This window comes from Pseudomonas sp. ASL7, assembly GCF_056680375.1.
Map to the genome: position 1 here is coordinate 738,371 of NZ_CM155279.1, position 224,834 is coordinate 963,204.

General features: G+C 58.5%; 208 protein-coding genes, 1 tRNA gene, 3 rRNA genes and 4 pseudogenes (2 of these 216 running past the window's edge). 93 read left to right on the forward strand and 123 right to left on the reverse strand.

Annotation, left to right across the window (positions count from 1 at the left end):
* The 3 genes from AC1MDT_RS03390 to AC1MDT_RS03400 form a co-directional block, all read right to left on the reverse strand.
* Nucleotides 1-143: the 5' end (the start) of a glutathione S-transferase family protein gene (locus tag AC1MDT_RS03390; protein ID WP_480420694.1), read on the reverse strand. The gene continues 529 nt to the left of window position 1, outside the view; the window shows 143 of its 672 coding nt (coding positions 1-143); its start codon is at nt 141-143; its stop codon lies beyond the left edge, outside the window.
* A 406-nt stretch (nt 144-549) separates the two neighbouring features.
* Nucleotides 550-699 carry a hypothetical protein gene (locus tag AC1MDT_RS03395; RefSeq protein ID WP_480420695.1) on the reverse strand — a complete coding sequence of 50 codons (150 nt, stop codon included), beginning with the start codon at nt 697-699 and terminating at the stop codon, nt 550-552.
* Nucleotides 700-834: 135 nt separating this feature from the next.
* Complete coding sequence (locus tag AC1MDT_RS03400) at nt 835-2,550, reverse strand: amidase (protein WP_480420696.1); 1,716 nt, start codon at nt 2,548-2,550, stop codon at nt 835-837.
* A 579-nt stretch (nt 2,551-3,129) separates the two neighbouring features.
* Here AC1MDT_RS03400 and AC1MDT_RS03405 point away from each other — a divergent pair.
* Nucleotides 3,130-3,507: a dihydrofolate reductase family protein gene (locus AC1MDT_RS03405; protein ID WP_480420697.1), complete on the forward strand. Its 378-nt coding sequence runs from the start codon at nt 3,130-3,132 to the stop codon at nt 3,505-3,507.
* Between the two features lie 66 nt (nt 3,508-3,573).
* Here AC1MDT_RS03405 and AC1MDT_RS03410 read toward each other — a convergent pair whose 3' ends face one another.
* Complete coding sequence (locus AC1MDT_RS03410; RefSeq protein ID WP_480420698.1) at nt 3,574-3,735, reverse strand: DUF2986 domain-containing protein; 162 nt, start codon at nt 3,733-3,735, stop codon at nt 3,574-3,576.
* 198 nt (nt 3,736-3,933) lie between these two features.
* On the opposite strand from AC1MDT_RS03410, the gene AC1MDT_RS03415 reads away from it, so the two are divergent.
* The 3 genes from AC1MDT_RS03415 to AC1MDT_RS03425 all read left to right on the forward strand — a co-directional run bounded on the left by AC1MDT_RS03415 (nt 3,934) and on the right by AC1MDT_RS03425 (nt 8,555).
* Nucleotides 3,934-6,846 (forward strand): sensor domain-containing phosphodiesterase, encoded by a 2,913-nt coding sequence (locus AC1MDT_RS03415; protein WP_480420699.1) that lies wholly within the window; start codon nt 3,934-3,936, stop codon nt 6,844-6,846.
* A 79-nt stretch (nt 6,847-6,925) separates the two neighbouring features.
* Nucleotides 6,926-7,621, forward strand: a complete 696-nt coding sequence (locus tag AC1MDT_RS03420) for a tRNA (adenine(22)-N(1))-methyltransferase (protein ID WP_480420700.1) — start codon at nt 6,926-6,928, stop codon at nt 7,619-7,621.
* 433 nt (nt 7,622-8,054) lie between these two features.
* Nucleotides 8,055-8,555, forward strand: a complete 501-nt coding sequence (locus AC1MDT_RS03425) for a GNAT family N-acetyltransferase (protein ID WP_480420701.1) — start codon at nt 8,055-8,057, stop codon at nt 8,553-8,555.
* A 63-nt stretch (nt 8,556-8,618) separates the two neighbouring features.
* Here the strand turns inward: AC1MDT_RS03425 and AC1MDT_RS03430 are convergent, their stop codons facing one another.
* Nucleotides 8,619-8,999, reverse strand: a complete 381-nt coding sequence (locus tag AC1MDT_RS03430) for a hypothetical protein (RefSeq protein ID WP_480420702.1) — start codon at nt 8,997-8,999, stop codon at nt 8,619-8,621.
* 378 nt (nt 9,000-9,377) lie between these two features.
* Here AC1MDT_RS03430 and AC1MDT_RS03435 point away from each other — a divergent pair, with 378 nt between their 5' ends.
* Nucleotides 9,378-9,950 carry an eCIS core domain-containing protein gene (locus tag AC1MDT_RS03435; protein WP_480420703.1) on the forward strand — a complete coding sequence of 191 codons (573 nt, stop codon included), beginning with the start codon at nt 9,378-9,380 and terminating at the stop codon, nt 9,948-9,950.
* Nucleotides 9,951-10,074: 124 nt separating this feature from the next.
* On the opposite strand, the gene AC1MDT_RS03440 is transcribed toward AC1MDT_RS03435, so the two are convergent.
* On the reverse strand, nt 10,075-10,977 hold the full coding sequence (locus AC1MDT_RS03440; protein WP_480420704.1) for a LysR family transcriptional regulator: 903 nt from the start codon (nt 10,975-10,977) through the stop codon (nt 10,075-10,077).
* 121 nt (nt 10,978-11,098) lie between these two features.
* On the opposite strand from AC1MDT_RS03440, the gene AC1MDT_RS03445 reads away from it, so the two are divergent.
* The 3 genes from AC1MDT_RS03445 to AC1MDT_RS03455 all read left to right on the forward strand — a co-directional run bounded on the left by AC1MDT_RS03445 (nt 11,099) and on the right by AC1MDT_RS03455 (nt 13,890).
* A complete protein-coding gene (locus AC1MDT_RS03445; protein ID WP_480420705.1) occupies nt 11,099-11,539 on the forward strand; it encodes a DoxX family protein in 441 nt (146 codons plus the stop codon).
* A gap of 76 nt (nt 11,540-11,615) precedes the next feature.
* Nucleotides 11,616-12,539, forward strand: a complete 924-nt coding sequence (locus AC1MDT_RS03450) for an NADP-dependent oxidoreductase (protein ID WP_480420706.1) — start codon at nt 11,616-11,618, stop codon at nt 12,537-12,539.
* Nucleotides 12,540-12,984: 445 nt separating this feature from the next.
* Entirely contained in the window at nt 12,985-13,890 is a 906-nt protein-coding gene (locus AC1MDT_RS03455) for an NmrA/HSCARG family protein (RefSeq protein WP_480420707.1), read from the forward strand.
* A gap of 18 nt (nt 13,891-13,908) precedes the next feature.
* On the opposite strand, the gene AC1MDT_RS03460 is transcribed toward AC1MDT_RS03455, so the two are convergent.
* Entirely contained in the window at nt 13,909-14,820 is a 912-nt protein-coding gene (locus AC1MDT_RS03460) for a LysR family transcriptional regulator (protein ID WP_480420708.1), read from the reverse strand.
* Nucleotides 14,821-14,947: 127 nt separating this feature from the next.
* Here AC1MDT_RS03460 and AC1MDT_RS03465 point away from each other — a divergent pair, with 127 nt between their 5' ends.
* The 3 genes from AC1MDT_RS03465 (at nt 14,948) to AC1MDT_RS03475 (ending at nt 17,312) form a co-directional block, all read left to right on the forward strand.
* Entirely contained in the window at nt 14,948-15,862 is a 915-nt protein-coding gene (locus AC1MDT_RS03465; RefSeq protein WP_480420709.1) for a pirin family protein, read from the forward strand.
* Between the two features lie 343 nt (nt 15,863-16,205).
* Nucleotides 16,206-16,511 carry a panthothenate synthetase gene (locus AC1MDT_RS03470; protein WP_480422692.1) on the forward strand — a complete coding sequence of 102 codons (306 nt, stop codon included), beginning with the start codon at nt 16,206-16,208 and terminating at the stop codon, nt 16,509-16,511.
* Nucleotides 16,512-16,952: 441 nt separating this feature from the next.
* Nucleotides 16,953-17,312: a DUF6124 family protein gene (locus AC1MDT_RS03475; protein ID WP_480420710.1), complete on the forward strand. Its 360-nt coding sequence runs from the start codon at nt 16,953-16,955 to the stop codon at nt 17,310-17,312.
* Between the two features lie 104 nt (nt 17,313-17,416).
* On the opposite strand, the gene AC1MDT_RS03480 is transcribed toward AC1MDT_RS03475, so the two are convergent.
* The 6 genes from AC1MDT_RS03480 to AC1MDT_RS03505 all read right to left on the reverse strand — a co-directional run bounded on the left by AC1MDT_RS03480 (nt 17,417) and on the right by AC1MDT_RS03505 (nt 26,443).
* The gene (locus tag AC1MDT_RS03480) at nt 17,417-18,577 is read right to left on the reverse strand and encodes an iron-containing alcohol dehydrogenase (protein WP_480420711.1); all 1,161 of its coding nucleotides are present in this window, start codon (nt 18,575-18,577) and stop codon (nt 17,417-17,419) included.
* Nucleotides 18,578-18,580: 3 nt separating this feature from the next.
* Nucleotides 18,581-19,963: an aldehyde dehydrogenase family protein gene (locus AC1MDT_RS03485; protein ID WP_480420712.1), complete on the reverse strand. Its 1,383-nt coding sequence runs from the start codon at nt 19,961-19,963 to the stop codon at nt 18,581-18,583.
* 31 nt (nt 19,964-19,994) lie between these two features.
* The gene (locus tag AC1MDT_RS03490; protein ID WP_480420713.1) at nt 19,995-21,368 is read right to left on the reverse strand and encodes a glutamine synthetase family protein; all 1,374 of its coding nucleotides are present in this window, start codon (nt 21,366-21,368) and stop codon (nt 19,995-19,997) included.
* A gap of 212 nt (nt 21,369-21,580) precedes the next feature.
* Nucleotides 21,581-22,348, reverse strand: coding sequence for a metallophosphoesterase (locus AC1MDT_RS03495; RefSeq protein WP_480420714.1), 768 nt, complete (start codon nt 22,346-22,348; stop codon nt 21,581-21,583).
* A gap of 100 nt (nt 22,349-22,448) precedes the next feature.
* On the reverse strand, nt 22,449-25,253 hold the full coding sequence (locus tag AC1MDT_RS03500) for a 2-oxoglutarate dehydrogenase E1 component (RefSeq protein WP_480420715.1): 2,805 nt from the start codon (nt 25,251-25,253) through the stop codon (nt 22,449-22,451).
* A 158-nt stretch (nt 25,254-25,411) separates the two neighbouring features.
* The gene (locus tag AC1MDT_RS03505; RefSeq protein WP_480420716.1) at nt 25,412-26,443 is read right to left on the reverse strand and encodes a GlxA family transcriptional regulator; all 1,032 of its coding nucleotides are present in this window, start codon (nt 26,441-26,443) and stop codon (nt 25,412-25,414) included.
* A gap of 243 nt (nt 26,444-26,686) precedes the next feature.
* Between AC1MDT_RS03505 and AC1MDT_RS03510 the strand changes: the two genes are divergently transcribed.
* A complete protein-coding gene (locus tag AC1MDT_RS03510) occupies nt 26,687-27,037 on the forward strand; it encodes a nitronate monooxygenase (RefSeq protein WP_480420717.1) in 351 nt (116 codons plus the stop codon).
* A gap of 159 nt (nt 27,038-27,196) precedes the next feature.
* Here the strand turns inward: AC1MDT_RS03510 and AC1MDT_RS03515 are convergent, their stop codons facing one another.
* From AC1MDT_RS03515 to AC1MDT_RS03525, 3 genes are all read right to left on the reverse strand, one after another.
* Nucleotides 27,197-27,529 (reverse strand): LysR substrate-binding domain-containing protein, encoded by a 333-nt coding sequence (locus AC1MDT_RS03515; RefSeq protein WP_480420718.1) that lies wholly within the window; start codon nt 27,527-27,529, stop codon nt 27,197-27,199.
* A gap of 115 nt (nt 27,530-27,644) precedes the next feature.
* On the reverse strand, nt 27,645-29,252 hold the full coding sequence (locus tag AC1MDT_RS03520) for an ArnT family glycosyltransferase (RefSeq protein WP_480422693.1): 1,608 nt from the start codon (nt 29,250-29,252) through the stop codon (nt 27,645-27,647).
* Nucleotides 29,253-29,471: 219 nt separating this feature from the next.
* On the reverse strand, nt 29,472-30,368 hold the full coding sequence (locus AC1MDT_RS03525; protein WP_480420719.1) for a LysR substrate-binding domain-containing protein: 897 nt from the start codon (nt 30,366-30,368) through the stop codon (nt 29,472-29,474).
* A gap of 165 nt (nt 30,369-30,533) precedes the next feature.
* Between AC1MDT_RS03525 and AC1MDT_RS03530 the strand changes: the two genes are divergently transcribed.
* Together AC1MDT_RS03530 and AC1MDT_RS03535 are read left to right on the forward strand one after the other, a co-directional pair.
* Nucleotides 30,534-31,835: an NAD(P)/FAD-dependent oxidoreductase gene (locus AC1MDT_RS03530; protein WP_480420720.1), complete on the forward strand. Its 1,302-nt coding sequence runs from the start codon at nt 30,534-30,536 to the stop codon at nt 31,833-31,835.
* Between the two features lie 52 nt (nt 31,836-31,887).
* Nucleotides 31,888-32,976, forward strand: a complete 1,089-nt coding sequence (locus AC1MDT_RS03535; protein ID WP_480420721.1) for a polyamine ABC transporter substrate-binding protein — start codon at nt 31,888-31,890, stop codon at nt 32,974-32,976.
* Between the two features lie 176 nt (nt 32,977-33,152).
* Here AC1MDT_RS03535 and AC1MDT_RS03540 read toward each other — a convergent pair whose 3' ends face one another.
* From AC1MDT_RS03540 to AC1MDT_RS03560, 5 genes are all read right to left on the reverse strand, one after another.
* Nucleotides 33,153-33,944, reverse strand: coding sequence for a tyrosine-protein phosphatase (locus AC1MDT_RS03540; protein WP_480420722.1), 792 nt, complete (start codon nt 33,942-33,944; stop codon nt 33,153-33,155).
* Between the two features lie 74 nt (nt 33,945-34,018).
* Nucleotides 34,019-35,176 carry a response regulator gene (locus tag AC1MDT_RS03545; protein ID WP_480420723.1) on the reverse strand — a complete coding sequence of 386 codons (1,158 nt, stop codon included), beginning with the start codon at nt 35,174-35,176 and terminating at the stop codon, nt 34,019-34,021.
* A gap of 31 nt (nt 35,177-35,207) precedes the next feature.
* A complete protein-coding gene (locus AC1MDT_RS03550) occupies nt 35,208-38,339 on the reverse strand; it encodes a response regulator (RefSeq protein WP_480420724.1) in 3,132 nt (1,043 codons plus the stop codon).
* 54 nt (nt 38,340-38,393) lie between these two features.
* Entirely contained in the window at nt 38,394-39,977 is a 1,584-nt protein-coding gene (locus AC1MDT_RS03555) for an ATP-binding response regulator (RefSeq protein ID WP_480420725.1), read from the reverse strand.
* 7 nt (nt 39,978-39,984) lie between these two features.
* Nucleotides 39,985-41,157, reverse strand: coding sequence for a response regulator (locus tag AC1MDT_RS03560; RefSeq protein ID WP_480420726.1), 1,173 nt, complete (start codon nt 41,155-41,157; stop codon nt 39,985-39,987).
* 338 nt (nt 41,158-41,495) lie between these two features.
* Here AC1MDT_RS03560 and AC1MDT_RS03565 point away from each other — a divergent pair.
* Nucleotides 41,496-41,712: pseudogene (locus AC1MDT_RS03565) on the forward strand (CrcB family protein).
* A gap of 14 nt (nt 41,713-41,726) precedes the next feature.
* The gene (locus AC1MDT_RS03570) at nt 41,727-42,068 is read left to right on the forward strand and encodes a DUF190 domain-containing protein (RefSeq protein WP_480420727.1); all 342 of its coding nucleotides are present in this window, start codon (nt 41,727-41,729) and stop codon (nt 42,066-42,068) included.
* A 148-nt stretch (nt 42,069-42,216) separates the two neighbouring features.
* On the opposite strand, the gene AC1MDT_RS03575 is transcribed toward AC1MDT_RS03570, so the two are convergent.
* Entirely contained in the window at nt 42,217-42,702 is a 486-nt protein-coding gene (locus tag AC1MDT_RS03575; protein ID WP_480420728.1) for an adenosine-specific kinase, read from the reverse strand.
* Nucleotides 42,703-42,988: 286 nt separating this feature from the next.
* Between AC1MDT_RS03575 and AC1MDT_RS03580 the strand changes: the two genes are divergently transcribed.
* From AC1MDT_RS03580 to rrf, 4 genes are all read left to right on the forward strand, one after another.
* Nucleotides 42,989-43,321 carry a hypothetical protein gene (locus tag AC1MDT_RS03580; RefSeq protein WP_480420729.1) on the forward strand — a complete coding sequence of 111 codons (333 nt, stop codon included), beginning with the start codon at nt 42,989-42,991 and terminating at the stop codon, nt 43,319-43,321.
* Nucleotides 43,322-44,012: 691 nt separating this feature from the next.
* Nucleotides 44,013-45,549 (forward strand): 16S ribosomal RNA (locus tag AC1MDT_RS03585).
* A gap of 317 nt (nt 45,550-45,866) precedes the next feature.
* Nucleotides 45,867-48,758 (forward strand): 23S ribosomal RNA (locus AC1MDT_RS03590).
* Nucleotides 48,759-48,931: 173 nt separating this feature from the next.
* Nucleotides 48,932-49,047, forward strand: a 5S ribosomal RNA gene (gene rrf / locus AC1MDT_RS03595).
* Together the 16S, 23S and 5S rRNA genes form the textbook arrangement of a ribosomal RNA operon.
* A 145-nt stretch (nt 49,048-49,192) precedes the next feature.
* Here the strand turns inward: rrf and AC1MDT_RS03600 are convergent.
* From AC1MDT_RS03600 to ribBA, 6 genes are all read right to left on the reverse strand, one after another.
* Nucleotides 49,193-49,771, reverse strand: a complete 579-nt coding sequence (locus tag AC1MDT_RS03600; RefSeq protein WP_480420730.1) for a hypothetical protein — start codon at nt 49,769-49,771, stop codon at nt 49,193-49,195.
* A 275-nt stretch (nt 49,772-50,046) separates the two neighbouring features.
* Nucleotides 50,047-51,201, reverse strand: coding sequence for an ABC transporter ATP-binding protein (locus AC1MDT_RS03605; protein WP_480420731.1), 1,155 nt, complete (start codon nt 51,199-51,201; stop codon nt 50,047-50,049).
* Nucleotides 51,202-51,218: 17 nt separating this feature from the next.
* Nucleotides 51,219-52,028 carry an ABC transporter permease gene (locus AC1MDT_RS03610; protein ID WP_414906615.1) on the reverse strand — a complete coding sequence of 270 codons (810 nt, stop codon included), beginning with the start codon at nt 52,026-52,028 and terminating at the stop codon, nt 51,219-51,221.
* Between the two features lie 6 nt (nt 52,029-52,034).
* A complete protein-coding gene (locus AC1MDT_RS03615; protein WP_480422694.1) occupies nt 52,035-52,979 on the reverse strand; it encodes an ABC transporter permease in 945 nt (314 codons plus the stop codon).
* Nucleotides 52,976-54,001 (reverse strand): ABC transporter substrate-binding protein, encoded by a 1,026-nt coding sequence (locus AC1MDT_RS03620; protein ID WP_480420732.1) that lies wholly within the window; start codon nt 53,999-54,001, stop codon nt 52,976-52,978. Before AC1MDT_RS03620 ends, AC1MDT_RS03615 begins: the two co-directional genes overlap by 4 nt.
* A gap of 306 nt (nt 54,002-54,307) precedes the next feature.
* Entirely contained in the window at nt 54,308-55,417 is a 1,110-nt protein-coding gene (ribBA, locus tag AC1MDT_RS03625; RefSeq protein WP_480420733.1) for a bifunctional 3,4-dihydroxy-2-butanone-4-phosphate synthase/GTP cyclohydrolase II, read from the reverse strand.
* A gap of 71 nt (nt 55,418-55,488) precedes the next feature.
* On the opposite strand from ribBA, the gene AC1MDT_RS03630 reads away from it, so the two are divergent.
* Nucleotides 55,489-55,785 carry a DUF1330 domain-containing protein gene (locus tag AC1MDT_RS03630; RefSeq protein ID WP_480420734.1) on the forward strand — a complete coding sequence of 99 codons (297 nt, stop codon included), beginning with the start codon at nt 55,489-55,491 and terminating at the stop codon, nt 55,783-55,785.
* Between the two features lie 138 nt (nt 55,786-55,923).
* Here AC1MDT_RS03630 and AC1MDT_RS03635 read toward each other — a convergent pair whose 3' ends face one another.
* From AC1MDT_RS03635 to AC1MDT_RS03675, 9 genes are all read right to left on the reverse strand, one after another.
* Nucleotides 55,924-56,487, reverse strand: a complete 564-nt coding sequence (locus AC1MDT_RS03635) for an NUDIX hydrolase (RefSeq protein WP_090185190.1) — start codon at nt 56,485-56,487, stop codon at nt 55,924-55,926.
* Nucleotides 56,488-56,489: 2 nt separating this feature from the next.
* The gene (locus AC1MDT_RS03640) at nt 56,490-57,242 is read right to left on the reverse strand and encodes a GntR family transcriptional regulator (RefSeq protein ID WP_201112033.1); all 753 of its coding nucleotides are present in this window, start codon (nt 57,240-57,242) and stop codon (nt 56,490-56,492) included.
* 84 nt (nt 57,243-57,326) lie between these two features.
* The gene (pcaC, locus tag AC1MDT_RS03645) at nt 57,327-57,716 is read right to left on the reverse strand and encodes a 4-carboxymuconolactone decarboxylase (protein ID WP_096510322.1); all 390 of its coding nucleotides are present in this window, start codon (nt 57,714-57,716) and stop codon (nt 57,327-57,329) included.
* A complete protein-coding gene (locus tag AC1MDT_RS03650; RefSeq protein WP_480420735.1) occupies nt 57,713-59,188 on the reverse strand; it encodes an NAD-dependent succinate-semialdehyde dehydrogenase in 1,476 nt (491 codons plus the stop codon). Before AC1MDT_RS03650 ends, pcaC begins: the two co-directional genes overlap by 4 nt.
* A gap of 139 nt (nt 59,189-59,327) precedes the next feature.
* The gene (locus AC1MDT_RS03655; protein ID WP_414906622.1) at nt 59,328-59,813 is read right to left on the reverse strand and encodes a flavin reductase family protein; all 486 of its coding nucleotides are present in this window, start codon (nt 59,811-59,813) and stop codon (nt 59,328-59,330) included.
* Nucleotides 59,814-59,825: 12 nt separating this feature from the next.
* Entirely contained in the window at nt 59,826-61,307 is a 1,482-nt protein-coding gene (locus tag AC1MDT_RS03660; protein ID WP_480420736.1) for an aldehyde dehydrogenase, read from the reverse strand.
* Nucleotides 61,304-62,137, reverse strand: a complete 834-nt coding sequence (locus AC1MDT_RS03665) for an alpha/beta fold hydrolase (RefSeq protein WP_480420737.1) — start codon at nt 62,135-62,137, stop codon at nt 61,304-61,306. The genes AC1MDT_RS03660 and AC1MDT_RS03665 overlap by 4 nt, the downstream gene beginning before the upstream one ends.
* Nucleotides 62,138-62,180: 43 nt before the next feature.
* Nucleotides 62,181-62,771: an amino acid synthesis family protein gene (locus AC1MDT_RS03670; RefSeq protein ID WP_201112043.1), complete on the reverse strand. Its 591-nt coding sequence runs from the start codon at nt 62,769-62,771 to the stop codon at nt 62,181-62,183.
* Between the two features lie 287 nt (nt 62,772-63,058).
* Entirely contained in the window at nt 63,059-63,451 is a 393-nt protein-coding gene (locus AC1MDT_RS03675; RefSeq protein WP_480420738.1) for a GFA family protein, read from the reverse strand.
* A gap of 568 nt (nt 63,452-64,019) precedes the next feature.
* Between AC1MDT_RS03675 and AC1MDT_RS03680 the strand changes: the two genes are divergently transcribed.
* Nucleotides 64,020-64,814 carry a transporter gene (locus tag AC1MDT_RS03680; RefSeq protein ID WP_480422695.1) on the forward strand — a complete coding sequence of 265 codons (795 nt, stop codon included), beginning with the start codon at nt 64,020-64,022 and terminating at the stop codon, nt 64,812-64,814.
* Between the two features lie 40 nt (nt 64,815-64,854).
* Here the strand turns inward: AC1MDT_RS03680 and AC1MDT_RS03685 are convergent, their stop codons facing one another.
* Together AC1MDT_RS03685 and katG are read right to left on the reverse strand one after the other, a co-directional pair.
* A complete protein-coding gene (locus AC1MDT_RS03685; RefSeq protein WP_480420739.1) occupies nt 64,855-65,778 on the reverse strand; it encodes a bifunctional 5,10-methylenetetrahydrofolate dehydrogenase/5,10-methenyltetrahydrofolate cyclohydrolase in 924 nt (307 codons plus the stop codon).
* Between the two features lie 256 nt (nt 65,779-66,034).
* A complete protein-coding gene (katG, locus tag AC1MDT_RS03690) occupies nt 66,035-68,290 on the reverse strand; it encodes a catalase/peroxidase HPI (protein ID WP_480420740.1) in 2,256 nt (751 codons plus the stop codon).
* Between the two features lie 383 nt (nt 68,291-68,673).
* Between katG and AC1MDT_RS03695 the strand changes: the two genes are divergently transcribed.
* Entirely contained in the window at nt 68,674-69,276 is a 603-nt protein-coding gene (locus tag AC1MDT_RS03695) for a hypothetical protein (RefSeq protein WP_480420741.1), read from the forward strand.
* Between the two features lie 103 nt (nt 69,277-69,379).
* Here AC1MDT_RS03695 and AC1MDT_RS03700 read toward each other — a convergent pair whose 3' ends face one another.
* The gene (locus AC1MDT_RS03700; protein ID WP_480420742.1) at nt 69,380-70,144 is read right to left on the reverse strand and encodes a DUF899 domain-containing protein; all 765 of its coding nucleotides are present in this window, start codon (nt 70,142-70,144) and stop codon (nt 69,380-69,382) included.
* Nucleotides 70,145-70,246: 102 nt separating this feature from the next.
* On the opposite strand from AC1MDT_RS03700, the gene AC1MDT_RS03705 reads away from it, so the two are divergent.
* The 3 genes from AC1MDT_RS03705 (at nt 70,247) to AC1MDT_RS03715 (ending at nt 72,713) form a co-directional block, all read left to right on the forward strand.
* Nucleotides 70,247-71,467, forward strand: a complete 1,221-nt coding sequence (locus AC1MDT_RS03705) for a helix-turn-helix domain-containing protein (protein WP_480420743.1) — start codon at nt 70,247-70,249, stop codon at nt 71,465-71,467.
* 35 nt (nt 71,468-71,502) lie between these two features.
* Complete coding sequence (locus tag AC1MDT_RS03710; RefSeq protein WP_480420744.1) at nt 71,503-72,135, forward strand: Vgb family protein; 633 nt, start codon at nt 71,503-71,505, stop codon at nt 72,133-72,135.
* A gap of 206 nt (nt 72,136-72,341) precedes the next feature.
* Nucleotides 72,342-72,713, forward strand: a complete 372-nt coding sequence (locus AC1MDT_RS03715) for a hypothetical protein (RefSeq protein ID WP_480420745.1) — start codon at nt 72,342-72,344, stop codon at nt 72,711-72,713.
* An 11-nt stretch (nt 72,714-72,724) separates the two neighbouring features.
* Here the strand turns inward: AC1MDT_RS03715 and AC1MDT_RS03720 are convergent.
* A pseudogene (locus AC1MDT_RS03720) lies at nt 72,725-72,898 on the reverse strand (helix-turn-helix transcriptional regulator); the annotation flags it as partial.
* A gap of 77 nt (nt 72,899-72,975) precedes the next feature.
* Between AC1MDT_RS03720 and AC1MDT_RS03725 the strand changes: the two are divergent.
* Nucleotides 72,976-73,374, forward strand: coding sequence for a YfeK family protein (locus AC1MDT_RS03725; protein ID WP_480420746.1), 399 nt, complete (start codon nt 72,976-72,978; stop codon nt 73,372-73,374).
* A 44-nt stretch (nt 73,375-73,418) separates the two neighbouring features.
* Here the strand turns inward: AC1MDT_RS03725 and AC1MDT_RS03730 are convergent, their stop codons facing one another.
* Nucleotides 73,419-74,204: an alpha/beta hydrolase gene (locus AC1MDT_RS03730; RefSeq protein WP_480420747.1), complete on the reverse strand. Its 786-nt coding sequence runs from the start codon at nt 74,202-74,204 to the stop codon at nt 73,419-73,421.
* Between the two features lie 100 nt (nt 74,205-74,304).
* On the opposite strand from AC1MDT_RS03730, the gene AC1MDT_RS03735 reads away from it, so the two are divergent.
* Both AC1MDT_RS03735 and AC1MDT_RS03740 read left to right on the forward strand, forming a co-directional pair.
* A complete protein-coding gene (locus tag AC1MDT_RS03735; RefSeq protein WP_480420748.1) occupies nt 74,305-75,123 on the forward strand; it encodes an aldo/keto reductase in 819 nt (272 codons plus the stop codon).
* 221 nt (nt 75,124-75,344) lie between these two features.
* Nucleotides 75,345-76,352 (forward strand): Ldh family oxidoreductase, encoded by a 1,008-nt coding sequence (locus tag AC1MDT_RS03740; RefSeq protein ID WP_480420749.1) that lies wholly within the window; start codon nt 75,345-75,347, stop codon nt 76,350-76,352.
* 144 nt (nt 76,353-76,496) lie between these two features.
* Here the strand turns inward: AC1MDT_RS03740 and AC1MDT_RS03745 are convergent.
* The 20 genes from AC1MDT_RS03745 to AC1MDT_RS03840 all read right to left on the reverse strand — a co-directional run bounded on the left by AC1MDT_RS03745 (nt 76,497) and on the right by AC1MDT_RS03840 (nt 99,157).
* Nucleotides 76,497-77,632, reverse strand: a protein-coding gene (locus tag AC1MDT_RS03745; protein ID WP_480418219.1) for an IS3 family transposase whose coding sequence is annotated in 2 segments (ribosomal slippage) — nt 76,497-77,383 and nt 77,383-77,632 — 1,137 coding nt in all. Because the reading frame shifts where the segments join, the coding sequence is not laid out codon by codon here.
* Nucleotides 77,633-78,496: 864 nt separating this feature from the next.
* Entirely contained in the window at nt 78,497-80,080 is a 1,584-nt protein-coding gene (locus tag AC1MDT_RS03750; RefSeq protein WP_480420750.1) for an aldehyde dehydrogenase (NADP(+)), read from the reverse strand.
* 155 nt (nt 80,081-80,235) lie between these two features.
* A complete protein-coding gene (gene abaF, locus AC1MDT_RS03755) occupies nt 80,236-81,633 on the reverse strand; it encodes a fosfomycin efflux MFS transporter AbaF (RefSeq protein ID WP_480420751.1) in 1,398 nt (465 codons plus the stop codon).
* A gap of 71 nt (nt 81,634-81,704) precedes the next feature.
* Nucleotides 81,705-82,622 (reverse strand): dihydrodipicolinate synthase family protein, encoded by a 918-nt coding sequence (locus AC1MDT_RS03760; protein WP_201112293.1) that lies wholly within the window; start codon nt 82,620-82,622, stop codon nt 81,705-81,707.
* 124 nt (nt 82,623-82,746) lie between these two features.
* On the reverse strand, nt 82,747-83,775 hold the full coding sequence (locus AC1MDT_RS03765; RefSeq protein ID WP_480420752.1) for a trans-3-hydroxy-L-proline dehydratase: 1,029 nt from the start codon (nt 83,773-83,775) through the stop codon (nt 82,747-82,749).
* A gap of 116 nt (nt 83,776-83,891) precedes the next feature.
* Nucleotides 83,892-84,614, reverse strand: a complete 723-nt coding sequence (locus AC1MDT_RS03770) for an amino acid ABC transporter ATP-binding protein (RefSeq protein ID WP_480420753.1) — start codon at nt 84,612-84,614, stop codon at nt 83,892-83,894.
* Nucleotides 84,607-85,257, reverse strand: a complete 651-nt coding sequence (locus AC1MDT_RS03775) for an amino acid ABC transporter permease (RefSeq protein ID WP_480420754.1) — start codon at nt 85,255-85,257, stop codon at nt 84,607-84,609. The genes AC1MDT_RS03770 and AC1MDT_RS03775 overlap by 8 nt, the downstream gene beginning before the upstream one ends.
* A 10-nt stretch (nt 85,258-85,267) precedes the next feature.
* The gene (locus AC1MDT_RS03780; protein ID WP_480420755.1) at nt 85,268-85,933 is read right to left on the reverse strand and encodes an amino acid ABC transporter permease; all 666 of its coding nucleotides are present in this window, start codon (nt 85,931-85,933) and stop codon (nt 85,268-85,270) included.
* Nucleotides 85,926-87,704: a cis-3-hydroxy-L-proline dehydratase gene (lhpI, locus tag AC1MDT_RS03785; protein ID WP_480420756.1), complete on the reverse strand. Its 1,779-nt coding sequence runs from the start codon at nt 87,702-87,704 to the stop codon at nt 85,926-85,928. The genes AC1MDT_RS03780 and lhpI overlap by 8 nt, the downstream gene beginning before the upstream one ends.
* A 10-nt stretch (nt 87,705-87,714) precedes the next feature.
* A complete protein-coding gene (locus AC1MDT_RS03790) occupies nt 87,715-88,533 on the reverse strand; it encodes an ABC transporter substrate-binding protein (protein ID WP_480420757.1) in 819 nt (272 codons plus the stop codon).
* Nucleotides 88,534-88,764: 231 nt separating this feature from the next.
* Entirely contained in the window at nt 88,765-89,514 is a 750-nt protein-coding gene (locus AC1MDT_RS03795) for an AraC family transcriptional regulator (protein ID WP_480420758.1), read from the reverse strand.
* A 74-nt stretch (nt 89,515-89,588) separates the two neighbouring features.
* Nucleotides 89,589-90,845, reverse strand: coding sequence for an FAD-dependent oxidoreductase (locus AC1MDT_RS03800; protein WP_480420759.1), 1,257 nt, complete (start codon nt 90,843-90,845; stop codon nt 89,589-89,591).
* Nucleotides 90,842-91,078 carry a (2Fe-2S)-binding protein gene (locus AC1MDT_RS03805; RefSeq protein ID WP_480420760.1) on the reverse strand — a complete coding sequence of 79 codons (237 nt, stop codon included), beginning with the start codon at nt 91,076-91,078 and terminating at the stop codon, nt 90,842-90,844. Before AC1MDT_RS03805 ends, AC1MDT_RS03800 begins: the two co-directional genes overlap by 4 nt.
* Nucleotides 91,071-92,186 carry an NAD(P)/FAD-dependent oxidoreductase gene (locus AC1MDT_RS03810; RefSeq protein WP_480420761.1) on the reverse strand — a complete coding sequence of 372 codons (1,116 nt, stop codon included), beginning with the start codon at nt 92,184-92,186 and terminating at the stop codon, nt 91,071-91,073. Before AC1MDT_RS03810 ends, AC1MDT_RS03805 begins: the two co-directional genes overlap by 8 nt.
* A complete protein-coding gene (locus tag AC1MDT_RS03815) occupies nt 92,183-93,115 on the reverse strand; it encodes a 4-hydroxyproline epimerase (RefSeq protein ID WP_480420762.1) in 933 nt (310 codons plus the stop codon). The genes AC1MDT_RS03810 and AC1MDT_RS03815 overlap by 4 nt, the downstream gene beginning before the upstream one ends.
* A 114-nt stretch (nt 93,116-93,229) precedes the next feature.
* Nucleotides 93,230-93,901 (reverse strand): FCD domain-containing protein, encoded by a 672-nt coding sequence (locus AC1MDT_RS03820; RefSeq protein WP_201112313.1) that lies wholly within the window; start codon nt 93,899-93,901, stop codon nt 93,230-93,232.
* A gap of 142 nt (nt 93,902-94,043) precedes the next feature.
* A complete protein-coding gene (locus AC1MDT_RS03825) occupies nt 94,044-94,994 on the reverse strand; it encodes an aldo/keto reductase (RefSeq protein WP_480420763.1) in 951 nt (316 codons plus the stop codon).
* Between the two features lie 31 nt (nt 94,995-95,025).
* Nucleotides 95,026-96,516 (reverse strand): efflux transporter outer membrane subunit, encoded by a 1,491-nt coding sequence (locus AC1MDT_RS03830; protein ID WP_480420764.1) that lies wholly within the window; start codon nt 96,514-96,516, stop codon nt 95,026-95,028.
* A 20-nt stretch (nt 96,517-96,536) separates the two neighbouring features.
* Nucleotides 96,537-98,021 carry a DHA2 family efflux MFS transporter permease subunit gene (locus AC1MDT_RS03835; RefSeq protein ID WP_480420765.1) on the reverse strand — a complete coding sequence of 495 codons (1,485 nt, stop codon included), beginning with the start codon at nt 98,019-98,021 and terminating at the stop codon, nt 96,537-96,539.
* Complete coding sequence (locus AC1MDT_RS03840) at nt 98,018-99,157, reverse strand: HlyD family secretion protein (RefSeq protein ID WP_480420766.1); 1,140 nt, start codon at nt 99,155-99,157, stop codon at nt 98,018-98,020. Before AC1MDT_RS03840 ends, AC1MDT_RS03835 begins: the two co-directional genes overlap by 4 nt.
* Before the next feature lie 252 nt (nt 99,158-99,409).
* Between AC1MDT_RS03840 and AC1MDT_RS03845 the strand changes: the two genes are divergently transcribed.
* The 3 genes from AC1MDT_RS03845 (at nt 99,410) to AC1MDT_RS03855 (ending at nt 101,310) form a co-directional block, all read left to right on the forward strand.
* Nucleotides 99,410-100,033, forward strand: coding sequence for a TetR/AcrR family transcriptional regulator (locus AC1MDT_RS03845; RefSeq protein ID WP_480420767.1), 624 nt, complete (start codon nt 99,410-99,412; stop codon nt 100,031-100,033).
* A gap of 47 nt (nt 100,034-100,080) precedes the next feature.
* On the forward strand, nt 100,081-100,593 hold the full coding sequence (mug, locus tag AC1MDT_RS03850; RefSeq protein ID WP_480422696.1) for a G/U mismatch-specific DNA glycosylase: 513 nt from the start codon (nt 100,081-100,083) through the stop codon (nt 100,591-100,593).
* Nucleotides 100,594-100,656: 63 nt separating this feature from the next.
* The gene (locus AC1MDT_RS03855) at nt 100,657-101,310 is read left to right on the forward strand and encodes a peroxiredoxin (protein ID WP_480420768.1); all 654 of its coding nucleotides are present in this window, start codon (nt 100,657-100,659) and stop codon (nt 101,308-101,310) included.
* Between the two features lie 43 nt (nt 101,311-101,353).
* Here AC1MDT_RS03855 and yghX read toward each other — a convergent pair whose 3' ends face one another.
* From yghX to AC1MDT_RS03885, 6 genes are all read right to left on the reverse strand, one after another.
* A complete protein-coding gene (gene yghX, locus AC1MDT_RS03860) occupies nt 101,354-102,241 on the reverse strand; it encodes a YghX family hydrolase (RefSeq protein WP_480420769.1) in 888 nt (295 codons plus the stop codon).
* A gap of 111 nt (nt 102,242-102,352) precedes the next feature.
* Nucleotides 102,353-102,757, reverse strand: coding sequence for a heme-binding protein (locus AC1MDT_RS03865; RefSeq protein WP_480420770.1), 405 nt, complete (start codon nt 102,755-102,757; stop codon nt 102,353-102,355).
* Nucleotides 102,754-103,995, reverse strand: a complete 1,242-nt coding sequence (gene glcF / locus AC1MDT_RS03870) for a glycolate oxidase subunit GlcF (protein WP_480420771.1) — start codon at nt 103,993-103,995, stop codon at nt 102,754-102,756. Before glcF ends, AC1MDT_RS03865 begins: the two co-directional genes overlap by 4 nt.
* A 3-nt stretch (nt 103,996-103,998) precedes the next feature.
* The gene (gene glcE / locus AC1MDT_RS03875; protein WP_480420772.1) at nt 103,999-105,063 is read right to left on the reverse strand and encodes a glycolate oxidase subunit GlcE; all 1,065 of its coding nucleotides are present in this window, start codon (nt 105,061-105,063) and stop codon (nt 103,999-104,001) included.
* A complete protein-coding gene (gene glcD / locus AC1MDT_RS03880; RefSeq protein WP_480420773.1) occupies nt 105,063-106,562 on the reverse strand; it encodes a glycolate oxidase subunit GlcD in 1,500 nt (499 codons plus the stop codon). The genes glcE and glcD overlap by 1 nt, the downstream gene beginning before the upstream one ends.
* A gap of 184 nt (nt 106,563-106,746) precedes the next feature.
* Nucleotides 106,747-108,510, reverse strand: a complete 1,764-nt coding sequence (locus AC1MDT_RS03885) for an L-lactate permease (protein WP_480420774.1) — start codon at nt 108,508-108,510, stop codon at nt 106,747-106,749.
* Between the two features lie 193 nt (nt 108,511-108,703).
* Here AC1MDT_RS03885 and AC1MDT_RS03890 point away from each other — a divergent pair, with 193 nt between their 5' ends.
* A complete protein-coding gene (locus tag AC1MDT_RS03890; protein WP_480422697.1) occupies nt 108,704-108,940 on the forward strand; it encodes a hypothetical protein in 237 nt (78 codons plus the stop codon).
* A gap of 278 nt (nt 108,941-109,218) precedes the next feature.
* Nucleotides 109,219-110,217 (forward strand): bile acid:sodium symporter family protein, encoded by a 999-nt coding sequence (locus AC1MDT_RS03895; protein ID WP_480420775.1) that lies wholly within the window; start codon nt 109,219-109,221, stop codon nt 110,215-110,217.
* A gap of 9 nt (nt 110,218-110,226) precedes the next feature.
* Here the strand turns inward: AC1MDT_RS03895 and AC1MDT_RS03900 are convergent, their stop codons facing one another.
* The 6 genes from AC1MDT_RS03900 to AC1MDT_RS03925 all read right to left on the reverse strand — a co-directional run bounded on the left by AC1MDT_RS03900 (nt 110,227) and on the right by AC1MDT_RS03925 (nt 116,730).
* Nucleotides 110,227-111,174 carry a Dyp-type peroxidase gene (locus tag AC1MDT_RS03900; RefSeq protein ID WP_480420776.1) on the reverse strand — a complete coding sequence of 316 codons (948 nt, stop codon included), beginning with the start codon at nt 111,172-111,174 and terminating at the stop codon, nt 110,227-110,229.
* Between the two features lie 99 nt (nt 111,175-111,273).
* Nucleotides 111,274-112,734 carry an amidase gene (locus AC1MDT_RS03905; protein ID WP_480420777.1) on the reverse strand — a complete coding sequence of 487 codons (1,461 nt, stop codon included), beginning with the start codon at nt 112,732-112,734 and terminating at the stop codon, nt 111,274-111,276.
* 61 nt (nt 112,735-112,795) lie between these two features.
* A complete protein-coding gene (locus AC1MDT_RS03910; RefSeq protein ID WP_480420778.1) occupies nt 112,796-113,842 on the reverse strand; it encodes an ABC transporter substrate-binding protein in 1,047 nt (348 codons plus the stop codon).
* Nucleotides 113,843-113,869: 27 nt separating this feature from the next.
* Nucleotides 113,870-114,676 carry an ABC transporter permease gene (locus tag AC1MDT_RS03915; protein WP_480422698.1) on the reverse strand — a complete coding sequence of 269 codons (807 nt, stop codon included), beginning with the start codon at nt 114,674-114,676 and terminating at the stop codon, nt 113,870-113,872.
* Nucleotides 114,676-115,596 (reverse strand): ABC transporter permease, encoded by a 921-nt coding sequence (locus AC1MDT_RS03920; RefSeq protein ID WP_480420779.1) that lies wholly within the window; start codon nt 115,594-115,596, stop codon nt 114,676-114,678. Before AC1MDT_RS03920 ends, AC1MDT_RS03915 begins: the two co-directional genes overlap by 1 nt.
* Nucleotides 115,597-115,611: 15 nt before the next feature.
* Nucleotides 115,612-116,730 (reverse strand): ABC transporter ATP-binding protein, encoded by a 1,119-nt coding sequence (locus AC1MDT_RS03925; RefSeq protein WP_480420780.1) that lies wholly within the window; start codon nt 116,728-116,730, stop codon nt 115,612-115,614.
* A gap of 226 nt (nt 116,731-116,956) precedes the next feature.
* On the opposite strand from AC1MDT_RS03925, the gene AC1MDT_RS03930 reads away from it, so the two are divergent.
* The 13 genes from AC1MDT_RS03930 to AC1MDT_RS03990 all read left to right on the forward strand — a co-directional run bounded on the left by AC1MDT_RS03930 (nt 116,957) and on the right by AC1MDT_RS03990 (nt 132,954).
* The gene (locus AC1MDT_RS03930; protein WP_480420781.1) at nt 116,957-117,847 is read left to right on the forward strand and encodes a LysR substrate-binding domain-containing protein; all 891 of its coding nucleotides are present in this window, start codon (nt 116,957-116,959) and stop codon (nt 117,845-117,847) included.
* A 287-nt stretch (nt 117,848-118,134) separates the two neighbouring features.
* Nucleotides 118,135-119,349 carry an ROK family transcriptional regulator gene (locus tag AC1MDT_RS03935; RefSeq protein WP_480420782.1) on the forward strand — a complete coding sequence of 405 codons (1,215 nt, stop codon included), beginning with the start codon at nt 118,135-118,137 and terminating at the stop codon, nt 119,347-119,349.
* Between the two features lie 79 nt (nt 119,350-119,428).
* Complete coding sequence (gene iolE, locus AC1MDT_RS03940) at nt 119,429-120,331, forward strand: myo-inosose-2 dehydratase (protein ID WP_480420783.1); 903 nt, start codon at nt 119,429-119,431, stop codon at nt 120,329-120,331.
* 40 nt (nt 120,332-120,371) lie between these two features.
* Nucleotides 120,372-121,487 (forward strand): Gfo/Idh/MocA family oxidoreductase, encoded by a 1,116-nt coding sequence (locus tag AC1MDT_RS03945; protein ID WP_480420784.1) that lies wholly within the window; start codon nt 120,372-120,374, stop codon nt 121,485-121,487.
* A gap of 9 nt (nt 121,488-121,496) precedes the next feature.
* Entirely contained in the window at nt 121,497-122,513 is a 1,017-nt protein-coding gene (locus AC1MDT_RS03950; protein WP_480420785.1) for a Gfo/Idh/MocA family oxidoreductase, read from the forward strand.
* A 133-nt stretch (nt 122,514-122,646) separates the two neighbouring features.
* Complete coding sequence (locus AC1MDT_RS03955; protein ID WP_480420786.1) at nt 122,647-123,534, forward strand: rhizopine catabolism ABC transporter substrate-binding protein; 888 nt, start codon at nt 122,647-122,649, stop codon at nt 123,532-123,534.
* Between the two features lie 114 nt (nt 123,535-123,648).
* Nucleotides 123,649-124,677: a Gfo/Idh/MocA family oxidoreductase gene (locus AC1MDT_RS03960; RefSeq protein WP_480420787.1), complete on the forward strand. Its 1,029-nt coding sequence runs from the start codon at nt 123,649-123,651 to the stop codon at nt 124,675-124,677.
* 134 nt (nt 124,678-124,811) lie between these two features.
* Nucleotides 124,812-125,960 carry an ABC transporter permease gene (locus tag AC1MDT_RS03965; RefSeq protein WP_480420788.1) on the forward strand — a complete coding sequence of 383 codons (1,149 nt, stop codon included), beginning with the start codon at nt 124,812-124,814 and terminating at the stop codon, nt 125,958-125,960.
* A 20-nt stretch (nt 125,961-125,980) separates the two neighbouring features.
* A complete protein-coding gene (locus AC1MDT_RS03970) occupies nt 125,981-126,757 on the forward strand; it encodes an ATP-binding cassette domain-containing protein (RefSeq protein ID WP_480420789.1) in 777 nt (258 codons plus the stop codon).
* Nucleotides 126,758-126,782: 25 nt separating this feature from the next.
* Nucleotides 126,783-128,714, forward strand: a complete 1,932-nt coding sequence (locus AC1MDT_RS03975; RefSeq protein ID WP_480420790.1) for a bifunctional 5-dehydro-2-deoxygluconokinase/5-dehydro-2-deoxyphosphogluconate aldolase — start codon at nt 126,783-126,785, stop codon at nt 128,712-128,714.
* The gene (gene iolD / locus AC1MDT_RS03980) at nt 128,714-130,579 is read left to right on the forward strand and encodes a 3D-(3,5/4)-trihydroxycyclohexane-1,2-dione acylhydrolase (decyclizing) (RefSeq protein WP_480420791.1); all 1,866 of its coding nucleotides are present in this window, start codon (nt 128,714-128,716) and stop codon (nt 130,577-130,579) included. Before AC1MDT_RS03975 ends, iolD begins: the two co-directional genes overlap by 1 nt.
* Before the next feature lie 11 nt (nt 130,580-130,590).
* Entirely contained in the window at nt 130,591-131,418 is an 828-nt protein-coding gene (gene iolB, locus AC1MDT_RS03985) for a 5-deoxy-glucuronate isomerase (RefSeq protein ID WP_480420792.1), read from the forward strand.
* A 39-nt stretch (nt 131,419-131,457) separates the two neighbouring features.
* Complete coding sequence (locus AC1MDT_RS03990; RefSeq protein WP_480420793.1) at nt 131,458-132,954, forward strand: CoA-acylating methylmalonate-semialdehyde dehydrogenase; 1,497 nt, start codon at nt 131,458-131,460, stop codon at nt 132,952-132,954.
* Between the two features lie 36 nt (nt 132,955-132,990).
* Here AC1MDT_RS03990 and AC1MDT_RS03995 read toward each other — a convergent pair whose 3' ends face one another.
* The 6 genes from AC1MDT_RS03995 to AC1MDT_RS04020 all read right to left on the reverse strand — a co-directional run bounded on the left by AC1MDT_RS03995 (nt 132,991) and on the right by AC1MDT_RS04020 (nt 138,275).
* Entirely contained in the window at nt 132,991-133,899 is a 909-nt protein-coding gene (locus AC1MDT_RS03995) for a MurR/RpiR family transcriptional regulator (protein WP_480420794.1), read from the reverse strand.
* A gap of 232 nt (nt 133,900-134,131) precedes the next feature.
* The gene (locus tag AC1MDT_RS04000) at nt 134,132-134,896 is read right to left on the reverse strand and encodes an ABC transporter ATP-binding protein (RefSeq protein ID WP_480420795.1); all 765 of its coding nucleotides are present in this window, start codon (nt 134,894-134,896) and stop codon (nt 134,132-134,134) included.
* 18 nt (nt 134,897-134,914) lie between these two features.
* Complete coding sequence (locus tag AC1MDT_RS04005; RefSeq protein ID WP_480420796.1) at nt 134,915-136,027, reverse strand: succinylglutamate desuccinylase/aspartoacylase family protein; 1,113 nt, start codon at nt 136,025-136,027, stop codon at nt 134,915-134,917.
* Between the two features lie 8 nt (nt 136,028-136,035).
* The gene (locus AC1MDT_RS04010) at nt 136,036-136,734 is read right to left on the reverse strand and encodes an ABC transporter permease (protein WP_480420797.1); all 699 of its coding nucleotides are present in this window, start codon (nt 136,732-136,734) and stop codon (nt 136,036-136,038) included.
* Between the two features lie 14 nt (nt 136,735-136,748).
* On the reverse strand, nt 136,749-137,438 hold the full coding sequence (locus AC1MDT_RS04015; RefSeq protein WP_414906685.1) for an ABC transporter permease: 690 nt from the start codon (nt 137,436-137,438) through the stop codon (nt 136,749-136,751).
* A 60-nt stretch (nt 137,439-137,498) separates the two neighbouring features.
* The gene (locus AC1MDT_RS04020) at nt 137,499-138,275 is read right to left on the reverse strand and encodes an ABC transporter substrate-binding protein (RefSeq protein WP_480420799.1); all 777 of its coding nucleotides are present in this window, start codon (nt 138,273-138,275) and stop codon (nt 137,499-137,501) included.
* 259 nt (nt 138,276-138,534) lie between these two features.
* Between AC1MDT_RS04020 and AC1MDT_RS04025 the strand changes: the two genes are divergently transcribed.
* The 14 genes and pseudogenes from AC1MDT_RS04025 to AC1MDT_RS04090 form a co-directional block, all read left to right on the forward strand.
* Nucleotides 138,535-138,756: a hypothetical protein gene (locus AC1MDT_RS04025; protein WP_480420801.1), complete on the forward strand. Its 222-nt coding sequence runs from the start codon at nt 138,535-138,537 to the stop codon at nt 138,754-138,756.
* A gap of 555 nt (nt 138,757-139,311) precedes the next feature.
* Nucleotides 139,312-141,906 carry a PAS domain-containing sensor histidine kinase gene (locus tag AC1MDT_RS04030; protein WP_480420802.1) on the forward strand — a complete coding sequence of 865 codons (2,595 nt, stop codon included), beginning with the start codon at nt 139,312-139,314 and terminating at the stop codon, nt 141,904-141,906.
* On the forward strand, nt 141,903-142,538 hold the full coding sequence (locus AC1MDT_RS04035; protein WP_480420803.1) for a response regulator: 636 nt from the start codon (nt 141,903-141,905) through the stop codon (nt 142,536-142,538). The genes AC1MDT_RS04030 and AC1MDT_RS04035 overlap by 4 nt, the downstream gene beginning before the upstream one ends.
* Nucleotides 142,539-143,192: 654 nt before the next feature.
* Nucleotides 143,193-143,981, forward strand: coding sequence for a methyl-accepting chemotaxis protein (locus tag AC1MDT_RS04040; RefSeq protein WP_480422699.1), 789 nt, complete (start codon nt 143,193-143,195; stop codon nt 143,979-143,981).
* Nucleotides 143,982-144,012: 31 nt separating this feature from the next.
* Nucleotides 144,013-144,381, forward strand: coding sequence for a response regulator (locus AC1MDT_RS04045; RefSeq protein WP_480420805.1), 369 nt, complete (start codon nt 144,013-144,015; stop codon nt 144,379-144,381).
* Nucleotides 144,382-144,393: 12 nt separating this feature from the next.
* Nucleotides 144,394-144,732 carry an STAS domain-containing protein gene (locus AC1MDT_RS04050; RefSeq protein ID WP_480420806.1) on the forward strand — a complete coding sequence of 113 codons (339 nt, stop codon included), beginning with the start codon at nt 144,394-144,396 and terminating at the stop codon, nt 144,730-144,732.
* Nucleotides 144,729-146,933, forward strand: a complete 2,205-nt coding sequence (locus AC1MDT_RS04055; RefSeq protein WP_480420807.1) for a chemotaxis protein CheA — start codon at nt 144,729-144,731, stop codon at nt 146,931-146,933. Before AC1MDT_RS04050 ends, AC1MDT_RS04055 begins: the two co-directional genes overlap by 4 nt.
* Nucleotides 146,934-146,962: 29 nt before the next feature.
* A complete protein-coding gene (locus AC1MDT_RS04060) occupies nt 146,963-148,591 on the forward strand; it encodes a methyl-accepting chemotaxis protein (RefSeq protein WP_480420808.1) in 1,629 nt (542 codons plus the stop codon).
* 12 nt (nt 148,592-148,603) lie between these two features.
* On the forward strand, nt 148,604-149,128 hold the full coding sequence (locus AC1MDT_RS04065) for a chemotaxis protein CheW (protein ID WP_480420809.1): 525 nt from the start codon (nt 148,604-148,606) through the stop codon (nt 149,126-149,128).
* A 16-nt stretch (nt 149,129-149,144) separates the two neighbouring features.
* Complete coding sequence (locus AC1MDT_RS04070; RefSeq protein WP_480420810.1) at nt 149,145-149,981, forward strand: CheR family methyltransferase; 837 nt, start codon at nt 149,145-149,147, stop codon at nt 149,979-149,981.
* Nucleotides 149,978-150,475, forward strand: coding sequence for a chemotaxis protein CheD (locus tag AC1MDT_RS04075; RefSeq protein WP_480420811.1), 498 nt, complete (start codon nt 149,978-149,980; stop codon nt 150,473-150,475). The genes AC1MDT_RS04070 and AC1MDT_RS04075 overlap by 4 nt, the downstream gene beginning before the upstream one ends.
* Nucleotides 150,472-151,539, forward strand: coding sequence for a protein-glutamate methylesterase/protein-glutamine glutaminase (locus AC1MDT_RS04080; RefSeq protein ID WP_480420812.1), 1,068 nt, complete (start codon nt 150,472-150,474; stop codon nt 151,537-151,539). The genes AC1MDT_RS04075 and AC1MDT_RS04080 overlap by 4 nt, the downstream gene beginning before the upstream one ends.
* A 17-nt stretch (nt 151,540-151,556) precedes the next feature.
* A complete protein-coding gene (locus AC1MDT_RS04085; protein ID WP_480420813.1) occupies nt 151,557-152,816 on the forward strand; it encodes an EAL domain-containing protein in 1,260 nt (419 codons plus the stop codon).
* 13 nt (nt 152,817-152,829) lie between these two features.
* Nucleotides 152,830-152,934: pseudogene (locus AC1MDT_RS04090) on the forward strand (cupin domain-containing protein); the annotation flags it as partial.
* Nucleotides 152,935-152,990: 56 nt separating this feature from the next.
* Here the strand turns inward: AC1MDT_RS04090 and AC1MDT_RS04095 are convergent.
* Nucleotides 152,991-154,412, reverse strand: coding sequence for an MFS transporter (locus AC1MDT_RS04095; RefSeq protein ID WP_480420814.1), 1,422 nt, complete (start codon nt 154,410-154,412; stop codon nt 152,991-152,993).
* Between the two features lie 133 nt (nt 154,413-154,545).
* On the opposite strand from AC1MDT_RS04095, the gene AC1MDT_RS04100 reads away from it, so the two are divergent.
* The 5 genes from AC1MDT_RS04100 (at nt 154,546) to AC1MDT_RS04120 (ending at nt 160,571) form a co-directional block, all read left to right on the forward strand.
* Complete coding sequence (locus AC1MDT_RS04100; RefSeq protein WP_480420815.1) at nt 154,546-155,451, forward strand: LysR family transcriptional regulator; 906 nt, start codon at nt 154,546-154,548, stop codon at nt 155,449-155,451.
* 436 nt (nt 155,452-155,887) lie between these two features.
* Entirely contained in the window at nt 155,888-157,276 is a 1,389-nt protein-coding gene (locus tag AC1MDT_RS04105) for a TackOD1 domain-containing metal-binding protein (protein WP_480420816.1), read from the forward strand.
* Nucleotides 157,277-157,282: 6 nt separating this feature from the next.
* On the forward strand, nt 157,283-158,611 hold the full coding sequence (locus tag AC1MDT_RS04110; RefSeq protein WP_480420817.1) for a glycosyltransferase family 2 protein: 1,329 nt from the start codon (nt 157,283-157,285) through the stop codon (nt 158,609-158,611).
* A gap of 1 nt (nt 158,612) precedes the next feature.
* Nucleotides 158,613-159,449 (forward strand): hypothetical protein, encoded by an 837-nt coding sequence (locus AC1MDT_RS04115; protein ID WP_480420818.1) that lies wholly within the window; start codon nt 158,613-158,615, stop codon nt 159,447-159,449.
* Nucleotides 159,450-159,455: 6 nt separating this feature from the next.
* Nucleotides 159,456-160,571, forward strand: a complete 1,116-nt coding sequence (locus AC1MDT_RS04120) for an HlyD family secretion protein (protein ID WP_480420819.1) — start codon at nt 159,456-159,458, stop codon at nt 160,569-160,571.
* Between the two features lie 18 nt (nt 160,572-160,589).
* Here the strand turns inward: AC1MDT_RS04120 and AC1MDT_RS04125 are convergent, their stop codons facing one another.
* Nucleotides 160,590-160,871, reverse strand: coding sequence for a hypothetical protein (locus AC1MDT_RS04125; RefSeq protein ID WP_480420820.1), 282 nt, complete (start codon nt 160,869-160,871; stop codon nt 160,590-160,592).
* Nucleotides 160,872-161,260: 389 nt separating this feature from the next.
* Here AC1MDT_RS04125 and AC1MDT_RS04130 point away from each other — a divergent pair, with 389 nt between their 5' ends.
* Entirely contained in the window at nt 161,261-162,343 is a 1,083-nt protein-coding gene (locus tag AC1MDT_RS04130) for a hypothetical protein (RefSeq protein WP_480420821.1), read from the forward strand.
* Nucleotides 162,344-162,345: 2 nt separating this feature from the next.
* On the forward strand, nt 162,346-162,699 hold the full coding sequence (locus tag AC1MDT_RS04135; protein WP_480420822.1) for a DUF1428 domain-containing protein: 354 nt from the start codon (nt 162,346-162,348) through the stop codon (nt 162,697-162,699).
* A gap of 15 nt (nt 162,700-162,714) precedes the next feature.
* Here the strand turns inward: AC1MDT_RS04135 and AC1MDT_RS04140 are convergent, their stop codons facing one another.
* Nucleotides 162,715-162,909, reverse strand: coding sequence for a hypothetical protein (locus AC1MDT_RS04140; RefSeq protein ID WP_414906696.1), 195 nt, complete (start codon nt 162,907-162,909; stop codon nt 162,715-162,717).
* Between the two features lie 60 nt (nt 162,910-162,969).
* Here AC1MDT_RS04140 and thpR point away from each other — a divergent pair, with 60 nt between their 5' ends.
* Complete coding sequence (gene thpR / locus AC1MDT_RS04145; RefSeq protein ID WP_480420823.1) at nt 162,970-163,509, forward strand: RNA 2',3'-cyclic phosphodiesterase; 540 nt, start codon at nt 162,970-162,972, stop codon at nt 163,507-163,509.
* Between the two features lie 243 nt (nt 163,510-163,752).
* On the opposite strand, the gene AC1MDT_RS04150 is transcribed toward thpR, so the two are convergent.
* The 5 genes from AC1MDT_RS04150 to AC1MDT_RS04170 form a co-directional block, all read right to left on the reverse strand.
* The gene (locus AC1MDT_RS04150) at nt 163,753-164,850 is read right to left on the reverse strand and encodes a polyamine ABC transporter substrate-binding protein (RefSeq protein ID WP_480420824.1); all 1,098 of its coding nucleotides are present in this window, start codon (nt 164,848-164,850) and stop codon (nt 163,753-163,755) included.
* A 114-nt stretch (nt 164,851-164,964) separates the two neighbouring features.
* On the reverse strand, nt 164,965-165,849 hold the full coding sequence (locus AC1MDT_RS04155; protein WP_414906699.1) for an ABC transporter permease subunit: 885 nt from the start codon (nt 165,847-165,849) through the stop codon (nt 164,965-164,967).
* Entirely contained in the window at nt 165,846-166,727 is an 882-nt protein-coding gene (locus AC1MDT_RS04160) for an ABC transporter permease subunit (protein ID WP_201112653.1), read from the reverse strand. Before AC1MDT_RS04160 ends, AC1MDT_RS04155 begins: the two co-directional genes overlap by 4 nt.
* Nucleotides 166,728-166,756: 29 nt before the next feature.
* Nucleotides 166,757-167,899: a polyamine ABC transporter ATP-binding protein gene (gene potA, locus AC1MDT_RS04165; protein ID WP_414906700.1), complete on the reverse strand. Its 1,143-nt coding sequence runs from the start codon at nt 167,897-167,899 to the stop codon at nt 166,757-166,759.
* Between the two features lie 366 nt (nt 167,900-168,265).
* A complete protein-coding gene (locus tag AC1MDT_RS04170; RefSeq protein WP_480420825.1) occupies nt 168,266-169,027 on the reverse strand; it encodes a gamma-glutamyl-gamma-aminobutyrate hydrolase family protein in 762 nt (253 codons plus the stop codon).
* 280 nt (nt 169,028-169,307) lie between these two features.
* Between AC1MDT_RS04170 and AC1MDT_RS04175 the strand changes: the two genes are divergently transcribed.
* The 4 genes from AC1MDT_RS04175 to AC1MDT_RS04190 all read left to right on the forward strand — a co-directional run bounded on the left by AC1MDT_RS04175 (nt 169,308) and on the right by AC1MDT_RS04190 (nt 174,700).
* Nucleotides 169,308-170,684 carry a glutamine synthetase family protein gene (locus tag AC1MDT_RS04175; RefSeq protein ID WP_480420826.1) on the forward strand — a complete coding sequence of 459 codons (1,377 nt, stop codon included), beginning with the start codon at nt 169,308-169,310 and terminating at the stop codon, nt 170,682-170,684.
* A gap of 223 nt (nt 170,685-170,907) precedes the next feature.
* Nucleotides 170,908-172,398, forward strand: a complete 1,491-nt coding sequence (locus tag AC1MDT_RS04180; protein WP_480420827.1) for an aldehyde dehydrogenase — start codon at nt 170,908-170,910, stop codon at nt 172,396-172,398.
* A gap of 52 nt (nt 172,399-172,450) precedes the next feature.
* Complete coding sequence (locus AC1MDT_RS04185; RefSeq protein WP_480420828.1) at nt 172,451-173,734, forward strand: NAD(P)/FAD-dependent oxidoreductase; 1,284 nt, start codon at nt 172,451-172,453, stop codon at nt 173,732-173,734.
* A 417-nt stretch (nt 173,735-174,151) separates the two neighbouring features.
* Nucleotides 174,152-174,700, forward strand: coding sequence for a cupin domain-containing protein (locus tag AC1MDT_RS04190; protein ID WP_480420829.1), 549 nt, complete (start codon nt 174,152-174,154; stop codon nt 174,698-174,700).
* Nucleotides 174,701-174,923: 223 nt separating this feature from the next.
* Here the strand turns inward: AC1MDT_RS04190 and AC1MDT_RS04195 are convergent, their stop codons facing one another.
* The 3 genes and pseudogenes from AC1MDT_RS04195 to AC1MDT_RS04205 form a co-directional block, all read right to left on the reverse strand.
* Nucleotides 174,924-175,523, reverse strand: coding sequence for an addiction module antidote protein (locus AC1MDT_RS04195; RefSeq protein WP_480420830.1), 600 nt, complete (start codon nt 175,521-175,523; stop codon nt 174,924-174,926).
* A 1-nt stretch (nt 175,524) separates the two neighbouring features.
* A complete protein-coding gene (locus AC1MDT_RS04200; protein WP_480420832.1) occupies nt 175,525-175,839 on the reverse strand; it encodes a type II toxin-antitoxin system RelE/ParE family toxin in 315 nt (104 codons plus the stop codon).
* A gap of 140 nt (nt 175,840-175,979) precedes the next feature.
* A pseudogene (locus AC1MDT_RS04205) lies at nt 175,980-176,287 on the reverse strand (fructose-bisphosphate aldolase).
* 612 nt (nt 176,288-176,899) lie between these two features.
* Here AC1MDT_RS04205 and AC1MDT_RS04210 point away from each other — a divergent pair.
* Nucleotides 176,900-177,703 (forward strand): hypothetical protein, encoded by an 804-nt coding sequence (locus tag AC1MDT_RS04210; protein ID WP_480420833.1) that lies wholly within the window; start codon nt 176,900-176,902, stop codon nt 177,701-177,703.
* A gap of 34 nt (nt 177,704-177,737) precedes the next feature.
* Here the strand turns inward: AC1MDT_RS04210 and AC1MDT_RS04215 are convergent, their stop codons facing one another.
* From AC1MDT_RS04215 to AC1MDT_RS04245, 7 genes are all read right to left on the reverse strand, one after another.
* The gene (locus AC1MDT_RS04215; RefSeq protein ID WP_480420834.1) at nt 177,738-178,478 is read right to left on the reverse strand and encodes a hypothetical protein; all 741 of its coding nucleotides are present in this window, start codon (nt 178,476-178,478) and stop codon (nt 177,738-177,740) included.
* 191 nt (nt 178,479-178,669) lie between these two features.
* Nucleotides 178,670-178,906, reverse strand: coding sequence for a hypothetical protein (locus tag AC1MDT_RS04220; RefSeq protein ID WP_201112466.1), 237 nt, complete (start codon nt 178,904-178,906; stop codon nt 178,670-178,672).
* Between the two features lie 320 nt (nt 178,907-179,226).
* The gene (locus AC1MDT_RS04225; protein ID WP_480420835.1) at nt 179,227-180,642 is read right to left on the reverse strand and encodes a purine-cytosine permease family protein; all 1,416 of its coding nucleotides are present in this window, start codon (nt 180,640-180,642) and stop codon (nt 179,227-179,229) included.
* A gap of 309 nt (nt 180,643-180,951) precedes the next feature.
* On the reverse strand, nt 180,952-182,103 hold the full coding sequence (gene argE / locus AC1MDT_RS04230) for an acetylornithine deacetylase (protein WP_480420836.1): 1,152 nt from the start codon (nt 182,101-182,103) through the stop codon (nt 180,952-180,954).
* Complete coding sequence (locus AC1MDT_RS04235; protein ID WP_480420837.1) at nt 182,100-182,777, reverse strand: DUF1028 domain-containing protein; 678 nt, start codon at nt 182,775-182,777, stop codon at nt 182,100-182,102. Before AC1MDT_RS04235 ends, argE begins: the two co-directional genes overlap by 4 nt.
* A 160-nt stretch (nt 182,778-182,937) precedes the next feature.
* Nucleotides 182,938-183,354 carry a RidA family protein gene (locus tag AC1MDT_RS04240; protein ID WP_046027689.1) on the reverse strand — a complete coding sequence of 139 codons (417 nt, stop codon included), beginning with the start codon at nt 183,352-183,354 and terminating at the stop codon, nt 182,938-182,940.
* A 21-nt stretch (nt 183,355-183,375) separates the two neighbouring features.
* Nucleotides 183,376-184,686: a flavin-containing monooxygenase gene (locus AC1MDT_RS04245; RefSeq protein ID WP_480420838.1), complete on the reverse strand. Its 1,311-nt coding sequence runs from the start codon at nt 184,684-184,686 to the stop codon at nt 183,376-183,378.
* A gap of 192 nt (nt 184,687-184,878) precedes the next feature.
* Between AC1MDT_RS04245 and AC1MDT_RS04250 the strand changes: the two genes are divergently transcribed.
* Nucleotides 184,879-185,259, forward strand: a complete 381-nt coding sequence (locus AC1MDT_RS04250) for a RidA family protein (RefSeq protein WP_480420839.1) — start codon at nt 184,879-184,881, stop codon at nt 185,257-185,259.
* A gap of 24 nt (nt 185,260-185,283) precedes the next feature.
* Here the strand turns inward: AC1MDT_RS04250 and AC1MDT_RS04255 are convergent, their stop codons facing one another.
* Entirely contained in the window at nt 185,284-185,709 is a 426-nt protein-coding gene (locus AC1MDT_RS04255; RefSeq protein WP_480420840.1) for a hypothetical protein, read from the reverse strand.
* Between the two features lie 167 nt (nt 185,710-185,876).
* Between AC1MDT_RS04255 and AC1MDT_RS04260 the strand changes: the two genes are divergently transcribed.
* Together AC1MDT_RS04260 and AC1MDT_RS04265 are read left to right on the forward strand one after the other, a co-directional pair.
* Complete coding sequence (locus AC1MDT_RS04260) at nt 185,877-186,446, forward strand: nucleotidyltransferase family protein (RefSeq protein ID WP_480420841.1); 570 nt, start codon at nt 185,877-185,879, stop codon at nt 186,444-186,446.
* A gap of 89 nt (nt 186,447-186,535) precedes the next feature.
* Nucleotides 186,536-187,549 (forward strand): GlxA family transcriptional regulator, encoded by a 1,014-nt coding sequence (locus AC1MDT_RS04265; protein ID WP_480420842.1) that lies wholly within the window; start codon nt 186,536-186,538, stop codon nt 187,547-187,549.
* Here the strand turns inward: AC1MDT_RS04265 and AC1MDT_RS04270 are convergent.
* Complete coding sequence (locus AC1MDT_RS04270; protein WP_480420843.1) at nt 187,542-188,414, reverse strand: LysR substrate-binding domain-containing protein; 873 nt, start codon at nt 188,412-188,414, stop codon at nt 187,542-187,544. The two genes, AC1MDT_RS04265 and AC1MDT_RS04270, sit on opposite strands and share 8 nt — an antisense overlap.
* Before the next feature lie 145 nt (nt 188,415-188,559).
* Between AC1MDT_RS04270 and AC1MDT_RS04275 the strand changes: the two genes are divergently transcribed.
* The 4 genes from AC1MDT_RS04275 to AC1MDT_RS04290 are packed head-to-tail and all read left to right on the forward strand — an operon-like array spanning nt 188,560 to nt 191,752.
* Entirely contained in the window at nt 188,560-189,612 is a 1,053-nt protein-coding gene (locus AC1MDT_RS04275) for an agmatine deiminase family protein (protein ID WP_480422701.1), read from the forward strand.
* Between the two features lie 4 nt (nt 189,613-189,616).
* The gene (gene aguB / locus AC1MDT_RS04280) at nt 189,617-190,525 is read left to right on the forward strand and encodes an N-carbamoylputrescine amidase (RefSeq protein ID WP_480420844.1); all 909 of its coding nucleotides are present in this window, start codon (nt 189,617-189,619) and stop codon (nt 190,523-190,525) included.
* A 1-nt stretch (nt 190,526) separates the two neighbouring features.
* On the forward strand, nt 190,527-191,624 hold the full coding sequence (locus tag AC1MDT_RS04285; protein ID WP_480420845.1) for an extracellular solute-binding protein: 1,098 nt from the start codon (nt 190,527-190,529) through the stop codon (nt 191,622-191,624).
* The gene (locus tag AC1MDT_RS04290) at nt 191,621-191,752 is read left to right on the forward strand and encodes a hypothetical protein (RefSeq protein WP_480420846.1); all 132 of its coding nucleotides are present in this window, start codon (nt 191,621-191,623) and stop codon (nt 191,750-191,752) included. The genes AC1MDT_RS04285 and AC1MDT_RS04290 overlap by 4 nt, the downstream gene beginning before the upstream one ends.
* On the opposite strand, the gene AC1MDT_RS04295 is transcribed toward AC1MDT_RS04290, so the two are convergent.
* The gene (locus AC1MDT_RS04295; protein WP_480420847.1) at nt 191,738-192,121 is read right to left on the reverse strand and encodes a hypothetical protein; all 384 of its coding nucleotides are present in this window, start codon (nt 192,119-192,121) and stop codon (nt 191,738-191,740) included. The genes AC1MDT_RS04290 and AC1MDT_RS04295 overlap by 15 nt on opposite strands.
* A gap of 243 nt (nt 192,122-192,364) precedes the next feature.
* Here AC1MDT_RS04295 and AC1MDT_RS04300 point away from each other — a divergent pair.
* Nucleotides 192,365-192,439 (forward strand) — tRNA-Gln (locus AC1MDT_RS04300).
* Nucleotides 192,440-192,710: 271 nt separating this feature from the next.
* On the opposite strand, the gene AC1MDT_RS04305 is transcribed toward AC1MDT_RS04300, so the two are convergent.
* The 3 genes from AC1MDT_RS04305 to AC1MDT_RS04315 form a co-directional block, all read right to left on the reverse strand.
* Nucleotides 192,711-192,923: a hypothetical protein gene (locus tag AC1MDT_RS04305; RefSeq protein ID WP_480420848.1), complete on the reverse strand. Its 213-nt coding sequence runs from the start codon at nt 192,921-192,923 to the stop codon at nt 192,711-192,713.
* Nucleotides 192,920-193,726: a DUF2092 domain-containing protein gene (locus AC1MDT_RS04310; protein ID WP_480420849.1), complete on the reverse strand. Its 807-nt coding sequence runs from the start codon at nt 193,724-193,726 to the stop codon at nt 192,920-192,922. The genes AC1MDT_RS04305 and AC1MDT_RS04310 overlap by 4 nt, the downstream gene beginning before the upstream one ends.
* Nucleotides 193,727-194,790: 1,064 nt before the next feature.
* Entirely contained in the window at nt 194,791-195,642 is an 852-nt protein-coding gene (locus AC1MDT_RS04315; RefSeq protein WP_480420850.1) for a CAP domain-containing protein, read from the reverse strand.
* Between the two features lie 201 nt (nt 195,643-195,843).
* Here AC1MDT_RS04315 and AC1MDT_RS04320 point away from each other — a divergent pair, with 201 nt between their 5' ends.
* Nucleotides 195,844-196,464 carry a cell wall hydrolase gene (locus AC1MDT_RS04320; protein WP_480420851.1) on the forward strand — a complete coding sequence of 207 codons (621 nt, stop codon included), beginning with the start codon at nt 195,844-195,846 and terminating at the stop codon, nt 196,462-196,464.
* A 145-nt stretch (nt 196,465-196,609) separates the two neighbouring features.
* On the opposite strand, the gene AC1MDT_RS04325 is transcribed toward AC1MDT_RS04320, so the two are convergent.
* The 5 genes from AC1MDT_RS04325 to cynS all read right to left on the reverse strand — a co-directional run bounded on the left by AC1MDT_RS04325 (nt 196,610) and on the right by cynS (nt 199,406).
* Nucleotides 196,610-197,308 carry a dienelactone hydrolase family protein gene (locus AC1MDT_RS04325; RefSeq protein WP_480420852.1) on the reverse strand — a complete coding sequence of 233 codons (699 nt, stop codon included), beginning with the start codon at nt 197,306-197,308 and terminating at the stop codon, nt 196,610-196,612.
* 54 nt (nt 197,309-197,362) lie between these two features.
* On the reverse strand, nt 197,363-197,770 hold the full coding sequence (locus AC1MDT_RS04330; protein ID WP_480420853.1) for an HvfX family Cu-binding RiPP maturation protein: 408 nt from the start codon (nt 197,768-197,770) through the stop codon (nt 197,363-197,365).
* Nucleotides 197,739-197,825, reverse strand: coding sequence for an HvfA family oxazolone/thioamide-modified RiPP metallophore (locus tag AC1MDT_RS04335; RefSeq protein ID WP_480422703.1), 87 nt, complete (start codon nt 197,823-197,825; stop codon nt 197,739-197,741). Before AC1MDT_RS04335 ends, AC1MDT_RS04330 begins: the two co-directional genes overlap by 32 nt.
* Before the next feature lie 259 nt (nt 197,826-198,084).
* On the reverse strand, nt 198,085-198,744 hold the full coding sequence (locus AC1MDT_RS04340) for a carbonic anhydrase (protein ID WP_480420854.1): 660 nt from the start codon (nt 198,742-198,744) through the stop codon (nt 198,085-198,087).
* Nucleotides 198,745-198,938: 194 nt separating this feature from the next.
* Nucleotides 198,939-199,406 (reverse strand): cyanase, encoded by a 468-nt coding sequence (gene cynS / locus AC1MDT_RS04345; RefSeq protein ID WP_480420855.1) that lies wholly within the window; start codon nt 199,404-199,406, stop codon nt 198,939-198,941.
* A gap of 121 nt (nt 199,407-199,527) precedes the next feature.
* Between cynS and cynR the strand changes: the two genes are divergently transcribed.
* The gene (cynR, locus tag AC1MDT_RS04350; RefSeq protein ID WP_480420856.1) at nt 199,528-200,415 is read left to right on the forward strand and encodes a transcriptional regulator CynR; all 888 of its coding nucleotides are present in this window, start codon (nt 199,528-199,530) and stop codon (nt 200,413-200,415) included.
* On the opposite strand, the gene AC1MDT_RS04355 is transcribed toward cynR, so the two are convergent.
* The 8 genes from AC1MDT_RS04355 to AC1MDT_RS04390 form a co-directional block, all read right to left on the reverse strand.
* On the reverse strand, nt 200,401-200,703 hold the full coding sequence (locus AC1MDT_RS04355; RefSeq protein ID WP_480420857.1) for a hypothetical protein: 303 nt from the start codon (nt 200,701-200,703) through the stop codon (nt 200,401-200,403). The genes cynR and AC1MDT_RS04355 overlap by 15 nt on opposite strands.
* A 134-nt stretch (nt 200,704-200,837) precedes the next feature.
* The gene (locus AC1MDT_RS04360; RefSeq protein WP_480420858.1) at nt 200,838-201,167 is read right to left on the reverse strand and encodes a hypothetical protein; all 330 of its coding nucleotides are present in this window, start codon (nt 201,165-201,167) and stop codon (nt 200,838-200,840) included.
* Between the two features lie 221 nt (nt 201,168-201,388).
* On the reverse strand, nt 201,389-201,541 hold the full coding sequence (locus tag AC1MDT_RS04365; RefSeq protein ID WP_480420859.1) for a hypothetical protein: 153 nt from the start codon (nt 201,539-201,541) through the stop codon (nt 201,389-201,391).
* Nucleotides 201,542-201,684: 143 nt separating this feature from the next.
* Nucleotides 201,685-202,188 carry a GNAT family N-acetyltransferase gene (locus AC1MDT_RS04370; protein WP_480420860.1) on the reverse strand — a complete coding sequence of 168 codons (504 nt, stop codon included), beginning with the start codon at nt 202,186-202,188 and terminating at the stop codon, nt 201,685-201,687.
* Nucleotides 202,189-202,353: 165 nt separating this feature from the next.
* Nucleotides 202,354-202,797 (reverse strand): potassium channel family protein, encoded by a 444-nt coding sequence (locus tag AC1MDT_RS04375; protein ID WP_480420861.1) that lies wholly within the window; start codon nt 202,795-202,797, stop codon nt 202,354-202,356.
* Nucleotides 202,798-203,023: 226 nt separating this feature from the next.
* Nucleotides 203,024-203,536 (reverse strand): hypothetical protein, encoded by a 513-nt coding sequence (locus tag AC1MDT_RS04380; protein ID WP_480420862.1) that lies wholly within the window; start codon nt 203,534-203,536, stop codon nt 203,024-203,026.
* Nucleotides 203,537-203,814: 278 nt separating this feature from the next.
* Nucleotides 203,815-205,764, reverse strand: a complete 1,950-nt coding sequence (locus AC1MDT_RS04385; RefSeq protein ID WP_480420863.1) for a DNA topoisomerase III — start codon at nt 205,762-205,764, stop codon at nt 203,815-203,817.
* 242 nt (nt 205,765-206,006) lie between these two features.
* Nucleotides 206,007-208,235, reverse strand: coding sequence for a C1 family peptidase (locus AC1MDT_RS04390; protein WP_480420864.1), 2,229 nt, complete (start codon nt 208,233-208,235; stop codon nt 206,007-206,009).
* A 372-nt stretch (nt 208,236-208,607) separates the two neighbouring features.
* Between AC1MDT_RS04390 and AC1MDT_RS04395 the strand changes: the two genes are divergently transcribed.
* Nucleotides 208,608-208,976 carry a DUF427 domain-containing protein gene (locus AC1MDT_RS04395; protein ID WP_480420865.1) on the forward strand — a complete coding sequence of 123 codons (369 nt, stop codon included), beginning with the start codon at nt 208,608-208,610 and terminating at the stop codon, nt 208,974-208,976.
* Between the two features lie 36 nt (nt 208,977-209,012).
* Here AC1MDT_RS04395 and lldD read toward each other — a convergent pair whose 3' ends face one another.
* The 3 genes from lldD to AC1MDT_RS04410 form a co-directional block, all read right to left on the reverse strand.
* Nucleotides 209,013-210,155 carry an FMN-dependent L-lactate dehydrogenase LldD gene (lldD, locus tag AC1MDT_RS04400; RefSeq protein WP_480420866.1) on the reverse strand — a complete coding sequence of 381 codons (1,143 nt, stop codon included), beginning with the start codon at nt 210,153-210,155 and terminating at the stop codon, nt 209,013-209,015.
* A 213-nt stretch (nt 210,156-210,368) separates the two neighbouring features.
* Nucleotides 210,369-211,991, reverse strand: a complete 1,623-nt coding sequence (locus AC1MDT_RS04405) for an MFS transporter (protein ID WP_480420867.1) — start codon at nt 211,989-211,991, stop codon at nt 210,369-210,371.
* 197 nt (nt 211,992-212,188) lie between these two features.
* Nucleotides 212,189-213,835, reverse strand: a complete 1,647-nt coding sequence (locus AC1MDT_RS04410; protein ID WP_480420868.1) for a GMC family oxidoreductase — start codon at nt 213,833-213,835, stop codon at nt 212,189-212,191.
* Between the two features lie 121 nt (nt 213,836-213,956).
* Here AC1MDT_RS04410 and AC1MDT_RS04415 point away from each other — a divergent pair, with 121 nt between their 5' ends.
* Nucleotides 213,957-214,850: a LysR family transcriptional regulator gene (locus AC1MDT_RS04415; protein WP_480420869.1), complete on the forward strand. Its 894-nt coding sequence runs from the start codon at nt 213,957-213,959 to the stop codon at nt 214,848-214,850.
* 329 nt (nt 214,851-215,179) lie between these two features.
* On the opposite strand, the gene AC1MDT_RS04420 is transcribed toward AC1MDT_RS04415, so the two are convergent.
* Nucleotides 215,180-215,920 (reverse strand): response regulator, encoded by a 741-nt coding sequence (locus tag AC1MDT_RS04420; RefSeq protein ID WP_480420870.1) that lies wholly within the window; start codon nt 215,918-215,920, stop codon nt 215,180-215,182.
* Nucleotides 215,921-216,152: 232 nt separating this feature from the next.
* On the opposite strand from AC1MDT_RS04420, the gene AC1MDT_RS04425 reads away from it, so the two are divergent.
* Nucleotides 216,153-217,226 carry an alpha/beta fold hydrolase gene (locus AC1MDT_RS04425; protein WP_480422704.1) on the forward strand — a complete coding sequence of 358 codons (1,074 nt, stop codon included), beginning with the start codon at nt 216,153-216,155 and terminating at the stop codon, nt 217,224-217,226.
* A 112-nt stretch (nt 217,227-217,338) separates the two neighbouring features.
* Here AC1MDT_RS04425 and ppnN read toward each other — a convergent pair whose 3' ends face one another.
* Nucleotides 217,339-218,712 carry a nucleotide 5'-monophosphate nucleosidase PpnN gene (gene ppnN / locus AC1MDT_RS04430; RefSeq protein WP_480420871.1) on the reverse strand — a complete coding sequence of 458 codons (1,374 nt, stop codon included), beginning with the start codon at nt 218,710-218,712 and terminating at the stop codon, nt 217,339-217,341.
* Between the two features lie 210 nt (nt 218,713-218,922).
* Between ppnN and AC1MDT_RS04435 the strand changes: the two genes are divergently transcribed.
* Nucleotides 218,923-219,450, forward strand: coding sequence for a DUF3087 domain-containing protein (locus AC1MDT_RS04435; RefSeq protein WP_480420872.1), 528 nt, complete (start codon nt 218,923-218,925; stop codon nt 219,448-219,450).
* A 183-nt stretch (nt 219,451-219,633) separates the two neighbouring features.
* On the opposite strand, the gene AC1MDT_RS04440 is transcribed toward AC1MDT_RS04435, so the two are convergent.
* Nucleotides 219,634-220,587 carry a LysR family transcriptional regulator gene (locus tag AC1MDT_RS04440; RefSeq protein WP_480420873.1) on the reverse strand — a complete coding sequence of 318 codons (954 nt, stop codon included), beginning with the start codon at nt 220,585-220,587 and terminating at the stop codon, nt 219,634-219,636.
* Nucleotides 220,588-220,720: 133 nt separating this feature from the next.
* Here AC1MDT_RS04440 and AC1MDT_RS04445 point away from each other — a divergent pair, with 133 nt between their 5' ends.
* The 5 genes from AC1MDT_RS04445 to AC1MDT_RS04465 form a co-directional block, all read left to right on the forward strand.
* Complete coding sequence (locus AC1MDT_RS04445; RefSeq protein ID WP_480420874.1) at nt 220,721-221,890, forward strand: M20 aminoacylase family protein; 1,170 nt, start codon at nt 220,721-220,723, stop codon at nt 221,888-221,890.
* Nucleotides 221,891-221,937: 47 nt separating this feature from the next.
* On the forward strand, nt 221,938-222,726 hold the full coding sequence (locus AC1MDT_RS04450; RefSeq protein ID WP_480420875.1) for an ABC transporter substrate-binding protein: 789 nt from the start codon (nt 221,938-221,940) through the stop codon (nt 222,724-222,726).
* 94 nt (nt 222,727-222,820) lie between these two features.
* Nucleotides 222,821-223,510: an ABC transporter permease gene (locus AC1MDT_RS04455; protein WP_480420876.1), complete on the forward strand. Its 690-nt coding sequence runs from the start codon at nt 222,821-222,823 to the stop codon at nt 223,508-223,510.
* A complete protein-coding gene (locus AC1MDT_RS04460) occupies nt 223,507-224,220 on the forward strand; it encodes an ABC transporter permease (RefSeq protein ID WP_480420877.1) in 714 nt (237 codons plus the stop codon). Before AC1MDT_RS04455 ends, AC1MDT_RS04460 begins: the two co-directional genes overlap by 4 nt.
* A gap of 20 nt (nt 224,221-224,240) precedes the next feature.
* Nucleotides 224,241-224,834 carry the 5' portion of an ABC transporter ATP-binding protein gene (locus tag AC1MDT_RS04465; RefSeq protein ID WP_480420878.1) on the forward strand. It continues 174 nt past the right edge of the window, so 594 of the gene's 768 nt are visible here — the first part of the coding sequence; it begins with the start codon at nt 224,241-224,243; its stop codon lies off the right edge, out of view.

Sequence of the window (224,834 nt, forward strand, 5' to 3'; positions counted from 1 at the left end):
CATAGCGCTTGAAGCTCCGCCCGGTCCGCATCGTTCCCGAGGTCAATGATCCTCTTCTCGAAATCGACACCGTGCTCATAGAGCGCGATCAGTGCTTTTTGGCAGAACGACGACAGCGGATGGTAGTAGAGCGTCAGCGACATTTTTCAACTCCTCGGCGCAAGGGTGGCGCGCACGGTTGCCACCCAGGAAGACCTTGAAGTATTGGCCAATGTCCGCCGATGCGCGAGGAGCCGTCGCCACTGGGAGCGCGACATGACCCTGGACTATGTCCTTCGGCAAATCGAACACCGAGGCTGGCCGTAACGTGGATCAAAATCGCTTTATCATTAACGACACGATTTCGCTGCTGTAACCGCTAATCCCATAAAAACCCGAGATGTTTCGTCATGCCGTTCACTGTGGGAGCGAGCCTGCTCGCGATGGTCGTTAACGATAACGCGTGTTTACTGGCTAAACGCGGCGCTCTTGAGTCCATCGCGAGCAGGCTCGCTCCCACAGACGACACCATTCGGGTTTGTTTAGGGGCCGTACACTACTTGCCGGTTGTTAATTACCATCCGCAACCTTGCGCTCTATCTCAGCTATTTTTCGCCTGAGTTCTTCGGCTTCCTGTACCTGGGTCGGGGTTAATGGGGGCGTATCGGTTTCGTCAACACTTTCGGGTTCGGGCTCGTTATCACGGTCATCTTTGTTCATGTCGCGTACCTCCAGTGGCCTATACATTGGATGCTGCGGTCATAAGCGAGTTCTGGATTTGTTCCGGCGCTTGCGACCTTTGGTCGGCGGTGATGACTATGCGCAATTGGGGCGTGTGCCCCAATCCCGGCGCTTCTATTTTTTGCCGGCCTGCAGCGGTGGGGTTCGAGGCGGGATCACTCGCTTTGTCCCGGTCGACTCAAACGCTGAAGCAAAGCGCAGCAGCGACGAGTCATCATAGGCGCGACCGGCAAATGTCAGACCGACGGGCATACCGATGTCCGGCATGATGCCCATCGGCACGGTGACCGTGGGAACCCCCAGGTGACGAATGGCGAGGTTGCCGTTGGCGACCCAAATGCCGTTGCTCCACGCGATATCCGCAGACGCTGGATCGACATCGGCATTGGCCGGCGCCACATCGGCGACCGTCGGGAACAACACCGCGTCGAGCCCCAGCCGATCCATCCAGTCTTCGAGGTCGATTCGACGGGTCTGTTCAAGTCCGCGTAGCCCGTCGGGCACTGTGACGATCTGGTCCCACGGCGTGATGCCGCGCTCGGCCATCCTCACGTACTCGTCCATGCCCGCGACGAGGTCACCCTCGCGGTTGGGCAGGGTGCCTGGGTCATGCGGGAAAATCAGCGGCCCGTTCACGTCGACCAGACGGTTCAAGGTCGGATCGCCGTTGGCCCGCAGGAAATCATCGAACGCCCAGGCTGTCAGATCCCACAATTCATGATGAAGGAATTCTTTAGGCACCAGGCCTCGGGTAAATACTGTTGGCGCGCCCGGACGATCACCCTCGCAGTTGGAGACGATCGGGAAATCGACCTCGACCACTTCGGCACCGGCTGCTTCAAGTGCCTGGCGAGCTCGTTCCCACAGCCCGATCACCGAGGCGCGGGTGTTGATTCGCTGACCCGTTGGGCCACCGATACCCGGCGCGTCCGCCGTGCCCGCTTCGGGATCCGCGTTGATGTACATACGAGGAATGCCCAGTCGCTTTCCTGCGAGAGCCTCGGTGTTTACAGCCAGTTCGGCATAGGAGGCAGGACGCACCGAGGTGACACTCGGAATGGGCACCCAGGGTTGCATCCGCCACAGATCACCCCGTGTGTCGGGATCCTCCGCCACCACCACGTCGAGCACTTCCAGGAGGTCCGCCATGGTTCGGGCAAACGGCACGACCACGTCCATCGTTGGCGTCAGCGGCCAGTTCCCGCGCACCGAGATCACCCCGCGCGACGGCGTATAGGCACACAGGCCATTGTTGGAGGCAGGACCGCGTCCGCTCGACCAGGTTTCTTCAGCAAGACCGAAGGCCGCGAAACTGGCGGCGGTTGCGGTCCCTGCGCCATTCGATGAGCCCGATGCGAAAGGCGCGGTGAGGTAGTCAGCGTTGTACGGGCTCTCTGCACGGCCGTAGACCCCACGCTGCATACCGCCGTTCGCCATGGGCGGCATGTTGGTCTTGCCCAGGCAGATCGCCCCGGCAGCGCGCAGCCGTTCGATGGTGAACGCATCACGATAAGCCACCAGGCTCGCGAAGGCCGGACTGCCAGACGCAGCGGTCAGCCCCTTGACCAGATAACTGTCCTTGGCCGTATAAGGAATGCCATCGAGCGGACCCAGCGACTCACCCTTGGCCCGACGGGCGTCGGACGCTTGCGCCTCGTTGAGCGCATCAGGGTTGCGCACCACCACCGCGTTGAGGGCGGTAGGCGTATTGGGGCCGTCGTAGGCGTCAATCCTGGCGAGGTAAGCCTGGACAAGCTCAACCGCCGTTGTCTGGCCAGACTCAAGCGCCGCACGCAGTTCGGCAATGGAAACCTCGGTGACCTCGATCATGCTGTTACCACCGGCTGCTGATGGGGGATTCGGTGAATGTTTCCATCACGGACATCACTTTTTTCAAAATGGATTCTCATATCGACTCTCGTTGCACTGCCTTACGCGACAGGGTCTGGACTTACAACCTGAACCGTCTATTTAACACCGAAGCCGGGACCAGAGGAATTGGTGTAAAGACTCGCCAGCGCTTAGGCGCTTTGGTCATGAGCGCATTCGGTTGATTGCGGCTTGTCACGAGCGATTGCAATCCACAATCCAAAGCGGAGATTGCTGCCTGCGCAAAGCAGCCATACAAAACTTCCAAGACCAAGTCCTCAGGCATCACCGGCGTCGGTGAGGCATGCAAAACATCGCATCGCCCATAGGACTTTTGATAAAACCATAGCCCGCTGTCGTACACCATCTGATGATGGCCGCTGCAAAGGCTTTTGATGGCCTTGGTAGCGGCTTGTGAAACGGCAGGTACGGGGATCACTGCCAGTTACTTCGCCTAAACTGGAATGGAATAAAAGGGTGAAGGCGTAGGGCAAAACTGCTGTCGAGATAGATAGGTTAGGTGTCCATCGAAAGGAGGGCATGAAAATGACACGCGTTCGAGTTGAGGGCTTTACTGTCTCGCTTGACGGATACGGCGCCGTCCAGATGGAAGGCGGAACGACATTTTACTTCGTCACCGGCGGTATTCACGAGGCGCTTGACCGGGCACGCGATGCAGCCAACGGAATGGATGTGCGCATTGGCGGCGGAGCTGACACTATCCAGCAATACCTTCGTGCAGGGCTCATCGATGAGCTGCACATCGCTATCTCGCCGGTCCTGCTGGGCGGGGGCGAGCGACTGTTCGAGGGGGTTGACGCGCGCGCTCTAGGATACGAATGCGTTCAGTTCGTTGCGTCGCAGAAGGCCACCCATGTTGTACTCCGGCGCCAAGGGCACCATGACGATGACGCTTAACAACGTATCGGCACTTGGCGCAGACAATCAGCATGAGAAGGTCCGGTGGTCCTTAGGATGCATAGATCAGCTTTCAGAGGAAATGATTGAGTTGTCACCTGATTCAGTCGCTAGCTTCAAACGGTCAGCTTTACTAATGTATTTGGACTTGCTTGGCGGTGCCAGCTTGGCACTTGCCTTTTTGGCGTGAGCCTTCAATAACTGCTTTATTTTTTTACGACGATTCATATTTTCCTACCCGGCATTGAAAATGCTTGAATGATATCAGCTGAAAATATTGGACCAGATCCCTGTAGCACGCTTTTTGTGAATAGTAGCGAATAAGCTATTGAAAAAATTTTCTATAAGCTTTAAACGGGAAACTCGCTGGCACATTGCTAGCAATCTGTAAGTGAGTATCGCCAGTTTTTGGCTCAGGGAGCGCTGATGAGTTTTCGCCCATTGACCGACACCCCGCGGCAATCGAACGGTTGCGAGGTTGTCGCCTCTCAACCGAAAGGGAACTCGGATACTCTCGGCATGGCCTACGCAGACACCATCGAACAATTGCTGGACTCAGCGCGCAACTGGGCTCATACCACCGCGTGGGTGGTTTACCGCGCCGGCGAACAAATGCATTTAGTCGGGCAGGGCGACCCGCGGGTGCAGTGGCCGTCAATCATTGCCAATGAAGAGTTTGAAGCCTTTTGCCTGACCAGGCGCTTGCACCGCTGGCCGACCGGTAGAGGCGAAAGTGTATTGGGTTGGCTACTCGCGCCAGTCAACGATGCTGCGGAACCCGCACTCGCCGAGTTTGCCCAGCGCCTGGGCATTCAGGTACAGACCGATACGCTTGCCCGTGCGCAGATTACTCAGCGTGTGCTGTATGAAATTACCTACCTGGCCAGTTCGACCCGCGACCGGTCAGTGTTTCTGGTGGGGGTTCACCGGCTGCTGGCCAGCCTGATCGACGCCGAGAACTTCTATCTCGCGCTGTATAACCCGCACACTGGCAAGATTGACTACCCGTATTACGTCGACATCATCGACGTTGATGCCCTGGAGTCCGAGAACTACGAATACCTTGACCCTTCGCACCTGTCGCTGACCGGCCAGGTGTTGACCACTGGCCAGCCATTGCTGATCGACGCCGCCGGCATTCTCGCGGCGCAGGCCGAGGACCGTTTCTACTGCGTGGGAGATCGTCCCGAGTTCTGGATGGGCGCACCGTTGAAAAATGCCTCGGATGAAGTGTTTGGCATGCTTGCGATGCAGGTTTACGAAGTTTCTCGTACCTACAGCGCTGAAGACCGCGCGTTATTTCTGGTGGTGGCCCGCCACGTGGCCATGGCGCTGGACCGGATTCTGCACCGCGAGGACCTGGAAGAGACGGTGATGCGTCGCACTCTGGAGCTTTCGGCACTCAACGACGCATTGAGGCAGGAAGTGGCCGACCGAGAGCGCGCCGAACACCTGCAGAGCGCGCTGTTCCAGATTGCTGAACTGTCGAGCCAGCCTGGCGACATGGCTGAGTTGTTTCAAACCTTGCATGGCATCGTCGGTGATCTGCTGTTCGCGCATAACTTCTACATTGCACTGTTCGACGACGCGACCCGTGAAGTGACCTTTCCTTATTTTGTCGATGAGCGGCAGACGACCTGCCCGCAGGCACGGCGAGGGCAACGGGGCTTGACTGAGTACGTTATCCGTCAGCGTCGACCTTGCCTGATTGACTCCGGCGAGGCTGAGCGATTGTCAGCGCACGGTGAAATCGAAATTGCCGATCAGTCTGTCCGATCCGACTCCTGGCTGGGCATTCCATTGTTCGATGGCGATGTGGTACGTGGCGTGCTTGCGGTGCAAAGCTATACCTCGCAGGTGCGTTATACCCTGCGTGACCAGGAACTGCTGACATTCGTGTCGCGGCACATTGACACAGCGTTGTCGCGACGCACGGCCGCCGAAGCGATCCATGCCGCCAACCTCAAGCTGGAAGCCCGAGTGCAGAACCGCACCCGCGAGCTCGATCACGCCAATGCCAAGTTGCAACACGAAAACACCCATGATGCGCTGACCGGGCTACCGAATCGTACCTGCCTGCAACAGCGCCTCAATCTGGCCTGGTCGCGGTTTGGCAGCGAAGGCGGGCACCTGGCGGTGATGTTTATCGATCTTGACCGTTTCAAGATGGTCAACGACAGCCTCGGCCACCATTTTGGTGACCTGTTGTTGATGCAGGCCGCCCACCGTTTGCGCGGTTGTCTGCGCGACACCGACATGCTGGCGCGCCTGGGTGGCGATGAGTTTTCGGTGCTCGCTCCCGAGGCGCCGCTGGACGTGGTGATCGAAATCGCCGAGCGGATTCTGGTGGCGTTTGACTTGCCGTTTTTCATCAATGGCCATGAAGTTTTTTCATCCTGCAGTATCGGTATTGTCAGCGCCGACAGTCAGTTCCATCACGAGCCGGCTGACTTGCTGCGCGATGCCGATGCGGCGATGTACCGGGTCAAGAGTGCCGGGCGCGACAGCTACGCGGTGTTCAACCAGGAAGTGCGCCGTGAAGTCTCGGACCAGGTTGAGCGTGAAGGGGCCTTGCGCAACGCACTCAAACGTACCGATGAACTGCTGCCGTATTTCCAGCCGATTGTCAGCGTCGAAAGCGGCGAACTGTTGGCCCTTGAAGCGCTGATCCGCTGGCATCAGCCGGGCGGCCGGGTGATCGCGCCGGGCGAGTTTTTGCCGGATGTCGAGGGGCTGCGCCTGATCGGTCGACTGGACTTGTACATGCTCAACAGCATTGCCGTGATCCTCGCACAGCCCCAGCATGCCAATTGGCCTCCAGTGCACGTCAATTGTTCCAGTTACAGCATGACGCGCCCGGACTTCGCCAGTGATGTTCTTGCACTGTTGGCCCGGCACCGGGTCGCTCCATCGCGGATCTGCCTGGAGTTGACCGAAGGTGCGCTGGTGGCTGAGCCAGCCATTGCCCGACTGACCATGCAACAATTGGCCGACAACGGCATGTCGGTGGTGCTCGATGACTTCGGTGCAGGTTTTTCATCCCTGAGCTATGTGCATCAATACCGTTTCAGCGGCTTGAAGATCGACAAGTCGTTCATCTTCGAACTGACCACCAGTTCTCGCAGTCGCGCGATCGTCCGGGCGATTGTGCGGATGGCCGAATCGCTGGACCTCAGCGTGGTGGCCGAAGGTGTCGAGGATGAAGCGACGCTGGACTTGCTGCGCGAAATGGGCGCAGGGCAGGCCCAGGGTTATTATTTCGCCAAGCCGATGGGGTTGGAGGCGTTGTTGGAGAGTTCGCTGGTCGGTCCCTGGAGTTGGTTGGTCGCAGGAATTTGAAATACACGGCGTTGCTCGACACAATCGCCTCCCGATCTGGCCAAAGGTGCCGGTCGTTCGTGGTGAAAAGGGGCTGCAGTTGAACGAACAGACATTGTCCATGCGCCTGGAGCGCGTGGCGGCGCATGTGCCAGCGGGTGCGCGCCTGGCCGATATCGGCTCGGATCACGGCTACCTGCCAGTGGCGTTGATGCGTCGTGGCGCCATCGCGGCGGCGGTGGCCGGCGAGGTGGCATTGACGCCGTTTCGCTCGGCCGAACGTACCGTGCGCGAGAGCGGCCAGGACCAGCGGATCAGCGTGCGCCTGGCGAATGGCCTGGCGGCGATCGAGCCGGGAGACGGGATCACGGCGATCAGCATCTGCGGTATGGGCGGCGAGACGATCCGCGACATCCTCGACAGCGGCAGGGCGCACCTGAGCGGCCAGGAGCGCCTGATCCTGCAGCCCAACGGCGGCGAGCAGCCCCTGCGCCAATGGTTGATGGAAAATGGCTACCGCATCCTCTGCGAGGAAGTGCTGCGGGAAAACCGCTTCGACTACGAAATCATCGTCGCCGAGCGCGCGGGGCCAGTGATGTACACCGCCGAGGAACTGTACTTCGGCCCGCTGCAGATGCAGGCACGCAGCCCGGCGTTCCTGTTCAAGTGGCAGCACATGCTGCGCCAGAAGCAGAAGATCCTGAGCCACTTCGCCCGGGCGCGGCAAGGCGTGCCCGAGGAGAAGGTGCAGGACATCGCGCGGCAGGCCCGGTGGATCACCGAACTGCTGGCTTGAGCCCGGTCCAGGGTTTGTACGAGAAGTCGCCGAGCTTTGATCAGGCAATCGACACCAGGCGAGGAACGATCGGGGGAGCGCTCGACTTTACGGATTGTGAATGAGCATTCCCTCTGGGGGGGTAGGAGCGAGCTTGCTCGCGAAGATGGAACATCCGACACATTTTCTGTGGCTGGACGACCATCGCGAGCAAGCTCGCTCCTACACACAGCCGACCGCAGGCTTCGCCAGTTGCTACCGATCGTGTTGCGGCTTAACTGATCGGCATTAGGCATTAGCGAAATTTTCGTGGGTTTGCGCGAGAGTGCTGAGTCTCTTTGGGGTACGAGATTTAAGATCAAGACAGGTCGCGTTCCAGAGGTGTATCAATGGACGTCGATTGTGGCCAATCACGTGTGTCCGCTTTCGGCCTGAAGCACAGGAGATGTGATGAATGAAGTCATTTAGAGTTCGCGAGCTAAAAAGTACTGATGCTGAAGCGTTGCTGGCGTTCGAAATCCAAAACCGTGAATGGTTCGAATCTCATATTGATGCGCGCGACCCTTCTTTTTACTCATTGCAGGGTGTCGCCGATCATATTGAGTGCTATTTGTCCGATTTTGCTATCGGCGCCTGGCACCCGTTTGTCATCGAAGACTCCAGACAAAAAATAGTGGGTCGAGCCAATTTGAAAAGCATCAATTCACCGAAGCGTTCTGCGCAGGTAGGCTATCGGATTGATCAACACGCTTGCGGGCAGGGACTCGCCACATTGGCGCTGAGACACCTGATTCACGAGGCCCAGACGCGTTGGGAACTTAAGCAACTTGTGGCTTATGTTTATCAGGAAAATGTTGGCTCAAGAAAAGTACTGGGTCGGTGCGGATTCTCGCTTGAACAACCTTCTTGTAACGAGACGGCGGGGGACGAATGTCGATTCGTCCTCTCGATCTAGGTCTATGTTGTTTCAACGGCCGACTAGCCAGTGCTGTCGGCGGATTTATCTCGCGGCTGCGCACTAGCGACGATCGTAGCGGTGATCCTCGTAGCGGTGCTCCATGTCCCGATCATGATGGCGCTCCCAATCACGACGGCGTTCGGCTTCCCGGCGGTCTTGCTCTCTACGCCAGTCTTCTCGGCGCCAATCGTCTCTACGATCGTGCCAACGGCCGTCATGCCAGTACCCGTCGTCGTGGGCAAGCAATGGTCCTGGCTGTTTGCCTTCCATACTGGCCAAGGTCGGCCAAGGATTGCCGGCAGCCTGGACCGGAGCCTGAACGGCTGCGACTTCAGTTGTGAAAACAGGATTTGAGGTCTTCATCTGTGTTGCTGATGCCGAGCTCACTGCCGCAAACGCGAACAGGCCGAGGAGCACCATCCGTGGGACATTAAATTTCATGAGCGAAGACAACCTCTGATTGATAATTGGGCGTGTGGGCATCTGGCTGCGGGAAACCTTCGGGTCGCGCTTACCGAGTTTTTTGTGCTTATCCACATAGACCGATTAAGAGGAAAAAGTTCTAGCGAGCTGCCACATAAATCGCCAACGGCTTTAACGCTCGGCACACTGCGCAGTCAATAATGATGGCGGCCGAGAGGTACTCGCAGCAGCTGCCGCGCAAGCCTGTTTACAAAAGTGGAAGATTCGCAGGAAAGGAGGCCTGTCACTTCCTGCGATTATCCAGGGGGCGCCGGGTTCGGGACTACGCTAAGGCTATGCGGATCTTCGATCAATTGTGATCCACTGTTCGCACTGCGTCCGTCCCTGGAGCGCCCTATGCCGCCCATCACCCCGCGCCTGGTGGCCCTGTTTGTTCTTTGCCTGACTTTTGAACTGCCCGCCCAGACCAACGCCTGCCCAGCTGGCGAGAAACAAGTGTGCCTGGACGGCTGCATCTGTCTGCGAGTGCCTGATGGCATTTACCAGCTCGCGGCACCTGCACTGGCGTTGTGGCTGACTCAAGCCCGCGCTGAAGCAGCCAGCGCCGGCATCCAGCCCATTCCACCGCACATCCGTGAGCAACTGCTGCGCTGGTACGCCCCCAGCGTCCTTGATACCGCGCGCTACAACATCAGCGACAACGGCCAACTCAGTGCCGCCAATGCCATGCTGCAAAATCCCGATGTCGGTGCCGTGACGCTGATCGACATCATCCTCTTCCGGGACGCTCAAACCGCAGAACAGAACGTCGCGCTTTGGGCTCACGAATTAAAACATGTGCAGCAGTATCAGGAATGGGGGGTAGAAGGATTTGCCCAGCGCTATACACAAGATTTCAATGCTGTGGAGGCGCCGGCTTATGCCATACAGGCTGAGGTCAGGCGGGCGGTGCGGGAAGGGACTGACTGAAGGGCCGCGAAGCTGTCTGTCTTACAGGCAGAAAGCAGTCGTTTTATTGAATTGAGTCGCCCAGGTTTCAATGGCTTCATTGACCATGGCACATCGACAAGTAACAGCCTCAAGCGGATGCCTTCTACGCCGAGCTTTGTTGAACGAAGCGGTCAATCAACCACCTCGCGGCGGGACCCGGTGGCAAGTCCGTGCGGTAGATGACGTCGAAGGAATATTTTCCGCTTTTGTATTCCGGTATGTTCAGCAGTACAAGTCGGCCGCTGTCCAGATCTTCCTGGACCATCGGGGCTGGCATGTTCCCCCAACCAATGCCTTCACGCAGCAACATGTGCTTGGCTCCCAGGTCCGCCAGCCGCCATGTGCGGTTACTGAGAACGGCGAAATCCTTGTCTTTGGTCAGGCGTGAGCGATCGGACAGTACCAGTTGAGTGAACTCCCGCCCGGCGCCCGGAACATTCGAGTCGCTTGAAGCCAGCGGATGATTCGGGGCTGCCACCGGTATCAATTCGACACTGCCGACGCCCACTCTTTCGATGCCGCTGATTCCCTCATTCATCGGTCCGCTCACGCCGACGATCGCACCGCGGTTGATCACCAGATCAGTGACGGCACCGAGTGCTTCCATGTGCAGGTGAAGTGCAACCGTAGGGAATTCTTCTCGAAAGGATTTGAGTGCGTCCACGACACGTTCGGCGGGAAGCATCACATCGAGCACGACGTGAACTTCGGCTTCGAGTCCCTGTAGCAGGCCTTTGACCTTGGCGCGCAATCCATGAACACCATTGGCGATGGTTCGGGCTTCGGCTAGAACAGTGCGGCCGGCATCGGTGAGCTGGGGTTTGCGGGTCGTCTGGCGGTCAAACAGCGATACACCGAGCTGCATTTCCAGGTTGGCGATCGAGTAACTGACGACGGAGGTGGCCCGGTGCAGTTTCCTGGCCGCGGCTGCAAAACTGCCGACTTCCACGACCGTCAGGAACACGCGCAGTTGGTCCAGTGTCGGTGTTCCGGGGTCAGAGATCATGCCTATTTCCTCGAACGTAATGATCTAAATTAGCCAGCTATTCAGATTAGATGACGGGGCGCAAGATTTTCCTCACTAGGGCGGTTCATGTCGGATCGCACCCAATTGAAGGAAATACCCCATGTCTACTTCTTCCAACATCGCTCATTCAGCCACTTCTGAACAGAACCGGTCTGACGTGACCCAAGCCTCGGCCTCGTTGATCGGTCGCATTCTGCTCAGCGCAATTTTCATCCTGTCCGGATTTTCGAAACTGGCCGCTCCCGCCATGATGATCGGCTACATCAGCTCCGTAGGCCTTCCGCTTCCGCAGTTGGCGCTGGCGGTGGCGATCATTGTTGAAATCGGTGGTGGCTTGGCGCTGATCGCGGGTTACCGCACCCGCACCGTAGCCGCAGTCCTGGCGCTGTTCAGCGTGTTTACTGCACTGGCTTTCCATAGCGCACTGGGCGATCAAAACCAGTTCATCCACTTCTTCAAGAACATCGCGATGGCCGGTGGCCTGCTGCAGGTCGTGGCCTTCGGCGCCGGTCGTTTCAGCCTCGACGCTCGCCGTCGTTAATTCCCCCTTGCGCTGCGAAGGCCAAGCCCTCGCAGCGCGGTGTTTGTCTCCCGTTTTTTCAATAGTCGAGGTCTCCATGAAAGCCATACGCGTGTACGAATACGGCAACCCTGAAATTTTACGCCTTGAAGAAATTGCAGACCCAGCGGCCGGTGAAGATGAAGTTCTGATCGATGTCGCCGGAGCAGGGGTTAACCCGATTGACTGGAAGATCCTTTCCGGGGCCATGAAAGCGTTCATCCCGTTGACGCTGCCTTTTACACCGGGAATTGAAGTGGCCGGTACCGTCTCCGCGGTAGGGAAGGGCGTCACTGAGTTCAGCATCGGCGATGAAGTGTTCGGCTTCATCAATATCGTCGGCGGTTATGCGACCAAAGCGGTTGCCCAGGTTTCAAAGCTGGCCTTGAAGCCGCATGCTCTCAGTGCGCTACAGGCCAGTGCTGTGCCTGCAACCGCGTTAACGGCGTGGCAAGCACTCACTGAGCATGCCGGCGTGCAACGGCGCCAGAAGGTATTGATCCACGCCGCCGCCGGTGGCGTGGGCAGCATGGCCGTGCAGATTGCCAAGTACCTGGGCGCTGAAGTCTACGCAACGGCCTCTGCACAAAATCATGCCTACCTGAAAGCCCTCGGTGCCGATTACACCATCGACTATACGACTCAGGCCTTTGAGGCGTTGGTGTCCGGCGTCGATGTCGTACTGGATCTGGTGGGCGGCGAAACACAAACCCGTTCGTTTGCGGTCCTGAAAAGAAACGGTGTGTTGGTATCGCCTGTGAGCCTGCCGAACATGTCGCTGGCCAACGACTATGGCGTGACCCCGGCCAACTTTGCCACCCGGTCGGATGGCCGGCAGCTCGCGCTGATTGCCGAACTGTTCGACAAGGGGCACCTCACGGTCGATGTTGAGGCCTACCCCTTGAGCGAAGCGAAAGTGGCGATCGAGAAAAGCATGGGTCGTCATTTACGGGGCAGGCTTGTCCTCGATACCACCCAGTAAGTTATTGCCAGGTTATTAGGAGTGGCCCACCCGCACGGCTGGACCCGGTACTCAGTGGGGCGAGAAATACTGTTTCAAGCCATAGACAAGACCGGCGAAGGGCATGCCGAGCGCGGCGTTGTCGGCCAGCATCTCGACGGCCATAGATGTAGGAGCGAGCTTGGTCCGGGCGGCGTTCCGACGATGGTCGTTAACGATAACGCGTGTTTATTGGCTAAACGCGGCGCTGTTAAGTCCATCGTCGGAACGCCGCCCGGACCAAGCTCGCTCCTACAACAGCATTACCCCATGACCGGTCATTCCTGGCGCACGTGGACGAGTGCAATCCAGTGGTACCGACTAGTCAACCAATCTGCCCATCCCTATTGTTTTAGCCATCGGGTCGTGGGGCTCTGGACGGTCGAACCGACTTCTCCACCCAGAAACTATTTATTGGAGAACAACCATGTCAAACAGCAAAAAGCGCATCGCCGTCGTCGGCGCAACCGGTCATCAGGGCGGCGCCGTTGTGCGCGCGTTGCAGGCGAACGGTCAATTCAAGGTGCGTGCGTTGACGCGCAATCCGGCCAAGCATCCGCAGTTGGCTGACGAGGTCGTGCTGGCGGATCTGAATCGTCCGCAAACACTGAAAGCCGCATTTGCCGGCGCACACGGGGTTTTTCTGGTCACCAATTTCCACGAAGCGGGTACGGACGAGCACAAGCAGGCACTCGCAGCCGTTCTCGCAGCTAAAGAGGCCGGCGTTCAACATTTCATCTGGTCGACGCTGCCGAACGTAGAGACGATCAGCCGCGGCAAGTTCGATGTCCCGCATTTCACGGAAAAAGCAAAAATAGACCTCATCGTGAGTGAGGCCGGATTCGCGCACCACACCTTCGTGATAGCGCCGTTCTTCTATCAAAATCTGCTCGGCGTCATGGCCCCGCAGAAGCAAGCGGATGGGACGATGGGGTGGGCAATGCCACTCGATCCGGAGCCGCGCGTCATTCACATGGGCGACATCACCGAACTCGGACACGTCGTGGTCGGTGCATTCGCGCAGCCTGAACTCGCAGGCAACGGCGAATATTTGCCGCTAGTCGGCGACTTCATGAGCTTCAACGAGGTCATCACCGCGCTGAATCGACTGGGGCACCCTTTCTCGTTCAGGCACATCCCGCAAGAAACGTTTGCCGGCGGGTTCCCTGGCGCCAAGGAAATCGCAGAGATGCTCGCCTACTTCGAGGCCCACACCTACCTCGGTGCGGATTCACGCGACGCAATCGCGCTGGCTAACAGAGTCGCCGGCCGAGAGCCGACGAAGTTTGCCGCGTGGGCTCGGGCAAACTTCGTAATCCCGGTTCCCGCCTGAGGCATTGATTGCCACGCGCTATCGATACACCTCTGGTGTGTCTGCGGCATTCATCTTCTGGATCACCAACCCGATGAACGCCGATACCGCGAGCGGCAGCTGCCGGCGGCTCGGATACAGCACGTTCATGCCGTAGCCGTCAGGCTGGTATTGAGGCAGCACCGGGACGAGCACGCCGGCCTCTACCTCGAGCTTGGCCATCACGGGTGGCAGCAGCGCGATACCCAGCCCGGCCACAGTGGCCTTGCGCAGGGCCTGCGCGGTATTGCCGCTGAAGCGCCCGGCAACTTGCACTTCCTCCTCACCCTGTGGGCCGAGCAAACGCCATGTGGCGTGGCCACTGGGATGCGCGGAAATCACACAATCGTGGTTCACCAGGTCCTGCAGCGTGCGGGGTGAGCCGCGCGCCGCGATGTAGGAGGGACTTGCCACCATCCCGACGCTGCGGGGGGCAAGAATCTGACGACCGACATAACCTGAATCGCGCAGGGACCCGCCGCGAAAGGCAACGTCGATCTGGTCTGCGATCAAGTCGGCCTTCGCGTCGCTGAGCACGAAGTCGAGCCGCACGTGCGGGTGTGCGGCCAGAAACTCGGTCACCCACTCCATCTGGAAGAAGTCGAAGAAGTCGGCCGGAGCCGCCACACGCACCAGGCCACTGGGCTCGTTGCTGCCCGTCAGCAACGCCTGTCCCGCTTCGAACAGGCCATCGACCGCTCCCGCGCAACGCTCATGAAAGCCTTGGCCAGCACTGGTAAGCGTGAGCTTGCGGGTGGAGCGTTGCAGCAGCCGCGTGCCGAGATGCACTTCGAGCTGCTGGACCCGGCGACTCACGGTATTGGGCGGCATGCCCAGCCGTCGCGCCGCCTCTGCAAAGCTGCCGCTGCGTACCACCTGCACAAAAATGGCGATGTCATTGAGGTCGATCATGGCGGGTAATTCCTGGCGCTGGTGGACGAGTGCAATCCAATTGTATCGGCTAATCAAGCAATCGCCCCGGCCCTATTGTTTCAGGCATCAAGCCGCGAGGCGCCCAACTCTCCAATGAGTAATCATCATGACCGTTCAGCAACAACCACACATCGGTATCGACCTCGGCTATACACGCGAAACCGATACCCGTCGCGCAATCAGCTATCGCACCACAGGCAGCGGGCATGGCTCTATTGTCCGATTGATGAGTCCTTCCGATTTTGGCCACCTGATCAAGCCTTTCGTTTTTCTTGACCTGTTTGAAGGCGAGAGTTCATTCATCGGTGGGATGCCAATGCACCCTCACTCGGGAATCGCCACCGTCACCGTCATTACCGAAGGTAATTTGCGCTTCGAGGATGCCGAATCGGGCACGGGGACCCTTGACTATGGTGGTGTTGAATGGATGCGGGCGGGAGGCGGTGTCTGGCACGGCAAGGAAATGTCGGTAGGGACATCGAAGCGGATTCAAGGTTTTCAACTGTGGGTTGCACTACCGCCCGCGTTGGAAAACGCGAGTGTCGACAGCCAATACCTGGAGTCGAGCGTGATGCCTGAAGTGGGGCCTGCACGGGTGATTCTTGGCACGTACCAGGGTGTCAAAAGCCCGGTCCGTTCTCCCGCTGGAATGAACTACCTGTTGGTCACGCTACGTGCCGGGGAATCCTGGACTTATGTTCCACCCAATGGGCATGAGTCATTGTGGTTGAGTGTCAGCCGGGGAGCTCTTTTCGCCCCCGGGCTGGTCAACGCTGGAGAACTGGTCATCTTTGAAGCCGGTAGCGGTGCGGTTACGCTGAAGGCCATGCAAAAAGACACGGTTTTCGTGATCGGTTCAGCGGAACCTCATCCCTATGAACTTGCGCTGGGAAATTACTCCGTGCACACCAACCCGCAAGCCTTGCGTGCGGGAGAGGCAAAGATTGCAGAGATTGGCGTTCGGTTGCGCGAGTACCTGCAAACGCCAAACAGGTCAGCTAACGTGCCCGTATTCAAGTAACCCGGCCGACCCGGCTGTTCGATGTGATCAACTGTAGGAGCGAGCTTGCTCGCGATGGTTGTTAACGATAACGCGTGTTTATTGGCTAAACGCGGCGCTCTTAAGTCCATCGTCGGAACGCCGCCCGGAGCAAGCTCGCTCCTACAACAGCATTACCCCATGGTCGGTCATTCCTGGCGCAGGTGGACGGGCTCAGCCGTTCGCCTTCATGACCGCTCGTAACCCTGCACGAGGGTTAGTTCTCACTTGGCTATTCTTGACAACACGAATGTATGGCCGACGCCGGCAGAGCCAGAAGCAAAGGTCTGGCTACAGGGTTACCAGTTGAACAGAGGATTGAATGATGAAGATGTTACTTATGGTTGAGTGCCCTAATGAACCCTTCAACTCCCTTGTCAAAGCCGGGAAGGTGGGCGAGGTTATTGAGCGTATCCTGGAAAGCATCAAGCCGGAGGCGGCGTACTTTACTGAGCAAGATGGAATGCGCGGTGGGATTTTTCTGGTCGACGTACAAGACTCAGCCGACATCCCCGCTTATGCGGAACCGTTTTTTCTCAACTTCAACGCCAGCTGCAAATTCCGTATTGTGCTGAGCCCGCAGGATCTGCAAAAGGCCGGTCTGGAGACGCTCGGGCAAAAGTGGGCGTGATGAGTTCGTCCGTTGCCCCTTCGTCATAAGACGCGTATCGAGGTCCTGACCCTCTGTAGGACGTGCGCGTACGATCAATCAACATTGCGAGAGGGCGCGTGTTTAAGCGCCCTCAAGCTTACTTCCTGAAAGCTACAAAACCTTGCGCCGTTGCCTACGGTTACGCCAGAATCCGCCGGCTTGTGCGCCTTGGGCTCGCTCGGTAACTTGATCCCCGTCACTGCCCATCAGTGATCGGGTTTAGTCGCCCGGGGTGATACGAAGCGCATTTGCATTCCAAACAGTCAGGTCATTTCGTTGCCTGCACTTCATGGTAGCTGTGCGCAGGGCGCCTTCGGGCGCGCCGGTTTCGTGTCTCCCCCGGTCGACTAACCTGCGCACAGCTGCCACCCCTCGTTTAGTCGCAAGTCGGTGACGGCTCCACGTTTTGGAGCACGAAATATGATAAAGCCTTCACCAAACCCGCCAGACACCGATCCGGCATCCCCGTACGAACCCGACTCAAACAAACTCAACGAAGCCGCCGAACGCGCCCTCGATTTTCACTTCCCCTCCACTGCCGACATCAAAGCCAAACCGCGTACACCCAGCACTCTGTTTACCGTGGACCCAGAGGTCACGACCGAAACCCTGATGGTTTACCTGGTCGAAACGCTGGCCTCGGTCGATGTGATGGTCCATCACTTGGTGGATCTTCTAGAGGGTGGGTCGCGCAATGCCCTGCTGGGTATTTCAAACAGCATCATGCTGGCGGAGATCACGGCGAACCGGGTGCTGGATCAAATCGACCCACCTGAGTAACCGCTGTCGTAGGAGCCGAGCTTGCTCGCGATGGACTCAAGGGCGACGCGTTTATTCAGAAAGCACGCGTTATCGTTAACGTCCATCGCGAGCAAGCTCGGCTCCTACAGACGGCCGTGGTATGCCGCCTCGAAAATCTCTGCCGCGCCGGTCCGTGTCAACGGCAGCGGGTTGCCGCCAGCTGAGGGATCGACAATTGCCATGTCCGCGATCAGATCGGCTTGCCGATCATCCACCCCCAGTTCAAACAGCGTATGGGGCACGGCGATGTCCTTGCGCAATTTGAGGACGAAGGCCAGGAAACTGTCGAAGCCGGGAGAGGGCAGGCGCAAATAGGCCGCCAGGCGTGTGAGGCGTTCTTCAATGGCCGGGCGATTGAATTTCAGTACATAGGGCATCAAGGTGGCGTTAGTCATGCCGTGGTGGGTGTCGTACAGCGCGCCAATCGGATGCGCGAGGGCATGCATCCCGCCCAGGCCTTTCTGGAAGGCGGTGGCGCCCATTGCGGCAGCCGCCAGCATTTGCCCTCGGGCATCAAGGTCGGAAGGGGTGTGGACGGCCCGCACCAACGCATTGGCCACCAGGCGCATCCCTTCCACTGCGATGCCATCGGCCATGGGATGGAAACCGGGCGCGCAGTACGACTCCAGGCAGTGCGCTAGCGCATCCATGCCCGTGCCTGCGGTGACTTTTGCCGGCATGCCAACGGTGAGGGCCGGGTCGCTGATCACCACGCGCGGCATCATCTTCGGGTGGAAGATGATGCGTTTGGTGTGCGTACCTTCGTCGATGATCACGGCTGCACGGCCGACTTCGGAGCCCGTCCCCGCAGTGGTCGGCACCGCAATGATCGGGGCGATGCTGCATTCGTCGGCACGGGTCCAGTAATCGCCGATGTCTTCGAAATCCCACACCGGTCGGGTCTGGCCGCTCATGAACGCGATGAGTTTGCCCATGTCCAGGCCGCTGCCGCCACCGAAGGCGATCACGCCATCGTGTTTACCGGCGCGCCAGGCATCGAGGCCGCCTGCCAGGTTGGCTTCAACAGGATTGGGCTTGAGGTCACAAAACAGCGTTACGCCAAGGCCGGCAGCGCGCAGGGCGTCCAGCGCCGCCGTGGTGATCGGGGCACGCGCCAGGCCGCTGTCGGTGACCAGCAACGGTCGCTGGATACCCTGGCTGCGACAGACTTCGGCCAGTTCGGTGATGCGACCGACACCGAAACGAATGCTCGTGGGGTAGTTCCAGTTTCCAGTCAGGCTCATGGTCTATACCTCGTGGCGCAGATGGAAGGATTTAGCGCGGGTCAGGTGCTCGTAACCCAGGCGCGACAGCGTGACGCCGCGTCCGCTGTTCTTCGCCCCGGTCCAGGCCAATGCCGGGTCCAGGTAATCACAGCGGTTCATGAACACGGTGCCGGTGTCGATCTCGTTGCCCACGCGTTCGGCGGCGGCGAGGTCTTGTGTCCAAATGGAGGCGCTGAGTCCAAACTCACTGTCGTTCATCAAGGCGATGGCCTCGTCATCGCTGGCCACCGGCATGATGCCGACCACCGGACCAAAGCTTTCATCGCGCATGACTGACATTTGATGGGTGACGTCGACTAACACTTGCGGGGCGAGGTAAGCGCTGCCCGGCGCGTCAGCAGGAAAGGTCGATGGATCGATCAGCGCTTTCGCCCCCTTCGACAGCGCCTCGGCGATCTGCCCGCGAATGAATTCAGCCGCGCTCGGTGAAACCAGCGGGCCCAGCGTGGTGGCTGGGTCCAGTGGGTTGCCCAGCACGTATTGGCGGGTCAGGGCGACAAAGCGCTCGACAAAAACCGGGTAAATTTTTGCATCGACATAAATGCGTTCGACGGCACAACAGCTTTGCCCGGAATTAAAGAAGCTGCCGTCCACCAGATTTTCCACCGCATGCTCGAGGTTGGCATCTGCCCGGACGTAGGCCGGGTCTTTGCCGCCGAGTTCCAGACCCATGCCGAGGAAGTGTCCCGAGGCGGCGCTTTCCATGGCCTTGCCGGCCTCCACCGAACCGGTGAAGTTCACCTGTTGCACCCGTCCAGAGCTAATGATCGCCGCGGTATAGGTATGACTCAGCAGCAGGTTTTGGAACAGCCCTTCGGGCAGCTTGGCGCGGCGAAATGCCTCGGCGAAACGCTCACCGACCAGCAGCGTTTGCGAGGCGTGTTTGAGGATGACGCTGTTGCCGGCCATCAGCGCCGGGATGATCGTATTCACTGCCGTCAGGTACGGATAATTCCAGGGCGCGACGACCAGCACCGTACCCAGCGGCTCGCGTTTGATATAGCGCCGAAAAGCCGCGACAGGCGCGGGTTCTATCGCGGCCAATGCTTCAGGCGCAATGGCGATCATATGACGGGCCCGTTCTTCGAAACCGCGCAGCTCGCCGGCGCCAAAGTGTACCGGGCGGCCCATTTGCCAGGCCAGTTCCGGCACGATGTCGTCTTTCATCGCCAGCATCGCGTCCACGGCGGCGCTGCATAAGGCGGCACGTTCGCTCAGCGGGCGGCGTTTCCATAAGGCCTGGGCGGTGGCGGCCGCCGTCAGCGCCTGCTCGACCTGCGCAGCATTGGCACGCTGGCGTTCGACGTAGACCTGGCCATCGACCGGAGAGATGAGTTGAATCATTGCAGTCTCGCTCTTCTCGATAATGAAGGTCTCAATAGCGCTCGAAACCGCGCTGCAGTTCCCAGTCGGTGATCCGGCGGTCGTACTCTTTTTGCTCCCATTCGGCGGTGTGCACGTAGTGATCGATCACGTCATCACCGAACGCCTCGCGCAACATGGCCGAGCCCTTGAGTGCAGCGCAGGCATCGCGCAGGGTCTTCGACACTTCAGGCAGATGCTCATCCAGATAGGCATCGCCTTCAAAGGGCGGCGCCAGGCTGAGCTTTTCGTCTATGCCGGCCAGGCCTGCGGCGATCAACGCGGCGAAGGCCAGGTAAGGGTTGAGATCGGCGCCGCCGACGCGACATTCGATGCGGATGGCTTTGCTGCCTTCTGCACACAAACGAAAGCCCGCCGTGCGATTGTCCAGACTCCACACCGCTCGTGTCGGCGCGAAGGTGCCGGCCTGAAAGCGCTTGTACGAATTGATGTAAGGCGCGAGAAAACAGGTGATGTCGTTCGCGTATTTGAGCTGCCCGGCCACCCAGGAGCGCATCAGTGCCGACATGCCGAATTCAGCTTTTGCGTCAAAGAACAGCGGCTTTTTGGCGTTCTTGTCCCACAGCGAATTATGGATATGGCTGCTGGAACCGGCGGCGTCATAGCGCCACTTGGCCATGAACGTGATTGCCTTGCCCTGCAATTGCGCGATCTCTTTGCAGGCGTGCTTGATGATGACGTGATGGTCGGCCATGGTCAGGGCATCGGCATAACGGATATTGATTTCTTCCTGGCCCGGCCCCCATTCACCCTTGGAGTTTTCCACGGGAATGCCCGAGGCCTGCAAATGCTTGCGAATCGCCCGCAGCACCGGTTCCTCGCGGGTGGTCTGCAGGATGTTGTAGTCCTCGATGTAATGACCGGCCGTTTTCGGTTTGTGGTAGTTGCGCTGGTGGATGGCCTCGTAGCTCTCGTCGAACAGATAGAACTCCAGTTCCGAGGCAAACATGCCGGTGTAGCCGCGCTTGCGCAGTCGCTCAATCTGTTTTTTCAGAATCGCTCGCGGGCTGTGCGGCAAATCCTGCCGATGGTGATGGTCGAGCACGTCGCACAGCACCAGCGCCGTGCACTCCAGCCAGGGCACGCGGCGCAGCGTGGACATGTCCGGTTTGAGTACAAAATCGCCATAGCCTTTGCTCCAACTGGCCGCGGCATAACCCGGCACCGGTTCCATGTCGATGTCGTCGGCCAGCAGGTAATTGCAGCAGTGGGTTTCTTCATGACCGCTGTCGATGAAAAACTCGACCTGGAATCGCTTGCCAACCAGTCGCCCCTGCATATCGACCATGCAGACCAATACGGTATCGATTTCGCCGGAGGCCGCGGCGCGCTTGAGTGCTTCGAAACTGAGAAGGGGCTCGGTCATCACGTCAATCCTGCGTGAATGATGTGGGATTCCTGAAATAGCTATTGCAGACGCTCTTCAGAAAAACCCAAACCTGCAGGAGCGAGCATCGTGAGCAATAAGCTGCTCAAAGCTTAGCTTACTGTTGCTTTTCGCAAGTCTGGGTCATCAAAAACGGCTGGACCGGACCGGGCAGTGCGCAGGTTGCAACGAGGTATTTGCCGTGTGTCGCCTCAGGTGTCCAGCTCAATCACGTAGGCGCTATTAAATTGAGGATTTTCATTAATGCCATTTTTGGCGTAGCCCCGGGCGTTGCAAATGACCCGGGTATTGCCCACCCGATAGTCAAAGCTCCCATGCGTATGGCCATGTAGCCAAAGTGCTGGCTGCCAGTCGTTGATCCGCTCCTCCAGGTCTGAAACAAAACTCGCGTTAATGGGCGAACGCTCAAAAAGCGGGCTTATGCTCAAACGTGTCGGTGCGAAATGGGAAATCACCACCGTGGGCGTAGTGCTGTCGTTGGCGAAGCAGGCGTCCAGCCAGGCGATTGTCTGTAAAAAAATGTATTGGGACATTGCCGGACTGAACGGGTCTGGAAAATCGGGCGCGATTTTTATGTGGGTGAAGTCCCGGATGAGCTGCGTAGCCAGATCAATACCGTCTGCCCGACCCTCGGCAGCATCGAAAAGACGATAGTCAGACCACAGGGTGCAACCCAGGAACCGCACCCCGTTGTGGACATGCTCCGAACGTTCCAACACATGGATCTGTGTACCTTGCGACAACCTGTTCAAGTGTTCGTAGGTGGAGATCAAGTCACTGCCATAAAACTCGTGATTCCCGGCCACGTACACGACCGGTGTCGGGCATGATTTTGCCCACTCAATGGCCGCAGCCGGTCGGGCGATGTCGCCGGCGAGGACAACAATATCGGCATCCACCTCGGGAAAAGGTAATGCGTCGACCGACAAGTGGATATCCGACAGCAAGGCGATGCGCATAGACCAGCTCCTGCCTGTTTTGAAGGACAGCCCATTCAACATAAGCCTGGCTGCTGCCTCCCGTCGCAAGAGGCGACGAGAGGGAGCATAACGCGTCCGATCAAGCGAACGCGCTTTGAATGATCAAGCGTTGTTGCTCAACGTGCATCGTCATGTTGCCGGGTGCCGTGGAGGCACTTGGGGGTGGTCCTGCGTAACGAAGCGTGGCCGACTCAGGGGTGATTTCACGCAGATAATCATCGACGAATTTCCAGGCCCCTTGATTACGGGCTTCCTCCTGGCACCAGACCACCGACTTCAATTGTGGGTAGCGGCCGAACTCATTGGCCAACGCTTCGCCAGGAAACGGATAGAGCTGCTCCAGGCGGACAAAGGCGATATGTTCGGCGTTGACAGCGCGGTGGTGTGCCGATAGTTCATAGTAGATTTTTCCGGAGCAGACGATCACACAGGTAACCTTTTGATCTTGCGCAGGCGCCGCGGACGGCTCCCCGATGACCTCCTGAAAAGCCCCCTCAGAGAACGCCTCCAGTTCACTCACGGCTTCTGGATGCCTCAACAAGGATTTCGGTGTCATCACAATCAAGGGGCGGGGGCTGGAGTGCAAAGCCTGACGTCGCAGCAAATGGTAGAACTGAACCGGCGTCGTGGGCTGGCATACACGCATGTTGTCTTGTGCGCACAACTGCAGGTAGCGCTCCAGTCTGGCTGAAGCGTGTTCCGGTCCCTGACCTTCTTGCCCGTGCGGCAATAACATGGTCAATGCACTGTGCTGACCCCATTTGGCAGCGCCAGCGGCAATGAACTGATCGATGACGACCTGGGCGCCGTTGGCAAAGTCACCGAATTGAGCTTCCCACAGTACCAGCGCATCAGGGCGACCAATGGTGTATCCGTATTCAAAGGCCAGGACCGCCGCTTCCGATAATACCGAGTTGATCACCGTGAAATGACCCTGTGACCCTTGGGCCAGATGATCCAAAGGCCGATATTTGCCCTGTCCGCGTACTTCACGATTCTGTGGATTCAAAACGGCGTGCCGGTGGCTAAAAGTGCCTCGCTCGCAATCTTCGCCACTGAGCCTCACATCGACACCCGCAGACAACACCGATGCGAAAGCAAGGTGTTCACCCATGCCCCAATCCAGCGGTTTTGAACCGATAGCCATCTCGTGCCGACTATTGATGACCTTGGCCACAAGCGGGTGCAATTTGAGATCGGCAGGAAGCTCAGAGACACGGGCAGCCAGCGCTTTGATTTGCTCCAGTGTCGGGGCGGAGTAGGGGGTTGGGTCCGTCCCGGCAGCCTTGGCGTCGGTTGCAGTAGTTGCCTTTACTCCGCCAGGTCGAGCGTTATCCAGGCCGTCGCGATAAGCCTTGGCAATGGATACAACCTGCTCGTCAGTGACCAGTCCCGAGGCGACCAATTTATTGGCATAGAGCTGACGTATACCTGGATGGGTACTGATCGAGCGGTACATCAGCGGCTGAGTAATGTGGGGGGTGTCTTGCTCTTGATGACCGTGGCGCCTGAAGCAGACCAGGTCGATAACCACGCTTTTGCCAAACGCTTTGCGAAAATCGAGTGCCAGTTGCACCGCATGGACGACGGCCTCGGGATCATCGCCGTTCACGTGCAGCACCGGCGCCTCAATCATCTTTGCGATGTCGGTGCAGAAAAACGAGGACCGGCTTTCTTGTGGATCAGAAGTGGTAAAGCCAATCTGATTGTTTACAACGATGTGCACGGTACCGCCGGTGCCATAGCCTTTGGTGTAACTCAGGCTCAGCGTCTCCATGACGACACCTTGACCGGAAATGGCCGTATCGCCATGTATCTCCACAGGCAGCACGCTGTCACGCTGGGAGGTCGGGTACTGCTCGCTTTGCGCGCGCGCCATGCCTTGAACAACCGGGTTAACGATTTCCAGATGAGAAGGGTTGAATGCCAAGGCGACTTTGACCACACCGTTTTCCGTCTCGATGTTTCTCGTCAAACCTTTGTGGTACTTCACATCACCTGCTGGCAAGACATTCGTCGCTTTGTTATCAAATTCGTCGAACAGGTCCGCCGCGGGCTTACCCACCGTGTTCACCAACACATTCAAGCGACCACGGTGAGCCATACCCATGACGACATCACGCACACCATTTTTTGCGCCATGGTTGATCAGCTCGTCCAGAAGGACGATCAGGGATTCACCGCCTTCCAGCGAATATCGTTTTTGGCCGGTGTAGCGAATATGCAGGTATTTCTCGAAACCTTCCGCAGCAGAAAGCCGCTCAAGAATGCGCAGTTTTTTCTCGGCACCGAGCGCGGGTATTGATCGTGTGGACTCCAGGCGGCGCTGCCACCAATCGCGTTGCAAGGGGTCGCTCAGGTACATGAACTCTGTGCCTAACGTTGCGCAGTACGTGGCCTCTAATGCGGCCACCAGGTCAGCAACGGGCGCTTCACCTTCCCAGAATGAGTGACTTGGCAGCTCGATTTTTTTTGCCAGGTCGGCGCTTTCCAACCCATGAAACACCGGTGACAGCTCCAGCATGACCGGTAATGGAGCCCATCGTAGAGGGTCAAGATTGGCCCTGCGTGCGCCGACCATTCGAAACGCCGTGATTAATGACTGCGCTGCCAATTGTCTGCGAGTGCCTTCCAGGTCGGGCGCGGCGACTGCCAATGCCCTGCGCCCGGCACGTCGTGCCAGCTGCACAAATTGCTCAACGACAGGCGCGTGCGCGATGTCGTCTGTGTGAGGCTCACCCTTTCCGAGCGGCGCCCGAAGTGACTCAAAATAGGTGCGCCATTGATCAGGAACCGCTAAGGAGTCACCGAGAAACTGCTCATACAACTCTTCAACGTAGGCGGCATTCCCGCCGTACAAGACTGAAGTTTTTGGGCTTTGCATCGTGACTCCTCGTTTTCTACCGTGCTCGAATGGTGAGAGCGATGCTAACGAAGATGTCAGGTTGGAAGGGTTGTAGTTGGTGCGTTCCAAGGCCAATAAAGATGGAATTTCGGCCAGGCATCCGACTGCACATTTCTTGTCTGCTAGCGATTGTGACGCTAAGCAGCCTCGGTTCTTTTCGTGGCGTGGTTGTTCGTTTGTGAGTCTTTCTTCTTGATTGGTTTTGCGCTTTTCTCGGTCCTTCTGAAGTTGCTCCGATACTCTTTCGGTGTGGTATTCAAACGTCGCGAGAAAATCATGCGCATATTGGTTGAATTACGAAAACCACAATTGAAGGCCACCGTTTTTAGTGGGGCGTCTGTGTCTTCAAGCATTTTTCGAGCGTGGTCAACCCGCACCTGTTCGACGAAAACAGCCGGTGTGACTGCCGCGTATTTGGAAAAAATCCTCGAAAAAGTACGACGGCTCACCGATACGGCATCCGCCAGTTGCTCCATCGAAATCGCCTCACCGATGTGATCTGTCACATAACGCATCACCGTCGTGACGATGGAATTCTCTTCGGGGCGCAGGGCCAGAAACGGGCTTGATTGCGACTGCCCGCCCTCTCTGTGGATGTACACAATCAGGCGTTTTGCGACGGTGACGGCCAGTTCGTTGCCCCAGTCTTCAGCGATCAACGACAGGCACAAATCAATCCCGGCCGATACGCCAGCACAGGTGAAAAGATCGCCGTCGCGGACGAAGATTTTGTCAGGCCGGATAAAGGTCAGAGGGAATTGATCCTCTAGCCGTTGAACATCATTCCAGTGTGCGGTCACTTCGCGCCCATCCAGCAAGCCGGCATGACCTAACAGAAATGCACCATTGCACACCGAGCCAAATCGTCGAGCCCCATCCGCCTGACGCCGAAGCCAATCCAGAAAACCTTCCTCTGGCCGTGCGTCCGGCATTCTCGGACCGCCCGCTACGAGCAGCAGGTCGCTATGCCCCGGATAATTTTGATAGTGATAGGGAACGGCAATCTCCATCCCGTTCGAGCACCGCACATTTCCTGGCTTTACCCCGACCATTGAGACGTCATAACGCTGAGCTTCTGGCAGGAACGAATTCGCTTCGGCAAAAACATCGAGTGGACCTGCAACATCCAGCGCCTGAACACCATCGAAAACAACCAATGCAAGTTTCATCTGAACCTTTCCTGGTCGGCCGGGCGGAATCCGCCGGGCCTAAGCAACAGTTTGAGTGGCACGCCTCATATCCTGCTGATGGCCTTGAATGATCTCAAGGCTTCCAGTCTATCCCTTGCGCAAATGGCCAGAAATAGCGATTCATTGGCCTAAAAGTGGATAAGTAACAAAATCGGCATGACTCGATTTTGCCTCTACGCCGTTGCCGATTGTGAATACGCCGATATAACGGAGTTAATGCCGATGTGGTACGACACGCCCGCAACAAGACTGTTGGGTATACAGATTCCCATTATTCAAGGTCCCTTCGGTGGTGGTCCCTCGTGTGTTGAGCTGGTGAGTACGGTCTCCAATGCCGGAGGCTTAGGGTCCTTTGGTATGCCGACACTTGAGCCTGCACAAATGATCGAAGTGGCACGACAGATTCGCATGGCCTGGCGGCTGCTCACACAAGGCCTCGATGACTTTGGTTCGTTGTCAGCAGGGCAATCCGTTTCTTTGATCAGGCACGACAACGCACGAGCGTTGATGGACGAAATCGTCAAAGAAACGCCGAAGATTTTTGCTAAATACGGTTTGCATCGATCGGGTTGAATCCTCAGTCGATGGCTGCCCCTCAATAAAGGCGGCGCCATCTACTTCGCTCTGTGCTACCCGCTGTCACTCGGTGTGCGTTTACTGGAGCGCAAGACGAGGCATTGAACCCGTGGCTCGTTCGGTTTTCATCCGCACGAGCCACGGGGGGCTGTGTGTTCAATGTGAGGCAAACGACAGCCGTTCCTTGAACCAGGTCACGGCTTGCTTTTTGAACGCTTCGGCAGGTGGTGTTAACGGATAGCGCTGGTCATAGGCTAATACGATGCGTTGCGCGGGCAGCTCTTCGCGTATGGGTCGACAGACCAGCGGCTGACCATCGTATCTATGGTCGCTGAAGGGTCTGGTGTAGGTCAGCGCCACGCCGAGTCCGTTGGCAACGAGACTGCGCTGGAACTCGAAGCTGTGTGTGCGCTGGATGCTGTGGGGCGAGAGCCCATGGAAGTTGAACAGGTCCAGCACGTGCTGCCAGCTGTGGATTTGGTCAGTCACCACCAGATTGCACAGGCAGTTTGAGGTAAAGGGAAACCCTGCAGTTAAAAGCTGCAGGGCGAGTTGGCTGTTAGCCTTGGCTTGAGACCGGCTAACGGGTGTCCCCTTTTATTCTTCAGTCCGTCGATTGAACCGAAGTTTGCGTTGCAGCCTGACCGTCTACTGGAGTACCTGTCGCTTTCACGTTGGGTATGAACGCGGCACTGCCAGATTCTTTAGCGTGAAACATCCGGGCGCCGTTGTTTGGCTTGGTGGTGATCAATTGATGGTCGGCGGTCAGATAAGCCAAGGGCAATTGATTGATGTCTTTGTACTGTTCCACGATGATCGTGCGTTCAGGATTCCAGGCCTCGCCACTCTCTTTTTCCAGCCACGCCATCAGTGCTGCCGTGTCGCCTTTTTGCGGAATATCCGAATCAGGGGCAACGTAGTAGAACGGTGAGCCATGATTTTGCATGTACATGGGCAGCTTGTTGTCGACATCCACCATCACCATGCGCCATTCGTTCCACGGCGCAGTTTTAATGGCCTCTGCACGCACATCTTTGGTGAACTGTATGACGCCACCCCCACCACCATTGGTCCAGGGATAGATAACGCCAATAATCAAAAATAACAGCCCTGCTGTCACGGCAATACCCTTCGTCCAACCGGGCCCGCTGACTTTACCGGCAGCACGACGCTCGGCCATTCGCCGGGTTACCCACCAAGCCGCCAGCAATTGGGCAAATGGCACCAGAGGCAATACGTAGTAGCTGCGTCGGCTGCCACTGGCGGTGAAGAACAGGAACAGCAACCCCAGGCCGCAGATCAGCCAGCGAACGTTGGGTTCGGTTTGCTTCCAGTTGCGTACGGCCAACCACAGGCCGAGTATCCAGCAGGGTGCCCAGGGCAGGGTATAGATCGGCAGGTAGAGCAGATAGGTATAGATCGGACCTATGTTGTCGAAAGGCTGGAAGAATCGAACCACGTTTTCCCGAAATACCAGGCCAAGCCCACTCGACCCAAAAGTCGGCGCGCCATAGCGTTGCGACAGTATGAACGGCACCATGTAGAACGCGCCCCCCACCAGCATCGCCAGGAACATGCGTGGATTGAGATGGTTCTTCCAGCGTCCCTCGCCAATCAGATGCGGCAGCAGCATCAGCCCTGGAAGGATGAATCCGATCAAGCCCTTGAACAGCGAGGTCAGTGACAGAAACAGGAAAAATACGACGTAGCGACTCAGGCGCGTGTCGTCCGGACCGCGCCAATACCACCAGACAGCTGCCAGGACACCGCAAACAGTCAGGATGTCTGCCGTTGCGACCCGAGCCCAGAAAACGAAAAAGAAAGTCGTCGCCAGAAACCAGCCAGCAATCAGGCCGGTGCCTTTGCTATATAGCTGTTTGCCAATCAGGTAGACCAGCCAGACACTCAGCCACGCAGCCAGGACCGAGGACAGGCGCAGCGACCAGTGTCCGAGGCCGCCCATCAGGTGGGCAGTGGCAGCAATCAACCAATAGGAAGGCAGAGGCTTGTCGTAATAGGGCATGCCCTTGAGGTAAGGGTCGAAATAATCGCCTGTTTGCAACATTTGCAGGGTGATGTTTGCCCAGCGCGTTTCTGCGCCCCAAAGCTCCCTTGCCCCCAACCCGAAGAGCAGCAGAATCGCAGATACGCTCAGTAAAATGATCAGCGCACCATGGTCACTTTTCGAAAACCTGACTAACGAATTTTTCATGACTATTTTTCGCATCTTGCGCTCGCCGTGGTGTCGGGGAAGCGGCTGGAGCATCAAGGCTATCAAACCAAATGTGATGATATTGTCAGTAGATTGCGAATAAACCATTAGTTCTGATCTAAGCGTGTTGAAGGGGACAGTGGAAATCATCAGTGGCCAGGCCAGTCATTACGCCTTTTCGAATATCTTCGACGTGGCGCAAAACTCCCTTCCATCCGATCAACCCAGACCCCGCACAGCCTGCTGCGCAAACCACTGCATGATCACGCTACACGCCGGATGCGAAGCCGCCGAAGGCTGCGGGCACAGCGAGTAAACCCCCCGAGTCATCAACGGTTGCCCAAAAGGAACCACCAACACCCCCCGATCAAGCGACTCCTGTGCCAGCTTCAGATCCGTCATTGCCACACCCAAACCCCGCGCCGCTGCATCCAGCGCCAGCTCATCGAGGTTGAAGGGAATGTGTCGGTAATCCTCCAGCGACTTCCCGCCATTGGCCGCCAGCCAGTCGATCCACGCTTGTTTGTCCGCCGAACGATGCAGCAGCGCGAAGTGTACAAGGTCGTCCACTGAATCCAGTGGGTGCGCCAAGTCGCTCAAACCTGGCGCGCACACCGGCACCAGCGCTTCTTCGAACAGGGTCAGGCTGGCTGGATCGCTCGATGGCTCGGGCAGGTAAAGAATGTAGGCGTCACTGTCGCTGGCCGGTTCGACGATTTCCGTTGCCACGGTTTCAATCGACAAGGAAACGTCCGGGTGACTCAGGTAGAAGTCGCTCAGTTTCGGCAGCAACCAACGAACCGCAAGGGACACGTGCATGCGGATGCGAAACGGGCGCTTTCGCGGCGACAACCTGTCTTCGAGGGTTTTCAGTTGCTCAAGAATATTGCGCGCACCGGCCAGGACCTGTTCGCCTTCCAGGGTCAGTTGCAGGCTTCGGCTGCTCCTTACAAGCAGGGGCACACCGAAGTGCGTCTCCAACTGCTGGATTTTTCGGCTGACGGCACTTTGGGTCAGGCAGAGCGTTTGTGCGGCTTGCGTGAAACTACCCGAGTCAGCGACCTCCACCAGTGCCTGAAGGCCTGACAGGGAAGGGACGTGGCGAATTTTATCCATGCGTTTTCTGAATACTCAGATGATTTTATAACGTTGGTTGTATCACTTGAGACCTTATAGATTCTAGTCCTGGCCACCGTTATCTAAAACAACTCATGCGCTTGCTGCATGTAACTCGCTTTGAATAGATACGGCACGCAGTACGACAGTCAAATGAGGTAACGCATGGAAAATGTATGTGGATGGATTGCGCAAGCGGGGGACTCTCCTGTTCGCAATCCCCTGAACGGTAAGCAAAAAGCCGATTGGTTAATCATCGGCGCCGGGATTACCGGGCTTTGCGCTGCTCATTCACTGGCCGAAATGCACCCCCAGGCGCGCATTGTGATTGTCGACCGGCAGCGTGCCGCACAGGGCGCGTCGGCGCGTAACTCGGGCTTCGTCGTGGCCCATGAACACCCGAGCACCGATGAGCTTTCAGGCAATCAGGGTTTCGCCGGTTATGAAGTCGATACCGCGATTTCACGCGCTGCCAGCGAGGAAGTCCGCCAGCGTATTGCCCGTCACGGCATCGAATGCGACTTCCGGGATGCCGGCTATTTCTTCGCCGTGAATGATCCCGCCAAGCTGACGCATGTCGAGGCCAAGCTGCAAACGCTCAACGCAGTCGGTGCTTCTGCACAGTATCTGGAAGGTGAGCAACTCAAGCAAAAACTGGGAACCGGCCATTACCAGGCGGCGATCTGGTGCGGCAACGGTAATGCGTTGCTGCAACCGGCCAAGTACGTGAAAGGCTTGCTCGATGCGCTGCCGCCGACGGTGACTCTCTTCGAAAACACGGATATCACCGGCCTTGAACGCTTGGGAAAAGGACGGATTCGCGCCCAGGGTACCGAGGGCAGTATTGAGGCGAAGCAGGTTCTGGTGTGTCTGAATGCCTTCATCCCACGTTTGGGAATCAAGAGCAGCGGGACGTTCCCGATGGAACTCAGCGCCAGCCTCACACGGCCGTTGAGCGACAAAGAGTTTCAAGCCATCGGCAGCGTCGAGCCCTGGGGCGTGTTGTCCACCCGTCCCCTTGGCGCGACGGTGCGGCTGACTCCGGATCGTCGCGTGATGATCCGTAACACCGCCGAATACCGCTCTCGGGATCTGTCCAAAAGTGATCTGCTGGTCCGCAGAAAACACCATGTGCTGGGCTTGCAGCGCCGGTTCCCGTGGTTGACCGAGCAGGACATACATTACACGTGGACCGGACATCTGAGCGCCTCGCGCTCCGGGCAAGCGTATTTCTCCGAGGTCGAGGAGGGCGTGTTTGCCGTGGCCGGCTGCAATGGTTCAGGCGTCGCACGCGGCACCCTTTGGGGTCGACTGCTGGCTGAACTGGCGTCGGGGACCCGTTCGCCGATGTTGACGTCGGTCATGCAAAGGGCGCAGCCCGGCTGGCTCCCGCCCAAACCCTTTCTCGATATGGGTGCCATGCTTCGTATGCGCGTGGAGGCGGTCAGGGCCAGAACAGAAATCTAGAAATCCGGCTATCACAAACAATAAAAGCTCTTCAAAAAGAAGGTGATCGAACATGCGCGTCCATCCTGTTTCCCTTGCGGTATTACTCACAACGTTTTCGGCCGTAACGTACGCCGATGAACAGGTCAATATTTCGAACTGGAGCGGCTACATTGCCGATGACACATTGCCCACGTTCACCAAGGAAACGGGTATCAAGGCGACGTACGACATCCACGACAGCAACGAAGTCCTGGAATCGAAGTTGATGACTGGCAATACCGGTTATGACGTGGTCAGTCCATCGAACCATTTCCTGTCCCGGTTGATCAAGGCAGGGGCGATCCAGAAGCTCGATAAAAGCCAGTTGTCCAACTGGAAAAACCTCGACCCGGCGCTGATGAAAAAACTCGAGGTCAACGACCCGGGCAACCAGTACGGTTATCCCTACATGTGGGGCACCGCGGGTATTGGTTACAACGTCGAGAAAATCAAAGCGATCTTTGGCAACACTGATATCACCCATTCCTGGAAACTGTTTTTTGATGAGAACAACATTAAGAAGCTCAGCCAGTGTGGCGTGGCGATCATCGACAACCCGACGCAGATCCTGCCGATCACCCTCAACTACCTGGGGCTGCCGCATCACAGCCACGAGCCGGCGGATTACGCCAAAGCCGAGCAGGCGTTGCTGAAAATCCGGCCTTACATTCAGTATTTCCACACCTCCAAGTACGTCAGCGACCTGGCGAACGGCAACATCTGTGCGGTGATCGGTTTCAACGGCGACATTGTGCAAGCCGCCGCCAGTGCCAAGGAAGCCAAGAACGGTATCGACATTGCCTATTCGATTCCCGACGAAGGATCGACCCTGTGGATGGACATGGTGGTCATGCCCAAGAACGCACCGCACGAGAAGAATGGCTACACCTACATGAATTACCTGCTTGAGCCCAAGGTCATCGCCAATATCAGCAACAGCATCCACTACGCCAATCCCAACAGTGCGGCGGACGCCTATGTGGTGCCGGAGGTGAAGCAGGACCCGGCGATTTACCCGCCCAAAACGGTGCTGGACAAGCTGTTCATCGTCGAGGACCTGCCGCCGGCCATCGCACGGTTGACGACGCGTCTGTGGAACAAGCTGAAGACCAATACCTGACAACTGTCCCGGGTTGTGGGCCGTACACCGGCGCCACAGCCTCTCGGGCAATTCATGAGCATTTTGAAGATAACGGTTAGGGGGTAGGGCAATGGATATGTAGCAGCCCGGCCCCGCCGAATTTCTACAGCAGGAAGCTGACCCTGATTCGTGGTTCGCGTCGCTGTTCGAGGTTTTTATTCGAGTAAAAGGTTTTTCAACGCTTCACTTTGCTTGGGGCCGATGCCGGCAACCTTCTCCAGGTAGTTTTCTACGCTGTCGTATTGCTCGACGATGGCTTCGAAAGCTGCCGCCAGATATTCTTCTTTGGCCGACGAGAAGGGCGGTACAACCGATTCATCCGGCGCTGCACCAAACACCACGGTCAGTGCTTGCCTGATGGATTCTTCGCTCCGGGGGCCACTCCAGTATCTGGCACTCAGCATGTAATCATTCAAAATGCTTTGCTCAGGTACACCCAGCGCGGCGAGCAGCAGGGCGGCGAGAAAGCCTGTGCGGTCTTTACCCGCTGAGCAATGGAACACAAGTGGTAGACAATCATTGGCCAACATCCGTCCAAACAGGTTGGGGAGGTGCGGTGCGAACGCTGCCGGAAAGTGTCGATAGGCGATTAACATGGCCTGCGTTGCACCCTCTGCCGATGGGTTTTCAAGCAGTACTTTGGCCATAGCATCGTTGCCGGCCCGCAAGTCAGCGCTGACATTCATGTGCAGCAACTGCACCGTGGAGCCCTCCAGCCAGAGCGTGGGTGTATGAGTTCTTTCCTTGTCACTGCGCAGGTCACAGACAAGCTGGATACCCAAGCTACGTACCACCTCCAGATCCTCAGGCGTCAGTTTTTCAAGGCCCTCTGATCGGTACAAGTGACCCGGTCGGACTTTTCTTGAGTCGTGCGTCAAATACCCACCCATGTCTCTGAAATTGGGGGCTCCAGCCAGTAAGGGGAGGGTATTAATGGGTACTGCCATCTCGAGATCTCCTTGCAAACACTGGTGTTCAGGGAATGGGAATTACAGGTTGCGTAACGGCATCCAGTTATGTGTCAACAGCTGTGCGAGCTTGCTGCCCGTTGCGTCGGCAGCCGCGCCAGGTCGTCGTCGGTATCTGTATAGCATTCGGCAATACCCCGGCATTGCTCCTGTATGGCCGCAAATGCATCGACAATATCCGGATCGAAATGCTTCCCGCGTCCCTCGTTGATGATGGCAAGCGCTTGATCGTGGGAAAAGGCCGGTTTGTAGACCCGGCGGCTGATCAACGCATCGTAAACGTCGGCAACGGCCATGAGGCGCGCAGAAATTGGAATCGCATCACCCTTCAGGCCCTGCGGGTAACCACTGCCATCCCATTTCTCGTGATGGGCGTAGGCAATTTCCTTCGCGCATTGCAAAAAGGCGATGTTTTTATCCAGACGTTGCTCTGCGCTGGCGATGGCATCGCGACCCAGCGTGGTATGTGTCTTCATGATTTCGAACTCATCGGCGTCCAGCTTGCCTGGTTTGAGCAAGATTCGATCTGGAATGCCGACCTTGCCGATATCGTGCAGCGGGGCCGATTTGTAGAGACGCTCAATCGCCGCATCGCTGAGATAGTCGGAGAATCGCGGATGCTGTTGCAGTTTGACGGCGAGGGCCTTTACGTAGCACTGGGTACGCAGGATGTGGTTGCCGGTCTCGTTGTCACGCGTTTCGGCCAACGAGGCGACAGTAAGGACCGTGGCGTCCTGGGCCCGATGAATTTCCAGCGTGCGATGCACGATTTCTCGCTCAAGGAAACGGACCTTATCGCGCAACATGTCGTTCGATGTCTTCAGAAGAAGATGGTTTTTTACCCGCGCCAGCAGGATCGGCGGGCTGATGGGTTTGGTGATGTAATCGACCGCCCCCAATTCAAGGCCTATGCGCTCACTGCGTATATCGGTTTTCGCCGTGAGAAAGATCACCGGAATGCCCGCTGTTTCGGCACACGCCTTGAGTTGCCGACAGACTTCATAGCCATCCATGTCGGGCATCATGATATCGAGCAAGATCAGATCCGGCGGGAGATCGGAGCAGGCAATTTTCAACGCTCGAGCGCCGTTCGACGCGACCTGCAGGTGGTAGTCGTTTTCCAGTAAATCGCAGATCAGGCGAAGATTTTGCGGCGTATCGTCGACCACCAGGATCGTCGGCTTGCGGTTCGGATTGTCATTGCCATTCATAGCGCGATTCGCTGTGGTTTCTTGTCGATGTTCATGTGGCTGCAGTCGTTGCTTCGGTCAGCACCAGCAGCGCCTTTTCAAAGTCATACTGTTCTATGGCTTGGTTCAGCTGATGGAAGTGTCCAGGGAAAACAGCGGCCAGCAGCGCTTTGTGTTCGTGCAGCAGTTGCTCCGCTTTCGGGTTGTCCTCGCGCAGCAATGTGTCCAACTGAGGAATCACCGTTTCGCACAACGTCAAGTCGATCGGGCCGCCCAGCGTCGCCACCGGTTCAGGCAACGCCGTCGCGATGCTGGCGATTAGTCGTTCCAGCAAGACTTGCAGCGCCTGCAGTGTCTGCGGCGATGCCGTGCCGTGGCGCCCGCTGGCATCCTGCTGCAGTTCCTTTTCGAGGTGGCCGGCGTATTGCTGCAACTCGTGCGTACCGATCGTCCCGGCCAGCCCCTTTAAGGTATGGGCCAGGCGTTCTGCTGTCGGGGCATCGTCGCGCGCCAGCGCTTCGCGTATGTCCTGTATCGTGCGCGATTGGCTCTTCGCAAAGCTGCGCAACATCGCGATATAGCGCGCCGGCTTGCCCAGCACCGCTCGCAAGCCCGCTTCGAGATCGAGACCGGGGATGGCTGCAGGCAGCGTTTCATCAGAGGCGGCGACACCGACAGCCTCATGCGCCGATGGAGAGGGTATTGCGCCGGTAGGTTTGATCCAGCGCAGCAGGGTACGGAACAGCACGTCCGGGTCGATCGGCTTGGCGACAAAATCCATCATCCCCGCCTCCAGGCAGCGTTCGCGGTCGGCCTGCATGGCGTTGGCGGTCATTGCGACGATAGGCAGATTGTCCTTGCCGGGCAACGCGCGAATGGCCCGCGTTGCGCTCACGCCATCGAGTACCGGCATCTGCATATCCATCAGCACCAGGTCGTAGTCACCCGCTTGCACTCGGTCGACGGCAATTTGCCCATTGTCGGCGACATCGACCAGCAATCCGGCGTCGCTCAGCAATTCGGTCGCTACCTGCTGGTTCAGGGCGTTGTCTTCGGCCAGAAGGATCCGCGCGCCGAAAATCGTCGCCATGGCTTCCTCCATCGGGCCGTCCTGGAGTGTTTGCGGTGTCTCGACTTTCCCCGACGTATTGCAAAGCAGTCGGTTCATCGCATCGAACAGCGTGGAGGGGCTAACCGGCTTGACCAGCACTGTTTCCAGGCCGCTATCGCTCGTGTCGGCCAGTAGGTTATCGTGCCCGTAAGCCGTCACCAGCGCCATGCGCGGCACGTTGCCGGCATCGCCCCGGCAGATGCGCCTCGCCGTCTCGATGCCATCCATGCCGGGCATCCGCCAATCCAGCAACGCGACGTCGAACGGCGCGCCGGCACTATCGGCGTCGCGCAGTGCTTCGATGGCAGCCATTCCCGACTCTGTACTGAGCACTGTAAACCCCATCTCGGTCAGCATTTCCGAAAGGGTGTGGCGGGCACTGTTATTGTCATCCACCACCAGCACCCGGCAGCCATGCGGGTTCAAGGGCTGCGGTTTTCTGCGTGAGGTTGACACGGTGCCGACACGAGCCGTGAACCAGAACGTCGAGCCCTGGCCAACGACGCTGTCTACACCGACCGTGCCGCCCATCAATTCGGCGAGGTTCTTGGCAATCGCCAGACCCAGACCGGTGCCACCGTATTGGCGAGTTGTCGAGGTGTCCGCCTGCTGAAAGCTTTGGAACAGACGCCCCATCTGCTCTTCGGACAGACCGATGCCGGTGTCCTTGACCGCAAAATACAGCAGCGCATCGGACTCGCTGCGCTCATGCAGACGAACCACGATCGCGATCTCGCCCTGCTCGGTGAATTTGACCGCGTTGCCGGCAAAGTTAACCAGAATTTGCCCCATGCGCAGCGCATCGCCCACCAGTGTGGTCGGGACGTCGCTGGCCACATCAACGATCAACTCCAGGTCGCGCTGTGCGGCCCGCGTGCCGACCAGGTTCACCACATTGTCGAGCACTTCCTCGAGGGTGAATTCGGACTGTTCGACACGCAGCATGCCGGCTTCGATCTTGGAGAAGTCGAGCACGTCGTTGATGATGCCCAGCAAATGGTTACCCGATTGCTGGATCTTCTCGATGTAGTCTCGCTGGCGCGGGTTCAACTCGGTTTTCAGCGCCAGGTAACTCATGCCGATGATCGCGTTCATCGGCGTGCGGATTTCATGGCTCATGTTGGCCACGAAGTCGCTTTTGTGTTGGTCGGCGATTTCAAGCTGGCGATTCTTTTCCTTGATTTCGGCGAGCAAGCCGGCTTTCACCTTCATGCTGGCGGTTTGCTGCGTGAGCACTTCCGTCAAGGACGCCGTGCGTTCGTCTACCTTGCGTTCCAGTTCGGTATAAGACGCTTGCAGGCGGTCGCTCATCTGGTTGAATTGCGCGGCCAGCTCCCCCAGTTCGTCCTCTGTAGTAATTTGGATGCGACTGGTCAAATCCTTGTTTGTCATGGCCTGAGCTACTTCGGCCATAGCGCGTATGGGGGTTGTGATCGACCGGGTGATCCAGATCGTCAGGAAAATACCGGACAGGAAGAGCATGCCGATCAGGCTTCCCAGCCTGACCTCATTTTCCAGAAACTGTTGCTGCAACTCTGCGGTGCTGGCAGCAATCTCCGCTGTTTGATGACTGACCAGTTTTTTGAGGGCGGTCTTATAGGCATCTATCGCTGGGGTCAGGCGTGCATCGATAACTATCTTCGCGCTGCGTATGTCGCCGGCGGCATTGTCCGCAAAAGCCTCATCGCGCACAGTAATGGCCAAGCGGCGCAAGACCACGATTTCCTCGTATAAAGCCACTTCATCCGGGCTTTTCGGAAAGGCATCCAGTAGCTTGATAATTTCGGTGATGCGCAGGGCCGTCGCCTGCATTCCCGGCTCAAGGGACTGTTGTTCGGCTAGATCTGCATGATTGGCGAACGCCTTGATTCTTACGGCGTTCAGGGCCAACGTGTTATACCACTCGGTAATCAGACGTTCTTTCACCAATGTTTGATTGATCATGTGATCAGTTGTCACGTTGGCGATCTGTAGGCGCCAGACGCCAATTACGCCCAGTACTATCGTGAAGAATATGAGCACGCCGAACCCGATCCCCAAGCGCGTTCCGATCTTGAATTTTGTGATGTACATCAACAGTCAGTCCGTTTGGGTAGATACGCAGACACGGGGGGTGGGGTTCAGCGCTTAGCGCGGCAGAGCGACACTGACGACCGTGCGATTGTCGTCGTCGAAGGTCTCCAGGCTAATGGTTCCGCCTTGCGCCTCGATCAGCAGCTTGGCCGAATAGGTTCCCAGTCCGCTGCCGCCGCGCTTGCTGGTGGCGCCCTTGGTGAACAGCAGATCGCGCATGCCTGGTGGCACTGTTCCCTTGTTCTCGATCGTCACCACCAACGGGTTGCGGTCGTGTAGTGTCACGTTGACCCGGCTGCCGGTCGGTGCCGCCTCGCAGGCGTTTTTTACCAGGTTGTGCAAGGCCGAAAGACACAGCTTGGGGTCGCCTTGCGCCATCGGTTGCTCGATGCCCGGCCCGGTATCCGTATCGACTGACAGGGCGACGTTCCGGGAGGCGAAGGTCGCGCGAGCCAGGTCGGCGATCTGGTGCAGCAGATCGCCTAGCGGCACCGGTTGCGGTTGTGGCAGGTAGCGACCGGTTTCGATCTTGAACATTTCGGCCGACAGATCGATGGTACCGAGGACTTGCGTAACGGCGTCCTCGATCAGGGTCACCATGTGTGTGTGCGAGATGCTCAGCTGTTGGCCATCGAGCATTTGACGCGTCAGGCCGATTACGCCTGCCAGCGGCCCTTTGAGGTCATGCCGCAGCATGCGGTCGATGTCTTCACGTAGGCGCGCGGCGCTTAACATTTCATCGAAATGGACCTGGCGCTGCTTGTGCAGTTCGATGTAACGCATGAAGTTGCGCACCCGCAACAGCAGTTCGTTCGGCTCAATCGGCTTGCGCACGAAATCCATCGCGCCCAAGTTCAGGCCGCGATGCCGGGACTCCAGGTCGTCCAGTGCGGTGACAAATATGATGGGGATCGTTTCACTGGTCGGATGCTCGCGCATGCGCTGCGCCACCTCGAAGCCGTCCATGTCCGGCATCATCACGTCCAGCAGTACCAGGTCCGGCGGGTCGTCCGAGGTGCAGATCGTCAAGGCTTTCTGGCCGTTGTGAGCAATTCGCACCCGGTACTGATCGTCGAACAACCCGGCCATCAAGCGCAGATTGTCCGGCGTGTCGTCCACCACCAGAATGGTGGGTTGTCTTGTACTAACGGTTGAACGCTTGAGCGGCGCGGGGGACACAATGGGCGTAACCGCCTGTCGTGCATCCGGCGTCGGCGCATTTGCCGACTCACCCAGACGACGCGCACGCAATAAGGCCCTGATGATTTTTTCGCGTAGTTTCTGCGGGCTGTAAGGCTTGAGAAGCAGTTCGGAAACGCCGGCGGCGATAGCCTGTTCAACCTGCTCGCGGTCGGATTCCCCCGTCACCATGATGAGCGGCAGGTGCGCGAGTTTTTCATCACCGCGCACGGCCTGCAGCAAATCCAGTCCGGTCATGACCGGCATGTTCCAATCCGACAGCACCAGATCCAGACGCAGGCCTTTCAAGTGCCGGCTGCGTATATAGTCCAGCGCTTCCTTGCCGTTGTTGACCGTATCGACGTTGGTCACACCGAACGTGCGCAATTGGCCGATATTAGCCAGGCGCATTACTGCCATGTCATCGACCACCAGGACATGCATGTCTTTGAGTTCCATTTTGCGCCTATTCGGTAATCGTCGAGTGTGAGAGGAAGGGTTCGAGCCGCACGCGTTCGCGTTGCAGATCGTCATCGGTGTCGGCATAACGCTCGGCAATGGCACGGCATGTATCCTGAATGTCGACAAAGGCCTCTAACATGTCAGGATCGAAATGGGTGCCGCGGCCTTGCTGTAGTTGCGCAATCGCTTGCTCGTGCGTCATCGCCGGTGTGTAGAGGTCGCGACGGCTGATCATTCTGTCGTAGGCATCCGCCACCGCCATCAGCCGTGCGGATACCGGGATGGCGTCGCCTTGCAGACCGTCCGGGTAACCGCTGCCGTCCCATTTCTCTTGATGGGAGTAGGCGATTTCCTTGGCAAATTGCAGAAACGGTACGGTCGTCCCGAGTCGGCGTTCGGCTTGTTCGATCGCATTCCTGCCGAGCGTGGTATGCGTTTTCAACACGTCGAACTCCTCGGGACTGAGCCGATCAGCATTGAGCAGGATGCGGTCCGGGATACCGACTTTGCCGATGTCGTGCAGCGGCGCAGATTTGTACAATTGTTCGATGTTTTGCGATGTGAGCAAGGCAGCGAAACGCGGATGGTCTTGCAGTCTCTCAGCCAATGCTTTGACATAAAGTTGGGTACGCAGGATATGGTTGGCTGATTCGTTGTCGCGGGTTCCCGCCAGCGAAGTCACAACCAGAATGGCGACATCCTGGATTGCCTGCATCTTTGCGGTGCGGTGCGCCACTTCCTGTTCCAGGAAATCGTTTCGCTCGCGTAGAAAGTCGGCGGCGGTTTTCAGGATCAGGTGAGTCTTGAGGCGCGTCAACAGGATCGGCGGGCTGATGGGTTTGGTGATGTAATCGACCGCGCCCAATTCAAAGCCGACTTGCTCACTGTGTGTATCGACTTGCGCCGTGAGGAAGATCACCGGGATATTGCAGCTTCGCGGATCGGCCTTTAGTTGCCGACAGACTTCATACCCATCCATATAGGGCATCATGATATCGAGCAGAATCAGGTCGGGCGGCGCGCTCGACTGTGCGATGGCAATGGCGCGAGCGCCGTTGGATGCGACCCTGACGGTATAGGCGTGTTCCAACACGTCACTCATGAGCCTGAGATTCAGCGGCGCATCGTCCACCACCAATACAACAGCCTTGGCGGTAACATCGAGATTGTTGCTCATGAACACGCCTAATTCGAATCAGTATTTTAGTATTTTAGTTGCCGCAAGGAAGGTCACTGTGACTTCGAGTTACGCAGAAAAGATGAGTCCTTATTGCCAGAAAGGTATATCTGATAAAACGCTACGACAGGTCTTTACAGCCAAAACGGTTATCTTTGGCGCATCGACTTTACCTGCGCGGCGTGCGAGCGAGATTCAGGGACAGGGTCTGTAGGCGTGTCTCCCAGTCCTCCTGCTTAGGACAGGATCGTGATTTCAAGCTCCCCCTTAATTCCCCATTCGTTCATCCAGTAGTCAGAGATTTCTCGCCAATTCGTTCTGCGAGGAGATGGACAGCTATGCTGAAGTCACTGCTTGTTATCGCTATCGGCGCATCACTCGGGGTCTGGTTACGTTGGTTACTGGGCATCAAGCTCATTCTCGGCTGAAACTGTCACCCTGATTCAGGAGGGCAGGCTACTTTGGGCACTTGGCGCCATTTCGCTACACGTCGCAGGCTCACTGGCGATAACCGCCGAAGGGCTTCTATCGTTTCAATTGATTGGCACACGCTAAAGAGGTGATCAGTCATGAAAGGTTTTCTGGTGATTTTCTTTACGCAGCAGAACCGTCGTCATCACGGAAAAATGTTGGGTGACTGGATCGTCGATTTGGCCAAAGAAATGGGGCTGCGTGGGGCCACTCTGGCAACAGGTATCGAAGGCTTTGGGCATTCAGGAAAACTGCACTCCTCGCATTTTTTTGAACTGGCCGATCAGCCAGCCGAGATCCGCTTGGCCATTACTGAAGAAGAGTTCACTCGCCTGTTTGAGCGACTTGAGGCCGAAGATATCTCCTTGTTTTACATAAAGGCCCCGGTTGAGTTCGGAGCCGTCGGTAAACAAGCCAACCCGTCCGATCACCCGCTTTGATGTCAGAAGAGGAGAGGCGTGTTACTTCAGGAAAACGCCTGGCTTTGCGCTGCCTCCTTCCCTGCGGGGGCGGTTGAATCCACAATCGGCGGGGCCACAAGCCAGACGAAAACAAGTCCCTTTTCCCATGAAATGCCCGCTCTTCGATTCACAGCTTATAGCCGATCTGGCGCAACAAGTTCTTGCGCCACAGGATGTCTTCGTCGCCTTCAATGTCTTTGGCACAGAAGCCATCCACGACGCCCAGGATTGCTCGCCCTTGTTCCGTCTCGGCGAGAATCACTTCAGTTGGATTGGCTGTAGCACAAAAGATACGGCACACCTCTGGAATCATTTTGATGGTGTTTAACACGTTCAGCGGATAGAAACCGTCACCCAGGAAAATGATGAAGCTATGGCCTGCAGCGATGGCTTTCGCATTCTTCTGTGCAAGGTCGATCATTGAGGTGTCGGTGCCAGACCATCGCACCAGGCATTTGCCGGAGGCTTCACAAAAAGCCACGCCAAACTGGATACCTGGCACGGCATTTACCAACGCTTCGTGGATGTCCTCGACGGACTTGATGAAGTGCGTCTGACCCAAAATGAAGTTTGTCACTTCTGGCTTATCGATTTTCAACGTGATGAGTTGCATGTCAAAAGCCTCCTTTCACGATGTCGCTACTGGAGTCTGGCAATAGACCAAGCATAGCCACTCATTTGTTATTGCTCCGTCCACTGACTGTTCTTGGCCGGACAGCGACGGCCCAGCCTCAAGCGTCACAGTGGACGGCTGGACCTCCGCCCGTTCTTGTCCAGTTCAAATCCCTGCCCATCGAGAGTCCGCAGCTTCGGGTCTGCCCCAGCAACGCTTTATTACAGAGTCTGGCCATCCTGATAGAATCGGTCAGGCTATACATAACGCACTTCTGAGAAATGGTATGAATACAGAATTGACGGAAGAAGAGATGCGCCGGGCGCTATTCGGTGATTCTGAGCCCCCTGCGCCGGCAGTTAACTCACACGTGCAAGAATCCGTCCCGGATGTCGTGATCGTGCAACCGGTAAAAGCGGCGAAGAAAAAGGAAGTCTCAAAAGGCTTCACGCCCAGGCTGAGAGTCACGCTCCGGGTGGGGAATGAATTTGAAGGCGAGATGCTCGAAATGGTGCATGAGGCCGATACGCTGAGCTCCCTGGTTGCAGAGCAAGAAGCGACTAAGGCGGCCAGAAAAAAATTCAGGTTTGTGGAAGTGGTGTCGGTCAAGTCGATGTAAGTGGGCATTCTCGCGTGGCATAACCGCATTCGGTTACCGCGGGTCACACGAGCGGTTCGTGTCGATTGAGGCCTCAAGCATTAGGGTACGGCAGTCGTATCGTGGACTGGCTTTAACGCCATCATTCCATCCAAAAATTTCAATGCTTGACTGATCGCCAGTCCCAAGCCCCATAGCTGACGGTGGCGATAGGTGGACATCGGCCAAAAGCGGTTAGTGCGCGTCCACGAAACAAGGGTTGATTCAGTGGGTGCGTGGTTTGGGGGCTCTGGTGGCCTGATGCTTTATACGGACCTTGGAAGTTTTCATAGTGGCAACCCAGGCTCTTTGGTATGGAAAAAGAATTTCTAGATGGGGGTTGACCGCGTATTTTAATGCTGTAGTATTCGCCTCCCGCTAGCGAGCAACGTGATGTTGGTTCTGGCTTAAGTGTTTGATTTTATTAAAAAATCATTAACTTTTAAGGTTGCTGTTTGATGGGGTGTGCTGTAAGATGCGCACCTCGGTCGAGACGAAAGACTCAACCAACCGCTCTTTAACAACTGAATCAAGCAATTCGTGTGGGTGCTTGTGGAGTCAGACTGATAGTCAACAAGATTATCAGCATCACAAGTTACTCCGCGAGAAATCAAAGATGTAACCAACGATTGCTGAGCCAAGTTTAGGGTTTCTTAAAAACCCAAAGATGTTTGAACTGAAGAGTTTGATCATGGCTCAGATTGAACGCTGGCGGCAGGCCTAACACATGCAAGTCGAGCGGTAGAGAGAAGCTTGCTTCTCTTGAGAGCGGCGGACGGGTGAGTAATGCCTAGGAATCTGCCTGGTAGTGGGGGATAACGCTCGGAAACGGACGCTAATACCGCATACGTCCTACGGGAGAAAGCAGGGGACCTTCGGGCCTTGCGCTATCAGATGAGCCTAGGTCGGATTAGCTAGTTGGTGAGGTAATGGCTCACCAAGGCGACGATCCGTAACTGGTCTGAGAGGATGATCAGTCACACTGGAACTGAGACACGGTCCAGACTCCTACGGGAGGCAGCAGTGGGGAATATTGGACAATGGGCGAAAGCCTGATCCAGCCATGCCGCGTGTGTGAAGAAGGTCTTCGGATTGTAAAGCACTTTAAGTTGGGAGGAAGGGCAGTTACCTAATACGTATCTGTTTTGACGTTACCGACAGAATAAGCACCGGCTAACTCTGTGCCAGCAGCCGCGGTAATACAGAGGGTGCAAGCGTTAATCGGAATTACTGGGCGTAAAGCGCGCGTAGGTGGTTCGTTAAGTTGGATGTGAAATCCCCGGGCTCAACCTGGGAACTGCATTCAAAACTGTCGAGCTAGAGTATGGTAGAGGGTGGTGGAATTTCCTGTGTAGCGGTGAAATGCGTAGATATAGGAAGGAACACCAGTGGCGAAGGCGACCACCTGGACTGATACTGACACTGAGGTGCGAAAGCGTGGGGAGCAAACAGGATTAGATACCCTGGTAGTCCACGCCGTAAACGATGTCAACTAGCCGTTGGGAGCCTTGAGCTCTTAGTGGCGCAGCTAACGCATTAAGTTGACCGCCTGGGGAGTACGGCCGCAAGGTTAAAACTCAAATGAATTGACGGGGGCCCGCACAAGCGGTGGAGCATGTGGTTTAATTCGAAGCAACGCGAAGAACCTTACCAGGCCTTGACATCCAATGAACTTTCCAGAGATGGATTGGTGCCTTCGGGAACATTGAGACAGGTGCTGCATGGCTGTCGTCAGCTCGTGTCGTGAGATGTTGGGTTAAGTCCCGTAACGAGCGCAACCCTTGTCCTTAGTTACCAGCACGTTATGGTGGGCACTCTAAGGAGACTGCCGGTGACAAACCGGAGGAAGGTGGGGATGACGTCAAGTCATCATGGCCCTTACGGCCTGGGCTACACACGTGCTACAATGGTCGGTACAGAGGGTTGCCAAGCCGCGAGGTGGAGCTAATCCCAGAAAACCGATCGTAGTCCGGATCGCAGTCTGCAACTCGACTGCGTGAAGTCGGAATCGCTAGTAATCGCGAATCAGAATGTCGCGGTGAATACGTTCCCGGGCCTTGTACACACCGCCCGTCACACCATGGGAGTGGGTTGCACCAGAAGTAGCTAGTCTAACCTTCGGGAGGACGGTTACCACGGTGTGATTCATGACTGGGGTGAAGTCGTAACAAGGTAGCCGTAGGGGAACCTGCGGCTGGATCACCTCCTTAATCGACGACATCAGCTGCTCCATAAGTTCCCACACGAATTGCTTGATTCATTGAAGAAGACGATAAGCCAGCCTTTAAGGTGGCTTGTGTCGTTAGAGTTTAGAAATGAGTATTCCGGTGTGAATATTGATTTCTGATCTTTAAGATTAGATCGTTCTTTAAAAATTTGGGTATGTGATAGAAAGATAGACTGGACGTTACTTTCACTGGTAACGGATCAGGCTAAGGTAAAATTTGTGAGATGCTCTTTATGAGCAAGAATCGAATTTTCGGCGAATGTCGTCTTCACAGTATAACCAGATTGCTTGGGGTTATATGGTCAAGTGAAGAAGCGCATACGGTGGATGCCTTGGCAGTCAGAGGCGATGAAAGACGTGGTAGCCTGCGAAAAGCTTCGGGGAGTCGGCAAACAGACTTTGATCCGGAGATGTCTGAATGGGGGAACCCAGCCATCATAAGATGGTTATCTTAAGCTGAATACATAGGCTTAAGAGGCGAACCAGGGGAACTGAAACATCTAAGTACCCTGAGGAAAAGAAATCAACCGAGATTCCCTTAGTAGTGGCGAGCGAACGGGGACTAGCCCTTAAGTGGCTTTGAGATTAGCGGAACGCTCTGGAAAGTGCGGCCATAGTGGGTGATAGCCCTGTACGCGAAAATCTCTTAGTCATGAAATCGAGTAGGACGGAGCACGAGAAACTTTGTCTGAATATGGGGGGACCATCCTCCAAGGCTAAATACTACTGACTGACCGATAGTGAACTAGTACCGTGAGGGAAAGGCGAAAAGAACCCCGGAGAGGGGAGTGAAATAGATCCTGAAACCGTATGCGTACAAGCAGTGGGAGCCCACTTTGTTGGGTGACTGCGTACCTTTTGTATAATGGGTCAGCGACTTATTTTCAGTGGCGAGCTTAACCGAATAGGGGAGGCGTAGCGAAAGCGAGTCTTAATAGGGCGTCTAGTCGCTGGGAATAGACCCGAAACCGGGCGATCTATCCATGGGCAGGTTGAAGGTTGGGTAACACTAACTGGAGGACCGAACCGACTACCGTTGAAAAGTTAGCGGATGACCTGTGGATCGGAGTGAAAGGCTAATCAAGCTCGGAGATAGCTGGTTCTCCTCGAAAGCTATTTAGGTAGCGCCTCATGTATCACTGTAGGGGGTAGAGCACTGTTTCGGCTAGGGGGTCATCCCGACTTACCAAACCGATGCAAACTCCGAATACCTACAAGTGCCGAGCATGGGAGACACACGGCGGGTGCTAACGTCCGTCGTGAAAAGGGAAACAACCCAGACCGTCAGCTAAGGTCCCAAAGTTATGGTTAAGTGGGAAACGATGTGGGAAGGCTTAGACAGCTAGGAGGTTGGCTTAGAAGCAGCCACCCTTTAAAGAAAGCGTAATAGCTCACTAGTCGAGTCGGCCTGCGCGGAAGATGTAACGGGGCTCAAACCATACACCGAAGCTACGGGTATCACTTAGGTGATGCGGTAGAGGAGCGTTCTGTAAGCCTGTGAAGGTGAGTTGAGAAGCTTGCTGGAGGTATCAGAAGTGCGAATGCTGACATGAGTAACGACAATGGGTGTGAAAAACACCCACGCCGAAAGACCAAGGTTTCCTGCGCAACGTTAATCGACGCAGGGTTAGTCGGTCCCTAAGGCGAGGCTGAAAAGCGTAGTCGATGGAAAACAGGTTAATATTCCTGTACTTCTGGTTATTGCGATGGAGGGACGGAGAAGGCTAGGCCAGCTTGGCGTTGGTTGTCCAAGTTTAAGGTGGTAGGCTGGAATCTTAGGTAAATCCGGGATTCTAAGGCCGAGAGCTGATGACGAGTGTGCCTTTGGTACACGAAGTGGTTGATGCCATGCTTCCAAGAAAAGCTTCTAAGCTTCAGGTAACCAGGAACCGTACCCCAAACCGACACAGGTGGTTGGGTAGAGAATACCAAGGCGCTTGAGAGAACTCGGGTGAAGGAACTAGGCAAAATGGCACCGTAACTTCGGGAGAAGGTGCGCCGGTGAGGGTGAAGCATTTACTGCGTAAGCCCATGCCGGTCGAAGATACCAGGCCGCTGCGACTGTTTATTAAAAACACAGCACTCTGCAAACACGAAAGTGGACGTATAGGGTGTGACGCCTGCCCGGTGCCGGAAGGTTAATTGATGGGGTTAGCTAACGCGAAGCTCTTGATCGAAGCCCCGGTAAACGGCGGCCGTAACTATAACGGTCCTAAGGTAGCGAAATTCCTTGTCGGGTAAGTTCCGACCTGCACGAATGGCGTAACGATGGCGGCGCTGTCTCCACCCGAGACTCAGTGAAATTGAAATCGCTGTGAAGATGCAGTGTATCCGCGGCTAGACGGAAAGACCCCGTGAACCTTTACTATAGCTTTGCACTGGACTTTGAATTTGCTTGTGTAGGATAGGTGGGAGGCTTTGAAGCGTGGACGCCAGTTCGCGTGGAGCCAACCTTGAAATACCACCCTGGCAACTTTGAGGTTCTAACTCAGGTCCGTTATCCGGATCGAGGACAGTGTATGGTGGGTAGTTTGACTGGGGCGGTCTCCTCCTAAAGAGTAACGGAGGAGTACGAAGGTGCGCTCAGACCGGTCGGAAATCGGTCGTAGAGTATAAAGGCAAAAGCGCGCTTGACTGCGAGACAGACACGTCGAGCAGGTACGAAAGTAGGTCTTAGTGATCCGGTGGTTCTGTATGGAAGGGCCATCGCTCAACGGATAAAAGGTACTCCGGGGATAACAGGCTGATACCGCCCAAGAGTTCATATCGACGGCGGTGTTTGGCACCTCGATGTCGGCTCATCACATCCTGGGGCTGAAGCCGGTCCCAAGGGTATGGCTGTTCGCCATTTAAAGTGGTACGCGAGCTGGGTTTAGAACGTCGTGAGACAGTTCGGTCCCTATCTGCCGTGGACGTTTGAGATTTGAGAGGGGCTGCTCCTAGTACGAGAGGACCGGAGTGGACGAACCTCTGGTGTTCCGGTTGTCACGCCAGTGGCATTGCCGGGTAGCTATGTTCGGAATAGATAACCGCTGAAAGCATCTAAGCGGGAAACTAGCCTCAAGATGAGATCTCACTGGGACCTTGAGTCCCCTGAAGGGCCGTCGAAGACTACGACGTTGATAGGTTGGGTGTGTAAGCGCTGTGAGGCGTTGAGCTAACCAATACTAATTGCCCGTGAGGCTTGACCATATAACACCCAAGCAATTTGCAGGCTTCGAGCTGAAAAGCGAAAGAGCACCAGATTGCGGTGTGTGAAGACGAAACGAACCGAAAGTTCGACAAACTCACAAAGCACCCAGCTCTATCACCTACCCATTCGCTGGAGCGTAAACCGAAAGGTGAACGACCTGGCTACCGAATTTCTTGACGACCATAGAGCATTGGAACCACCTGATCCCATCCCGAACTCAGCAGTGAAACGATGCATCGCCGATGGTAGTGTGGGGTTTCCCCATGTGAGAGTAGGTCATCGTCAAGATTAAATTCCGAAACCCCTATCTGCGTATGCAGGTAGGGGTTTTGTTTTGCCCGCAGGAAAGTGGGGCGGCACCAGGGCGTTGGCTTGGACGCAGGCTTTTGCCCGATCAACCTGCACCTGCAACCCCTCTGGTCACCGTATGTTGCTAGCGTGAGGTTTTGATTTTCAGCACTTCGGTGAAGACGGCATCGACCGTCTGACCGACCTTGAGGTTCTTCATGCGGGCCTGGAGATCGGGGTCCTCGACCTTGACGACTGTCACTTTTCCTTCTGGGGGAAGCAAGGTCACTTCATGTTTTTTCAAGTCGATGTGGGTGATCTTCGACGTGACCTTGACTTGGCGAAACGCCTCTCCGCCCGGATTAGGGTTATCCTTGTTTGGGGGAGTGATCCCTGTTTTAGTGCTGACACCTCTATCGCTGTCGACATCAGTGTCGAGCACGTAGGCAATCGAGCGGGTAACGTGTATGTCGACCTTGTCGCCGACTTTCAGATTGTGCAGGGCCTTGGCCTTGTCGGTGAGCTGGAGGGTTACCGGGTTCTTGTCTGAACCTTCCACAGTGACCTGAAAATTCGCCGCATCGACGGCCAGTACGTGCGTAACGATGTGAGCCTCCAGCGCAGTACTGCCCAGCGGTATATCGGCTGCATGGGCCGTAAAGCTGGCGGTGGCCATGATTGAGGCGAGAGCAATAGCTTGGGCAAGGGACCGGATCGGTTTCATAGGCCTGTTTTCCATGTGGTGGCTGATGGAACAACGCAGCGAATACCGGGTTAGAGCGCGTTGCTCACGCGAAAGCATAGTCACTGATTGCCGATGTGCCTGCTCAAAGCGCCAATTGATGCGGGTCAGGACTTCCCTCGGCTCGATTTCGATCAGCCAGTTGGAGTTGGGCTCCCCCCATCAAAGCGCAAAAAAAAAGGCCGCCACAACCCGACGTTGCAGCGACCCAGGGTGACTCTATTTAATGCGGCCCACTGGCATGAGCCGTCAAAAGACTAATGTGCCCCGGCAGCCTTGTTCAGGTCGCTCTCAGCCCATTGCGTATAAACGCATGCGTCCGCAGTAGCCCAGCGCACGCGAACCGGGTCGCCGGTCTTGAGCGGCATGCCCGCAGCGGAGAGTGCCTTGACGGTCATCGAGGTGCCGCCCAGGGTTTTCACGGTGCAGGTCTGGCTCTCACCGAGGAACAGCACCTCGCCGACGATGGCCGACACTTCATTCCAGCCTGCCGCCAAGGGGTCTTGAGCGGCTTGCTCAACACTCAAGGCCAGGGCTTTTTCCGGGCGAACCATGAGCAGGACATCCTGATCGATTTGCAACCCCGCGGTCAGGCGGATGGACAGCGACTGACCTTCAAACGAAGCCGCTGCGTTGCCCTGAGCCTTGAGTTTCAGGAAGTTCGAGTTGCCCAGGAACGAGGCAACAAAGGCATTCGGCGGATTCTGGTACAGGTCATAACCGCTGCCCAAACCGACAATCTTGCCGTGGCTGAAAATGGCAATACGCTGAGACAAGCGCATGGCTTCTTCCTGGTCGTGGGTCACATAAACGATGGTGATGCCAAGGCGTCGATGCAGCTGGCGCAATTCGTCCTGCAGGTCTTCACGCAGTTTTTTATCGAGCGCACCGAGTGGTTCGTCCATCAGCAGAATGCGTGGCTCATAGACCAGCGCCCGAGCGATGGCGACCCGTTGCTGTTGGCCGCCAGAGAGTTGCGAAGGGCGACGATGGGCGAACTGTTCGAGTTGCACCAGTTTGAGCATGGCATCGACCCGGCGCTCGCGCTCGGCGCTGGCCAGCTTGCGAATCGCCAACGGGAACGCGATGTTGTCGCGCACCGACAGGTGCGGGAACAGCGAGTAGCGTTGGAACACCATACCGATGTCGCGCTTGTGTGGCGGCACGTTGACCAGCGACTGGCCGTTGACCAGGATTTCGCCGCTGCTCGGGGTTTCGAAGCCGGCGAGCATCGACAGCGTGGTACTTTTGCCGGAACCGCTGGAGCCCAGGAAGGTGAGGAATTCGCCGTCCTTGATGTCCAGCGAGATGTCGTCCACGGCGGCAAATTCGCCGTAGTACTTGTTGAGGTTGCGCAGGCTCACCAGGGGTTGGTCATTGTGTTGCGCGGTATCTTTGATCACTGCACTCATGTCGTACTCCTGGGCGTTCAGGCGCTGATTTCATTGCGCCGGCGAACGGCGGCGGCGATCACCATGACCAATACCGAGAGGCCGATCAGCAGCGTCGAGGCGACGGCAATCACGGGCGTCAGGTCCTGGCGCAGGGTGGTCCACATTTTCACGGGAAGGGTTTGCAGGGTCGGGCTGGCCATCATCACGCTCAGCACCACTTCATCCCAGGAAACCAGGAAAGCGAACAGCGCGCCGGCCACCATGCCCGGACGAATCGCCGGAAAGGTCACCTTGAACACCGCCTGCAGGCGTGAGGCACCACAGATCACCGCCGCGTCTTCGATCGACTGATCGAACAGCTTCAGCGAGTTGATGATCGAGATGATGGTGAATGGCAACGCAACAATCACGTGGCTGACGACGAAGGCAAACATCGTCCCGGTGTAGCCGAGTTTGAGGAACAGCGCATACACCGCCACCGCAATGATCACCAGCGGCACGATCATCGGCAGGGTGAACAGGCCATAGAGCAGTTCCCGGCCAGGGAAGCGTCCGCGCACCAGGGCAAAAGCGGTGGGCAAACCGAGCGCCACGGCGAAGAACGTGGTCAGGACAGCGACCTTCAGGCTTGCCAGCGCGGCGTTCATCCAATCGGCGTTGGAGAAGAACTGGCCGTACCATTTCAGCGTCCAGCCCGGCGGCGGGAACACCAGCCACTGGGAGGAGCCGAACGAGAGCAGCACGATGAATACGATCGGCAACAGCAGGAACAACGCGATCAGGCCAGTCGTGAAGTACAGGCCGAAGCGCATGCGCCGGCTCATGGCATTGGGGGTCAGGAGCATGACGGCTTACCTCGCGTTGCTGGCGCCAACCGGGGATTCCGGTTGAAGCTTCAGGTAGAAGTAGAACAACACCAGCGTGATAGCGATCAGCAATGCGGCACCGGCGCTGGCCAGCCCCCAGTTGAGGAACGACTGCACCTGCTGAATGATGAACTCGGGCAACATCATGTTCTGCGCACCGCCCAGCAACGCCGGAGTCACGTAGTACCCAAGCGACATCACGAACACCATCAAGCCACCGGAGAACAGCCCTGGCCGACACAGCGGCAGGAAGACCCGGAAGAAGTTGGTCCACGGACTGGCGCCGCAGATCGAGCCGGCTTGCAGGATCATCGGGTCGATGGCCTGCATGGTCGCCTGCAGCGGCAATACGATGAACGGGATCATGATGTAACTCATGCCGATCACTACACCGGTCAGGTTGTGCACCATTTCCAGCGGTTGATCGATGATGCCCATCGCCATCAGCGCCTTGTTGATCACCCCGGAGGCTTGCAGCAACACCAGCCAGGAATAGGTCCGGGCGAGGAGGCTGGTCCACATCGACAGCAGCACGATGTTAAGAATCCAGCGACCCCAGCCTTTTGGCACCAAGGTGATGGCCCAGGCCAATGGAAAGCCAAGCAGCAGGCTGAACAGGGTCACCAGTCCGGCTACCGAGAAGGTGTTGAGCAACACCCGTGCGTACGCCGAGTTGGCGAACAACTGCGCGTAGTTGCCCAGGCCCGGTGTCGGTTCAAGCACACCGCGCAGTAACAGCCCAATCAACGGCGCCAGAAAGAAAAGGCCGAGGAACAGCAGGGCAGGGATCAGGTTGCTGGCGCCACGCCAGCGCTGCGCCAGGGAAGTGGATTGATTCATCACAGCCGCCTTGCCGGTAACCGTACCGACAGCGCCAGTGGCGCTCCCGGTCGGAGTCAGTTGACGTGACGCGGTTGCCGTCATTTTCATTTGACCAGCCATTCGTTCCACCGTGTCGCGATGGCCGGACCGTTCTTGGCCCAGTACGCGAAGTCTAGAGTGATTTGATCCTTGGCGTAGGCCGTCGGCAGGTTAGGCGCCAGCACCGAATCCAGGCGCGCCACGCTGTCGACGTTGACCGGTGCATAAGCGGTCAGGTTGGAGAAGTCGGCCTGGCCTTTGGCACTGCTGGCGTTGGCCAGAAACTTCATCGCCGCCGCTTTGTTTTTCGTCCCTTTGGGCACGACCAGAATGTCAGCCATGACCAGGTTCTGTTTCCAGCTCACGCCCACCGGTGCGCCATCTTCCTGCAGGGCATGAATCCGGCCGTTCCAGAACTGACCCATGCTTGCTTCGCCGGAGGCCAGCAGTTGTTGCGACTGCGCGCCGCCGCCCCACCAGACGATGTCTTTCTTGATGGTGTCGAGTTTCTTGAAGGCGCGATCCAGGTCCAGCGGGTAGAGCTTGTCGGCGGCTACGCCATCGGCCAGCAGGGCCAATTCGAGCACGCCAGGGCTTGGCCATTTGTAGAGGGCGCGTTTACCGGGATAGGTTTTGGTGTCGAACAGCGCGGACCAATCCTGGGGTTTGCTGGCGCCGAGCTTGCTCTCGTTGTAGCCGAGGACGAAGGAGAAAAAGAACGAACCGACGCCGTAATCGGAGACAAATCGCGGGTCGATTTTGTCGCGCTGGATGACCGTGAAATCGAGGGGTTCGAGCAGGCCCTCGGAGGCGGCGCGCAAGGCAAAGTCGGCTTCGACGTCGACCACATCCCACTGCACATTGCCGCTTTCGACCATGGCTTTGAGTTTGCCGTAGTCGGTCGGGCCATCCTGGACCACGGTAACGCCGCTGGCCTTGCTGAACGGGTCGGCCCAGGCCTGCTTCTGCGCATCCTGAGTGCTTCCGCCCCAGCTGACGAAGTTGACGCTTTCAGCCGCCATTGCCATGTGACTGGCCGTGGCCAGTAAGCCTGCGAGCAGTACTGCGGTTGCACGTTTGTTCAACACCATTTTCACGCCCTCATTGTTGTGTTTATGAGCGGGGCATTTGAGTGCCCGCCTAGGGGGAGCAGTAGGTCCGTCTAGCCAATTAAGATCGTCCGGTCTATGGAATATCATATTATGGTATTCCAAACTTTGTGCAAGCACTTTGCCTTACCGGCTATCAGCCAAACCGTGTTTTTGTAGACCGAAATACGGCTCTGTGTAGGAGCGAGCTTGCTCGCGAAGATGGAACATCCGACACATTTTCTGTGGCTGAACGACCATAGCGAGCAAGCTCGCTCCTACAAACAGCCGGATTGTGTTCCCGACGGATCACTGGGTGAAAGGGATGCTCTCCACCACTTCCAGGTCATAACCGGTCAAGCCCGCGTATTTCAACGGCGGCCCGAGATGACGCAGTTTGCCAACGCCCAGGTCCTGCAGAATCTGCGCTCCGGTCCCCACCTCAGAATAGATGCGCGACTGTGAGCGACTGAACTGCCGTGGCGGTTGAGTCAGTTGCGGCACGCGCTCGAGCAGCGCTTGTGACGATTCGTGATTGGCCAGCACCACCACGACCCCGCGACCTTCATCGGCCACGCGCTGGAGTGCGGCCCACAGCGTCCAGTTCGGCGGACCGCTGTACTCGGCGCCCACCAGATCGCGCAGCGGATCGATCACATGCACGCGTACCAGCGTCGGCTCGTCCCGGCGTAATTCGCCCATCACCATGGCCATGTGGACACCGCCTTCAATGCGATCCTCGAAGGTGATCAGACGAAAGGTGCCATGCACCGTGGGCAAGTCACGTTCGCCGATGCGCAGCACCGTGTGTTCGGTGCTGAGGCGGTAGTGAATCAGGTCGGCGATGGTGCCGATCTTGATCCCGTGCTTGCGTGCGAACACTTCCAGGTCCGGACGGCGGGCCATGGTCCCATCATCGTTCATCACTTCGACGATCACCGAGGCCGGGGTAAAACCCGCCAGGCGTGCCAGGTCGCAGCCGGCTTCAGTGTGTCCGGCGCGTGTCAGCACGCCGCCTTCCTTGGCGCGCAAGGGAAAGATGTGGCCGGGTTGTACGAGATCGGCGGGGCCGGCATTGAGGGCGACGGCGGCGGCCACCGTGCGCGCCCGATCAGCAGCGGAGATGCCCGTGGTGACGCCGACGGCGGCCTCGATGGACACGGTAAACGCGGTACTGAAGACGCTGCCGTTGCTCGGCACCATCTGCTCCAGCCCGAGGCGTTGGCAATGCTCGTCGGTCAAGGTCAGGCAAATCAGGCCGCGGGCCTCCCGGGCCATGAAGCTGATAGCCTCGGCGGTGCAACAGTCGGCAGCCAGCAACAGGTCGCCTTCGTTTTCCCGGTCTTCGTCATCGACCAGGAGCACCATTTTGCCAAGCCGATAGTCTTCGATGATTTCTTCGATGCTGTTGAAGGCCATGCTGGGATTCTCTGTGTTTGATTGGAATGTAATGTGGTATACCATAATACAAAACAAACCAAGAGGTCACTATGAAGGCGTACTGGATTGCTCATGTAGACATCACCGACCCCGATCAATATTGCCAATACACCCAGCGGGCCCCGGCGGCATTTGCACTGTATGGCGGGCGGATACTGGCCCGGGGCGGGCGCAGCGAAGCGATGGAAGGCCGGGCGACGCCGCAACGCAGTGTGGTCATCGAATTCGACTCGTACGAGCAGGCGCTGGCCTGTTACCAGTCCGAGCAATATCAGGAGGCAAAGCGGCACCGAGAGGGTGTGGCCCGGGCCGAAGTGATCATTGTCGAGGGCGTGGCGCCGGCATAACAAGCGCCCCATAACCCTGTGGGAGCTGGCTTGCCTGCGATGGACTCAATGGCACCGCGTTAATCCTGAAAAAACGCGTCATCGTTGACGCCCATCGTCGGAACGCCGCCCGGAGCAAGCTCGCTCCTATAGGGAGACTTAGCGGATGAAGTGGATCTTGCCGGTATCGTCGTTGCCGATGTAGATGCCATAAACCCCGGCCTGGCGTTCCTCGATATAGCGTTCGAGGATCTGCCGGATCGCCGGATAGTAGATGCTGTCCCAAGGGATGTCCTCGGGCGCGAAGAATTTGTAGTCGAGGGTTTCCGGCCCGTACTGGCCGGTGATCTCCAGCGCGATGGCGCGGAAGATGATGTACACCTCGCTGATCTTCGGCACGCTGAAGATCGAGTAGGGCGAGAGAATTTCCGCGCGTACGCCGCTCTCTTCCCAGACTTCGCGCAAGGCGGCTTGCTCGGTGGTCTCGCCACCTTCCATGAAACCTGCCGGCAGCGTCCAGGTGCCAGGACGCGGTGGGATGGCGCGCTGACACAGCAGGTACTTGCCGTCCTGCTCGATGATGCAGCCAGCAATGATCTTCGGATTGACGTAATGGATGTAGCCGCAGCCGCGGCACATCAGGCGCTCGTGCGTATCGCCCGGCGGAAGCTGAGACTTGAGGTCATTGCCGCCGCACTTTGGACAAAAGCTCGGGCTGAACATCTTCAGCGGCCTATGCGCGGTTCTTTAAGCGCGATGGGCAGCGTGATTTCGGGGATTTTCCCGGTCTCTTCCTGTTTGCGCTTGAGGTAATCCAGAGCGACGGCTGCGGCGGCGCGGACGTGGTCGACGCACGCCTGATGCGCCGCCAGCGGATCGCCGCTCTTGATGGCCTCGACCATGCGTTCCATTTCCTGATTGCTGGCGCCACGACGGTTTTCCTGGGACACCGATGTCGCCCGCAAGTAGCTGATTCGTGCCTGCAACTGACGCAGCTGAGTGGCCGCCACATGGTTGCCGGAGCCTTCGAGCAGGACATCGTAGAAACCCTGAACCGAGTCGATGACCTGTTGCAATTCGCCTTCCTTGAGGGCCTTGCGGTTTTCCTCCAGGGCTTTTTCCAGGGCCTTGATGTCCTTGGCCTTGGCACGCAAGGTAAACAGTTGGACGATCAAGCCCTCAAGCACGCAACGCAGTTCGTAGATATCGACGGCATCGGCCAGGGTAATGATGGCGACACTGGGCCCTTTGGCGTCGGCGAATTCCACCAGGCCTTCGGATTCCAGGTGACGCAAGGCCTCGCGCACGGACGTGCGGCTGACGCCCAGGCGATCACACAAATCGCGTTCGACCAGGCGGTCTCCCGGCATGAGCTGGAAGTTCATGATGGCGCTTCGCAGTTTATCCAGCACGATTTCGCGCAGGGTAACGGGGTTGCGATTGACCTTGAAGCTGTCGTCGAGTGGCAGGCGTTTCATGGGGTCCGCTCTGAATGTGGCTGTCCATGCAAAAAGAGCACTTCGATCCGTGGACCTTCCGTGCTCAATCAAAACAGCCAAGGGTTAACTGGAGGCCTCGGCATCGGCTTCGGCGAACGCTTCACGGGCGAGCCGGAAACTGTCAACGGCAGCGGGGACACCGCAATAAATACCGACCTGAAGCAGAATTTCGCGTATTTGTTCACGACTCAGCCCGTTGCGCAAGGCGCCGCGTACATGCAGCTTGAGTTCGTGAGGCCGATTGAGGGCCGAAATCATGGCCAAGTTTATCATGCTGCGCTCTTTAAGCGACAAACCCTCACGGCCCCAGACGTGGCCCCAGCAGTACTCGGTGACCATTTCCTGCAACGGCCGGGTGAAGTCGTCGGCGTTCTCGATGGAGCGGTTGACGTAGGCCTCACCCAACACTTGAGTGCGAATTTTCAGCCCTTGTTCATATTTTTCGTTGCTCATCGCTGCGTGCTCCCGAAGTCGTCGAGCCCACCCATCAGGGTGTATTTGAGCTCAAGGTAATCTTCAATGCCGTACTTCGACCCTTCTCGGCCAAGGCCCGAGGATTTAATGCCGCCAAACGGCGCGACTTCGGTGGAAATCAACCCTTCGTTGATCCCGACCATGCCGTACTCCAACGCCTCGCTCATGCGCCAGGCACGGCCCAGATCGCGGGTGTAGCAATAAGCGGCGAGGCCGAATTCGGTGTCGTTGGCCATTTGGATCGCTTCGGCTTCAGACTCGAAGCGGAACACGGCAGCCAGCGGGCCAAAGGTTTCTTCCTGGGCGACCTTCATCGAAGACGTCACGCCGGCCAGCACCGTTGGCTGGAAGAAGCCGTGGCCGAGGGTATGGCGTTCACCGCCGCAGAGCAATTGCGCGCCATGGGCGAGGGCGTCTTGTACGTGGTCTTCAACCTTGGCCACGGCGCGCTCGTTGATCAGCGGGCCCTGAGTGATGCCGTTGTCGAAGCCACTGCCGACTTTCAATTGCGCCACACGCTCTGCCAGTCGCGCGACGAATGCATCGTGAATGTCGGCCTGCACCAGGAAGCGATTGACGCAGACGCAGGTCTGCCCGGCGTTGCGGAACTTGGCGATCAGCGCGCCTTCCACGGCACGTTCCAGGTTCGCATCGTCGAAGACGATAAAGGGCGCGTTGCCGCCCAGTTCCAGCGACACCTTTTTCAGTGTCGGCGCGCACTGAGCCATCAGCAATTTGCCGATGGCGGTGGAGCCGGTGAAGGACAATTTGCGTACCAGAGGGCTGGCGGTCAGCTCGGCGCCGATGGCCACGGCGTCGCCGGTGATCACATTGAAAATACCCGGAGGAATACCCGCCTGTTCAGCCAGCGCAGCCATTGCCAAGGCGGAGAACGGTGTTTCCGGCGCCGGCTTGACGATGCACGGGCAGCCAGCGGCCAATGCCGGGCCAGCCTTGCGGGTAATCATCGCTGCCGGGAAGTTCCATGGCGTGATGGCTGCTACCACACCGATCGGCTCTTTGCTGACGACGATGCGCGCATCGCCTTTATGGCTCGGGATGGTGTCGCCGTAGATGCGTTTGGCTTCTTCGGCGAACCACTCGATGAAGCTGGCGGCGTAAAGAATCTCACCCTTGGCTTCGGCCAGTGGCTTGCCTTGTTCCAGGGTCAATATCTCTGCCAGTGCGTCAGCATTTTCAAGCATCAGCGCGTGCCAGCGCTTGAGGATGTTGCTGCGTTCCTTGGCGGTCAGTGCACGCCAGGCTGGCCAGGCGTTGTTGGCGGCAGCGATGGTCTGGCGAGCCTCGGCGGCACCCAGGTTAGGCACCTGGCCGATCCGTTCGCCGGTGGCCGGGTTGAAGATGACCTGATAGGCGCCATCCGGCGCATCCAGCCATTGGCCATCGATATAGGCCTGCTGACGGAACAGTTGCAAGGCTGCTGGACTCATGCCGGCTCCTAAGAAATGGGGCGGTATTTGTAGGAGCGAGCTTGCTCGCGATGGTCGTCAACGATAACGCGGTAAGCCTGACACTCCATCGCGTTCTCAGGTTCATCGCGAGCAAGCTCGCTCCTACATAAAATGTGTATCAGGCCAGGGCGGGCAGGGGGCCCAGCTTGCCTTTGTGGTAGATCATCGGTGTAACGGGCTGCTCGGGCAGAATCAGGTTCTTCACCGCGCCGACGATGATGGCGTGATCACCACCATCGTATTCGCGCCATAATTCGCACTCGATGATCGCCGTCGCTTTAGCCAGCAACGGATTACCCAAGGCACTCAAGTGCCACTCGATACCCTTGGCCTTGTCCTTGCCTTTACTGGCGAAAGCATAGGCTTCGGCGGTCTGGTCGGCGGACAGCAGGTGAATTGCAAACTGCTTGCTGTCGCGCAGGATCGGGTACGTGTCCGAGGCATAGTTGGGGCAGAACAGCACCAGTGCCGGGTCAATCGACAACGCACTGAATGCGCTGGCGGTGATGCCGACGATGCCGCCCTCCGGGTCCAGGGTGGTGACCACCGTGACCCCGGACGGGAACGAGCTCATGACGTCTTTGTAAATGCCGGGTTCGATCATGTCGGTGGTCTCTTAACGCATCACAAAAGGATCAGGCATCGGTGCCTGGGACAGGTTGATCCACACCGTTTTAAGCTCGGTGTAGGCCAGCACTGAATCGATGCCGCTTTCGCGTCCATAGCCGCTGTTCTTGAAGCCGCCGATCGGTGCCATGGCCGACACGGCACGGTAGGTGTTGACCCAGATAATTCCCGAACGTACGTCTCGGGCCAGGCGGTGGGCGCGTCCCAGGTCACGGGTCCAGATGCCGGCAGCGAGCCCGAACTGCGAGTCGTTGGCAATCGCCAGCGCTTGGGCTTCATCCTTGAAACGAATGACCGAGGCCACCGGACCAAAGACTTCTTCCTGCATGATCTTCATCGAGTTGCTGTCGCATTCGAACAAGGTCGGCTCGTAGAACCAGCCGTCACCCAGATTCTCGGGACGCTTGCCGCCCATACGCAAACGCGCGCCTTCGGCAATGGCATCGGCCACCAAACCTTCGACAACCGCCAATTGTTGCGCGGTGGCCATCGGGCCCATCTCGCTGCTGTCTTCCTGCGGGTTGCCGATGCGAATGCGCTTGGCGCGCTCGACCAGACGCTCGACGAACTCGTCGTAGATTTCATCCTGAACCAGCAGGCGCGACCCGGAAACGCAGCTCTGCCCGGAGGCCGCATAGATCCCGGCGATCGCTCCATTGATCGCGCTGTCGAGGTCGGCGTCGGCAAAAATGATGTTGGGCGATTTGCCGCCCAGTTCCAGTGACAGCTTGGCGAAGTTATCGGCACTGCTGCGCACCACATGCCGCGCCGTGGCAGCGCCGCCGGTGAAGGCGATTTTGCGCACCAGCGGATGGCGGGTGAGGGCCGCGCCGGTGCTTGGACCGTAGCCGGTAACGACGTTGACCACGCCCGGCGGAATACCCGCTTCCAGCGCCAGACGAGCCAGCTCAAGAATGGTGGCGGACGCATGCTCGGACGGTTTGATCACGATCGTATTGCCTGCGGCCAGGGCCGGGGCGAGTTTGATCGCGGTCAGGTACAGCGGGCTGTTCCAGGGAATGATCGCGGCGACCACACCCATGGCTTCGTGCACCGTGTAGGCAAACAGGTCCGGTTTGTCGAGTGGCAGAGTACCGCCTTCGAGTTTGTCGGCCAGACCGGCGGTGTAGTGGAAAAACTCCGGCAGGTAGCTGACCTGGCCGCGGGTTTCGCGAATCAGCTTGCCGTTGTCGCGGCTTTCCAGCTGCGCCAGTTGTTCTTTGTTTTCAGCGATCAGATCGCCCAGGCGCCGCAGTAATTTACCGCGAGCGGTGGCGGTCAAACCGCGCCACGCAGGGCTGTCGAAGGCGGTCTGCGCAGCCTGTACGGCGCGCTCCACATCGGCTTCGTCAGCGTCGGGCAGCTCGGCCCAGGCTTGCGCCAGGGCCGGGTTCAGGCTTTCAAAAGTCTTACCGGAGAGGGCATCGACCCATTCACCGCCGATGCACATCTGGAAGCGTGCGAGTGTCATGCAACGATCCCCTTTATTTGGTTTTGTCGGGCGTGCGCTGTGTCGAGAAACTCCAGCAATAGCTGGTTGACCAGTCGCGGCGATTCTACGGGCATCATATGCCGCTGTTCGGCGAGCACGGCAACTGTCGCGCCGGGAATGCGTTCGGCCAATTGCCGTGCCATTTCCGGCGTCGAGCCCGGATCCAGTTCACCGGTGGCGACCAGTGTCGGCACCTGGATACTGGCCAGGTCGTCGGCGCGGTACATGTCCTGGGTCGCGAACAGCTCATAGGTGGTCAAATAACCCTGCGGGTCATTGTCCGCCAACGTCTGGCGCAACGCGGCGATCTGCGCCGGGTTGGCCGCCTGGTATTCGCGGCTGAACCAGCGTGACAGTGCGGCCTCTGCGTTGGCATCCGGTCCGTGCTCGGCAGCCTGTGCCGTTCGGGCGATGACACCGGCACGCTGTTCTGCGCTGCGATTGAACACGCTATTAAGCACCACCAGGCCTTGGAGGCGGTCCGGGTAATGCAAGGCAAACGCCCGCGCGACCAGGCCGCCCATGGAGAAACCGATCACCGCTGCCTTGGGCAATTGCAGGTGATCGAGCAACTCGAGCAACTGATCGGCATAGCCGAGCAGGGGCGTGCCGCTTTGCGGACGCGGGCTGGCGCCATGGCCGAGCATGTCGTAGGCAATCACACGGTATTGAGTGGACAGGCCAACTACCTGGCCGCCCCACATTTCTTTGTTCAGGCCCACGCCGTGGATCAATACCACGGGCTGGCCTTGGCCGGTCGCCAGGTAACTGGTGCCAGCCGGGGTGCGTTCAGCGGTGAGCCGAATCATGGAGCGCTCCTGCATGCCTTTTTGTTTTGGTTACGGACCTTGATTACTGGGCTTTTTCGGCCGCCAGTTCTTCCAGATCGATGTAACGATTGCCGATGCGTGGGTGCAGGCGGCCGCCGTCGGCGCAACCCAGTACCACGACGATTTCGTCGGCACGCGGTGCGTCTTCGATCTGCATCTCCAGGGTGATGTAGTGCGAACGCAGACCTTCGTCGTCCTTGTGCATCATCGGAATCTGGATCGAGGTGCCCGGGCCACCGCGCTTATTGGTAAAGCTGAGGTAGCTCTTGGCCTTGACCGCTTCGCGGTAATGGTTGCCGAAGCGCAGGGTATGGATGACTGCCGAAGCGTGTTCGATCTCGCCGTCGGCGCCGACCACAGCGGCTTTGCCGTAGGCCTCGATCTTTTCGGCACCGCCGATGATGCCTACCAGACGTTCAACCATCAGTGCACCGAGGTCTGAACAGTTGGCGCGGATTTCCGGTTTCAGGTCTTCGACGAAGCCGCGTCCCAGCCATGGGTTTTTCATGACGACGGCCAAGCCGACCATGGTCACTGGCGTGTCGGTGGCCTTGCCGCCTTCGATAAAGGTTTCTTCGACATAGCTGACGATCTTGCGGATTTCGAAACTCATGAGCTGCTCCATAGGAGGTGTGAGGTGACTGTGCGTATGATGGTATACCATAATACCGGCAGTGCAAGTGCTCGAAATGAATTTCTGTCGAGAAGGCGACAAAACGCAGAAGCGGCAGGAATTTTGGGCGCACACGCTGGCCGCAAGCCAGGCATCAGGACGGCGCGGGGACTAGGGCTCACAGGTCAATCAATTGAAACGTCGATGTCAGCCCGGCTGCCCTGCGCCTGGCATCTCTGATGAGAGACTTGGGAGAGACACCCTTGGGGGCGCGAAGGGGGGTTCGTTCAGAGTGAGTTCCAGGGGCCACCGTCGGCGACGGGTACGTCATCCAGATCGTAGGGATTGACCCCTTCGAGACAGCCGATGTTGAAGCCGAACTTTTCCGGCTGGGTGCTGCATCGATGGTGCGTGTAGATGCCGCAATTTCCACAGAAGAAATGCTCGGCCACCTGATTGCCGAATTGATATCTCACTAGCGCGGATTTTCCTCTAATCACTTTGAGATCTGCGCAAGGTACCGCTGCGACAATTGCGCCTATGCGTTTACAAAACGAGCAATCACATCGCTGTGGACCGGGGACACCCTCCGGCAGATGGATCTCCAGGATAACGGCACCGCAATGGCAGCTGGCCCGGTGAAGCGTGCGGATAGGTGTGTTTCCGATGGTCTTGAGCATCACATTCCCCTGTTCATTCGAATTGAGGGCGACGATTAGGTGCGGAGCAGGCGGATTTTCTCACCAATTTCGCCGAGCCCCAATCGCCGCTCATGCAGGGGTGCGGTTGGAAACAGGCTTTTGGATGAATGGGCATCGGCAGCTCCTGAACTTACTGTTGAGGGCGATAACGGTAGGACGGGGTTCGCGTTGAAAGGTTCGAGAAAAGTGCTGGCCGGTTGAGCTTTCGTCGCGTGGCGACTCACTTTTTTTTCATGCGCACGAGATGGCGTGATGCTATCAGCGACAGGGCTGTCTCCAGATCAGGTTTCTTCCCGCCCGCGCAGTCGCGTCGACAGGCGGCGGCCAATGCCAAATAAGTAAGCTATACCTACCTGAATTTGACGGTGGCGTTTAGGTAGCAAGTACCTCGCAAACCTTAGGGCGATACCCACGATGAGAGCGTCAGAATTTCTGCCAATAACTTCAAAGCTGTCGTCAAAGACGTGTCCGAGGCGTTGTTAGAAAAATGGCTCGGACAGCTACTTGCCAATCAGGAGCGAATATGTCGCGAGCATCTCTACATCTAATGCTGCTGCCAGCAACGATTGTCGCTTTGCAAAGTGGCTTTGTAAGAGGCGAGGATTCTGCGGAACTGGCCAAGGCCGCACTCAACCCTGTAGCCGCGATGTACAGCCTTCCGGTGCAGTACAACTGGGACCAGAAGATGGGGCCGACCGGTAACGGCATGCACAGCGTCACTAACATTCAGCCGGTGTTGCCCTTCAGTTTGAACGAGGACTGGAACCTGATCTCGCGCACCATCCTGCCGGTTATCGACCAGCACGGTCTGGCACCGAATGGCGCGGCGGATACCTCCGGTATCGGCGATGTGACCCAGAGCTTTTTCTTCTCTCCGACAAAACCCACCGACAGTGGCTGGATCCTGGGTGTCGGGCCGGCCATCCTGATTCCTACCGGCAGCAACGATTTGTTGAGTAGTAAGCAGTGGGGCCTCGGCCCAACAGCCGTCGCGCTAAAGCAGTCCAACGGTTGGACCCGTGGCATTCTCGCCAACCATATCTGGGGGTTGGAGAACAGCCCGCCGGATGACAAAGAAAAGGTCAACCAGACCTTCCTGCAACCGTTCCTCTCGTACACCACCGATACCTACACCACTTATGGAGTGAATACCGAGTCGACCTATAACTGGCAAACCCATCAGTGGTCGGTGCCGATCAACCTGACGGTCACTCAGTTGCTGAAAATCAGCGGTCAACCCCTGACGATCCAGGCCGGCCCACGATATTGGGCCGATAGCCCGGAGGATGGTGCGCAAGGCTGGGGCTTTCGCGTAGCGCTGACGTTGCTGTTTCCGCGCTGATAGGTAGATAGAACGGCCTAGCCTCGTTTCTTCGTTGGGTTCAGCTCAACGCCAGGTCGCTGTCCGAGCGCGGCTCGCGAGCCTGGACGGCACGCTGCAACTGGTTGGCGATCAGGGTGTTCTTCAACAGATAAGCAATGGTCATCGGCCCGACGCCACCGGGTACCGGTGTGATCGCGCTGGCAACGGTGCGCGCACTGGCGTAGTCGACATCGCCCACCAGATGACTGCCGGATTCGTCGGTGATGCGATTGATTCCGACATCGATCACCACCGCTCCAGGCTTGAGCCAACTGGCATTGATCAGCCCTGGTCGGCCCACCGCCGCGACGACGATATCGGCCAGTCGGCACAGCGCCGGGGCATTGACACTGCGTGAGTGCAGCACACTGACCGAGCAGTGAGCCTGCAACAGCAAGGTCGCCATGGGCTTGCCGACAATGTTCGAACGGCCGATGACCACGGCGTGCAAGCCGCTCAAGTCACCGCAGGTTTCCTGCAGCAGACGCATGCAGCCGCTGGGTGTGCAGGGCGTCAGGACTTCGATGCCTTGCACCAGGCCGCCGACGTTTTCCCGATGAAAGCCGTCCACGTCCTTGATCGGGTCGATGGCATGAATCACTGCCGCCTCGTCGATATGCCCTGGCAGGGGTAACTGCACCAAAATGCCGTTCACCGTGGTGTCGGCGTTCAGTTGGGCGATCATTTCCAGTACTTGCGCCTGGCTGGCGTCGTCTGGCAAACGGTATTCAAGGGAGCGAATCCCGACTTCCTTGGCTCGCAGCAATTTGTTGCGCACATACACATGGCTGGCCGGATCGTCGCCGATCAGCAGGACCGCCAATGCGGGAAAAATGTGCTGCCCGGCCAGGACCAGAAGCTCTTGGCGGACTTCTTCCAGAACCTTTGCAGAGATGGCTTTGCCGTCGATATCGCGGGCAAGTGCGGGGGTGGTGCTGATCAAAAGAGTCACCGTCGTCTTGATTGATAGAGGGGCGAAGTGATCATCGAGGCGTCGTTGCGCCCGATGATCCATCAGGTACCTGCAGGTAAGGGCGCTCAGGCTACCAGTTGATGGCAGCCGTACACCACCCGTGCGGGCCCGGTCCATGAAAGTGCATCACAGTATTTGAAGCTATTGAGCTCGCGCCCAAGACCACCCCAACCTGTACGACAGGTTGAGGTGGCTTATTTTGCGCGTCACACGTTCAACGCTACTGTTACCTCACATCAAACCGGTCCAGGTTCATCACCTTGGTCCACGCGGCAACAAAGTCTTTAACAAACTTGTCTTTCGCGTCGTTGCTTGCATAGTGCTCCGCCAAGGCTCGCAACTGCGCATTAGAACCGAAGACAAGGTCCACACGCGTCCCGGTCCACTTCACTTCGCCGGTCTTGCGATCACGTCCTTCAAACTCCTCATTCGCCTCCGAGGTCGGTTTCCATTCCACGCCCATATCCAGCAGGTTCTTGAAGAAGTCATTGGTCAACGCCTGCGGCTGTTTCGTGAACACCCCATGCCTGGTTTGTCCGACGTTGGTGTCCAGCACACGCAGCCCGCCCACCAGCGCTGTCATTTCTGGTGCGGTGAGTGTCAGCAGTTGTGCCTTGTCGATCAGCAACTGCTCGGCCGGTACCCGGTAGCGGGTTTTGAGGTAGTTACGGAAGCCATCGGCGATGGGCTCGAGGAAGCCGAAAGACTCAACGTCGGTCTGCTCTTGCGAGGTATCCATCCGCCCCGGTGTGAACGGAACCGTTACGCTGTGGCCAGCATTTTTCGCGGCCTGTTCGACACCGGCGTTACCGGCCAGCACGATCAGGTCTGCCAGCGAGATTTTTTTGCCGCCGCTGTTGAACTCGCGCTGAATGCTTTCAAGTGTTGCCAGCACCTTGGCCAGTTGCTCAGGCTGGTTGGCCTGCCAGGACTTCTGTGGGGCGAGACGCAGGCGTCCACCGTTGGCACCGCCGCGTTTGTCGGAGCCACGGAAGGTAGAAGCCGCCGCCCACGCGGTAGACACCAGCTGCGAGACCGACAAGCCGCAGGCGAGTATTTTGCTCTTGAGAGCGGCGACGTCGCTGTCGTTGACCAAGGCATGGTCCACCGCTGGGATCGGGTCCTGCCACAGCAGTTCTTCGCTGGGCATTTCCGGGCCTAGGTAGCGCGAGAGAGGGCCCATGTCGCGGTGGATCAGCTTGAACCAGGCGCGAGCGAACGCGTCGGCCAATTGATCCGGATTCTGCAGGAAGCGCCGGGCTATCGGCTCATAGATCGGGTCGAGCCGCAGGGCCAGGTCCGAGGTCAGCATGGTCGGATTACGCCGTTTTGACGGGTCGTGCGCATCCGGAATGGTGCCAGCGCCAGCGCCGTTTTTCGCCACCCACTGGTTCGCGCCCGCCGGGCTTTTGCTCAGTTCCCATTCGAACCCAAACAGGTTTTCCAGGTAGTTGTTGCTCCACTTCGTTGGCGTGGTGGTCCAGGTCACTTCCAGGCCGCTGGTGATGGTGTCCGGGCCTTTACCGGTCCCAAAGCTGTTTTTCCAGCCAAACCCTTGAGCTTCGAGGCCTGCTGCTTCGGGCTCTGCGCCGACATTGTCGGCTGGGCCGGCGCCGTGGGTCTTGCCGAAAGCGTGGCCGCCGGCGATCAGTGCCACGGTTTCTTCATCATTCATGGCCATGCGGCCAAAGGTCTCGCGGATGTCTATGGCCGAAGCGACCGGGTCCGGGTTGCCTTCAGGACCTTCCGGGTTGACGTAGATCAGGCCCATTTGCACGGCTGCGAGCGGGGTTTCCAGGTTGCGCCCCTGGTCGGTACGGCTCTCCTCATTTCTCCCTGGCTCGGCAACGAGTGGGCCGTCGCCGGGTTCTTCCATGGGTTTGTTGTCTTTGCCGTAACGGGTATCGCCCCCGAGCCACTTGTTTTCGGAGCCCCAGTAGACGTCTTCATCCGGTTCCCAGACGTCGGGACGACCCCCGGAAAAGCCGAAAGTCTTGAAGCCCATGGACTCCAGTGCGACGTTGCCGGTGAGGACGATCAGGTCCGCCCAGGAGATGTTGCGACCATATTTTTGCTTGATCGGCCAAAGCAGCCGGCGCGCTTTGTCGAGGCTGACGTTGTCTGGCCAACTGTTGAGCGGTGCAAAGCGCTGCTGGCCGGAACCGGCGCCACCACGGCCGTCCCCGGTGCGGTACGTACCGGCGGCGTGCCAGGCCATGCGAATGAAGAGCGGCCCATAGTGACCGAAGTCCGCGGGCCACCACTCTTGCGAATCGGTCATTAGCGCATTCAGGTCTTTTTTGACGGCCTCAAAATCCAGGCTTTTGAACGCTTCGGCGTAGTTGAAGTTCTCGTCCATGGGGTCGGAAAGCGACGAGTGCTGGTGCAGGATCTTCAGATTCAGTTGGTTCGGCCACCAATCGCGGTTCGTCGTGCCGCCGCCAGCGGCGTGATTGAACGGGCATTTCGATTCATTTGCCATGTGTGAGCTACCTTTGGTCGTGTTTATCCGGCTATCCCGCCCGGGATGGGCGTCGAATAGCAACGAGCGGAATCAATGACTTAAGCTTCAGGGCCAGCAGTTGGATCAACTGATTGTTTTGACCACACGGGAGTTTTGAACAGCAGCAATCGAGTGACCTGCGCGGGTGGCCCACGGGTGGCCTAGTCAAGCTTCGGACTCATTCCGGTCTCCTTATCAGCACTAAACGGCCAGCGTATGGTGCCAGCGCTGGATTAAGGTTAGACGCCGGTTTTGAAGTCAGCTAATAGGCGGACTATTGGTGCTTGATAGCTATACTCTTTTATCTGAGCCTTGGGGCGGGGCAGACGATAGAGCGAGCTGTCACGGGAGAAGAACCGGCCATGAACAAGCGCCTGCGCCGCACCGCTGTCCATGAAGCCGGCCATGCCCTGGCTTTTTGGTGGAATGGTCAGCACATCGCGCGCGTCACGGTGCGCACCCAGACAGAAGCCGTCACCGGTCCAATGATTGATTTACGTGGCAACCCGCAAAATGCGGAGGGATTGGTTGAGGCCGATTACCTTGTCCCGCACCCGTCTCTCGACCCCCCCGGGATTGCGGAATGCCTGCCCTCGATGATCGACGCTATTGAACGCGACCTTATCGATTGCTTCGCCGGCCCCGTGGCCGAGGCTGTCTATAGACACACCAAGGCTGATCAGTTTTTCAGCGGCGGCGGGAGAGGGGACCAACGCCGGGGCTACGCATTGATCAGTTTGCTGCCTGCCCGAAAGCTGCTCGACGCCGAATCCCAGGCCATCGCCCGGTCCAGTTGTCTGGTGCGTCGTTACTGGACGGCTGTCACTGCGTTGGCGGATCTTCTACAAGCGCGTGGCTCAGTGAGCGGGGAAGTGATTACGGCGCTGCTGTGCGAGGTCACCGGGGAATCACCGGTGCTGTACGGTAATGACCTGGCAAGCCTCGACATACGGTGGGGAGGCTAAAAAGATCAAAAGATCGCAGCCTGCTGCAGCTCCTACAAGTGAACGCGTTCCATTTGCAGGAGCTGCCGCAGGCTGCGATCTTGGCGATCTATCTGTATCCAGATCAACCCGCGCCGTACTCATCATGCCGCTTCCACCACGGCCCCGATTCATTGCGCCCCAAAGGAGCCCGATCAAGCCATTGGTACATGCCCCATAACCCGTCCAGCCCCCGCGCATAGGTTGAATAGGTGTGGTAAACCACACCGTCCTCAAGCACAAAGGCACTCAAGCCTGGCCGGTCACGCGAGTAGGTGGGCGCGTCGGTGCCGCAGGTGGCTGCGAAGCGGGCGACGGGCTCCGGGATCTGCGCGGCGTCCATGGCGTGGCCGCCGCGTTGGTAGTTGTATTCAACCTGTCCTTCGCGCTGTTGCGCTTCGGTGCACGAGACGTTGAAGTCAGCGGTGAAATCGCTGTCGCGCGCGCAGGCCCAAGGGAACGTCCAGCCCATCCGTCGTTTGTACGCCTGAAGCGTTGCGAGCGGGGCGCGGGACACCGCCATCAGCGTGACATCGTGATTGGCCAGATGGATGGCGATGCCATCGAAGCCGTCAGCGATGGCCGAGCAGGACGGGCACCCCGCTTTGTAGTCGGGCCCGAACATGAAGTGGTAGACGAGCAGTTGCGAGCGTCCCTGGAAGAGGTCGGCCAAGGTGACGCGGCCTTCCTCGGTGTCGAAACGGTAAGCCTTGTCGATCCGAACCCACGGCAGTGCTTGGCGTTGCCGTGCCAGTTCGTCGCTACGCCGGGTCAGCGCTTTCTCTGCCGCGAGCAATTCGAGCCGCGCTGCCAGCCATTCTTCGCGTGTTGCGGTTAGGTGCCCGGTCATGATTATTCGCTCCCTTAGGGTCGTCCTTCATGGTGAGTCGTCGTGAGATAGACTAACTAGCGAACATCCGAGGATGGGAGTGACAAGTGTGGCGGGATTCAGATGGATTCGCTGATCACGGCCGCCGCGCAGGCGTTGGCGGCCGGTAATCCGCTCGGCGCGCTGGACCGGGTTGCCTTGCGCGACGATGCGCCGGCGCTCGCGCTACGGGGGATCGCGATGGCGCAACTCGGTGATCTGGTTCGGGCGAAGGCGCTGTTGCAAAAAGCGGCGCGGGCCTTCGGGCCGAAAGAACCCGTGGCGCGGGCGCGGTGTGTGGTTGCCGAGGCTGAGGTCGCACTAGCCTCTCGGGAGCTTGGCTGGCCGGTGAAGGCGCTTGAGGCGGCGCGGGTCACGCTGGAGGCACACGGTGATCGGGTCAACGCGGCCCATGCGCGGTATCTCGAGCTGCGGCGTTTACTACTGATCGGGCGTCTCGATCAGGCTGAAGGGCTGCTTGCCGCACTGGACTCGGAGCCTTTGCCGCCAGCCTTGCGCGCGGCTCATGAATTGGTCGTGGCGGGAATCGCCCTGCGGCGGCTGGAGACGCAGCGGGCACGGGCTGCACTGACGAGGGCCGAGCTCGCGGCGCGCACTGCCGGTATCCCTGCGCTGACGGCTGAGGTGCAAAGCGCAACCCGCGTCCTCAACAGCCCAGCCGCTCGACTGATTGCCCACGGTGAAGCGCGAACGCTGTTGCTGGATGAGGTTGAGGCGTTGCTCGGGTCAACATCGCTGGTTGTCGACGCGTGCCGATACGTCGTGCGTGGCGTTGGCATGTCGATATCCCTCGCCACGCGCCCGGTGTTGTTCACCCTCGCACGGACGCTGGCTGAAGCCTGGCCCGCTGACGTGTCGAGGGAAACACTGATTGCCCAGGCTTTTCGATTGAAGCTCGGCGATGAGTCCCACCGCGCGCGATTGCGCGTCGAAGTCGGGCGGCTGCGCGCGGCGCTTAAACCCTTGGCCAGCGTGACGGCCACCCCGCGCGGGTTTGCGCTGGTGTCGTCGGTTGCGGCCGATGTCGTGGTGCTGGCGCGTCTCATCGAAGAGAAACACGCGGCGGTGTTCGCCTTCCTCGCCGACGGTGAATCATGGTCGAGCTCGGCCCTGGCGCTGGCCCTCGGCGCCAGCCAGCGCACAGTGCAACGGGTACTCGACGAACTGGGCTCCAGCGGCAAGGTGCAGTCATTTGGCCGCGGGCGGGCGCGCCGTTGGATGACCCCGCCGATGCCGGGTTTCGCGACGACCTTGTTACTCCCGCATCCTCTGCCCAGTGACTAGGATGAACGCCACACACCCGTCACGAGGAAACCCAAATGAAACATTCAGTCGCCGACATCCTCCATGAATATGGCCCCTTTGAAGGTGTTGAAGCCGTGCATGGCGTCACGTGGGACGGTCAGCATGTGTGGTTTGCCACCGGAAACACACTCAATGCCCTCGACCCGGTGAGCGGCAAGACCCTGCGTTCGATCGATGTCGCCGCCCATGCCGGCACGGCGTTCGATGGTCAGCATCTATTCCAGATCGCCGAGGATCGCATCCAGAAAATCGATCCGCAGACAGGCCGTGTCCTCAACACCATTCCGGCCCCCGGCGGCGGCAACGACTCGGGGCTGACCTGGGCCGAAGGGACGTTGTGGGTGGGTGAGTATCGAGACCGGAAGATCCATCAGATCGATCCCGAGACCGGGGCGATTCTGCGCACCATTGAGTCCAATCGCTTTGTCACCGGGGTGACCTGGGTCGAAGGAGCGCTGTGGCATGGCACGTGGGAAGGCGATGAAAGCGAATTGCGGCGAATCGATTCGAAAACCGGTGAGGTGCTGGAAAGCGTGAAGCTGCCAGCAGGCGTCGGGGTGTCCGGGCTCGAGTCTGATGGCGGCGGCAGGTTTTTCTGTGGTGGGGGTGGGAGCGGCAAGGTGAGGGTGGTTCGTCGACCCTCCTGAGACCTGCGGTCACCTTCAGGTGCGCAACGATCCTCTATTCCCTACCCGTCGCGCAAACCGCTGCTGTAGCCGACCGGCAAAGACTGGCGTCTCTACACAAGGCTCACGGGTGGCGGGGGCATATTTAGGGGGGGGCGTGCGTCCGACGAAGTGTGTGGGGAGGTATCGTATGATGGCTATTTTCCACCAGTCACAAGGACCAACTCATGGAATTAAGCAAGCGCGGTCAGGCACATATCGAGCGTCGCCTGGTTGCCACCCTGACCGAGGCGTGTGAAACGGCCAAGGCAGAAATTATCGGGTTTGCCTGGCTGACTCATGAGATCGATTACGCTGCATTTCCGTCCAGTCTGGAGGTCATCTGGGTCTTTGATAGCCTGGCTCACAAGGATCAGGCGTTGGCCAGTGGACAAGGAGAACGCATGGTCGAACTGACGGCCGTGGCCTTACGTGAGGCGGATGTATTGGTCAGCCCGGTGGCGGACTGTGTGCGGTTCGACTCTGAGGAGCAATGTCAGCGTGACAATGCCGGAAACTGGCAGCAACGCCTCGCACACAGGCGTTCGACACGGCGCTGAAGTGGCGCGGATCAAACACCTGGGGCCGTATCAGTGTCCGGACGCCCGATTGGCCGAAGTTCGAAACGGCACACATAACCGCCCCGCACCTGTATTCCGTGTGTTCGACTTCACCACCACAATGCGCCGATCAAGCCCAGGTCCAGTTCGCAGACGACCGGATGAGCAGCCGCCAGGCGGTGAAAGGCGTATTAGTGATTGTGCTCTATGGTAACTGTTGGAGGTAGCTGCATTCATTTCACTGTCAGGGCGAGGATGAATCATGCGGATGTGGATAGGGGGCGCGTCTCGGCCCATCAAACAATGGATGTTGGCCGTGGGTATCAGCCTTATCGCCATCGTCACCGATGCCCAGGCTCAAGTCACACCTCAAGCCGCTCAAGAGATAAACGGCTTGCTGGACTTTGTCGAGCACAGTGAGTGTCAGTTTGTGCGTAACGGGAGCGAATACCCAGGCACCCGGGCTCGGGCGCATCTGGAGCAGAAGCTGAATTATCTCGAAGGCAAGAACATGGTGAACAGCGCAGAAGACTTCATCGATCTTGCTGCCACTAAAAGCAGTATGAGTGGCCACCCCTATGAGGTGCGATGCCCAGGAGGCGTAGAACCGGCAAGCACCTGGCTGAAGAGGGAACTACAAAGGCAACGGCAACTTCATTGATCAGCGGTCGTGACTGCGCGTTGGATGCTGAGTACAGCCACCACTCACAACCCTGCGCCCAGCAGTTTTAGATACTCGGGGCTCTCAGAAATTGAATTGTGTCCCGTCTGTGGAATGACCTTCAGCGAAGCCACACCGTTGGCGAAATGTCCGAGAAGTCGCTCCGTACTCGAACGCGGTACTACTTCATCATGCTCGGCCGCAATCAGCAGCGTGGGCACCGCAATGCGCTCGGCGTACTTCCAGGATTCAAATTTGTCCTTGAGCAGCCACTTCACCGGAAAAACAGGGAACTGGCGAGCGGCGAGTTCGTCCAGGCTGTTATAGGGGGTGATCAGGATCAGGCGCGCTGCCGGGCGTTGGCTGGCGAGGCGGATGGCGACTCCCGAGCCCAGGCTGCGACCGACCACTGCAACGTGAGGGTGTGTGGCGTGGACTTGGTCAAACAAGGCGACGGCATCGCGCTGGATCGCTTCTTCGGAGGGTGAACCGGAACTGCCACCGTAGCCTCTGTAGTGAAGCAAGTAGAGGGCTTGATCCGCGAAGGCTGCGGAAAACGAGGGCAGGCTGCGCGAGACGTCCTCGGCATTGCCACCGAAGTAAATCAATGCGTTGGGGCCGTCGTGTGGGCGGACGGAGACCTGCACCTGTGCATCGTCGACGGAGAGGGTGAGCAGGCTTGCGGTCCCGATGGCACGGGGTTGCGGGAAGTAGATGAGCGCGCGCTGGAACACCAACAGCGCAGCGCAGAGCAGCAGGTACACGGCGACTATGATTACGACGAGAGTCATCAGGAGGCGCAACATTCGACTACGTTTAAGGGGCGACATTGACTGTTCTGGACCTGAAGACGGCTATCGCTTGATCGCTTTCAGAGTGTAGTAGATCGATAGCGGGGCCAGCCGCTCCATGAAATCAGGAGGCAAGAACATGCTGACCCGGGCCATTCCATCCAGCGCTGAGCCATTACCTGTCGTCGGGTTGGGCACTTATCGGGGGCTGGATGTCGCACCGGTGGATCCCTCCTACAAAAATCTGCCGGCGGTTCTCAGTGCGCTGTTCGAGAAGGGTGGAACGTTGATCGACAGCTCGCCCATGTACGGTCGCGCGGAACAGACCAGTGGTGAACTGTTGTCGATTCATCAACCGCGCTCGCCGGCCTTTCTGGCCACCAAGGTCTGGACCCGCGGGCGCGAAGAGGGCATTGCGCAGATGGAGCAGTCGTTCAAGTTGCTGCAGACCGACCGTATCGATCTGATGCAGATTCACAACCTGTTGGACTGGAAAACCCATTTGCCCACCTTGCGCCAATGGAAGGAAGAAGGGCGCATCCGCTACATCGGCATCAGCCATTACACGGCGTCGGCGTATGACGAAGTGGAAGCAGTGCTCAGGGCCGAGCCGATGGATTTTTTGCAGATCAACTATGCCCTGGATGATCGCGCGGTGGAGAAACGCATCCTGCCGCTGTGTCGCGAGCGCGGCGTGGCAGTCATCTGCAATCGTCCATTCGGCGGTGGTGGCTTGATCGAGCGCTTGAAAGGCAAGCCTCTACCGGGATGGGCCGCGCAAGTGCAGGTCAAAACCTGGCCACAACTGGCGCTCAAGTACCTGCTGGCTCACTCGGCGGTGACCTGCGTCATCCCCGGCACCGGCAACCCGCGCTACATGGCGGAAAATGCCGGGGCCGGTTTTGGTCTGATGCTGACAGGCGCACAGCGCGAGCAGTTAATTGATGTAGTTCGGTAGGGGCGTTGCCGCTGCGTAGGACCGTCAGCCGATCAGAAAGCTGGAGCGGGTTTCAGTCGATGGACGGCATCTCAAGCCTGAAAATATCGCGACCCAATTGGGCGTTCCACACTGAGAACCATTTAAAGGGTGTGCCGAATTCGTCATCGACCTTGCCCAAAGTGATCAAGCCGCAGCGCCTGGATTGGGCCAGTCTGGATGGTCTGTCCAAGGAGTTGATTATGATCCGACTGTCCCTTATCGAGGCTCGTACGCTGGCCGAATCGATCCTGTTGCATAACGGCTTCAACCTTGCCCACGCTCGGGCAGTGGCTGCCACGGTGATTGCCGGCGAGCGCGATGGCTGTGCCTCCCATGGTTTGTACCGGATTCTGGGCTGCGTAAACTCGCTGCGGGCCGGCAAGGTGGTGGCCGATGCCGAACCGCAGGTGATCGACCAGGCGCCTTCGATCGTGCGTGTTGACGCGGCGGGTGGTTTTTCCCAATTGGCCTTTCAGGCCGGGCTGCCGCTGCTGGCAGAGAAAACCCGGGCAAACGGGATTGCGGCGTTGGCGATCAATCGCTGCGTGCATTTCTCTGCGCTGTGGGTGGAGATCGAGCAATTGACCGCTGCGGGCCTGGTGGCGCTGGCCTGTAATCCCAGCCACGCCTGGGTCGCGCCAGCGGGAGGAAGCCAGCCCGTGTTCGGTACCAATCCCATCGCTTTTGGCTGGCCGCGTCCGGGTAAGGATCCGTTTGTGTTCGATTTCGCCACCAGTGCGATTGCCCGTGGCGATATCGAGTTGCATCGGCGTGCCGGCAAACCGATCCCCGAAGGGTGGGGCGTGGATGCCGAGGGGCAACCGAGTACCGACGCTAACGTGGTGCTCGATGCCGGCGCGATGCTGACGTTCGGCGGGCATAAGGGCTCGGCGCTGGCCGCAATGGTGGAGTTGATTGCCGGCCCGTTGATCGGTGACTTGACCAGCGCCGAGTCGTTGGCCTACGACGCGGGCAGCAAATCGTCGCCGTACCATGGCGAGCTGATCATCGCCTTCGATCCGCGACGTTTTCTCGGCGAGGCCACTGAGCAGCACCTGGCCCGTGCCGAAGGGTTGTTCGAAAACATTCAAGGGCAGGGCGCCCGCTTGCCGTCGCAACGCCGTTATGAAGCGCGAGTGCGCAGTCTGATGGAAGGGGTGCAGATTCCCGAGTCCTTGTACAACGACTTGAAGGCACTGCTGGATTGACTGAAACGGGGGGAAACCTGTAGGAGCGAGCCTGCTCGCGATGAACTCAAGAGCAACGCGTTAATTCAGACAACGCGCGTTATCGTTAATGCGCATCGCGAGCGAGCTGAACTGGTCAAGTAATCTTGGACACCGTTTAAGGTTTCACGCAGCCAGTCTCTCTCTAGCGACTGGCGATCGATAATCGTTGTAGCTATGAGGCCTGGTGGTGTTGTAACGCGATACGTAGCGCTGCACATCCGCTCGGGCCTCATGTTCCGATTCGTAGCCGGTTTCAGGCACCCATTCTGATTTCAAACTGCCAAAGAAACGCTCCATAGGGGCGTTGTCCCAGCACTCGCCTTTACGACTCATGCTTTGCCGCAGGCCATACTCCAATAGCTCGTTCCTGAACTTATGGCTGGTGTACTGACAGCCTTGATCGGAGTGAAACAGCACGTCTTTGGGTCGACCTCGTAGCTCAACCGCCATCCGTAAGGCCTCGCAGGTCAGCGAAGCATCGGAGATCATCGAAAACGACCAACCCACAACGCGACGAGCGTACAGATCCAGAACCGCCGCGAAATACAGCCACCGCTTACCAACCTTGATGTATGTCACGTCGCCACACCACACCTGATTGACCGCTTTAACATCAAACTTGCGCTTGAGTACGTGCGGCGCCACCAACGCCTCCACGCCAGGCGACTTGTACTTATGGCGCCTGCGCTGGCGACTGGTGATGCCGGTTTCGCGCATCAAACTGCGGGCCAAATACCGCCCGATGCGGTGCCCTTTCTCTTGCAGCTCCTTGGCCAGAGTCCGCGACCCCGCAGAGGCTCTTGACGCCCTGTGATGCTTGACCAGCACGGCTTTGAGCCTCTCCCGCTCGGGATTCACTTTGCCTTGGCGCTGACGCCAGGCGTAAAAGCTGCTGCGATTGATGCCAAACGCTCGGCAGCAATTGTTAACGCCGTACTGCTCGTCCAGCTCGCAGATCAACGAGAATGATCTTTGGCGTCCAAAAGCAGGAGAGCACTGGCCTTTTTTAGGATTTCGATATCCAGGTCTTTTTGCCGGAGCAACGCTTTAAGCTTCTGGATCTCTCGCTGATCAGCGGTAATCGCCTTGGCTCCTACCGGGGTCGAACCCAAGCGCTCCTTACGAACCTGATCGACCCAGCGGCGCAAGGCCGTGGGACCAATATCCAAACTGGCACAGACCTCGGGAACCGATTGTCCTTCGTCCAGCACCATGCTGGCAGCCTTGAGCTTGAACTCACTCGAGTAAGATTTCCGCATATCCAAAACACCTCAGATTTGGGCGCCATCATAGCGCCCGATTGAGGTGTCCAAAATCATTAGGCCAGTTCAAGCTCGCTCCTACACACTGCTGAACTTGTAGGCGCGAGGCTGCTCGCGATGAACTCAAGAGCAACGCGTTAATTCAGACAACACGCATTAACGTTAACGTACATCGCGAGCGAGCTCGCTCCTACACACTGCTGAACTTGTAGGAGCGAGCCTGCTCGCGATGAACTCAAGAGCAACGCGTTAATTCAGACAACGCGCGTTATCGTTAATGCGCATCGCGAGCGAGCTCGCTCCTACATACTGCTGAACTTGTAGGCGCGAGCCTGCTCGCGATGAACTCAAGAGCAACGCGTTAATTCAGACAACACGCGTTATCGTTAACGTACATCGCGAGGGAGCTCGCTCCTACATACTGCTGAACTTGTAGGAGCGAGCCTGCTCGCGATGAACTCAAGAGCAACGCGTTAATTCGGACAACGCGCGTTATCGTTAATGCGCATCGCGAGCGAGCTCGCTCCTACATACTGCTGAACTTGTAGGCGCGAGCCTGCTCGCGATGAACTCAAGAGCAACGCGTTAATTCAGACAACGCGCGTTATCGTTAACGTACATCGCGAGGGAGCTCGCTCCTACATACTGCTGAACTTGTAGGCGCGAGCCTGCTCGCGATGAACTCAAGAGCAACGCGTTAATTCAGACAACACGCGTTATCGTTAACGTACATCGCGAGGGAGCTCGCTCCTACATACTGCTGAACTTGTAGGAGCGAGCCTGCTCGCGATGAATTCAAGAGCAACGCGTTAATTCAGACAACACGCGTTATCGTTAACGCGCATCGCGAGAGGCTCGCTCCTACACCAGCGGTTCGCGGTGGCTGTGGCCGTCGACCAGGCGATTGATGCCTAATGGATTGGCGTCTTGAAGCGCTTCAGGCAGCAGAGCGTCCGGGCAGTTCTGGTAGCACACCGGGCGCAGGAAGCGGTCGATGGCGAGGCTGCCGACCGACGTGCCACGGGCATCGGAAGTGGCCGGGTAAGGCCCGCCATGCACCATCGCATCACAGACTTCTACGCCGGTCGGGTAGCCGTTGAACAGCACCCGGCCGACCTTTTGCTCCAGCACCGGCAGCAGTTCGCCATGGGTTATCAGGTCGCCTGCTTCGGCGATCAATGTGGCGGTGAGTTGACCGTGCAAACTCTGTAGTGCACGTTGCAACTCGACCTTGTCGGCCACTTCGACAACGATAGTGGTCGGGCCGAACACTTCTTCCTGTAACAGCGGATCACCGTTGAGCAGCAGGCTGACGTCGGCCTTGAACAGGTGCGGCTGGGCTTGATTACCTTGTTGAGCCTTACCGGCCAGATGACCGATACCCGGATGACTCATCAAGGCTTGCACGCCGTTGCTGTAGCTGCGGAACGTGCCGGCATTGAGCATGGTTTGTGCCGGTTGTTCGTTTATCAACGTACTGAGCAGCGCAGTGAAAGCACTGAACCGTGGCGAGCTGATGCCGATCACCAGGCCTGGGTTGGTGCAGAATTGGCCGCAACCCTGCACCACTGAAGCCACCAGTTCGCTGGCAATTTTCTCGCCCCGCCATTGCAGCGCTTCGGGTAACACCACCACCGGATTGATGCTGCTCATTTCTGCAAACACCGGGATCGGCTGTTGCCGAGCGGCGGCCATGTCGCAGAGGGCTCGTCCGCCGTTCAGCGAGCCGGTGAAACCGACGGCCTGAATGACCGGGTGCTTGACCAGCGCCTCTCCGACACCCGCGCCGTAGATCATGTTGAATACGCCCTTGGGCATGCCGGTTTGCTCGGCAGCGCGAATGATTGCATCGGCCACGCGTTCGGCGGTCGCCATATGTCCGCTGTGAGCTTTGAATACCACGGGGCAGCCGGCCGCGAGGGCGGCTGCGGTGTCACCACCGGCGGTGGAGAATGCCAGCGGAAAATTGCTCGCACCGAACACCGCGACCGGTCCGACGCCGATCCGGTATTGACGCAAATCGACCCGCGGCAATGGCTGACGCTCGGGTAACGCACGATCGATGCGCGCGCCATAGAAATCGCCACGGCGCAGGACCTGAGCGAACAGACGCATCTGGCCGCTGGTGCGCCCGCGCTCGCCCTGAATGCGCCCGGTCGGCAGCGCCGTTTCACGGGTTACCAGCGCCACGAAGTCATCGTCCAGTGCATCCAGCTGCGCGGCGACGGCCTCTAGAAACTCCGCGCGCCGACTCGCCGGAAGGTTGCGAAAGATCGGGTAGGCGGTAGCAGCGGCTTGGGCGGCAGCGTCGACTTCCTCAACTGTGGCTTGCACAAACGAATAGGGCAGGGCTTCGCCGGTACTGGCGTCGTGGCTTTGCAAACGGATATCGCCAGCGGCACTGCGCGCACCGCCGATGTAGTTGTGGCCGATGATCTCGGGCATGAAAAACTCCAGTCGGGATAGTCATTTAAGGGGAGCGCAAAAACTGTAGGAGCGAGCTTGCTCGCGATGAACTCATGAACGACGCGTTTATTCAGAAATGACGCGTTACCGTTAACGTCCATCGCGAGCGAGCTCGCTCCTACAAGGGGCGGGGCTCAAGCCAACGAATCGCCGCGGCGTGTAGTGGCCGGTTGGGCGTTATCCAGTGCAGCGATGCGCGCGGCGGATTCGCTGTCCACCAGATGCAGCGACTTGCCACGGGTTTCACGAGTCAGGCCAACCGCGACAATCGATATCAGTGCAGCACCGACCAGGTAGAACGCGATCGGCGTCGAGCTGTGGTACTTGTTGAGCAAGGTCAGGGCAATCAGCGGTGCCAGCGAACCGGCGAAGATCGGGGCCACCTGATAACAAAGGGACAGCGCGGTGTAGCGCACATGGGTCGGGAACATCTCGGCCATCAGTGCCGAGTAGGGGGCGTAGGTCATCGACTCGATGGCCAGGCCCAGGGTGATGGCGGCGATGATGAGCCAGTTGTTGCCGGTGTCCATCATCGGGAAGCCGACGAAGCCCCAAAAAGCAGTCAGCACCGCGCCGGTGAGGTACACCGGTTTGCGCCCGATCAGGTCGGACAGATAACCCATCAACGGGATCAGGAAAAAGTGCAGCAGGTGCGCGCCGAACATCAGCAACAGGATCTGCGAAGTGTCCTTGTGCACCACCAGTTTCAGGTAAGTAATCGAGAAGGTCACCACGGTGTAGTAGAGGATGTTCTCGGCAAACCGCGCACCGATACCAACCAGCACTGCACGCCAGTGATGCCGCAACACTTCGACCACGCCCAATTGCTGATGCTTGTTCTGTGCCTGACGCGCTTGAGCTTCCTTGAAAATCGGCGCGTCATCGACGCTGGTGCGAATCCAGTAGCCGATCAGCACCACCACCGCTGAGAACCAGAACGCGACACGCCAGCCCCAGGCGAGGAATTGCTCCTCCGACAGGTTCGACGACAGCAGCAGTAGGGCGATGGTGGCCACCAGGTTGCCGGCCGGGACACCGGCTTGCGGCCAACTGGCCCAGAATCCCCGGCGATTGTCCGGGCAGTGTTCGGACACCAGCAGAATCGCGCCACCCCATTCACCCCCGAAGGCGAAGCCCTGGATCAGCCGCAGCAGCACCAGCAACACCGGTGCCGCATAGCCAATCTGCTCGAAGCCGGGCAGGCAGCCCATCAGGAACGTGGTGATACCGACTACCACCAGACTCAATTGCAGCAGGCGCTTGCGGCCGAATTTGTCACCGTAGTGACCGAACACCAAACCACCTAGCGGACGGGCCAGAAAGCCGACGGCATACAAGGCGAAAGCCGCAAGAATGCCGTCGACCGGGCTGTCGGTCTGGCGAAAAAACAATTGCCCGAAAACCAGTGCGGAAGCGGTGCCGTAGAGAAAGAATTCGTACCATTCGGCGACAGTGCCGGCCATGGCGGCGGCCACGACGCGTTTGAGTCCCGAGGGTGTGGTTGAGCTAGACGTGCTTTGGGGATTGGACATGCTGACGATCCTTGTGGGGGCGCAAAGACAGGCAGCCGGGCCGGGTCCGCAAAGACCCGCCCGGCAATCACTCAGAGACCGACATCCGGCAACTCCGGACGGTTGGCCAGGGCCTTGGCCATGATCTGCTCGACGAACACGCGGTCAGCTTCCGGCAGCGCCAGGCGTGGCGGACGGGTCAACGCGCTGCCACGGCCGGCGATGGCTTCGCACAGCTTGATGCACTGGACCAGGTCGGCACGGGCGTCGAGGTGCAGGATCGGCATCAACCATTCGTAGATCGGCATGGCTTCGGCGAAGCGACCGGCCTTGGCCAGGCGGAAGATGGTTTCGCCTTCTTTCGGGAACACGTTCGACATGCCCGAGACCCAACCTTCGGCACCCACGGCTATGCTTTCCAGCACCACGTCGTCGAGACCGGCAAACAGCACGAAACGATCGCCGACTTCATTGCGTATGTCGATGAAGCGGCGGGTGTCGCCGGAAGAATCCTTGAAACACACCACGTTGTCGCAGTCGGCCAGGGAAATCAGGATGTCCGGGGTCACGTCGTTTTTGTAGATCGGCGGGTTGTTGTAGACCATCAGCGGTACGTCAGCGTTTTTCGCCACATAGCGGTAGTGCTCGGCGGTCTCGAACGGCTTGGAGCCGTAGACCAACGCCGGCATCAACATGATGCCATCCACGCCAACCCGGCGCACCGCGTTGGCGACCTTGGCCGCTGCCACGCTGGTGAATTCAGCGACGCCGCAGATGACGGGTACACGACCACGGGAGGCATCGACCGCGACTTCGGTCACGGCGATTTTTTCTTCAGCGGTCAGCGAGGTGTTTTCCCCCACCGAACCGCAGACGACCAGGCCCGACACACCGTCACGGATCACGTTGGAAATCACCTGGTGGGTTTTTTCCAGGTTGATGGAGAAGTCATCGTTGAATTGAGTGGTCACCGCTGGGAAGACACCACTCCAGTTAATGCGCTTGCTCATTGTTGCCTCCGGTTCGTTAAAATGTATTTCGTATACGATATTGTAAGTGCGTATGTTCGGCCAGTGCTTTTTCAGATTTGCAGTGATTTTTACTAACCGTTTGTCAGTGTTTCGACGGTAGGTATCAGGCGCCAGGCCAGGTGTCTGACAGGCGGTAGCCTTGTGGCCACGGATCGCTTGGGTCGAGCAGCAATTGGTGAGTCCCGGTGATCCAGGCTCGGCCGGAAATGCAGGGATAGATGGCAGGGCGCCCAGCCACTTCCGTCAGCGAATCAATGCGGCAATGAAACTCGGAACCGATGATCGAACGACCAATAAAGCGATCCCCCACCTGCATCAACCCCTTGGCCTGCATCACCGCCATGCGCGCCGAGCAACCGGTGCCGGTCGGCGAGCGATCGATTTTGCCGGGTTGAATCACCACCGCGTTGGCACCGGTGGCGATCCCATTCTCATAAACAATGGGCGCGGCGATCTGGCAGAAGGAGATATGCGACCACTCGGGGTTCAGCGGATGCACGAAGCCCAATTGTTCGTTGGCCGCCCGGGTGATTTTCAGCCCGACCTCGACCAGTTCGGCTGCCTCGTCTGGAGCGATGGAAAAGCCCAGGCGCTGGGCATCGACGATCACAAAACTATCGCCGCCATAAGCGGTGTCGACCTGCAATGAACCGAGGCCTTCGACTTCGATCCAGGCGTCGAGGCGGTCAGCGAAGGAGGGCACGTTCTTGATTTCGACCCGCTCGACCTTGCCATCCCGGCAATCGGCCACGGCCTCGATCAGCCCACCGGGTGCCTCAAGTACCAGCCGGGTTTGCGGTTCGGTCATTGGCAGGATGCCGCTGTCGAGCAATACCGTGGCCACGCACAGCGAGTTGGAGCCGGACATCGGCGGGGTGTCTGCCGGTTCCATGATGATCCAGGCCATTTGCGCCCGCGGGTCCTTGGCCGGCACCAGCAGATTGACGTGACGGAACACGCCGCCGCGAGGTTCGTTGAGGACGAAGTTGCGTAAGGTCTGGTCCTTGGCGATCCACCGCGATTGCTCCCACACGGTAGCGCCGGGCGGCGGGGCGACGCCACCGACAATCACATCGCCGACTTCGCCTTCGGCGTGGCAGCTGACTACATGAATCACTTTCGATGAGCGCATGAATTGCTCCTTGTTTTGTCTGTTAGGGCCTCATCGCGAGCGAGCTCGCTCCCACAGGGTTTCGTGGTGTACACCGGCCACTGTGGGAGCGAGCTTGCTCGCGATGGGGCCATCCGCTATTTCACCGATTTGAGAAACGCTGCGGTCTCCGCATGCACCGGATTGCCAATCACCTGATCCGGCGTGCCGATTTCGTGCACCAGGCCATTACGAAAGAACGCCACGCGGTCCGACACATCGCGAGCGAAACGGATCTCGTGGGTCACCAGCACCATGGTCATGCCGTCTTCGGCGAGCATGCGCATGGTGTCCAGCACTTCACCGACCAGTTGTGGGTCGAGGGCCGAGGTGGCTTCGTCAAACAGCATGTAGTCCGGGGACATGGCCAAGGCGCGGGCGATGGCCATGCGCTGCTGCTGACCACCGGACAACTTGCCCGGAAAAGCCTTGAGCTTGTCACCCAGGCCAACGTGGGTCAGTTGCCGCACCGCCAGCTCCTCGGCTTCGGCCTTGCTCTTGCCCAGTACTTTGCGCGGCGCCAGCATCACGTTTTCCATCACGGTCAGGTGCGGGAAGGCGTTCCATTGCTGGAACACGATGCCGATCTTTTGCCGCAGGCGGTTGAGGTCAGTGGCGCCGTGGTGGACCTCGACGCCATCGACGCGGATGTTGCCTTTCTGGATCGGCTCCAGGCCGTTGATGCACATCAGCAGGGTCGACTTGCCCGAACCGGAGCCGCCGATGATCGACACCACCTCGCCCTTGTTCACCGTCAGGTTCACACCCTTGACCACTTCGAGGTCGCCGAAGGATTTGTGTACGTTGTCGATCTCAATCATTTTCTTGCCACCTTCTTTCCAGACGAGCGCCGAGGCGGGCAACCACCAGGCTCATGACGTAGTAGATGAGGCCCGCGATGCACAACACCAGCAACGGCTCCTGGATGCGGGTCACGATGGTTTGCGAGGCGCGCAGCAGTTCGACGATGCCGATCCACATTACCAGCGCGGTGTCTTTCATTACGCTGAGCACCAGGTTCAGCCAGCCGGGGAACGCCACTCGCGTGGCCATCGGCAAGACGATCCAGCGCAGGTCCTGCACAAAGCTCAGGCCCAGCGAGCGACTGGCACGGCGCACCGTAAACGGCACCGCCAGCACCCCGCCGCGCACGATCTCGGTGAAGTACGCGGCGGCGTAGACCCCGAGCACGATGCAGCCGACGCTGAAGGCACTGATGTTCAAACCGACGATGCTTTTGAGCGAGTTGAACAGCACGAACTGGATCAGCAGCGGCACACTGCGAAACACGTCCAGCACCCAGGCCAGTGGCAGACTGGCCCGTGGCAACAGCGCCCGCAACACGCCGAACAACAGCCCGGCAAGAGAGCCGAGGATGATCGACCAGAACGTCAGTTGCAGAGTGACCCAGGCGCCATTAAGCAGGAACTGCAGGTCATTCCAGGAAAAACTGGTAGCAAACATACTCACGTCCTCAGTAACGGAACAGCCGCCAGGCCATCAGCCGGGCCGTCGCGACGATTGCCTTGGCAATCAGGTAATACAGCACCGCGGCGATGGCGAAGTATTCGAAGGTGCGGAACGTTTTGACGTTGAAGTCCTGGGTCACACCGGTGAGGTCATTGTTCAGCCCGACGATCACGCCCAGCGATGTCATCAATACCGCCCAGACCATTTGATTGCTCAACGGGTAGAACACGATCCGCAATAACTGCGGAACGATGATCATCCGGTAGGCCTGAAAGGCACTCATGCCCAGCGAACGCGCGGCGCGCACTTGCGTGTCGGGCACCGCCTTGAGGCCACCCCGGAAGTTTTCCGCGAGATAACCGGCGTTGTTGAACGTGATCCCCGCCAGTAGCGCGAACCATGAGCTGACGTGCAATTCCAGCGAACCGAGCCCGAAGTAGAGGACGTAGATCTGAAACAGCGACGGGGTGTTGCGGGCGATCGACACCCAGCCGTTGCCGATGCCACGCAGCATCGGGTTTTTGGCTTCGCGCATCACGGTCAGTGCCAAGGCAATCAGCACACCAAAGATCATCGACAACGCGGCGGTCTCGAACGTGACCAAGGCACCGGCGAGCATATCGGGCAAGGCACGCAGGGCCGAGCGCCATTGGAAGGTGTAATCAAACATGCACGGGGTTCTCCAGGAGGGCGGCCGGTTGCAGCCAGGCTGGCAGACGACCGCTGGCCGTGGCGCTGCAACCGGCGTCGACGCATTCGGCTAAGTTGGCGAAGTGCACCTTTCGACCCACCAGGCCGGGTGCGTAATGGGCGTATTTGCCCGAGTTGGTCATCAGGTTTTTTGCGGCCAGCGGGATCACCGGTTCGCCGAGCATGCACCAGCAGGTGTCGGTGACCAGCGTCGCGCCGAATGCTTCGATCACGGCGATATGCCCGGCTTCGCGTGCCTGTTCCAGCACCGCGCGACCGCAGGTGATGGCGAGAACCACGTCAGGGTGCTTGTGCCGACCACGGCATAGACGCGCCAGGTGGGCGAATTCGCTGAGGGAAAAATGCGGATTGCCCAGCGAGACCACGTCTACCCGGTTGTCGCGGGCACTGTTAAGTTCGCGCCAGCTGAGCAGCAGGTCCTGCAGGCGGATTTTCTCCACCGGCAAGGTTTCATCCGGCTGCAAAACCTGTGTCGGGTCGAGTGCTTCCGGCGTGACCCCGGCGATATGGAACAACGGTGCGGCGGAGGTGGTGGCGAACGCCGCGCCGAAGGCTTTCAGGTCGTCGAGGTTTGGCTTGCGCTGTTCCAACCCTGACACCAGTGGGATCCGACTGCCTGCCAGAGCGCCGATGTGATAGCCGAGCAGCGGGTAGAACGAGTCATCCAGTTCGCCCAAGGCGGGTAACTCGATATGCAGACGCGCTTTGCGCTGGGCATCCAGGTGGCAACCGATCAGGGGCGCGCGGCCGGTCAGGGCGATGCAAATGTCCAGGTAGTCCGGGTATTTCAGGGTTCGTGCGCCGAGCACGCTGTTGGCATAGACCACGGCGTTGGATTCGGCCCAGACGATTTGCTCACCCGCCGTTGGCGCGCTGTCCAACAGGTAGGGCGCGCAGGTAAAACTGAGCTGCGCGCCCATCGCCATGTAAGCATCGCCCAAGGCGCTGGCCGGTACGCCCAATGCCGGGTCGATGCCCAATTCACGCCAGCGACGCTGGTCGACGGAAATCGAATTGAGCGTGGTCGGCACCCGTACTCTTGCGCCCCACTGCACCAGCTGTTCGGCAAATTTCAGGCTCGCGGGGCCGGTATAGATGCAGCCATCAATGTGCGCCTGAGTGATATCCACCAAGCGCCGGGCACCTTGTATCTCGGCCATGCGCAGGACGATTTGCATGGCGATCTGCGTGGCCTTGCCATGCTTGCCGCCAAGCAGCGCCAGGTCGTGCTCGGTGAGCTCGATCGAGGCGCTTGTTTCTGCTGTTTTCAATGGGGGGGCGAGCACCTGCCAGGCATCGCCGGGCAGGTGCTCGAATACGGTCACCGATGTGTCTTCGACCCGAGCGAAGGCCTTGCCGCGCAAGGCGGCAAAGGCTTCCCGGCCGATGCACAGCACCGGCAGGGAACGCTCGAAAAGGGTCTGTGCCACGAGCACGCCCAGGGTCAGGATCTCATCAGGCTCGGCGAGCACCAGTGCGGCCGGTGCGTGGCCGTTGCTGATCAACTCCATCAGCACACTGCTGCCGGTACACGAACCGCGACCACTGGGAATGGCCAGCACACACCCGGCCAGGTGTTCGCCGCTGAGGGGGTGGTGACGGTCGATGACCTCACCGCTAAACGGGTCAACGCCGCCCCAGAAACTCAGCCCGACATCAGCGAACAACAGGGCGCCCTGGGCGGCCCCCGCGACCAGACTGCGACCGGTCAGAGAAGTGAACCTAGGCATTCCAGACACCTTAGTAGTAGACCTTAGGCACGGTCAGGTCGGAGGGTGGAATCTCGGTGCCGACCCATTTGGTGAACAACTCGTTGTAACGACCGCTGCGTACCTGCTGATTGACGAACAGATTGAGGTAGTTAAGCAGGCCATACTCGTTGCGCTTGGCGCCGAGGGAGACGTAGTCGATGGTGTACGGCGCGTTACCGGCGATTTTCAGATTCTTGTACTTGCCTGATTTGATCGTGGCGGCTGCCACGGTATTGGTAACGACGGTGGCGTCGATGTGGCCCTGGGCAACCGCCAGCAGCGTGTCGTTTTGCGATTGGTAGGCACGGAAGGAACCGCTGCCCCAGTTCTTCACGTCTTTTTCCAGGGCGATGGCTTCATAGGTGCCGCTGGTGTTACCCAATGCTTTGCCTTTGATATCGGCATAGCTGTTGATGCCCGTGTTGTCGCGGGTCAGTACCACCATCTGGAAGGCAAAGTACGGCACGGTAAGGCCGACAGTCTTGGCCCGTTCGAGGGTGTCGGAGGTGGACGCGACAATCACGTCGGCACGCCCGGAGACCAACGCCGGAATGCGGTCAGGGAAGGGCGTTTCAACCACTTCGGCCTCGACCCCGAGGATTTTCGCCAGGTCGTGGCAGTAGTCCACATCGAACCCGGCAGGGTTATTCCCTTCATCGCGAAAACCCATTGGCGGGAAGTCCAGGGTCACGGCGCAACGCAGTTTGCCCGAACCAATAATGTCATCGAGTTTGTCGGCCTGGGCGGTGGCGATAAAGGAGGTACTGAGAACAGCGCTGAGGGCTACGGCAAATGCGGGGTTTTTCATAGAGGCCTCGTTGTGGTGGGTGTGCTGTCAGATATCGTATCGGGGATTTCGTATACGATATTTACAATAGCAATGGACGTGCCTGTTTGCCTCCCGTGGACACAATTAATTGTCAGCCCTTGAGTCAGAGGGGTTGAGCGAAGGGTGGCCAAACACAGCACCGGGGGGCGAATCAGGGGGGTGTTACAGAAGGGAGCACCACCAGCCTCTGGCGCCCCTTAAAGGAACACTCTAACGGCGGCTGTCGCGAAACTGGCTCGGCGCCAGGCTGGTCAAGGCGCGGAACTGTCGGCTGAAAGCACTGTGATCGGTGTAACCACAGCGCAGCGCGATGTCGGTGATGGGCAGGTCAGTGTGCAACAACAGCCGCGAGCCTTCTTCCAGGCGGGCCTTGTGAATCATCTGCCGTGGGGTGAGCTGGAACACGCGTTTGCAGTGGCGCTCCAGTTGCGCCACGGAATACCCGGCGATCGCCGTCAGCTCGGCAAGGCTGATGGGGCGGGCGAAGTGGCTACGGATATACGCGTCCACCGCCGCCAGTTTGTGGAACGCCGGATGGCTGGACTGGGGCAGTTGCAGGTCGCGGGAGATACCGGCCAGGCCGACGATTCGGCCCTGTTCATCGTGCAGCGCGAGTTTGTGGGTCAGGCACCACACCGGCTGGTTGCCGAAATACAGGTGCAGTTCGAGTTGGTCGGCCAATTCACGGCCGGTGGACAGCACGCGCCGGTCCTGTTCGGTGTACAACGGGCCGTAGCGCTCAGGAAAGACCATTTCGGCGGTGAGCCCGAGCAACTCGTCACGGTGTTTGAAGCCACAGCGCCGGGCCAGGGTCTGGTTGACGAAGGCATAGCGGGCCTCGTTGTCCTTGATGAAAAACACCACGTCCGACAGGGTATCGAGCAGCGCCGCGATAGGCTGCAGACTGCTCAGCAGGGTCGGCAGGTCGCAAGGTTTGAAGGTCGTGAGCGAGGCGTACATGGCGCTGGGCGTCTGGTGGCAATCCTCGGGATCATAAAGACTCGGCCGCGCTCCCGAAAGCCCTGGCCCGGTATTCAAACCGGCGGGGTGTCGTCCAGGCACATCAATGTCTCGATTCGCGCCGGGCTGAACGGTGGGCGTGGCGCCGAAGGTTGCCAGCCGAACAGGTGCTGCAAGGCGCCGCCACACACCCGCCCCTGACAGGCGCCCATGCCGCAACGACTGGCCAGTTTGGCTGCGCGCCAGTCAGTGTGCCCGGTCAGTGCCGCGTAGGGCACGTCTTCGCAACGGCACACCAGGGTGTCGGCCTGCGCCAGTGACTTGAGTTGCGGGTCGAGGACAAACGCGGAATTCAGGGCGTTGGCGAAACCCTGCCAGCGCGCACGACGCGGCCATAAAGCTCGTGCCGCCTGGCGTTCATCGACGGCCGCATGGCCGGCAATCGCGCCTTCGACCACCGCCAGTTCACTGCCACCGAACCCGGTGCATTCACCTGCCGCGTAGTGATCGGTGCGGCTTGTGGTTTGCCAGGCATCCACGGCAAGTGCCTGGCCGTCCAGATGACAGCCCAGGGCCTGGCCAAGTTGCGTGTTGGGGATCAGGCCAAAGCCACAGGCCAGGCGATCACATTCCAGTTCGATGATGTTGCCTTGCTGTTGCAGACGCACACCCTCCAGCCGCTCAGTTCCCAGGGCGGCCAGCACGTAGGTCGCGGTGCGGTAATGGCGGTCGAACAAGGTGAACGACTGCATCAGTTTGTTGGGCCAGCGTGGCAATTTTGCGGCGAAACCGGCGACAGCGACGGTAGAGGCTTGTTCGGCGATGCGCAGGATTTTCGCGCCATGGTGTTTTGCGGTGGCGGTGCTCGCCAGGAGCAACGGTCCACTGCCGGCGATGACCAATCGTTCATCTTGCACCGCAAGACCGCCCTTGATCAGTGCCTGAAGGCCGCCTGCGCCGGTTACGCCAGGCAGCGTCCAGCCGGGGAAGGGCAGCAGCAACTCGCGGGCGCCGGTGCACAGAATCAGTTTGTCGTAAGCGATCAGCCAACCGCGCTCGGCGTCTTCAACCAGCAGTTGTTTCGGTGCGGCACTGGCGATCACGCGGGTGCCGGCATGGCAGCGAATGTTGCTGCACGCCTCCAGCCGCTCGCGCATCTGGCGTGCCTGTTTTGGCAGCTTGGCCTGAGGCCCGTCGCGCCAGATTTGCCCGCCCGGCAACGGGTTGTCGTCGAGCAGGACGATGCGTGCACCGCTTGGCGCTGCGGCGAGCGCGGCGGCCATGCCGGCAGGACCGGCACCGATGATCAGCAAGTCGGCGTATTCGCTCATGGGCGCGTCTCCACCTGCATGCCGTCACGGCACAGCGTCTGGCAGGCCAGGCGCAGTCGACCGTCGATGGTCACCCGGCATTCCTGGCAAATGCCCATGCCGCATAGCGGTGCGCGGCGTTGGCCACTGACCGAGGTTCGACTGCAACCGTCGCCACCCAGGGCCAGCGCAGCGGCGACACTGGTGCCTTCGACAACGCGCAGGGCACGGCCGTCCAGCATCAATTCAGGCATAGGCAGGTTCTCCGAGAAAACGCTGTGGCAGATAAGGTTGCGCAGCCAGCGGCGGCGTTTCGTTGAACAGTTGCGCGACCAGCAAATCAGCCGTGCCGGGGGCCGTGGTAACGCCCAACCCCTCGTGGCCAACCGCCAACCACAGGCCTTTGCGTTGCGGGTGTTGGCCCACCAGCGGCAAGCCGTCGGGGCTGGCGGCGCGAAAACCGGTCCAGGCGCGGATGCCATTGAGTTGCGCCAGACCTGGCATGTACTCGGTGGCGCGCCTGAGCATTTTTGCGAGCATCCAGCCTTCAACCTGCGGGTCGGTGGTGCCGAATTGCCGGGAGGCGCCAATGAATAATTGGCCGGTCGGCCGAGGCTGAATATTGCACGCCGTCGAAGGGCCTGTAGCGTTGTGGGCACTGGTGACGTAACCGAGCTCCACCAGGGTGTGGGTGACTTTTCCGGGGTAGCGGTCAGTGATCAGCAAATGGCCTTTCTTCGGCTCGATCGGCAGTTCCGGGCATAGATCGTTGGCCTGAATGCCGTTGGCCAGAATCACCGCTTCCGCCCTCAACCACTGGCCGTTATCGAGGCGCACACGGTCGCCATCGACTTCGCTGACCCGCACCCGGCGCTGGCTGATGTTCGGTGTTTCGAGCATCCAGTTGGCGGTCGCGGGGGCATACAGAATGCCGTCGCCATTAATCAATAAGCCACCTTCCAAGCCCTCGTTCAACTCCGGTTCGCGCTCGCGCAAAGCACGGCCGGCGATCAGCTCGCAGGTGACGCCTTGGGCTTGAAGGTTCAGGTATTTGCTGTGGGCCACCGCCATTTCTTCGCTATTGGCCGCCAGCCAGAGTGTGCCGTTGCTGCGGTAGGCGCAGCCGTCGGGCAGGTCCGGCGCCAGTTCGCGCCAGCGTTGCAGGGAATATTGACTGAGTGCCAGCTCGGCCGGGTTGTCGTCCAGGACCAGCAGGTGACCCATGCCCGCGGCCGTAGCGCCGGGCAACCCGGCATCCAGCACCAGCACGCGCAAGCCACGCAATGCCAACGCCTGGGCACAGGCAGCGCCGACAATGCCGGCGCCGATCACGATCACATCGGCCACCAGGCCTTCGTTCATGGGCGAATGCCCCAGGCAAACGGGTCGTCCTGTTCGATGATCAGGCTGGCTTCGGCACTGATGTAGGCGCGTCCACGAATGGTCGGCACGATGCGCTCGCCCTGAAGTTCGTAGGAACCCTCGAACTCGCTGCCAATGACGCTGGCCTGACGCCAGATCTGTCCCGGTTGCAACTTGTCGTCGGCCGCCAGGCACGCCAGTTTGGCGCTGGTGCCGGTGCCGCAGGGCGAACGGTCGTAGGCTTTGCCGGGACAGAGGACGAAGTTACGGCTATCGGCCTGCTCGTCATCCGCGAACAGCTCGACGTGGTCGATCAGCCCGTCGTCGTCGCCACGAATCCCCTGTACGTCCAGTGCTTGCTGCACGGCAAAGGAATACGCGGTCAATGCATCGAGGTTGTCGCCGGCCACCCGCAAACCGTGCTCGGCGATCAGGAAAAACCAGTTACCCCCCCAGGCAATATCGCCCACTACTTGGCCGATACCTGGCACTTCAAGTACCAGCGCCTTGTGGTAACGATAGGCCGGTACGTTGCGTACGCTCACCGAATGGTCTTCGTGCAGTGTCGCCTGGACCGTGCCCACCGGTGTCTCGATGCTGTGCACGCCGGGGCCGATCTTGCCCAAGTGCGCCAGCGAAGCCACCAGGCCGATGGTGCCGTGGCCGCACATGCCGAGGTAGCCACTGTTGTTGAAGAAAATCACCCCGGCACAGGCCGACGGGTCCACCGGCTCACAGAGCAGGGCGCCGACCAGTACGTCGCTACCCCGTGGTTCAAGCACACACGCGGCGCGCCATTGGTCATGATGTTCGGCCAGTCGCTGTCGACGTTCGGCCATGCTGCCGCTGCCCAAGTCAGGAAAACCGGCTGTCACCAGGCGGGTCGGTTCGCCGCCGGTGTGGGAGTCGATCACGCTGATGCGTTTCATAAGATGGCCACGTCCGTTCAGATGAGTGAACGAAAGAGTGGCCTGTGCCGGGGCTTGCCGGCTTGATGGTTTTATCCAGTACCGATGACGAAATCGGCACAGTGCGCTGCACTGTCAGTGAGGGTGAGGCAGGTGCTCGAACAGTGTCTTGCAGACCCCGGCAATGTGCTCGTCGAGCAGCTTTACCGCCAGGTCCACATCGCCGGCGCGACAGGCTGCAAGGATTTCCCGGTGTTCATGATCGGCGCGATCCTTGCCGGCCGAGAGGCTCATCTGCATGCGCAGGTAGCGCTCCAGCTTATCGTTGACCGAGCGGATCAGGCCCACCAGAAACGGCCGTTGCGCCGGTTCGTACAGGCAGGCGTGCAGTTCCCAGTTGAGCTCGGCCCAGCGTCCCACGTCATCTTCGCCAATGAACTCCTGGCAGATGCGTTCGGCACGGGCGAAGGTTTCTTCAGTCATGTTGGGAATGGCCAGGCGCAGCACTTTGTCTTCGAGCAACATGCGTACTTCAAACATCTGCGCCAGTTCCGCATCGGACACTCGCGTCACCATCGCCCCGCGATTGCGCTGGAACATTACCAGGCCTTCGGCCTCCAGGCGCTTGAGTGCCTCGCGCACCGGGATCTTGCTGACGTTGAACTGACGGGCGATGTCGTCCTGCCGAATCGGCTCGTCCTCGGCAAAATGCCCGGCGACGATAGCGTCCCGCAGATGACGGGTGATGATTTCCGACGTCGAAGGCGCATTGCCAAGGTCTGGAGCATTGAATTTGGGTAGGGTCACGGCGGCGATCGTTCGGAATGAGTTAGCGATATGGTATACGAAATTGTCCTGGTGTTCCTTTCACTGCATCCAGACTGAAGACAGCCTTGGAAACGTTGGTTGTCGTGCGGCCGCCGTAAAGCTGCCGCTCTGAGCGACAGAGTTACTTCTTGCGTGGAATAAATCCGGGCACACCCGTTTCCACCACCGAGTTGAATCGTATTCTGGTCGTAATCTCTTGTTTGATTTCATCCATGGCCCTATGTGGCAGGGTTGAAATATCAACGTTTTCCCGGATGTGGCTCAGGGTTGCAGACGTGGTCAGGAACGCGACTCCTCGCTGTACAGCCCAGGCCAACGCCACTTGAGCCGGAGTCTTCTGCAGGCGTTGCGCGATCTGTGTAATCACCGGGTCTGCCAGTACATTCGGCTCCATGCCATGGCCGAGTGGCGCAAACGCAAGGACGATGATTCCATGCTGTTTGCAAAACTCCAGCAGTTCCCATTCTGGTAGATAAGGGTGGGACTCGACCTGCACGACGGCGGGTTTTATCCGTGCCACTGCCACGATCTCTCGTAAACGCTCCAACGTGATATCAGACAAACCTATGGCCTTGCACCGGCCTTCATCCACGAGACGCTCCAGCGCCCGCCAGGTTTCTATTAACGTCACGCCTGAGTCGTAGATGACTTGACCCTGTTCGTCTCTCGGGTCCTGGTTGTCGCCGGGTTGAAAGGCAAAAGGCGTATGGATCAGGTAGCAATCGATGTAGTCAACCTGAAGCCGTCGGCAACTGGCCTCAAACGCAGGTTGGACACGCTCGGGACGATGGTTGGTATTCCACAGTTTCGAGGTGATGAATACGTCCTCCCGGCGGACCTTTCCTGCTGCCAGAACCTCGTGAAGAGCAACGCCGACCTGTTCTTCATTTCGATAACGCTCGGCACAATCGAAATGGCGAAACCCGACTTTCAGCGCGTCCTTGACCGCTTGTGTGGTGACGCCTGGATCGCGGAACAGTGTGCCAAATCCAACGGCCGGCATTTCACCGGCGCCATGGTTCAGCGGAAATTTCGTGTCGCGAAGCGCGTCGTAGAATGATTCGTATGGCATGTCTTTACTCCAATGTCCGGGGCCGCAGCCGCTATTGATATAAAGGTTTCTGTTCGTCGCGAGCGGCCACTCTTTGCTCGAACGCGCCGACCGAATTACCTCCGAGTGCCACATACAACTGCACGGTGTCCAGGTACTGCGCGGTCTTCACTTTGATCTGGCCCAGTAACGCTTGCTCATAGGCGCGTTCCGTCTCCAGCACCTGGAGAATGCTGTTTTCGCCTTGCGCATAAGCTTGCTGGTTCAAGTGCAAACTGGTTTCGGCAGCGCGTAACGCGTCCTCCTGCGCCAGGTTTTCTTCAGCGTCATGGTTGATCGCCTGCAACGAGTCGGCGACCTGGCCGAACGAGCTAATGACGGTCTGCTGGTAGCCAGCGAGCGTCGCCTTGTAGCCGTCGACGGCAGCCTGACGTTCAGCCTTGAGTGTTCCGCCATCGAAGATCGGACCCGCCAGCCCCGCAGCGAAGCCCAAGAGCGCGGCGCCGCCATTGCCGGAAGCGGCCTGTAAAAACGACGCGGACAGCGTTACGTGGGGATAGAGGTTCGCGGTTGCGACGCCAACGGCTGCGCTGGTCATGTGCAGTTCCGCTTCTGCTTGCAGGACGTCCGGCCGGCCGTGAGCCATTTCCGATGGCAAACTGACGGGCACGTTTGCCGGCAATACAAACTCGGCAAAATCGAAGTCAGGCGCGATCCAGTCACCCGGGCCTTTACCCGTGAGAATCGATAACGCATGGCGTGCCGCATCACGCTGCTGGGCCAGGGGCGGCAGCAGCGTGCGGTCCTGCGCGAGCCGGGTCTGGGCCAGCGAAACATCGATCTGCGTGGTGGTGCCATTGATGTGGGCCATGCGCACGAGGTCGAGGTTTTTTGTGTCATTGGCGAGCAGCTTTTCGACGGCTGCCATCTGCGCATTTGCAGAGGCAACCAACAACGCCTGACTGGCCACATTACCCGTCAGGGTCAGGTACGCCGCGTCGTAGCGATGCTTCTGCAGATCGGTAAACGCTTCCTGCTGTTCGACCAGGCGCTTGTTACCACCGAACGCATCAAGGTCGAAACCGACCCGCGGTCCGATCGCGTAGAAATTGGTGATCGAAGGCTCTTTTGCGTTGTGTACCCGTTGGCGGCCGGCCGTCGCGCCAAAGTCGACCTGCGGATACAGCGCACCTTCCGCCGCGGCGACGGAGGAGGCCGCTTGGCGGATCGTTGCGTCCGCGGCCACGAGTTCAAGATTGCCTTCAATGGCGCGACGTACAACCTTGTCGAGCTTCGGCGAATGGAAGGCCGTCCACCAGTCACCGCTGACCTTCTTGCCAAGCTCAATGTGTTGTTCACCCGGCTTGTTGCCGCCTTGGTCGAGGCGCTGCTCGGCCTGTTGGTCGTAGTGTTGCGACAGGCTCGGTGCGGGCATTTGATAGTCGGGGCCGACGGTACAGGCGGTCAGGAACACTAGCGCCGATACCGCACCGAATGTGGTTTTGAACAGCTGTCTGTTGATGAAGAGCGCATTGGATTTCATTTTGGCAAACTCCACGATAACTAGTTGGTCGGAACGGGCTTGCGAAGAAAGATCACCAGTGGGCTCACCACCAGCATCGCGAACATCAAAATCTTGAATTGGTCGATCACCGCGATAAAAGCCGCCTGGCCGGTGATCATTTCGTTGAGTCCCGCCAGTGCTTGCAGCGACGTCGGCACGGAATGCGCAGCGGTGCGATACGGCGTCAGATTGCTGGCCAGCGTCATGTGCATCGCTTGGGTATTGTTGAAGAAGAACAGTTGCACAATCGCAACACCCAGGGTGCTTCCGTACACCCGTGACAGATTGAAAAAACCGGTGCCTTCCGGGCGTAATGTGGGGTCGAGCGTGCTGAAGGCGACCTTGGTCAGTGAGGGCATCAAGATGCCGATGCCAATGCCCTGGATCGCACCGGCCACCGCGACGGGCGTCCAGTCCATCAACGGCGAATAGCCGAGCATCAGCCAGTTGGCATAAATCACCACGGCGACGCCTGCCGCCACGAACAGCCGGCGGTCGAAGCGCTCGGGTACACGGCCCATCAGCAGGAACGCACCGACCAGTCCCACACCGCGCGGTATCGTCAGGGAACCTGTGATGTCAGGCGGGTAGCCGAGAATCTCGTCCAGCATGGGTGACGTCAGGGCCATGGTCGATAACAGCACGAAACCCACGGCGAAAAAGATGACCGTCGACAGCACGAAGTTGCGGTCGTTGAACAAACGCTTGTTGAGGAAATGCACCTTGGTGGTCAGCACATGCACGGCAAACAGGTAGAACCCGAGTGCACAGCCTATTGCTTCCAGGCAGATCTCGGTCGAGGAAAACCAGTCCAGGCGTTCACCACGGTCGAGCAACATTTGCAGGCTGATCAATGCCAGCGTGAAGCTGCCAAAGCCGAAGAAGTCGAACGAGGGACGTTTCTCGGCCTTTTTTTCAGCGAGCAACAGCGCCATCACCAGAAAGATAAACGCCGACAGCGGAACGCTGATGTAGAAAATCGTGCGCCATACGAAATGTTCGCTGACCCAACCCCCGATGCTTGGGCCGCTGACGATGCCGAAGAGCACGATTGCCGTCCATGTCGCGCCAAACTTCGCACGCTTCTCCAGTGGCAATGTCTCCATTGAAATCGCCATTGAAAGGGGGGCCAGCACGCCACTGGCGAGGCCTTGAACAATGCGCGCACCGATGAACTCCAGCGGCGTCGTTGCCAGCGTTGCCAGGAGCAAACCCAGGACGAAGAAGGCCAGCGCGGCTTGATAAACCCGCTTCAGGCCATAGCGTCCGGCAAGCCATTGCGCAATCGGCATGGTGATCGCACTCGCCGCGAGGTACGAGGTGAAAACCCAGCCAGCCTGGTCGTCGGTCATCGACGTACTGCCCTGAATAGACCTGAGCACCGCGTTCGGCAGCGGCAGGTTCGCCGACTGCATGTAGGTCGCGAGCAGCGCGGCGAACCTTAATGTCCCCGGGCCTTGAGGTCCGGCAAGTTGGGCGTTCATCGGTCGTTACCGGCAGTCAACAAGGCTTTGAGCGGGTGCCACCAAGGCGTCTGATACCCGGTATCCACCTTGACGGTGGCGCTGGTGCCCGAGAAAAGGGGCAGGGCAGGGTCGGTCTCATCGAGTTCGAGTCGGACCGGAACCCGCTGAACCACCTTGACCCAGTTGCCGGTCGCGTTTTCTGGTGGCAGCAGGGCGAAGTCCGATCCTGCACCTGGGCTCATGCTGGTCACGTGGGCTTTGAATACGTGATCAGGGTACGTATCGATGCTGATGGTCGCTTCCTGGCCTGGACGCATGTGCGTCACCTCCGTTTCACGGAAGTTGGCCTCCACCCAAATCTCGCGAGCGGACAGCAGCGCAAAGGCAGGCGCGCCGTTGTTGACGTAGTTGCCAACCTGCAAATCGTCGACCTTGGCCACGATGCCATCGTCCGGCGCATAGACCGTTGTGTACGAGAGGTAGAGTTGCGCCTCGTCGAGTTGGGCCTTGGCCTCGCGAACCGTCGGGTGAGTATCGGCTTCGATGTTTGGATTGCCGTTCAATGCAACGACCGTGCTCGCGATCTGCTGCTCGATCGACGCGATTCGTTGCCGCGACACTTTAAGATCAGTGTCGGCGCGTTCGTAAACGGCACGCGAGACGAACTCGGTCGCGACCAGCGCTTTCTTGCGGCCAAATTCCCGTTGGTCGAAATCGGCCGACTCTTTGGCCGATTGCAGTTCGGCCTGTTGCTGGCGGTAACTGGCCTTGAGTCCATCGATGCGCAGCCGTGCAACGTTCAGTTGGGCTTCTGCGCGGTTAACGGCGATCTGCAAGGGTTTCGGATCGATCCGGAACAACACCTGGCCTTTGCGAACCGGCTGGTTGTCCTCAACCGCGATTTCGACGACTTGTCCGGAAATGCGCGCGTTGATCGAAGCTTTCGCCACTCGGGCGTAGGCGTTATCGGTCGAAACAATAGCTGCGCCTGCCTGATAGTGGCTGTAGCCGACCGCTGCGAAGAGCACCGGCAAACCGACGATAAGGAAGGGTCGCAGTTTCTCTTTGAGCGGTTTCTTGAACGGCGCGCCAGGCGGGTTCGGCACGGGGTGTTCGAAGGTCTGCGAAGCTGGGATGTCGAACGGTTTAGTCATGATCGAATACACCTTTAACCGGGAGTCGTGCCCGCAGAATTCGCCTGCGGCGTTGACGTCAATAGTTGCTGTGAGGAATCAAGCCCGAGCGCGGCCAAGAGGATCGCTCCGCCGCACCTGTTTCGTCGCCGCAACACTCAGTTCGAGCTCCGCTTCAACAAACCGTAAATCAAGGAATTTTTGGTTCCTTAATTTTGTGCGATGGTGTAAGAATATCCCCGCACCCACCTCCATTCAAGGATTTTGTACAACATGGCACAAAAAAAGATTGCAGAGGGAAAAGGCCGCGGCCGCCCTCGCGCGTATGACCCGCAGACAGCGCTGCAGCAAGCGCTTGGTGTGTTTTGGAGTACCGGCTATTCCGGCGCTTCCCTGGACAGCATCGCTACGGCGGCCGGTATGAATCGCCCTAGCCTCTATGCGGCATTCGGCGACAAACATGCGCTCTACATCAAAGCGCTGGAGCAGTATTGGGAGTTTGCGGCGGCTGACATGCATGAGGCGTTGATGGACCACGAGTTGACCTTGAGCCAGGCGTTGATGCGTTTCTATGAAGGGCAGCTGTCGATTTATTTTTCGGGAGAAGGCCAGCCGCGCGGCTGCTTTGCGATCGGCACGGCGACAACCGAAGCCGTCGAGGATTCTGCAATACGAGAAGTGCTTTCTGATCGGCTGAGCCGGCTCGATAGCGATCTCGAAACGCGCCTGCGAGCGGCCGTCGATTCCGGCGAGTTGAAAAGCGACGTGGATCCGGCGGCCCTGGCTGTACTCGCGTCCTCCCTGCTGCATAGCATTTCGATACGTGCCCGGGCGGGCAAATCCCGCGCTGAATTAACCGAGCTTGCACGCAATGCGGTCAGCGTAATCTGTGGTTGAGAGGTTTTAGGGTGGAAGAAAAACTCGACGATATTCTGGCTGAGTAACTGGCCGTGATTTTCTGTGGCATTAACCCGGGCGTGATGGCGGCCACCCAAGGCCATCACTTTGCGGGCAGAGGCAATCGCTTCTGGCGCACACTCCATCTCGCCGGTTTTACCCCCGAGGAAATACTCCCGGAAAACGATCGGACGATCTTGCAGTATCGGTGTGGATTAACGGCCGTGGTGGAACGGCCTACGGCGCGAGCGGATCAGTTGTCATTACATGAATTCATGGCTGCCGCTGCGGATTTTGAACACAAGATCGCGCGCTATGCGCCACGCTTCGTGGCGTTTCTCGGTAAAGCGGCGTATTGCGCGTTGTCCGGTCAGCGAGAGGTTCCGTGGGGGCTTCAGCCAACGACGTTTGGCAATGCTTCAGTATGGGTGCTGCCCAACCCGAGCGGGCGAAATCGTGCGTTTACGTTGGATCAACTGGTCGACGCGTACCGGAAACTCCATTCGCACCTGCACCTCGCGTCCGTTTCTCAGCCTTTTCCAGCGCCTCTCCTATACTGATCCGCGTTGACTAGACACAACGCAGACACAGCGTCCTTATCAGTCACTGAAAGGAGATCAATTATGACCATTCGCATTGGCGATGAAGCCCCGGATTTCACCGCCGAAAGTACCGAGGGCCCGCTCCACTTTCACGAGTGGATTGGCGACAAGTGGGCCATTCTGTTTTCGCATCCGAAGGACTTCACACCGGTATGTACCACTGAACTGGGTTACATGGCCGGACTCAAGCCGGAGTTCGACAAACGCAACACCAAGATCGTCGGGCTCAGTGTTGACCCTGTCAGTAATCACAAAGCCTGGGCTGATGACATCGAAGAAACCCAGGGCCATGCGGTCAACTACCCCATGATCGGCGACGATAATCTGGTGGTGGCGAAGCTCTACGACATGATCCACCCGAATGCCAGTGGCGGCGCGCGCACCGCTGTGGACAATGCCACAGTGCGTTCGGTATTCATCATCGGCCCGGACAAGAAGGTCAAGGCGATGCTGATCTATCCAATGAGTGCCGGGCGCAACTTCGATGAAGTCTTGCGGCTGCTCGACGCTCTGCAATTGAACGCCAAGCATACAGTCGCTACGCCGGTGAACTGGCGTCCGGGCGACGACGTCATCATTCCCACGTCGGTATCGGATGAGGACGCCAGGAAGAAGTACCCGCAAGGCTTCAAAACGGTGAAACCCTATTTGCGCACCGTGGCGCAGCCGAAGTAACCCATCAATGGTCACCCTGTAGTGTGTTCGACAGGGTGACCGTCTAGACGAGGTAGCGCCGAAACCACCCCAGCGTGCGGTCCCAAGCCAGTTTGGCTGCCGCCTCGTCGTATCGAGGTGTGGAGTCGTTATGGAAACCATGATTGGCGCCAGGGTAGATGTAGGCTTCGTAGGTCTTGCCCGCCGCTTTCAAGGCCTGCTCAAAGGCGGGCCACCCTTCGTTGATACGCGTGTCCAGTTCGCCGTAGTGAAGCATGAGGGGCGCCTTGATTCGGGCGACATCCTTGGCCTCAGGCTGTCGGCCATAAAAGGACACCGCGGCACCCAGTTCCGGATAGGCCACGGCCGCAGCATTGGTGACGCCGCCGCCATAGCAGAACCCGGTGATGCCGACTTTGCCGGTGGTCGCGTCGTGTTCCATCAACCACTCGATGGCGGCAAAAAAATCATTCATGAGCTTTTCAGGATTGACGGTCTCTTGTAGCGCCCGGCCTTTGTCGTCATTGCCCGGATAGCCGCCAACCGAGGTCAGGCCATCGGGGGCGAGGGCGATGAAACCGGCCTTGGCCAAACGCCGGGCGACGTCCTCTATGTAAGGATTGAGCCCGCGGTTTTCATGCACGACCACCACGGCCGCCACTTTGCCGGTGGCTTTCGCCGGGCGCACCAGGTAACCACGAACCTGTCCGTTGCCCTTGGGTGAGGGATAGGTGATGTACTCAGGAAGGATGTCCGGGTCGGTAAATTCAACTTGCTCGGCCATTGCATAGTTCGGACTGAGGGCTGCGAGCAACGCGCTGGCCGTCAAACCGCCCAACGTGAACAATGCCGCCCGGTCGAGAAATTCCCGCCGATTGATCTTGCCGTGGGCGTAGTAGTCGTAGAGCTCCAGCAGTTCCGGGGCAAAGTCTTTCGCAGTGAGACGGGGCATTTATGCGTGTCCTCTCTGGGCCATTCTTTACCTATATATGAGTAACAAAGGCATCTTGTGGCTCATATACGGGTATTTTTGAGTTGGATCAGGTTCTGCGCCTCACGCGATTCAACCGTTCAGGCATTGCGCCCCAGCCTTGGCCACTTGTGCATCCTGCTCGGCCTTGACGCCGGACACGCCGACCGCGCCGATCACCTGGCCGTCGACGATGATCGGCACACCACCTTCCAGAGAGGTCAGCAACGGCGCTGACAGAAAGGCGAATCGCCCGCCATTGACCATCTCTTCATAGCCTTTGGACTCCCGCCGGCCCAGCGCGGAAGTGCGCGCTTTTTCGGTGGCGATGTAGGCGCTGGAAGCGGCGCAACCGTCGAGGCGTTCAAGGGCCAGGGGATGGCCGCCGTCATCGACAATCACGATGGTCACAGCCCATTGATTGTTTTGCGCTTCGCAGCGGGCGGCTGCGAGAATCTGGCTGACTTCGATCTGGCTCAGTACGGGTTTACTGTTCATGGGAATTCTCCAGTGCTCGGTGAGGGCAACGCGGCTTCGACCAGTTCGATCCAGTGCCGGACCGGCGTTCGGCCTGCGCCGTCGAGGTGGGACTGACAGCCGATGTTGGCCGTGACAATGACGTCGGGATGTCCGCTTTCCAGTGCATTGAGTTTGTTGTCGCGCAGTTGCCGGGACAGTTCGGGCTGGGTCAGCGAATAGGTGCCCGCCGAACCGCAACACAGGTGGCTGTCAGGAACGAACGTGAGATTGAACCCCAGACTCGTCAGTAACGCCTCGACCGCGCCGCCGAGCTTTTGCGCGTGCTGCAACGTGCAAGGGCAATGGAAGGCCAGGCGTTGACCGCTGTGGACGCCGAGCTTTTCAAGTGGCTCCTCGCGCAGCACTTCAACCAGGTCCCTGGCCAGCGCACTGACCCTTTTCGCCTTATCGGCATACGCCGGGTCGGTGCGGAGCAAGTGACCATAGTCTTTGATAAACGCACCACAGCCGCTGGCGGTTTGCACAATCGCCTCGGCACCTTGTTCGATGCTCGGCCACCAGGCGTCGATATTGCGGCGGGCACGGTCAAGGCCGGCGGCCTGAGCATCCAGGTGATAATCCACGGCGCCACAGCAACCGGCCTCGCGAGTCGGGATCACGCTGATTCCCAGTCGATCCAGGACACGCGCGGTGGCCGCGTTGGTATTGGGCGACAAACTCGGTTGCACGCAGCCCTCGAGCATCAACACGTGCCGGGCATGCCGAAGGGCTGGACGCGGCTTTGCCGGATACACGGTGCGCGGCAATTTGATTTGCAGGGTGTTGGGTAAAAATGCCCGGAAAACCTGCCCGCTGCCGACCAGCCTCCTGAACAGCTCCGGGTTGGGGACGACCGCGCGCAACCCCTCGCGCAATAGTCGCTGGCCGAGTGGGCGTGGCACCGCGGCATCCACCACCGCGCGGCCGATGTCGAGCAAGTTGTGATAGTCGACCCCAGAGGGGCAGGTGGTTTCACAATTGCGACAGGTCAGACAGCGATCAAGATGCTGCTGGGTTTTCTGAGTGACCTCGTGACCCTCCAGTACTTGCTTGATCAGGTAGATACGGCCCCGTGGCCCGTCCAGTTCATCGCCCAGCAGTTGATAGGTCGGGCAGGTGGCATTGCAGAAACCACAATGCACGCAAGTACGCAGAATGCTTTCGGCTTCTGCGGCTCGAGGCAGTTGGCGGGCGCGTTCACTCAGGGTCGTCTGCATGCTTCAAAGCTCCGCGTACAGGCGCCCGGGGTTGAAGATGCCCTGTGGGTCGAGTTGATGCTTCAAGTTCTGGTGATAACGCAACAGCGCGGGCGACAGCGGTTGGAAAGGACTGTCGATCAGCCCGTGGCTGTAGCAGGTCACATGCCCGCCGACGTCCTCCACGACTTGGCGGATGAACGCGGCTTCTGCATTTGATTTGAGCCAGCGCTGCGCACCGCCCCAATCGATCAGTTGCCGGCCGGGCAGGGAAAGCCGCGCAGTGTTGTGCGGTAGCGACAGGCGCCACAGGGGTTGATCCTCATCGAAGAAGCTCAACCGATGCTCATTGAGATCATCCCAGTACGAATCGTCCAGTAGCTCGCCGCCCAAACGGTCATGCGCCGCTGACACCGAGCCTTCGCCACCCTCAAGTCGCAGATGCAGGCGCTGCCCGTCGTGGCACGCAGCGCTGATCGGCAGCGGTTGCTGGCCCCATTCCGCTAGGCGCAGCAAGGCGCGATCACTGTCCATGTCCAGGCTGATGCTCAAGGATTGACGTGGTTTGGGCAGGACCTTGAGTGAGACCTCGGTAATGACACCAAGGGAACCGTAGCTGCCGGTCATCAGGCGCGACAGGTCGTAGCCGGCGACGTTTTTCATGACCTCGCCACCGAAGCGCAACTGCTTGCCGTGGCCGGTGATGACGCGTGTTCCGAGGACGAAGTCGCGCACGGAGCCTGCCCAGGGCCGCCGAGGTCCCGACAGCCCGCAGGCAATCATCCCGCCGACGGTGGCACCGTCACCAAAGGCGGGCGGTTCACACGGTAACATCTGCTGCGCCGCGTCCAGCACTTCAGCAAGCTCTGCCAATGGCGTGCCGCAGCGTGCGGTGATCACCAGTTCGGTCGGGTCGTAGCTGACGATGCCTCGGTGAGCGCGTGTGTCGAGGACTTCACCGGCGACGATGCGCCCCAGAAACGCCTTGCTGTTGGAACCCTGGATGCGCAGCGGCGTGGCGTTTTCCAGCGCCTGGTTGACCTGCTCCAGCAGGGCAGCGCTGTCATCGATATCCCGTTCACGTTGCATCAGAAACGCTCCAGATCAGGGTGGGGCATCTGACCGAGGTGAATGTGCATGGCGCCAAATTCGGCGCAGCGGTGCAGCGTCGGAATGTTCTTGCCGGGGTTGAGCAAGCCACTCGGGTCGAAGGCGGCTTTGACGGCATGGAATACGGTCAATTCATCGCTGTTGAACTGTGCGCACATCTGATTGATCTTCTCGCGTCCAACACCGTGCTCACCGGTGATGCTGCCCCCGACCTTCACGCACAATTCGAGGATTTTACCGCCCAGGGCTTCGGCGCGATCGAGCTCACCCGGTTGGTTGGCATCGAACAGAATCAACGGGTGCATGTTGCCGTCGCCCGCGTGAAAAACGTTGGCCACCCGCAGGTCGTACTTGGCCGACAAGGTGGCGATGGCATGCAGCACACCGGGCAACTCACGGCGCGGGATCGTGCCGTCCATGCAGTAATAATCCGGCGAGAGGCGACCCACCGCCGGGAAAGCATTCTTGCGTCCGGCCCAAAAGCGCACGCGTTCAGCCTCATCGCGGGCCTGGCGCACTTCGGTGCAGCCGGCCTGTTCCAGTACCTGCCGCACGCGGTCGCAGTCATCAAAGACGTCGGCTTCAACGCCATCGAGCTCGCACAGCAGAATGGCTTCGGCGTCGACTGGATAGCCGGCGTGGACAAAATCTTCAGCGGCACGAATAGCCAGGTTGTCCATCATTTCCAGGCCACCGGGAATGATGCCGGCGGCAATGATGTCACCGACGGCGCGGCCGGCCTTTTCGACGGAGTCGAACGCCGCCAGCAACACCTTGGCGGTCTGCGGTTTGGGCAGCAGTTTGACCGTGACTTCGGTAATCACCCCGAGCATGCCTTCGGAGCCGGTGAACAACGCCAGCAGGTCGAAGCCTGGAGCGTCGAGCGCGTCCGAACCCAGGGTCAGGTGTTCACCATCGACGGTCAGGATCTCGATCTTCAGCAGGTTATGCACCGTCAGGCCGTATTTCAGGCAGTGCACGCCGCCAGCATTTTCCGCGACATTGCCACCAATCGAACAGGCGATCTGCGAGGAGGGATCTGGCGCGTAATACAAACCAAACGGTGCCGCCGCCTGAGAAATCGCCAAGTTGCGCACCCCCGGCTGGACCCGCGCCGTGCGGGCGGAGGGGTCGATGTGGAGGATGTTGTTGAAGCGCACCATCACCAGCAGCACGCCTTTTTCCAGTGGCAATGCACCACCGGACAAACCGGTTCCGGCGCCCCGAGCGACGACCGGCACCTGCCGTTCGTGACACAGTCGCAGCACTCCTTGCACCTGGTCGATGCGACGGGGCAGCACCACCAGCATCGGTGTGGTTCGGTACGCGGAGAGTCCATCGCACTCGTACGGTCTGAGTTCTTCCTGCTGATGCAGAACTTCCAGATCCGGCCATTGCGCCTGCAAGGCCTGCAATAGCGCGGTTTTGTCAACGTCGGGCAGGACACCGTCGACACGTTCATCGTAGAGAATGTTCATAGTCGCTTTACGATACTCCGTTCACGAGACGCCCGGGCGAAGCCCCGTAATGCTGTGTGTGTAGGAGCGAGCTTGCTCGCGAATGTCGTTAAAAATAATGCGTGTTTACTGGCTAAACGCAGCGCTCTTGAGTCCTTCGCGAGCAAGCTCGCTCCTACACACACACACTCACTCACAGCGCCGATCAATGCCCACCCACCACCATATGACTGAACGGCGCCACATACGCCTGCAACGTCACCAGCCCGCCGACCAGAATCGCCAGGATGATCGAGTGGAAGAACACATAACGCAGGATTTCCCCTTCATGGCCGTACCAGCGGGTGGCGGTGGAGGCCACCACGATTGACTGGGCATCGACCATCTTGCCCATCACCCCGCCAGAACTGTTGGCAGCGGCCATCAACACCGGGCTGATCCCCAATTGTTCGGACGTAACCCGTTGCAAGCCACCGAACAGCACGTTGGAGGCGGTGTCCGAGCCAGTCAGGGCCACGCCGAGCCAGCCGAGCAGGGTGCCGAACATAGGGTAGAAAATGCCGGTTGCCGCGAAGGCCAGTCCCATCGTCGCATCGAGGCCCGAGTAGCGGGTGAGGTAGCCCAGGGCAAGCATCGCCGCGATAGTGATGAGCGAATAGCGCACCACCCACAGCGTTCGCAGGTATTGGCGCGCCAGCTGGGGAATGGAGTAACCCATCAGCAGACCGCCGAGGATGGCTGAGAGCAAGATTCCGCTGCCGGTCGCGGTGAACCAGGTGAACTTGTAAATCGCTTCCTCGGTTTTAGGCGCAGGCACCACGGGTGGCACCTTCTCGACCTGCAGGTGCAAGGTGGTGAAGGTCAGCGCCGGCGAGAAAATCGGGTTCGCTTCGCTCATCGGCTTGCCCTGAGGGTCGAGCTTGGCCGAGTTGGTTTGCGGATCGATCGCCGGGCGGGTATCGAACATGTTTTTGAAGCCCTGGGTGCCCCAGGCGAAGACGAAGACCGTGAGGATGATCCACGGCATCCACGCCCGCATCACGGCAGGCTTGGCATCGGCGGAAAACGTCGCCGTGGCGGTGGGTTTTTCGTCATGCTCCGCATCGACTTTCGAGTTGTCGACTCGCCCGGACAGGGCGGCGGAGGTATACACAGTGGTCGGTTTCCAGACCTTGAGAAAGCCGGTGAGGCAGGCCATGGAAATCAGCGCGGCGATCACGTCCACCAGCATCGGGCCGTGGTAGTTGGACACCAGGAACTGCGGCACGGCGAAGCTGACCCCGGCTACCAGAATCGGCGGCCAGATCTCCAGCATCTTGCGCCAGCCGGCGAAGGCCCAGATCAACCAGAACGGCACGAGCACCGAGAAAAACGGCAATTGCCGGCCGACCATCATCGACAGCTCCATTTCATCCAGCCCGGTCACCTTGGCCAGCGTAATGATTGGCGTGCCCAAGGCGCCAAATGCCACCGGCGCTGTATTGGCGATCAGTGCCAGACCTGAGGCGGCCAGCGGCGAGAACCCCAGCCCGATCAGAATGGCCCCGGTCACCGCCACCGGTGTCCCGAAGCCGGCGGCCCCTTCGAAGAACGCACCGAAGCAGAAGGCAATCAGTAGCAATTGCAGGCGTCGGTCATCAGTGATGCGTGCCAGAGAGTCTTGCAGGACCTTGAACGAGCCGTTCTCGGTGGTCAGCCGGTGCAGGAAAATAATGTTGAGCACAATCCAGCCAATCGGCAGCAGCCCGTTGGCGGCGCCGAACAACGCCGCCGAGCCAGCCATATTCGCGGGCATGCCAAAGGCGAAGATTGCAATCAGCAGGGCAGAGGTGAGGGCGAGCAACGCCGCCATATGCGCCTTGATGTGGAAAAACGCCAGGGAGGCCAGCATCACCACGACCGGGACAGCCGCCATGATGGTTGAAATTACCGGGTTGCCGAATGGATCGTAGACTTGCTGCCAGACCATGTTCCACCTCTGCTTTTTATTATTGGGCGTGCAGACCCCATGGGGGCGGTGGCTTTGAGTATAGGTGGCATTACGCCGCTGTCAGGGCGGGCATTCAGGCGCTCCAGTGAGCCATTTTGGTGGGTGTCACTGAGCTAACATGAAGAGCGGGTGAATGCCTGACTCGGACTTCAACGACCGGAGGATTGCCGCAATGACTGAGCGCCATTTGGACCACAGGGAAACGCTGTCGAACGGATGCACGATCGAGGTAAAGGCGGAAATATTGAGGGACGGTTCGCTGAAAATGTTTATTGGCGTTTACCGACCGGATGGCACGGTCATTTCCGAGGATCATGATCCAAGGCCGCATCTGCTGGATATGGAAGCGGCGCTGGATTGGGGGGTTGATATTGCGAAAGGGATCGGGAACGGGCAGAGGACGTTGTGACCGTTGTGACCGTTGTGACGCCTTCGCGAGCAGGCTCGCTCCCACAGTTGATTGCATTCCCCCAGTGGGAGCGAGCCTGCTCGCGAAGGCGTTAATGGTCCAGTGTTCCGAGGGGAGTTTTCAACGCAGGCACGCCGTTTGAACCGAGCGCCACACCCATAGCCCAAACAACGGCGTCATGTCCTTTAGGCGACATCTACTGGCTTATTAGCGTTAGTCGGTAATTGGCAGACGCGTTAGAGTCGGGGTCACGTTCCTGGCAAACCCGGATGATCCCAATGACCCGCCCCCGTTTCTTACCCGACAACTTCACGCTGACCCTGATCGGCGTGGTGACGCTTGCCAGTTTTCTGCCCGCCACCGGGCACGTCGCGGTGGGTTTTGGCTGGCTGACCAACATCGCCATTGCGCTGTTGTTTTTTTTGCATGGCGCCAAACTGTCGCGCGAGTCGATCATCGCCGGTGCCGGTCACTGGCGCTTGCATTTGCTGGTGTTCGGCCTGACCTTCGTGCTGTTCCCACTGCTGGGTCTGGCGCTCAAGCCGTTGCTGTCACCGCTGATCGGCGATGATCTGTACATGGGCATGCTCTACCTCTGCGCGCTGCCTGCCACCGTGCAGTCGGCGATTGCCTTTACTTCGCTGGCTCGCGGAAACATTCCGGCAGCGATTTGCAGCGCGGCGGCGTCCAGTCTGTTCGGGATTTTTCTTACGCCATTGTTGGTGACGCTGCTGTTGAATGCGCATGGCGACGGCGGTTCGACCATCGATGCGATTGTGAAAATCAGCGTGCAACTGTTGCTGCCGTTCATTGCCGGGCAGATCGCGCGGCGCTGGATCGGCACCTGGGTGGGGCGTAACAAGAGTTGGTTGAAATTCGTTGATCAGGGTTCGATTCTGTTGGTGGTCTACGGTGCGTTCAGCGAAGCGGTGAACGAAGGCATCTGGCAGCAGATTCCGCTGCGGGACCTGGCCGGTTTGGTGGTCGTTTGCTGCGTGGTGCTGGGACTGGTGTTAATGGCCGCTACCGTGCTGGGCAAAGCCTTTGGTTTCAATCAGGAAGACCGCATCACCATCCTCTTCTGCGGTTCGAAGAAAAGCCTGGCGACCGGTGTACCGATGGCCCAGGTGCTATTCGCTGGCAGTACCATTGGCGTGTTGATCCTGCCGCTGATGCTGTTCCATCAGATTCAGCTGATGATCTGTGCGGTGCTCGCGCAACGTTATGCCAAACGCCAGGAGTCGGTGGCTGAATTGATGGGGCAAGTTGATCCTTGATCGCCAGCCCTAAGGCTTACGATCAGCCAGCGCTTCCAGCAGGTCTGATGATGGAACGAAAAACAAACTCCCGGTGACCGCCGTGCTGAAATCAAGCAGCCGGTCATAGTTGCCCGGCGGCCTGCCGACAAACATGTTCTCGAGCATCTGTTCAAGCGGGGCAGGCGAGCGCGCATACCCTATGAAGTAGGTGCCAAACTCGCCGGCGCCAGGCCGGCCAAAGGGCATGTTGTCGCGCAGGATTTTCACTTCTTGCCCGTCCTGGGTGATTGTCGTCAAGGCACTGTGCGAAGAGGTCGGTTTGACCGCGTCATCAAGCTCGATATCGGACAATTTTGTTCGCCCGATAATCCGCTCCTGAGCCTCGACGGATAACGCGTTCCAGGCGGTCATGTTGTGCAAGTACTTCTGCACCAGTACGTAGCTGCCGCCGGTGAACGACGGATCTTCATTGCCTACAATCGTGAAGTCGACCGCCTTGCGGCCGACGGGATTTTCGGTGCCATCGACAAAGCCGATGATGCTGCGCATATCGAAATAGCGAAAACCCTGAACTTCATCGACGACCGAGACTGCTTTGCCAAGTGCTGAGAGTAGCTGCGTCGCCAATTCAAAACAGAGATTCATCTGGTCTGCACGAATGTGCAGCAAAATATCGCCAGGCGTTGCAACGGCTCGCCGTCCCTGCGCACCGAACTCGCGAAACGGGTGCAGTGAAGCGGGGCGCGGGGGGCCAAACAAGGTGTCCCATGCGGTGGACCCGAAGCCACAGACACAGGACAAATTGCCGGAGGGGACTCGTTTGCCAACCGAGCGTGTGAGGGCCGCGACGTCCGCGCACCAGGCCCTCACTTGACTGGCAGAGTCACTGGTAGACGCTAAGGTCGCCACGATAAAAATCGCGCTGCTGGTGATGGGGTTACAGAGGGATTGAGGCTCAGGCGTCGGGTCATCCATTGGTGTCGTCACAGAGAGGGCCCTAAGCGGTAGAAACGTTGAAAACACTGTAGCAGACAACCACTTTGCCGAAGCCTTTCAGGCGGATTGACCGCCTTGTCAACGTTCCCCTTTGAGTAGGGGGGACGGGTGCCGAGTGAACCAACGGCTTGCCAGTTCGTACGCGTGGGCCAACTGCAACACCGCGAAATCGGCCTGGTGTCGGCCGATGATCTGCATCCCCATGGGTAGCCCGTTTTCGTTGAAGCCGACCTGCACATTGGCCACTGGACAGCCAGAAAGCGTGCCCGGAATCACGACTTCCATCCAGCGGTGATAAGTATCCATGGCCGTGTCTTCAATGGACGTCGGCCAAGGGATAGTTTTGTCGAACGGAAACACCTGGGCGCTCGGCAGCAGGAGGTAGTCGAAGCGTTCGAAAAGTCTGGAGAGGGCGCGGTACCAGTTGCTGCGCACGACCGAAGCGGCGAAGACTTCGCTGGCTGCCAGTTTCAGGCCGTTTTCGATCTCCCAGCAGGCTTCCGGTTTTAACTGCGCACGCTTTTGTGGATCGGCATAGGCTGCCCCCAGTGAGCCGGCGACCGACCAGTGACGCAGCGTTCGCCAGCTGCTCCACAGCTGTTGCGGGGCGAACTCAGGCTGCACGGGTTCGATATGGCAACCCAGGCTTTCGAAATCAGCAAAGGCCTTTTCGCACAGCGCGGTAATGCCGTTCTCCATCGGCAGGTAGCCGTTGAAGTCACCCAGCCAGCCCAGGCGGGAGCCTTTGAAGTCCCGCTCCAGCGGCGCGGCGAAGGCGCTGCCGGGCTCGGCGATGGACAGTGGCGCGCGGGCATCGGCGCCGGCCTGCACCGATAAAAGCAAGGCTGCGTCGCGCACGCTACGGCCCATGGGACCTTCATAGCCGAGCTGATCGAAAAACAGATCGGCACTGTCATCAAATGGCACGCGCCCCTGCGATGGGCGGAATCCGAAGACGTTGTTGAAGGCGGCCGGATTGCGCAGCGAACCCATCATGTCGCTGCCATCGGCCACCGGCACCAAATGCATGGCCAGCGCTGCGGCGGCGCCACCGCTACTGCCTCCAGCGGTCTTGCTCGGGTCAAAGGCACAACCGGTAGCGCCGAACAACGGGTTGTAGCTTTGCGAGCCGAGGCCGAATTCCGGTGTGTTGCTCTTGCCGATAATGATCGCGCCGGCGGCCTTGATCCGCTCCACCATAATGCCGTCGCGTTCAGGGATGAAATCCTTGAACAACGGCGACCCCAGCGTGGTGCGGATGCCGCGGGTCAGCGACAGGTCTTTGACCGCATGGGGCAAGCCATGCATCCAGCCACGGTAGTCGCCCCGTGCCAGTTCGGCGTCGCGTAAATCGGCCTGAGCCAGCAGGTCCTCCGGCGCTTGCAGGCTGATCAGGGCATTGACTCGCGGATTGAAGCGATCGATATGGGCAAGATAAGCCTGCATCACTTCCCGGCAGGAAACCTGGCGCAAGCGGATGCGTTCGGCGAGTTGATGGGCCTGCAGCAGGACCAGTTCGCTGATGTTATTAGAAGTCATTGCAACGCTGCCTTTCGGACGGCTGGAGGAACACCCCGTCACCGTGACGGGGCGGTAGGAATCAACGCATCAGGCTGGTCCAGAGACGATCGGCCAGGCGGATCGCGCCTTCGCCGCAGGTCTTGCTGAACACCACCTGGGTACCTTCGGGAATGTGCAGCTCCGGGGCGTCCTTCAGGCTGGCGTCAAGGAACGGTTCCACGCCCTTGATCGGGCTCTGGTGCTTGAGGAAGTTCTGCGTCATCGCGGCATTTTCCGGCTGGCTGAGGAATGCGATGAACGCCTTGGCGTTCGCCGGGTTCTTGCTGCCCGCCGGGATAACCATGTTATCGACCCACGCCAGCACACCTTCTTTCGGATAAAGGTATTTCAGAGCGGGTTTCATTTCCCGGGCCCGCATGGACGAACCGCCCCAGAACGTCGACATGTCGATTTCACCAGAGGCAAGGTTTTCGCGAATCGAGCCAGCCTTCGAACTGTAGGTTTTGACGAAAGGCTTTTGCGCCTTGAGCAGGGTCAGCACTTGCTGCATCTGTTTGGGGTCTTCACTGCACAGTGGGATATTCAGGTACAGGCTGGCCATGTCGATGACTTCGCTGACCGAATCAAACATGTTGATTCGTCCCTGCAATTCAGCCGGCGGCTCGTAAAGTACTTTGTAGCTGTCGGCCGGACCTTTGTAGCGATCGGTGTTCAGCACCACGCTGGTGGTGCCCCAGATGAAGGGCATGGAATAGGCACCCTCCGGGTCCCAGGTGGGCTTTTTCAGGTTGTCGACGACGCTGGCATAGTAGGGCTCATTGACCGGGTCGAAGCGTTCCAGCAACTGTTCCTTGATCAGGATCGGTATGAATTGGTGCGACGGAATCGCCACGTCATAGCCAGCACCACCCTGTTTCAGTTTGGCCAGCAGTGTTTCGTTGGAGTCGTAGGAATCGACGGTGACTTCGATCCCGGTCTGTTTCTGGAACTTGGCGAGAATCTCCGGCGAAAAGTAACCGCTCCAGCTCACCACATTGAGTTTTTCCGCGGCCTGAACGCTGGCGACCAGGGTCAGCGGTAAGGTCAGGAACAACGAAGTGCCGATACTTTTAATCCACTTGCTCATGCTAATTCCCCACGGTTCGTAAAAAGGTCAGGCGTTCTTTTTGCCCAGCAGGTAAGAGAGACTGACGAACAGCACCGAGACGCCCAGGATCAGGGTCGAGACGGCGTTGACGTCGGGTGTTACACCCATGCGTAGCAGGCCGAAGATGAAGATCGGCAAGGTGGTGGTGCCCGCCTGGGAGACCATCATCGAGATCACGAAGTTATCCAGCGAAACGATGAAGGCCAACATCAGCCCGGAGACGATCCCCGGCATCAACAGCGGCAGAGTGACCTTGCGAAAGGTCCTCCATGGGCCGGCATAGAGGTCCGCCGAGGCTTGCTCCAGGGACAGGTCCATGTCGTTGAGCCGTGCGCGAATCGGCAGATACGTAAAGGGGATACAGAACACCGTGTGAGCGATGATCAGGTTGCCGTAGCCCAGGGACAGGCCAATGGTGGAAAACAGCGCGAGTGTGGCGACACCGACGACAATTTCCGGCAGCACCAGGGGCAACATGATCGCGCCCATGGACAGTTGCAGGCCCTTGAACTTTGCACCTCGCGAAGTACCGAGGGCGGCTAGCGTCGCGATGGCCGTGGCGACCATGCTCGCGCAGACCGCAATCAACAGGCTGTTGCCGGCCGCTTGTCGAAGCGCCTGGTTGGCAAACGCGGCGCGATACCAGTCGAGGCTGAAACCGGTCCACACCGTTGCGGACTGGTTGGCGTTGAAGGAGAACACCACCAGCACCACGATCGGTGCGTAGAGGTACAGGTAGAACAGGAAACTGAAACCGCCGAACCCCGGAAAGTCCTGCACGCTCAGCGTATTTCGGTTGAATAGACGCAGCATCATGCACCTCCCTTGGCGACGCGTTGGCGCTCGGCGCGCAGGGCATAAACGGTCAATACCAACATCACCGCCGCCATCAGCACTAACGAGAGCGCCGCACCGAATGGCCAGTTACGCGCATCGCTGAACTGCCTGAAGATGAGGTTTCCGAGCATCATCCGGGTGCCGCCACCCAGCAGTTCCGGAGCAATCATCGCCCCCAGACAAGGCACGAAGGTCAGGATGGCGCCGGCAAGAATTCCCGGTTTGGCGATGGGCAACACCACTTTTCGCAAGGTGCGCACGCGGCCGGCATAGAGGTCCTGAGCGGCTTCCAGCAGGCGGATGTCCATTTTTTCAAGCGTGGCGTAGATAGGCAGCACGACAAAGGGTGCGTAGGTATAGACCAGGCCCAGCAGCACCGCGCCGTCGGTATAGAGCATCTGCAATGGCTGGTCGATGAGGCCAAGGCCCATCAGGCTGTTATTGATCACCCCGGTATTACGCAGCAGCAGAATCCAGGCGTACGTGCGGATCAGCAGGTTGGCCCAGAAGGGTACCGTGATCAGAAAAATCAGCAGTCCGCGCCGATGCGCTGGCTGCATGGCCAGCCATACCGCCACTGGAAAGCCGATCAGCAACGTGATCAGGGTGGTTAACCCGGCGATGCCGATCGAACGCAAGGCGATGATCAGGTAGGAGTCGGCGAAGGTCAGGCTGTCGTCCAGTTGCCGTTCGAATAGCAGCGAGGTGTAGGCGTCGCTGCTGAAGACCTTGTTTACCCCACCGTAGGGGTTGGCTTCCATCAGCGAATAGCCGATGACGATCAGGATCGGTACGATCAGAAACAGGATGATGGCGATCAGTGCCGGGCTGACACCGAGGAAGCTCTGGAAGGCCCTGCGGCGTTCCAGGGTATTGGCAATCGGTAATGCGGACATGGCAAATCCTCGTGCTCAATCGTGCAGGACGCTGGCGCTACCGCGGTCGAACAGCAGACCGGCCTGGCTACCGACGGCGAAGCGCTGGCCAGGGTCGACGCTGTTGGGCGTGCGCACGGTGAGGCGCGAACCGTCGCTCAGGCGGACTTGGTATTGCAGGTCGGTGCCGAGATAAATCTGCGTATCGATCCGGCACGGCAGTGCACCCTCGGTGCTTTCGGGCACCAGATGCACACGCTCTGGACGTACGGACAACACAACCGTGTCACCGACCCGCGCGTCGCTGCAAAACTGTGCGGGCAGCGGGTAACCTGCTGGCCCGGCGAACCACGCCTGGCCTGCTTCGACACGCGTGACGGTACCTTCGATAAAGTTCGTTTCGCCGATGAAATCCGCTACAAAGCGATTGCGTGGACGTTCGTAAATGTCTTCCGGAGCCCCGACTTGCTGGACTTCGCCCTCGGACAAGACGGCGATGCGGTCGGACATGGTCAGGGCTTCTTCCTGGTCATGAGTGACAAAAATGAAGGTGATGCCAGTCTTGGCCTGGATGGTTTTCAGTTCTTCGCGCATGGCTTGGCGCAGCTTGAGGTCCAACGCCGATAGCGGCTCGTCCAGCAATAGAACCTTGGGATGTGGAGCCAGTGCGCGGGCCAGGGCGACACGCTGTTGTTGGCCGCCGGAGAGTTGTGCCGGCTTGCGTGCGGCGAACCGTTCCATCTGCACCAGGGCGAGCATCTCGCGCACCCTTTCGGCGATTTGCGCTTTGTTCAGGACTTTGCCCATGGGGTGCGATTCGAGACCGAAGGCCAGGTTTTCGGCGATGGTCATGTGCGGGAACAATGCGTAATGCTGGAACACCGTGTTGACCGGTCGTTCGAAGGGTGGGCGGTCGGCGATGTTTTCGCCGTAGAGCAAAATCTCACCCTCGGTAGGAAACTCGAACCCCGCGATCATCCGCAAGAGGGTGGTTTTACCGCAGCCTGACGGGCCGAGGAGGGTGAAGAATTCGTTATCGCGAATGTCCAGGTCGATGCTTTTCAGCGCCACCGGGCCAGCGTGTGGATCACCGTAGACTTTACGCACTGAGCGGATAGAGACCGCCAGCGTTTTTAGCGAATGCAGGGCATTCATGCGTTACCTCCGATTCCCCCATCACCTGCGCAGGCGCTGTTAATAGCGTTGCCGACGGCGATGGATATTGTTTTTTTTGAGCAGGATCGAATTACGTTTGGGTGTGGACCAGCTGCTTTTTTTTGTTGGGCTGTGGGGCGATTATCAGTGAGCGATTGCGGGAGCGAAACTTCAGATTTAACATAGGTACTGTTAAAAAAATTAATAGCTAAAGGCGTCCAGAACCATGCCTGATCACCGTTTGCCACCGCTCAATGCGGTGCGTGCCTTTGACGCCGCGGCCCGCCTGGGCAGCTACGTCGAGGCTTCGAAAGCCCTGCACGTGACCCAGCCCGCCATCGGGCGGCATGTGAAGTTGCTGGAGGAGTGGCTGGGCGTTCAACTGTTTGAGCGTACTTCGCGGGGCGTGACCCTGACGTTGGCGGGGGAGAAGTACTACAGCAAGATTTGCGCAGCCTTGCAGTTGATCATCGAGGCGGGAAAGGAGATACGGCCCAAGGATGCCGAACGGTGGCTGCGAATCATGGTGGTGCCGGGGTTCGCCAAGCGCTGGCTGACGCCACGCCTTGAAGCCATGCGTCACCTTCGGCCGGGTTTGAAGTTCGCCATCGAACCCAACTCCACCTTCAGCGATGTCGACGGCAAAAACGCCGACCTGGGCATTGTCTATGGCCTGGATCGGCAATACCCGCATTCACGCGCAAGCCTGATCTGTCCACGAGTCTTTCCGATCTGTACCCCGGGTTACCTGGCCAGCATCGACCCCATCGAGGGCCCGGCCGACCTGGTCAAACACAAGCTGATCCACGTCGACGACGGCGAGTGGTGGAATATGTGGTTCGCAGCCTATGGACTGGATGTTCACCTTAGCTCAGACATGCTTTACGTCAACAACGACCACGCGCTGTCCGTGGCCGAGAGCGGGCAGGGCATCGCGCTGGCCAATGAAGTGCTGGTGCGCGAAGAACTCGCCGCCGGCAAACTGGTGAAGGCACTGGACACCCAGGTGAAGCTGGATAGCTATCGGGTCTTGACGCCTACTGCCGAGTTGTCAGCGGATGTCGCGTGGTTCATCCAGTGGATGAAGACGGAATTGGAGAAAGAGTTCAGCGTCTGAACAGCCGTTGGATATCCGCCGAAGAGGGCCTGTTTTTTCCTCTCTCGATTGAGCCTTCTTTTGGTCTGGGTCGACTTGATCAGTCCCATCAGCGCAGCTGCACGCTTGCCGTTGCGCAACGCCACGTCCGCTGAAACGCCGTGCTTGAGCACCCCGCCGAGTCTCGTGGAATCCCTGAGAAAAAAATCCTTTACATAAATTTTGAGGCGTGCATTAATTCGTTCGCAGCCCGAACTAAGTAAGGGCGCAGTAAGACCACGCGGTTTTCTAGGAAGGGAGAATTCAAGATGAATGGAGTATTGGCTGAGTCGGCACTTGGACGTCGGGTGAATTACCAGACTGTGATGGAGTGTATTGTCCGCCAAGGCCCGATATCCCGCGCCCAGGTCGCCAAATTGACCGGGCTGTCCAAACAGACCGTATCGGAATTGGTTTCCATGCTCGAGGAGTCAGGCTGGGTACGTGAAGTGGGCAGCGTCCAGGGCAAGCTGGGTCGCACTGCGATTACCTACGAACTGAATCCAAAAGCAGGCTATGTCGCCGTCTGTGATCTGGGTGGAACCCATCTGAAGCTGGGGATTGCAGATGTTTCAGGGCACCTGATCGAAGAAACCCGTTCGCCGCTGAAGGACGGTGGTGCACAGGTGGAAGGGCAGTTGGCGCAGGGCATTAGCGACTTGCTGAAAAAGCACACTATCGAACGCAGCAAATTGCTGCAGGTTGTCGTCGGGGTGCCAGGGGTCGTTGATCGCAAAACCCGGCGAGTGCATCACTCGCCGAATTTGCCAGCATTGCCAGGAGCAGACCTTGAAGTCGCACTGTACCGAGCCTTAGGTGTGCCGGTGTTGTTGGAAAACGAAGTCAATCTGGCGGCCGTTGGGGAGTTGTGGCGAGGCCGTGGGCAGGCCAGCGATAGCTTCATCTTTGTCGCGATGGGAACCGGCATCGGGATGGGGGTCATCCTGGACGGCAAACTGTGGCGGGGTGCCCGCGGCGGCGCGGGTGAAATTGGCTACATGCCAGTGCTGAATGAAGATCTTGATCCTGAGGTGAAACGGCACGGCCCACTGGAAACGGTGTCGAGTGGTCAAGCGATCTTGCGTTTTTACCGAGAGCTCAGTGGCAATAGTGTTGACGAAGTACCTGAGGTATTTGACCGCGCCGCTGCAGGCGATGAGGTTGCCCAACAGGTTATCGACCAAGTGGCGCGAGGCTGCGCCAAGGCGATTGGGGCAACCGCCACCGTACTGGATCCGCAACTCTGCCTGTTAGGCGGCAGCGTTGGCGGGCGCCCCGAAATGCTGGAACGGGTCCGCTATTGGCTGGCGGACATGATGGATGATCCGCTGCCGCTGGAAGCCTGTGCCTTAGGCAAAAAAGCCGGACTACTCGGGGCCGTGGCAATTGCACTGCAAGAAGTTAATGGTCGGTACTTTTCCGCGCAACTTCCGAGTCAGCTGCAAGACAATGAGTTGTACTTAAGTAGAACCGCTATCCCGTAAAGAGTTTTAATAATAAAAAGAAGTGCATTAACCGGCTTGTCTGTGAGCCGACATTCCTCCCGCAAACATGAGAGATAACATGACAACGGTACGAATTGGTATTAACCCGATTACTTGGACAAATGACGATGTTCCGGAGTTAGGGGGCGATACGCCGCTGGAAGTCTGTCTGAGTGAAACAAAACTGGCAGGCTATGCGGGCTCGGAATTAGGAGGGAAGTTTCCGCGTCAGGCGGAAGTACTTCGCCCTATTGTTAAGGCACACGGGCTGGATATTGTTTCAGGCTGGTATGACGGAAGAATTGCAGAGAACGAGGTGGATGAAGAGTTCGACGCTATTTTGCCGCACCTGACATTGCTCAAGGAAATGGGCAGCAAAGTGGTTGTCTATGCAGACACCAGTTATGGCCGCCACGGCGCTATCCATGACCCGGCCTCCATTCGTCCAGAGTTACCGGATGGCGACTGGATCAGCTACGGCAAGAAAGTGACCCAGTTGGCGGAAAAGATGGCTGATTTTGGCGTGAAGATGGGCTACCACCACCACATGGGGACCGTCGTTCAAACCGATTATGAGATAGACCAGCTGATGCAACACACGGGTGAGGCGGTAGGCTTGCTCTTTGATACGGGGCATTGTTTGTATGCCGGGGGCGATCCTTACGCACTGGTTCGCCGTCACGCCAAACGCATTAATCATGTTCATTTGAAAGATGTTCGAAAAGACCAGCTGGAAAAAGCCTTGAAAGAAGACTTGAGCTTCATGGGCGCAGTGATGAATGGCATTTTCACGGTAACGGGCGACGGTGTGATTGATTACGCGGACATTTTGAAAGTCCTGGCGGAAAACAATTACAGCGGTTGGCTGGTCGTTGAAGCCGAGCAGGATCCGAATAAAGCGAATCCGCTGGTGTATGCAACGATGGGTTACAAGAATACCAAGCAGTTGGCAGAAAGTGCAGGCTTCACTGTCAAATCCTGAATTTCCAAATCGGTTTCACCATTAGGAAAGAGATACGTCTATGCAAAAGAAATTGCGTGTTGGTGTCTTAGGGGCTGGGTTAATTGCTCAACTCGAACATATTCCGAATATCTTGAAGTTGAGTGGGCTGTTTGAACTGGTCGGTATCGCGGATGCTTCGGCGACCGTACGCCAATTCTTCCACGACAAGCATTTGCCCGTGTATGAATCGCATCAACAATTGCTGAGCCAGGGCGAGCCGGAAGCGATCTTTGTGTGTTCGCCGGATTGCTACCACGCCGACATGGTGATCGATGCGCTTAATGCCGGTTGCCATGTCTTCACTGAAAAGCCCATCTGCTACAGCCTGGAGGACGTCGCCCGTATCAAACAGGCACGTGATGCCAATGGTCGGGTTTTGCAGGTTGGCTACATGAAGCGCTTTGACCCTTCTTACCTGCTGCTGCGCGACATGTTGCCCGAAGACGGCGCCAAGCTGCGCATGGTCAGTGTGGAAGTGTGCGATCCGGACTCCTGGCCGTTCCGTGAACATCAGGGCGAACTGGTATTCGCCAATGATATTCCTCAAGCGCTCAGAGACGAGTTCAAGACCCGGCAGCGTGAGCAAGTGGTCCAGGCACTGGGCGGGCAGCCCGATGAAAACAGCTTCCGTGGTTTTACGGGTGCGTACTGTTCAAGCCTGGTGCATGACATCAACGTTGTTCATGGGCTGCTGCAAAAAATGAATGTTTCCACGGTCGGCGTCGAAGCGGCCACCTTCTTTGCCAACGGCGACGGCGGGCAGGCCACGGTGCGGCTGAATACGCAAACCAGCCTGTGGCAAATGATGCACCTGACCGTTCCACAGGTGGCGGAGTATCACGAGCGCATCTCGCTGTATTTTGATGACGCCGTGTACCACCTGGAATTCCCATCGCCTTATCTGAACCACTTCCCCACTCGCTTGACCGTGTGGAAGTCCGATGGGCAGCACTCACAGAAAACCGAGCACCGGGCCAACTACAAGGAAGCCTTTGTCGAGGAGATCAAATATTTCTGGGAAACCATTGTCAACGAGAGCACGCCGCTCAACACCCTCGAAGATGCCGAACGCGACACACGTCTGCTGTCCGCAATGGGACGCACCGCACTAAACAACTCAACACGTTCGATGTGAGAGGTGAGTATGCGCAAGCTGAAAATGGCAGTGATCGGTGCCGGTGTCATTGGGAAAATGCACATCCAGAATCTGGTAAAAGGTGTGGACGGCGCAGAACTGGTGGCAGTGGCCTCTCCCTCGATCGGCAAGCACAAGGAATGGCTGACTAACGCAGGCGTCAGAAATCAATTCGCTGATTACAAGGAAATGCTGGCGAGTGTGGAGGTTGATGCGGTGTGCATCTGCTCCGCCACCACCGCTCACCTGGAAATCGTCAAATACGTCGCCGGGCTTGGCAAGGCGATGTTCTGCGAAAAACCGCTGGATGTTGACTATCGCCAGAGCAAGGAAATTGCGGCCATCGTCAAAGAAGCCGGCGTGCCGTTCCAGGTCGGCTTCAATCGACGCTTTGATGCGCAGTTTCGTCAATTGCATCAGGTAGTCAGTGGTGGCGAAATCGGCAACCCTCAGGTGGTGAAAATCACCTCGCGCGAAGCTGAGCTTCCACCACGCGGCGCACTCAAGTCGGCCGGTAATGTCTTTATCGACATCCATGTGCATGACTTCGATATGGCGCAGTACCTGATGGGCGACACCATCGAGCGGGTGTATGTCGAAGGCGGGGCCATTGCCGACCCATCGCGTGCGGATGAAGAAGGGTTTGTTGACACTACAGTCATCACACTGAAGTTCGCCAACGGTGGCGTAGGGGTGATTGATTGTTCATTGAATGCTGTTTATGGTCATGACCAATTGGCGGAGGTGCTGGGCTCCAAGGGGCTCGCGAAAATCCACAACCTCACGCCGACAACTGTAGAAATCTTCAAGGAAGAGGGCGTCAAGACAGAGAAGCCTTATTTCAACTGTCTTGATCGTTACCCGCTATCTTATGCCAGCGAACTCGCTGCCTTTGCCCATAGCGTACTGAATAATAAACCTGTGCTAGTGGGCGCTAAAGAATCCCTGCAAGCCGAAAGAGTAGCATTGGCAGCAGATATTTCTTTAAAGGAACAACGTCCGGTATTTGTAAGGGAAGTCAACTGAAAGTTCGGAAGTCAACAATAAACATAAGAAGACAGTCCACTTTAGGAGATTCACCATGAAGTCGCGGATCAAACATACATTGTTCCACGGTGTTGTAACTGCTGTTTTAACTTCGGCAGTCATGATTCCGTCCATGTCCAATGCTGCAGACGAACCTGTGCGCATTGCCTTTGTTACACACGGGCAAGCGGGTGACTCTTATTGGAATGCATTGAAGAAAGGCATGGAGGATGCGGCCAAGGAAACCGGCGCAAAAGTGTCTTACCAGGCCCCTGAAGCCTTTGACCCGATCGCCATGTCGCGCATGATCGATGCAGCCGTCGCTGCCAAAGTCAATGGATTGGTCGTATCGGTGCCTGATGCGAACGCCCTGCAAAAGTCGATCAAGGCTGCCGATGCTTCCGGTATTCCAGTGATTGTCGTCGACTCCGGTGAAGACGACGTAAAAAAGGTCGGTGCAAAGTTTTATGTGGGTAGCGCTGCCGAGTACTCCGCCGGGAAGATGGCCGGTGAGCGTTACAAGGCGGCCGGGGTGAAAAACCCGATCTGTCTGAATCACGAAGTCGGTAACGTGGCTATCGATGACCGTTGCCGTGGATTCAAGGACGGCATGGGTGGCAATGCTCCGGTTGTGGCCATGACGCTGGACCCGACCGACATCACCTCGCGAGTGGGCGCCTATCTGGCCAGCCACCCGGAGGTGGACGGCATCCTGGCGACCAGTTCCAGCGTGGCGAACGTGTTGATTGTCGACTTGCGCAAGAAAGGAACGTTAACCAAGTACAAGTTCGGCAGTTTTGATGTGTCCCCTGAGTTGCTCGACGGTGTGGCCAAAGGCGACGTGTTCTTTGCACTGGATGCACAACAATACATGATGGGCTACTTGCCCGTTGTCATGCTCACCAAGCAAGCCAAGTATGGTCTGCTGCCATTGAACAATGTGTACACCGGTCCGCTGTTCGTCAGTACCAAGGTGGACGCGGAAAAAGTATTGACGCTCAGTAAACTAGGCTACCGCTAATCTCACCATTAACCCGGCCACATAACGGGCGTTGCAGTGGGATAAACGCAAAAAACAGCGACTTCCGAAGTCATGAATTCGCTCTTTGTGTGGCCGAAATATACGGGGCATGAAATGAAAACAACAATAAAAATCGGCATCGTAGGCTTGGGTCGTATTGGTAAGAACCATGCGCGCAATCTGGCACAGCGGGTACGTGGTGCAGAGCTGATCGCGGGTTCCAGTCCGGTTGCCGCTGAACGTGAGTGGGCCGGGAAAGAGCTGGGTATCACGCGACTTTATGAAAACATGGAGTCGCTGCTGGCAGACAAGGACGTCGATGCCGTGTGGCTTGCCACCCCGACGTCATTGCATGCCGAGCAAATTGTGTCGGCACTCGAAGCCGGTAAACACGTATTTTGCGAAAAACCATTGGCACTCACCGAAGCAGAGTGCGAGCGGGTCCTGGCGGCGGCCGACAAGTACGCTTCGCAAACGGTCATGATCGGGTTCATGCGTCGCTACGATCCGGCGTATGTAGACGCCAAGCGTCTGTTGAACAATGGCGATCTGGGCCGACTGTTCCGCCTGCATTGCGCTTCGCTGGATGCGATTGATACCAATGGCTTCTTTGTTGATTTTGCGCCGACCTCGGGCGGTCTGTTCCTGGACTGCAGCATTCACGACATCGACGTCGCCCTTTGGATGACTGACGGTGCAAAACCTGTGTCGGTTTCCGCCACCGGTATCCGCGCCATGTACCCTGGCCTGGCCGCCTGCAATGACGTCGATACCGCCACCGCCACCGTTCTATTCGAGAACGACATTCTCGCGACGTTTCATGCCTCCCGCACTTCCCATCACGGCGATGAAACCTCGTTGCAGTTGGTGGGGACCGATGCCTCCCTGGCACTTGGCGTAGGCGGAACCCCGGTTTCAGAAGTCAGTGTGCAGAAGGGCAATGCCAACCACTGCGATAGAGTGGTGGATTTCTTTGGCCGGTTTGAGCAAGCCTTTGTCCTGGAAGCACAAGCCTTTATCGATGCCGTCAGCAGTGGCGACACCTTGAGGGGCCGCTTGTTAGAGGCACAAGCCGCCACCCGTATTGGCGTTGCCATGCGGGAAGCGTTGGAACAACAAAAAATCGTTAACTTCGATAACTGATCAGTATCCGGGATTTCATTGGTCGCACTGTCGAGCGCATCAAGCCCACTGGCCCGCGCTCGATAGGCATCGTTGTATCAATGGCTTCCTAGTTTATTTGGAAATAGTAATTTCTAGACCAAATGGAGAAGAAAATGAATGCCACAAGTGTTGAAGTGCCCAAAAGCATCCAGATAACAAAGAAGGGTGTTGGCAGCGATTCAAAACGGTTAACCAAACAATCGATTTTCGCGCGTGTTATGCATCGCCCGGAATCAGGTGCGGTATCGGGTCTGCTGTTTGTTTATGTGTTCTTTCTCTTGTTTGCGAACGGCAGCGGGATGTTTGGCGCCGAAGGGATGCTGAATATTTTCAAAGTGGCCGCCGAGCTTGGGATTTTGGCGGTGTCGGTTTCCTTGCTGATGATTGCGGGTGAGTTTGATCTATCGATCGGATCCATGATTGCTCTTTCGGGGCTAATGATCGGCGTTGGCGTTTCCAAATTGGGATTGTCATTACCGGTCGCGGTGATGATGGCGTTTGTATTCAGTTTGATGATCGGCGCGTTCAACGGTTATTTGGTGGTCCGCACCAAATTGCCATCGTTCATTGTGACCTTGGCGACAATGTTCATCTTGCGCGGTGTCGCCGTAGCGGTAACCCGTCTATTGACCGGTAAAACGCAAATTTCTTATGTCGTGAATGAACTCAATGAAAACTCCTGGGTAGTGTCCATTTTTTCGGGGCACCTCTTTGGCGGTCTGTTCCAGTACCTCGCGGAACACGGTGTGATCACGATGCGGCCGGATGGGCTGGCGTCAGTACCCGGTATTCCGGTGTCGATCCTGTGGTGGGTAGTTGTTACGGCGCTGGCGACCTGGGTATTGCTGCGCACACGACTGGGCAACTGGATCTTCGCCACGGGCGGGGATGCCAATGCCGCACGCAACATGGGCGTGCCAGTTGATAGAGTAAAAATATACCTGTTCATGTTCTCGGCATTGATGGCGACGCTGTTTGCCACCATACAAGTTTTGGAGTCGGGGTCTGCCGACACCATGCGCGGTATCCAGAAAGAATTTGAAGCCATTATTGCCGCGGTTATTGGGGGTTCCTTATTGACCGGGGGATATGGTTCTGCGGTGGGTTCCATGGTCGGCGCGTTGATTTTCGGTACTGTTCAAGTTGGCATGTTCTACACCGGCATCGATACGGATTGGTTCAAGGTTTTCCTGGGACTGATGGTTCTGATTGCGGTGTTGTTTAACGATTACATCCGCAAGATGGCAACCAGCAGCCGATAAGTTTCTACAGGAGATTTAAAATGCTTCCAGTCATTGAACTTGCCAATGTCAGAAAAACCTTCGGTTCCGTGGTTGCCCTTCAGGGTGTGTCATTTGATGTTTGTCCAGGCGAAGTGCATTGCTTGCTTGGGGATAACGGTGCGGGCAAGTCCACCCTGATTAAGGTGTTGTCTGGTGTGCATCAGCCCAGTGCCGGCGGCATTCGTATCAACGGCAAGGATGTCTTGTTCAAGAGCCCGCGCGATGCCTATCAGGCCGGTGTCGCAACCGTGTTTCAGGACTTGGCCATGCTGCCTTTGATGAGTATCAGCCGTAACTTCTTCCTGGGGCGTGAACCGACCAAGGGCCGAGGCTTGCTGCGGCGTTTTGATGCGAAGTACGCCGATCAAGTGACCCGTGAAGAAATGGTACGGATCGGCATCGATATTCGTGATCCGGCGCAGGCCGTCGGCACCCTGTCGGGTGGCGAGCGGCAAGGGTTGGCCATCGCTCGAGCGACCTATTTCGGCGCCAAAGTCTTGATCCTGGATGAGCCGACTTCAGCGTTGGGTGTCCACCAGGCCAGCATGGTCTTGAAATATATAGCCAAGGCCAGAAACGACGGCATCGGCGTGGTGTTTATTACCCACAACATCAACCACGCCTACCCGATTGGCGACCGCTTCACCCTGCTCAATCGAGGCACAAACCACGGTACCTACAAGAAAACCGATATTTCTCGCGAAGAAATCTTGCGTGTGATGGCCGGTGGTGAGGACTTGGACACGCTCGTGGAGACGCCGGGCGTTGTGATTTGAGTGATCAAGATTACGAGGGCTGAAAATGGGAAATCTAACGAAGTTTGCAAATGATCGCCCTTTAGATCTCATTTGCCTTGGGCGTTTACTGGTCGACCTTTATGCCACCAACATCGGGGCACGCCTGGAAGATGTCAGCCACTTTGCCAAATACCTGGGCGGCTCTTCCGGTAACGTGGCGTTCGGCACTGCCCGGCTGGGCCTGAAGTCGGCGATGTTGAGTCGGGTGGGTAACGATCAGATGGGGCAGTTTCTGATCGAGACACTGGCGGCAGAAGGCTGTGATGTATCGCAACTCAAGCGCGACCCGGAACACCTGACTGGCCTGGTGTTGCTCGGTATCAAGGATCGCGAGAGCTTCCCGCTATTGTTCTATCGCGACCATTGCGCTGATATGGCGCTTTCAGCCAGTGATATCGATGAATCCTTCATCGCTTCCAGCAAAGCGCTGGCCATTACCGGCACGCACTTCTCGCAACCCGGCGTGCACGCCGCTGCCAGCCTTGCCCTCGACTTTGCTCGTCGCAATAACGTGCGCACGGTGCTGGATATCGACTACCGTCCAGTCCTGTGGGGGCTTACTGCAAAGGGTGATGGCGAAACCCGGTTTATCGCCGACAGCAGCGTCACCCAACACCTGCAAGCCATTCTGCCGAAGTTCGACCTGATCGTCGGGACCGAGGAGGAGTTTCGTATCGCCGGCGGCATGGACGATCTGATCGCCTGTCTGCGGGTGGTGCGACAGGTATCGGACGCCACGCTGGTGGTAAAGCTCGGTGCACTGGGGTGCGTGGTGATCGAGGGCGCGATCCCCGCCCGAATAGAAGATGCCGGTGTACAGCGGGGCGTCCAGGTGGAAGTGCTCAATGTACTGGGTGCCGGTGATGCCTTCCTGTCTGGCTTCCTGTCAGGTTGGTTGCGTGGCGAGGACTACACGGCCTGCTGCCGCAATGCCAATGCCTGCGGTGCCCTGGTAGTGAGCCGCCATGGTTGTGCGCCGGCCATGCCGACGCAGGCGGAACTGAGTTATTTCCTCGAAACTCAACCGGTGCGGCCGGCCGCGGACAAGACCCTCAATCACTTGCACCGCGTGACGGTAGCGCGCCAACAGTGGGACGAGCTGCTGGTGTTGGCCTTCGATCACCGCGTCCAGCTGCTCGAATTGGCTCGGCAGGGCGGTCTGCCCGAGTCGAGCATCGGCAAACTCAAGCAACTGCTGGTCGAGGCAGTGGCCGAGGTGGAAAAGCAATACGGCCTGGCCGGCAAGGTCGGGATTCTGGCTGACGACCTCTATGGCCAGGATGCCCTGAACGATGCGACAGGTCGCGGCTGGTGGATCGGTCGCCCGGTCGAGTTGCCGTTGTCCAATCCGCTTCAGTTCGAGTGGGGACGGTCAATCGGCTCACATCTGCTCAGTTGGCCCAAGGAACATGTGATCAAGTGCCTGGTGCAGTACCACCCGGATGACACGCTTAAAAACCGTCTGGAGCAGGAGGCACAGCTGCTGGCGCTCTACCAGGCGGCTCAGGTGTCGGGTCACGAATTGCTGCTGGAAGTGATTCCTCCCAAGAAAATGCAGCAGTGGCCGGACACCGTCTACCGCGCATTGCAGCGTCTTTACGACCTGGGTATCGCTCCCGAATGGTGGAAGCTGGAGCAAGTCTCTGCGCCGATGTGGCAGCAGATTGATGCGTTGATTCATGCGCGCGATCCGTACTGCCGTGGCGTGGTGTTACTGGGGCTCAATGCACCGGCCGAGTCCCTGCGTGAGGGCTTCCGGGCCGCACGCGCCTCGAAGACCTGCCGCGGTTTCACGGTTGGCCGCACCATTTTCTACGAACCCAGCCGCAAATGGTTCCAGGGTGAACTCAACGATGAAGGGGTCAAGCGTGAAGTCGCGGCCAACTTCGTGGAGCTGATTCAAGCCTGGCGTGAAGAGTCCGGGAGGGCTGCCTGATGTCCACTATTCGATTGACCATGGCCCAGGCACTGGTGCGTTATCTTGCCGCGCAGCGGGTCGAGATCGACGGCGAGCGTCTGCCGCTGTTCGCAGGCTGTTTTGCCATCTTCGGCCACGGCAACGTGGCGGGTGTCGGCGAAGCGCTCTACCAGCAGCGCGAGGATTTCCCCACCTATCGTGCGCACAATGAGCAGGGCATGGCGCATGCCGCGATTGCCTACGCCAAGGCGCACTTTCGCAAGCGCATGATGGCGGTGACCACCAGTATTGGCCCGGGTGCCACCAATCTGGTCACGGCTGCCGCGCTGGCCCACGTGAATCGGCTACCGGTGCTGCTGTTGCCTGGCGACGTGTTTGTTTCACGGGCACCGGACCCGGTGCTGCAGCAAATTGAAGACAGCGTCGATGGAAGCGTGTCGGCCAACGACAGCTTGCGGCCGGTGTCGCGCTACTTCGACCGCATCATTCGCCCCGAGCAATTGCTGACGGCCTTGCCGCGTGCGATCTCGATTTTGACCGACCCGGCCCAGTGCGGCCCAGTGACACTGGCCTTGCCGCAGGACGTGCAAACCGAGGCCTATGATTACCCGGTTGAATTTTTCAACGAGCGGCTGGTGCGCATTCGCTGCCTGACGGCTGCCGAGGATGAGCTGGCCGAGGCCATCCAGGCGATTCGCCAGGCCAGCAAACCAGTGATCGTATCCGGTGGGGGTGTGCTGTACTCCGGCGCCGGTGCCGCATTACGTTCCTTCGCCGAGACCTTCGGTGTTCCGGTCTGTGAAACCCAGGCGGGTAAGAGCGCCTTGCCGTGGGACCACCCGCTGCAACTAGGGGCAGTGGGTGTGACCGGTTCACCGGCGGCCAACGAGCTGGCGAGCGAGGCTGACCTGGTATTGGCCGTCGGCACCCGTTTGCAGGACTTCACGACGGGCTCGCACAGCTTGTTCGGCCAGGCCCGGTTATTGTCGATCAACGTCAACACCTTCGATGCGCTGAAATGGCGTGGTCTAGGTCTGGTGGCGGACGCTCGCTGGGCATTGGACCAACTGACCCGACAACTGGGCAGCGACTGGCAGGCCGAGGCGCAATGGACCGAGCGTGCGCGCCGGTTGGCGCACGGTTGGCGCGAAACAGTACAGGGCGTCACCCGCCGGTGTGAAGCGCCGGGCGCTGGCTACCTTCCCTATGATGCCGAAGTGATTGGTGCGGTACAGCGTTCGCACCCGGACTCTGCCCGGCACGACATCGTGGTGTGTGCCGCTGGCACGCTGCCTGCCGAGCTGCACAAATTGTGGCGAGCGGGCACGGCAGGCGCCTACCACATGGAGTACGGCTACTCCTGCATGGGCTATGAAGTGGCGGGGGGGCTGGGGGTGAAGATGGCCCGCCCGGAACGGGAAATCATCGTGATGGTGGGCGATGGGTCCTACCTGATGATGAATTCGGAATTAGCGACGTCGGTGATGCTGGGTCAAAAGCTGATCGTGGTGTTGCTGGACAACCGAGGTTACGGCTGCATCAACCGTTTGCAGCAGGCCTGTGGTGGCGAGCCCTTCAACAACATGCTCGAAAACTGCCTGACCGGCCCCCAGGGGTTGCCTGAAATCGACTTCGCGAAACACGCGCAAGCGCTGGGCGCCAAGGCCGAACATGTGACCGATATCGCCGGGCTGGAAACGGCCATGGTACGCGCCAGGCAAAGCCAGCGCAGTTATGTGGTCGTTATCGATACCGATGCGCGGCGTACTACCCAGGAAGGCGGCTGCTGGTGGGAAGTCGCGGTACCGCAAGTATCGCAGCGCTCACAAGTGCAAGAGGCGCGTGCCGCCTATGAGTCGGCCAGAAAGGTGCAGCGCATCTAAGGGGGAACAACATGAGCCTATTAGTCAAAGCGGCCAAGTGTGGGCACGAGCGGGTCAAAGTGACTCCGGAGTCGGCAGGTTGGGGGCATGTCGGCTTTGAAGTCCGGCAATTGGCCGCCGGGGAGTCGATCAGCCTGCATGAAGCGGAACGCGAGACCTGTGTGGTCCTGCTGTGTGGCGTGGTGTCGGTGAGCGCGGGCGATCTGCACTGCAAGGAGATAGGCGGGCGTACAGGTCCGTTCGATGAGCAGGCACCCTATGCGCTGTATTTGCCGCCCAGGCTGGCAGCACAGATCATCGCCCACAGCGACGCGGAGATCGCGCTGTGCACCGCGCCGGCCGAAGGCAAGCTGCCAGCGCGCTTGATTGAGCCCGCCAGCATCCGCCGTTCGGTCCGCGGTGTTGCCGCCAATACCCGGTACATCACCGATATCCTGCCTGCCGACCAGCCAGCGGAGTCGTTGCTGGTGGTGGAGGTGCGCACGCCGCAGAGCCACAGTTCGAGCTACCCACCGCACAAGCACGATACCGATGCGATACCCCATGAAAGCGTGCTCGAGGAAACCTACTACCACCGTATCAGCCCGGCGCAGGGTTTCGTCTTTCAGCGCGTGTACACCGATGATCGCAGCCTGGATGAGGCCATGGCGGTCGAAGACGGCGACGTGGTGATGGTGCCGCGCGGTTACCACCCCGTCGTGGTGCCGTACGGCTATGAAAGCTATTACCTGAATGTTATGGCCGGTCCGACCCGCCAGTGGTGTTTCAAGAACGATCCGGTGCACGAATGGCTGACCACACAGGGGCCTGGGCAACCGGGCACGGTCCCGGAGCGCTAGTTCGTCCATCCCTCCACTTCGAACCAAAGGTCTTCAATCATGAGTAGCATCCATCATCTGATCAACGGCGAGCACGTTGCCATCGCCGGTCGTACTGCGCCCGTGTACAACCCGTCGACCGGCGAAGTGATCCACCAGGTTTCGCTTGCCGATCGCGCAACGGTTCAACAGGCGATATCCGTTGCGACGGCGGCCTTTCCCGCATGGCGCCAGACCCCTGCTGCCAAGCGTGCCCAGATCATGTTTCGGTTCAAGCAACTGCTTGAGCAAAACGAGGCCAGGATCGCCCGGATGATCAGCGAAGAGCACGGCAAGACACTGGAAGACGCTGCGGGCGAACTCAAGCGCGGTATTGAGAACGTGGAGTTCGCGTGCTCCGCCCCGGAAATCCTCAAGGGTGAATACAGCCGCAATGTGGGGCCGAATATCGATGCCTGGAGTGATTTCCAGCCAATCGGTGTGGTGGCCGGTATCACCCCGTTCAACTTCCCGGCCATGGTTCCACTGTGGATGTATCCGCTGGCCATCGTTTGCGGCAACTGCTTCATCCTCAAGCCTTCGGAACGTGATCCCAGCTCCACTTTGTATATTGCTGAACTGTTGCTCGAAGCGGGTCTGCCCAAAGGTGTTATGAGCGTCGTGCACGGCGACAAGGAAGCCGTCGATGCCCTGATTGAAGCACCCGAAGTCAAAGCCCTGAGCTTCGTCGGTTCGACACCGATCGCCGAATACATCTACGCAGAAGGCACCCGGCGTGGTAAGCGAGTGCAAGCGCTGGGCGGCGCGAAAAACCATGCCGTGTTGATGCCTGATGCTGACCTGAACAATGCCGTGAGCGCCTTGATGGGGGCTGCCTACGGTTCCTGCGGCGAGCGCTGCATGGCAATCTCGGTCGCGGTTTGTGTGGGTGACCAGATTGCTGATGCGCTGATCCAGAGGTTGGTGCCGCAGATCCAGGCGCTGAAAATTGGTGCCGGAACCTCCTGCGGTCTGGACATGGGTCCACTGATCACCAGCGCCCATCGTGACAAAGTGAAAGGCTACGTCGATGAGGGTGTTCAAAGCGGAGCTGAACTGGTTGTCGATGGCCGCGGACTTCAGGTTGCCAATCAGGAAAATGGCTTCTTTCTGGGCGGTTGCCTGTTCGACCGTGTCACCCCGCAGATGCGGATCTACAAAGAAGAGATCTTCGGGCCGGTATTGTGCATCGTGCGAGTCGACAGTCTTGAACAAGCCATGCAGCTGATCAACGAGCATGAATACGGGAATGGCACCTGTATCTTTACCCGTGATGGCGAGGCGGCCCGACTGTTCTGTGATGAAATCGAAGTCGGCATGGTCGGGGTGAACGTTCCATTACCGGTTCCCGTGGCTTATCACAGCTTTGGTGGCTGGAAGCGTTCGCTGTTCGGCGACCTTCACGCATACGGCCCCGATGGGGTTCGTTTCTATACACGCCGCAAGGCCATTACACAGCGCTGGCCGCAGCGTGCCAGTCACGAGGCGGCGCAATTTGCATTCCCGAGTAACAGCTGAGGCGGGTCATTTGGGGGCGGGCAGGGCTGAGCAGGATTACTTTTTCGGCGATTTACCGCTGGTGGGCACGTGCAGGTAAGCCATCACGCTTTCAGTCAATTCGGTCGCCAGCTTCACCGCTTCCTTGTTGCGAGCCATCACGCCTGCCACCAAGCCTTCGATCAAGGCGAGCACCGCGATGTTGGAACTGGTCAATACCGGATGGTCGGCGGGAGCGAACAGCACGTGTTCGGCGATGCTGGTGAGGGGGGAGGCGGGTGAATCGGTAATCGCTAGCACCGAAGCGCCACGCTCATGGGCGAAGCGGGCGAGTTGCAGGGTGTCGAGGGAATACCGTGGCAGGGAGATCGCCAGCAGCACATCCTGGTCGGTGATCGCGGCCAGCCGGTAAGCGGCGTTTTCGTTGCCGCCCTCCATGCTGATGGCGGTGGCGTCTGCACAGAAGGGCATCAGGGTCGAGGCGGCGAGGCCAGCGAAGTAGACACTGTTGCCAAAGCCCAGGATGTAAATTTTGCGCGCTTGGGTCAGGCAGGTGACAAACGCTTCAAAAGCGTCTTCGTGATTGTTGGTCGCTGCCGTGGCGAGGTTGCTGCTGGCGCTCTGGATTTGCTCATGCAGGCCAAACGCGCCATCGGGCCGATGTGCCAGTTCGTTACGCAGTTTATCGACTGGCGACACCATCTGCTGCAACGTCGCGACCAGCTCGGCCTTCATGCCGGTGTAGCCACCCAGGTTCAGCGCCTTGGCCAAGCGGTTGACCGCAGCGGGCGAAGTGGAGGTTTCGTGCGCCATCTCCTCGATGGTCAGCGTCGCCGCCTTCAGGGGATGACGCAGAATAAAGTCCGCCACCTTGCGCAACGACGGCTGCAAGTCGGAAACGATCTCCGCCAGTTTGCGCATCACCGGCGCGGCATAGACCGTGGTGTTTTTCGAAGGTGTCGGCATATCCGGCTCAACATTTCCTGAGGGCATAAGGTTGGCTGGAGTGTATCTGAAGCCAACCCTTGGTTAAGCAATTTCAGCCACAACACATACCTTGTAGCAGCTGGCGAAGCCTGCGTTCGGCTGCGTGTAGGAGCGAGCTTGCTCGCGAAGATGGAACATCCGACACATTTTCTGTGGCTGAACGACCATCGCGAGCAAGCTCGCTCCTACACGCTGGCATTACCCAACCGGATTATTTCAAGCTGCCGGCCAGGAACTGCTGGAGACGCTCGGACTGTGGCTTGACCAACACTTCACGTGGGTCACCACGCTCTTCGACCTGGCCCTTGTGAAGGAACACCAGTTGGTTCGACACCTCGCGGGCAAAGCCCATTTCGTGGGTCACGACCACCATCGTGCGGCCTTCGAGTGCGAGGTCCTGCATGACTTTGAGCACTTCGCCGACCAGCTCGGGATCGAGTGCCGAAGTCGGTTCATCGAACAGCATCACTTCCGGTTCCATGGCCAGAGCACGGGCAATCGCCACACGCTGCTGTTCGCCGCCGGACATATGCGCCGGATAAGCCTCCATACGGTGCGCCACGCCGACTTTGTTCAGGTAATGCTCGGCTTTTTCCCGGGCTTCTTTCTTGCCTATTCCCAGCACATGCACCGGCGCTTCCATGACGTTTTCAAGGGCGCTCATGTGCGACCACAGATTGAAGTGCTGAAACACCATCGACAGTCGAGAACGCATGCGTTGCAACTGCTTGGGGTCGGCGGCTTTGAGCCCGCCGAGTTTGTTGGTCACCAACTTGAGTGGCTCGCCATTGAGCACAATGTTGCCCGAGTTGGGCTGCTCCAGCAGGTTGATGCAGCGTAAAAAGGTGCTTTTGCCTGAGCCGCTGGAGCCGATGATACTGATCACGTCGCCAGCTTTCGCCTCCAGCGACACGCCCCTGAGCACTTCGTGGGTGCCGTAGCTTTTATGCAGATTCTGAATTTCAAGTTTGTACATGGTTTCAACTCTCTGGAGTCAGTCGCTGAGCAAGCGGCCTTGGCGAATGGGGGTGCTACCGGCCACTTTGGCCAGCCACAAACCGGGCTGGGCAAAGCGCAGGCGTTCGCGGGCGTAGAGAATGCCGTCGGTACTGGCGCGCACCACGCTGTGCCGATCGCTCAGCGGATCAATCACTTCGAACAGGGGATCACCCACCTTGACCCGTGCCCCCAGCGGTTGCAGAAAACTCACCACGCCGGGGTGCGGCGCGTAGGCGTACTGCGCGCCAGCGAACGGCGTCGCTTCACAGCGGGTAGGTGGCGCAACCGGCCAGTCACCGCTGATCAGGCCTTGTTCGGCGAGATAGCCGAGAATAGCCTCAGCGCTGTCAAGGCATGGCTCGCTTTCGGTATCGGCCATCCCGCGTAACTCGATGGTGGTGGCCACGCACGCCAGCGGAATATTGGCGTGCGCAAAACGCTCGGCCAGTCGCAACCAGGGGATCGCGCAAGCTTCATCGAAGGCATTGCCTCCCGCGGCTTCGGCCAATAGCGCAACATCGGCTCCCAGGCGCGCGGCCAATGAGCCTAACCGTGGCCAGTTTTGCGGCATGCTGTAAAGCAGCATGACCGACTCGAAGTCGCAGTGCAGGTCCAGGACCACATCCGCGTCACACGCATGCTGCATCAACAAACGGCGCAGACCCTCGAGTTCCGATGTCGGTACCGGCAAGTCGCTGAGGACATCGCCCATGGCGCGGCGGATCAGTGCCACGTTGGCGTCGGCATCGTCTGCCAGTTGACCTTCCAAACGCGCCGCCACCGCTTCGACCAGCTCCGGGAAGTCGCGATTGAAATTCTTGCCGCTGGAAAACTCAAAGCGACCTTGATGGGTGGCCTGGAACATCTGTGCGATACCGATCGGATTGGCCATCGGCACCAGTTCGATCACCCCGGTCAGGCGGCCTTGTTCTTCCAGTTCACGCAATCGGCGCTTGAGCTCAATGGCAACGCGCATTCCCGGCAGTTCGTCGGCATGCAGTGAGGCCTGGATATACGCCTTGCGCGGTCCACTGCCAAAGCGAAACAGCGACAGCTGTCGTTCAGTGCCCAAGGCACTCCACGGCAAAAGGTATTGAATGTGCTTCATAAAACTCCTTAGTGCTTGCGCGGTGCCAGGTACGCCAACCAACGGCGCTCGGCCAGCTTGAACAGACGAACCAGGATGAAGGTCAGGACCAGGTAGATGAGGCCGGCCGTGATGAACGCCTCGAACGGCAGATAGAACCGCGAACTGACCGTACGCGCGGCGCCGGTGATGTCCACCAGCGTGACGATCGACGCCAGGCTGGTGGTTTGCAGCATCATCAACACTTCGTTGCTGTATTGCGGCAGTGCCCGGCGCAAGGCCGATGGCAGGAGAATGCGGCGGTACAGGGTGAAGCGCGACATGCCCATGGCCTTGGCGGCTTCGATCTCGCCGTGGGGCGTGGACTTCAGGCTGCCGGCGAGGAGTTCCGCGCTATAGGCACTGGTATTGATCGCAAACGCCAGGCAGGTACAAAACGTTGCACTGGACAGGTATGGCCAGAGCACGCTTTCGCGTACCACTGCGAACTGAGCCAGCCCGTAATAGATCAGGAACAATTGCACCAGCATCGGTGTGCCGCGAATCACGTAGGTGTAAAGCCAGGCCGGGAAGTTGATCAGCGGGGATCGGGACACCCGCATCAGCGCCAACGGAATCGCCAGCACCAGACCAAACGCCAGGGAGATCAGCAGGACTTTTAGGGTGACCAGCACGCCATTGAAATACAGCGGCAGGTTTTCCCAAATCAGGTTGTAGTCGAGAATCATGGGTCAGCTCCCCATCACAATTCGGCGGCTTTGATGCCGACCGAGTAGTGTTTTTCCAGATAGCGCAGCACCAGCAATGAGAGGCTGGTCAGCATCAGATAAAGCGCCGCCACGGCGAGGAAAAACGTAAAGGGTTCATGGGTTGCGTCCGCTGCGTTCTTGGCCTTGAACATCATGTCCTGCAAGCCGATCACCGAGATCAGCGCGGTGGATTTGGTCAGCACCAGCCAGTTGTTGGTGAACCCGGGAAGGGCAAAACGAATCATCTGCGGCACCGAAATCCGCCAGAACACCTGCGTGCCACTCATGCCATAGGCCGCGCCGGCCTCGGCCTGGCCCTTGGGAATCGCCATGAACGCGCCACGAAACGTCTCCGACAGATAGGCACCAAAAATAAAGCCCATGGTGCAAACGCCGGCGATGAAGGGATTGATGTCGATGTAACGGGTGTAACCGAGCGCAAGAGCAATGCGGTTCACCAGGTCCTGACCGCCGTAGAAGATCAGCAGAATCAGTACCAGGTCGGGAATACCGCGAATCAGAGTCGTATAGCCTTCGCCCAGCATCGCCAGCCATTTGAGCGGCGACAAACGAAAGGCGGCGCCGATCAGCCCCAGCGCAATCGCCAGGGACATGGAGGTCAGGGCCAGGTTTACGGTCAGCCAGGCGCCATCGAGAATGCTCGATCCGTAGCCGTGAAGCATGGTGAAGTTCCTCAAGCGAGCGCCGCAAAGAGGCGGCGCCACAGGGTTGCGGGCAGGCGTTTATTCGCCGTAGATATCGAAGGCGAAATACTTGGCCATCACTTGCTGGTACTTGCCATTGGCGCGGATGGCGTCAATCGCTGTGTTCAGGCGTGCGGTGTTCACGCTGTCGCCTTTGCGCACCGCGATCCCGGCGCCTCTGCCGAAGTATTTCGGGTCATTGATGTCCGGCCCGACCAGTGCGAAACCCTGACCCGCCGGCGTTTTGATAAAGCTCTCATCGGTGTTGACGATGTCGGCGAGCGTGGCGTCCAGGCGACCCGATGCCAGATCAAGGAAGGCTTCATTTTGTGAGCCGTAGCGCACCACTTCGACCCCTGCTTTCTCCAGCTGCTCGGTGGCGAAACGGTCGTAAGTCGAGGAGCGTTGCACGCCGACTTTCTTGCCTTTGAGATCAACCAGCGGATCGTTGATCACGTTACCGGCCTTCATCGCGAACTTGCCCGGCGTGTGGTAGTACTTTTTGCTGAAATCGACCGATTTCATGCGGTCTTCAGTGATCGACATCGACGACAGCACCGCGTCGATCTTGCGCACTTTCAGCGACGGGATCATGCCGTCGAACTCTTGAATGACCCACTCACACTTGATCTTCATCTCTTCGCACAAGGCGTTGCCGATGTCGTAATCGAAACCACTAACGTTGCCCTCCGGTGTCTTGAAAGAGAAGGGCGGGTAGGCGGCTTCGATACCGATACGCAGGCTGCCTTCGTCGGCTTGGGCCAGGAAGCTGGCGGCGCACAGTGCCAGGGCACCTAGAAGTTCGGTCTTGTTCATATTGTTGACTCCTTGGGGGGCGTTCAGGGGTACAGGTACTGGCCGTCCGATCTGGCGAGGTGGAGCTGTCCGGATGATTTGGTGTGGCTATAAATGACACGTATTATTTCAAAAATCAATGTTATGAAAAAAAACATATCAAAACGAGGCATAGGGATTCGCGAATGAGCCGGTGGGGGGGGCGATTTTGTGCGTCAGTCAGGTTGAACGCCTGAGTGCGGAAGGCATCTATCCCTATACGAACTCTGGGGGGGGCACCATGAAAGAGACGCAAAGAAAGCAGGCCCTAACAGCTTGGCGACAGCTCTTGACGCTGCCGGATAACCGCATTGATGCCGAGGATAAGTACAACAGGCTATTGAGGGCTGCTGATGACATGGAGCGTGAAGGGCTCATCACCAGCACTGAATGGCGCAAGCTCGCTCAGGAGGCGGGGACGTTGTATTCCAGTACGGCAGAGTGCATGCGCGAGGCGAAATAGGGGTGAAGAACAACACGTTTATCGGCGCTTGGCCGTGGCGGCACGCATCACCCATGAACATGTCAGTGGGCGTTCTATCCGGCTGTCTATAGGTAAAACCGTCTAATTTCCCAAGGAAATCGCTTGTGCGGGTCTGCTGGCAAAAATTAGTAAGATTGCTAGCAGGGTAGCAATTGGCTATCGCCCTTGGTTTCAGTGATTTGCACCACTGAAACCGGTATCAGTCATGGCAAAACCGCCACCTGAGCAACATACGTCGGCTTGATCATTCCCCCTTCAAATTCCGTAGTAATGTGTGCGCCCAAATTCTTAGGCAACCTGCGACTTTTAATTCGTCTCCCCGATGACCTGGCCTGTATCGAGCGTGGCTCGATTGCCACGTGGTTTGGTGCCTGGCGTTAGTCAAACCTCCTCATTCCCTTTGTGCCAGCTGAGCCCCGGATTGTTATGCGAGTATCGCGCCTGAAATCATTTATTCGCCCGGAATCACGCCCGTACTTTTTGATTTGGAGTGTTTGCGTCACGCTGCTCATTCTCATTATTGGCGTGGGCTGCATGACATTGTGGCGCGACTTTCAAGACCGCCAGCGTGCAGTCAGTCTTCGTACACAGCTGCTGGCCGCTTCTATTGCCGGTTACACCGCGACAGCCCTGGAGCAGCGACGGTTCGCGATGGATGCCCTGGCCAATCACCTGTTGGGTCTGGACTGGCCGCTGACAGACGCGCAGGTCGACAGCGAGCTGACGAGGTTTGTCGATTCTGACCCACAGCATGGATCGCTGTTCGTCAGTGCCGGGGAGCGACACTGGTCACTCCCCGGCGAGGCGTTCCAGGGTATTGATTGGCAACCTTCGCATGATGTCGGTCGTGCGCTCTGGTTCGCGCCCAGTCTGCAGCGGGGCGATAAACTCTGGCTGCCTGTGTTTCGCCGTTATGCATGTCCCAACGGCAAGTGGTTGACGGTTGGCGCGCTCGTGCCGCTGACAAGCCAGCGTGATTACTTCTCCCATCTTGGCTACACCTTCGACATTTCGCTGATGTTGCTTGACCTTCAGGGCAATGTTTATCGACAGCAAGGTCGATTGCCGCCGCAAGCACGTGTTCCAGGCGTAGGGGGGAGGCAATGGTTAAAGGAGGATCAGGGAGAGGGCATTCTGCTGGTGCGCACCGCAGTGCCGGGTTATCCCTTGCAAGTGGTGGTTGCCAGGTGGCCGGCGGAGTACCTGGCCGTATGGCACAAGCAGAAGCGTTTCGCCTTTGCCGTACTTTTTCTGACGTGCTTCGTGATCCTGGCGGCATCCGTCGGGCTCGTGTCCGCCTGGCGGCGTATTGGTCGTGGCGAGCATCGCTATCGCCGATTATTTCAATCGATCCACGACGGCGTGCTTTTGCTCGGCGCGTCAGGGGTTCAGGAGGCGAATGAGCGAGCCGCGGAGTTGTTCGGTGTGGGCAGTGCTGGATGCCTTTGCACTTACGAGTTTGTCGACCTCTGTTACCCCGAGCAGTTGAACGGTGGTCAGCCGTCGGGTATCGCTCAGTTGTTGTCAGGCGCTGCCGGCGGAGCAGAGTTGTGCGCGACCTTGAAATTCAGGCGGCTGGATCGGGACGGTGCGTTTGTCTGTGAGGTGCATCTATCGCCTATCCGGTTGGGCAAGAAGGTCTATGTCCTGGCCTGTCTGCATGACATTTCAGCCCGTCAGCAAACCGAAAAGGCGTTGGAGGTGTCGCAGCAAAAGTTGCTTGAGGCGCAACTGATCGCCGGGTTGGGGGTATGGTCCTGGGAAGTCGGTGCCGAGCGCGCCACGTGGACAGATGAATGCGCGCGGATATTTGGTCTGCCGACTCTTTCCGGTGAGTGCACCTATGGGGATTTTTTCGGCAGCATCGTCGCGCAGGAGCAACGGTGTGCCAAACAGGCTATTGACCGGGCGCTGGAAGGGGAGCGACTGGACATCGAACTGCAGATTCGCCGACCCGACGGGGAACTTCGCAACGTACTGATCTGCGGTGAACTGCGACCCCAGGGCGAAAAACCGCTGCTGCTGGGCGCCTTGCTCGACATCACCGAGCAAAAACGGGTGGAGCGACGCTTGAGTGAGGGGGAGCGACACTATCGCGAACTGGTGGAGCTGCTGCCGGAAGGGTTGCTGATCTTCCGGGACTATCGAGTGATTTTTGCCAACGTGGCAGCGGCCAGGCTCTTTGCCGTCAAGTCAGTCGAGCAATTTATTGGTGTGAATATCTTCACGATGATCGACCCCTGTTTTCATCAGCTAGTCAGGGATGACCTTGCGCTGATCGTGAAGCCTGACCATGTGCCTACATTTTGTTCGCGGCATTACCTGAGGCTGGACGGCTCGGCGATCGAAGTCGAAATGGCCGCACGGCGCCTGTTGCTGGATGGCCAGACTTGCATTCAGGTGATGTTGCGTGATGTCAGCGAGCACCGTCGATTGCAGGGGGACCTGGAGGCCGCCAATGGGCGATTGCACCGCCTCTCCGGCCAAATCATTGGGGTGCAGGAAACTGAGCGCCGGCATCTCGCGCGTGAGTTGCATGACGATATCGGGCAACTCCTGACCTGCATAAAAATCAGTGCTTCCGGGATTCAGAGGCATCTGGAGGGCGAGATTGAGCAGCGTCAGGCCGTGTTGGTGCGCATTGCCGACGAAGCCTTGAGCAAGGTCCGCGATTTGTCACGGATGTTGCGACCGGTACAGCTGGACAGCCTGGGGCTGGTGGCGGCCATGCGCTGGCAGATCGACAACTACCTGCCCGACGGTCTCGAATGCTTGCTCGATTGTGTCGAACTGCAACCGCGCACGGCGCCCTGCGTCGAAATCACGCTGTTCAGGATATTCCAGGAGGCGCTGAATAATGTTCTCAAGCATGCGGCGGCCCGTTCTGTGGATATCAGGTTGGCGCGGTTCAATGACAACATTCACTTGAGAATAGTGGATAACGGACGTGGTTTTGATTATGACGCTGCGTTGGCCGATGGCAGTGGCATGGGCTTAATGAGCATGGCAGAGCGGGCCAAACTGTTAGACGGTGAGTTTTTTTTGACATCGACCACGGGGCACGGCACACAGATCGTGGTCATCATTCCGGACAGCAACAATAATAACGAACGAGGAAACGAGGCATGACGGTTCGAATTGTCCTGGTGGACGACCACAATCTGGTGCGCGCAGGCATTCGGGTGTTACTGGGGGATTGGGGCTATTCGGTGGTGGCCGAAGGCTGTGATGGCGACGATGTCGAAAGGCTGCTCGAACTGCACAAGCCGGATGTGTTGCTGATGGACATCACCATGGAGCGTTTGTCCGGCCTTGAAGCGCTGAAAAAACTGCGCGTGCGTTGGCCGGTGCTGCCGGTGATTTTGCTATCGATGCACGACACTCGCGACTTTGTTCTCAAGGCCATGCAAGAGGGCGCCTCGGCCTATCTGCTCAAGGATGCCGCCGAAGTTGAGTTGCGTATGGCCATTCAGGCTGTTCTGAGTGGGCATCGCTACCTCAGCCCAAAAATATCCGGCCGGGTGATCGAGGCGATGAATGGCCAAGGTGCCGAGTCGGAAGAAGTCACCCTGACCGCCCGTCAGCGTGAGGTGCTTTATTGGCTGGTCAACGGCAAAACCAATAAGGAAATCGCTTACCAGCTCAACATCAGCGTCAAGACGGTCGATGCGCATCGCGCGCAGCTCATGGTGCGCCTGAACATTCGCGATCTCGCGGGCCTGGTGGTGTATGCCATCCGGCAAGGCATTCTTGATCTGTAGGAGCGAGCTTGCTCGCGATGGTCGTTAACGATAACGCGTGTTTTACTGGCTAACCGCGGCTCCCTTGAGTCCATCGCGAGCAAGCTCGCTCCTACAGACAGCGTCGGCGGGATTACCACCCCGGTCCGAGTGCACAAAACCGTATAGGTTATTTTACCTAGTCGCTCCCGGTAATTGGCTCGTAGTCGCCTGCGGCTTGCCCCTCTAGACTTTACCCAAGATGGCGTGGCCTTCTGCCAGCAGCTTTCGTTTGCTTGAACGTTGCTGTGTGGGCAGCGTCGCCCCGCAAAAAAATAAAAACGATGGGGTGGTCTGATGGCGCTGAATCCGACACGCAGTCAGGTGCGTAATCCTTTGTGGCTGATCGCAGGATTGCTCTTGACGGCTCTGCTGTGCAGCGCTTTGGCGGACGCGTGGTGGAAGGCTGGCCTTGCCGCCCTGATCCAGGGTCTTTGTCTATGGTTGTGCTGGCGCCAGGCGTCATTCGCTCACGTGGACAGTGTCGTAGAACCCGTTGAGCATCAAGATTCGGTCGGACTGCTGGCCTTGCGCAAGTTGCTGTCGAGCGTCTTGCCGCTATGGGAGAAACAAGTCGAGCTGGCTCGGGCGCAGACAGAAAACGCCGCTGACGGACTGACCCAAAAATTCGTCGCCATGAGTCAACAAGTGGGCCAGACCATTGCGTTAAGTTCAGACGATAACGGCCAGGACGGCGTGTTCGAGGTGATTCGAAGCGCGCAGGTCGAGCTGCCTAAAGCCGTCACTGCCCTGGACGCCACCCAGGCCGAACGCGAACACTTTCTGACGGAAATGCACCAACTGGGCAACTTCGTCGACGAGCTGTTCGGAATGGCCGAAGATGTTGCCAAAATCGCCTCGCAAACCAATCTCCTGGCCCTCAACGCTGCCATCGAAGCGGCCCGTGCCGGCGAGTCCGGACGCGGCTTCTCGGTCGTCGCCGACGAGGTGCGCAAGCTTTCCACCCTGTCTGGCGCCACCGGTGCGCGCATCACTGAAAAAGTTCGCATCATGGGCGGCTCCATGCACGAGCTGATCGAACATGCCGGCCAGGTGGCCGAGACCGAGCGGAGCAAGATCCGCGAAGCCGAAGGCATTGTGAATCAGGTGCTCGCTGAGCTGACCCAAGGCATTGCTCAAATGGAACAACGCATCACGCTGCTGCGAAGCTCCAGTCGTGAGGTCGAGCACACCGTCAACCAGGTTCTCGTCGACCTGCAGTTCCAGGATCGAGTCAGCCAGATTACCTCTCACATCACCCTCGACATGCGTCGCTTGCTGGAGCGGCTGTACGACGTCGCGCCGCTGGACGCCCAGGCCTGGTTGCAAGTGCTGGAGTCCAGTTACACCACGCTGGAACAAACCCGCATTCATGGCGGCGAGTCGCGGGCGCCGGTCGAGCAGTCCTCAGTGACCTTTTTCTAATCCTCTAAAAGATATAAACCAGGGACACCTCATGGCTAAGACAGTGTTGATCGTCGACGACTCCAGCAGCTTTCGTCAGGTCGTTGGCATCGCCCTCAGAAATGCCGGCTACAGCGTCGTGGAGGCGTTCGACGGTAAGGATGCCCTGGGCAAACTGGACGGTCGCAAGATCAATCTGATCGTCTCCGACGTGAACATGCCCGTCATGGATGGCATCACCTTTGTCAAAGCGGCCAAGCAACTTCCCGCCTACAAGTTCACCCCCGTGATCATGCTGACCACCGAATCGGGTGAGGCCAAGAAGAGCGAAGGCAAGGCTGCCGGCGTGCGCGCCTGGGTCGTCAAACCTTTCCAGCCGCCAGTGCTACTGGATGCGGTGTCCAAACTAATCCTGCCTTGAGGTACGTCTGTCATGGCGACGATCCGTCACTTTCAACGCGCTGAAAATCACGGCCTCAGCCTTGTTGGCGAGCTGAACATTTACAGTGCCGCAACGGTACGAACGGAACTCTTGCAAGCGCTGGAGTCCCGTCAGCAGCTGGAAGTTGACCTGGAAGGGGTGGAGGATTTCGACACTGCCGGCGTTCAGATATTGCTGGTACTCAAAATCGAGGCGGTTCGACAGAACAAGCCCATCAACTTCGTCCGGCACTCCGTCGCCGTGTGGGAGGTGCTTGAGCTGCTCAATCTGGTCGACGAGCTGGGTGATTCATCGCCAGAGATGGCCAGTCAAGAGGAGGGTTTCCAATGAATCTGGACAGCGCTCGTGGTGCTCTGGTGCAAGAGGGGCGGGAATTGCTGGCGGCCATGGAAGAGGCATTGCTCGCGATCGAGGATGAGGGGTTCACCGAGGAGCGGATCAACGCGATTTTCCGGGCAGCCCACACGATCAAGGGCTCTGCCGGATTGTTTGGCCTGGAATCGCTGGTCAGTTTCACCCATGTGGCGGAGAGCCTGCTGGATCAGGTGCGTACGGGTGAGTTGTTTGTCGAAGGGGCCATGCTTTCGCTGTTGCTGACCTGCGGTGACTATATCGGCAGCCTTCTCACGGCCGTGGAAAACGGCAGCGAGATGCAGGAGCCGAATGCGATTCTGCGCGCCCACTTGCTGGAACAGTTGCAAGAGTACCTCGACCGTACTAACAGCGATCCCGGGCCGGAAATCGAACCGTTTCGTGTACTTGAGTTACCGCTGCAGAGCCTGCCTGGTGACTGCGTAAACAATCAATACTGGCACCTGTCATTGCGGCTATCTGCGGATGTTTTACGTAATGGCATGGACCCGCTGTCCTTCCTGCGCTATCTGGGGAAACTCGGGCGCATCGTCCATTTGCACACGGTCACTGATCAACTGCCGGGCCCCACCGATTTCGATGCCGAGTGCTGCTACCTGGGGTTTGAGCTTGAGTTCGAATCGACGGCCACCCAACAGGAAATCGAAAACGTCTTCGAGTTCGTTCGTGATGACTGTCAGTTACACATTCTGTCGCCCAACAGTGGGGTCTCAGACTACCTGCGCCTGATCGAGGCGCTCCCCGAGTCGCCGCAGCGCCTGAGTGAAATACTGGTACAAAGCGGCGCGCTGACCCACGCCGAGCTTGAACGCGGATTAGCTCGTCAACGGGGCGAATTATCGCCGGTCACCCCGCTGGGCTCGCGGCTGCCGGACGATCCTCTGGTGCCCGAACCGATGATGGCCGCGGCGTTCAACAAGCAAAAAACTGTCGAAGACAAGCGTACTCACGAGCAGGTATTCATCAAGGTCGAGGTTGGCAAACTGGACCAGCTGATCAACCTGGTGGGCGAGCTGGTGATTGCCGGTGCCGCCACCAATTTGCATGCCCTGCGCCGTGACATGGACATGATGGAGGAGGCCGCCCAGGCGATGTCGGTGCTGGTTGAAAGCATCCGCGACGCATCGCTGAGTTTACGCATGGTGGCCATCGGTGAAGTGTTCCAGCGCTTCCCGCGCGTGGTGCGTGACATCTCCAAAGAGCTCGGCAAGGACATCCAGTTGCTGGTGACCGGTGCCGACACTGAACTCGACAAATCGATGGTGGAACGACTCGCCGATCCGTTGATGCACATTGTGCGTAACGCCATGGATCACGGCATCGAGACGGCAGAAGAACGTTTGACCACGGGCAAGGTGGTCACCGGTTCGCTGCGCCTGAATGCCTACCATGAGTCCGGCAGCATTGTGATTGAAGTCAACGATGACGGCCGGGGCCTGGATCGCCAGCGCATTCTGGCCAAGGCTTTGCAGCGTGGTCTGGTTCAGCCGGATCAGCCGATGAGCGATGCCGACGTCTACCGCTTGATTTTCGAACCCGGTTTTTCCACTGCCGAACAGGTTACCAATCTTTCCGGTCGTGGCGTGGGAATGGATGTGGTGCGCCGCAACATCGAACTGTTGCGTGGCGAAGTCGAAGTGCTCAGTGAGTTCGGACGGGGTACCACAGTGCGGATCCGCCTGCCGCTGACGCTGGCGATTATCGATGGTTTCCAGGTCATGGTCGGTGACGAGCATTTCGTCTTGCCGCTGGATCAGGTGGTCGAGTGCGTTGACCTGCCGCCGCAGGAGGGTCGGCATCGTCTGATCAACCTGCGCGGTGAACCTTTGCCTTTCCTGCGTCTGCGCGAGCTGTTCAGCATCGGCGGCGCTTCTCCCGGGCGTGAAAGCCTGGTGGTGCTGCAACACGGAGCCCACCGTGCCGGACTGGTGGTGGATCACCTCGTGGGTGAGTTTCAAGCGGTGATCAAACCGTTGGGCATGTTGTTTCAGAAAAGTCGCGGCTTGAGTGGTTCGACCATCCTCGGTGACGGCCGCGTGGCCCTGATCCTGGATGTCGCCAACCTGCTTCAGCGTGCCAGTGCGTATTCAGTTGATAGCTCTGGGCGCCCTGCGGAAGTTGCACCTGACGTCAATCGCAGTGTGATGAATTCAATTTAAGTCGGCGGAGAGAGCATATGCAGTGGTTCATGAATCTGAAGTTGGGTGTAAAGCTGATCTCCACGTTCCTGGTGGTTGCCCTGGTGTCGCTGATCATTGGGTCGGCTGCCGTTATCAACATCGGCAAGGTCAACGATCTGATGACCAGCATGTACGCCGATCGACTGGTGCCGATTCGCGATCTGAACAAGCTTGAGATCGAACTGATTCAACACAACCGTCGGGCCTATGTCTCCGTGGCCATGAACGATCCGGCCTACACGACCCTTCAGCAAGCCGAGAATGTCACGTCGCTGCGCAAGATTGACGAACTGTTTACGGCGTATCGGCAGACGTTGCTGGTCGATGCGGAAAAACGCCTGATTGAACAATACGACCAACAAATGCCGGTCTACGTGGCCTCGGCAAAAGCCGTGAATGACTTGCTGCTAGCCGATCAGTTGGCTGACGCGACTAAACGTCTGCGCAGTGAAACCAAGCCGGCGTTCGACGCGGTGCTGAAAACCGTCTCCGGTTTGGTTGAGGTCAACAGCACTACGGCTGAAGTGGTCAACAAGGAAGCCGATCAGATCGTTGCGGGCATCAACAACTTCATGATTGGGTTGATGATCGGTGGCTTCCTGCTGGCGCTTGCGCTGGGGCTGTTGATTACCCGCATGATTGTTCGTCAGGTCGGTGGGGAGCCTGCCGTCGCCATGGACGCGCTGCAACGCGTCGCGGGCGGTGACCTGACAGTCGACGTGCAACTGCGCGACGGTGACAAGTCCAGCATGCTCTACAGTCTGCAACTGATGGTCCTACGTCTGCGCGGGATCATGGGCGATGTGCGCATGACAGCCGACTCACTGGCGTCCGCCTCGGAGCAGGTCGCCGCGTCGTCCGAAGCACTGAGCCAGAACGCTTCCGAGCAAGCTGCCAACGTCGAGGAAACCAGTGCGTCGGTCGAGGAAATCTCCGCCACCGTGGCCCAGAACACCGAGAACGCCAAGGTCACCGACAGCATGGCCAGCCAATCGGCCAAGGACGCGGTAGAGGGGGGCGAAGCGGTCGGTCAGATGGTTCATGCGATGCGCCAGATTGCGCAGAAGATCAGCATCATCGATGACATCGCCTACCAGACCAACCTGCTCGCGCTCAACGCGGCCATTGAAGCGGCGCGTGCCGGTGACCATGGCAAGGGGTTTGCGGTCGTAGCGGCGGAAGTGCGCAAACTGGCTGAGCGCAGTCAAGTGGCCGCTCAGGAGATCGGTGGGGTCGCCGCGGACAGCGTCACCCTGGCCGAGCGGGCAGGCCAATTGCTGGATCAGATGGTGCCATCGATCCGCAAAACCGCCGACCTGGTACAGGAGATCACTTCTGCTTCTCGCGAACAAAATACCGGGCTCGAACAAATCAATCTGGCGGTCGGCCAGTTGGCGCAAACCACTCAGGTTAACGCGTCGGCCTCTGAAGAGCTGTCGTCCACCTCCGAAGAAATGAGCACTCAGGCGGTGCAGTTGCAGGAGATGATCCAGTTCTTCCGCATCGGCGACGAACACATCAAAAACGCCAAGAAAAACTTGGCCCCAACACGCAGGCCACAGCGGGCAGAGGTTATTCCGATGCGACGTCCCTCGCAGGAAGAGGTCGTCGATGAAGCAGCGTTCACTCGATTCTAAGAGGCTGTCGCCATGTCATCGTTAACCCTGCAAAGTCAGAGCCGCACTGGCGCTGCGCAAGAAACGCTGCTGATTCAGCAATTTCTGACACTAACACTGCGCGAAGAGCTGTATGCCCTGCCGATCGAACACATTCGCGAAATTATCGAGTTCGGTGGCCTGACCGAAATTCCGATGATGCCGGCCTTCCTGCGTGGAGTGATCAACCTGCGCGGAGCGGTGGTGCCGGTGGTTGACCTGTCGGTTCGTTTCGGTCGGGAGCGCACGGCGATCGGTCGGCGTACCTGCATCGTGATTGTCGAGGTCGTACAGGACGGCGATGCCCAGATGCTGGGCATCATCGTCGATGCGGTCAATGAGGTGCTGGCCGTCGAAGCCAGCCAGGTGGAAACGCGACCGGCCTTTGGCGCGCGCATTCGCTCGGATTTTATTGCCGGCATCCTCAGCCAGAACGAACAGTTCGTGATCGTGCTCGATATCCGTCAGGTTTTGTCGGTAGACGAAATATGCGAATTGGTCGGTCAGGCCTCGATTTAAAAACAGGAAAACACGCATGGCAGTCGAAAACGCGGCCACAGGTTTGAGTTCGAGCATCAGCGATCAGGAATTCAGCCTGTTCCAGCAGTATTTTCTTGAGCACATCGGGCTCCAGCTGACCAGCGTGAAAAAGCCGTTGCTGTGTGGTCGGCTGGCGAAGCGACTGGCTGCGTTGGGGCTGGACAGTTACCGCGCCTACTACAACCTGTTGGTGTCGAAGTCGGGGCGGGAGGAGCGGGAAACGGCAATCGACTTGATCACCACCCATGAAACCTATTTCTTCCGTGAGCCCAAGCATTTCGAGCTGCTGCAAAACAAAGTGATTCCCAGCCTGCACGCCAGCCCCGAGTTACGGGTCTGGAGCGCCGCCAGTTCGACGGGGGAGGAGGCCTATACCCTGGCGATGATTCTGGACAGTTTTCGCTCGCCCAAACCCTGGTCGGTCACCGCCTCCGATATCAGCCGTCAGGTGCTGGTCAATGCTCGGCGCGGGTTGTACCCGATGAGTCGCGGCGAGCGCATTCCGGCTCACTATCTCAAACGCTATTGCCTGCGAGGCAATGGGCGGTACGCGGGGTATTTCATGGTCGAATCGGCGTTGCGTGCACGCGTCGACTTCGTCCCCGGTAATCTCACACAGTCGGAGAATGCCCTGGGTTTATTTGACGTGATTATGCTGCGCAATGTCCTGATTTATTTCGACCCGCCGACCAAGTTGCTGGTGCTGCGCAACGTGATGGAGCGCTTGAAACCGGGTGGGTGGCTGATGGTCGGTCATTCCGAATCCTTGTATGACACCGGTTTGCCATTGGAACTGATCACGCCCTCGGTCTATCGCAAGGTGTGCGCATGAACGAAAAATTGTTCATCAAGCCCGGTGGCTGGTTCTTCGGCGGCGGCGACTGTCAGCTCGAAACCGTGCTGGGTTCGTGTGTCACGATTACGCTCTGGCATTCACAGCAGAAGCTTGGCGGGTTGTGCCATTTCATGTTGCCAACCCGACTACGCGACGCCTTGCAGAGCCTGGATGGTCGCTATGGCGAGGAAGCGGTTCTGTGGTTGAAAAGCCAGGCGTGGGCAAACGGTCTGGATATCCGCGACTGCGAAGCCAAAGTGTTCGGCGGGGCCCAGGCCCTGGTCGGGACCAACGGGCATCACGGCGTGGGCAAGCGCAACATTCGTTTCGCCGAGGAGTGCCTGCGAGCCGAAGGGGTCCGGGTGGTCAGTTACGACCTCGGCGGGCAAGGTCATCGCTACCTCAGATTTGACCTTTCCAATGGCGACGTCTGGGTGCGCCATGGTTCCCCGTTGGCATTGCCTGCACAGTGGGGGAGGAAGGCGGTATGACCATCAAGGTAATGATCGTCGATGACTCTGCTGTCATGCGTCAGGTGATGCAAGAGCTGTTGTCCGGCCATAAAGATATTGAAGTCATCGGCACGGCGATGGATCCGCTGATTGCCATGCAAAAAATGCAGGGCAACTGGCCGGACGTGATTTTGCTGGACGTAGAGATGCCGCGCATGGACGGCATCACGTTCTTGCGGCAGATCATGCTGACCCGCCCGACGCCGGTGGTGATTTGCTCGACACTGACCGAGAAGGGCGCCGACGTGACGCTCCAGGCACTGGCCGCCGGTGCAGTCGAAGTCATGGCCAAACCGACCATGGGCCTGCGCGATTTCCTTCAGCGAAGTGCCAATGAGTTGGTGACGGCCATCCGCACGGCGGCACAGGCTCGTCCCCGTCGATGCAGGCCTGTGACTGACAGCGACAACCGCCCGCCCGTCAAGCTGACGGCCGATGCCTTGCTGCCGACACCCACCACGCTTTCGAGCCTGCGCACTACGCAAAAAATTGCGGTGCTCGGAACATCGACCGGGGGCACCCAGGCGCTGGAGTTCGTTCTGCGGGAATTAGGTGTCACCTGTCCGGGTATCGCCATTGTCCAGCACATGCCAGAGCGCTTTACCCGCAGTTTCGCCGAGCGCTTGAACACCCTGTGTGCCATTGAAGTGCGTGAAGCGAAGGACGGTGACCGGTTGTTGCCAGGCCTGGCGCTGATTGCGCCGGGTGGGCGGCACATGCTGATCAAGCGCAGCGGCGCGCAATATTACGTAGAAGTCAGGGACGGCCCGTTGGTCAGCCGGCACCGGCCATCGGTGGATGTCCTGTTTCGCTCTGCGGCGCAGCAAGCCGGCAGCAACGTGCTGGGCGTGATCATGACGGGCATGGGCGACGATGGGGCTCGCGGTTTGAAAGAGATGTTCGAGGCGAAAGCCCGTACGTATGCGCAGGACGAGGACAGTTGCGTGGTGTTCGGAATGCCCAAAGAAGCCATCAAGCAGGGAGGGGTCGAGCAGATCGTATTGCTTGATGCCATTCCCGCGCTATTGATGGGTTGGCGGTGAGATAAGGGGATTCAGGTATGCAGTCGAGCATTAGTCCAAAGCACATCCTGGTGGTTGACGACAGTCGGGTACAGCGCGAGTTCGCCGTGGATCTGTGTCTGCGCCTGGGCGCTACAGACATTTACCAGGCGGAAGAGGGCCACCAAGCCATTGCCATATTGCAGGATATACCGCAGATCGAGGTGGTGATCCTTGACCTGGAAATGCCGGGCATGGACGGGGTACAGGTGCTGCACGAGTTGGTCCGGCATGGCATGGATCCGGCCGTGATTGTCGCCAGTGCGCGGGAAAGCGTATTGCTGACGGTGGTGGAAAGCATGGGCAAGAACCTGGGCGTCAAGCTACTGGGGGTGTTGCAAAAACCGCTGACACTCAACCAGCTGGCTTCAAGCCTCGGTCGTTTCGCCGCCGTGCAACAACGCGATGCCTTTCAGACCCTGGCTGAAAGGGGGCCGGAATTGACCGAGCAAGAGGTCATGGTGGCTTTGCGCGAACAGCAGTTTTGCGCCTATTTCCAACCCAAGGTTTCGTTACGGGATGGCCGCCTGAGCGGTGTGGAAGCCTTGGTCCGCTGGCAACATCCCACGCATGGTTTGCTGCAGCCCGGGCACTTTCTCGACCTTGTCGAGCGCACCGACAACATGTCGGCCATCACGATGCTGATGCTCGACTTGTCGTTGCGCCAATGCCAGCAATGGCACGCCGAGGGGTTGACGATTGGTGTATCGATCAACCTGTCGGCGCGCTCGCTGGCCGACAGCAAACTGGCGGACGCCATCATTGAGCGTGTGGCGGCCAGTGGTATCGCGCCCCACTATTTGATGCTGGAAATCACCGAAAGCGCGCTGATGACGGATCTGGCGATCACCCAAGGGACGCTGGCCCGTTTACGTCTCAAAGGCTTCGGTCTGTCGGTGGACGATTACGGCACTGGCTTTTCCTGCATGTTGCAGTTGTCGCGGGTTCCCTGCTCCGAGTTGAAGGTGGACCGTGCCTTCGTCAATGGCGCGAGCGAGAACGTGCATCTGCGCATTCTGCTGGAAAGTGCGCTGGACATTGCCCGGCGGTTAAACCTCAAGGTCGTCGCCGAAGGCGTGGAAACCCATAAGGACTGGGCACTGCTTCGTGAGCTGGGGTGTGATGAAGTACAGGGCTACTTCATTGCCAAGCCAATGCCTGGCGAAGCCTTGCTGCTTTGGTGGAGCGCCAATCAACAGCGGATACAGAAGCTGTTGAAACCTGAAGGCTTGTTGCGACGCATATTCGGCAGCGTTTGAGACGTAAAATGAGCTGATCAGTGGCACGTTTGAGTATCAGCTCGAAGGACAGCCAGCAGTGACGCTCAATGCTGGCGACTCCTTGTACATCCCGGTCGGCACCGCGCATGTTGCGAAGCGCCAATACCCCAAGCTTCTGGCGCCTGCTGTAAACGTCATAGTCCGCGGTTCGCTTCAATCACTTCGAGGTGCGGTACGCCTACAGGTGACGCAGGCAATGCAAATCAACACCAGCGTCAGGGCCACCGCAAAGGTCATGTGCATTCCACTGGCCACGGCTTCCGGCCGCGCCGTGGTGATATCGGTCGTCGCCGAGGCGAAGGCGAACACCGCGCCCATCGCGGAGGCGCCGGTGATGAGCCCCAGATTGCGTGACAGGTTGAGCAGGCCAGAGACGACACCTCGCTGCTCCGGCTGAACATTCGTCATCACCACTGTGTTGTTGGCGGTCTGGAACAGGGCATAGCCGAGGGTGACGACGACCATCGGCGCGACGTAGCCGCCGACGCCGAATGTTTCCGGCAGCGCCGCTAACGCCAGGCAGCCGACCGCCATGGCGAGGAGCCCGACGAGTGTCATGTGCCGGGCGCCCACTCGGTCGGCAATACGACCTGCGGGCACACCGGTCAGCGCCGCGACAAACGGCCCGACTGACAAGACAATCCCCACCTGCACCGCATCGAGTCCAAGCCCATGGGAAAGATAGAACGGCCCGACCACCAGCGTCGCCATGATCACCGTCGCGACAAGTGTGCTCATGGCCAGGCTCGCGCTCAACACAGGATCGCGGAACATCGCCAAGCGAATCAGCGGTGAGGCGACGCGTGCTTCGGTGAAAATGAAAAGGCCGACACCCAGAGACGCCGCACCCAGCAGCGTCACGTTCAATGCCCCGAAACTGCCGCGCCCGACAGTCATGGCCAGGGCATACGCCGCAAGCGTCAACGCCAGCAACAGCGTGCCCAGCCCGTCGAAGCCGGCACGATCGGTCTTGGGCTTTTGGTTATCTGCGGGCAAATAGCGACGCGCGAGCACCCACGTCAGCAGACCCAGAGGTACGGTGATCAAAAAGATCATCCGCCAGCCGAATCCGCCGATCAGCATGCCGCCGAGCGATGGCCCCATCGCGGTGCCAATCGCCGACATCGTCCCCAGCAAACCCATGGCGCTGCCGGTTTTCGCCTTCGTCACCGTCTCGCCGACAAACGCCAGGGTGAGCGACATCATGATTGCCGCGCCGAGCCCTTGCAGCGCCCGGGCCGCAATCAATAGTGCGAGGGTGGGCGCGAAACCGCACAGTGCTGAAGCCAGCGTAAATACGCCGATCCCGGTTAACAGGAGCCGACGACGACCCGTCAGGTCGCCGAGCCGACCGACACTGACGATCAGCGTAGTAATGGCGAGCAGGTAGGCCAGCACAATCCACTGCACGTCCTGGAAGGAGGCGCGAAAGACCAGGGTCAAGGTCGGCAAACCCACATTGGCGATGCTGGTGCCGAGTGAGGGCAGCAACATCGATAACGCAAGGCTGGCCAGTGCCCATCGAACCGTAGGTGTCGCTGGTGCGCTGCCTGCTCGAGCAATCGTTGGTTTCATCGTGTCCCTCTTTTCTGGCAACTCCCGAAGCGGAGCTATCAGAAATCTACGCCGGGGCCTAACATGGCGGAAGACGCACCATTTGCACTGTATACGTGCGTCAAACGCCCTATCAAAATGCTGTGGGTGCACGATGTCCGTTCCCGATTTCAACTTGCTGGTCACCCTTGATGTGCTGCTCGCCGAAGGCAGCGTGGCCCGTGCCGCCAAACGCTTGCAGCTGAGTCCTTCGGCGATGAGCCGGGCACTCGCGCGGTTGCGTGAGACGACGGGGGATCCGCTGCTGGTCAGAGCCGGGCGAGGCCTTGTGCCGACGCCCCGAGCGCTCGAACTTCGCGAGCGGGTCAGCCAGTTGGTGCAGGACGCCGAGGCTGTGCTTCGCCCCGCTGAACAACCCGACCTCAAACAATTGGCGCGCACCTTTACGCTGCGCACCAGCGAAGGCTTTGTCGAGAATTTCGGCGCGGCGCTCATTGCTCGAATCAACGAGCAAGCACCGGGTGTGCGGTTGCGCTTCATGCATAAGCCTGACAAGGACAGCACCGCACTTCGTGACGGGACGGTCGACCTGGAAACGGGTGTCGTGGGGAAGGCCGCTGGCCCGGAATTGCGCACGCAGGGATTGTTCCGCGACCGCTTCATCGGCGTAGTGCGAAGCGGCCACCCGCTGAGCGTGGGCGAGATCACGCCCGCCCGTTATGCGGCAGGCAGCCACATCAGCGTCTCTCGGCGGGGGCTGGACAAGGGGCCTGTCGATGAAGCACTCCAAGCGATTGAGTTGACGCGGGGCATCGTGACCATAGTTGCCGGCTTTTCAACAGCGCTTGCGCTCGCCCGGGCTACCGACCTGATCGCCAGCGTACCGGAGCGCCACACTGAGAACCTGCGAACAGGAATGCACAGTTTTGCGCTGCCGTTTTCCTTGCCTATGTTCACGGTAGCGATGCTGTGGCACCCGAGGCTGGATGCAGATCCCGCCCATCAATGGTTGCGCGGTTGTCTGCGTGATGTCTGTTCTGAGAAGAACGCTCGGTTTTAAAGTTGTAAAAGGCCTCTATGTATATTTATTCAGTAAGTGTAAAGTTTGGGTGATACTGGAGCGCATGTTTGTGTGTGATCCGGATTAGCAATAAGTGATTTCGGTATAAAAAAGTTTGAACTTCTTGGGTTTCACAAGGTATTGGTGGATTTTGTGTTTTTTTGCTGCAAGTAATCGTGTATGGCGTAAAGCAATTAAATGGCCAGTATTCTAAGTGCTGTAGTTAATGCGTTTAGTTGTGTATGAATATGAATTACAAGGAAAATAACTGATTGATTGGCGCTGCGGAAATGTATTCGGATATAGCATTAATCCAATCGATATGTTGCGTTCGTCGTATAAAAAAATTACATCAAAATAAGGCATGCAATTTCCCGTCGTAGTGCTAGGGTTCTTATTCTTGTAAATACACAGTCTGTCTATAGGGGTGAGACTCATGCCAGCTTCAAGTCCCCGGATTGCGATACTCGGTAATAAAGTTCCATCCTTGAATCTTCCGGAGCTTGAATACTTTGCCGATCTCGGCAGCTTGTTAGCCGCCGCCGCGTCGGATGTAGTGCTGCTTGACATGCCAGCGGCTTACGCGGGGCGAGTGCTTCAAAAATTGCGCTCGATTCCCGCGTATCGGTACACCCTTATCTATTGCTGCCGTGATCAGAATGGCTGGTGTGAGGCCTTGGGTGACGGCGCCTGTCCTATTGATGCCAGTGAAATAAAAACCCTCTGGGGTATCTGGCAAGAACGCTTCAAGCTGTTCAATCAGGCGGCCGCCCCTGAGCGTTTTGAAAGCCGGGTGCTCACCTGGTTGTGGTTACGCGACAACGCCCACATCTATGCCCTGCGAGACCCAGAGGTGCCTCAGCATTATCGTTATCCGTTGCTTGACGCCCTGGCGGATAACGAGCAAATCAATCCGTTTGTCTGGCTTGGTTTGATGGTGCAACAGGACTGGCTGGAGGAGGGGGTGCTGGTTGATCGCGTTCGCCTCTGTTCAAACTGCGGTTCGGGCCGGCTCAATTACGTCGATGTGTGTGCCGAATGTCAGGCCCTGGACATTTCCCGGCAGCCGTCGCTGCACTGCTTTACCTGCGGTCATGTGGGGCCGCAGGAATCGTTTCTCAAAGACGGCGTGTTGCTGTGCCCCAACTGTTTGAACCGGTTGCGCCATATCGGGACTGATTACGACCGTCCAATGGAGAACTATCGCTGTCGGTCCTGTCAGGCGTTTTTTGTCGATGCCGAAGTGCAGGCACGCTGCCTGGATTGCGGCTTGTCCCACACGCCCGACAAGTTGCGAGTACGCGAAGTCAGGGACTTCCGCCTGGCCGAGGCAGGACGTTTTCGGTGTCGCCAGGAGTTTGGTGAACGATCGGTCCAGCACTTCGGCCGACTGAGTCTATTGGGTGGCAAGGATTTTTATGACCTCCTGACCTGGCAGATCCAGCTGGTACGGCGCTATCCGTTGCCAGCCTTCTCACTGATCGGGCTACGGTTCGTCAACCTGGCCAATACACTGGCTCGTCTCGGTGAACACCGCGGCCATGCCTTCATCGATAGCCTGACCGATCGCATGAAGGAGACCGTCAGGGAAACAGACCGCTGCTCTCGAAGTACGGAAGAGTTCTTCTGGATCATGCTTCCCCATACCGATAGCAAGGGACTGGAATGCGTCAAACAACGTTTGGGCCGGGTCGCCGAGTTGTTTTCCGCACCAGAGGTGAGCGATGTTTCCCTGCAGGTTGTCTGCATCACTGCGCCCGACGATCTTCGCGATCAGGAAAATGGTGAATTACTACTGGCCCGTCTCGCCAGTGAATTGGTGTGAAACGCCATGAACCCTTTAATGGAACAACTCTACAACGCCATCGGCGGATTTGCCGGGCCGGATGGTCTGAGCCGGTTGTTTTATATACTTTTTCCGTCGTTTATAATCTTTGAATTACCCATGCTGATCATCGTGATGCTGGGAGTGTTGCGCTGGTTTGCACGCCGTCGCACCGCGGTGCCAACGATTAGTCTCTATCGGCCCAGAGTCTCTTGCATCATCACCTGTTACAGCGAAGGGATGGATGTACAGACCACGCTGTTAAGCCTGTGCGAACAGACATACCCGGGGCACATCGAGATGATCCCGGTAGTGGACGGGGCCACGATAAACCAGCCGACGCTCAGCGCCGTTCGCAGTTTTAACGTGGATCCGCAGTTGTACCCCAGGCGTCATTTGCGCCCGATCGCCAAATGGCAGCGGGGCGGGCGGGTATCGTCGTTGAATGCCGGCCTGTCGCTTGCCACGGGTGAAATCGTGATGGCACTCGATGGTGATACCTCCTTCGACAACAATATGGTCAGCGCCATCGTGCGGAATTTCGAGGACCCCTCGGTGCCGGCGGTCGCCGGTAGCCTGCGGGTGCGCAATGTCTGGTCCTCCTGGGTGACCGCGATGCAGGCGCTGGAATACCTGTTGTCGATCCATATGTCGAAAATCGGGCTGGCCGAATGGAACCTGGTCAATAACGTCTCGGGGGCATTTGGGGCATTTCGCCGTAGTTTCCTGGTGAAAATCGGTGGCTGGAACACTCACACCGCGGAAGACCTGGACCTGACGTTACGCATCAAAAGTTACTTCAAACGCCACGACTTGAAGATTCCTTTCGAACCGGAAGCGATCGGGCATACCGATGCACCGTCGACGCTTAGTCAGTTTCTGATGCAACGCCTGCGGTGGGATGGCGATCTGTTTTTTCTGTACGTCAGAAAGCACAACCGCAACATCAACCCCGATTTACTGGGCTGGCCAACCTTTCTGATGATCCTGGTCACTGGCTTCTTTTTTCAGTTGGTACTGCCCTTCATCATCTTCAGTTACACCTTGCTGGCGCTGTTTATTCTGCCGGGCACCACGTTGCTGTTCCTGTTTGTCCTGATTTACATGCTGTACCTGATCATCACCATGGTGATGTTCGGCGCCATGTTGATGATGGTGTCAGACCGACCTCGGCAAGACATGATCCTGGGATTATTGGTGCCTTTCTTCCCGCTGTTCATGCTGGTGCTGCGGTGTTGGAGCGCAGTGGCCATGCTCAATGAAATATTTCGTCGGGGCCATGAAGAAAGCTCGATGGCGCCCTGGTGGGTGCTCAAACGCGCCACGAGGTTTTGATATGCGCTCGATACTGCTGGCCCTGTCGCTGGCGATACCCGCTGCAATGCTGATCGCGCAACCTTTGGCGGCGGCGCAATCGAGCAAATGGTCCCAGGCCAGTTATGTCTGGGATAGCGAAGCGTTGCTCGATCCCGGCCAGCGGGCCGGGGAACTTGAGGCGCTGCGTAAAGCCGGGATGGAAAAAATTTACCTTGGCCTCAAGGCCACCCAGTTAAGTGACCTGGTCACGACGCGTCAACAGCTTGGGCAATTGCTGCAGGAAGCGGCCGGTCAGGGACTGCAAGTGAGCCTGTTGCTCGGCGATTCGGCCTGGATCGAGCCGCAAGAACGCGATCAGCTCACCCATCTTTTGGCAAAGCTCAAAGGCCTTCCCTTCGTCAGCCTGCACCTGGACCTGGAGGTCGAGCAGTTGGGCGTACCCGTCCCGGATCAGAACTTGCAGAACTGGCTCGACACTTTGCGTATGGCCTCCCGGGAGAGCCCGTGGCCAGTAGAAATTTCCAGCCATCATCGCTGGTTCGCCGAGGCCAAACCCGGGCAAACCTGTGTGCCCTGTGCGCTTCCCGACGCGGGTGTGCGCCAGGTCAGTCTGATGATTTACACCCGCAACCCGAAAAACAGCGCACGAATGGCCGAGCAGATCGCCAAACGTTGGCCCGATCTGCAATTTCGCCTGGCGCAAAGCGCCGAGCCGCAATTGGATGCGACTGAATCCTGGGCCGGCGCGACGACTGAACAGTTGCAACGCCAGAACAGTGCCTGGCGTGAACAACTGCAACCACAAGGGATTGCCGGCATCGACTGGCAAGCCTGGCGGGACTTCCCAAAACGGTGAGCCGTGATGAAGATTCGTTTCGATAGTCGCAAAGAACTCAATCCGACTCAGGAGCAAGGTCTGAGTGTGCTCTACGCTCCGGGCAAGCGCATGGCGTTTCGCGTGCGTTGGTACTTGATCCTGCTGCTGGTCGCGAGCCCGTTGATATGGCTGGGTGGCAAGCTGGTTTACGGCATGTTGATGATCGACGCACCGGCGCAGCTGCGCTTGCCGATTCTTGAAGTGCGGGCGCGGGATGCCGGTCGGGTCGAGCAGCTTTTTGTCAAGGCCGGTGACCAGGTGCGGACCGATCAGCCGTTGGTCAATCTCGACAATCCGGAATGGCGTGCCCGGCTTGCGCAACTCGCAGTGCAGCCGGCGAGCAAGATGCCCACCACCAATGCCGTATTGAGTGGCAAGGAGCGTCAATTGCTCAAGACCCGGGTGGGCAGGGCGGGGGAGCGCGTGAGGACGCTTCAGGACCTGGTGTCACGAGGCGCCGTCTCTCCGGGTGAAGTGCTGGCAGCGGAATCCGAACGCGACGCCTTTCAAGCGGACTTGATGGCGTTCGAGCAACGCGAGCAACAGGCTCACCAGGCACCCTTGAGCGTTGAGCGAGATAATGTTCAACAGCACGCCGAGCAGCAGTGGTTGAAAACGCGCCTCGACGCGTTGTCGGTCAAGGCGGCGCAGAGCGGGCGGATTGCGGAGGTATTGGTGACGCCCGGCGAAAACGTCGGCGCCGGTACATTGTTGATGCGTCTCGAACGGGTGGAAGAGCCCCTGCTGTGGATTTATCTGGAACCACTGAACATCAGCTATGCCTCGGTTGGCCAACCGTTGCGCGTTCGCATGCCCAGTGGCGAGTGGCTGGCGGCGCATGTCGTTCAGGCAGTGGACAGCGCCGGTCGCACGCCGACGGTGTTGCGAGGGCCGTTCGCTGCCAGCGAGATGGGCCTGCAGGTCGCTGCCCAGTTTGACCAACCCCTGACGCAGCGCTGGAGAATCGATCAATTGCCATTGAGTGTTCGCTTTCCCACTGACTGGCAGCAAATGTTCAGTGACGGTCGTGAGCTCATTCAACAATTGGGCAACGTTATCGCAATGGATCGAAACACCGCCACCGCAGCGGAGAGTCGATAAATCATGAGGGCTTTTGAGTCAGTTTTTAAAAAGTCTTGATGAGATGGCGGACGAACGGCCGGTGCGCTGAGCCAGTTCGGTGTCCAGCAAATGCTCAGCCAGGACATCGTTCAAAAAGCGAAACTGATCATTGAGCCCGACAACTTCGTTGGTGAAATGATGGTCGGCTGCCGGTATCAGCATCGCTTCGAACTTTTTGTCGAACACCAGCGTCAACACTTTGCGAGACTCGAATTGTTGAGCGTAGTAATTGGTGCCGAATACCGCAAAGCTCACGGCCAGGCTGACAGTGTGGATCATGATGCGTGCTCCTGAGTCATGACGAACCCGGAAAACACACTCAACGTGACGGCCGTCAGAGCCAGGCAGGTCAGGAGATGGATCAGCATGATTCGTCCCTCCAATACGGGGTTTCGTGTCGGGTTGAGATCGATCCTACGCTTGCGGGTATTGAGCGAAAGGCATTCGCGGCGATGGTGAATATCGACGCCAGTGATGGTCGGTTTTTGGTGTGTTCTTTAGGGCCTCATCGTCGGAACGCCGCCCGGACCAAGCTCGCTCCCACAATGGTCCGTGTTTGAACGCTGATACCCTGTGGGAGCGAGCTTGCTCGCGATGCTCTTACGGTCCAGCACCTATACTCAAGCATGAAACCCTCGATCTGATTTCAACCATAGAGAACCGCGATCTTGAAGCTGCGTTCGCTGATCGTCGCCGTGTTGGTGGTGTTGGCGGGATGCGCCACGCCTGTGCGTGCCCCGGCGCCGCCGCCGCCGGTGATCGTCTCCCAGAGCACGTGGCAACAGGTGGATCGGGAGATTGTCGCCGCGTCGCAATCGGCCACCGAGCAGACAAAAATCTACACGCGCGGTGCCATGGATTACTGGCGAACGCGGGTCTATGAACGGACCGAAGAGAAGTTCATTCCATGGTTCAGCAGTTATTGGACCCAGGAGTGGCTGTCGATGAAGGTCAGCTGGTACACCATCAGCGCCAAGGGCGAGCAGGACGCCGCGGCCAGGCGCCTGGCAGCCTATCTGCTGGAACAATACCGCGAGCGTGTATTGGAGCCGGTCGCGCTGGAGATCGATCCCGACGCGATTCTCGGCATGGCGATGGCGTTCTACGTGGACATTCTTCAGGAAGAACTGGAGAAAATCTCCCAACGCCACGGTGTGCCGATGGATCAGATTAACGGGCGTATCCAGAAAATCCCCGCAATTGCGCTCGGGCCGCCCCCTGCTCGCGACGCGTCGTTGTATCAAGTCGTGCACACCACACCATTGAATACGTTGCCGGCCTATGCGGCGCTGATCGACAAGATCCACACGGCGGGTGGCGACAAAGGGGTCGCGTCGACCGACACCGCCATGGCGCCGGTGGCCACGCGTGCCAGCAAGCGGATGGAAGCCGAAATGGCCCCACGGGGTGCGGCCAGCGCCGTGGCTGCGGCGGCGGGCAAACTCGCCGGGGGATTGATCACCGTGGGTGTTGCAGGGGTTCGCGCCATCATTGAGGCCAATGACCGGCCTGACAGTGAGAAGCTGATTCGCAGCAGTCTGGGCAATACGTTCGACAAGGCCTGGCTGAAGATGGTGCAAAACCCGACGACCGGCGTAATGGCCGGCACGTTGTACATGGCGGCGCAGATCGAGGGCAATCTGGCGGGGAGCGTCGAACCGTCGGTCGGTGCGACCGCGGGAGCTGTCGATTTGAGCCCGACCGAATCGACTAACCAGCAGATTGACCCACTACCCCCAGCAGGAGAATGAACATGTCTTACGTTGATGGCTTTATCGCTGCCGTACCGACCGCCAACCGCGAACCCTTCAAGAAACACGCTGAAATCGCCGCTGCCATTTTCAAGGAGAACGGCGCCCTTAGCGTCACCGAGTGCTGGGGCGACGATGTGCCCGAGGGCAAAGTGACCTCGTTTCCCATGTCAGTGAAACGCAAGGAAGACGAAACGGTGGTGTTTGGCTGGATCATTTGGCCAGACAAGGCCACCCGCGAGGCAGGCATGCAGAAAATGATGGCCGATCCACGGATGCAACCGGGCGTCAATCCGATGCCGTTTGATGGCCAGCGTATGGTCTTCGGTGGTTTTAAAATGATCGTGCAAGCCTGAAACCAAACGTCAGGATCACTCCGGCGTCGGCGTGATCCTGCAACTCTTGCGATTGCGGATCTCATTGTCCGTCGGCCGTTCTTTGACGAACTCGAAGCGCGGTTCACCTTCGCTATAGTGAACCAGCCAGCCCCAGTCCAGTTCGGACTCATCCTGACCGGGTTTGGGCGGCACTGCCCACCACGGCTCTTTGCTGATGATCTCTCGCATGGCCCCGTCCCGTTTGTTCGGTTGGTTCAACTATAACGTGCCTATCAGGAGGTGCCAGGCATGAGCGACGAAACCCGTGAGCCGTGCAAACGACTGTTTTTTGCGTTGAACTGCCCGCTCAAGCAACGCAAGGCCATTGCCCAATGGCGCAGCGCCCTTCAGCTTCGGAGCGGGCGCACGGTGCCAGCGGAAAATTTCCACCTGACCCTGATGTTTCTGGGCTCGGTTGACGTGGCGCAGATCGCGGAAGTCTGCACGGCTGCCGCGAAGGTTCGAGTGCCGGGAGTGCCGTTGCAGGTGACGCTTGATCGACTGGATACCTGGCGCAGGGCCGGGGTGTTGGTGCTTGCCTCGGAGCAGGCGCCAGCGGCGTTGCTGCGGCTGGTGTATGCGCTGGAGCAGGCGATGTTGCCGTTTGGGTTCGAGGAGTCATCCAAAGAGTTTCGGCCGCACCTGACGTTGATGCGCGACTACCGGGTACCGGTCCCGGAATCCGCCGCGCCCCCCGAGTTTGTCCTGCGCGCCGATCACTTCACTTTGTTCGAATCCCATAAGGGCCATTATCGGGCGCTGGCCGAGTGGCCACTGGTTCCATCATAAAAAAAGCGCCCGAGGAGGGCGCCCAAATTCACCTTGACCGAGGTAGCCAGGTGAGGCCGTTCTTGAGAGAGGTGCAGCGGTGGTAAGGCGCTGCGGGAACGGAAAACAGTTGAATTTTGTGTCGCTGATGGCCTCATCGCGAGCAAGCTCGCTCCCACAGGGATTTGTGTCGGACACAAGATTTGTGATCACAACAAATTAAAGGTGGGAGCGAGCTTGCTCGCGATGGCAGCTTCGAGTGAATTACTTCCCGAGCTTCACCCGGGTCCAGCTGCGCGTCATCACTCGCTGAACACCAATCGGCATATCAGGAATGGCATACAACGTCGCCATCACTTCCTGCGAAGGATACGACCCCGGATCATCCCGGATCGACTCATCCACCAACGGCGTCGCCGCTGCGTTGGCATTGCTGTAGCCGATGTTGTTGGTGATCTCGGCAATGATGTCCGGGCGCATCAGGAAGTTCATGAACAGGTAAGCGTTTTCGACGTTCGCCGCGTCCCGAGGGATCGCGACCATGTCATAAAAACTGCCCGCGCCTTCCTTTGGAATGCTGTAGTCGATCTTTACGGTGTCGCCGGCTTCTTTGGCGCGAGCCTTGGCCTGCAGCACGTCGCCGGAATAACCGACCGCCACGCAGATGTTGCCGTTGGCCAGGTCAGAGATGTACTTCGACGAGTGGAAGTACGCCACCGACGGCCGAATCTTCATGAACAGCGCTTCAGCTTCGGCGATTTGATCCTTGTCCTGGGAGTTCACCGGGTAGCCCAGATAGTGCAGGGCGGCCGGGAGCATTTCGGTCGGGGAATCAAGGAAACTGATGCCACACGCTTTGAGTTTTTCAGCGTTTTCCGGTTTGAACAGCAGGTCCCAGGAATGGGTCGGTGCATTGCTGCCGAGCACTGCCTTGACCTTGTCCGGGTTGAAACCAATGCCAATCGAGCCCCACATGTACGGGAAGGCGTGACCGTTACCCGGGTCGCTGGCGGCAGCGTTTTTCAGCAGGACCGGATTGAGGTTCTTCCAGTTGGGCAGCTTCGACTTGTCCAGTTCCTGATAGACGCCAGCCTTGATTTGCTTGGCCAGAAAGCTGTTGGACGGCACGACAATGTCGTAACCGGATTTGCCCGCGAGCAATCGTGCCTCAAGGGTTTCGTTGCTGTCGAACACATCGTAGGTCACGTGGATGCCGGTCTCGTCCTCGAACTTCTTGACGGTGTCCGGGGCGATGTAATCCGACCAGTTGTAGACGCGCAGTACCTTGTCATTGGCCTGGGCGCCGGTAGCCATGGCGCCCAATAAGGACAGTGTCAGCAGAGTCCTGCCAAACATTTTCATCGGTACAACTCCATTTCTCTTTTATTCAAAATCACACCGCAACCATGCAGTGAATACAAAACCTGTGGAGAGGAGGGCAAGCCCCCTCGCCACAGGGTACTCGGCACGAGGGCACTAGGCCGTCGCTTCTACCATTTGCTTTTTCGGTTGTTGCCAGGATTCGCTGGCGGTCTGGTCCATCGCTTCCTGGATCGCACGTTTGCGGGTGGCCTCGGCGCGGCGGCTGAAGAACCAGACCATGAAGGTCACAATCGATACGGCCAACAGAATCAGGCTGGCCACGGCGTTGATTTCCGGTTTCACGCCCAGACGCACCGCCGAGAACACTTCCATCGGCAAGGTCGTCGAACCCGGGCCGGAGACGAAGCTCGCCAACACCAGGTCATCCAGCGACAGGGCAAACGACATCATTCCGCCAGCCGCCAGTGACGGCGCGATCATCGGGATGGTGATCAGGAAAAACACCTTGAGCGGCTTCGCCCCGAGGTCCATGGCCGCTTCTTCGATGGACAGGTCCAGCTCGCGAAGGCGAGCGGAGACCACCACCGCGACATAGGCGGCACAGAACGTGGTGTGGGCGATCCAGATGGTGACGATGCCCCGCTCCTGTGGCCAACCGATCAACTGCGCCATCGCCACGAACAGCAGCAACAGCGACAGACCGGTAATCACTTCCGGCATGACCAGCGGCGCGGTCACCAGGCCACCGAACAACGTGCGGCCCTTGAAACGCGTCACGCGGGTCAGCACAAACGCCGCCAACGTCCCCAACGCTACAGCCGCCACCGCGGTGTAGCAGGCGATTTCCAGCGAACGCACCACCGAGCCCATCAGTTGGGTGTTGTCGAGCAAGCCGACGTACCACTTCACCGACCAGCCGCCCCACACCGTCACCAGCTTGGAGGCGTTGAACGAGTAGATCACCAGAATCAGCATCGGCATGTAGATAAACGACAGGCCGAGCACCAGCATCAACTTTGAAAAACCGAAACGTTTCATCCCCGTGCCTCCATCTCTTTGGCCTGGCTGCGGTTGAACAGCAGAATCGGCACAATCAGGATCAACAGCATCACCACCGCCAGGGCAGACGCCACCGGCCAGTCGCGGTTGTTGAAGAACTCTTGCCACAGCACACGACCGATCATCAGGGTTTCCGGGCCGCCCAACAGTTCCGGAATCACGAACTCACCGACCACTGGAATGAACACCAGCATGCAGCCTGCGATGATCCCGTTCTTGGCCAGCGGCACGGTGATTTTCCAGAAGTTGTTGAAGTTGCTCGAGCCCAGGTCAGACGCGGCTTCCAGCAGGCTGCCGTCGTGCTTGACCAGGTTGGCGTACAGCGGCAACACCATGAACGGCAAGTAGGCGTAAACCACGCCGATGTACACGGCGGTGTTGGTGTTGAGGATCTCGATCGGATGGTCGGTCAGCCCGGTCCACATCAAAAACGCATTGAGCAAACCGTTGTTGCTCAGGATGCCCATCCACGCGTAAACGCGGATCAGGATGGCGGTCCAGGTCGGCATCATGATCAGCAGCATCAGGACGTTTTGCGTTTCTTTGTTGGCCTTGGTAATGGCGTAGGCCATCGGGAAGCCAATCACCAGGCACATCAGCGTGCTGAACAGCGCAACCTTCAGCGAACCGAGGTAGGCCGAGATGTACAGCTCATCGTCGGTCAGCAGCAGGTAGTTGCCGACGTTCAGAAACAGCTGAAACTTTTGCTCGGCGTAGGTGTAAATCTCTGAGTAGGGAGGAATGGCCAGCGCGGCTTCCGAGAAGCTGATCTTCATCACCAGGAAGAACGGCAACAGGAAAAACAGGCACAGCCACAGGAAAGGAATCCCGATGACGAGCTTTCGACCACTCGGCATCAGCCGCATAAACTGCTGATTGAGTGTTTTCATGAGCGCAGTACCACGCCGCTGTCGTCTTCCCACCATACGTAGACTTTGTCGTCCCAGGTCGGGCGCGCGCCACGGCGTTCGGCGTTGGCCATGAACGACTGGACGATTTTGCCGCCAGGCAATTCCACGTAGAACACCGAGTGACCGCCAAGGTAGGCGATGTCATGCACTTTGCCTTGGGACCAGTTGTAGCGAGTGTCCGGTTTGGTGGTGCTGACCAGCATTTTTTCCGGGCGGATCGCGTAGGTGATCGACTTGTCCTGCACCGAGGTGCTGACACCGTGACCGACGTAAATCTTCTGTTCCAGGTCCGGGCTGTGAATGATCGCGTGACCTTCAAGGTCTTCCACAACCGTGCCGTCGAAGGAGTTCACGTTGCCGATGAATTCGCACACCATGCGGCTGACCGGTGCTTCATAAATGTCGACCGGGCTGCCGATCTGGGCGATCCAGCCCAGGTGCATGATCGCGATGCGCTCGGCCATGGTCATGGCTTCTTCCTGATCGTGGGTCACCATCACGCACGTCACGCCGACGCGCTCAATGATCTGCACCAGCTCCAGTTGCATCTGCGAACGCAGTTTTTTATCCAGGGCACCCATCGGTTCGTCGAGCAGCAGCAGCTTTGGACGTTTGGCCAGGGAGCGAGCCAGTGCCACACGCTGACGCTGGCCACCGGACAACTGATGCGGTTTGCGCTTGGCGTACTGGGTCATGTGCACCAGGCGCAGCATTTCTTCAACGCGGGCGTCGATTTCACTGTTGGACAAACGATCCTGCTTCAGGCCGAAGGCGATGTTCTGTGCCACGGTCATGTGCGGGAACAAGGCGTACGACTGGAACATCATGTTGATTGGCCGCTCGTAGGGCGGCATGTCGGTGATGTCCACGCCGTCGAGCAGAATCCGGCCTTCGGTTGGGCGTTCGAAGCCTGCGAGCATGCGCAGCAGGGTCGATTTACCGGAGCCGGAACCGCCGAGCAAGGCGAAGATTTCGCCCTGATGGATTTCAAGCGAGACATCATCCACAGCGGTGGTTTCGTCGAATTTCTTGGTGACACGGTCGACTTTCACCAACACCTTTTTCGATGTCTGGTGACCTTCTAAAGCCTTCCTGTAAATGCTGGAGGCGTTTGCCATGTGAAACTCCCAACAGGTTTCAGTCGTCGGGCCAACGCGGCCTGACTTAATAGTTGATTGCAAGCCCGGGGCGGGTAATGCCAGTCAATTCAAACGCATCCCCCTGTAGGAGCGTGCGTGCTCGCGATGGTGTGTCAGTCGACACCAATGTTGCTGAGACACCATCGCGAGCAAGCTCGCTCCTACAAGGGTATTGCGCCTGTGCTGCCGGCATGACTCACCCATCGGGCTTATTCGGCGCCGCCATCCTGGCTGCCTGGGTGGTACTTGTTGTTATCGCGGTGTGTCGTTGTCGTGAGGGATGGGCGCGCAAGGGCACGCCCGTCTGGCTCACGGGGGCAGTAAATTGATTGTCAGTGTTTTACGTCAGCGCGTTTTGCGCAGCGCGGCCCGTCGCCGGCATGCATCACCGAACGCCTGGAAAATACTCAAATAAGGAGGATTCGAAAGCACCTGCCATTCCGGGTGCCATTGCACGCCGACGGCGAACGTCGGGCTGTGGTCGACCGAAATCGCCTCGATCAAACCGTCCGGCGCAACCGCTTCGGCACGCAGGCCCGGCGCGAGGCGGTCGATTCCCTGGCTGTGAATCGAATTGACCATGAACTCGGCAGGCAACTCCAGCGCTTGGAACACGCCGCCCGGCTGCACCTTCACCGCATGCGCCGGTGCGTATTGCACCGCCAGCTCCGGGCTGTCCGCTTCGCGGTGATCCAGCATGCCCGGCAGTTCATGCACCTTCTGATGCAAGCTGCCACCGAACGCCACGTTCATTTCCTGAAAGCCGCGGCAGACGCCGAGCACCGGAACGCCCGCCGCAATGGCTGCACGCAATAAAGGAAGGGTCGTGGCGTCCCGCGCCGGATCGTGATCCGTACCGGGAGCGCTGGCCGGGCCTTGATAGTGGAAAGGTTCCACATTCGACGGCGAGCCGGTCAGCAACAGACCGTCGAGCTGCGCGAGCAGATCATCGATTTCGGTCAGATCACCTAAGGAAGGAATGATGACGGGCAGCCCCAAAGCCGCGACGCTGACAGCACGCAAGTACTTGTCGCCGCTGATGTGGTAGGGGTGCAGGCCAATCTGTTTGACGCACGCTGTAACGCCGATCAATGGCTTGAGTGCCATTTTTATCACCTCGAAGTTTCACACTTGAACGAGCTTTTCCGGAGCTTAGCCTTGTTGATTTTAATTAACAACTCTCATGTAAAAAATTCTAAACGCCATACGTCCGAACCTCAGCATTTACGCGGTTCGCAAGACTGATCTGGCACGCTCGTGCCCAAAAGAGGCCCGAAAATAAAGGTTAAAAGGTCAGGTGTTCGCTATTGACTTCACTTTGCCTTTCGGATTGACTGAGCTCGTGAAAGGGTAGTGAACATAATAATTAACAGCTAATAGGTGCATCATGTCGGTCCCTCTGCGTGCCGTTCAACTCAACGAAGCAAACGCATTCCTTAAGAAATATCCTGAGGTTTTGTACGTCGACCTTCTGATTGCGGATATGAACGGTGTGGTGCGCGGCAAGCGCATCGAGCGCACCAGTCTTCATAAGGTTTACGAATCAGGCATTAACCTCCCGGCGTCACTGTTTGCTCTGGACATCAACGGCTCTACGGTGGAAAGCACCGGCCTGGGTCTGGACATCGGCGACTCGGATCGAATCTGCTTCCCCATCCCTAATACCCTCAGCATCGAGCCTTGGCAGAAGCGCCCAACCGCGCAACTGTTAATGACCATGCACGAACTCGAAGGCCAGCCGTTCTTCGCCGACCCTCGCGAAGTGCTGGCCAATGTGGTGCGCAAGTTCGACGAACTTGGCCTGACCATCTGTGCGGCGTTCGAACTGGAGTTCTACCTGATCGACCAGGACAACGTGAACGGTCGTCCGCAGTCGCCACGTTCGCCGGTATCGGGCAAGCGTCCGGTGTCGACCCAGGTCTACCTGATCGACGACCTCGACGAATACGTCGATTGCCTGCAAGACATCCTCGAAGGCGCGAAAGAGCAGGGCATTCCTGCGGACGCCATCGTCAAGGAAAGCGCCCCGGCGCAGTTCGAAGTGAACCTGCACCACGTGGCCGACCCGATCAAGGCCTGCGACTACGCGGTGTTGCTCAAGCGTCTGGTGAAGAACATCGCCTACGACCACGAGATGGACACCACCTTCATGGCCAAGCCGTATCCGGGCCAGGCGGGCAACGGTTTGCACGTGCACATTTCGATTCTTGATAAAGAAGGCAAAAACATTTTTGCCAGCGAGGATCCCGAGCAGAACGCCGCGCTGCGACACGCGATCGGCGGTGTGCTCGAGACCCTGCCGGCGCAGATGGCTTTCCTGTGCCCGAACGTCAACTCGTACCGTCGTTTCGGCGCACAGTTCTACGTGCCGAACTCGCCGAGCTGGGGCATCGACAACCGTACCGTTGCAGTGCGAGTGCCGACCGGTTCTGCCGACTCGGTGCGCATCGAGCACCGCGTTGCCGGCGCCGACGCTAACCCTTACTTGCTGATGGCGTCGGTCCTGGCCGGTATTCACCACGGCCTGACCAACGAAATCGAGCCGGGCGCACCGGTTGAAGGCAACAGCTACGAGCAGAACGAGCAGAGCCTGCCGAACAACCTGCGCGATGCACTGCGCGAGCTGGACGACAGCGAAGTCATGGCCCGTTACATCGACCCGCTGTACATCGACGTGTTCGTGGCGTGCAAGGAAAGCGAGCTGGCCGAGTTCGAGAACTCCATCTCGGACCTTGAGTACAACTGGTACTTGCACACGGTTTGATAGGAAGTCTTGTGGGGTTGGTGGGTGTACACAGAGCATGTGTCGACCACCATCCCTGTGGGAGCGAGCTTGCTCGCGATAGCGGTGGATCAGTCAGCATCGATGTCGTCTGACGTACCGCCATCGCGAGCAAGCTCGCTCCCACAGGGAACTGTATTTCAGGTTTCTAATTAACGGGCATTCGGTCCGACTGATCACTAATTCTCTGCGTCGAGTCACAACAATGACAAACACTCGCAGCGACTGGGAACAACGCTTCCAGTCCCTAACACTTGAAGGCCGCGCATTCATCGACGGCCAATACTGTTGCGCACTCAGTGGCGACACTTTTGAGTGCATCAGCCCGGTCGACGGTCGCTTCCTGGCCAACGTCGCCAGCACCGACGAAGCCGACGCCAATGCCGCGGTCGCCGTCGCGCGTCGCACCTTCGACTCCGGCATCTGGGCCAATTTGGCCCCGGCCGAGCGCAAGCGCATCCTGATTCGTTTTGCCGACCTGATCCTGGCCAACCAGGAAGAACTCGCCCTGCTCGAAACCCTCGACATGGGCAAGCCAATCAACGACTCGATGAACATCGACATCCCGGCGACCGCCAACGCGATCCGCTGGAGCGCCGAAGCCATCGACAAGATCTACGACGAAGTCGCTGCCACGCCACACGACCAGCTCGGCCTCATCACCCGCGAACCGGCGGGCGTCGTTGCCGCCATCGTGCCGTGGAACTTCCCGCTGATCATGGCCAGCTGGAAATTCGCCCCGGCCCTGGCCGCCGGCAACTCGTTCATCCTCAAGCCTTCGGAAAAGTCGCCACTGACCGCAATCCGCATCGCGCAACTGGCGCTGGATGCGGGCATCCCGAAAGGCGTGTTCAACGTGCTGCCGGGCTTTGGCCACACCGTCGGCAAGGCGCTGGCGTTGCACATGGACGTCGACGTGCTGGCCTTCACCGGCTCGACCGCGATTGCCAAGCAACTGCTGATCTACGCCGGGCAAAGCAACATGAAACGCGTCTGGCTCGAAGCCGGTGGCAAGAGCCCGAACGTGGTGTTCGCCGACGCGCCGGATTTGCGCGCGGCAGCCCAAGCGGCGGCCGGTGCGATCGCCTTCAACCAGGGCGAAGTCTGCACCGCGGGTTCGCGCTTGCTGGTGGAGCGTTCGATTCGCGAGCAGTTCATTCCGCTGCTGGTGGAAGCGTTGCAAGCCTGGAAGCCGGGGCATGCCCTCGATCCGGCCACCACCGTGGGCGCTGTCGTCGATCAGCGTCAACTGGACAACGTGCTGCGCTACATCCAGGTCGGTAAAGACCAGGGCGCGCAACTGATCGCGGGCGGCAGTCGCACCCTCGAAGACACGGGTGGCCTGTACGTGGAGCCGGCGATATTCGACGGCGTGACCAACGCCATGACTATCGCCCGTGAAGAAATCTTCGGTCCGGTGCTGTCGCTGATCACCTTCGACACCGCTGAAGAAGCGCTGGCCATCGCCAATGACAGCATCTTCGGCCTGGCCGCCGGCGTCTGGACCAGCAACCTGAGCAAGGCCCATACCTTCGCTCGCGGCTTGCGTGCCGGCAGCGTCTGGGTCAACCAGTACGACGGCGGCGACATGACCGCGCCGTTCGGCGGGTACAAGCAGTCGGGTAACGGTCGGGACAAATCGCTGCACGCGTTCGACAAATACACCGAACTCAAAGCGACCTGGATCAAGCTCTAATACTTCTACAACGGCGGTCGCCGAATCGTATCGGCGGCCATCGGAGAAACCTATGAAACAAACGCATGTAAACAGCTACTACGCCGCCACCCGTCACTTCACCGGCGACTTTCCGGTGCTTGAAGAACTGGTGGAATGCGACGTCTGTGTGATCGGCGCCGGTTACACCGGTTTGTCCTCGGCCCTGTTCCTCGCTGAAGCGGGCTACAGCGTGACCGTGCTTGAAGCCGCCAAAGTCGGCTTCGGCGCCAGCGGTCGCAACGGCGGCCAACTGGTCAACTCCTACAGCCGCGACGTCGATGTCATTGAAGAGCGCTATGGCGACAAGACCGCCGAAGTTCTCGGCAGCATGATCTTTGAAGGCGCCGACATCATTCGTCAGCGCATACAACACTACGACATCCAGTGCGATTACCGCCCGGGTGGCATCTTCGCCGCGCTGAACAAAAAGCAGCTCAAAGGTCTGGCCGAACAGAAAAGCAGCTGGGAGCGTTACGGCAACAAGAACCTGAAAATGCTCGACGCGGCTGACATCAAGCGCGAAGTCGGTTGCGACAACTACGTTGGCGGCCTGCTCGACATGCAGGGCGGCCACATCCACCCGCTGAACCTGGCCCTGGGTGAAGCCTCGGCCATCATCGGCCTGGGCGGCAAAATCTACGAGCAATCGGCCGCGGTGGAAATCACCTACGGCGAACCGATCACCGTGCGCACCGCCAAAGGTGTGGTCCGCGCCAAGTATCTGTTGATCGCCGGCAACGCCTACCTGCCGCAAGACCTCGACAACCGCGTCACACGCAAAAGCATGCCGTGCGGCTCGCAAATCGTCGTCACCGAGCCGTTGTCTGAAAAGGTTGCGCGCAGCCTGATCAAAAACAACTACTGCGTCGAAGACTGCAACTACCTGCTCGACTACTACCGCCTCACCGCCGACAACCGCCTGCTATACGGCGGCGGCGTGGTCTACGGTGCGCGCGAGCCGGACGACATCGAACAACTGATCAAGCCGAAAATCCTCAAGACCTTCCCGCAACTGAAGGACGTGAAGATCGACTACCGCTGGACCGGCAACTTCCTGCTGACCATGTCCCGCATGCCACAATTCGGCCGTATCGAGAAAAACGCCTACTACATGCAAGGCTACAGTGGCCACGGCGTCACCTGCTCGCACCTGGCCGGCAAACTGATCTCGGAAATGATCCGCGGCGACGCCGAACGCTTCGACGCCTTCGCCTCGCTACCGCACATGCCAATGATCGGCGGCCGCACCTTCCAGGCCCCGCTCACCGCCATGGGCGCCGCGTACTACGCGCTGCGCGATCGTTTCGGGATCTAAGCGCCACTGGCGGCATTCAGCAGGTTGCTACCTGCCAATGCCCGCCGGTTCAACGCAATCCCTGTGGGAGCGGGCTTGCCCGCGATGAGGCCAGCCCATTCGACATCAACGTTGAATGACACACCGCTATCGCGAGCAAGCTCGCTCCCACAGGATATCTATGACGAGCACAAAATTTGTATACAACCGGGACCAACCTGTGGGAACCAGCCACCATCAATCCCGACCGAACCCACTGATTTCAGGCCAAAACAACCTTTTTACCCAACCATTTATCGAACCTGCTGAGCAACACGACCAAACGTGATTTAATACCCGCCTTTCAAATTTCCGGGACAGGGAAGCGGTGTTTTCGCGGCCAAAAGTCGCCCGCCATCCACCCCCATAACCCTTAAGTTTTTCTCGCATAAGGCTGTCATGGACACGGGCTCACGACTCAAATTAGTACGCGAAAGCTACAAACTCTCCCAGCGCGAGCTGGCCCGGCGTAGCGGCGTCACCAATGCCACCATCTCCCTGATCGAACAGAATCGCGTCAGTCCTTCCGTCAGTTCCCTGAAAAAACTGCTCGAAAGCATCCCCATGTCCTTGGCGGACTTCTTCACCTTCGACCAGCCGCCACGCGAGCATCAATACGTGTTCCGCGCCAACGAACAGCCGGATCTCGGGCGTCATGGGCTGCGTCTGCTGCTGATTGGCGCTTCGGTGCCGAGTCGGCAGATGCGGCTTCTGCGCGAGCAGTACGCGCCTGGGGCGAGCTCGGGGGAAGAGCCGATTGTGCACTCGGAGGGGGAGGAGTGTGGGCTGGTCACTCGTGGCACAGTTGAATTGACTGTGGATGGGCAGATCAGTGTGTTGAATGCCGGGGATGGGTATTACTTTCCAACGACGTTGCCGCATCGGTTTCGCAATATTGGCCAGGATGAAGCGGAAATCATCAGCGCCAACACCCCGGCCAACTTCTAATGTAAGCGGCCTCGATGGCTAATGCCTACTGTAGGAGCGAGCTTGCTCGCGATGGTCGTTAACGATAACGCATGTTTACTGGCTAAACGCGACGCTCTTTCGCTCCTACAGTCCTTAACGGAACGGCATTAACCTCGTGGATGTTTTCGCCTTCCGGAAAACCCGGTAAAAAAGTGACAGATTTATTTTAATAAATACATCGGTCGCTTTTTTCTTAAAATTCCTACGCTGTAGCAACGCTTTCCTTGCTCGAGACTTTGCCCTTTTTTGTCTCATCGGAAGCGGAACGAGCGGTTGATTTTGCTATGAGAGATTCAGCTAAAGGATGTTTGGCCGCTGGTTTTGTTAGAGGAAGCTTGGCCACAGCTTTTCGTGCAGCGGGATTCGCAGCGATTTTGGGTACCGCAGCTTTGGGGGCCGGTTTGGCTGCGGCGGGCTTCGCAGCAACTTTGGTTACAGCAGGTTTACGCTTACTTGCAGAGATGGTTTGCGTCTCAATCGGGCGTACGGTGAGTTCTAGACCTATCGCAGTCATCAGTTTCCTGATTGTCTCAAAGCGCGTTTTCGCTCCACCTTTAAGCACTTTATAAAGGCTTTCGCGGTTGAGCCCGGCTTCCAGGGCGACTTTGTTCACGCCTTTAGCTTTTGCAACTTCACTCAACGCATGAACCAGTGCCGTGTCACCAGCCTTCATACTTTCAGCAATGTAAGCAGCCATAATCTCTGGGCTGTCGAGAAAGCGGGAAGCTTCGTGACGACTTGTGCCTGAAGTGTCGAGGTCAAGGATAGGCATATCCTCGGGATTGAATGTCGTTTCTCTCATGTCATTTACCTTTCAGGGTATCGAGGATCTTTTTAGCTCGTTTGATGCCTCGCGCTTGGTCCGTTTTATCGCTTCCAGTGAGCATTGTGTAGTCGATCGTCCCGGTGCGTACAAAGTAGACTCTGTAGCCTGGGCCAACAAAAACACGCATTTCACTCATACCGTAGCCCACGCTTTCGCAATCTCCGAAATGGCCATCTTTAGCACGGTCCAAGCGATTCAAGACAGCCGCTTTTCCTTGAACGTCCACCAGATCGCCCAGCCATTTCTCAAACTCGGGCGTGTTGTGAATGTTGTTTTCGTTCCTTTCGATCATAGTCCCGTTTGTAGCCTACTGGCTACTCCTTGTCGATGCTAATTGGGTCGAGGTGAGTTCCTCCATAACACTCGGCCCCAGTTGGGGAGCTGTGAGGTCACAAAAACCCACATCACGCGGGTTTTTTGCGTGAAGTACGGTCAATGACCTTTGGAGGTATCAAACCCACGTTGTTCAATCACTCGAAACACATCGCTCACATCCTGAAGCAAGATCCGGGAGATGTTGGTGACGGTGTTGATGTCGTTTTCGGCGTAGTCGGGGAGGCTGGTGCAGGCCATGAGGTGCAGGCCATGAGGTGCAGGTATTTGAGGACGGCGTTGAGGCGTTCGCTGAGGCAGTTGTGGAGTTCGCGTAGCGGGGCGTCGCTGTCGATGAGGAGGACGGGGTAGTCGGTGGCGAATTGGGACATGGGGGTGAAGCGGCGTGGCGGGTTTTGGGTTGTCATGGTTTCTAGTCCTAAAAGATAAACAACAACGTCATTGAGCCGTTCAACAGACGAAAATTGCCTGTGTTGTGCCTGACGTTACTTAGTGGTTTTCTCTTTGGGCTGCGAATCCCTGCCACCGACACTGTCAGCGACGGAGGAACTATAAGCGGCGATTTTGGTGTCCGCAAATGAGGGTGTAGGACGACAGCACGGTTTTTGTAGCAGCTGGCGAAGCCTGCGTTCGGCTGCGTAGTAGTCGCAGTTTTGGAAGCTGAGGTGTGTCAGTTGAACGCTATACGCTGGATTTACGGCTGCTACGCAGCCGAACGCAGGCTTCGCCAGCTGCTACAGGGTTTGGGTGTTGTTTAAAGGTTCGGCAGGAATTTGGGCCGCTTCGCAGCCGGCGGTAGCAAGCTCCTTCGCCACACTGGGAAATGTCCTACAGCTTTTACAGATCAAAAATCTAACGTTCGTCGGATGTCAGGTTGCTACCACCGCATTTGCCTGCCCATTCCATCACGGCTGCTAAGCTTCGTCGTTGCAGCGGCCGAGCGTTTTTTGGCTCGCGTTGCGAGCGTTAGCACGGAGTACAACTTCTATTCCTGTCGTTTACCTGCACGGAGGCAGGCGATGGAGATCAAGCGCATGGTCGAATCGAGTGCGGACGAGGTTCCAGACCCACTCGATCGTGAGGAGATAGAGCGGGTGCTGGCGTCGTTGCTAGCCAGTCCCTTGTTTGCCAAGTCCAGGCGGATGGGCAGTTTGTTGCGTTTTCTGGTCGAGCACGACCTGCAATTTTCCAATACATCGCTAACCGAGCACGCCATAGGCATCGCCGTGTTTCGTCGTGATCCTGCGGTGTATTGCACGGGTGATGACCCGGTAGTGCGGGTGCAGGTGGGGCGATTGCGTCGTAAGCTTGCGACACATTACGCCACCAACGGTCAGCAGGACCCGGTGCGACTGAGCATTCCGGCCGGTTGTTATCGCCTGGCGTATCAGCGGCTGCGGCTCAAGGGGGCTGGCACGCATCATCCGGTTTTGCAGGTCCAGCCGTTTACCTGCATCACCCGTGATGGCGAGGACTTTGCCCGGGGCTTGTGCGAGGAGTTGAGTTGTCGGTTGTTCGAGTCGTTCGAGCAAACGCAGACCGGCGCCAATCATGTGTTGATGAAGGTGTCGCGCAGCAGTGTAAAAACAGCAGAGATCGGACGCGGCGGGCGTTACAGCTATTGCCTGGAAGGCAGCGTGCGGGTCGAGCCAGCACGGGTGAGGGCGTCGTTACGACTGGTGGATGTGGCGCAGGGGCGGATTCGCTGGTCGGCGCAGTTTGATCGAAATCAGCCTTATGGCATCGCTACCCAAGAGGATTTGGCGGCGTCCATCTGTCTGTCGCTGACGGGGTATTTTGCCAAGGACGCAATCAACGAATAAGAGGGGCAACCGCGAGGTTGCCCCAATGTACCCGTTACACGGTTTTCCACTGACCGCCTTCGTAAAGGCGACCTGCGGTGTTATCGAAGGTCAGGTCGATTTCGATCGCCTTGGAGCGTGAGGTACTGAACATGGTGCTGGTCTGTACGTTCTGTTCGAACCACACAAGGATGGTTTCGACGGGGGTCAGCACGGTTTTACCGGTGACCACCTGGTTCACCGCAACGTAAATGGGGGTGCTGACCTGATTGCCATCGATGCCGGTGGATAGCTGGTTGATCCCCGGATGGATGGGCGCGTAGTCGTTCACAAAAGTCATGGAAACGTCTGGGCCGCCCGTTACCGCCGAGCTCAACAGGCCGTGCTCATCGAGTGTCGAGGTTTGCCCAAGACCGATATTGACGATGTTGGTCGAGACTTTGACTTGTACGTTTTCCTTGAATACGTTGGAGGCGAACAGCTGATATTGCGGCGTCCAGCTGAATTCGTTATTGCTCAGGTACGCGTCATAGGACTGCCACACCACGTTGTAGTCTTCGGTGCCGACTTTCTTGGCAAAGCACAGCTTGTAGCCAGACTTCTTGAGCAGGGTCAGGTCGCCGGCGGCGATTTCGATCGTGACTATTTTTTGCGAAGCCGCCAGGGCGGACCTCAGTACTTTGCTGTAGTCGGATGTTTTCAGCGCCTTTGGGGCACTCAGGATCGACTTGACCGCTTCTTGCACGTCATTGTGAAGCTGCTGGCTATTTTGGCTGACAGCGATTGATTTGCTCATGGTTTCCCTCTTCCTTGTTGGTGTGTTTGGCAATCAATGGGCGGCGGGCAGTCAACCCGGTCAGTCCATTGAGGGCTTCACTCTAGGTTCATGGAGCAGGGTGGCTAAGTGTCTTGGCGTTACAGGCCCGTAACCGGTTGTATCAAACAGATGAAACAGCGGGGCGCCCCAAGGGTCGCCCCGCCATGGCCTCAGGCTGCCTTCGCGTCGGCCCAGACGAAGTTCCAGCTGGTTCGCTTGCCTTTGGCAATCTCGATCAGCTTGTTCTCATACACTGTGTGATTGACTTGGCCGGTGTAGGTCAGGGTTCGGGCGGCGTTGGTCCCGGTGCACTCGCCCGGTTCACCGCCGGATTCGATCATCGCCTTTTTCATCTCGACTTCCGACGGGGCGCTGCTCTGATTTTTTTCCACTTTAACGAAACTCATGGTTCACCTCTTCCGTGATGGGGGGATCGGTGCAGGGCAGGGCCGACAGCGTTCACGTCCCTGCAACACACCGAAGGCCCTACTCTATTGGCCTGGCGTTCGGTGCAGAAGTGACAACTGGGGCGGTGAGGTAACACGCGGGAAACAGCACAATCGGGGGGAAGTATCAGGGACGTATCAAGCGCAAACGCCAAGAGGTGTGCGGTTCAATTCGGTTTAGGCCGGATTTGCTCGCGATGGTGGTCTGTCAGGCAAAGCGATATTGACTGTCAGGGCCTCATCGCGAGCAAGCTCGCTCCCACAGGGGATTGGGGGTTTAGTCAGATTGAGTTGGCCAGTTTGCCGGTTGAGAGGCGGCGTTTGTAGGCGGTGTCGCGGTTGGCTAGCCAGTAGTAGAGCGGTGAGGTGATCAGCAGGCCGACCAGCCAGGACAGGTCAGCGCCGTTGATGTGCTCGGAGATCGGCCCGACGTACAGCGGTGTGTTCATGAAAGGGATCTGCACCACGATGCCGATTGCGTACGCCAACAGTGCCTGCGGGTTGTACCGGCCATAGATCCCGCCATCGACCTTGAAGATCGAGCCGATGTCGTACTTGCCTTTGTGAATGGCATAGAAGTCGATCAGGTTGATCGCGGTCCACGGCACCAGCACCACGAGCAGCACCAGGACCATGTCGACGAAGTGGCCGATGAAGTTGGCCGAGGCGCCGACGGCGGCGAAGCAGCAGCCGCCGAGGACGACGATGGACAGGACGGCGCGGCTTTTGGCGGTCGGGATCCAGCGGTAGGCGAAGGTTTGGATCAGGGTGATCAGCGACAGCACGGCGCCGTAGAGGTTGAGGGCGTTGTGGCTGATGACGCTGAGCAGGAACAGCACGAGCATCAGTGGGCCGATGGAGCCGGTGGCGAGTTTGACGGCGTCCATGGTGTCCATGCCCACGGGCGTGGCGAGGACGGCGACGGCGCCGAAGATGAACGAGAGGCTGGAGCCGAGCACGGTGCCCAGATACGTGGTCCAGAACGTTGCGGCCACGGGCACGTTGGCGGGCAGGTAGCGCGAGTAGTCGGAGACGTAGGGCGCGAAGGCGATTTGCCAGAGTGCAGCCAGCGAAACGGTGGCGAGCCAACCGGAAATGTTGAAACTGCCGCGGGTGAGGAAGTCGGCGGTCTGCACGTGGGTGAAGATGTAGCCGAAGCCGAGCACGATGCCGGCGCCGAGCACCCAGGTGCCGATGCGGTTGAGCACGTGGATGAAGCGGTAGCCGATGATGCCGATAATGCCCGAGCCGAGGGCGCCGATGACGATGCCCACCGGTACCGGGACGCTGTCGACCACGCCGTGCAGCGACTTGCCGGCGAGGACGATGTTGGAGGCGAAAAAGCCGATGTACATGACGCCGGCGATCAGCACCACCAGCAATGCGCCGAGGGAGCCGAACTGGGCGCGGCTCTGGATCATTTGTGGAATGCCCATCTGCGGGCCTTGCGCCGAGTGCAGTGCCATCAGCACGCCGCCGACCAGGTGGCCGACGAGGATGGCGACGATGCCCCACACCAGGTTCAGGTGAAACAGTTGCACGCCGAGGGCGCCGGTGACAATGGGCAACGGCGCGATGTTGCCGCCGAACCAGAGGGTGAACAAGTCACGAGTTTTGCCGTGTCGATCTTCGGGCGGCACATAGCCGATCGTGTGTTTTTCGATGAGCGGGGCGGTGCTTGTTGCTGCGGTAACCATGACGGACTCCAAGGCAATTTGAGTACGTGGACGTACTTCGGTGAGCGCCGCAGCGGGGGCGACGCTTTTCTTGTTGGAGTGGATGATGTGCGGTGGGGTGAGATAGATAAATTAGTAAGATTGTGGGTATAGACGTTAAAAAAAGTAGGTTGGTGGAGTCGGGTGGATGGCCGGTTTTCCAGCGTCCGCGCGGCAGCGGACGGGCCAAACCTGTAGGAGCGAGGTTGCTCGCGATGGTGTGTCAGCCACATTGATGTCTACTGACACACCATCGCGAGCAACCTCGCTCCTACAGGGGGGCATGCCGTGTCAGTCAGAGATAGATGACAGCATCCGTTGCAGCATGGCGTCGCACGCTGTGAGTTGTGCGAGGCTGACGAATTCGTCGGGTTTGTGGCCCTGGCCCATGCTGCCGGGGCCGCAGACGACGGTGGGAATGCCGACGGCGTCGAACAGGCCGCCCTCGGTGCCGAACGCCACGGTGCCGAACTCGCGGGAGCCGGAGAATGCAGCGATCAGTTCAGCCGCTTCGCTCTGCTCATCAGTCGCCAAGCCGGGATACGCCGACAGCTCACTGAAGCGGATCTCACTCTGTTCACTCACGGCCCGCATGCGCGGCAATACCTGCTGTTCGGCATAGGCCTTCAATTCCTGCGCCACTTCGCTGGGATCGTACGAGGGCAATGCGCGGATTTCGAAGTCGAAGCGGCAGTCGGCGGGAACGATGTTCAGGGCTTTACCACCAGAAATGACGCCGGTTTGCACCGTGCTGAACGGCGGATCGAAACGTGCATCGTGATGCTCGGGCGCTTTCAGTCGGTTACCGATCCGCCCCAGTTCACCGATCAGTTCGGCGGCAAATTCAATCGCATTGACCCCGAGCGGGGCGTAGGCGGAGTGACACGCTTCACCGTGAACATCGCAACGCATTGCCAGTTTGCCTTTGTGGCCGAGCACCGGCTTCAGCTCGGTAGGCTCGCCAATAATGCAGAGCATCGGTTTGACCGGGCGCTGTTCCAGCTCGACCAGCAGCGAACGCACGCCGAGGCAGCCAACTTCTTCATCGTACGAAAGCGCAATGTGCACCGGCAGCCGCAGCGACGCGTTCACTAAAGAAGGAACAAGGGCGAGCACGCAGGCGATGTAGCCTTTCATGTCCGCCGTGCCACGACCGTACAGGTTGCCGTCGCGCTCGGTGAGTTCGAACGGCGCAACGGTCCACGGCTGGCCGTCGACGGGCACCACGTCGGTGTGCCCCGACAGCACAATGCCCGGCTTGTCTGCCGGGCCGATGGTGGCGAACAGATTGGCCTTGCTGCGCTGTTCGTTGTAGACCAGTTCGCAAGGCACATCGAAGCGCGCGAGGTAGTCGCGCACGAATTCGATGAGGTGCAGGTTTGATTCGCGGCTCGTGGTGTCGAATGCCACCAACGTCTTCAGCAAATCGCGGCTGGTGCTCATCGGTCGTCTCCAGCGACGCCGTAGCCAGGGGATTTTTCAGGGGCAAGGGCGCGATCGATGTAGTCCTGGACCTGTGGGCGATAGGCATCCCACAGTTTTTCCAGCTGGCCGATCGGGTTTTCCTCTGCCCAGTCGACCCGCAGGTTGATGATCGGCCAAGTCAGTTCGCCGACCACCACCATCGCGGCCGAATGCACCGGCCCGGCTTCACCGCCTGCTGCGATGGCGGCTTTCATCGCAGCGAGCAAACGGTCCGCCAGTTGTCCTTCGCCGTGTTCGAACGCTTCAACCATGGCTTCGATCACGGAGCGATCCGCGAGCATGTTGCCAGCCGCCACACATTGCTCGCCGGACACGGCGTTGTGGTTGCCGAGGGTTTGCGCGCCGCTGAAATGGGCGGTTTGGCCGAGGTGGTCAATCGCGATGATCTGGCGGTATTGGCTGTAGCCATTGCGGGTCAGGGCTTTGTCTAATGCATCGAAGGGCGCGAGGCCTTGCTCCATGAGGGCCAGGACTTCCGGGCCGAGGGATGGCAGGGTGATGTTTTGCGTCGAAACCGCGCCAACGCCCGGCAGCAACCACGGGCAGCGGGCGCCGACGGCGATGCTGGAGGAACTGATCGCGATGCCGAACTGACCGGTTTCCGGGCAACGGGCGGCAATGGAGAAGGTCATGGTTTTGCTCCTTGGTTAGCCTTGGCGAAGGTGGTGTTTGCAGTGGCGCTTTCGCGAGCAGGCTCGCTCCCACATTTGGATCTGTGTGGCTCACAAATTTTGTGTTTACTGAAGATCCACTGTGTGGGAGCGAGCCTGCTCGCGAAGGCCGCGACTCGGTTTACTCAGGAATCACCGCAATCACATCAATCTCCATCAACCACTGCGGCTGCCCCAATGCCGACACCACCAGCCCGGTCGAAATCGGAAACACACCTTTAAGCCACTTACCCACTTCCTGATAAACCGGCTCGCGATACCGCGGGTCAATCAGGTAGGTCGTGGTTTTAACGATGTGGCTAAGGTCGCTTCCAGCCTCTTCCAGCAACTGCTTGACGTTGCGCATGGCTTGCTCGGCCTGGGCACGCGGGTCACCCAGACCCACCAGATTGCCCTCGAAATCAGTACCGACCTGACCCCGGACATAAACGGTGTTGCCCGCCCGAACGGCTTGGCACAGGTCGTTGTCCAGGCTCTGGTTCGGGTAGGTTTCCTTGGTGTTGAACATGCGAATACGGGTATGGGTTGGCGTGGACATTTGAAGCTCCTGAACAATGACTTAAGCGCTGACAGTGTTTTTGTGGGCGAGCGGAACGGTTTCAGTCTGACGCTGCGCCGCATCGTGGTAGTCGAGGTATGAACGCTGGATGGCGATGTGATCAGCCACGTACTTGGCGTCATGCCAAACACCCCAGATGAACGATGACCCGCGACGGGACTGCCACGGCAGGCCGAGGAAATACACGCCGGGCTCATTCGACACACCGCGCTGATGCTGCGGCTTGCCGTTGTCGTCGAAGGCGTTAACCTTGAGCCAGCTGTAATCGGTGGCAAAACCGGTGGCCCAGATGATCGAGGTCACGCCGGCTTTGGCCAGGTCGAGCTGCAGAATCGGGTTCGTCACGCAGGCCGGGTCCGGGAAGGTAATGCGCGCTTCCGGTTCTTCCGGCAGGTCCAGGCCATTGCGTTCGATGTAGGCGTCGGCGGCATTGAGCAGTGCCAGGTAGTTCTCGTCGCCGCGCGCCAGGTTGTCGGCCAGGTTTGGCTGAAAGGTCGCCACGCCGGCGTTGAACGATTGGGTCAGGCCGACCAGCGTCATCCCGCGATGCGCCAGCCCACGGAAGTCCACCGTGCGACCGCCATGGGCACCGCTCACGGCGATGGTGACGTGTTCACGGCCCGGCTTCATCGCCACTTGATCCCATTCGCCGAGCACGCCCAGCCACCAGCAGAAATCACGGTTGCGATAGGCGCGAGGAGGGCGGTCGTGGGCGCCAACGGAGAGGTAAACCTTCTTTCCTGCACATTGCAATTCATCGGCGATTTGCACGCCGGAGGAGCCTGCGCCGACAACCAGCACCGCGCCTTCGGGCAGTTGCGCCGGATTACGGTAGTCGGCCGAGTGGATCTGCAGGAAGGGCTGATCCTTCGGTGCAATCGGCGGGATAACCGGACGCTGGAAAGGCCCGGTGGCGGCCACCACGCGGTTGGCCTCGATCACGCCTTCAGAGGTTTCGATGGTGAAACCAGGGCGGCCGATGTTGCGTTCCACCTTCAGCACATCCACGCCAGTGCGGATCGGGGCGTTGAATTTCCTGGCGTAGGCTTCGAAGTAATCGGCGACACGTTCTTTCGGGGCAAAGCCGTCGGGGCTGAGATCGTCAAACTCAAGACCGGGAAACCGGTCGTGCCAGGCCGGGCCATTCGCGACCAGCGAATCCCAGCGGCCGGTGCGCCAGCGCTCGGCAATACGGTTGCGCTCCAGCACCAGGTGCGGCACCCCAAGCTTGCTCAAGTGTTCACTCATGGCCACGCCAGCCTGACCGGCGCCAACAATCAGCGTATCTGTTTTTATTTTTTCAGTGGTCATCTCAATACCCTTCGAAGTTGGAGTTAGGTCGCTAACGGCCTGCCATTTCTTGGGCTCAAGACTAGGGATCACCCTGGTATCGGTAAAATATTATTAAGCTGGCATTTGAGTATAAATAACTGATGCAGAGCGTTTGATTCGGCGGGGCTGTAAACTGGCCGCACTTTTTATCACCTCAACCAAGGGTTCCCCATGGCAAACCAAGACATCGCTTTTACTCCTGATCCTGACGCCGATTCCATCTCCTCCGACGTCGCCGGTTTCGGCGGCATTCTGGTCTCCACCCAGATCCCGACTCGCGCCGACGGCAGCCTGGAGCTGGGCGACATCGCGCTGCAGAGCGAGTGCACGTTGCAGGCGTTGAAGGTCGCCCTGGAACGCGCCGGCAGTTCCATGGAGCGGGTCATGCACCTGACCATCTACCTGACCGACATGGCCGACCGCGCCGCGTTCAACGAGGTTTATAAGCGTTTCTTTGCCAAGCCATGGCCGGTTCGCGCGGCAGTGGGGGTGGCGGCATTGGCGGTCGAAGGCATGCGTGTGGAAGTGACCGCGATGGCAGCGAAGCGCTGAGTGAGCGTGAAGCGGCATTAGCCGTTACTTCGCCTTCCAGTGACCACCGCCCGACTCGCAATCAATCTTTGCCTGACTCAAGTGCTCGGCGTCGTAGTAATACGTCGTGACCTGAGCATTGTCGGGAATGTTGAGCGACTTGGCGTTCTTGTCCTTGCTGGTGGAGTGAGGGTTGGCCAGCGACTCTTGCGTCATCGTGGCAACGCAGGTGGCCTGATAATGGTCGGCGCATTGTTCGACCTTCTTTTTGGTGCTGGTCAGCATTTCCTTGCTTTCATTGCTGCACGACCAATCGATGGAACCCACCGGCATGCCGTCGTACTCATAGCAGCTATGGGATTCGACGGCCGGCACCGACGGGCTTTCGGAGCGGGTCAATACGTCACAGCCTTCAGCGAAAACCAGGGCAGGACTCAGGCAGGCGATGAGAAGCAGCAGCCTACTGTTCATCGGGATTTCCTCTCCAGTGGCGCTTCACTTGATCAAAATCAGCGCTGATAGCGTTTCGAAAACGCAATGAGGTGCCGGGTTCAATTGAAGGGCCCAGTGGTATGCTCGCGGGGCGAGCCCCCTCGCCACAATGGGCGCTTCATACCAATTTTCACAAAGGACTGAACATGACATTGACTGTCGAAAACCTGGTCAGCATTGCAATGACCAATCCCATCAACGCTCAAATTACCGCACGCTTGCCTTCACTCGGTTTGAGTCAATGCATGCTCACGGCGGGCTGCCTTTTCCAGGCTGTGTGGAATCATCAGGCGCAGCAGCCGGCCGATTGGGGTATCAAGGATTACGACGTTTTTTACTTCGATACCGATCTGTCCTGGGAGGCTGAGAATGAGGTGATCAACTCGGCTAAGCGCCTCTTTGATGACATCGACGTTAATATTGAGATCAAGAATCAGGCTCGCGTCCACCTTTGGTACGGTCAGCGGTTTGGCACTTCTTATCCTCAGCTCCAGTCAGCTAAAGACGGGATTGATCGTTACCTGATTGCGGGGACATGCATCGGGCTGGATGCTGAAACCGGTGAAGTCTATGCGCCCAATGGCCTGGCAGACATCGAGCAAGGCATTCTTCGGATCAACCCAAAAAATGCCCAACCCTGCTTGTTCGATCAAAAGGCGAAAAGTTATCAGGCTCGCTGGCCATGGCTCAGGATCCTTTATCCAAAAGGAGACTGACTCATTTGATCCACGGAACGTAGATGCGCAATGCGAAATTCCGATGTGCCAAACTATAGGTTGGTTAACGTAAACGAGTGGCCTGAGCATTGATCGAAAGACGCCAATTTAGCGGAGGCATGAAGGGGAAGAACCTTCGCTATCTGAACGAGAACCCCAACGAGCCTGTTCAAATGACACGGACAGGCTTTTTGCTGCTCGAACATTTTTCGCTGCCTGCGTTTACGCAAGCGCTGGATACGATTGTCACCGCGAACCTGCTACGGCCCAGGCTGTTCTCTTCCCGAACGTTCGGCTTGCATGACGCAGAAGTGGTCAGCGATCTGGGACTGATCATCCGGCCAGATGCCCGGATCGATTATTCAGCGATTCAGAACCTGGACCTGCTGGTGGTGTGTGGCGGCTACAGGACAGAGCTGAAGGCGACGGATGAGTTGATCGGTTTGCTGAGAAATGCGTCCGACCACGGCGTCAGCCTGGCCGGATTGTGGAATGGTGCATGGTTTCTGGGGAGCGCGGGCTTGCTGGATGGCTATCGTTGTGCGATTCACCCCGAACATCGTCCCGCACTCGCGGAAATTGCCAAGGCTGCGCAGGTCACCAGTGAGCCCTACGTGATCGATCGAGACCGGCTCACGGCATCCAGTCCGTCAGGCGCATTCCACATGGCGCTGGACTGGATCAAAGGCTTGCACGACAAAGCCCTTGTCGAGGGAATCGAGGACATCCTGGCGTTCGAGGAGTCCCGCTACCGGCGCATAAAACCGACTGAAAATATCTGTGTCAGTGCACCTCTGCGCGAGGTGGTGAAACTGATGCACGCCAACCTTGAAGAACCTCTGGAGCTTGAGCAACTGGCGGTCTACGCCGGCCGTTCACGCCGACAACTCGAGCGTTTGTTCAAGGAGCAACTGGGCACGACGCCGCAGCGCTATTACATGGAGCTGCGGATTACCGAGGCGCGGCGACTACTTCAACACACCGAACTGTCCCAGGTGGATGTGTTGGTAGCGTGTGGTTTTGTGTCGCCGAGTCATTTCAGCAAGTGCTACAGCTCATACTTTGGCTACCGGCCGTCCAAGGAAACGCGACTCGTCAAATAGCCATTCCGGTCGCGTCCAGGTTACCCAGGAGCCACTCGATAAAGCTTCGCGCCAACGGATTGTTTTCACTGTCGCGATGGGTCAGCAAGGCCCAGCTCGGGCCGCGAATGGTGTCGTCCACCAACGGGTGCAACAGTCCGCTGGAGCGCGCTGGCTGACTCAGCAACTGGCTGACCAGCGCGATGCCGAGCCCCGCGCACGCAGCGTCCAGCAGCAGGCCGGGATCGGAAAAGTTCAGGCCCTGATCCTTCTGGCCGACGTCGATGCCAGCCTCCACAGCCCAGTGACTCCAGTCCATTTCCCGCTCGCCGTGAAGGGTGGTGCGCTGTTCGATGGGCATTGCCAGCACATCCGGGTGACAGGCCGGGTAGAGGCGGTCTGCGTGCAGCACCTTGAAGCTGCACTCGGCCTGGGAGCTGATGTCATCGCGCACCGAGAGGTCGATGGTCTGGGTGGTCATGTCCGGGACTTCGTCGGTGCTGAAAATCCACAAATCAACTTCTGGATGCTGACGGCGAAAATCGCCAAGGCGTGGCAGCAGCCAGTGCCGGGCGAACGTCGGCGTGGTGTTGAGCACCAGTTGGTTGGGTTTCTGGTATTGCCCGAGGCGGCGAATGCCCACGGCCAGTTGCTGCAATAGCGCCTGGGTGGTGCTGAGCAAATCGTGGCCGGCATCGGTCAGGCTGACACTGCGTCCACTGCGAAAAAACAACGGCTGTTCAAGGTACGCCTCAAGACTGCGGATTTGCTGGCTGATGGCTGACTGGGTCAGGTGCAACTCGTCGGCGGCCTTGTGAAAACTCCCCAGCCGAGCGGCCGCTTCAAAGCCGCGAAGGGTGCTGAGCGGGGGCCAATGCTTGAGCATACTGATAAGTTCCTCTAATCACTTTTCTACTAAATCCATCGTTTGTTGGCCCGTTTTTACAGCCGTAGCATGCATGCCAAGACCGCTAAGGCAGTTTTGTTGAACACAATGGCTTAACTAAAGGGTTTTTATCATGCCGCATGTCATGCAGCAAAACGAACGACAAAACAGTGGCTGGTGGATGCCGGCAGAGTGGGTAAAGCACGCCGCGACCTGGATGGTCTGGCCGCACAATCAGGCCCTTTGGGAGTCGGGTTGGCACGTGACGTTGCCGCTGGTGCAGGCCGATTTCGCACGGGTGGCCAACGCCATTGCCCGTTTCGAACCGGTGAAAATGGTGGTCGACCCGTCTGCTGTCGCGAGTGCCAGGGCACTGTGCGGAGCCAACATCGAACTGATCGAGTTGGCGGTCAACGACAGTTGGTGCCGTGACTCCGGCCCGAGCTTCATCTGCCACCCGCAACAGGGGTTGGCCGGGGTGAGCTGGCGCTTCAACGCGTGGGGCGGGAAGTCGGCGCACGACCTGGACGAAAGCCTGGCGCGCCGCGCACTCAATCACCTCGGTGTGCAATGTTTTGGCACGCCGCTGAGTAACGAGGGCGGCGCGATTCATGTCGACGGTGAGGGCACGCTGATCACCACGGAATCGGTACTGCTCAATGCCAATCGCAACCCGGGCATGAGCAAGGCGGAGATGGAAGACATCTTCACGCGTCTGCTGGGCGTAAAAAAAACCATCTGGCTACCGGGCGATCCGGACCACGTGACCGGCGACATGACGGACGGCCATGTCGATGGCGTCTGCGCGTTCGCACGCCCCGGCGTATTGCTGGTCGACGCGACCCACGACAAGCAGTCGGTGTATGCCGAAGTGGTCCGGGAAAACCGCCGTGCGCTGCAACTGGCTACCGATGCCCGAGGGCGCACGTTCGAACTGATCGATCTGTATGAAGCCACCGATGCCGTGGACACCGACGCCGAAGTGTTCTGTGCCTCGTACACCAACTTCTACATCGCCAACGACGCGATCATCATGCCGGCTTATGGCATTGAGGCCGATCAGGCGGCTGTCGACGTGCTGACTCAGGCCTTCCCCGGGCGAGAAGTGGTGCCGGTCCGAATCAATCATCTGGCCCATGGCGGTGGCGGGGTGCATTGCATCACCCAGCAACAGCCCGTCTGGCCAGTGGAGGGTTGATGCCATGACTTTGTTGACGATTGCCACCACCCAGATGCCTTGCACCTGGCACTTGCCACATAACCTCGATCAGGCCGAACAGCTGGTGCGAGAGGCGGCGGCCAAGGGCGCCCAAATCATCCTGCTGCAAGAGCTGTTTGCCACGCCATATTTCTGCATCGAACAAAGCTATAAACACTTGGCGCTGGCCGAAGAATACCGAGACAGCCATGTACTCAAGCGCTTCGCCGCATTGGCCAAGGAGTTGGGCGTGGTGCTGCCGCTGAGCTGGTTCGAGAAGGCCGGCAATGCCTATTTCAATTCCTTGAGTGTGGCGGATGCCGACGGACGCCTGCTGGGTGTGTACCGCAAGACCCATATTCCCAACGCCATCGGTTATCAGGAGAAGGAATATTTCAGCCCCGGCGATACCGGTTTCCGTGTGTGGGACACGGCGTTCGGACGCATCGGTGTGGGGGTCTGCTGGGATCAGTGGTTCCCCGAGACCGCCCGTTGCCTGGCGTTGATGGGTGCCGAAGTCTTGCTGTTTCCCACGGCCATCGGCTCTGAGCCTGGCTGCGCAACGCTGGACTCCCGTGACCATTGGCAGATGACCATGCGTGGTCATGCCGCCGCGAACATTCTGCCGGTGGTGGCCGCCAATCGCGTCGGGCGGGAGGCAGCGACCCTCGATCCGAGTTTGCAGATGAGCTTCTACGGCTCGTCGTTTATCTGCAACCACAAGGGGAAATTGCTCGCCGAAGCAGGCCGTGACAGTACCGGCGTGCTGGTTCACAGCCTGGACTTGAACGCGATTCGCGAAGAACGCCTGAGCTGGGGCATCTACCGCGACCGTCGCCCGGAGATGTATGGGGCGCTGTTAAGTCAGGACGGTCGTCACCTTCACTCACGCTGGGCTACTCAAGGAGTTTGATATGCGTATTGCCAACAGAGTGTTGGTCGGTGCCTTGGCACTGACCTGGGCCTTGCCATCGCTGCACGCCGAAGAGAAAACCCTCAGGCTGTACAACTGGGCCGACTATTTCGCCGAAGACACGTTGACCCAATTCACCGCCGAAACCGGGATCAAGGTGATCTACGACGTCATGGATGGCAGTGAAACACTGGAAGCCAAGATGCTGGCCGGCGGCAGTGGGTATGACCTGATCTTTCCCGGCGACACCGTTGCCGAGCGCTTGATGCGCGCCGGCAGCCTGCTGCCGCTGGACCGCTCAAAACTCACCGCCATGGCTGACATCGAGCCCGGCTTGCAGACGCTGCGCAAACAGTATGAACATTCGAGCCAGGCCACCGTCCCTTACACCTGGGGCACTATCGGTCTGACGTACAATGCCGAACAGATCAAACAGCGTCTGCCGGATGCGCCCGTCAATAGCTTGGACATGCTGTTCAAACCGGATCTGGCTGCCAAATTTGCCGACTGCGGCATCTCGATGATTGATTCCCCGGATGAAGTGCTGGCGGTGGTGCTCAATTACCTGGGGCGCGAACCACGCAGCGCCAAGCCTGAGGACCTGGCCGCAGCGAGTGAGCTGCTGTTGAAACTGCGGCCGTACATTCGCAAGTTCCAGTCGCAGCCAGTGACCGATCTGGTGAATGGCAACCTGTGCGTGTCACTCGGTTACAGCGGCGACATGACCCAGGCGCAACGGACATCGGATAGCGCCGGCAAGAAAACCACGTTCCAGTACCGCATTCCCCGAGAAGGCACCACGGTGTGGATGGACACCATGGCGATTCCGGTCGACGCCAAACATCCGGAATACGCCTATGCGTTCATCAACTTCGTCATGCGGCCGGAGAACATGGCCGCCATCAGTAACTTCACCGGCTACCCGACCTCGAATGCCAAGGCGCGTCCAAGCGTGGATGCGAGCATGCGCAACAACCCGGACATCTACCTCGATGAGGCCACCTATGCACGATTGATTTCGGACAAGGACATTCCCCAGTCGGATATGCGGGCACGCATGCGGACCTGGACCAAGTTCAAGACGGCGACTGCGAAATGACTTCAAAACCGCGCAAGCGCTCGTTCAAATATGACAGCCCTGACTTCGCTGCCGGCTACATCAACACCTTCGTGATCAATGTGGCGATCATTGCGCCGACACCAGCCGTTGGCTTAGTTCAGTTTTAACCAGCGAGCGGCGCAGTCGGCGGTTGTCTCTGGTCCCGTGTTGAAGGCAATGACTGCGTCGGGCGCGCCTTTATGCACGGCGTTAATAACCACTTCGAACAGGGGCAAGCTCTTTGGCGGAAGGCGAATACCTGCCCCGATGACGACGCAGTTGTAGGACTTTCTAGCTAACTGTTTTTCCAGCAAGGGACCGGCGGTTTTGTCGGGCGGGACCAGACAGAGGTCAGCCTGCCATCCCCGATCCGCCATGGATGCCATGGCAATCGCTATGCCTGCTTGTATCTTTTCGACAGTCAAACCCGGGGGTAAGGCCGGGTCGGAGAAATCCACGGTTTCCACCGTTTGCCCGATGAACAATACCTGTGTCATGTGACTTCACTCCGCTGTTGGAAATGCCTTTACTTGTATTCAATACCCGCTTGGCCGGTTTTTGATGTCGAGCGCAAAGCGTAGTAGGGGGGTAGATGGTTCGGCTTCCGCTGGTCGGCTCAAAGTGCCCTGGAGGCTTGTGTGTCGCTGTGATTAATGATAAGTGGCTGTTTTAAAACAAAAAATATTTTGCGTAGGGCTTCCCGTACGACGCGAAAGTTGATAAATTTCCGCGCAAGTTACAGGGGCGTCGCCAAGCGGTAAGGCAGCAGGTTTTGATCCTGCCATGCGTTGGTTCGAATCCAGCCGCCCCTGCCATTTCCTGCCGGTGGGTGACAGCCCCACCACTTGCAGTACACCCAATCGGTGGCTGTACTCTCCAGCAAAAATACCCTACACATCCTCGAATACCTTGAGCCGTACCCTGCTGCGCGCTGAACGGCGCGATGTGCCCGACATAAATCTGCGTATCAGCAACGTCTTCGTCGACACCTCCGATTTGAAGCAGGTGATCAACTGGCTGCCGTCAGTAAAAAGAACCGCCCACTCGTCAGTAGACGGCAATTTTTTGGTGGCAGAGAGTCGACCTCTAGCAGTTATAAACCCCCACCGCACAACGCCGCACTGTGCGCCGTGCTGTCCCGGCCACACTGACTGGTGTGAGCGGGCGCCCGACAACCGCTTCGGCAGGTGAAATAACGCTGTGTACGCCAGGGACCGACAGGGTTTCGCCGAGTTCAAGCGCGCCGATCAGGACGAACCCGAACACCAGCAAACCACCCGTTTTCATCAAGAGGTTCATTTGAGTTTTCCTCGCACAAAGTTCTTCGGCAGGTCGTCTCCGTTGGGAAGGTCTTTGAGCTCGATTTTTTTGGCATTCGTCGAATTATTGAACGCGAAGTCGTCAGCGGCCACTTCATCGCCGGTTTTCCAGTCCCGCAACTGAATGCTGTACTGCGGCCCGCCGGTCACCTGTTTAGACGTGATGACATAGCGGCAAGGGTAAGGGCGGTCGCCTTGGGCGATCCAGATTTCCCAGTCGACGTCCTTGGTTCGAAAGGCCAGGTGATCGCATTCCACGCCGCCGATCACACCACTGCCCAAATCCTTGATGTCGTTCACACCGTCCATCAGTTCTGCTTCAGGATTGGACACAAACAGGTCTGCGCCGGGTAACGGTCGGTTGTACTTATCCCTGAGTTCATCAATCAAATGATCAAGCGTTCCGGGTACCTCGACCTGGGTGTAAGCGTTAGCGTTTTTGCCAAACAGGGTCAGGGTCTTGCCATCGAACAGCATCTCGACGTCGGTAAATCCGCCCGAACGGTTATTGCGGATTTTGTCTGGCCGGTTGATGACCAATGTGCCGGATGCGGCCAGTGCGAGTTTCTGATTTTGTTTGGTGACGACGTCAAAGTCAGTGTCGTAGTTAAACGATATTTTTTTTTGCGCTGACATATAGTCAGACATGTTCTTGAGCAGACTTTTGGCAGCGGCCTCATCGGCATGTGCGGCGATCGGGCTACTCAATCCAACAACTAATGCCAACCCCGCGCCAGCGAGGCGGGCAGAGAGCTCACTCAGCTTTCGGGCGATCTTTTCCATGGAAGTTCACCACTGCAAGAATGCTGGAGGACCAGCGAGAACTTATAACGCTAGTCCCGTCACCCGCATTTCGCCGCTTATTGAATGACCACTCATCTGACCTGTAAATCATTGCTTGGGTTAATAACAAGGTTTATCAGGTGGCCTGTGGTCTCTTCGTAATGCCCTTCACAAAGGATTGGGACACTCGCTTTTAAGTGGGTCAGAGTCGTCTATCGGTGCTGGAAAACGAGCACCGTCTATGACGAAAAGGCTTACTTGCAGGCTTTAACGCGGCGCGGATCAACGTTGATAGAGGCGCCGATGGAGGTGGCCACAGGTTGACGGAGAGGCTCAGGGCGTGAGGGGGCGGTGCGTCAAGATCAAAAGCTGAAGGCGAGCTAACGCTCGGCCTGATGAGTGGTGAGAAGCGGATGTACACCAATCTGCTTTTATGTGGGAGCGAGCCTGCTCGCGATGGACGTGAACGATAACGCGTGCTGTCTGGAAAAATGCGTTGCCTTCGAATTCATCGTCGGAACGCCGCCCGGAGCAGGCTCGCTCCTACATTGCTCGCGAAGCTGTTGATCTTGCCATTGCCTTGCCTTGCTTCGTCTTCAGATCTGCCGAGCCTTAGCGAGGCACCGAATGGCGGGGCAAGAGCGTTTGGTTACTTTGGGTTGGGCCGCACAGGCTTTTCAAAGTGCCCCGCCGTAAGGGTGCAACCCAGAAAACCGGATATACACCCCAAAGCGTCTGCCTGCGCAGCTTCTAACGAAGATCCAAACACCCGACGAACATAGGCCAGCCGCCGAATCCGATGACCCGAGCTTGAGCCAGAAGCGCAAGCGTCTCGCAGGGAAACCGACGAGGGCGTGTTGCCCAAGCGGCTACTCCTCAGTGAATCAGCTATGGACTAACGCGATCGCAAACGAGACCACGATCATGCACGCAAACGCAAAATTGAGATTCATGAAGTTTCCCCCGAGATATCAAAAGTGCAGCCATCTTGAACAGGTCGGAAAAAAATAAAAAATTCGGCTTCATGATTTAAAGGATCAAGGAAATTGATGACAACCTGACACTCACTGCGTGCCAAACATCGCCGTCCAGTAAATCCCCGCATCACTCTTCGGATCCACCGCATACGCTGCCCCGAATTCCCGGAACTGCGGGTTCATCAGGTTGGCGCAGTGCCCCGGACCGTTCAGCCAACCATTGACCACCTTGGCAACGGTGTCTTGTCCGGCGGCGATGTTCTCGCCAAGCTGCTGGCCGATGTAACCCGCCAGTTCAGCCCGGTCACCCGGTGTACGACCCTCGCGGTCCTTGTGATCAAAGAAGTTATTGTTGGCCATGGCCCGTGAATGGCCCTCCGCTGCGGTGGCCAGCATGGCGTTCCAGGCCAGCGGCGTAGTCGCGGCGAAGGATTGTGTGCCGCACTGACGGGGTTGGCTGCGGGCGATATTGAGCGCTGCCAGCAGCTTTTGCCCTTCAGCCTGTGTGTCGCCCAGACGTGCGCTCAACAACGGACGCGCCAGCACAATACGCCACTCACGCCCCTCCCGACTGACGCCAACATCGACGAATTGCGGGTCCAGCACCACTTGGCAAAAACTTTCCTGAATCGCTTTCATCGCCGCCGGCGCATCTCGCGGCCCGGACAGGCTGATCGCCTGCACGTTGACCATCGGATACCCCGCGCTCGCCATGGCCTGCTGCAGATTGCCAACACTGGTGGCGGACAGCGCCAGACGTGGATCGCCCGCCAGCGGCGGCAACTCTCCCGCAGGCTGACCCGCGCAACGCTGCACCTGGCTGCGGTAGAGGTTGATCGAGTCAATCAGTTGCATTTCGTCGGCCGCCAGTGTTTGCCCGGCGAATAACAGCGCCAATGACAACGCGGCAAAACGTGTAATGGATGAAATCAAACGCATCGAAATTCCCCTTGGGCTGACTGCGCCCATGATGCGCGATACCCCCCCTGCGAACGCAATGCCTTTTCGCGCCGAAATACAGTTTATTCGCCGTCTGTTGGAATGAATTCTGGCTACTACAATCAAGCCAGATCGCCAATAAGACGCGCGACAGCGTCGACATTTAGAGTTTCAAACGCGGTTAACTCAGAAGGGTCGATCATGCGATTTATCTGGACAGCAACTTGCCTTGTATTAACCCTTCTCACCGGTCACGTGATGGCGGATAACGAGGAACAAAAAAAAGAAGTGGCCGTAGACAAGGCCCAGGTCCTGGAGCAGAAAGCCGCGGAGAAAGGCAGCGACGTGCCGGTACCCAAGGCCGAAACTATCACAACCTCCGAAGTGCAGGCAGTCGATCCGGCAGGAAAAGCGCCGATGGACGAGGCAATCACCTGCCTGGCTCGTTCCATTTACTGGGAAGCCAAAGGGGGGGGGACGGCAGACATGGAAGCCGTCGCCAACGTGGTCATGAACCGACTGGGTCATGAGGGCTTTCCGGATACAGTGTGCGGCGTGGTCAAGCAAGGCTCCGAGAAAAAGAGCTGCCAGTTTTCGTGGTGGTGTGACGGGCGTTCCGATCAAGCCCAGGAAGAATCCCAATACGTGATTGCCAAGGAAATCGCCCGCAAAGCACTCAACAAACAACTGAGCGACCGAACCCATGGCGCCATGTATTTCCATGACCGCCATGTGAAACCCGATTGGGCCAAAAAATACATCAAGACCGCCGAGACCCGCAAATTTCTCTTCTATAAGCCGCATGAGGGGGCTGCGAAGTAGGCGTCTGTATTTCGCGAACACTTCGGATAGCCAACGGCACGGCAGACGATGCGATCTACTGCATGGCCTTGCTCATGTAAGCGCCGCCATAAAAAAAGGCACCTTCATCGTTTGATGAAGGTGCCTTTGGCGTTGGGGCCGGGCCTTACATTTCCATGCCCAAAAAGATCAGCGTATTGCCGTGGGCTTCAGCCGCTGCGCGTTGGTTGTAGCTGTCGCGATGCGAGCAGTTGAAGCCATGCTCGGCTTCCGGATAGACGACAATTTCGACGTTATCGTTGGTGTCGAAACGCTCGGCGATTTTCTCCACGGCGTCCAATGAAATGTGGCTGTCCTGTTCACCGAAGTGCATCAGCAGCGGCACTTGGATTTCATCGGCCCGATCCAGTTGATTCTGGATCCCGCCGCCGTAATAGGCGATCGCCACGTCCACCAGGCCATTGGCGGCGGTGTGGTACGAGAGCAAGCCGCCAAAGCAATAACCGATGGACGCGATCCCGCCGTCCAGACCCGGATGAGCTTTCAGGGCGTCGATGGCCAGTTCGATGTCGAGCTGCGCTTTTTTGATGTCGGTGGCATTCATCAGCTCGACCGCGCGTTTCCAGCCGGCTTCGTCGTAGCCCAGTTCGATGCGGTGGCCGTTGCGCCAGAACAGGTCCGGTGCAATCACCAGATAGCCGTCGGCGGCGTATTGCTCGGCGACAGAGCGGATGTGCTCGTTGACGCCGAAGATCTCCTGGATCAACACGATCCCCGGACCTTTTTGGGTATGAGGAATCGCCAGGTAAGCGCCGAATTTACCTTCGGCGCTGTCGATTTCGATCCATTGGGTGGTCACGGCCATGGTGGCTCCTGTCTACGCAAGTGAGGTGGGGATGAAGCTTGCTACGGTAACATTTCAACGATTGTTACGGTGCCAGAAGAATTGCGCCAGCAGCGTATCCAGGCTCAGCTTGCCGGCACCCGAGAGCAACAATGGCATCAGGGCGGCGAGATAGATCAGCGGCAGTTTGAAGTTGCCGTGGCCCTTGTTGCTGATGGCGTAACCTTGGGCAAGCTCACTCAATGTAGACCAATCGGCCGGCCAGTGAACGGCAGCCGTGGCAACAACGGTGACCACGATCAGAACAATGGCCGACATTCGCGTGCCAAAACCCACCAGGATGGCGAGGGCGTAAATCAACTCGGCCCACATCGACAGTTCCCAGTTCAGCGTCGCCGACACAGGGTCGAACGGAAACGGGAAGCGGTCCTGGATGTTGGCGAACCAGTTTTCACTGCCCGGTGCCGCACTTGCCTTCGCCACATTTGCCTTCAGCCGCTTTTTCCGCCGTATCGGCTTGGCCAATCGACAGGCACATTTCATCAAGGGGGTGTATCTGCGATGTGTCTTTGGCGTGGGGTTTTATTGGGGCGGTGTTTCAGAAGCGGGGCTGTACACACTTTGATACGTCCGACACAAATAAACTGTGGGAGCGAGCCTGCTCGCGATAGCGGACTGCCAGTCAACATTAATATTGACTTGCAGTCCGCTATCGCGAGCAGGCTCGCTCCCACAGGGACTGGTGTCATTTCATTGAATTGGGGGAAAGGCGGGTTACGCCAAGCGCGAGCTGTGGATTACGCAGCTTCAATGGTTTTGCTGTAAACGGCACAGGTGTTCGGGTACTCAGCCAACGACTTGAAACTGCGACTGTTGGCGTCCAGCGCATCGACCGAACCGGTTTCGATGTCGTAAACCCAGCCATGCAGGTTCAATAGCCCTTTTTCCTGAGCCAGTCGCACACTAGGGTGGGTCTGAATGTTGGCCAGTTGGGCGATCACATTTTCCCGGACCATCGAACTCACTTTTGCCGCGTCATTGGCGTGAGGACGGGACTCATTGATGACTTTCGCCGACTCCGCGTGTTGCAACCAGCCGCTGACGGCGGGCAGGTGGTCCATGCATTTGCACTGGGCGACAGCGGTCATGGCGCCGCAGTCCGAATGGCCGCAGATCACGATGTCGGTGACGCCCAGTACCGCGACTGCATACTCGACGGTGGCCGATACACCGCCCGGATGCGGGCTGTAGGACGGCACGATATTGCCGGCGTTGCGGATCACAAACAGTTCACCGGGTTCTTGCTGGGTCAGCAGTTCCGGCACGACACGGCTGTCGGAACAGGTGATGAACAGCGTGCCAGGGTGTTGCGTGGTGGCGAGGTGTTTAAACAGGTCGGTGCGTTGTGGGAAGGCTTCCGTCTGGAACTTCAAAAAACCGTCGATGAGCGCTTTCATGGTGTCTTCCTTATACGTGATTCAAATGATGTTCCCGTAGCAGCTGCCGAGCCCTGTAGGAGCGAGCTCGCTCGCGAAGAACTTGAGGGCAACGCGTTTGTTCAGGAAGAACGCGTTTTCGTTAACCTCCTTCGCGAGCGAGCTCGCTCCTACAGGGCTCGGCAGCTGCTACAGCTTTAGCGGCCGGTATCTGCTTAGAAAGGACGCAGTGGCAGGAACTTGCCGTCGAGGGTGATCACGGCGCGGGAGCCGCCTTCCGGGTCTTCGACTTTCTTCATGTCGAGCTTGAAGTTGATCGCGCTGATGATGCCGTCGCCGAATTGCTCATGAACCAGGGCTTTGAGGGTGGTGCCGTAGATCTGGATCATCTCGTAGAAACGGTAGATGGTCGGGTCGGTCGGGACACCCGAGAGACTGCCGCGCAGCGGAATGATCTGCAGACGGGCCACGGCGTCGGCGTCCAGGTCGAGTTTCTCGCCAATCACTTTGGCGGCGCTTTCCGGCAAGGGGTGCTGACCGAGCAGGGCCGCAGTGACGTAGGCCAGACCCAGGCCGGTGCCGTCGGTCAGGTCCTGCCAGGACAGGTTTTTGCGCGCCTTGGCATCGAGGATCGATGTGGTCAGGACCAGGCTTGGGTCGTTGTAAGCGTGGGACTGTTGCATGGGGTTGCTCCTATCGGGTGGGTACGCTTGGGTGTGGAGCAATCTTCTGCCGATTGATCCATAGCGTCCAAGACCGATATACAATGCAACGCATAAGTACTGCCTATAGATGGTGACCCCCATGCTGCTCCGACATCTGCGCTATTTGCTGGCGGTCGCCGACCACGGCGGTTTCACCCGCGCCGCCGAGGCGCTGCACGTCTCCCAGCCGACCTTGTCCCAACAGATCCGGCAACTGGAAGACACCCTGGGCGTCAGCCTTTTCGACCGAACCTCGCGCACGGTCAAACCCACCGATGCTGGCGAGGCCTACATCGAGTGCGCCCGACGGGTGTTGGTGGAACTGGCCGCCGGCAAGCGCGCGTTGCATGACGTGAAGGACTTGTCCCGGGGTTCGTTGCGGCTGGCCATGACGCCGACATTCATGGCGTACCTGGTGGGACCGTTGGTACGCGATTACGTGGCGCGGTTTCCGAACATCCAACTGCAGATTTTCGAGTTGTCGATGGATGACATCGAGGCCAGGTTGGCGGATGACTCACTGGACATCGCCATTGCGTTTTCCCAGGTGCGCAATGCCGACATCGAATCGATCCCGGCGTTTACCGAGACGTTGGGGGTCATGGTCGGGCGCGATCATCCGCTCTATGAAAGCAACAGCGGGTTGTCCGCCGAGGACCTGGCGCCGTTGGAGTTTGCGCTGCTGGCCCAGGACTTCGTCACCCGCACCCGCATCGATGAGTTCTTTGCCCAGGTGCAGATCACGCCGAAGGTAGTGATTGAGGTCAACTCGGTGAACACCTTGCTGGAAGTCATCCGGCACACGGCCATCGCCACTATTCTTCCGGAAGCCATCGCCACCCAGGACCGCGCGTTGCGCAAAATTCCGCTGCTGGGAAAGGCGCCCAAGCGCGGCGCCGCTCTGTTGCGGCGCAAAAACAATTATCACAGCGCGGCGTCACTGGCCTTTATGGACCTGGTGCTGGGAGCGAAATCAGTCATCCACTGACAGGCACGGGTTAGTGGGTGTCTTGCCAATGGGGGTCACGGTCACTGAGTCGTCATTGTCGAGGACGATCGACAGCGTGAGGCCTTGTCCTTTGGCTTCGAAGTGGTGATCGTCGATGGCTTTGCTCTCGGCTTCTTTGCCGTTGATCAACACCGGCCCGTCCTGATCCGCGTGGACGGGGATTTTTCCGGGGCAGTCGACATCGAAGGCGGGCATGTCGGGTGTACTGTTTGCATAGGCAACATTCACCAGTGCCAACAACAGCATGGACATCAGGGTACTTTTCATCGTTAGCCTCCAATGGTCGGTGGATAGACTTAACGATAGCTATGTTTGATGAGCACGAGAAAAACAAAAAGGCCCCGCTCGATGTGATGAGCGGGGCCTTTTTTATTGGGAGGGATCAAACCCCCATTGAGCAATCAGTAGAACCGGTCAATCACCCGAACTTCGTTGTGGTTCTGCATCGATGCCCACGCCTGTTTCAGCGTTTGCAGAACATTACCGATGAAGTCCTTGTCGGCCGCGGCTTTCTTGCCGACGTAGCCCTGGCCGCGACGGTACATCTTCAGTCGGGCGAGCAGGTGCTGGTTATACCTGTCGAACTCCGCTTCATGGGCGTGAGGCGACAGGCAGTCGATATGAACCTGGCCCGACTTGCTGATCCACAGAATATGGCTGTCATGGCTGTCTTTTTGGGCAGCGAACATACGAGCCAGTTCTTCGATAGTAGGTTGATTGTTCAGATTCATAGTAATGCCCCTTGACCATTTGGTGATCTTTCAAAGTTGATTCGCTAATACAAGTAGCCCATCGGTTAGTTGATCCCTGGCACCGAAACCAGGACGTCAGCGTTCAACCGCCAAATTGGCGAGGTCCCGCATCTGTTGCATGTAGTCTTGTTGAATAGCTGCTACGCAATAGCGTCACAACGAAGAGAAGCAGCGAAAACCTGGAGGCCACTGCCGACTTTTCAGAGTCGGCCACAAGCTTCATGAGGATTGATCGCCAGCGCTTCTCGTCCTTGTACTGGACGTTCGGGCCAGGTCAGCTTCTTCAATCTGCCTTGTGGGCAGCGTGTATCCGGGGAAAACAGCTCGGCGGTCAGACGAGCTTGCTCAAACATGTTGCTGTACTCCCGATCGGGGAGATGTCTGCATCATGCAAGGGCAAATCGGAGGCGTCAACGGTTTTGTAGTGAATATTTTAAGTCACTACATATTGTCCGACAAAGCCGTTTTGAATTAGAAAAGGACGGGGAAGCATTGGTCAGGCCAAAGGGGGCGGGGCCTGGAAGCGGTAGAAGGTACACGGATAACCGTCCACCTTACGCTGATGCACAGAGCACTCGATACCGACCAGTTCGGGCATGACCCGGGCCCAGAACCGCCGCGCAGGCAGGTTCGCATCGATGTAGAAAATTTGCCATTGACCGGGGATGCGGCTCAAGAGGGCAGACACGACAAACTTCCCGACACCTTGGCCACGAAAGCGTCGAGTGACAAACAGGTAGCCGATGTTGTGTTCGGCACCGTCCAGGTGGGTGTCGTCATCCACGGTCACAAAGCCGGCGAGCTCGCCATCGACGCGGATCAGAAAAGGCTGGGTCGCGGGGTGGCGCCAGTAACCGGGTTCGGGCTGGACCTTGAAAAAACCATGTTCAGCCAGTGTCAGCGGCAACCACTCGCTTAAGTCGTACACATAGAACTGCATCAGGTTTTCAATCGTTTCCCACTCGTCGCGCTGGGCGGCGTGCAGTGCTATCGAAGGCATGCTGACGGGCTCCTGTTCAAGCGGGACTACTCAGTGAATAGCCCCACTCTAGACTCGCTCGTCCATTCGAAGGGACCTTACGCTTTGCCGTAGTATTTGTGGGGCACATCGGAGAAGCATGCGCAATTCACCTTGAAACGAGGAGTGCCAGTCACTAAAAATCCATCAGGACTTGTGATCGCTGTCGGTTTCCGTGCGGGCCATCTGGTAAATGTGGTTAACCATCGCGAAGAAGATGCCAGTGGATAAACCGCACATGAGGATGCCGGTCAAGCCCTCGATCGGCGCGAGCAACCGCCATGGTTTTACCATCACCACCTCTCCGTAACCAATCGTCGCGTAAGTCACACCGGAGAAGTAGAAGGCCGTTTCGAGATCGGGCTGACACTTTTGCCACAGGTAAAACGCTGCCCAGATCGAAATTTCTACCAGATGGAGCAAGAGCAGGTAACAGGCCACCCAGGCCAACCGCCAGCTAATGGCCCAGAGCGTCGTCGGATGCGTCCTTGCCCAGCGATCCAGAGCCCTCAGCATCAGAGCCATACCCATGGCATGTACGATTACCGTACTGGCCGCCAGCCCCCAAGCGAAAAGGATGTTTGAAGACATCGGTGTTCCTCAAGGAGTTCAGGCCGATGTGGCCCCTGGATGACCTTGAGGCCATGCACTACTGCGGTACTTTCAGCACGTCGATCCAGGCACCCGGTGGTTGTTGCAAGAGCTTTCACTTCACTCTAGTTGATTGACGAGCAGGCAGCCAGGACGCGTAAACCCGCGGACGCACAGCAGAAGTGAGACGGATTTGGCCACCGGTAAAGCGGTGATAGGACATGTCCTAGTGCTTCTTCAGTGCTGAGCCTGGAAACGCCTTGGACATAGCGGTCGGCGCTGGGTGTTGCTGCTGAAGCACCCGGCGCATGAGGACAATGGACGCGAGGATGATGGGTACCCAAATGAACGGGCTGACCAGGAAAAAGTACGTGGCCTGAATCCCAAAGCCACCAAGCATGAGGCTGGTGGTGCCAGTGATCACACCAACCAGACTACCGCCAACGATCAGCTTCCACAGACCAAAAGCATTCTCACCGCCTGCGACGATACCAATACTGCGGAGCACTGCAAACACAAGCTTCCCAAGCAACGCGCCGGCAATTGCGCCAACAACTATGCCGGTAATGCCCGGCAGCAACATTTCGGTTGTGGTGCCGATCATGCTGGTCAGCACTAGGCCGATCGCCAACGTCGCAACGCCCAGGGTGAACTGGCGATAGTTTTTTAGGCGTTTGGCCATGACTGGCAGCAGGACGATTAGCGCCAGCAGGGGGAAGAATTTTAGAAGCAGGGGCATTGGCGCAATCGCAAGGCTGAGAGAGGGTCAGCATGATAAGCGAGGACTTGGTCTGCGAACATACGGTTAGCACAGGCCGTACCAGCGCCCCTAGGGCAATACCAGGAGTAACATCGCGCTCGACCGACCGGCACCATTGCGCGGGAGTAGTCTGGAAGCCGGCAGCCGAGTTGCCAAGCACACTCGCCCCATTGAAAAGTTGAAGCCTGCAATCGGCTCTGTGGAATTTCTCACAGGATTTCAGAAAAGCTGAAAAAGCTTTAGAACAACATGAAAAACTACGCTTTGCTCGCCGGTTTCGCGGCGCGTTTGGTGCCGGTCGATGGCTTGCGTTTGGCCGGCTTTCGTTTGTTCTTCCACGGTGTCGCACCGCGCCCGGCAGGGCTTGCCGGCCCGCTGATGGTCAGGCTCAGGCCGGCGCAGCGGGCGACTTGTTTGCTCATCCACGCAGCCTGCTTGGTAACGAATTCTTCCAGGCTCATTTCACCGCTCTGCACCATGTCCAGGGCCTGCTCCCAGATCGCCGTGGTCCCGGGATCGGCGATGGCGCGCGGCACGGCATCGATCAGGCTGAAAGCCGCTGGCGTCGCGGCCAGGGCCTTGCCGTTCTTGATCAGGTAACCGCGGTCGAGCAAACCCTGAATGATCGAGGCGCGGGTCGCCTCGGTGCCGATGCCGGTGGTGTCCTTGAGCTTTTGCTTGAGCAGTGGATCTTCCACCAGTTTGGCAACGTTCTTCATCGCCTTGATCAGGTCGCCTTCGGTGAACGGTTTCGGCGGTTGCGTCCACAGGTCCTTGAGTTTCACGTCGACCACCGCACAGTCGCGGCCCTCGGCCAAGGCCGGCAGTGTTTGCGGCGCCGGTGCTTCGCGGCCCTTTGCCGGGGCAAGGGCCTCGGGCAGGGCACGTTTCCAGCCGTGCTCGACGATCTGCTTGCCCACCGCACGCAGGGCTTCACCTGCACAGTCGAAGTCGGCCTGGGTCCGGTCGTATTCATGATTGGGCAGAAACTGCGCCAGATAACGCGCGCGAATCAGGGTGTAGACCGCGCGCTGCTTGCCCGCCAGTCGCTCAAGATTTTTTGCCGCAGCCGTGGGGATGATGCCGTGGTGCGCGCTGACCTTGGTGTCGTTCCAGGCCCGCGAGCGTCGCTGAGGCTCCAGGTGATCGTTCAAGGCATTCAGCGTCGGGTCGGCCTGGCGCAGCGCCGCCAGAATACTGGGCGCTTCGCTGTGCTGACTCACGGGCAGGTAGCCACAATCGCTGCGGGGATAGGTGATGACTTTGTGGGTTTCGTAGAGTGCCTGGGCAATATCGAGGGTTTCTTGCGCGCCGAGACCGAGCTTCTTCGAGCAGACTTCCTGCAACGTGCCCAGATCGAACGGCAGCGGCGCCACTTCACGCATTCGCTCGGTGCGCACTTTGATCACACGGGCAGTCGCCGCGCTGCCTATCGCCGCAGCAGCCTGTTGGGCAAGCGCCTGATTGAGGCAGCGATCCTGGTCGTCGCAAACCTCGGACGCCGCACGCCACTGGGCGGTGAACGCGGTGCCGTCGTGCCGTAACTGCACGTCGATGGCCCAATAAGCCACCGGCACGAAATCGGCGATGCTGCGGTCGCGATCTACCACCAGGCGTAAGGTGGGGGTTTGTACCCGACCGACCGGCAATACGCCTTGATAGCCTGACTGACGCCCTAGCAGCGTGAACAGCCGGCTCATGTTCATCCCGATCAGCCAGTCGGCCCGGGAACGCCCCAGCGCCGAATGATAAAGACTGAAGGTTTCGGCCCCGGGCTTGAGTGCCGCCAGGGCTTTGCGGATCGAGGCATCGTCCAGCGCCGAGAGCCACAGACGCTGGATCGGCCCGCGATACCGGCAATGTTCCACCAGCTCCCGGGCGATCATCTCGCCTTCACGGTCGGCGTCGGTGGCGATCACCAGTTCATCGGCTTCGCCCAGCAGCCGTTTGACGGCTTTATACTGGCTGGCCGTGCGCGGTTTGACAGTCATCTTCCACTTTTCTGGAATGATTGGCAGATCCGCCAGTACCCAGCGCTTGTAACGTGCGTCATAGGCATCCGGCGGCGCGGTTTCCAGCAGGTGGCCGATGCACCAGGTCACCGTGACGTCCGTGCCCAACCAGCAGCCGTCGCCACGACGCCTGGCGCCGAGCACCGCCGCAATGTCTTTGGCCTGGGAAGGTTTTTCACAGAGGTACAGCCGCATAACCACCATCGCTCATGAACAGTCGAGAGGCGGACAGAATGGCGTCTGATGAAGGATGGATCAATCTTTATCTGTATGGATGTACAGTTTGTGGGTTTCCGATCATTGCGATGGACCGGATCAATTGCCCTTGTAGGAGCGAGCTTGCTCGCGATGGAGGTGAACGATGACGCGTACTGTCTGGGAAAATGCGTCGCCTTCGAATTCATCGCGAGCAAGCTCGCTCCTACAAGGGGTGGTGTTTAATAGTTGAGGTTCACCACTGGCAGGTCCAGCTTCGCGTCGGGGTCGCGCCTGAGGATGGTCAGTAACGCGGCGGTAATGACGTTCACGTCGTTGTCGAATCCTCCGTGGGAAGTGTCTGCCTTGGTGCCCGCGCCATAGTTCATTTTGGGATCGTTGAAGATGTGCAGGGTTTTCGCGCATTCCTCCGGTAGCCCGCGGCCTGTCGCGGCAAAACCGGCTGGAATGGTGCTCCCCCCGTAAAACTGATTCCACTGTTCGGTCATGCTTTTCGCGGCGATGTTCCACTCGGACAGATCGGGGTCGCTGAAGTCCTGGAAGTCTTTATCCAGGGCTTTGGCCATGCCCAGCAGCGGCATGCGTTGCAATTCTTCGTAGGCACGGGACACGAGATACAGCAGTGACTTGTGGTACACGTTGATGACGTTGTCGTCCTGTTCGCGGTTGTCGGACATCATGTGGATGTGGAAATCCTCGCGCTTGAGCCCACCCGCCTCGATGACGTTGCGATAGGTCTGATTGGCGAAATCGAGGGTGCAGGCCGGGGCCATCAGCGTCGACGTTTCGATGGACAAGCTCCTGGCCCACAACAGTTGAATCAAGTGGCCATTGATCAGCGAGCCCGCCGAATGACCGATCAGGTGCAACTCGACGTTGTTGTTGCCCATGTCGGCGACGAGGTTTTTCAGGTTGTCCGCCATTTCCACCAGCCCGCGCGGCGTGAAGCCTGCCACGGAGGCGGCGTCGGCGTTCTGTTTCATCTGGCTCCACTGATCGCCGCCGAGTTTCTTGGTTGCCAGCTCCACCGTGCGGTCCAGGCCTTCCAGGGCCTTGTCCTTGATGTTCTTCAACGCGTCGCTGAGGCTGCCAGCTTCGGGAAACAGTCCCGGCAGGGTGTCTTGAACGATGTCGGCGAACGTTTCCAGCGCGCCGGTGCGCCACGTGACAAACAGCGGGTAAATGCTGTTTTCGAGGAAGTAGGGCGCCATCGCACAAATCCGGTTGATGGAGTCTTGCTCTGAATTGAGCCCGCCATGGGCATAGATGGCGATCCGCAACACCGTCGGTTTGCTGGCTGCCGGCAGCTTGTCGTACCAGGCGCGCGGGGACTCGTAGACGATGCGCCTGACTCCCGCCTGGACGTTTTCCACATCGGTGAGTCGGGGGCCGATACTGCCGTTGTTTTCAATCACGATGGTCAGTCCATAGGCCTGGTCCATGGTCAACAGCGGCGGGCCTTTGCGGTCGAGGTCGCGGGCGCTGGCGGTGAACAGCGAGACACCTTCGCGCTTGGCGCTGAAGCTCGACAGCGCGTTGCGAAACGGCGATCGAGCATCGATCCTGGCGCGTGCCGACGGGCCATTCGATAGCGCCCCGTGTTCGATCGGCACACCGAGGGCCACGGTCCAGGCGTCGGTGCCGTTGGCCAGCCAGTCCTCGAACGTCAGGATGGCGAAACCTGAAAATCCCCAGTCGGTTGACCAGGAGTTCTGCACAATGAACCCCTGATAGGTGTAGCCGATCAAGGCAAACGCGTGACCGCCCTGAGGCTTTGCCGGCCATTTGATGACGGGAAGCTCAGACATGCTCTTGAACACCACGGGCGGGTGTTTTTTGGCTTTGGGCTGCATCAGCGCCCAACCCTGATGCACATTGGCGGAAACGTACAACACGCCCGCTTCGTAGAGCGCCGCCATCATCGCAGTGACATCGTCTTTCTCGACGCGGTAATAGACCCCCAGCGGTCGAGTCATCGCGTCAATCGCCCAATTCTCGGCCGGCGCTTCGAACGCCGGTACCGAGCCGTCGGGTTTTACGGAGTACGGCCACAGCGCCTGCGCGCAGACGCCATGCTTATGCCATCCCTTCAAGGCACCCCGGCAACTGGAGCCGGTGTAGTCTTCACCGGGCCATTCGTCATACAGCTTGGCCAAATGATAGAGCTGACGCGGGCTGGTTTGGGTGGAGGCCCGGTCCCGCCGCCACAACAGATAGTTGACCACCGCCGCCAACCCGAACCCGGTGCACGCGCCTTCGTTGCCCTGGTAAAGCACCATGCCTTTAGCCAGGTAAGCCGAGAGTTCGGTCGCGATGTCTTTGTCGGCGGGCCAGGAGGGCGGCAGTGACTGCACGCGCGGGGTGAAAATGCGATCACGCAGATCCAGGCGATCCGGACGGGCGTCGAGGGTGATGATCTTTTGATCGAGAGCGAACTGTGTGGCCGGCATGTGGGGTCCCTCAAGCTGCTGAGACTCGTCCCCCCACGCCACGACTGCTCAACTGCCCAGTAGGGGTGTAAACGGTGTTATTGATCCTAGACGAAGTTTTACCGGGTTCGAGTGTTTCGCCCGTTTCCAGGCGAGTGGCAATCCCGTTCGGCTGCGAAGCCGTCGTGATTGTGAATTCTGGGTTATACCTGACAGTCGTGGTCTCTGGTTTTGGGGCTGTTGCGCAGCCATCGCGGGTAGTGTAGGAGCGAGCCTGCTCGCGAAGGACGTTAACGATAACGCGTTCTTCCTGAATAAACGCGTTGCTCTCACGCCTTTCGCGAGCAAGCTCGCTCCTACACAGGTTCATTAGCATCATGAGGAACGTATTCCATGAAAAGCTCCGGTCCTAGTCCTGTCATCACCATCGCCGAGCAGCCAGGCTGCCTGTTGGTGAAGTTTCACGGTATCCAGGTGGCCGCGTCTGCACGCGCGCTGGTGTTGCTCGAGGCCAACTATCCGCCGGTGTATTACGTTCCGCGGGAAGATATCGACGAAAAGTATTTTGCCATCACCGATCACACCAGTTATTGCCCCTACAAGGGCGATGCCACCTATTTCAGCTTGCAAGTCCCGGGGCATGAAGGCGCCAATGCGGTGTGGAGCTATGAAAACCCCAAAGTGTCGGTAGAGCAGATCAAAAAGTACGTGGCGTTCTATCCCGATCAAGTGAAGTTTGAACTCCTCGACGCCGAGGTCTGACACTCGCTTTTTCAGCCGATAACGAAGCTGCGGTTGTTATCGAACAGCACCCACCAGCGTGGACTCATCAATCTGACCAATCGAGGTCACACCGGTCAGGGTCATGGCCACGCGCATTTCCCTGGCGAAAATGTCCAGCATGTTTTCCACTCCGCGTTGACCATCGGCGGCCAACGCGTAGGCCATCGAACGCCCCAGTAATACGCCTTTCGCGCCCAGCGCCAACATCCGCACGACGTCAAGCCCCGAGCGGATTCCCGAGTCGACCAGCACCGTCAGATCATTACCCACCGCTTGCATGATGGGCGGTAATGCCCGGGCGGTGGAGAGCACGCCGTCCAGCTGCCTGCCACCGTGGTTCGACACCACAATGCCATCCGCGCCAAAGCTGACGGCGTCTCTGGCGTCTTGAGGGTCGAGAATGCCTTTGATGATCATCGGGCCTTTCCAGAAATCACGAATCCATTCCAGATCGCTCCAACTGATCGAAGGGTCGAAGTTATTGGCCAGCCAGCCCATGTAGTCTTCGAGCGTGACGGCTTTGCCGAGGTATTTCGATATGTTGCCCAGGTCATGTGGGCGCCCCATGACGCCGACGTTGAATGCCCAGTCGGGTTTGGTCATGGCCTGTAAAATTCGTCGCGATGCCGCAAATGGGCCAGACATCCCCGAGTGCGCATCCCTGTAGCGGGCGCCGGGGGTGGGCATGTCGACGGTAAACACCAGGTTCTTCACACCGGCGGCCTTTGCACGCTCCAGTGCATTTTTCATGAACCCTCTGTCCTTCAGCACATACAGCTGAAACCAGATGGACTGTTGGCTTTGGGTCGAGACTTCTTCGATCGAACACACCGAGACGGTTGAGAGGCAGAGGGGAATGCCTTTATTTTCCGCCGCTTTGACGGCCTGCACTTCGCCACGGCGGGCGAACATGCCGGTCAGGCCGACCGGCGCCAGTATGATTGGCATTGAAAGGGGTTGGTTGAAGAGGGTGGTTTCGAGGCTCAGGGTTTCGACGTTTTTCAGGATGCGCTGGCGTAGGCTGATTTCTGTCAGATCGGCGCTGTTGGCCCTTAGCGTATGTTCTGCATAAGCTCCACCATCAATGTAATCGAACAGGAAGCGGGGGAGTTTGCGGCGTGCGGCCTCGCGGTAGTCGGATGCAGATGAAATGATCATGGTGCCTCGGTCTGGTGAGTGGCGGGGCTATGGATCAGGTCAGATTAGCGAAAACGGCCCGCTTTGCGATCATGCCGATCACTGTAGGAGCGAGCTTGCTCGCGATGGACTGGAGAGCAACGCGTTTAGCCAGTAAACACTCGTTATCGTTAACGACCATCGTCGGAACGCCGCCCGGAGCAAGCTCGCTCCTACAGTACGGTGGGCGGCTGGTCAGTTGGTATGCAGATCCACGTTCCTGGTCTCACGCAAACAGATCAGCCCCACCACCAGGCTCACCCCGGTAATCACCACCGGGTACCAAAGCCCGTAGAAAATGTCCCCGGTGTACACCACCAACGCAAAGGACACGGTCGGCAGAAACCCCCCAAACCAGCCATTGCCAATGTGGTATGGCAGGGACATCGAGGTGTAGCGGATACGGGTCGGGAACAGTTCGACCATCAGCGCCGCCAGCGGTCCGTAGCACATGGCGGAGATGATGATCAGCGCCACAATCAGCGCGACAATCATCGGCTTGTTGATCTGCTGTACGTCGGCTTGTGACGGATACCCGGCCAATGTCACCGCACCGCGCAAGGCCGCTTCATCAAAGCCATCGAGCTTCACGTCGCCGACGCTGACCTGCACACCGCTGCCGGCAGGTGCCGCTGCGCTGGAGTAAGGCAGGCCCTGTTTCACCAGGAAGGTTTTGACCTTGTCGCACGGGCTATCAAATTTAGCCTTGCCCACCGGGTCGAACTGGAAGGTGCACGTGGCCGGGTCGGCCATGACAGTGATCGGTGCCTGACGGCTCGCCTGGTCGATGGCTGGATTGGCATAGTGAGCCAGGGTTTTGAAGATCGGGAAGTACAGCGCGGTAGCCAGCAGCAGGCCGATCATCAACACCGGTTTGCGCCCGACCTTATCCGAGAGCCAGCCAAAAAAGATGAAGAATGGCGCGCCGATGATCACGCTCACGATCAGCAAGCTGTTGGCCAGGGCGGGGTCCATTTTCAGGAATTGCGTGAGGAAGAACAGCACGTAGAACTGCGCCGCATAAAACGTTACGGCTTGCCCGGCGTTGATGCTGAACAGGGCGATCAAAACGACTTTGAGGTTTTCCCATTTACCGAAGGAGTCACGCAGTGGCGACTTGCAGAGTTTGCCTTCCGCTTTCATTTTCACGAACGCGGGCGACTCGTGCAGGCTCAGGCGAATCCAGGTCGAGATGCCCAGCAGAATGATCGAAAACAGAAACGGAATCCGCCAGCCCCAGACTTCGAATTGGTCACCGGTGAAGTAGCGGCACCCCAGTACCACCAGCAGCGACAGCAGCAGCCCGAGGGTCGCGGTGGACTGAATCCAGCTGGTGTGCAAACCACGTTTTCCGATCGGCGCGTGTTCCGCGACATACGTCGCAGCACCGCCGTACTCACCGCCCAGGGCCAGGCCCTGAAGCATGCGCAGCATCACAAGGATGATGGGCGCGGCGATGCCGATGCTGGCGTAGGTCGGCAATAACCCGACGCAGAACGTCGCAAGACCCATGAGGATGATGGTCGCGAGGAAGGTGTATTTGCGCCCGATCATGTCCCCCAGCCGACCGAACACCAGCGCGCCGAACGGCCTGACGATGAAACCGGCGGCGAAGGCCATCAGCGCAAAAATGAACGCGGTGGTGTCGTTGACCCCGGCAAAAAATTGTTTGCTGATCACCGCGGCGAGCGCGCCATAGAGGAAGAAGTCGTACCACTCGAACACCGTCCCGAGTGACGAAGCGAAGATGACTTTTTGCGTGTCTTGGCTGGTGCCCGCGCTCCGCACGGTTTCCAGAGGCTGAACATGTTCTGACATTGCGTTATCCCTCACAGTGATCGTTTTTTTGTTCCACTGTCGGCGCCGGTCTTGTGGGTTGGCGCCGCTACTTCAATGTATCGGGTGTACTTGTTCCTTGTAGGAGCGAGCTTGCTCGCGAAGGTGTGTCAGCTGCATGGGTGTCAACTGACACACCTTCGCGAGCAAGCTCGCTCCTACAGATTCCGTGTCCGGGTTCAAGTGTGGGTGACCCGTTCCTTTTTCGGGGTGATGATTCTTGTGTTGGGGTTGAGGATGAGTTGCGCGGCTTTTTCGGCAATCATCAACGTAGGCGAACAGGTGTTGCCCGAGGTGATGCGCGGCATGATCGAGGCATCGGCGATGCGCAGGCCGGGGATGCCGTGGACGTTGAGTTGCGCATCGACCACGGCGTTCGCGTCATGGCCCATGCGGCAGGTGCCGACCGGATGAAAAATCGTCGTGCCGATCCGCGCGGCGGCTTCGTGCAGTTGTTCCTCGCTTTGCAGGCTGTCACCGGGCAGGTATTCCACCGGTTTGAAGGCTTGCAGGGCCGGCGCGGCGACGATGCGGCGGGTCAGGCGAATCGCGTCGGCAGCGACGCGCAAGTCTTCTGGGTGGCTCAAATAGTTGGGCTGGATAAGGGGTGCCGCTTGTGGATCGGCACTGCGGATTTCCACTCGGCCCCGACTGTACGGCCTAAGATCACAGACCGATGCAGTGAAGGCAGGGAAGGGGTGCAGCGGCTCGCCGAACCGTTCCAGCGACAAGGGCTGCACGTGATACTCCAGGTTCGCCGAGGTCTGTTCCGGCCCCGAGCGGGCAAAGGCACCGAGCTGACTCGGCGCCATGGACAGCGGCCCGCTGCGGTTATAAAGGTAGCGCAGGCCCATGCCCATCTTGCCCCACAGGCTGTTGGCGATCTGGTTCAGGGTGCGGGCGTTTTCGAGCTTGTAGATCAGCCGCAGTTGCAGGTGATCCTGCAGGTTGCCACCCACCCCTGACAATTCATGAGCCACGCCGATACCGAGTTTTTCCAGCAGCGGGCGAGGGCCGATGCCGGAGCGTTGGAGAATGGTGGGCGAACCGACGGAGCCTGCGCAAAGGACGATTTCCTTGCGCGCCTTGAAAGACTTCGCCTGGCCTTGCCTGCGTGTGGTGACCGCTGAGGCACGACCATTTTCCAGCAGTACGCGGTCGACTTCGACGTCGGTCAACACGGTGAGATTGGCACGGTGACGGATGGGTTTGAGAAACGCCTTGGCCGCATTCCAGCGAATCCCGGCTTTCTGGTTGACCTGAAAGTAGCCACATCCTTCGTTGTCGCCCAGGTTGAAGTCATCAATGCTGGCGATGCCACTTTGTTCGGCTGCGCTGCGAAAGGCATCCAGTATCGGCCACGACAGACGCTGGCGCTCGATCCGCCATTCGCCGGCAGCACCGTGAAACGCCGATTCACCAGCAAAATGATTTTCGCTTTGTTTAAACAGCGGCAGAACGTCTTGCCAGCTCCAACCGGGATTGCCATCGGCGGCCCAACCGTCGTAGTCGCTGGCCTGGCCGCGCATGTAGATCATGCCGTTGATCGAGGAACAACCGCCCAGCACTTTACCGCGCGGGTAACTTAGGGCACGACCTTGCAGGCCGGGTTGTACTTCGGTCTTGAAGCACCAGTCGGTGCGCGGGTTGCCGATGCAGAACAGGTAACCCACGGGGATGTGAATCCACGCGTAGTTGTCCCGCCCGCCGGCTTCGAGCAGCAGCACCCGGTGTTGCGGGTTGGCCGATAGCCGATTGGCCAGCAAACAGCCTGCCGGCCCGGCGCCGACCACGATGTAGTCGTATTCATCCAGAGAAGTCTGCATCCCTGACCTCGTCTTGTTGTTCTTGTTGTCAGTCATCCTAGTTGTTAGCTTTCGTTAAAAGAATGTTAGTTTTTACGCAGCCGCTGTGCGTTTTTAAACAATGCAGCCCTAAGGACGATTCATGTTTGACTGGAATGACCTGCGGTTTTTTCTCGAACTACAGCGCAGCGGGCGTTTGCTGACGGCTGCCCGCCGTTTAAATACGACCCACGCCACCGTGGCCCGGCACATCGAGGCCATTGAAAAGAGCCTCGGCACCGCGCTGTTTGTTCAGCATGCCCAAGGTTACGAACTGACCCCGGCCGGCGATGCGCTGCTCAAACACGCCGAAGCCATGGAAAACGTCGCACTGCTGGCTCAAGAGGAAATCACCCAATCGAGTGCGCCACTGGGCAAGATTCGCGTGGGTGTGACTGAGGGGCTGGGCATCATGTTCCTCGCCAGTCGCATGAAGGGTTTGTTCGAACGCTATCCGGGGCTGGAAGTTGAACTGGTGGCGGTGCCGCGCTTTGTCAGCATCCTCAACCGCGAAGCCGAGATCAGCATCCACCTCGAACGCCCGGCGGCCGATATGCTGGTCACCCGAAAACTGACTGACTATCGCCTGGCGCTCTACGCCAGCCAGGCCTATCTGGACCGCTCGCCACCGCTGCGCAGCCGCGAAGACCTCGGTCGTCATGCCTGGATCGGTTACGTCGACGACTTGCTGTTCAGCCAGGAGCTGATGTTCCTCAACAGCTTCTGTCGCAATCCGCAGGTGGTCTTTCACAGCACCAGCGTCATCGCCCAGCAGCAGGCCGCTCGTTCGGGGTTGGGGATTGCGGTGTTGCCGTGCTACATGGCTAGCGCGGATCCGGAGTTGGTGCCGCTGTTGCCGGATGAAAGTGTTCAGCGCAGCTACTGGATCAGCACCCGCCGCGAACTGCACAAGTCGGTGCGGCTGCGGGTGCTTTGGGATTATGTGGTGGAGTTGTGTGAGCGGGAGCAGGGGTTGTTGAACGCTGGCGCTGTTTAGGAGAGGGGATGGGGGGCAGGCAGATCAAGATCAACAGCCAAAGCAACGGCAAAGCTCAAGAGCTTCGCGAGCAGGCTCGCTCCCACAGGGGGGGTGTGTCAGTCGGCGTCAACGTCGCTGATAGATCATCGCGAGCAAGCTCGCTCCTCCTGTGGCTCGGCGTATGGCTTTTGATTCTCACCACTCATCAGACCGAGCGTTAGCTCGCCTTCAGCTTTTGATCTTGAGGCACCGCCCCTCGAGAGGCGCTACCAAAAAAAACGGGTATACACACAATCAAACACGAAAACCACCGCCAGCCACCGCCCATAACCACCACAAAGAAAATGTCATGACTCGGCACCAAGCAACTCCACAGGATAAGAAAACACATATCCTTCGCTACGCACGGTTTTGATGTAAGTCGATTCCCGAGGGTCATCCATCAATCGTTGACGCAAACGGCTCACCAGCAAATCAATGGAGCGGTCAAACAGATCGGCATCGCGCCCCTGGGTCAGGTTCAGCAACTGGTCGCGGCTGAGTACCCGTTGCGGATGATCGAGAAACACCCGCAACAGTCGGTATTCGGCACCGCTGAGAGCGACCATTGTCCCGTCTTCGTCCAGCAAGTGGCGTGCGCTGGTGTCCAGGCGCCAGCGGCCGAAACCGAGCAGTCGGCCGCTTTCAGTAATCAGCAGGTTCGGCGGCAGCATTCGCGTACGGCGCAGCACGGCGTTGATCCGCGCCAGTAGTTCGCGGGCGGCGAAGGGCTTGGTCAGGTAATCGTCGGCGCCCATTTCCAGGCCCAGGATTCGGTCGGTTTCGTCGCTGCGTGCGGTGAGCATCAGGATCGGCGTGGCTTTGTGCTTGCCCGAGCGCAATTCGCGGCACAGCAACAGACCGTCATCGCCGGGCATCATGATGTCCAGCACGATCAGATCCACCTGATTGGTTTCCAGAAAGCTGCGCATCTGCCGACCATCGGCAACCACGGTGCTGCGCAGGCCGTTCTTCTTCAGGTAATTGCCAACCAGTTCGCGGATCTGGCGATCGTCATCGACGATCAGGATGTGGTTCACATGGTCCATTGCTCAACCCTCTTGTTACTCGCACGTTGCGCGTTCCAAGGCGCCACGGTGCACCTGCCCATGGGTTTTGTATCGCATTGTATCCGCAGCCCCGTGGGACACCTTACGCCTTAATAACAGCGTTTTACGACACATGCCGGATACCTCGGATCGATTGAATGGGTTCCATCGAGATGCGTCCACTACCCTCATCGCTGCCCTCAGCCGACTTACAGGAGCGTTCACCGTGAAGATGACTGTGTTAAGCAACAAAGCCCCTAAACGCCGCCGTTTGATCGGCCCCTCGGTCTTCGCCTTTGCGCTGATGCAGTTCGGTGCCCTCGGTGCTGCTCATGCGCAAACCAGCGACGCTGCGAGCGTGGCGCCGGCGGCGGTTTATACAGGCACGGTCAAGACGGATGCGCACACCTCGTTCGGCCCGCTGAAGCATGTCGAGGCCGGTTTGCTGAATGTCGCTTACGCGGAAGTTGGCCCGGCCGACGGTCCTGTGGTGATTCTTCTGCACGGCTGGCCCTACGACATTCACAGTTACGTCGATGTGGCGCCCTTGCTGGCGGCGCAGGGTTACCGGGTGCTCGTTCCGTATGCGCGTGGCTACGGCGACACGCACTTCCTGTCTGCCAAGACCGTTCGCAACGGCCAGCCCGCTGCGCTCGCCAGTGATGTCATCGACTTCATGGACGCGCTCAAGATCAAGCGGGCCGTGCTCGGTGGCTACGATTGGGGCGCGCGCTCGGCTGACATCGTCGCGGCGCTCTGGCCGGAGCGGGTGCAGGCACTGGTCTCGGTGAGTGGTTACCTCATCGGAAACCAGGCCGCAGGCAAGAACCCGTTGCCGCCCAAGGCCGAGTTGCAGTGGTGGTATCAGTTCTACTTCGCGACCGAACGCGGTCAGGCTGGTTACGAAAAAAATCGCCACGACTTCGCCAGGTTGATCTGGGAGTTGGCGTCACCGAATTGGGCATTTGACGACGCTACTTTCGACCGCAGCGCCGCGGCCCTGGATAACCCCGATCATGTGGCGATCACGATTTTCAACTATCGCTGGCGGTTGGGCATGATTCAGGGCGAATCTCAGTATGAAGCGCTGGAGCAGCAGTTGGCCAAGGCTCCGCCCATTACTGTGCCGACCATTACGCTGGAAGGCGATGCCAATGGCGCGCCGCATCCGGCGGCCGAGGATTATGCGAAGCGGTTTACCGGCAAATATGAGTACCGGTTGATCAGCGGCGGGATTGGCCATAACTTGCCGCAGGAAGATCCGCAGGCCTTTGCCAAGGCAGTGATGGACGCGGATCATTTGTAGGAGCGAGCTTGCTCGCGAAGGACTTGAAAGCAACGCATTCATTCAGGACGAATGCGTTATCGTTAAGGTCCATCGCGAGCAATCGAGCGTCGACCGGCTGCTCCTACAGGGGTTATGCAACTACCTGATAACACGGCACATACGCCGCGCCACCCGGTAGCTTCATCCGGTGCTGGGCAACGAATGCCTTGAGCAACTGATCGAGCGGTTTCATGACCGCCACATCGCCACGGATCTGGTACGGCCCGTGTTGTTCGATCAGGCGGATGCCCTTGTCCTTGACGTTTCCGGCGACGATGCCGGAGAACGCCCGGCGCAGGTTGGCGGCCAGTTCGTGGGCTGGCAACTCGCGACTCAGTTTCAGGTTGGCCATGTTTTCGTGGGTCGGGTCGAACGGGCGCTGGAAGCCTTCGTCGATCTTTAGCAGCCAGTTGAAGTGGAACGCGTCGTTACGCTCGCGGCGGAACTGTTTCACCGCTTTGAGGCCGGCGGTCATCTGCCGAGCGACTTCGGCCGGGTCGTCGATGATGATCTCGTAGTGCTGCTTCGCCGCTTCACCGAGGGTGGCGCCGACAAAAGCATCCAGTTGTTCCAGATACGGTGCCGCGTGCCTTGGCCCGGTGAGGATGACCGGGAAGGGCAGGCCGGCGTTGCCCGGGTGCATCAGGATGCCGAGCAGGTACAGGAACTCTTCGGCCGTGCCGGCGCCGCCCGGGAAAATGATGATGCCGTGGCCGACGCGCACGAAGGCTTCCAGACGTTTTTCGATGTCCGGCAGGATCACCAGCTCGTTGACGATCGGGTTTGGCGCTTCGGCGGCAATAATGCCCGGCTCGGTCAAGCCGAGGTAACGGCCACCGTGGATACGCTGTTTGGCGTGGGCGATGGTCGCGCCTTTCATCGGGCCTTTCATCACGCCCGGGCCGCAGCCTGTGCAGATGTCCAGGCTGCGCAGGCCCAGTTCGTGGCCGACTTTCTTGGTGTATTTGTATTCTTCGGTGTTGATCGAGTGGCCACCCCAGCACACCACGATCTTCGGCTCGACGCCGGGGCGCAGGGTGCGGGCGTTGCGCAGCAGGTGGAACACGTAGTCGCTGATGCCCTGGGAATTGCTCAGGTCGATGCGTTGGCTGTCGAGTTCATTTTCGGTGTAGACGATGTCGCGCAGGGCGCTGAACAGCATCTCGCGGGTGCTGGCGATCATTTCACCGTCGACAAAGGCGTCGGCTGGGGCGTTCAGCAGTTCGAGGCGCACGCCACGATCCTGCTGGTGAATGCGGATTTCGAAGTCTTTGTAGGCTTCGAGGATGGTCTTGGCGTTATCAACGTGGGCGCCGGTGTTGAGGATGGCCAGGGCGCACTGGCGGAAGAGGGTATAGGTGCTGCCGGTTCCGGCTTCGCTCAGTTGCTGAACTTCACGTTGCGAGAGGGTTTCCAGGCTGCCTTTAGGGCTGACAGAGGCATTGATTACATGTCTTTGGGTCATTCAATGATCCTTAAAACGATGTCATTCAGACAGTCAAATGGCATCCGAATAGTGTGAATCCATAAAGAAGATGGCACGAACTGCGCTGTATCGCCATTTCCCCGTTTGACGATGAAAAGATGAAAAGGAGCCCCAGCATAGCTAAATCCCCCGCAGAGGCGATAATGCCGGCCAGTCTTTTTGTCCACGACGTTAAGGAAACCTGCCGCAATGTTCGAAATCCAGCCGATGAACGCCGAAACCTTTCGACAACAGACACGTCGCAGCACGGTGATTATTGCCTTGATTTTCCTGGCGCTGGCAATGGTGCTGTCCACCACGGCGGTGGCCGTGTTCGGCGAGCCAGGGGGCGACAACCTGCGGTTCAACGTCGGCGGGGTGTTTGTTGCAGTATTGCTGATGGTGGCGCTGATGCGCGGCAAATTCTGGACCCAGGAATGGATGGCGCCGGCGGTGTATGGCTGGCGGCTCAAGCGTAGCCTGATGAACGTCACCAACGTCATGCATCAGGTGACGGCGGCGGTAGAGGCAGGTGATCCCACCGCCATGAAACTGCTGCGCTTCTATCACCTGGGCTTGAACCAGATGCATGAATTGGACGGAAACTCCAGCGACCACAGTCAACTGATTCGTGAAATGGATCTGCACAAGGCGCGGATGGAAGCGTTGGGCATCGACAGCGACCAGACGCAATTGAATCCCGCCTGGCTTGATGCGGTGAAGCAGACACCTCGGTAAGACCTCTGGTGTGACAGCCGCAACGCAAACCTTGTAGCAGCTGGCGAAGCCTGCGTTCGGCGGCGAAGCCGTCGTAAACCCTGAGTGCCCGGTGGGTCTGACACACCGCATTGTCTGACTTCACGACGGCTGCGCCGCCGAACGCAGGCTTCGCCAGCTGCTACCCGGATCGCGTTATGGCGCTTAAACCCGCAGGCGAAGGGTTTCAAAGAGTTGCCGGTCTTCCTTTTTCGCCGAACGGGCATGGCGCCGAATGACTTGCAACAGGCAATCGGTGAAGCACAGCGCCGGATTGCTCAGTGAGCCATTGCGGCGCGTGACAATACTCAGCTGCCGGGGCTCGAACTGTTCGGCCAGCCCCAGGGACACCAACCGGCCGAGGAACGATGGGGCAATGCTGACGATGGACGGTCCCCAGGTGCACATGTCTGCCTGCTCGACCATCATCTGCAGTATGGCCAGGGAGTGGGCCCGTACGATTCGTTTCTCATCGATCTGCGCGCCGTGTTTCCAGAACAGCTCCTGCATCAACCCATCGTGCCCGTCCGGGGCGTAGTTCAGGGTCCAGTTCTGCTCCAGCAGTTCATGGATCGACCGAGCGTTTTGCCGTACATGGCCCTGGCGGACCAGCACTGACGTCTGGTAATCGAGCAAGGTTTCGCAGGCAAACTCCTGGCTTGATTGCCCAGGGTGAAGCTGGCCGATTGCAAAATCCATGCTGCCATCGCGCAACAGTGGCTGGGCGACGGCCATCAGGCTTTCGAACAGCTCCAGGCGGATTTCCGGCATGCGTTCGCGAAAGACCAGCACCACTTCGGGCAGGAAGGTCAGGGCAATCCAGGGTGCGATCCCGACACAGAGCCGTCCTTGAGCCTTGCCGCGCATATGGTCGAGTTCAGTTTGCGCATGCTCGAGTTGCTTGATCACGAGCCGGGCGTGGGTCAGCAATACTTTTCCGTACTCGGTGAAGTTCAGGCCACTGGGCGTTCGGCTGAACAGCGGCAGTTGCTGAGCGGTTTCCAGCTCGCGCAACGCTTTGGTCACCGCCGCCTGGGAAATACCCAGCGAGCGCGCCGCCGCCCGGATGCTGCCGGTTTCGGCGCTGGCAATCAGTGCTTGTAATTGATGCAGCTTCATCTGCGTACCCTGGAGACAACTGATGGTTGTCATCATAACCAAACTGCGTCTCCCCAGCCCAGAGCCCGTTCCCTAAGATCGACCCCAACAGCGCTTTCAGCTGGCGCTCAAACCCTATCGAAGGAGTACACCCATGGATGCCGGCCATGTCTTGCCTGGTATTGCAGCGATGCAGGATGAAATGATCGCGTTGCGTCACAGCATTCACGCGCACCCCGAGTTGGGCTTTGAAGAGTTCGCCACCAGTGAGCGGGTTGCCGCGTGTTTGACGCAATGGGGCTTTCAGGTCACCACCGGCGTGGGCAAGACCGGTGTCGTCGCCACCTTGAAAAATGGCGAAGGACGCTCCATCGGTTTGCGTGCCGACATGGACGCGCTGCCGATTCAGGAGACCACGGGGTTGCCTTATGCCAGCCGGATCGACGGTGTCATGCATGCCTGCGGCCACGATGGTCATACGGCAACCCTTCTGGCGGCAGCCAAATACCTGGCGCAGACCCGGTCGTTCAACGGCACCGTGCAGCTGATTTTCCAACCGGCCGAAGAAGGGTTGGGCGGTGCCCGGAAAATGCTGGAGGACGGGCTGCTGGAACGCTTCCCGTGTGACGCGATTTTCGCCATGCACAACGTGCCGGGTTATCCGGTCGGGCATCTGGGGTTTTACAGCGGCCCGTTTATGGCGTCGGCCGATACGGTGAATATCAAGATAATCGGCAATGGCGGTCATGGCGCAGTCCCGCATAAGGCCATCGACCCGGTGGTGGTGTGTGCATCGATCGTGATCGCGCTGCAAAGCATCGTCTCGCGCAACGTCAATCCGCAGGACATGGCGATCATCACCGTGGGTTCAATCCACGCCGGAAGCGCTTCTAACGTCATTCCGTCCAGTGCCGAGATGAGCTTGAGCGTGCGCGCGCTGACCCCCGAGATTCGCCACTTGCTCGAAGTCAGAATTACCGACCTGGTCAACGGTCAGGCGGCCAGTTTTGGCGCCAGGGCCGACATCGATTATCAGCATTGTCATCCGGTGTTGATCAATCACCCCGAGCCCACCGCATTGGCCCGAGAAGTCGCGCGTGAGTGGTTGGGCGAAGAGCGATTGATCGACGACCTGCGGCCCTTCACGGCGAGTGAGGACTTTGCCTTCATCCTGGAAAAATGCCCCGGCAGCTATCTGGTGATCGGCAACGGCGACGGGGACAGCGGGTGCCTGTTGCACAACCCCGGCTATGACTTCAATGATGCTTGCCTGCCCGTCGGGGCGAGCTACTGGGTCAAGTTGGTTGAGCGTTTTCTAAGTTGAGACGCCGTATTTTCGTGCGTCATGCCTGGCCTGAGAGGAAAAAAATAATGAACAAGATGATAGCGGCTGTTTCACTGGCGTTGTTGACGGCATCCAGCCTGGCCGGCGCGGCCGACTGGTCTGGGAAAGTCTTGAAACTGGGGGTCGACCCCACGTACCCACCGCTGGAATACAAAAATCAGGACGGCACGCTGACTGGTTTCGGGGTCGATATCGCCGAGGCACTGTGCGCTGAGCTGCACGCCCATTGCGTCTGGGTAGAAAGTAGCTGGGACGGGATGATCCCGGCGCTGCTGGCGCGCAAGTTTGACGCGGTGGCCTCCTCGATGACGGTCACACCCAAGCGTCTGGAGCAGATTGCGTTTACCGACAAGGTGTCCAATGCGCCGGCGCGACTGGTGGTCAAACGTGGCTCCGGTCTGCTGCCGACGCTTGAATCGCTCAAGGGCAAACGCATTGGCGTAGAGCAGGGGTCGACCCAGGAGGCGTTTGCGAAAGCCGTCTGGGGTACGAAGGGCGTGGATGTTCTGTCCTATCAGAATCAGGATCAGGTCTATGCCGACCTGGTGGTGGGACGACTGGATGCCGCGTTGCAGGGCTCCATCCAGGCCAGTTACGGCTTTTTGAACACGGCACAAGGCAAGGACTATGAGTTTTCCGGCGCGACCCTGGATGACCCGGCTTTTTTCGGCGTAGGGGATGGCATCGGTGTGCGCAAGAGCGACGTCGAACTGCGCGAAGACTTGAACAAAGCCCTGGCAACGATTCTCGCCAACGGCACTTACCAGCGGATCAACAAAAAGTACTTTGATTTCGATATCTACGGGGCGAAATAACGCCGCCTCGACAGACCGGGCAGGGCGGTCGTCCAGGCCGCCCTGTTTCAGCACACTTCCTTCATCTCAACCTAATAAAAACAAGGAGCGTGAAATGCTTCTGGAAGGCTTTGGCCCGCAGATCCTGCTGGGCACCCTGGCCACAATCAAACTGGCGCTCTGGTCGTTGTCGATCGCTGTCCTGGCGGGGCTGCTAGGCGCCAGTTCCAAGTTGTCCTCCAACCGTTTATTGCGCGCGCTGGCCACCGGTTATACGACAGTGATCCGCAGCATGCCGGACCTGGTGATCATGCTGTTGCTGTTCTTCAGCCTGCAGATGCTGCTCAACCGGATGACCGACTGGTTGGGCATTGAGCAGATCGATATCGACCCGTTTCTAGCCGGTGTTATCACCCTGGCCTTTATTTACGGGGCTTACTTTACCGAGACGTTTCGCGGTGCGTTTCAGGCCGTCCCGGTGGGTCAGATTGAAGCGGCGAGGGCCTACGGCATGTCCCGTGGCAACACCTTTCGCAAAATCCTGTTCCCACAAATGCTCCGTCACGCACTGCCGGGCATCGGCAATAACTGGCAGGTATTGATCAAGTCGACCGCATTGGTATCGATCATCGGCCTGACCGATGTCATCAAGGCCACGCAGGACGCGGGTAAGGGCTCGATGCAGTTCTTTTACTTCACAGTGGTCGGCGGCCTGATCTACCTCGCGATTACCACCGTTTCCAACGGTGTGTTGATGTGGCTTGAACACCGCTATTCAGTGGGTGTCAGGAAGGCTGTGCTATGACGAGCATTCTCAACGATTACTGGCAGGCTTACCTGTGGAGTGACGGGCCGTACTTTTCCGGGCTGGCGGTGACCTTGTGGTTGCTGATTCTTTCAGTGGTGATCGGCTTCTTGCTGGCGGTGCCGTTGTCGATTGCCCGCGTCAGCCGCAACCCGCTGATCCGCCTGCCGGTCTGGGGTTACACCTACGTGTTTCGCGGCACCCCGTTGTACGTCCAGTTGCTGTTCTTCTACTCCGGCGTGTACAGCTTGCATGCGGTTCGCTCCCAGGATTTTCTCGATGCGTTTTTTCGTGACGGGTTCAATTGCACGGTGCTGGCGTTCGGGCTCAATACCTGCGCCTACATGACCGAGATCTTGGCCGGGTCAATCAGGGCGACCGCACACGGGGAAATCGAGGCAGCCAACGCCTACGGCATGGGCCGCTTCACCCTCTATCGCCGGATCATTCTGCCGTCGGCGTTACGCCGGGCCCTGCCGTTTTTCAGCAATGAAGTGGTTCTGATGCTGCATTCCACCTCGGTGGCGTTCACCGCCACGGTGCCCGATTTGTTGAAGATCGCCCGGGACGTCAATTCGGCAACCTACGCCTCTTTCACGGCATTCGGGATCGCCGGAGTGCTGTACGCCGCCAGTGCGTTGTTGCTGATCTGGCTGTTTCGTCTCGGCGAACTGCATTGGCTTGCCTACCTCAAACCCCGCACGCACTGACCCCTACTGGACATGCTCGAATGTATAAATTGATTGTTGAAAATGTGCATAAAAACTACGGCAGCCATGAAGTATTGAAGGGAGTCTCGCTCGCGGCCAAAGCGGGGGATGTGATCAGCATTATTGGTTCGTCGGGGTCTGGGAAGAGCACCTTTTTGCGCTGCATCAACCATCTCGAACATCCGTCGGCCGGGCGCATCATCGTCAATTCCGAGGAACTGCTGACCCGCAAGAATTCACGGGGGGACTTGTGTGCGGTCGATCCCCGGCAGCTACAGGCCATGCGCAGCAAGCTGTCGATGGTGTTTCAGCACTTCAATTTGTGGAGCCACATGACCGTGCTGGACAATCTCATCGAGTGTCCGATGAGCGTGCTGGGGATCGGTCGAGCGCAAGCTATTGAGCGGGCGCGTCATTACCTGTCAAAAGTGGGGTTGCCGGCCAAGGTCGAGGCGCAGTATCCGGTGCATTTATCGGGTGGCCAGCAGCAACGCGTCGCTATTGCTCGCGCGCTGGCGATGGAACCTCAAGTCATGCTGTTCGACGAGCCGACCTCCGCGCTGGACCCCGAACTGGTGGGTGAGGTGCTTAAAGTCATGCAGCAGCTTGCAGAA

What these genes read in the sequence shown, in the direction of transcription:
- AC1MDT_RS03395 (WP_480420695.1), bottom strand. Translation starts at nt 699, where the DNA reads ATGAACAAAGATGACCGTGATAACGAGCCCGAACCCGAAAGTGTTGAC.
- AC1MDT_RS03400 (WP_480420696.1), bottom strand. Translation starts at nt 2,550, where the DNA reads ATGATCGAGGTCACCGAGGTTTCCATTGCCGAACTGCGTGCGGCGCTT.
- AC1MDT_RS03405 (WP_480420697.1), top strand. Translation starts at nt 3,130, where the DNA reads ATGAAAATGACACGCGTTCGAGTTGAGGGCTTTACTGTCTCGCTTGAC.
- AC1MDT_RS03410 (WP_480420698.1), bottom strand. Translation starts at nt 3,735, where the DNA reads ATGAATCGTCGTAAAAAAATAAAGCAGTTATTGAAGGCTCACGCCAAA.
- AC1MDT_RS03415 (WP_480420699.1), top strand. Translation starts at nt 3,934, where the DNA reads ATGAGTTTTCGCCCATTGACCGACACCCCGCGGCAATCGAACGGTTGC.
- AC1MDT_RS03425 (WP_480420701.1), top strand. Translation starts at nt 8,055, where the DNA reads ATGAAGTCATTTAGAGTTCGCGAGCTAAAAAGTACTGATGCTGAAGCG.
- AC1MDT_RS03430 (WP_480420702.1), bottom strand. Translation starts at nt 8,999, where the DNA reads ATGAAATTTAATGTCCCACGGATGGTGCTCCTCGGCCTGTTCGCGTTT.
- AC1MDT_RS03435 (WP_480420703.1), top strand. Translation starts at nt 9,378, where the DNA reads ATGCCGCCCATCACCCCGCGCCTGGTGGCCCTGTTTGTTCTTTGCCTG.
- AC1MDT_RS03440 (WP_480420704.1), bottom strand. Translation starts at nt 10,977, where the DNA reads ATGATCTCTGACCCCGGAACACCGACACTGGACCAACTGCGCGTGTTC.
- AC1MDT_RS03445 (WP_480420705.1), top strand. Translation starts at nt 11,099, where the DNA reads ATGTCTACTTCTTCCAACATCGCTCATTCAGCCACTTCTGAACAGAAC.
- AC1MDT_RS03450 (WP_480420706.1), top strand. Translation starts at nt 11,616, where the DNA reads ATGAAAGCCATACGCGTGTACGAATACGGCAACCCTGAAATTTTACGC.
- AC1MDT_RS03455 (WP_480420707.1), top strand. Translation starts at nt 12,985, where the DNA reads ATGTCAAACAGCAAAAAGCGCATCGCCGTCGTCGGCGCAACCGGTCAT.
- AC1MDT_RS03460 (WP_480420708.1), bottom strand. Translation starts at nt 14,820, where the DNA reads ATGATCGACCTCAATGACATCGCCATTTTTGTGCAGGTGGTACGCAGC.
- AC1MDT_RS03465 (WP_480420709.1), top strand. Translation starts at nt 14,948, where the DNA reads ATGACCGTTCAGCAACAACCACACATCGGTATCGACCTCGGCTATACA.
- AC1MDT_RS03470 (WP_480422692.1), top strand. Translation starts at nt 16,206, where the DNA reads ATGAAGATGTTACTTATGGTTGAGTGCCCTAATGAACCCTTCAACTCC.
- AC1MDT_RS03475 (WP_480420710.1), top strand. Translation starts at nt 16,953, where the DNA reads ATGATAAAGCCTTCACCAAACCCGCCAGACACCGATCCGGCATCCCCG.
- AC1MDT_RS03480 (WP_480420711.1), bottom strand. Translation starts at nt 18,577, where the DNA reads ATGAGCCTGACTGGAAACTGGAACTACCCCACGAGCATTCGTTTCGGT.
- AC1MDT_RS03485 (WP_480420712.1), bottom strand. Translation starts at nt 19,963, where the DNA reads ATGATTCAACTCATCTCTCCGGTCGATGGCCAGGTCTACGTCGAACGC.
- AC1MDT_RS03490 (WP_480420713.1), bottom strand. Translation starts at nt 21,368, where the DNA reads ATGACCGAGCCCCTTCTCAGTTTCGAAGCACTCAAGCGCGCCGCGGCC.
- AC1MDT_RS03495 (WP_480420714.1), bottom strand. Translation starts at nt 22,348, where the DNA reads ATGCGCATCGCCTTGCTGTCGGATATCCACTTGTCGGTCGACGCATTA.
- AC1MDT_RS03500 (WP_480420715.1), bottom strand. Translation starts at nt 25,253, where the DNA reads ATGCAAAGCCCAAAAACTTCAGTCTTGTACGGCGGGAATGCCGCCTAC.
- AC1MDT_RS03505 (WP_480420716.1), bottom strand. Translation starts at nt 26,443, where the DNA reads ATGAAACTTGCATTGGTTGTTTTCGATGGTGTTCAGGCGCTGGATGTT.
- AC1MDT_RS03510 (WP_480420717.1), top strand. Translation starts at nt 26,687, where the DNA reads ATGTGGTACGACACGCCCGCAACAAGACTGTTGGGTATACAGATTCCC.
- AC1MDT_RS03520 (WP_480422693.1), bottom strand. Translation starts at nt 29,252, where the DNA reads ATGAAAAATTCGTTAGTCAGGTTTTCGAAAAGTGACCATGGTGCGCTG.
- AC1MDT_RS03525 (WP_480420719.1), bottom strand. Translation starts at nt 30,368, where the DNA reads ATGGATAAAATTCGCCACGTCCCTTCCCTGTCAGGCCTTCAGGCACTG.
- AC1MDT_RS03530 (WP_480420720.1), top strand. Translation starts at nt 30,534, where the DNA reads ATGGAAAATGTATGTGGATGGATTGCGCAAGCGGGGGACTCTCCTGTT.
- AC1MDT_RS03535 (WP_480420721.1), top strand. Translation starts at nt 31,888, where the DNA reads ATGCGCGTCCATCCTGTTTCCCTTGCGGTATTACTCACAACGTTTTCG.
- AC1MDT_RS03540 (WP_480420722.1), bottom strand. Translation starts at nt 33,944, where the DNA reads ATGGCAGTACCCATTAATACCCTCCCCTTACTGGCTGGAGCCCCCAAT.
- AC1MDT_RS03545 (WP_480420723.1), bottom strand. Translation starts at nt 35,176, where the DNA reads ATGAATGGCAATGACAATCCGAACCGCAAGCCGACGATCCTGGTGGTC.
- AC1MDT_RS03550 (WP_480420724.1), bottom strand. Translation starts at nt 38,339, where the DNA reads ATGTACATCACAAAATTCAAGATCGGAACGCGCTTGGGGATCGGGTTC.
- AC1MDT_RS03555 (WP_480420725.1), bottom strand. Translation starts at nt 39,977, where the DNA reads ATGGAACTCAAAGACATGCATGTCCTGGTGGTCGATGACATGGCAGTA.
- AC1MDT_RS03560 (WP_480420726.1), bottom strand. Translation starts at nt 41,157, where the DNA reads ATGAGCAACAATCTCGATGTTACCGCCAAGGCTGTTGTATTGGTGGTG.
- AC1MDT_RS03570 (WP_480420727.1), top strand. Translation starts at nt 41,727, where the DNA reads ATGAAAGGTTTTCTGGTGATTTTCTTTACGCAGCAGAACCGTCGTCAT.
- AC1MDT_RS03575 (WP_480420728.1), bottom strand. Translation starts at nt 42,702, where the DNA reads ATGCAACTCATCACGTTGAAAATCGATAAGCCAGAAGTGACAAACTTC.
- AC1MDT_RS03580 (WP_480420729.1), top strand. Translation starts at nt 42,989, where the DNA reads ATGAATACAGAATTGACGGAAGAAGAGATGCGCCGGGCGCTATTCGGT.
- AC1MDT_RS03600 (WP_480420730.1), bottom strand. Translation starts at nt 49,771, where the DNA reads ATGAAACCGATCCGGTCCCTTGCCCAAGCTATTGCTCTCGCCTCAATC.
- AC1MDT_RS03605 (WP_480420731.1), bottom strand. Translation starts at nt 51,201, where the DNA reads ATGAGTGCAGTGATCAAAGATACCGCGCAACACAATGACCAACCCCTG.
- AC1MDT_RS03610 (WP_414906615.1), bottom strand. Translation starts at nt 52,028, where the DNA reads ATGCTCCTGACCCCCAATGCCATGAGCCGGCGCATGCGCTTCGGCCTG.
- AC1MDT_RS03615 (WP_480422694.1), bottom strand. Translation starts at nt 52,979, where the DNA reads ATGAAAATGACGGCAACCGCGTCACGTCAACTGACTCCGACCGGGAGC.
- AC1MDT_RS03620 (WP_480420732.1), bottom strand. Translation starts at nt 54,001, where the DNA reads ATGGTGTTGAACAAACGTGCAACCGCAGTACTGCTCGCAGGCTTACTG.
- ribBA (WP_480420733.1), bottom strand. Translation starts at nt 55,417, where the DNA reads ATGGCCTTCAACAGCATCGAAGAAATCATCGAAGACTATCGGCTTGGC.
- AC1MDT_RS03630 (WP_480420734.1), top strand. Translation starts at nt 55,489, where the DNA reads ATGAAGGCGTACTGGATTGCTCATGTAGACATCACCGACCCCGATCAA.
- AC1MDT_RS03635 (WP_090185190.1), bottom strand. Translation starts at nt 56,487, where the DNA reads ATGTTCAGCCCGAGCTTTTGTCCAAAGTGCGGCGGCAATGACCTCAAG.
- AC1MDT_RS03640 (WP_201112033.1), bottom strand. Translation starts at nt 57,242, where the DNA reads ATGAAACGCCTGCCACTCGACGACAGCTTCAAGGTCAATCGCAACCCC.
- pcaC (WP_096510322.1), bottom strand. Translation starts at nt 57,716, where the DNA reads ATGAGCAACGAAAAATATGAACAAGGGCTGAAAATTCGCACTCAAGTG.
- AC1MDT_RS03650 (WP_480420735.1), bottom strand. Translation starts at nt 59,188, where the DNA reads ATGAGTCCAGCAGCCTTGCAACTGTTCCGTCAGCAGGCCTATATCGAT.
- AC1MDT_RS03655 (WP_414906622.1), bottom strand. Translation starts at nt 59,813, where the DNA reads ATGATCGAACCCGGCATTTACAAAGACGTCATGAGCTCGTTCCCGTCC.
- AC1MDT_RS03660 (WP_480420736.1), bottom strand. Translation starts at nt 61,307, where the DNA reads ATGACACTCGCACGCTTCCAGATGTGCATCGGCGGTGAATGGGTCGAT.
- AC1MDT_RS03665 (WP_480420737.1), bottom strand. Translation starts at nt 62,137, where the DNA reads ATGATTCGGCTCACCGCTGAACGCACCCCGGCTGGCACCAGTTACCTG.
- AC1MDT_RS03670 (WP_201112043.1), bottom strand. Translation starts at nt 62,771, where the DNA reads ATGAGTTTCGAAATCCGCAAGATCGTCAGCTATGTCGAAGAAACCTTT.
- AC1MDT_RS03675 (WP_480420738.1), bottom strand. Translation starts at nt 63,451, where the DNA reads ATGCTCAAGACCATCGGAAACACACCTATCCGCACGCTTCACCGGGCC.
- AC1MDT_RS03680 (WP_480422695.1), top strand. Translation starts at nt 64,020, where the DNA reads ATGCTGCTGCCAGCAACGATTGTCGCTTTGCAAAGTGGCTTTGTAAGA.
- katG (WP_480420740.1), bottom strand. Translation starts at nt 68,290, where the DNA reads ATGGCAAATGAATCGAAATGCCCGTTCAATCACGCCGCTGGCGGCGGC.
- AC1MDT_RS03695 (WP_480420741.1), top strand. Translation starts at nt 68,674, where the DNA reads ATGAACAAGCGCCTGCGCCGCACCGCTGTCCATGAAGCCGGCCATGCC.
- AC1MDT_RS03700 (WP_480420742.1), bottom strand. Translation starts at nt 70,144, where the DNA reads ATGACCGGGCACCTAACCGCAACACGCGAAGAATGGCTGGCAGCGCGG.
- AC1MDT_RS03705 (WP_480420743.1), top strand. Translation starts at nt 70,247, where the DNA reads ATGGATTCGCTGATCACGGCCGCCGCGCAGGCGTTGGCGGCCGGTAAT.
- AC1MDT_RS03710 (WP_480420744.1), top strand. Translation starts at nt 71,503, where the DNA reads ATGAAACATTCAGTCGCCGACATCCTCCATGAATATGGCCCCTTTGAA.
- AC1MDT_RS03715 (WP_480420745.1), top strand. Translation starts at nt 72,342, where the DNA reads ATGGAATTAAGCAAGCGCGGTCAGGCACATATCGAGCGTCGCCTGGTT.
- AC1MDT_RS03725 (WP_480420746.1), top strand. Translation starts at nt 72,976, where the DNA reads ATGCGGATGTGGATAGGGGGCGCGTCTCGGCCCATCAAACAATGGATG.
- AC1MDT_RS03730 (WP_480420747.1), bottom strand. Translation starts at nt 74,204, where the DNA reads ATGTCGCCCCTTAAACGTAGTCGAATGTTGCGCCTCCTGATGACTCTC.
- AC1MDT_RS03735 (WP_480420748.1), top strand. Translation starts at nt 74,305, where the DNA reads ATGCTGACCCGGGCCATTCCATCCAGCGCTGAGCCATTACCTGTCGTC.
- AC1MDT_RS03740 (WP_480420749.1), top strand. Translation starts at nt 75,345, where the DNA reads ATGATCCGACTGTCCCTTATCGAGGCTCGTACGCTGGCCGAATCGATC.
- AC1MDT_RS03750 (WP_480420750.1), bottom strand. Translation starts at nt 80,080, where the DNA reads ATGCCCGAGATCATCGGCCACAACTACATCGGCGGTGCGCGCAGTGCC.
- abaF (WP_480420751.1), bottom strand. Translation starts at nt 81,633, where the DNA reads ATGTCCAATCCCCAAAGCACGTCTAGCTCAACCACACCCTCGGGACTC.
- AC1MDT_RS03760 (WP_201112293.1), bottom strand. Translation starts at nt 82,622, where the DNA reads ATGAGCAAGCGCATTAACTGGAGTGGTGTCTTCCCAGCGGTGACCACT.
- AC1MDT_RS03765 (WP_480420752.1), bottom strand. Translation starts at nt 83,775, where the DNA reads ATGCGCTCATCGAAAGTGATTCATGTAGTCAGCTGCCACGCCGAAGGC.
- AC1MDT_RS03770 (WP_480420753.1), bottom strand. Translation starts at nt 84,614, where the DNA reads ATGATTGAGATCGACAACGTACACAAATCCTTCGGCGACCTCGAAGTG.
- AC1MDT_RS03775 (WP_480420754.1), bottom strand. Translation starts at nt 85,257, where the DNA reads ATGTTTGCTACCAGTTTTTCCTGGAATGACCTGCAGTTCCTGCTTAAT.
- AC1MDT_RS03780 (WP_480420755.1), bottom strand. Translation starts at nt 85,933, where the DNA reads ATGTTTGATTACACCTTCCAATGGCGCTCGGCCCTGCGTGCCTTGCCC.
- lhpI (WP_480420756.1), bottom strand. Translation starts at nt 87,704, where the DNA reads ATGCCTAGGTTCACTTCTCTGACCGGTCGCAGTCTGGTCGCGGGGGCC.
- AC1MDT_RS03790 (WP_480420757.1), bottom strand. Translation starts at nt 88,533, where the DNA reads ATGAAAAACCCCGCATTTGCCGTAGCCCTCAGCGCTGTTCTCAGTACC.
- AC1MDT_RS03795 (WP_480420758.1), bottom strand. Translation starts at nt 89,514, where the DNA reads ATGTACGCCTCGCTCACGACCTTCAAACCTTGCGACCTGCCGACCCTG.
- AC1MDT_RS03800 (WP_480420759.1), bottom strand. Translation starts at nt 90,845, where the DNA reads ATGAGCGAATACGCCGACTTGCTGATCATCGGTGCCGGTCCTGCCGGC.
- AC1MDT_RS03805 (WP_480420760.1), bottom strand. Translation starts at nt 91,078, where the DNA reads ATGCCTGAATTGATGCTGGACGGCCGTGCCCTGCGCGTTGTCGAAGGC.
- AC1MDT_RS03810 (WP_480420761.1), bottom strand. Translation starts at nt 92,186, where the DNA reads ATGAACGAAGGCCTGGTGGCCGATGTGATCGTGATCGGCGCCGGCATT.
- AC1MDT_RS03815 (WP_480420762.1), bottom strand. Translation starts at nt 93,115, where the DNA reads ATGAAACGCATCAGCGTGATCGACTCCCACACCGGCGGCGAACCGACC.
- AC1MDT_RS03825 (WP_480420763.1), bottom strand. Translation starts at nt 94,994, where the DNA reads ATGCCATACGAATCATTCTACGACGCGCTTCGCGACACGAAATTTCCG.
- AC1MDT_RS03830 (WP_480420764.1), bottom strand. Translation starts at nt 96,516, where the DNA reads ATGAAATCCAATGCGCTCTTCATCAACAGACAGCTGTTCAAAACCACA.
- AC1MDT_RS03835 (WP_480420765.1), bottom strand. Translation starts at nt 98,021, where the DNA reads ATGAACGCCCAACTTGCCGGACCTCAAGGCCCGGGGACATTAAGGTTC.
- AC1MDT_RS03840 (WP_480420766.1), bottom strand. Translation starts at nt 99,157, where the DNA reads ATGACTAAACCGTTCGACATCCCAGCTTCGCAGACCTTCGAACACCCC.
- AC1MDT_RS03845 (WP_480420767.1), top strand. Translation starts at nt 99,410, where the DNA reads ATGGCACAAAAAAAGATTGCAGAGGGAAAAGGCCGCGGCCGCCCTCGC.
- AC1MDT_RS03855 (WP_480420768.1), top strand. Translation starts at nt 100,657, where the DNA reads ATGACCATTCGCATTGGCGATGAAGCCCCGGATTTCACCGCCGAAAGT.
- yghX (WP_480420769.1), bottom strand. Translation starts at nt 102,241, where the DNA reads ATGCCCCGTCTCACTGCGAAAGACTTTGCCCCGGAACTGCTGGAGCTC.
- AC1MDT_RS03865 (WP_480420770.1), bottom strand. Translation starts at nt 102,757, where the DNA reads ATGAACAGTAAACCCGTACTGAGCCAGATCGAAGTCAGCCAGATTCTC.
- glcF (WP_480420771.1), bottom strand. Translation starts at nt 103,995, where the DNA reads ATGCAGACGACCCTGAGTGAACGCGCCCGCCAACTGCCTCGAGCCGCA.
- glcE (WP_480420772.1), bottom strand. Translation starts at nt 105,063, where the DNA reads ATGCAACGTGAACGGGATATCGATGACAGCGCTGCCCTGCTGGAGCAG.
- glcD (WP_480420773.1), bottom strand. Translation starts at nt 106,562, where the DNA reads ATGAACATTCTCTACGATGAACGTGTCGACGGTGTCCTGCCCGACGTT.
- AC1MDT_RS03885 (WP_480420774.1), bottom strand. Translation starts at nt 108,510, where the DNA reads ATGGTCTGGCAGCAAGTCTACGATCCATTCGGCAACCCGGTAATTTCA.
- AC1MDT_RS03890 (WP_480422697.1), top strand. Translation starts at nt 108,704, where the DNA reads ATGACTGAGCGCCATTTGGACCACAGGGAAACGCTGTCGAACGGATGC.
- AC1MDT_RS03895 (WP_480420775.1), top strand. Translation starts at nt 109,219, where the DNA reads ATGACCCGCCCCCGTTTCTTACCCGACAACTTCACGCTGACCCTGATC.
- AC1MDT_RS03900 (WP_480420776.1), bottom strand. Translation starts at nt 111,174, where the DNA reads ATGGATGACCCGACGCCTGAGCCTCAATCCCTCTGTAACCCCATCACC.
- AC1MDT_RS03905 (WP_480420777.1), bottom strand. Translation starts at nt 112,734, where the DNA reads ATGACTTCTAATAACATCAGCGAACTGGTCCTGCTGCAGGCCCATCAA.
- AC1MDT_RS03910 (WP_480420778.1), bottom strand. Translation starts at nt 113,842, where the DNA reads ATGAGCAAGTGGATTAAAAGTATCGGCACTTCGTTGTTCCTGACCTTA.
- AC1MDT_RS03915 (WP_480422698.1), bottom strand. Translation starts at nt 114,676, where the DNA reads ATGCTGCGTCTATTCAACCGAAATACGCTGAGCGTGCAGGACTTTCCG.
- AC1MDT_RS03920 (WP_480420779.1), bottom strand. Translation starts at nt 115,596, where the DNA reads ATGTCCGCATTACCGATTGCCAATACCCTGGAACGCCGCAGGGCCTTC.
- AC1MDT_RS03925 (WP_480420780.1), bottom strand. Translation starts at nt 116,730, where the DNA reads ATGAATGCCCTGCATTCGCTAAAAACGCTGGCGGTCTCTATCCGCTCA.
- AC1MDT_RS03930 (WP_480420781.1), top strand. Translation starts at nt 116,957, where the DNA reads ATGCCTGATCACCGTTTGCCACCGCTCAATGCGGTGCGTGCCTTTGAC.
- AC1MDT_RS03935 (WP_480420782.1), top strand. Translation starts at nt 118,135, where the DNA reads ATGAATGGAGTATTGGCTGAGTCGGCACTTGGACGTCGGGTGAATTAC.
- iolE (WP_480420783.1), top strand. Translation starts at nt 119,429, where the DNA reads ATGACAACGGTACGAATTGGTATTAACCCGATTACTTGGACAAATGAC.
- AC1MDT_RS03945 (WP_480420784.1), top strand. Translation starts at nt 120,372, where the DNA reads ATGCAAAAGAAATTGCGTGTTGGTGTCTTAGGGGCTGGGTTAATTGCT.
- AC1MDT_RS03950 (WP_480420785.1), top strand. Translation starts at nt 121,497, where the DNA reads ATGCGCAAGCTGAAAATGGCAGTGATCGGTGCCGGTGTCATTGGGAAA.
- AC1MDT_RS03955 (WP_480420786.1), top strand. Translation starts at nt 122,647, where the DNA reads ATGTCCAATGCTGCAGACGAACCTGTGCGCATTGCCTTTGTTACACAC.
- AC1MDT_RS03960 (WP_480420787.1), top strand. Translation starts at nt 123,649, where the DNA reads ATGAAAACAACAATAAAAATCGGCATCGTAGGCTTGGGTCGTATTGGT.
- AC1MDT_RS03965 (WP_480420788.1), top strand. Translation starts at nt 124,812, where the DNA reads ATGAATGCCACAAGTGTTGAAGTGCCCAAAAGCATCCAGATAACAAAG.
- AC1MDT_RS03970 (WP_480420789.1), top strand. Translation starts at nt 125,981, where the DNA reads ATGCTTCCAGTCATTGAACTTGCCAATGTCAGAAAAACCTTCGGTTCC.
- AC1MDT_RS03975 (WP_480420790.1), top strand. Translation starts at nt 126,783, where the DNA reads ATGGGAAATCTAACGAAGTTTGCAAATGATCGCCCTTTAGATCTCATT.
- iolD (WP_480420791.1), top strand. Translation starts at nt 128,714, where the DNA reads ATGTCCACTATTCGATTGACCATGGCCCAGGCACTGGTGCGTTATCTT.
- iolB (WP_480420792.1), top strand. Translation starts at nt 130,591, where the DNA reads ATGAGCCTATTAGTCAAAGCGGCCAAGTGTGGGCACGAGCGGGTCAAA.
- AC1MDT_RS03990 (WP_480420793.1), top strand. Translation starts at nt 131,458, where the DNA reads ATGAGTAGCATCCATCATCTGATCAACGGCGAGCACGTTGCCATCGCC.
- AC1MDT_RS03995 (WP_480420794.1), bottom strand. Translation starts at nt 133,899, where the DNA reads ATGCCGACACCTTCGAAAAACACCACGGTCTATGCCGCGCCGGTGATG.
- AC1MDT_RS04000 (WP_480420795.1), bottom strand. Translation starts at nt 134,896, where the DNA reads ATGTACAAACTTGAAATTCAGAATCTGCATAAAAGCTACGGCACCCAC.
- AC1MDT_RS04005 (WP_480420796.1), bottom strand. Translation starts at nt 136,027, where the DNA reads ATGAAGCACATTCAATACCTTTTGCCGTGGAGTGCCTTGGGCACTGAA.
- AC1MDT_RS04010 (WP_480420797.1), bottom strand. Translation starts at nt 136,734, where the DNA reads ATGATTCTCGACTACAACCTGATTTGGGAAAACCTGCCGCTGTATTTC.
- AC1MDT_RS04015 (WP_414906685.1), bottom strand. Translation starts at nt 137,438, where the DNA reads ATGCTTCACGGCTACGGATCGAGCATTCTCGATGGCGCCTGGCTGACC.
- AC1MDT_RS04020 (WP_480420799.1), bottom strand. Translation starts at nt 138,275, where the DNA reads ATGAACAAGACCGAACTTCTAGGTGCCCTGGCACTGTGCGCCGCCAGC.
- AC1MDT_RS04025 (WP_480420801.1), top strand. Translation starts at nt 138,535, where the DNA reads ATGAAAGAGACGCAAAGAAAGCAGGCCCTAACAGCTTGGCGACAGCTC.
- AC1MDT_RS04030 (WP_480420802.1), top strand. Translation starts at nt 139,312, where the DNA reads ATGACATTGTGGCGCGACTTTCAAGACCGCCAGCGTGCAGTCAGTCTT.
- AC1MDT_RS04035 (WP_480420803.1), top strand. Translation starts at nt 141,903, where the DNA reads ATGACGGTTCGAATTGTCCTGGTGGACGACCACAATCTGGTGCGCGCA.
- AC1MDT_RS04040 (WP_480422699.1), top strand. Translation starts at nt 143,193, where the DNA reads ATGAGTCAACAAGTGGGCCAGACCATTGCGTTAAGTTCAGACGATAAC.
- AC1MDT_RS04045 (WP_480420805.1), top strand. Translation starts at nt 144,013, where the DNA reads ATGGCTAAGACAGTGTTGATCGTCGACGACTCCAGCAGCTTTCGTCAG.
- AC1MDT_RS04050 (WP_480420806.1), top strand. Translation starts at nt 144,394, where the DNA reads ATGGCGACGATCCGTCACTTTCAACGCGCTGAAAATCACGGCCTCAGC.
- AC1MDT_RS04055 (WP_480420807.1), top strand. Translation starts at nt 144,729, where the DNA reads ATGAATCTGGACAGCGCTCGTGGTGCTCTGGTGCAAGAGGGGCGGGAA.
- AC1MDT_RS04060 (WP_480420808.1), top strand. Translation starts at nt 146,963, where the DNA reads ATGAATCTGAAGTTGGGTGTAAAGCTGATCTCCACGTTCCTGGTGGTT.
- AC1MDT_RS04065 (WP_480420809.1), top strand. Translation starts at nt 148,604, where the DNA reads ATGTCATCGTTAACCCTGCAAAGTCAGAGCCGCACTGGCGCTGCGCAA.
- AC1MDT_RS04070 (WP_480420810.1), top strand. Translation starts at nt 149,145, where the DNA reads ATGGCAGTCGAAAACGCGGCCACAGGTTTGAGTTCGAGCATCAGCGAT.
- AC1MDT_RS04075 (WP_480420811.1), top strand. Translation starts at nt 149,978, where the DNA reads ATGAACGAAAAATTGTTCATCAAGCCCGGTGGCTGGTTCTTCGGCGGC.
- AC1MDT_RS04080 (WP_480420812.1), top strand. Translation starts at nt 150,472, where the DNA reads ATGACCATCAAGGTAATGATCGTCGATGACTCTGCTGTCATGCGTCAG.
- AC1MDT_RS04085 (WP_480420813.1), top strand. Translation starts at nt 151,557, where the DNA reads ATGCAGTCGAGCATTAGTCCAAAGCACATCCTGGTGGTTGACGACAGT.
- AC1MDT_RS04095 (WP_480420814.1), bottom strand. Translation starts at nt 154,412, where the DNA reads ATGAAACCAACGATTGCTCGAGCAGGCAGCGCACCAGCGACACCTACG.
- AC1MDT_RS04100 (WP_480420815.1), top strand. Translation starts at nt 154,546, where the DNA reads ATGTCCGTTCCCGATTTCAACTTGCTGGTCACCCTTGATGTGCTGCTC.
- AC1MDT_RS04105 (WP_480420816.1), top strand. Translation starts at nt 155,888, where the DNA reads ATGCCAGCTTCAAGTCCCCGGATTGCGATACTCGGTAATAAAGTTCCA.
- AC1MDT_RS04110 (WP_480420817.1), top strand. Translation starts at nt 157,283, where the DNA reads ATGAACCCTTTAATGGAACAACTCTACAACGCCATCGGCGGATTTGCC.
- AC1MDT_RS04115 (WP_480420818.1), top strand. Translation starts at nt 158,613, where the DNA reads ATGCGCTCGATACTGCTGGCCCTGTCGCTGGCGATACCCGCTGCAATG.
- AC1MDT_RS04120 (WP_480420819.1), top strand. Translation starts at nt 159,456, where the DNA reads ATGAAGATTCGTTTCGATAGTCGCAAAGAACTCAATCCGACTCAGGAG.
- AC1MDT_RS04125 (WP_480420820.1), bottom strand. Translation starts at nt 160,871, where the DNA reads ATGATCCACACTGTCAGCCTGGCCGTGAGCTTTGCGGTATTCGGCACC.
- AC1MDT_RS04135 (WP_480420822.1), top strand. Translation starts at nt 162,346, where the DNA reads ATGTCTTACGTTGATGGCTTTATCGCTGCCGTACCGACCGCCAACCGC.
- AC1MDT_RS04140 (WP_414906696.1), bottom strand. Translation starts at nt 162,909, where the DNA reads ATGCGAGAGATCATCAGCAAAGAGCCGTGGTGGGCAGTGCCGCCCAAA.
- thpR (WP_480420823.1), top strand. Translation starts at nt 162,970, where the DNA reads ATGAGCGACGAAACCCGTGAGCCGTGCAAACGACTGTTTTTTGCGTTG.
- AC1MDT_RS04150 (WP_480420824.1), bottom strand. Translation starts at nt 164,850, where the DNA reads ATGAAAATGTTTGGCAGGACTCTGCTGACACTGTCCTTATTGGGCGCC.
- AC1MDT_RS04155 (WP_414906699.1), bottom strand. Translation starts at nt 165,849, where the DNA reads ATGAAACGTTTCGGTTTTTCAAAGTTGATGCTGGTGCTCGGCCTGTCG.
- AC1MDT_RS04160 (WP_201112653.1), bottom strand. Translation starts at nt 166,727, where the DNA reads ATGCCGAGTGGTCGAAAGCTCGTCATCGGGATTCCTTTCCTGTGGCTG.
- potA (WP_414906700.1), bottom strand. Translation starts at nt 167,899, where the DNA reads ATGGCAAACGCCTCCAGCATTTACAGGAAGGCTTTAGAAGGTCACCAG.
- AC1MDT_RS04170 (WP_480420825.1), bottom strand. Translation starts at nt 169,027, where the DNA reads ATGGCACTCAAGCCATTGATCGGCGTTACAGCGTGCGTCAAACAGATT.
- AC1MDT_RS04175 (WP_480420826.1), top strand. Translation starts at nt 169,308, where the DNA reads ATGTCGGTCCCTCTGCGTGCCGTTCAACTCAACGAAGCAAACGCATTC.
- AC1MDT_RS04180 (WP_480420827.1), top strand. Translation starts at nt 170,908, where the DNA reads ATGACAAACACTCGCAGCGACTGGGAACAACGCTTCCAGTCCCTAACA.
- AC1MDT_RS04185 (WP_480420828.1), top strand. Translation starts at nt 172,451, where the DNA reads ATGAAACAAACGCATGTAAACAGCTACTACGCCGCCACCCGTCACTTC.
- AC1MDT_RS04190 (WP_480420829.1), top strand. Translation starts at nt 174,152, where the DNA reads ATGGACACGGGCTCACGACTCAAATTAGTACGCGAAAGCTACAAACTC.
- AC1MDT_RS04195 (WP_480420830.1), bottom strand. Translation starts at nt 175,523, where the DNA reads ATGAGAGAAACGACATTCAATCCCGAGGATATGCCTATCCTTGACCTC.
- AC1MDT_RS04200 (WP_480420832.1), bottom strand. Translation starts at nt 175,839, where the DNA reads ATGATCGAAAGGAACGAAAACAACATTCACAACACGCCCGAGTTTGAG.
- AC1MDT_RS04210 (WP_480420833.1), top strand. Translation starts at nt 176,900, where the DNA reads ATGGAGATCAAGCGCATGGTCGAATCGAGTGCGGACGAGGTTCCAGAC.
- AC1MDT_RS04215 (WP_480420834.1), bottom strand. Translation starts at nt 178,478, where the DNA reads ATGAGCAAATCAATCGCTGTCAGCCAAAATAGCCAGCAGCTTCACAAT.
- AC1MDT_RS04220 (WP_201112466.1), bottom strand. Translation starts at nt 178,906, where the DNA reads ATGAGTTTCGTTAAAGTGGAAAAAAATCAGAGCAGCGCCCCGTCGGAA.
- AC1MDT_RS04225 (WP_480420835.1), bottom strand. Translation starts at nt 180,642, where the DNA reads ATGGTTACCGCAGCAACAAGCACCGCCCCGCTCATCGAAAAACACACG.
- argE (WP_480420836.1), bottom strand. Translation starts at nt 182,103, where the DNA reads ATGAGCACCAGCCGCGATTTGCTGAAGACGTTGGTGGCATTCGACACC.
- AC1MDT_RS04235 (WP_480420837.1), bottom strand. Translation starts at nt 182,777, where the DNA reads ATGACCTTCTCCATTGCCGCCCGTTGCCCGGAAACCGGTCAGTTCGGC.
- AC1MDT_RS04240 (WP_046027689.1), bottom strand. Translation starts at nt 183,354, where the DNA reads ATGTCCACGCCAACCCATACCCGTATTCGCATGTTCAACACCAAGGAA.
- AC1MDT_RS04245 (WP_480420838.1), bottom strand. Translation starts at nt 184,686, where the DNA reads ATGACCACTGAAAAAATAAAAACAGATACGCTGATTGTTGGCGCCGGT.
- AC1MDT_RS04250 (WP_480420839.1), top strand. Translation starts at nt 184,879, where the DNA reads ATGGCAAACCAAGACATCGCTTTTACTCCTGATCCTGACGCCGATTCC.
- AC1MDT_RS04255 (WP_480420840.1), bottom strand. Translation starts at nt 185,709, where the DNA reads ATGAACAGTAGGCTGCTGCTTCTCATCGCCTGCCTGAGTCCTGCCCTG.
- AC1MDT_RS04260 (WP_480420841.1), top strand. Translation starts at nt 185,877, where the DNA reads ATGACATTGACTGTCGAAAACCTGGTCAGCATTGCAATGACCAATCCC.
- AC1MDT_RS04270 (WP_480420843.1), bottom strand. Translation starts at nt 188,414, where the DNA reads ATGCTCAAGCATTGGCCCCCGCTCAGCACCCTTCGCGGCTTTGAAGCG.
- AC1MDT_RS04275 (WP_480422701.1), top strand. Translation starts at nt 188,560, where the DNA reads ATGCAGCAAAACGAACGACAAAACAGTGGCTGGTGGATGCCGGCAGAG.
- aguB (WP_480420844.1), top strand. Translation starts at nt 189,617, where the DNA reads ATGACTTTGTTGACGATTGCCACCACCCAGATGCCTTGCACCTGGCAC.
- AC1MDT_RS04285 (WP_480420845.1), top strand. Translation starts at nt 190,527, where the DNA reads ATGCGTATTGCCAACAGAGTGTTGGTCGGTGCCTTGGCACTGACCTGG.
- AC1MDT_RS04290 (WP_480420846.1), top strand. Translation starts at nt 191,621, where the DNA reads ATGACTTCAAAACCGCGCAAGCGCTCGTTCAAATATGACAGCCCTGAC.
- AC1MDT_RS04295 (WP_480420847.1), bottom strand. Translation starts at nt 192,121, where the DNA reads ATGACACAGGTATTGTTCATCGGGCAAACGGTGGAAACCGTGGATTTC.
- AC1MDT_RS04305 (WP_480420848.1), bottom strand. Translation starts at nt 192,923, where the DNA reads ATGAACCTCTTGATGAAAACGGGTGGTTTGCTGGTGTTCGGGTTCGTC.
- AC1MDT_RS04310 (WP_480420849.1), bottom strand. Translation starts at nt 193,726, where the DNA reads ATGGAAAAGATCGCCCGAAAGCTGAGTGAGCTCTCTGCCCGCCTCGCT.
- AC1MDT_RS04315 (WP_480420850.1), bottom strand. Translation starts at nt 195,642, where the DNA reads ATGCGTTTGATTTCATCCATTACACGTTTTGCCGCGTTGTCATTGGCG.
- AC1MDT_RS04320 (WP_480420851.1), top strand. Translation starts at nt 195,844, where the DNA reads ATGCGATTTATCTGGACAGCAACTTGCCTTGTATTAACCCTTCTCACC.
- AC1MDT_RS04325 (WP_480420852.1), bottom strand. Translation starts at nt 197,308, where the DNA reads ATGGCCGTGACCACCCAATGGATCGAAATCGACAGCGCCGAAGGTAAA.
- AC1MDT_RS04335 (WP_480422703.1), bottom strand. Translation starts at nt 197,825, where the DNA reads ATGTGCCTGTCGATTGGCCAAGCCGATACGGCGGAAAAAGCGGCTGAA.
- AC1MDT_RS04340 (WP_480420854.1), bottom strand. Translation starts at nt 198,744, where the DNA reads ATGAAAGCGCTCATCGACGGTTTTTTGAAGTTCCAGACGGAAGCCTTC.
- cynS (WP_480420855.1), bottom strand. Translation starts at nt 199,406, where the DNA reads ATGCAACAGTCCCACGCTTACAACGACCCAAGCCTGGTCCTGACCACA.
- cynR (WP_480420856.1), top strand. Translation starts at nt 199,528, where the DNA reads ATGCTGCTCCGACATCTGCGCTATTTGCTGGCGGTCGCCGACCACGGC.
- AC1MDT_RS04355 (WP_480420857.1), bottom strand. Translation starts at nt 200,703, where the DNA reads ATGAAAAGTACCCTGATGTCCATGCTGTTGTTGGCACTGGTGAATGTT.
- AC1MDT_RS04360 (WP_480420858.1), bottom strand. Translation starts at nt 201,167, where the DNA reads ATGAATCTGAACAATCAACCTACTATCGAAGAACTGGCTCGTATGTTC.
- AC1MDT_RS04365 (WP_480420859.1), bottom strand. Translation starts at nt 201,541, where the DNA reads ATGTTTGAGCAAGCTCGTCTGACCGCCGAGCTGTTTTCCCCGGATACA.
- AC1MDT_RS04370 (WP_480420860.1), bottom strand. Translation starts at nt 202,188, where the DNA reads ATGCCTTCGATAGCACTGCACGCCGCCCAGCGCGACGAGTGGGAAACG.
- AC1MDT_RS04375 (WP_480420861.1), bottom strand. Translation starts at nt 202,797, where the DNA reads ATGTCTTCAAACATCCTTTTCGCTTGGGGGCTGGCGGCCAGTACGGTA.
- AC1MDT_RS04380 (WP_480420862.1), bottom strand. Translation starts at nt 203,536, where the DNA reads ATGCCCCTGCTTCTAAAATTCTTCCCCCTGCTGGCGCTAATCGTCCTG.
- AC1MDT_RS04385 (WP_480420863.1), bottom strand. Translation starts at nt 205,764, where the DNA reads ATGCGGCTGTACCTCTGTGAAAAACCTTCCCAGGCCAAAGACATTGCG.
- AC1MDT_RS04390 (WP_480420864.1), bottom strand. Translation starts at nt 208,235, where the DNA reads ATGCCGGCCACACAGTTCGCTCTCGATCAAAAGATCATCACCCTCGAC.
- AC1MDT_RS04395 (WP_480420865.1), top strand. Translation starts at nt 208,608, where the DNA reads ATGAAAAGCTCCGGTCCTAGTCCTGTCATCACCATCGCCGAGCAGCCA.
- lldD (WP_480420866.1), bottom strand. Translation starts at nt 210,155, where the DNA reads ATGATCATTTCATCTGCATCCGACTACCGCGAGGCCGCACGCCGCAAA.
- AC1MDT_RS04405 (WP_480420867.1), bottom strand. Translation starts at nt 211,991, where the DNA reads ATGTCAGAACATGTTCAGCCTCTGGAAACCGTGCGGAGCGCGGGCACC.
- AC1MDT_RS04410 (WP_480420868.1), bottom strand. Translation starts at nt 213,835, where the DNA reads ATGCAGACTTCTCTGGATGAATACGACTACATCGTGGTCGGCGCCGGG.
- AC1MDT_RS04415 (WP_480420869.1), top strand. Translation starts at nt 213,957, where the DNA reads ATGTTTGACTGGAATGACCTGCGGTTTTTTCTCGAACTACAGCGCAGC.
- AC1MDT_RS04420 (WP_480420870.1), bottom strand. Translation starts at nt 215,920, where the DNA reads ATGGACCATGTGAACCACATCCTGATCGTCGATGACGATCGCCAGATC.
- AC1MDT_RS04425 (WP_480422704.1), top strand. Translation starts at nt 216,153, where the DNA reads ATGACTGTGTTAAGCAACAAAGCCCCTAAACGCCGCCGTTTGATCGGC.
- ppnN (WP_480420871.1), bottom strand. Translation starts at nt 218,712, where the DNA reads ATGACCCAAAGACATGTAATCAATGCCTCTGTCAGCCCTAAAGGCAGC.
- AC1MDT_RS04435 (WP_480420872.1), top strand. Translation starts at nt 218,923, where the DNA reads ATGTTCGAAATCCAGCCGATGAACGCCGAAACCTTTCGACAACAGACA.
- AC1MDT_RS04440 (WP_480420873.1), bottom strand. Translation starts at nt 220,587, where the DNA reads ATGAAGCTGCATCAATTACAAGCACTGATTGCCAGCGCCGAAACCGGC.
- AC1MDT_RS04445 (WP_480420874.1), top strand. Translation starts at nt 220,721, where the DNA reads ATGGATGCCGGCCATGTCTTGCCTGGTATTGCAGCGATGCAGGATGAA.
- AC1MDT_RS04450 (WP_480420875.1), top strand. Translation starts at nt 221,938, where the DNA reads ATGAACAAGATGATAGCGGCTGTTTCACTGGCGTTGTTGACGGCATCC.
- AC1MDT_RS04455 (WP_480420876.1), top strand. Translation starts at nt 222,821, where the DNA reads ATGCTTCTGGAAGGCTTTGGCCCGCAGATCCTGCTGGGCACCCTGGCC.
- AC1MDT_RS04460 (WP_480420877.1), top strand. Translation starts at nt 223,507, where the DNA reads ATGACGAGCATTCTCAACGATTACTGGCAGGCTTACCTGTGGAGTGAC.